General features: G+C 66.7%; 205 protein-coding genes, 2 tRNA genes, 1 other RNA gene and 1 pseudogene (1 of these 209 cut by a window edge). 97 read left to right on the top strand and 112 right to left on the bottom strand.

Going from position 1 to position 228138, the window contains the following annotated elements; translation table 11 throughout:
- The 12 genes from OLX23_RS18845 to cysD form a co-directional block, all read right to left on the bottom strand.
- Positions 1 to 107, bottom strand: partial view of an aldehyde dehydrogenase family protein gene (locus tag OLX23_RS18845; RefSeq protein WP_264446581.1) — the 5' portion only. It extends 1366 nt beyond the left edge of the window; the window shows 107 of its 1473 coding nt (coding positions 1-107); its start codon is at positions 105 to 107; its stop codon lies beyond the left edge, outside the window.
- 36 nt (positions 108 to 143) lie between these two features.
- On the bottom strand, positions 144 to 884 hold the full coding sequence (locus OLX23_RS18840) for an SDR family oxidoreductase (RefSeq protein WP_264446580.1): 741 nt from the start codon (positions 882 to 884) through the stop codon (positions 144 to 146).
- 173 nt (positions 885 to 1057) lie between these two features.
- Positions 1058 to 1504, bottom strand: a complete 447-nt coding sequence (locus OLX23_RS18835) for a MarR family winged helix-turn-helix transcriptional regulator (protein ID WP_264446579.1) — start codon at positions 1502 to 1504, stop codon at positions 1058 to 1060.
- Between the two features lie 86 nt (positions 1505 to 1590).
- Positions 1591 to 1998 carry a nuclear transport factor 2 family protein gene (locus tag OLX23_RS18830; RefSeq protein WP_264446578.1) on the bottom strand — a complete coding sequence of 136 codons (408 nt, stop codon included), beginning with the start codon at positions 1996 to 1998 and terminating at the stop codon, positions 1591 to 1593.
- A complete protein-coding gene (locus OLX23_RS18825; protein WP_264446577.1) occupies positions 1998 to 3710 on the bottom strand; it encodes a class I adenylate-forming enzyme family protein in 1713 nt (570 codons plus the stop codon). The genes OLX23_RS18830 and OLX23_RS18825 overlap by 1 nt, the downstream gene beginning before the upstream one ends.
- 63 nt (positions 3711 to 3773) lie before the next feature.
- Positions 3774 to 4757 (bottom strand): MDR family oxidoreductase, encoded by a 984-nt coding sequence (locus tag OLX23_RS18820; RefSeq protein ID WP_264446575.1) that lies wholly within the window; start codon positions 4755 to 4757, stop codon positions 3774 to 3776.
- A 70-nt stretch (positions 4758 to 4827) separates the two neighbouring features.
- Positions 4828 to 5484 (bottom strand): TetR/AcrR family transcriptional regulator, encoded by a 657-nt coding sequence (locus OLX23_RS18815; RefSeq protein WP_264446574.1) that lies wholly within the window; start codon positions 5482 to 5484, stop codon positions 4828 to 4830.
- Positions 5485 to 5628: 144 nt separating this feature from the next.
- Positions 5629 to 8121, bottom strand: coding sequence for a TonB-dependent receptor (locus OLX23_RS18810; protein ID WP_264446573.1), 2493 nt, complete (start codon positions 8119 to 8121; stop codon positions 5629 to 5631).
- Between the two features lie 307 nt (positions 8122 to 8428).
- Positions 8429 to 10834, bottom strand: coding sequence for a TonB-dependent receptor (locus OLX23_RS18805; RefSeq protein WP_264446572.1), 2406 nt, complete (start codon positions 10832 to 10834; stop codon positions 8429 to 8431).
- Between the two features lie 232 nt (positions 10835 to 11066).
- On the bottom strand, positions 11067 to 11804 hold the full coding sequence (locus OLX23_RS18800) for a 3'(2'),5'-bisphosphate nucleotidase CysQ (protein ID WP_264446571.1): 738 nt from the start codon (positions 11802 to 11804) through the stop codon (positions 11067 to 11069).
- 54 nt (positions 11805 to 11858) lie between these two features.
- Positions 11859 to 13787 carry a sulfate adenylyltransferase subunit CysN gene (gene cysN, locus OLX23_RS18795; RefSeq protein ID WP_264446570.1) on the bottom strand — a complete coding sequence of 643 codons (1929 nt, stop codon included), beginning with the start codon at positions 13785 to 13787 and terminating at the stop codon, positions 11859 to 11861.
- The gene (cysD, locus tag OLX23_RS18790; protein ID WP_264446569.1) at positions 13787 to 14704 is read right to left on the bottom strand and encodes a sulfate adenylyltransferase subunit CysD; all 918 of its coding nucleotides are present in this window, start codon (positions 14702 to 14704) and stop codon (positions 13787 to 13789) included. Before cysD ends, cysN begins: the two co-directional genes overlap by 1 nt.
- 94 nt (positions 14705 to 14798) lie before the next feature.
- On the opposite strand from cysD, the gene OLX23_RS18785 reads away from it, so the two are divergent.
- Entirely contained in the window at positions 14799 to 15905 is a 1107-nt protein-coding gene (locus OLX23_RS18785; RefSeq protein WP_264446568.1) for a helix-turn-helix transcriptional regulator, read from the top strand.
- 165 nt (positions 15906 to 16070) lie between these two features.
- Here the strand turns inward: OLX23_RS18785 and OLX23_RS18780 are convergent, their stop codons facing one another.
- From OLX23_RS18780 to OLX23_RS18770, 3 genes are read right to left on the bottom strand one after another with little or no spacing between them, the layout of a single operon-like run.
- Entirely contained in the window at positions 16071 to 17306 is a 1236-nt protein-coding gene (locus OLX23_RS18780) for an MBL fold metallo-hydrolase (protein WP_264446567.1), read from the bottom strand.
- Between the two features lie 2 nt (positions 17307 to 17308).
- On the bottom strand, positions 17309 to 18322 hold the full coding sequence (locus OLX23_RS18775) for a zinc-dependent alcohol dehydrogenase (RefSeq protein WP_264446566.1): 1014 nt from the start codon (positions 18320 to 18322) through the stop codon (positions 17309 to 17311).
- Positions 18323 to 18365: 43 nt separating this feature from the next.
- Positions 18366 to 19163 carry an SDR family NAD(P)-dependent oxidoreductase gene (locus OLX23_RS18770; protein ID WP_264446565.1) on the bottom strand — a complete coding sequence of 266 codons (798 nt, stop codon included), beginning with the start codon at positions 19161 to 19163 and terminating at the stop codon, positions 18366 to 18368.
- Positions 19164 to 19317: 154 nt separating this feature from the next.
- Between OLX23_RS18770 and OLX23_RS18765 the strand changes: the two genes are divergently transcribed.
- The 3 genes from OLX23_RS18765 (at position 19318) to OLX23_RS18755 (ending at position 22139) form a co-directional block, all read left to right on the top strand.
- Complete coding sequence (locus OLX23_RS18765; RefSeq protein ID WP_264446781.1) at positions 19318 to 20208, top strand: helix-turn-helix transcriptional regulator; 891 nt, start codon at positions 19318 to 19320, stop codon at positions 20206 to 20208.
- 140 nt (positions 20209 to 20348) lie between these two features.
- Positions 20349 to 21515 carry a sulfotransferase family protein gene (locus tag OLX23_RS18760; protein WP_264446564.1) on the top strand — a complete coding sequence of 389 codons (1167 nt, stop codon included), beginning with the start codon at positions 20349 to 20351 and terminating at the stop codon, positions 21513 to 21515.
- Positions 21516 to 21668: 153 nt separating this feature from the next.
- On the top strand, positions 21669 to 22139 hold the full coding sequence (locus tag OLX23_RS18755; protein WP_264446563.1) for a VOC family protein: 471 nt from the start codon (positions 21669 to 21671) through the stop codon (positions 22137 to 22139).
- Between the two features lie 157 nt (positions 22140 to 22296).
- Here OLX23_RS18755 and OLX23_RS18750 read toward each other — a convergent pair whose 3' ends face one another.
- On the bottom strand, positions 22297 to 23025 hold the full coding sequence (locus OLX23_RS18750) for a transcriptional regulator (protein WP_264446561.1): 729 nt from the start codon (positions 23023 to 23025) through the stop codon (positions 22297 to 22299).
- 144 nt (positions 23026 to 23169) lie between these two features.
- On the opposite strand from OLX23_RS18750, the gene OLX23_RS18745 reads away from it, so the two are divergent.
- The 6 genes from OLX23_RS18745 to OLX23_RS18720 are packed head-to-tail and all read left to right on the top strand — an operon-like array spanning position 23170 to position 29006.
- A complete protein-coding gene (locus OLX23_RS18745) occupies positions 23170 to 24651 on the top strand; it encodes an aldehyde dehydrogenase family protein (RefSeq protein WP_264446560.1) in 1482 nt (493 codons plus the stop codon).
- Positions 24652 to 24654: 3 nt separating this feature from the next.
- On the top strand, positions 24655 to 25437 hold the full coding sequence (locus OLX23_RS18740; protein ID WP_264446559.1) for a carboxymuconolactone decarboxylase family protein: 783 nt from the start codon (positions 24655 to 24657) through the stop codon (positions 25435 to 25437).
- Between the two features lie 4 nt (positions 25438 to 25441).
- Entirely contained in the window at positions 25442 to 26197 is a 756-nt protein-coding gene (locus tag OLX23_RS18735; RefSeq protein ID WP_264446557.1) for an SDR family NAD(P)-dependent oxidoreductase, read from the top strand.
- Positions 26198 to 26203: 6 nt separating this feature from the next.
- On the top strand, positions 26204 to 27010 hold the full coding sequence (locus tag OLX23_RS18730; protein WP_264446556.1) for an NAD(P)-dependent oxidoreductase: 807 nt from the start codon (positions 26204 to 26206) through the stop codon (positions 27008 to 27010).
- A gap of 5 nt (positions 27011 to 27015) precedes the next feature.
- Positions 27016 to 27801, top strand: coding sequence for an SDR family oxidoreductase (locus OLX23_RS18725; protein ID WP_264446555.1), 786 nt, complete (start codon positions 27016 to 27018; stop codon positions 27799 to 27801).
- The gene (locus tag OLX23_RS18720; protein WP_264446554.1) at positions 27798 to 29006 is read left to right on the top strand and encodes an NAD(P)-binding domain-containing protein; all 1209 of its coding nucleotides are present in this window, start codon (positions 27798 to 27800) and stop codon (positions 29004 to 29006) included. The genes OLX23_RS18725 and OLX23_RS18720 overlap by 4 nt, the downstream gene beginning before the upstream one ends.
- Before the next feature lie 175 nt (positions 29007 to 29181).
- Here OLX23_RS18720 and cofH read toward each other — a convergent pair whose 3' ends face one another.
- The 3 genes from cofH to cofE are packed head-to-tail and all read right to left on the bottom strand — an operon-like array spanning position 29182 to position 33257.
- Positions 29182 to 31518, bottom strand: a complete 2337-nt coding sequence (gene cofH / locus OLX23_RS18715; RefSeq protein ID WP_264446553.1) for a 5-amino-6-(D-ribitylamino)uracil--L-tyrosine 4-hydroxyphenyl transferase CofH — start codon at positions 31516 to 31518, stop codon at positions 29182 to 29184.
- Positions 31519 to 31524: 6 nt separating this feature from the next.
- Positions 31525 to 32466, bottom strand: coding sequence for a 2-phospho-L-lactate transferase (gene cofD / locus OLX23_RS18710; RefSeq protein WP_264446552.1), 942 nt, complete (start codon positions 32464 to 32466; stop codon positions 31525 to 31527).
- A complete protein-coding gene (cofE, locus tag OLX23_RS18705; protein WP_264446551.1) occupies positions 32463 to 33257 on the bottom strand; it encodes a coenzyme F420-0:L-glutamate ligase in 795 nt (264 codons plus the stop codon). Before cofE ends, cofD begins: the two co-directional genes overlap by 4 nt.
- A gap of 97 nt (positions 33258 to 33354) precedes the next feature.
- On the opposite strand from cofE, the gene npdG reads away from it, so the two are divergent.
- The 8 genes from npdG (at position 33355) to OLX23_RS18665 (ending at position 38948) form a co-directional block, all read left to right on the top strand.
- Positions 33355 to 34008, top strand: coding sequence for an NADPH-dependent F420 reductase (gene npdG / locus OLX23_RS18700; RefSeq protein WP_264446550.1), 654 nt, complete (start codon positions 33355 to 33357; stop codon positions 34006 to 34008).
- A 1-nt stretch (position 34009) separates the two neighbouring features.
- Positions 34010 to 34597, top strand: coding sequence for a 2-phospho-L-lactate guanylyltransferase (gene cofC / locus OLX23_RS18695; protein ID WP_264446549.1), 588 nt, complete (start codon positions 34010 to 34012; stop codon positions 34595 to 34597).
- 20 nt (positions 34598 to 34617) lie between these two features.
- Positions 34618 to 35475, top strand: coding sequence for an SDR family NAD(P)-dependent oxidoreductase (locus tag OLX23_RS18690; RefSeq protein ID WP_264446548.1), 858 nt, complete (start codon positions 34618 to 34620; stop codon positions 35473 to 35475).
- A 28-nt stretch (positions 35476 to 35503) separates the two neighbouring features.
- Positions 35504 to 36421, top strand: coding sequence for an LLM class F420-dependent oxidoreductase (locus OLX23_RS18685; protein WP_264446547.1), 918 nt, complete (start codon positions 35504 to 35506; stop codon positions 36419 to 36421).
- Positions 36422 to 36479: 58 nt separating this feature from the next.
- Complete coding sequence (locus OLX23_RS18680) at positions 36480 to 37760, top strand: MFS transporter (protein WP_264446546.1); 1281 nt, start codon at positions 36480 to 36482, stop codon at positions 37758 to 37760.
- 60 nt (positions 37761 to 37820) lie between these two features.
- On the top strand, positions 37821 to 38348 hold the full coding sequence (locus OLX23_RS18675; protein ID WP_264446545.1) for a MarR family winged helix-turn-helix transcriptional regulator: 528 nt from the start codon (positions 37821 to 37823) through the stop codon (positions 38346 to 38348).
- 120 nt (positions 38349 to 38468) lie between these two features.
- Positions 38469 to 38684, top strand: a complete 216-nt coding sequence (locus OLX23_RS18670; RefSeq protein ID WP_264446544.1) for a hypothetical protein — start codon at positions 38469 to 38471, stop codon at positions 38682 to 38684.
- A gap of 66 nt (positions 38685 to 38750) precedes the next feature.
- Positions 38751 to 38948: a hypothetical protein gene (locus tag OLX23_RS18665; protein WP_264446543.1), complete on the top strand. Its 198-nt coding sequence runs from the start codon at positions 38751 to 38753 to the stop codon at positions 38946 to 38948.
- Between the two features lie 4 nt (positions 38949 to 38952).
- On the opposite strand, the gene thiE is transcribed toward OLX23_RS18665, so the two are convergent.
- Complete coding sequence (thiE, locus tag OLX23_RS18660) at positions 38953 to 39600, bottom strand: thiamine phosphate synthase (RefSeq protein ID WP_264446542.1); 648 nt, start codon at positions 39598 to 39600, stop codon at positions 38953 to 38955.
- Between the two features lie 85 nt (positions 39601 to 39685).
- On the opposite strand from thiE, the gene OLX23_RS18655 reads away from it, so the two are divergent.
- Positions 39686 to 40090 carry a hypothetical protein gene (locus OLX23_RS18655; RefSeq protein ID WP_264446541.1) on the top strand — a complete coding sequence of 135 codons (405 nt, stop codon included), beginning with the start codon at positions 39686 to 39688 and terminating at the stop codon, positions 40088 to 40090.
- Between the two features lie 65 nt (positions 40091 to 40155).
- Here the strand turns inward: OLX23_RS18655 and OLX23_RS18650 are convergent, their stop codons facing one another.
- The 5 genes from OLX23_RS18650 to tkt form a co-directional block, all read right to left on the bottom strand.
- Positions 40156 to 41067 carry a fructose bisphosphate aldolase gene (locus OLX23_RS18650; protein WP_264446540.1) on the bottom strand — a complete coding sequence of 304 codons (912 nt, stop codon included), beginning with the start codon at positions 41065 to 41067 and terminating at the stop codon, positions 40156 to 40158.
- Positions 41068 to 41151: 84 nt separating this feature from the next.
- The gene (locus OLX23_RS18645) at positions 41152 to 42351 is read right to left on the bottom strand and encodes a phosphoglycerate kinase (protein WP_264446539.1); all 1200 of its coding nucleotides are present in this window, start codon (positions 42349 to 42351) and stop codon (positions 41152 to 41154) included.
- A complete protein-coding gene (locus OLX23_RS18640; RefSeq protein ID WP_264446538.1) occupies positions 42348 to 42824 on the bottom strand; it encodes an MOSC domain-containing protein in 477 nt (158 codons plus the stop codon). The genes OLX23_RS18645 and OLX23_RS18640 overlap by 4 nt, the downstream gene beginning before the upstream one ends.
- A gap of 1 nt (position 42825) precedes the next feature.
- Positions 42826 to 43833 carry a type I glyceraldehyde-3-phosphate dehydrogenase gene (gap, locus tag OLX23_RS18635; protein ID WP_264446537.1) on the bottom strand — a complete coding sequence of 336 codons (1008 nt, stop codon included), beginning with the start codon at positions 43831 to 43833 and terminating at the stop codon, positions 42826 to 42828.
- Between the two features lie 31 nt (positions 43834 to 43864).
- Complete coding sequence (gene tkt / locus OLX23_RS18630; RefSeq protein WP_264446536.1) at positions 43865 to 45838, bottom strand: transketolase; 1974 nt, start codon at positions 45836 to 45838, stop codon at positions 43865 to 43867.
- Between the two features lie 191 nt (positions 45839 to 46029).
- Between tkt and OLX23_RS18625 the strand changes: the two genes are divergently transcribed.
- The 4 genes from OLX23_RS18625 (at position 46030) to OLX23_RS18610 (ending at position 47572) form a co-directional block, all read left to right on the top strand.
- Positions 46030 to 46215 carry a hypothetical protein gene (locus tag OLX23_RS18625; RefSeq protein ID WP_264446535.1) on the top strand — a complete coding sequence of 62 codons (186 nt, stop codon included), beginning with the start codon at positions 46030 to 46032 and terminating at the stop codon, positions 46213 to 46215.
- Positions 46212 to 46523, top strand: coding sequence for a cell division protein ZapA (locus tag OLX23_RS18620; RefSeq protein ID WP_264446534.1), 312 nt, complete (start codon positions 46212 to 46214; stop codon positions 46521 to 46523). The genes OLX23_RS18625 and OLX23_RS18620 overlap by 4 nt, the downstream gene beginning before the upstream one ends.
- Positions 46524 to 46736: 213 nt before the next feature.
- Positions 46737 to 47312 carry a 5-formyltetrahydrofolate cyclo-ligase gene (locus OLX23_RS18615; protein WP_264446533.1) on the top strand — a complete coding sequence of 192 codons (576 nt, stop codon included), beginning with the start codon at positions 46737 to 46739 and terminating at the stop codon, positions 47310 to 47312.
- Positions 47312 to 47572, top strand: coding sequence for a DUF2842 domain-containing protein (locus tag OLX23_RS18610; RefSeq protein WP_264446532.1), 261 nt, complete (start codon positions 47312 to 47314; stop codon positions 47570 to 47572). Before OLX23_RS18615 ends, OLX23_RS18610 begins: the two co-directional genes overlap by 1 nt.
- A 101-nt stretch (positions 47573 to 47673) precedes the next feature.
- Here the strand turns inward: OLX23_RS18610 and OLX23_RS18605 are convergent.
- A tRNA-Asp gene (locus tag OLX23_RS18605) sits at positions 47674 to 47750 on the bottom strand.
- Positions 47751 to 47967: 217 nt separating this feature from the next.
- Here OLX23_RS18605 and OLX23_RS18600 point away from each other — a divergent pair.
- The gene (locus tag OLX23_RS18600; RefSeq protein WP_264446531.1) at positions 47968 to 48429 is read left to right on the top strand and encodes a hypothetical protein; all 462 of its coding nucleotides are present in this window, start codon (positions 47968 to 47970) and stop codon (positions 48427 to 48429) included.
- 11 nt (positions 48430 to 48440) lie between these two features.
- On the opposite strand, the gene OLX23_RS18595 is transcribed toward OLX23_RS18600, so the two are convergent.
- The 5 genes from OLX23_RS18595 to thyA form a co-directional block, all read right to left on the bottom strand.
- Positions 48441 to 49037, bottom strand: coding sequence for a YdeI/OmpD-associated family protein (locus tag OLX23_RS18595; RefSeq protein ID WP_264446530.1), 597 nt, complete (start codon positions 49035 to 49037; stop codon positions 48441 to 48443).
- An 8-nt stretch (positions 49038 to 49045) separates the two neighbouring features.
- Positions 49046 to 50710 carry a 2-oxo acid dehydrogenase subunit E2 gene (locus OLX23_RS18590; protein WP_264446529.1) on the bottom strand — a complete coding sequence of 555 codons (1665 nt, stop codon included), beginning with the start codon at positions 50708 to 50710 and terminating at the stop codon, positions 49046 to 49048.
- 4 nt (positions 50711 to 50714) lie between these two features.
- Positions 50715 to 51770, bottom strand: coding sequence for an alpha-ketoacid dehydrogenase subunit beta (locus OLX23_RS18585; protein ID WP_264446780.1), 1056 nt, complete (start codon positions 51768 to 51770; stop codon positions 50715 to 50717).
- Positions 51770 to 53068, bottom strand: coding sequence for a 3-methyl-2-oxobutanoate dehydrogenase (2-methylpropanoyl-transferring) subunit alpha (locus OLX23_RS18580; protein WP_264446528.1), 1299 nt, complete (start codon positions 53066 to 53068; stop codon positions 51770 to 51772). The genes OLX23_RS18585 and OLX23_RS18580 overlap by 1 nt, the downstream gene beginning before the upstream one ends.
- 115 nt (positions 53069 to 53183) lie before the next feature.
- On the bottom strand, positions 53184 to 54167 hold the full coding sequence (gene thyA / locus OLX23_RS18575; RefSeq protein WP_264446527.1) for a thymidylate synthase: 984 nt from the start codon (positions 54165 to 54167) through the stop codon (positions 53184 to 53186).
- Between the two features lie 139 nt (positions 54168 to 54306).
- Here thyA and OLX23_RS18570 point away from each other — a divergent pair, with 139 nt between their 5' ends.
- The 3 genes from OLX23_RS18570 to OLX23_RS18560 all read left to right on the top strand — a co-directional run bounded on the left by OLX23_RS18570 (position 54307) and on the right by OLX23_RS18560 (position 56393).
- A complete protein-coding gene (locus tag OLX23_RS18570) occupies positions 54307 to 54651 on the top strand; it encodes a hypothetical protein (RefSeq protein ID WP_264446526.1) in 345 nt (114 codons plus the stop codon).
- Between the two features lie 11 nt (positions 54652 to 54662).
- Positions 54663 to 56204: a methyl-accepting chemotaxis protein gene (locus OLX23_RS18565; RefSeq protein ID WP_264446525.1), complete on the top strand. Its 1542-nt coding sequence runs from the start codon at positions 54663 to 54665 to the stop codon at positions 56202 to 56204.
- A gap of 112 nt (positions 56205 to 56316) precedes the next feature.
- Positions 56317 to 56393, top strand: a tRNA-Pro gene (locus OLX23_RS18560).
- Positions 56394 to 56602: 209 nt separating this feature from the next.
- Here the strand turns inward: OLX23_RS18560 and OLX23_RS18555 are convergent.
- Positions 56603 to 58627 carry a hypothetical protein gene (locus OLX23_RS18555; protein WP_264446524.1) on the bottom strand — a complete coding sequence of 675 codons (2025 nt, stop codon included), beginning with the start codon at positions 58625 to 58627 and terminating at the stop codon, positions 56603 to 56605.
- A gap of 192 nt (positions 58628 to 58819) precedes the next feature.
- Complete coding sequence (locus OLX23_RS18550; protein WP_264446523.1) at positions 58820 to 59386, bottom strand: alkaline phosphatase D family protein; 567 nt, start codon at positions 59384 to 59386, stop codon at positions 58820 to 58822.
- Between OLX23_RS18550 and OLX23_RS18545 the strand changes: the two genes are divergently transcribed.
- Entirely contained in the window at positions 59327 to 59530 is a 204-nt protein-coding gene (locus OLX23_RS18545; protein ID WP_264446779.1) for an ATP-dependent Clp protease proteolytic subunit, read from the top strand. The two genes, OLX23_RS18550 and OLX23_RS18545, sit on opposite strands and share 60 nt — an antisense overlap.
- A gap of 152 nt (positions 59531 to 59682) precedes the next feature.
- On the opposite strand, the gene OLX23_RS18540 is transcribed toward OLX23_RS18545, so the two are convergent.
- Positions 59683 to 61188 carry an aldehyde dehydrogenase family protein gene (locus OLX23_RS18540; protein WP_264446522.1) on the bottom strand — a complete coding sequence of 502 codons (1506 nt, stop codon included), beginning with the start codon at positions 61186 to 61188 and terminating at the stop codon, positions 59683 to 59685.
- A 114-nt stretch (positions 61189 to 61302) separates the two neighbouring features.
- Between OLX23_RS18540 and OLX23_RS18535 the strand changes: the two genes are divergently transcribed.
- On the top strand, positions 61303 to 61761 hold the full coding sequence (locus tag OLX23_RS18535; RefSeq protein ID WP_264446521.1) for a GbsR/MarR family transcriptional regulator: 459 nt from the start codon (positions 61303 to 61305) through the stop codon (positions 61759 to 61761).
- Between the two features lie 72 nt (positions 61762 to 61833).
- On the opposite strand, the gene OLX23_RS18530 is transcribed toward OLX23_RS18535, so the two are convergent.
- Positions 61834 to 62409, bottom strand: a complete 576-nt coding sequence (locus OLX23_RS18530) for a TetR/AcrR family transcriptional regulator (protein ID WP_264446520.1) — start codon at positions 62407 to 62409, stop codon at positions 61834 to 61836.
- Positions 62410 to 62530: 121 nt separating this feature from the next.
- Between OLX23_RS18530 and OLX23_RS18525 the strand changes: the two genes are divergently transcribed.
- From OLX23_RS18525 to OLX23_RS18515, 3 genes are read left to right on the top strand one after another with little or no spacing between them, the layout of a single operon-like run.
- Positions 62531 to 63679 carry an efflux RND transporter periplasmic adaptor subunit gene (locus OLX23_RS18525; RefSeq protein ID WP_413629919.1) on the top strand — a complete coding sequence of 383 codons (1149 nt, stop codon included), beginning with the start codon at positions 62531 to 62533 and terminating at the stop codon, positions 63677 to 63679.
- A gap of 6 nt (positions 63680 to 63685) precedes the next feature.
- Positions 63686 to 66841 (top strand): efflux RND transporter permease subunit, encoded by a 3156-nt coding sequence (locus OLX23_RS18520; protein WP_264446519.1) that lies wholly within the window; start codon positions 63686 to 63688, stop codon positions 66839 to 66841.
- A gap of 3 nt (positions 66842 to 66844) precedes the next feature.
- Complete coding sequence (locus tag OLX23_RS18515) at positions 66845 to 68272, top strand: efflux transporter outer membrane subunit (RefSeq protein WP_264446518.1); 1428 nt, start codon at positions 66845 to 66847, stop codon at positions 68270 to 68272.
- Positions 68273 to 68590: 318 nt separating this feature from the next.
- Here OLX23_RS18515 and OLX23_RS18510 read toward each other — a convergent pair whose 3' ends face one another.
- Positions 68591 to 69136: a MarR family winged helix-turn-helix transcriptional regulator gene (locus OLX23_RS18510; RefSeq protein ID WP_264446517.1), complete on the bottom strand. Its 546-nt coding sequence runs from the start codon at positions 69134 to 69136 to the stop codon at positions 68591 to 68593.
- Positions 69137 to 69589: 453 nt separating this feature from the next.
- Here OLX23_RS18510 and OLX23_RS18505 point away from each other — a divergent pair, with 453 nt between their 5' ends.
- Positions 69590 to 72022, top strand: coding sequence for a TonB-dependent receptor (locus OLX23_RS18505; protein ID WP_264446516.1), 2433 nt, complete (start codon positions 69590 to 69592; stop codon positions 72020 to 72022).
- A 171-nt stretch (positions 72023 to 72193) separates the two neighbouring features.
- Here the strand turns inward: OLX23_RS18505 and OLX23_RS18500 are convergent, their stop codons facing one another.
- From OLX23_RS18500 to OLX23_RS18425, 16 genes are all read right to left on the bottom strand, one after another.
- A complete protein-coding gene (locus OLX23_RS18500) occupies positions 72194 to 72760 on the bottom strand; it encodes a hypothetical protein (RefSeq protein ID WP_264446515.1) in 567 nt (188 codons plus the stop codon).
- Complete coding sequence (locus tag OLX23_RS18495) at positions 72760 to 73560, bottom strand: hypothetical protein (RefSeq protein ID WP_264446514.1); 801 nt, start codon at positions 73558 to 73560, stop codon at positions 72760 to 72762. Before OLX23_RS18495 ends, OLX23_RS18500 begins: the two co-directional genes overlap by 1 nt.
- A gap of 17 nt (positions 73561 to 73577) precedes the next feature.
- Complete coding sequence (locus OLX23_RS18490; protein WP_264446513.1) at positions 73578 to 75773, bottom strand: alpha/beta fold hydrolase; 2196 nt, start codon at positions 75771 to 75773, stop codon at positions 73578 to 73580.
- 341 nt (positions 75774 to 76114) lie between these two features.
- Positions 76115 to 76867 carry a LytR/AlgR family response regulator transcription factor gene (locus OLX23_RS18485; RefSeq protein ID WP_264446512.1) on the bottom strand — a complete coding sequence of 251 codons (753 nt, stop codon included), beginning with the start codon at positions 76865 to 76867 and terminating at the stop codon, positions 76115 to 76117.
- Positions 76864 to 77847, bottom strand: coding sequence for a sensor histidine kinase (locus OLX23_RS18480; protein WP_264446511.1), 984 nt, complete (start codon positions 77845 to 77847; stop codon positions 76864 to 76866). The genes OLX23_RS18485 and OLX23_RS18480 overlap by 4 nt, the downstream gene beginning before the upstream one ends.
- A gap of 344 nt (positions 77848 to 78191) precedes the next feature.
- Positions 78192 to 79055, bottom strand: coding sequence for a hypothetical protein (locus OLX23_RS18475; RefSeq protein WP_264446510.1), 864 nt, complete (start codon positions 79053 to 79055; stop codon positions 78192 to 78194).
- Between the two features lie 5 nt (positions 79056 to 79060).
- Complete coding sequence (locus OLX23_RS18470; RefSeq protein ID WP_264446509.1) at positions 79061 to 80212, bottom strand: hypothetical protein; 1152 nt, start codon at positions 80210 to 80212, stop codon at positions 79061 to 79063.
- 18 nt (positions 80213 to 80230) lie between these two features.
- On the bottom strand, positions 80231 to 81181 hold the full coding sequence (locus tag OLX23_RS18465) for an aspartyl protease family protein (RefSeq protein ID WP_264446508.1): 951 nt from the start codon (positions 81179 to 81181) through the stop codon (positions 80231 to 80233).
- Between the two features lie 272 nt (positions 81182 to 81453).
- Positions 81454 to 83220 (bottom strand): peptidase M61, encoded by a 1767-nt coding sequence (locus OLX23_RS18460; protein WP_264446507.1) that lies wholly within the window; start codon positions 83218 to 83220, stop codon positions 81454 to 81456.
- A 77-nt stretch (positions 83221 to 83297) separates the two neighbouring features.
- The gene (locus OLX23_RS18455; RefSeq protein ID WP_264446506.1) at positions 83298 to 85553 is read right to left on the bottom strand and encodes a TonB-dependent receptor; all 2256 of its coding nucleotides are present in this window, start codon (positions 85551 to 85553) and stop codon (positions 83298 to 83300) included.
- Between the two features lie 247 nt (positions 85554 to 85800).
- A complete protein-coding gene (locus OLX23_RS18450) occupies positions 85801 to 86949 on the bottom strand; it encodes a pyridoxal phosphate-dependent aminotransferase (protein WP_264446777.1) in 1149 nt (382 codons plus the stop codon).
- Between the two features lie 130 nt (positions 86950 to 87079).
- The gene (locus tag OLX23_RS18445; protein WP_264446505.1) at positions 87080 to 88417 is read right to left on the bottom strand and encodes an APC family permease; all 1338 of its coding nucleotides are present in this window, start codon (positions 88415 to 88417) and stop codon (positions 87080 to 87082) included.
- The gene (locus OLX23_RS18440) at positions 88407 to 90512 is read right to left on the bottom strand and encodes an amidohydrolase family protein (RefSeq protein ID WP_264446504.1); all 2106 of its coding nucleotides are present in this window, start codon (positions 90510 to 90512) and stop codon (positions 88407 to 88409) included. The genes OLX23_RS18445 and OLX23_RS18440 overlap by 11 nt, the downstream gene beginning before the upstream one ends.
- Complete coding sequence (locus tag OLX23_RS18435) at positions 90509 to 91477, bottom strand: ornithine cyclodeaminase family protein (protein ID WP_264446503.1); 969 nt, start codon at positions 91475 to 91477, stop codon at positions 90509 to 90511. Before OLX23_RS18435 ends, OLX23_RS18440 begins: the two co-directional genes overlap by 4 nt.
- Entirely contained in the window at positions 91474 to 92124 is a 651-nt protein-coding gene (locus tag OLX23_RS18430; protein WP_264446502.1) for a hypothetical protein, read from the bottom strand. Before OLX23_RS18430 ends, OLX23_RS18435 begins: the two co-directional genes overlap by 4 nt.
- A complete protein-coding gene (locus OLX23_RS18425) occupies positions 92121 to 92969 on the bottom strand; it encodes a S10 family serine carboxypeptidase-like protein (RefSeq protein ID WP_264446501.1) in 849 nt (282 codons plus the stop codon). The genes OLX23_RS18430 and OLX23_RS18425 overlap by 4 nt, the downstream gene beginning before the upstream one ends.
- Before the next feature lie 266 nt (positions 92970 to 93235).
- Between OLX23_RS18425 and OLX23_RS18420 the strand changes: the two genes are divergently transcribed.
- From OLX23_RS18420 to OLX23_RS18410, 3 genes are all read left to right on the top strand, one after another.
- Positions 93236 to 93715 (top strand): Lrp/AsnC family transcriptional regulator, encoded by a 480-nt coding sequence (locus tag OLX23_RS18420; protein WP_264446500.1) that lies wholly within the window; start codon positions 93236 to 93238, stop codon positions 93713 to 93715.
- On the top strand, positions 93712 to 95601 hold the full coding sequence (locus OLX23_RS18415) for a M1 family metallopeptidase (RefSeq protein WP_264446499.1): 1890 nt from the start codon (positions 93712 to 93714) through the stop codon (positions 95599 to 95601). The genes OLX23_RS18420 and OLX23_RS18415 overlap by 4 nt, the downstream gene beginning before the upstream one ends.
- A gap of 228 nt (positions 95602 to 95829) precedes the next feature.
- On the top strand, positions 95830 to 97494 hold the full coding sequence (locus OLX23_RS18410; protein ID WP_264446498.1) for an FAD-binding protein: 1665 nt from the start codon (positions 95830 to 95832) through the stop codon (positions 97492 to 97494).
- Between the two features lie 85 nt (positions 97495 to 97579).
- Here OLX23_RS18410 and OLX23_RS18405 read toward each other — a convergent pair whose 3' ends face one another.
- The 3 genes from OLX23_RS18405 to OLX23_RS18395 all read right to left on the bottom strand — a co-directional run bounded on the left by OLX23_RS18405 (position 97580) and on the right by OLX23_RS18395 (position 99184).
- Positions 97580 to 97873, bottom strand: a complete 294-nt coding sequence (locus OLX23_RS18405) for a plasmid stabilization protein (protein ID WP_264446497.1) — start codon at positions 97871 to 97873, stop codon at positions 97580 to 97582.
- A gap of 99 nt (positions 97874 to 97972) precedes the next feature.
- Positions 97973 to 98479, bottom strand: coding sequence for an MgtC/SapB family protein (locus tag OLX23_RS18400; protein ID WP_264446496.1), 507 nt, complete (start codon positions 98477 to 98479; stop codon positions 97973 to 97975).
- A 90-nt stretch (positions 98480 to 98569) separates the two neighbouring features.
- Entirely contained in the window at positions 98570 to 99184 is a 615-nt protein-coding gene (locus tag OLX23_RS18395) for a flavodoxin family protein (RefSeq protein WP_264446495.1), read from the bottom strand.
- A gap of 188 nt (positions 99185 to 99372) precedes the next feature.
- On the opposite strand from OLX23_RS18395, the gene OLX23_RS18390 reads away from it, so the two are divergent.
- From OLX23_RS18390 to paoC, 4 genes are all read left to right on the top strand, one after another.
- Positions 99373 to 99528: a hypothetical protein gene (locus tag OLX23_RS18390; protein ID WP_264446494.1), complete on the top strand. Its 156-nt coding sequence runs from the start codon at positions 99373 to 99375 to the stop codon at positions 99526 to 99528.
- A 236-nt stretch (positions 99529 to 99764) separates the two neighbouring features.
- Positions 99765 to 100403 (top strand): aldehyde dehydrogenase iron-sulfur subunit PaoA, encoded by a 639-nt coding sequence (gene paoA / locus OLX23_RS18385; protein ID WP_264446493.1) that lies wholly within the window; start codon positions 99765 to 99767, stop codon positions 100401 to 100403.
- The gene (locus tag OLX23_RS18380) at positions 100400 to 101350 is read left to right on the top strand and encodes an FAD binding domain-containing protein (RefSeq protein ID WP_264446492.1); all 951 of its coding nucleotides are present in this window, start codon (positions 100400 to 100402) and stop codon (positions 101348 to 101350) included. Before paoA ends, OLX23_RS18380 begins: the two co-directional genes overlap by 4 nt.
- Before the next feature lie 3 nt (positions 101351 to 101353).
- On the top strand, positions 101354 to 103564 hold the full coding sequence (gene paoC, locus OLX23_RS18375; protein WP_264446491.1) for an aldehyde oxidoreductase molybdenum-binding subunit PaoC: 2211 nt from the start codon (positions 101354 to 101356) through the stop codon (positions 103562 to 103564).
- A gap of 21 nt (positions 103565 to 103585) precedes the next feature.
- Here the strand turns inward: paoC and OLX23_RS18370 are convergent, their stop codons facing one another.
- From OLX23_RS18370 to OLX23_RS18360, 3 genes are all read right to left on the bottom strand, one after another.
- Positions 103586 to 105316: a B12-binding domain-containing radical SAM protein gene (locus OLX23_RS18370; protein WP_264446490.1), complete on the bottom strand. Its 1731-nt coding sequence runs from the start codon at positions 105314 to 105316 to the stop codon at positions 103586 to 103588.
- A 202-nt stretch (positions 105317 to 105518) separates the two neighbouring features.
- Positions 105519 to 109061, bottom strand: a complete 3543-nt coding sequence (gene car, locus OLX23_RS18365) for a carboxylic acid reductase (protein WP_264446489.1) — start codon at positions 109059 to 109061, stop codon at positions 105519 to 105521.
- Between the two features lie 150 nt (positions 109062 to 109211).
- Positions 109212 to 110486, bottom strand: a complete 1275-nt coding sequence (locus OLX23_RS18360; protein ID WP_264446488.1) for an MFS transporter — start codon at positions 110484 to 110486, stop codon at positions 109212 to 109214.
- 499 nt (positions 110487 to 110985) lie between these two features.
- Between OLX23_RS18360 and OLX23_RS18355 the strand changes: the two genes are divergently transcribed.
- From OLX23_RS18355 to OLX23_RS18340, 4 genes are all read left to right on the top strand, one after another.
- Positions 110986 to 113664 carry a TonB-dependent receptor gene (locus OLX23_RS18355; RefSeq protein WP_264446487.1) on the top strand — a complete coding sequence of 893 codons (2679 nt, stop codon included), beginning with the start codon at positions 110986 to 110988 and terminating at the stop codon, positions 113662 to 113664.
- Positions 113665 to 113901: 237 nt separating this feature from the next.
- Positions 113902 to 114954: an AraC family transcriptional regulator gene (locus tag OLX23_RS18350; RefSeq protein ID WP_264446486.1), complete on the top strand. Its 1053-nt coding sequence runs from the start codon at positions 113902 to 113904 to the stop codon at positions 114952 to 114954.
- Positions 114955 to 115054: 100 nt separating this feature from the next.
- On the top strand, positions 115055 to 116800 hold the full coding sequence (locus OLX23_RS18345; RefSeq protein ID WP_264446485.1) for an N-acyl-D-amino-acid deacylase family protein: 1746 nt from the start codon (positions 115055 to 115057) through the stop codon (positions 116798 to 116800).
- Between the two features lie 94 nt (positions 116801 to 116894).
- Positions 116895 to 119042, top strand: coding sequence for a transglycosylase domain-containing protein (locus OLX23_RS18340; RefSeq protein ID WP_264446776.1), 2148 nt, complete (start codon positions 116895 to 116897; stop codon positions 119040 to 119042).
- A 30-nt stretch (positions 119043 to 119072) separates the two neighbouring features.
- Here OLX23_RS18340 and OLX23_RS18335 read toward each other — a convergent pair whose 3' ends face one another.
- Positions 119073 to 119462 (bottom strand): response regulator, encoded by a 390-nt coding sequence (locus OLX23_RS18335; RefSeq protein ID WP_264446484.1) that lies wholly within the window; start codon positions 119460 to 119462, stop codon positions 119073 to 119075.
- A 121-nt stretch (positions 119463 to 119583) separates the two neighbouring features.
- Positions 119584 to 119991 carry a nuclear transport factor 2 family protein gene (locus OLX23_RS18330; protein WP_319641336.1) on the bottom strand — a complete coding sequence of 136 codons (408 nt, stop codon included), beginning with the start codon at positions 119989 to 119991 and terminating at the stop codon, positions 119584 to 119586.
- A gap of 104 nt (positions 119992 to 120095) precedes the next feature.
- Between OLX23_RS18330 and OLX23_RS18325 the strand changes: the two genes are divergently transcribed.
- A complete protein-coding gene (locus OLX23_RS18325) occupies positions 120096 to 121103 on the top strand; it encodes an NADP-dependent oxidoreductase (protein WP_264446482.1) in 1008 nt (335 codons plus the stop codon).
- 24 nt (positions 121104 to 121127) lie between these two features.
- On the top strand, positions 121128 to 121556 hold the full coding sequence (locus OLX23_RS18320) for a nuclear transport factor 2 family protein (RefSeq protein WP_264446481.1): 429 nt from the start codon (positions 121128 to 121130) through the stop codon (positions 121554 to 121556).
- Positions 121557 to 121665: 109 nt separating this feature from the next.
- On the opposite strand, the gene OLX23_RS18315 is transcribed toward OLX23_RS18320, so the two are convergent.
- From OLX23_RS18315 to OLX23_RS18305, 3 genes are all read right to left on the bottom strand, one after another.
- Positions 121666 to 122040, bottom strand: coding sequence for a hypothetical protein (locus OLX23_RS18315; protein WP_264446480.1), 375 nt, complete (start codon positions 122038 to 122040; stop codon positions 121666 to 121668).
- Positions 122041 to 122188: 148 nt separating this feature from the next.
- Positions 122189 to 122824, bottom strand: a complete 636-nt coding sequence (locus OLX23_RS18310; RefSeq protein WP_413629918.1) for a twin-arginine translocation pathway signal protein — start codon at positions 122822 to 122824, stop codon at positions 122189 to 122191.
- A 406-nt stretch (positions 122825 to 123230) separates the two neighbouring features.
- Positions 123231 to 124262 carry an SDR family oxidoreductase gene (locus OLX23_RS18305; RefSeq protein ID WP_264446479.1) on the bottom strand — a complete coding sequence of 344 codons (1032 nt, stop codon included), beginning with the start codon at positions 124260 to 124262 and terminating at the stop codon, positions 123231 to 123233.
- Positions 124263 to 124330: 68 nt separating this feature from the next.
- Between OLX23_RS18305 and OLX23_RS18300 the strand changes: the two genes are divergently transcribed.
- Positions 124331 to 124933 (top strand): TetR/AcrR family transcriptional regulator, encoded by a 603-nt coding sequence (locus OLX23_RS18300; RefSeq protein WP_264446477.1) that lies wholly within the window; start codon positions 124331 to 124333, stop codon positions 124931 to 124933.
- A 120-nt stretch (positions 124934 to 125053) separates the two neighbouring features.
- Here OLX23_RS18300 and OLX23_RS18295 read toward each other — a convergent pair whose 3' ends face one another.
- The gene (locus OLX23_RS18295; protein ID WP_264446476.1) at positions 125054 to 127528 is read right to left on the bottom strand and encodes a TonB-dependent receptor; all 2475 of its coding nucleotides are present in this window, start codon (positions 127526 to 127528) and stop codon (positions 125054 to 125056) included.
- A 144-nt stretch (positions 127529 to 127672) separates the two neighbouring features.
- Here OLX23_RS18295 and OLX23_RS18290 point away from each other — a divergent pair, with 144 nt between their 5' ends.
- Positions 127673 to 128680, top strand: a complete 1008-nt coding sequence (locus OLX23_RS18290) for an NADP-dependent oxidoreductase (RefSeq protein ID WP_264446475.1) — start codon at positions 127673 to 127675, stop codon at positions 128678 to 128680.
- 142 nt (positions 128681 to 128822) lie between these two features.
- Here the strand turns inward: OLX23_RS18290 and OLX23_RS18285 are convergent, their stop codons facing one another.
- Complete coding sequence (locus OLX23_RS18285) at positions 128823 to 129587, bottom strand: SDR family NAD(P)-dependent oxidoreductase (protein ID WP_264446474.1); 765 nt, start codon at positions 129585 to 129587, stop codon at positions 128823 to 128825.
- Between the two features lie 20 nt (positions 129588 to 129607).
- Complete coding sequence (locus OLX23_RS18280) at positions 129608 to 131887, bottom strand: TonB-dependent receptor (RefSeq protein ID WP_264446473.1); 2280 nt, start codon at positions 131885 to 131887, stop codon at positions 129608 to 129610.
- A 151-nt stretch (positions 131888 to 132038) separates the two neighbouring features.
- On the opposite strand from OLX23_RS18280, the gene OLX23_RS18275 reads away from it, so the two are divergent.
- A complete protein-coding gene (locus OLX23_RS18275; protein WP_264446472.1) occupies positions 132039 to 133052 on the top strand; it encodes an NADP-dependent oxidoreductase in 1014 nt (337 codons plus the stop codon).
- Between the two features lie 237 nt (positions 133053 to 133289).
- Here OLX23_RS18275 and OLX23_RS18270 read toward each other — a convergent pair whose 3' ends face one another.
- Positions 133290 to 134048, bottom strand: coding sequence for an SDR family NAD(P)-dependent oxidoreductase (locus OLX23_RS18270; protein WP_264446471.1), 759 nt, complete (start codon positions 134046 to 134048; stop codon positions 133290 to 133292).
- 139 nt (positions 134049 to 134187) lie between these two features.
- Between OLX23_RS18270 and OLX23_RS18265 the strand changes: the two genes are divergently transcribed.
- Positions 134188 to 134988: an SDR family NAD(P)-dependent oxidoreductase gene (locus OLX23_RS18265; protein ID WP_264446470.1), complete on the top strand. Its 801-nt coding sequence runs from the start codon at positions 134188 to 134190 to the stop codon at positions 134986 to 134988.
- Positions 134989 to 135102: 114 nt separating this feature from the next.
- On the opposite strand, the gene OLX23_RS18260 is transcribed toward OLX23_RS18265, so the two are convergent.
- Complete coding sequence (locus OLX23_RS18260) at positions 135103 to 136722, bottom strand: AMP-binding protein (RefSeq protein WP_264446469.1); 1620 nt, start codon at positions 136720 to 136722, stop codon at positions 135103 to 135105.
- Between the two features lie 149 nt (positions 136723 to 136871).
- Between OLX23_RS18260 and OLX23_RS18255 the strand changes: the two genes are divergently transcribed.
- Positions 136872 to 138053, top strand: a complete 1182-nt coding sequence (locus tag OLX23_RS18255) for an aromatic ring-hydroxylating oxygenase subunit alpha (protein WP_264446468.1) — start codon at positions 136872 to 136874, stop codon at positions 138051 to 138053.
- 174 nt (positions 138054 to 138227) lie between these two features.
- Here the strand turns inward: OLX23_RS18255 and OLX23_RS18250 are convergent, their stop codons facing one another.
- Positions 138228 to 138914, bottom strand: coding sequence for an SDR family oxidoreductase (locus tag OLX23_RS18250; protein WP_264446467.1), 687 nt, complete (start codon positions 138912 to 138914; stop codon positions 138228 to 138230).
- Positions 138915 to 139050: 136 nt separating this feature from the next.
- Between OLX23_RS18250 and OLX23_RS18245 the strand changes: the two genes are divergently transcribed.
- The 3 genes from OLX23_RS18245 to OLX23_RS18235 are packed head-to-tail and all read left to right on the top strand — an operon-like array spanning position 139051 to position 141361.
- On the top strand, positions 139051 to 139593 hold the full coding sequence (locus OLX23_RS18245; RefSeq protein WP_264446466.1) for a nuclear transport factor 2 family protein: 543 nt from the start codon (positions 139051 to 139053) through the stop codon (positions 139591 to 139593).
- A 23-nt stretch (positions 139594 to 139616) separates the two neighbouring features.
- Positions 139617 to 140936: an aromatic ring-hydroxylating oxygenase subunit alpha gene (locus tag OLX23_RS18240; RefSeq protein WP_264446465.1), complete on the top strand. Its 1320-nt coding sequence runs from the start codon at positions 139617 to 139619 to the stop codon at positions 140934 to 140936.
- Positions 140937 to 140938: 2 nt separating this feature from the next.
- A complete protein-coding gene (locus tag OLX23_RS18235) occupies positions 140939 to 141361 on the top strand; it encodes a nuclear transport factor 2 family protein (protein WP_264446464.1) in 423 nt (140 codons plus the stop codon).
- A gap of 38 nt (positions 141362 to 141399) precedes the next feature.
- Here the strand turns inward: OLX23_RS18235 and OLX23_RS18230 are convergent, their stop codons facing one another.
- Genes OLX23_RS18230 through OLX23_RS18205 form a run of 6 tightly spaced genes read right to left on the bottom strand, consistent with a single transcriptional unit; the run spans position 141400 to position 146160 of the window.
- Positions 141400 to 141789, bottom strand: coding sequence for a type II toxin-antitoxin system VapC family toxin (locus OLX23_RS18230; RefSeq protein ID WP_264446463.1), 390 nt, complete (start codon positions 141787 to 141789; stop codon positions 141400 to 141402).
- A complete protein-coding gene (locus tag OLX23_RS18225) occupies positions 141776 to 142048 on the bottom strand; it encodes an AbrB/MazE/SpoVT family DNA-binding domain-containing protein (protein WP_264446462.1) in 273 nt (90 codons plus the stop codon). Before OLX23_RS18225 ends, OLX23_RS18230 begins: the two co-directional genes overlap by 14 nt.
- Positions 142049 to 142088: 40 nt before the next feature.
- On the bottom strand, positions 142089 to 143741 hold the full coding sequence (locus OLX23_RS18220; RefSeq protein ID WP_264446461.1) for an FAD-binding protein: 1653 nt from the start codon (positions 143739 to 143741) through the stop codon (positions 142089 to 142091).
- Between the two features lie 21 nt (positions 143742 to 143762).
- Positions 143763 to 144539 (bottom strand): SDR family oxidoreductase, encoded by a 777-nt coding sequence (locus OLX23_RS18215; protein WP_264446460.1) that lies wholly within the window; start codon positions 144537 to 144539, stop codon positions 143763 to 143765.
- Positions 144536 to 145366 carry an SDR family oxidoreductase gene (locus OLX23_RS18210; RefSeq protein ID WP_264446459.1) on the bottom strand — a complete coding sequence of 277 codons (831 nt, stop codon included), beginning with the start codon at positions 145364 to 145366 and terminating at the stop codon, positions 144536 to 144538. Before OLX23_RS18210 ends, OLX23_RS18215 begins: the two co-directional genes overlap by 4 nt.
- On the bottom strand, positions 145363 to 146160 hold the full coding sequence (locus OLX23_RS18205; RefSeq protein WP_264446458.1) for an SDR family NAD(P)-dependent oxidoreductase: 798 nt from the start codon (positions 146158 to 146160) through the stop codon (positions 145363 to 145365). The genes OLX23_RS18210 and OLX23_RS18205 overlap by 4 nt, the downstream gene beginning before the upstream one ends.
- 139 nt (positions 146161 to 146299) lie before the next feature.
- On the opposite strand from OLX23_RS18205, the gene OLX23_RS18200 reads away from it, so the two are divergent.
- Complete coding sequence (locus OLX23_RS18200; RefSeq protein ID WP_264446457.1) at positions 146300 to 147718, top strand: aromatic ring-hydroxylating oxygenase subunit alpha; 1419 nt, start codon at positions 146300 to 146302, stop codon at positions 147716 to 147718.
- Positions 147715 to 148479, top strand: coding sequence for a ThuA domain-containing protein (locus OLX23_RS18195; protein ID WP_264446456.1), 765 nt, complete (start codon positions 147715 to 147717; stop codon positions 148477 to 148479). The genes OLX23_RS18200 and OLX23_RS18195 overlap by 4 nt, the downstream gene beginning before the upstream one ends.
- Before the next feature lie 3 nt (positions 148480 to 148482).
- Here OLX23_RS18195 and OLX23_RS18190 read toward each other — a convergent pair whose 3' ends face one another.
- Positions 148483 to 149367, bottom strand: coding sequence for an AraC family transcriptional regulator (locus OLX23_RS18190; RefSeq protein ID WP_264446455.1), 885 nt, complete (start codon positions 149365 to 149367; stop codon positions 148483 to 148485).
- 142 nt (positions 149368 to 149509) lie between these two features.
- Here OLX23_RS18190 and OLX23_RS18185 point away from each other — a divergent pair, with 142 nt between their 5' ends.
- Positions 149510 to 150529, top strand: a complete 1020-nt coding sequence (locus OLX23_RS18185) for a nucleoside hydrolase (protein WP_264446454.1) — start codon at positions 149510 to 149512, stop codon at positions 150527 to 150529.
- A gap of 7 nt (positions 150530 to 150536) precedes the next feature.
- Here OLX23_RS18185 and OLX23_RS18180 read toward each other — a convergent pair whose 3' ends face one another.
- The gene (locus tag OLX23_RS18180; RefSeq protein ID WP_264446453.1) at positions 150537 to 151646 is read right to left on the bottom strand and encodes an acyl-CoA dehydrogenase family protein; all 1110 of its coding nucleotides are present in this window, start codon (positions 151644 to 151646) and stop codon (positions 150537 to 150539) included.
- Positions 151647 to 151791: 145 nt separating this feature from the next.
- Between OLX23_RS18180 and OLX23_RS18175 the strand changes: the two genes are divergently transcribed.
- A complete protein-coding gene (locus OLX23_RS18175; RefSeq protein WP_264446452.1) occupies positions 151792 to 152568 on the top strand; it encodes a helix-turn-helix transcriptional regulator in 777 nt (258 codons plus the stop codon).
- Positions 152569 to 152653: 85 nt separating this feature from the next.
- Entirely contained in the window at positions 152654 to 152815 is a 162-nt protein-coding gene (locus OLX23_RS18170) for a hypothetical protein (protein ID WP_264446451.1), read from the top strand.
- 9 nt (positions 152816 to 152824) lie between these two features.
- Here OLX23_RS18170 and OLX23_RS18165 read toward each other — a convergent pair whose 3' ends face one another.
- On the bottom strand, positions 152825 to 154450 hold the full coding sequence (locus OLX23_RS18165; protein WP_264446450.1) for a GMC family oxidoreductase: 1626 nt from the start codon (positions 154448 to 154450) through the stop codon (positions 152825 to 152827).
- Positions 154451 to 154584: 134 nt separating this feature from the next.
- On the opposite strand from OLX23_RS18165, the gene OLX23_RS18160 reads away from it, so the two are divergent.
- The 8 genes from OLX23_RS18160 (at position 154585) to OLX23_RS18125 (ending at position 161999) form a co-directional block, all read left to right on the top strand.
- Positions 154585 to 154980 carry a Zn-ribbon domain-containing OB-fold protein gene (locus OLX23_RS18160; RefSeq protein WP_264446449.1) on the top strand — a complete coding sequence of 132 codons (396 nt, stop codon included), beginning with the start codon at positions 154585 to 154587 and terminating at the stop codon, positions 154978 to 154980.
- Entirely contained in the window at positions 154977 to 156122 is a 1146-nt protein-coding gene (locus tag OLX23_RS18155; RefSeq protein ID WP_264446448.1) for a thiolase family protein, read from the top strand. The genes OLX23_RS18160 and OLX23_RS18155 overlap by 4 nt, the downstream gene beginning before the upstream one ends.
- Positions 156122 to 157336 carry an acyl-CoA dehydrogenase family protein gene (locus tag OLX23_RS18150; RefSeq protein ID WP_264446447.1) on the top strand — a complete coding sequence of 405 codons (1215 nt, stop codon included), beginning with the start codon at positions 156122 to 156124 and terminating at the stop codon, positions 157334 to 157336. The genes OLX23_RS18155 and OLX23_RS18150 overlap by 1 nt, the downstream gene beginning before the upstream one ends.
- Before the next feature lie 21 nt (positions 157337 to 157357).
- The gene (locus tag OLX23_RS18145; protein ID WP_264446446.1) at positions 157358 to 158329 is read left to right on the top strand and encodes a thiamine pyrophosphate-dependent dehydrogenase E1 component subunit alpha; all 972 of its coding nucleotides are present in this window, start codon (positions 157358 to 157360) and stop codon (positions 158327 to 158329) included.
- Positions 158330 to 158339: 10 nt separating this feature from the next.
- Positions 158340 to 159353 (top strand): alpha-ketoacid dehydrogenase subunit beta, encoded by a 1014-nt coding sequence (locus OLX23_RS18140; protein WP_264446445.1) that lies wholly within the window; start codon positions 158340 to 158342, stop codon positions 159351 to 159353.
- A gap of 14 nt (positions 159354 to 159367) precedes the next feature.
- A complete protein-coding gene (locus OLX23_RS18135; RefSeq protein WP_264446444.1) occupies positions 159368 to 160795 on the top strand; it encodes a 2-oxo acid dehydrogenase subunit E2 in 1428 nt (475 codons plus the stop codon).
- A gap of 15 nt (positions 160796 to 160810) precedes the next feature.
- Positions 160811 to 161347 (top strand): VOC family protein, encoded by a 537-nt coding sequence (locus OLX23_RS18130; RefSeq protein WP_264446443.1) that lies wholly within the window; start codon positions 160811 to 160813, stop codon positions 161345 to 161347.
- A gap of 325 nt (positions 161348 to 161672) precedes the next feature.
- On the top strand, positions 161673 to 161999 hold the full coding sequence (locus tag OLX23_RS18125) for a UrcA family protein (RefSeq protein ID WP_264446442.1): 327 nt from the start codon (positions 161673 to 161675) through the stop codon (positions 161997 to 161999).
- A gap of 116 nt (positions 162000 to 162115) precedes the next feature.
- Here OLX23_RS18125 and OLX23_RS18120 read toward each other — a convergent pair whose 3' ends face one another.
- From OLX23_RS18120 to OLX23_RS18090, 7 genes are all read right to left on the bottom strand, one after another.
- The gene (locus OLX23_RS18120; RefSeq protein WP_264446441.1) at positions 162116 to 165244 is read right to left on the bottom strand and encodes an efflux RND transporter permease subunit; all 3129 of its coding nucleotides are present in this window, start codon (positions 165242 to 165244) and stop codon (positions 162116 to 162118) included.
- Positions 165244 to 166305: an efflux RND transporter periplasmic adaptor subunit gene (locus tag OLX23_RS18115; protein ID WP_264446440.1), complete on the bottom strand. Its 1062-nt coding sequence runs from the start codon at positions 166303 to 166305 to the stop codon at positions 165244 to 165246. The genes OLX23_RS18120 and OLX23_RS18115 overlap by 1 nt, the downstream gene beginning before the upstream one ends.
- Before the next feature lie 5 nt (positions 166306 to 166310).
- Positions 166311 to 166700 (bottom strand): c-type cytochrome, encoded by a 390-nt coding sequence (locus tag OLX23_RS18110; RefSeq protein WP_264446439.1) that lies wholly within the window; start codon positions 166698 to 166700, stop codon positions 166311 to 166313.
- A gap of 137 nt (positions 166701 to 166837) precedes the next feature.
- Positions 166838 to 167269 (bottom strand): c-type cytochrome, encoded by a 432-nt coding sequence (locus OLX23_RS18105; RefSeq protein WP_264446438.1) that lies wholly within the window; start codon positions 167267 to 167269, stop codon positions 166838 to 166840.
- Positions 167266 to 168858 (bottom strand): flavin monoamine oxidase family protein, encoded by a 1593-nt coding sequence (locus tag OLX23_RS18100; protein ID WP_264446437.1) that lies wholly within the window; start codon positions 168856 to 168858, stop codon positions 167266 to 167268. Before OLX23_RS18100 ends, OLX23_RS18105 begins: the two co-directional genes overlap by 4 nt.
- Positions 168859 to 168937: 79 nt before the next feature.
- Positions 168938 to 169441: a Rid family hydrolase gene (locus OLX23_RS18095; RefSeq protein ID WP_264446436.1), complete on the bottom strand. Its 504-nt coding sequence runs from the start codon at positions 169439 to 169441 to the stop codon at positions 168938 to 168940.
- 65 nt (positions 169442 to 169506) lie between these two features.
- Positions 169507 to 172170 (bottom strand): TonB-dependent receptor plug domain-containing protein, encoded by a 2664-nt coding sequence (locus OLX23_RS18090; RefSeq protein ID WP_264446435.1) that lies wholly within the window; start codon positions 172168 to 172170, stop codon positions 169507 to 169509.
- A 371-nt stretch (positions 172171 to 172541) separates the two neighbouring features.
- Between OLX23_RS18090 and OLX23_RS18085 the strand changes: the two genes are divergently transcribed.
- A complete protein-coding gene (locus tag OLX23_RS18085; protein WP_264446434.1) occupies positions 172542 to 173693 on the top strand; it encodes an FAD-dependent oxidoreductase in 1152 nt (383 codons plus the stop codon).
- A gap of 23 nt (positions 173694 to 173716) precedes the next feature.
- The gene (locus OLX23_RS18080) at positions 173717 to 174229 is read left to right on the top strand and encodes a Rid family hydrolase (protein WP_264446432.1); all 513 of its coding nucleotides are present in this window, start codon (positions 173717 to 173719) and stop codon (positions 174227 to 174229) included.
- 144 nt (positions 174230 to 174373) lie between these two features.
- Here OLX23_RS18080 and OLX23_RS18075 read toward each other — a convergent pair whose 3' ends face one another.
- Entirely contained in the window at positions 174374 to 175300 is a 927-nt protein-coding gene (locus OLX23_RS18075) for a DNA-binding response regulator (protein WP_264446431.1), read from the bottom strand.
- On the bottom strand, positions 175293 to 176888 hold the full coding sequence (locus tag OLX23_RS18070) for a hybrid sensor histidine kinase/response regulator (protein WP_264446430.1): 1596 nt from the start codon (positions 176886 to 176888) through the stop codon (positions 175293 to 175295). The genes OLX23_RS18075 and OLX23_RS18070 overlap by 8 nt, the downstream gene beginning before the upstream one ends.
- Before the next feature lie 463 nt (positions 176889 to 177351).
- Between OLX23_RS18070 and OLX23_RS18065 the strand changes: the two genes are divergently transcribed.
- The 6 genes from OLX23_RS18065 (at position 177352) to OLX23_RS18040 (ending at position 184028) form a co-directional block, all read left to right on the top strand.
- Positions 177352 to 178944, top strand: a complete 1593-nt coding sequence (locus tag OLX23_RS18065; RefSeq protein WP_264446429.1) for a flavin monoamine oxidase family protein — start codon at positions 177352 to 177354, stop codon at positions 178942 to 178944.
- Positions 178945 to 178946: 2 nt separating this feature from the next.
- Complete coding sequence (locus tag OLX23_RS18060) at positions 178947 to 179381, top strand: c-type cytochrome (protein WP_264446428.1); 435 nt, start codon at positions 178947 to 178949, stop codon at positions 179379 to 179381.
- 125 nt (positions 179382 to 179506) lie between these two features.
- On the top strand, positions 179507 to 180019 hold the full coding sequence (locus OLX23_RS18055; RefSeq protein ID WP_264446427.1) for a hypothetical protein: 513 nt from the start codon (positions 179507 to 179509) through the stop codon (positions 180017 to 180019).
- A 284-nt stretch (positions 180020 to 180303) separates the two neighbouring features.
- On the top strand, positions 180304 to 182124 hold the full coding sequence (locus tag OLX23_RS18050) for a phosphoenolpyruvate carboxykinase (GTP) (protein ID WP_264446426.1): 1821 nt from the start codon (positions 180304 to 180306) through the stop codon (positions 182122 to 182124).
- A gap of 165 nt (positions 182125 to 182289) precedes the next feature.
- The gene (locus OLX23_RS18045; protein WP_264446425.1) at positions 182290 to 183279 is read left to right on the top strand and encodes an NAD(P)H-dependent flavin oxidoreductase; all 990 of its coding nucleotides are present in this window, start codon (positions 182290 to 182292) and stop codon (positions 183277 to 183279) included.
- Positions 183279 to 184028, top strand: coding sequence for an enoyl-CoA hydratase/isomerase family protein (locus OLX23_RS18040; RefSeq protein ID WP_264446424.1), 750 nt, complete (start codon positions 183279 to 183281; stop codon positions 184026 to 184028). Before OLX23_RS18045 ends, OLX23_RS18040 begins: the two co-directional genes overlap by 1 nt.
- Here the strand turns inward: OLX23_RS18040 and OLX23_RS18035 are convergent, their stop codons facing one another.
- Positions 184029 to 184421 carry a cupredoxin domain-containing protein gene (locus OLX23_RS18035; RefSeq protein ID WP_264446423.1) on the bottom strand — a complete coding sequence of 131 codons (393 nt, stop codon included), beginning with the start codon at positions 184419 to 184421 and terminating at the stop codon, positions 184029 to 184031.
- Positions 184422 to 184543: 122 nt separating this feature from the next.
- Between OLX23_RS18035 and OLX23_RS18030 the strand changes: the two genes are divergently transcribed.
- From OLX23_RS18030 to OLX23_RS18020, 3 genes are read left to right on the top strand one after another with little or no spacing between them, the layout of a single operon-like run.
- Positions 184544 to 185602 (top strand): type III polyketide synthase, encoded by a 1059-nt coding sequence (locus OLX23_RS18030; RefSeq protein WP_264446422.1) that lies wholly within the window; start codon positions 184544 to 184546, stop codon positions 185600 to 185602.
- Positions 185599 to 186684 (top strand): NAD(P)/FAD-dependent oxidoreductase, encoded by a 1086-nt coding sequence (locus OLX23_RS18025; protein ID WP_264446421.1) that lies wholly within the window; start codon positions 185599 to 185601, stop codon positions 186682 to 186684. Before OLX23_RS18030 ends, OLX23_RS18025 begins: the two co-directional genes overlap by 4 nt.
- Positions 186684 to 187094 carry a DUF2147 domain-containing protein gene (locus OLX23_RS18020; protein ID WP_264446420.1) on the top strand — a complete coding sequence of 137 codons (411 nt, stop codon included), beginning with the start codon at positions 186684 to 186686 and terminating at the stop codon, positions 187092 to 187094. The genes OLX23_RS18025 and OLX23_RS18020 overlap by 1 nt, the downstream gene beginning before the upstream one ends.
- Here OLX23_RS18020 and OLX23_RS18015 read toward each other — a convergent pair.
- Positions 187091 to 188056, bottom strand: coding sequence for an SDR family NAD(P)-dependent oxidoreductase (locus tag OLX23_RS18015; RefSeq protein ID WP_264446419.1), 966 nt, complete (start codon positions 188054 to 188056; stop codon positions 187091 to 187093). The genes OLX23_RS18020 and OLX23_RS18015 overlap by 4 nt on opposite strands.
- 169 nt (positions 188057 to 188225) lie before the next feature.
- Here OLX23_RS18015 and ettA point away from each other — a divergent pair, with 169 nt between their 5' ends.
- A complete protein-coding gene (gene ettA, locus OLX23_RS18010) occupies positions 188226 to 189905 on the top strand; it encodes an energy-dependent translational throttle protein EttA (protein WP_264446418.1) in 1680 nt (559 codons plus the stop codon).
- A gap of 58 nt (positions 189906 to 189963) precedes the next feature.
- Here the strand turns inward: ettA and OLX23_RS18005 are convergent, their stop codons facing one another.
- Positions 189964 to 190533, bottom strand: coding sequence for a Uma2 family endonuclease (locus OLX23_RS18005; RefSeq protein ID WP_264446773.1), 570 nt, complete (start codon positions 190531 to 190533; stop codon positions 189964 to 189966).
- Between the two features lie 207 nt (positions 190534 to 190740).
- Here OLX23_RS18005 and OLX23_RS18000 point away from each other — a divergent pair, with 207 nt between their 5' ends.
- The 3 genes from OLX23_RS18000 (at position 190741) to OLX23_RS17990 (ending at position 194371) form a co-directional block, all read left to right on the top strand.
- Complete coding sequence (locus tag OLX23_RS18000; protein WP_264446417.1) at positions 190741 to 191739, top strand: RcnB family protein; 999 nt, start codon at positions 190741 to 190743, stop codon at positions 191737 to 191739.
- 143 nt (positions 191740 to 191882) lie between these two features.
- Positions 191883 to 192542: a prolyl hydroxylase family protein gene (locus OLX23_RS17995; protein WP_264446415.1), complete on the top strand. Its 660-nt coding sequence runs from the start codon at positions 191883 to 191885 to the stop codon at positions 192540 to 192542.
- The gene (locus tag OLX23_RS17990) at positions 192533 to 194371 is read left to right on the top strand and encodes a DUF885 domain-containing protein (RefSeq protein ID WP_264446414.1); all 1839 of its coding nucleotides are present in this window, start codon (positions 192533 to 192535) and stop codon (positions 194369 to 194371) included. Before OLX23_RS17995 ends, OLX23_RS17990 begins: the two co-directional genes overlap by 10 nt.
- Here OLX23_RS17990 and OLX23_RS17985 read toward each other — a convergent pair.
- From OLX23_RS17985 to OLX23_RS17960, 6 genes are all read right to left on the bottom strand, one after another.
- Positions 194368 to 194808: a hypothetical protein gene (locus OLX23_RS17985; protein WP_264446413.1), complete on the bottom strand. Its 441-nt coding sequence runs from the start codon at positions 194806 to 194808 to the stop codon at positions 194368 to 194370. The two genes, OLX23_RS17990 and OLX23_RS17985, sit on opposite strands and share 4 nt — an antisense overlap.
- Positions 194808 to 195053 (bottom strand): hypothetical protein, encoded by a 246-nt coding sequence (locus OLX23_RS17980; RefSeq protein WP_264446412.1) that lies wholly within the window; start codon positions 195051 to 195053, stop codon positions 194808 to 194810. Before OLX23_RS17980 ends, OLX23_RS17985 begins: the two co-directional genes overlap by 1 nt.
- 99 nt (positions 195054 to 195152) lie before the next feature.
- On the bottom strand, positions 195153 to 195575 hold the full coding sequence (gene ndk / locus OLX23_RS17975) for a nucleoside-diphosphate kinase (protein WP_264446411.1): 423 nt from the start codon (positions 195573 to 195575) through the stop codon (positions 195153 to 195155).
- Positions 195576 to 195655: 80 nt separating this feature from the next.
- On the bottom strand, positions 195656 to 195910 hold the full coding sequence (locus OLX23_RS17970) for a hypothetical protein (protein WP_264446410.1): 255 nt from the start codon (positions 195908 to 195910) through the stop codon (positions 195656 to 195658).
- A complete protein-coding gene (locus OLX23_RS17965; RefSeq protein WP_264446409.1) occupies positions 195907 to 196344 on the bottom strand; it encodes a DNA polymerase III subunit chi in 438 nt (145 codons plus the stop codon). The genes OLX23_RS17970 and OLX23_RS17965 overlap by 4 nt, the downstream gene beginning before the upstream one ends.
- A gap of 14 nt (positions 196345 to 196358) precedes the next feature.
- The gene (locus tag OLX23_RS17960; protein ID WP_264446408.1) at positions 196359 to 197822 is read right to left on the bottom strand and encodes a leucyl aminopeptidase; all 1464 of its coding nucleotides are present in this window, start codon (positions 197820 to 197822) and stop codon (positions 196359 to 196361) included.
- 85 nt (positions 197823 to 197907) lie between these two features.
- Here OLX23_RS17960 and OLX23_RS17955 point away from each other — a divergent pair, with 85 nt between their 5' ends.
- From OLX23_RS17955 to OLX23_RS17935, 5 genes are all read left to right on the top strand, one after another.
- Positions 197908 to 200211, top strand: coding sequence for an LPS-assembly protein LptD (locus OLX23_RS17955; protein WP_264446772.1), 2304 nt, complete (start codon positions 197908 to 197910; stop codon positions 200209 to 200211).
- A gap of 222 nt (positions 200212 to 200433) precedes the next feature.
- A complete protein-coding gene (locus OLX23_RS17950; protein WP_264446771.1) occupies positions 200434 to 201753 on the top strand; it encodes a peptidylprolyl isomerase in 1320 nt (439 codons plus the stop codon).
- A gap of 10 nt (positions 201754 to 201763) precedes the next feature.
- Positions 201764 to 202795, top strand: coding sequence for a 4-hydroxythreonine-4-phosphate dehydrogenase PdxA (pdxA, locus tag OLX23_RS17945; protein WP_264446407.1), 1032 nt, complete (start codon positions 201764 to 201766; stop codon positions 202793 to 202795).
- Between the two features lie 2 nt (positions 202796 to 202797).
- Positions 202798 to 203613: a 16S rRNA (adenine(1518)-N(6)/adenine(1519)-N(6))-dimethyltransferase RsmA gene (rsmA, locus tag OLX23_RS17940; RefSeq protein ID WP_264446770.1), complete on the top strand. Its 816-nt coding sequence runs from the start codon at positions 202798 to 202800 to the stop codon at positions 203611 to 203613.
- Between the two features lie 56 nt (positions 203614 to 203669).
- Positions 203670 to 203867: a hypothetical protein gene (locus OLX23_RS17935; RefSeq protein WP_264446406.1), complete on the top strand. Its 198-nt coding sequence runs from the start codon at positions 203670 to 203672 to the stop codon at positions 203865 to 203867.
- A 9-nt stretch (positions 203868 to 203876) separates the two neighbouring features.
- Here the strand turns inward: OLX23_RS17935 and OLX23_RS17930 are convergent.
- Together OLX23_RS17930 and OLX23_RS17925 are read right to left on the bottom strand one after the other, a co-directional pair.
- Positions 203877 to 204151, bottom strand: a pseudogene (locus OLX23_RS17930) (acylphosphatase).
- Between the two features lie 66 nt (positions 204152 to 204217).
- Complete coding sequence (locus OLX23_RS17925) at positions 204218 to 206329, bottom strand: malate synthase G (RefSeq protein WP_264446405.1); 2112 nt, start codon at positions 206327 to 206329, stop codon at positions 204218 to 204220.
- A 250-nt stretch (positions 206330 to 206579) separates the two neighbouring features.
- On the opposite strand from OLX23_RS17925, the gene OLX23_RS17920 reads away from it, so the two are divergent.
- Positions 206580 to 206828 carry a hypothetical protein gene (locus OLX23_RS17920; protein WP_264446404.1) on the top strand — a complete coding sequence of 83 codons (249 nt, stop codon included), beginning with the start codon at positions 206580 to 206582 and terminating at the stop codon, positions 206826 to 206828.
- Here OLX23_RS17920 and OLX23_RS17915 read toward each other — a convergent pair.
- The 3 genes from OLX23_RS17915 to mscL form a co-directional block, all read right to left on the bottom strand.
- Positions 206825 to 207328 carry an asparaginase gene (locus tag OLX23_RS17915; RefSeq protein WP_264446403.1) on the bottom strand — a complete coding sequence of 168 codons (504 nt, stop codon included), beginning with the start codon at positions 207326 to 207328 and terminating at the stop codon, positions 206825 to 206827. The genes OLX23_RS17920 and OLX23_RS17915 overlap by 4 nt on opposite strands.
- 29 nt (positions 207329 to 207357) lie before the next feature.
- Positions 207358 to 207771, bottom strand: a transfer-messenger RNA (tmRNA) gene (ssrA, locus tag OLX23_RS17910).
- 12 nt (positions 207772 to 207783) lie between these two features.
- Positions 207784 to 208215 (bottom strand): large conductance mechanosensitive channel protein MscL, encoded by a 432-nt coding sequence (mscL, locus tag OLX23_RS17905; protein ID WP_264446402.1) that lies wholly within the window; start codon positions 208213 to 208215, stop codon positions 207784 to 207786.
- 145 nt (positions 208216 to 208360) lie between these two features.
- On the opposite strand from mscL, the gene OLX23_RS17900 reads away from it, so the two are divergent.
- From OLX23_RS17900 to OLX23_RS17885, 4 genes are read left to right on the top strand one after another with little or no spacing between them, the layout of a single operon-like run.
- A complete protein-coding gene (locus OLX23_RS17900; protein WP_264446401.1) occupies positions 208361 to 208966 on the top strand; it encodes a LemA family protein in 606 nt (201 codons plus the stop codon).
- Between the two features lie 55 nt (positions 208967 to 209021).
- Complete coding sequence (locus OLX23_RS17895; protein WP_264446400.1) at positions 209022 to 209783, top strand: TPM domain-containing protein; 762 nt, start codon at positions 209022 to 209024, stop codon at positions 209781 to 209783.
- 10 nt (positions 209784 to 209793) lie between these two features.
- Positions 209794 to 210477 carry a TPM domain-containing protein gene (locus OLX23_RS17890; RefSeq protein WP_264446399.1) on the top strand — a complete coding sequence of 228 codons (684 nt, stop codon included), beginning with the start codon at positions 209794 to 209796 and terminating at the stop codon, positions 210475 to 210477.
- Positions 210474 to 211031: an NUDIX hydrolase gene (locus OLX23_RS17885; protein ID WP_264446398.1), complete on the top strand. Its 558-nt coding sequence runs from the start codon at positions 210474 to 210476 to the stop codon at positions 211029 to 211031. The genes OLX23_RS17890 and OLX23_RS17885 overlap by 4 nt, the downstream gene beginning before the upstream one ends.
- Positions 211032 to 211129: 98 nt before the next feature.
- On the opposite strand, the gene mmsB is transcribed toward OLX23_RS17885, so the two are convergent.
- From mmsB to OLX23_RS17855, 6 genes are all read right to left on the bottom strand, one after another.
- Positions 211130 to 211999: a 3-hydroxyisobutyrate dehydrogenase gene (gene mmsB / locus OLX23_RS17880; RefSeq protein ID WP_264446397.1), complete on the bottom strand. Its 870-nt coding sequence runs from the start codon at positions 211997 to 211999 to the stop codon at positions 211130 to 211132.
- A 1-nt stretch (position 212000) separates the two neighbouring features.
- Positions 212001 to 212408, bottom strand: a complete 408-nt coding sequence (locus OLX23_RS17875) for a hypothetical protein (RefSeq protein ID WP_264446396.1) — start codon at positions 212406 to 212408, stop codon at positions 212001 to 212003.
- A gap of 3 nt (positions 212409 to 212411) precedes the next feature.
- Positions 212412 to 213194 carry an enoyl-CoA hydratase-related protein gene (locus OLX23_RS17870; RefSeq protein WP_264446395.1) on the bottom strand — a complete coding sequence of 261 codons (783 nt, stop codon included), beginning with the start codon at positions 213192 to 213194 and terminating at the stop codon, positions 212412 to 212414.
- Complete coding sequence (locus OLX23_RS17865; RefSeq protein ID WP_264446394.1) at positions 213191 to 214240, bottom strand: enoyl-CoA hydratase/isomerase family protein; 1050 nt, start codon at positions 214238 to 214240, stop codon at positions 213191 to 213193. Before OLX23_RS17865 ends, OLX23_RS17870 begins: the two co-directional genes overlap by 4 nt.
- Positions 214237 to 215394 carry an acyl-CoA dehydrogenase family protein gene (locus tag OLX23_RS17860; RefSeq protein ID WP_264446393.1) on the bottom strand — a complete coding sequence of 386 codons (1158 nt, stop codon included), beginning with the start codon at positions 215392 to 215394 and terminating at the stop codon, positions 214237 to 214239. Before OLX23_RS17860 ends, OLX23_RS17865 begins: the two co-directional genes overlap by 4 nt.
- A gap of 195 nt (positions 215395 to 215589) precedes the next feature.
- On the bottom strand, positions 215590 to 217011 hold the full coding sequence (locus OLX23_RS17855; protein WP_264446392.1) for an aldehyde dehydrogenase family protein: 1422 nt from the start codon (positions 217009 to 217011) through the stop codon (positions 215590 to 215592).
- Between the two features lie 351 nt (positions 217012 to 217362).
- Between OLX23_RS17855 and OLX23_RS17850 the strand changes: the two genes are divergently transcribed.
- The 5 genes from OLX23_RS17850 (at position 217363) to OLX23_RS17830 (ending at position 221370) form a co-directional block, all read left to right on the top strand.
- Positions 217363 to 217857: a flavin reductase family protein gene (locus tag OLX23_RS17850; protein WP_264446391.1), complete on the top strand. Its 495-nt coding sequence runs from the start codon at positions 217363 to 217365 to the stop codon at positions 217855 to 217857.
- A gap of 73 nt (positions 217858 to 217930) precedes the next feature.
- Positions 217931 to 218698, top strand: a complete 768-nt coding sequence (locus OLX23_RS17845) for an SDR family NAD(P)-dependent oxidoreductase (protein WP_264446390.1) — start codon at positions 217931 to 217933, stop codon at positions 218696 to 218698.
- Positions 218698 to 219474, top strand: a complete 777-nt coding sequence (locus tag OLX23_RS17840; protein ID WP_264446389.1) for an alpha/beta fold hydrolase — start codon at positions 218698 to 218700, stop codon at positions 219472 to 219474. Before OLX23_RS17845 ends, OLX23_RS17840 begins: the two co-directional genes overlap by 1 nt.
- 53 nt (positions 219475 to 219527) lie before the next feature.
- Positions 219528 to 220844 carry a M20/M25/M40 family metallo-hydrolase gene (locus tag OLX23_RS17835; RefSeq protein ID WP_264446388.1) on the top strand — a complete coding sequence of 439 codons (1317 nt, stop codon included), beginning with the start codon at positions 219528 to 219530 and terminating at the stop codon, positions 220842 to 220844.
- 133 nt (positions 220845 to 220977) lie between these two features.
- Entirely contained in the window at positions 220978 to 221370 is a 393-nt protein-coding gene (locus OLX23_RS17830) for a helix-turn-helix domain-containing protein (protein WP_264446387.1), read from the top strand.
- Positions 221371 to 221383: 13 nt separating this feature from the next.
- On the opposite strand, the gene OLX23_RS17825 is transcribed toward OLX23_RS17830, so the two are convergent.
- The 5 genes from OLX23_RS17825 to OLX23_RS17805 all read right to left on the bottom strand — a co-directional run bounded on the left by OLX23_RS17825 (position 221384) and on the right by OLX23_RS17805 (position 228003).
- Entirely contained in the window at positions 221384 to 222442 is a 1059-nt protein-coding gene (locus OLX23_RS17825) for a hypothetical protein (RefSeq protein WP_264446386.1), read from the bottom strand.
- 4 nt (positions 222443 to 222446) lie between these two features.
- The gene (locus OLX23_RS17820) at positions 222447 to 223484 is read right to left on the bottom strand and encodes a hypothetical protein (protein ID WP_264446385.1); all 1038 of its coding nucleotides are present in this window, start codon (positions 223482 to 223484) and stop codon (positions 222447 to 222449) included.
- A 107-nt stretch (positions 223485 to 223591) separates the two neighbouring features.
- Positions 223592 to 225910 carry a TonB-dependent receptor gene (locus OLX23_RS17815; protein ID WP_264446384.1) on the bottom strand — a complete coding sequence of 773 codons (2319 nt, stop codon included), beginning with the start codon at positions 225908 to 225910 and terminating at the stop codon, positions 223592 to 223594.
- A gap of 232 nt (positions 225911 to 226142) precedes the next feature.
- Complete coding sequence (locus OLX23_RS17810) at positions 226143 to 227462, bottom strand: cytochrome P450 (protein WP_264446383.1); 1320 nt, start codon at positions 227460 to 227462, stop codon at positions 226143 to 226145.
- Positions 227463 to 227667: 205 nt separating this feature from the next.
- A complete protein-coding gene (locus tag OLX23_RS17805) occupies positions 227668 to 228003 on the bottom strand; it encodes a 2Fe-2S iron-sulfur cluster-binding protein (RefSeq protein WP_319641334.1) in 336 nt (111 codons plus the stop codon).
- Between the last annotated feature and the right edge of the window lie 135 nt (positions 228004 to 228138).

The raw sequence follows: 228138 nt of genomic DNA, 5'->3' as shown, positions 1-228138 counted from the left end.
CCGGTGGTCTCACCGGTCCAGGGGCTAATGACGTCGAAGGTGCGGCCGCCGGTGGCGTCGCGGAGCTGGCCATTGATATAGAGCTTGGCGTCGGGAAGTGTCGTCATGGTCCTCAATCCCCAATGGAATGGTTGTATACGTATTTAGGCGCGACGCGCTTCGATGGAAGCGTGCGTGATGCGGACGTCGGGCGCCAGATCGATCAATGCGCGGAAAACGCCGGTCACCGAGGTCACGTTGCTGATCGGACGCTTCATCAGATCGATGCCCGAAGCGACGCAGAGCTGGTGGAACTGCTGCGCGGCCGCCGGATCCCAGTTGGTGGCCATCGGCTTGCCGACTTCGTACATCGGCCCGGCGCGCACCGTGGTGACGCGAATGCCCGAAGGTTCGAGTTCCTTCGACAGCGACTCGGTGAAGCGCTCCACGCCGCCCTTGGTGCTCGCATAGAGCGACAGCATCGGGAATTCGAGCGACACCGATTCGCTGGTGACGTTGAGGATCGTGGCACCGCTTTCCATCAGCGGAATCGCCGCACGGCAGGTGAAGATCGGGCCGGCGAAATTGGTGTTCATGATCGACAGGATCTGCGCGTCGGTCGCATCCTTGACCATGAAGGGTTCGTAGATCGCGGCATTGTTGATCAGCACGTCGATCTTGCCGCTACGCTCGGCGATCGTGGCGAAAGCCGCGCGCACCGAGTCGGGCGAACCGACGTCGCATTCAACCGCATAATGGGGTTCACCCAGTTCCTCGGCCAGTTCCTGAACCTTGGACAGCGTACGCCCCAGCAGGACGACCGTCTCGCCCTCTTCCGCGAAGCGTCGCGACAGTGCGCGCCCCAGGCCCAATCCGGCTCCCGTAATGACTATGGTCTTGCCCACACTGCAACTCGCTTGATGACTGTCGGGGCTGCACGGTTTCCAGAAAGCCGGAGCAACGACAAGGGGATTTGCGCAACGCGCGGGCGATGCTTGGCCGAAAAATGAAGCCGGCTCCGCCTATTTACCCGAAACGACCTTCAGGGTCACGATCAAATATCTGATTTTACAAGATTTCAATCGACCGCCGCAACGTCGACGGTCTGCCGCCGCGAAAGGTTGGCGCGCATCCGGCCGAGCGCCGTCATCATCACCGCGCGCTCCTGTTCCTCGATGCCTTCGAGCGCGATGTCGTAGGTCGCCAGCGCGCAAGGCAGCAGCTGGTCGAGCAGCATCTGCCCCTTGTCGGTCAGGAACAGGCGCCAGGCACGGCGATCGGTCGGATCGGGGCGGCGCTCGACGAGTTGGGCGTCCTGCAGGCGATCGACCATACGGCCGAGCGTGATGGGCTCGACCTCGAGCAGTTCGGCGAGGCCGCCCTGGTTGATCCCCTCGTTGAAGCTCAGCAGGCTCAGCACCTGCCATTGCGGACGAGTGACCCCCACGCCGCGCGCCCGCGCGTCGAAATGCCTGCGCAGGAGACGCGATACCTGCGCCAACATCGTGCCAATGGTTTCGTCCATCGCACGAGATTAGTAATAAAGGTTACTATAATCCAGACTTATTTTGAGCCTTGTAAGGCAATCGCCGTGCCGAGATCGGACGCGATCTACTGATCGAAATCCATATGGAGCCTGGTCAGCTTTTGCTCGGCAATGCGCCAGCCCTCGGCGGTGCGGAGATAGCGCTCGTGGTAGTGACCATAGCCGGTCAGGCCGCGTCCGCCATCCCAAACGACACGATCCTGCATTGCCCAGATCGCGGTCGCCTGATCACCGTCGATCGCGATCTCGGGCGAATGGACCTGATGCGCGGTCTTGGCCTCGCCGATCGAGCCACGCACCGATTCCACCACGGCGGCACGGCCGCGCATGATCTCGCCGCCGCTGCCGCGGACGTCGAGTTCGACATCCTCGGTGAAGAGCTGGCCCCAGCCCTCCCAGTCCTTGGTGTCGAGCAGACGGCAATAGCGCGCCTTGAGGTTGTGGATCTCGAGCCAGTCGTCGAAGGTCGCCATCACGCCGCCTCCGCCTTGAGACGATCGCCAGCAAGCTTGCGCAGCTCGGCTGTCTTGATCTTGGAGCTGCCCGTGGTCTCGAGCTCCTTCTCCTCGAAGAACAGCACGCGGCGCGGCACCTTGTAGCTCGCGAGCTTCTCCTTGGCCCAGGCCTTGATCTCGTCCTCGGTCAGGCTGACGCCGGCATGCGGCACGATGCAGCCGACCACCAGTTCGCCCAGCAGTTCGTCGGGAATGCCGACGGTCTGGGTCAGCTTGACCCCCGGATGATCACGGATCACCGCGTCGATCTCGAGCGGCGAGACGTTGGCACCGCCGGTCTTGATGATGTCGTTGAGGCGGCCTTCCCAGAACAGCCGCCCTTCGGCGTCCATGTAGCCGCCGTCGTTGGTGCGCAGGAAGCCCTCGTCGTCGAGCGTCTCGTCGAGCGGGATGCCCAGGTAGCCCATCATCAGGGTCGGGCCCTTGACCGCGATCTCGCCGCGTTCGCCGATCGGCACGGTCGCGCCGGTCAGCGGGTCGATGATCTTGATCGTCGAGCCCGCGGTCGGGTGGCCATAGCTCAGCGGCACGGCCAGATCGGGCGAGGTACCCGAGGGGAACACCGTGATCAGCGTGAAGGTCTCGGTATTGCCGTAAGCCTGGCCCGGCTCGAGCCATTCGGTGTGCACGCTGGGGTGCTTGGCGAGCAGCATCGTCTTGTCGAGATAGCGCATCGCCGAGAGGTCGACGCTGTCGTAGTTCGGCGCGGCCGCGAGCTGCGGCCACTGGTGCGGCCAGGCGAGCGGCATCGAGCAACGCTCCTTGTCCATCAGTTCGAGCGCCTCGGCCGGATCGAACCAGCGCTGGAGCAGCAGGGTGCCGCCCGAGGACAAGGTGCCGCCGAAGGCCTGGCAGAAATTGCCCGACCAGAAGCAGCCGTTGGCCGACCAGGTGCGCGGCGGATGCTCGGGCTTGATGTCGTACCACTGGTGCCAGCGCCACAGCTGCAGGCAGACGCCGCGGTTCGAATTGAGGATGCCCTTGGCCTTGCCGGTCGAGCCCGAGGAGAACATCAGCACGGCCGGATCGGCCGGGGTCACCGCCGCGGTCGCGGCTTCGACCAGGTCCTCGGCCACGTCCTTGCCGCGCGAAAGGAACTTACTCCAGCCTTCGATGCCGCCCTCGGCTTCGTCGGTGTCGATCATCGCCAGGTGACGGAGGAACGGATAGCGCTCGGAAGCCAGTTCGCCCGGCGTCATGCTGGCGATCTGTGGCTCAAGGCCGATCAGCATATCCGCAAAATCCTTCTTGAGGACCTTGCGCTCCATCAGCAGCACCGAACAGCCCGAGAGCTTGAGCACCTCGTCCATCTCGGCCGGGGTGAAGAAACTGCTGATCGGATTGGCGACGCAGCCAGCCAGGGCCGCGCCGAAAGTGCAGGAGAGGAATTCGAGGCGGTTGGTGACGATGATGCCGACGCGCGTGCTCTTGCCCGTACCGCTGGCGATCAATGCCTTGGCGACTTCGAGGCTCTTGGCCAGCAGGTCGTCATAGGTCCAGCGCTCGACCGCGCCGTCGATGTTGATCATCGCGGCTTCGCGCGGGCCGTACATCCGTGCGATCTCGCGCACATAGCGCCCCAAGGTCAGCGGGCCGATGCCGCCCTCCTCGGACAGCGGAATACCGCGGGCGATCGACAGGTCGCCTGCCACCTGGACCTTGCTGGTCATTGTCCTCAACTCTCCCTGGCCTACCGGCCGCGCCCCCGCAGGAGCGCGGCCGTTCGGCATGCCTTAGCGACGAACGTCGACGATCAGACGGCCGCGGATCTTGCCGTCGATCAGGTCGCGCGCGCCCTGGATCGTTTCGGCCAGGCTGATCTCGGTCGCGATCGTGTTGAGCAGCGAGATGTCGAGGTCACGACCCAGACGATCCCAGGCGGCCTGGCGCGGCTTCTGCGGGCACATCACCGAATCGATGCCGATCAGCGAGACGCCGCGCAGGATGAACGGCATGACCGTCGTGGCGAGGTCGCTGCCCTGGGCCAGGCCGCAGGCCGTGACCGTGCCGCGATACTTGGTCTGGGCGATGGCATTGGCCAGCGTGTGGCTGCCGACCGAGTCGACCACCGCGCCCCAGCGCTCCTTCTGGAACGGCTTGCCGGGCTCCGACAGCTCGCTGCGATGGATGAACGAATCCGCGCCGAGGCCGGTCAGGTAGTCCTTCTCGCTGTCGTCGCCGATCGAGGCGACGACGGTGAAGCCTTCCTTCTTGAGCAGGGCGACTGCGACCGAGCCGACGCCGCCGGGGGTGCCGGTGACGAGGACTTCGCCGTCCTCGGGCTTCACGCCGAAGTTGATCAGCGCATCGACGCTGAGCGAGGCGGTGTAGCCGGCGGTGCCGATGCCCATCGCCTGGGCGCCGGTGAAGGCCGACGGCAGCTTGACCAGCCAGTCACCCTTGAGGCGCGCCTTGGTGGCGAAACCGCCCCAGTGCACTTCGCCCACGCCCCAGCCGTTGAGCAGGACCTTGTCGCCGGCGGCGAAGTTCGGGTTCGAGCTGTCGCTGACGGTGCCGACGAGGTCGATGCCGGGGACCATCGGCCAGCGGCGCACGACCGGGCCGTCACCGGTGATGGCGAGGCCGTCCTTGTAGTTCATCGTCGAATATTCGACGTCGATGGTGACGTCGCCCTCGGGCAGCTGGCTCTCGTCGAGCTCGGTCACCGAGACCTTCTGGCCATCGTCGGTCTTTTCGATCAGGATCGCAGAAAACATACAAACTCCCTTGGGCAATGGTGGGTCTCTAGGACCATTCGAATGGGGTCGAGCGCTGGCGCGCGAGTCTCTATTTCCGCCGCCGGCTGAGCCTCTCAGCTATGCCGGGGTAGGCATCGGCCCGCAAGGAGCCATACATCGACAGACGCAAGGTCTCGTCGGCAAAACGTTGCGCCAGCGCGGCGCGGCCGGCGTCGTTCTCGGCATGCGCGCGCGCCCAGATCGGCCAGAGAAAGATCCCGGCGAGATTCATCACCGAAAGCACTTCGGCATCGATCCCGGGCACGGCCAGATCGCTGGCCGCCCAGCGTTCGAGCGAGCCGCAGTATTCGCGCCAGAACGGGTCCTGCGCCGGGTCGGGCGAAGCGAGGACCTGGAGCAGCCAGACGCGGCAGAGCTCGTGGTTCTCCATCGCGAAGGCGGTCAGCCGCTCGGTCATCGCGGCAATGTCCTCTTCCTCGAAGCGGCGCTCGCTGACCGTCTCGGGATCGCCGAAGGCAGCGCGGAACAGCTTGTCGGAAGCCCAGGCAACGGTCGCCTCGATCAGCTTCTCGCGCGTTTCGAAATGCTGGTAGGCCGTGCCGCGATTGACCCCGGCGAGATGGGCGACCTCGGACAGGCTGATCCCTTCGGGGCCGTCCTTGGCCAGCAAGGTGCGCGCGGCTTCGAGGATGACCTCGCGGGTCGCATCGGGATCGCGGGGGCGCCGTTTGGCTCGACTCTCCATCCTCGTCCTCCCTGGTTACGCGCGGCATTATGAACAGCACTGTCGCCTATTAGCGGCACGCCTACTGGTCAAACGAAAAGGCGGGTCAAACGAAAAGGCCGGCGGTTTCCCGCCGGCCTTCCGTTTTCAAGCCTGAGGCAGAGCTCAGCGCGAGCCGAAGCGCACCGTGAAGGTGGCGCCGAATTCGCGCGGCGCGGTCATCGTGATGCCACGATAAGCGCTGGTGCCCGACTGGCCATAGGTGATGGCCGGGACGCCGGCCGGCAGCACGCCGGCGCACTGCGGCACGGCGGCCGAGCAGAACAGCTGCTGGTAGCTGACGCCCAGCGGCTGCGCGGTACGGCTCAGAACGCGTTCGACGTTGAACAGGTTCTTGACGTAGCCGGTCAGCTCCCAGGCGCCGTCGGCATCGCGGATGCCGGCGAACAGGTTGACCTGAGCGTAGCTGTCGATGTCGTCGAAAGCATTCGCCGGATCGTTCTGCGACTTGCCCTGGAACGTCATCAGACCACGGATGTAGGCCTGCATGTTGGCGCCGACCGGGTGGTTGTACTCGGACTGCACGGTCGCCGCAAAGGGCGCCGAGGTGCCGGCACGATAGTTGACGTTGCAGGTCGCGATCTGCTGGCCGTTGTTGGCCGCCAGGATCTGGGCATAGGTGGGAACACCGCCGCCGTAGTTGTTGCAGGGAACGACGCCGTTCTTGATCTTGCTGAGGGCGTAGCTCGCCGTGCCGCTAATGCTGAAACGATCGCTGACGCGGAAATCGATCTCGCCTTCGACACCGTCGACCTTGGCCGGAACGCCGACTGCAAGCGCGGGCGTCGCGAGGAACACGCGCTGCGCGCCCTGGGCGTCGGTACCGGCTGCATAGATGTTCTGGGCCGAGAACGCGTAGTTCTTGAAGTCCTGGCGATAGGCCGTGATGTTCAGGCGCAGACGGTTGTCGAGCCAGGTCGACTTGACGCCGATCTCGTACGAGTTCGAGGTTTCGTCACCCGGGAAGTAGAACGACGAGAGCAGCGCACCGGGGTTGGTCAGATCGCGGAACTGGATCGGGTTGGTAGCCGAACCCGGACGCCACGAGCTGCCGAACGACGCATAGGCCATGATGTCCGGCGTGAACTTGTGCTTGAGCGAAGCCGAGTAGATCCAGTGGCTGGTCTTGAGGTTCTGCGTCGCCGCAGGAACCGCAACGCCGCCGACCGTCAGGCTGCCCGTCGACTTGTAGTCGATGTAGCGCGTGCCGGCCGAAAGCTCGGTCGCCTCGCCGAGGTGCGCCGTGACGTTGGCGAACAGCGACTGCTCCTTGGTGAAGGCCGGACGCGTGACCGGGGTGTTCACGAGCTGCGCGAAGGCAACGCCAGCACCGGGAACGATGCCGCTCGTCTGCACGAAGTTCGGGAACGCGGCCTGCGGGATGAAGAAGCCGGCGAACAGCGGCGTCTGCGTGACCAGCGAAGTCGGCGCGTCGAGCTTGTTGTAGAGGCCGCCGACGACGTAGTCGAACATGCCGGCAACGCGCTCTTCATTCGACAGGCGCAGTTCGTGCGTGGTCTGCTTCGAACGGGTGTTGGTCACCTGCGCGGCCTCGAGCAGCGCACGCGGATAGGTCGCGCCGAAGAACGCGCCGTCGTCCGAAGGATCGAGGCTGTCGAGCTTCGAATCGCTGTACGAACCGACGTAGTCGAGCTTCTGGCCGGCGAAGCGAGCCTGGCCCTGCCAGTTGAAGACCTGGAAGTTCTGCTCGTAGCGGCGCGGAATGAACTGCACCGACTTGCGATCGCCAGCGGTGATCAGCGCCTGACCGTTCGGAGCACCGGCAACGGTCTGCGACAGCGATTCGACCTGGTCGAACTGTGCAACCTGACGGTTCGTCGTGGTGTAGCTGGCCGAAAGGCTCAGGAAATCGGCCGGCTCGGCGCGCAGCGAGATGCGGCCACCGCGGGTCTTCTGATACGGGTTGACCGTGCTATTCAGGCTCGTGACGCGGTTGCCGTCACCCTCTTCGTAGACGCCGGCAACGCGCAGGGCGAGGATGCCCTCGACGATCGGCACGTTGATCGCGCCGTTGAGGTTGCGGGTGCCGATGTCGTTGATCGTGCCGGTCAGATAGCCGCCGGTCTCGTTCAGGTCGGGACGGTGCGAGGTAACGGTGATCGAGCCCGACGGAGAAGCGCGACCGCGCAGCGTGCCCTGCGGACCGCGCAGAACTTCGATCTGGCCGACGTCGAACATCGACTGGAACAGGATGCCCGCGGCGAGCGGCGCGTCGTTGAGGTAGAATTCGATCGTGCCGTTGTTGCCGCTGGCGTTCACGTCATAGGCGACGCCGCGCAGCGAGGCCTGGGCACCGATGCCGTTGGCGCTCGACGACAGGTTCAAACCCGGAACGAGCGTCTGGATTTCCTGGAATTCGCGAAGGTTCAGCTTCTCGATGCTCGCTGCCGTGACCGCATTCACGACGAGCGGAACTTCCTGCTGCGATTCGTCACGGCGGCGCGCCTGGACGACGATGTCCTCGTTGCCGAAGCCCGCCTCGTCCGTATCCTTTGCCGCAGTGTCCTGCGCGAAGGCCGGTCCGGCCAGGCTCAGCAGGCTGACGCCAGCCAAGACGAATGTGCGAATGCTCTTCATAGGTAACCTCTCTCCGCATGATCGGTCTGGTAAAACCGCATCCTAGATCGCCCAGTGGCTCGTGCCGCTCGCGCGGCCTCACAGCCGGCGCCTCTGATGCGAGGGCGGGTCACTAGGGTGAGCGGCGGAGATTTGCCAATTACAAAATGAGGCCGCCTCAGTTTCTGTCGGGCTGTGACATTTTAGCAATAGGTTAACATTTGCCGGCCGCAGGCGCGGACGGACAGGCAAGGACACAACGGAAAGGCCTGGCAAACAAAGAGGCCGACGGTTTCCCGCCGGCCTCCCCTGAAGTCCGGTGCTAGGCTCAGCGCGAACCGAAGCGCACGGTGAAGTTGACGCCGAATTCGCGCGGGTTGGTGTAGAGCTGGACCTGACGATAGGTGCTCACACCGTTCGCACCCGTCGCGCCGATCTGATAGCTGACCGTGTCCGGCGTGGCCTTGGTGGTCAGGACGCGTCCGACATTGGTGATGTTCTTGCCATAGATGCCGACGTCCCAGCTGCCATCGGCCGAACGGATGCCCGCATAGAGGTTGAGCAGACCATAGGCCTTGATGTCGTCGAAGGCGTTGGCCGGATCGTTCTGCGAATCGCCCTGGTAGCTGAACAGGCCGCGGACATATGCGTCGCCGAAGCCGACGGGCTGCGAGAATTCCGACTGCACCGTAGCGCTGAACGGCGCGGCGACGCCGGCACGATAGTTGACCGCGCAGACCGCGATCTGCTCGCCGCCGTTGGCGGTCTGAATCGCGGTATAGGTCGGCACCGCGCCCGAGGTGTCCGGAACGCCATCGCGCGGCGAGTAGTCGTTGCACGGAATGCGACCGTTCTTGATCTTGCTGAGCGCGTAGGACGCCGTCACGCCGATATCGAAGCGGTCGGTGATGCGGTAGCCGATCTCGCCCTCGATACCGTCGACCTTTGCCGGAACGCCGACCGCGATAGCCGGGCCGGCGGTGAACACGTTCGGCGCGCCGTTGGCGCGATTGGCCGCGATGAACACGTTGCGCGACGAATAGGCGTAGTTCTTGAAGTCCTGATGATAGGCGGTGACGTTAAACCGCAAGCGCTTGTCCAACCATTCGGACTTGAAGCCGATCTCGTAGGACTTCGAGGTCTCCGGCGCCGGGAAGTAGTACGACGACAGCAGCGGGCTGGGATTGGCGATCTCGCGAAAGATCGTCGGATTGGTGCTCGAGCCCGGACGCCAGGAACTGCCCGTCGAGGCATAGATCATCAGGTCGGGCGTGACGCGGTAGGTCGCCGAAGCCGAATAGATCGTCGCGTTGATCCGGCGATCCTCGGCTGCCGCCGCGACTGCCGTGCCGGCGATCGTGAGGAAGCCGGTCGAGTGGTACTTGATGTGGCGCAGGCCGCCCGAAATCTCGAGCTGATCCCCGATATGCGCGGTGACGTTACCGAAGAACGATTTCTCGACCGAACCGCCGCCGCGCGAGATCGGCGTGTTGACAACGGTGATCGGCGTCGTCGGTCCCGGCAGGCCCAGGAAGACAGGGGTCTGCTGGATCAGCGCGGTGGGCGAATCGAGCTTGTCGTAGAAATAGCCGACCACGTAATCGAACATCCCGCCGATGCGCTCTTCGTTCGACAGGCGGAACTCATGCGTCGTTTCCGAGCCGCGGCTGTCGGTCGACTGGCCAGCGGTGCGCAGCGCCAAGGGGAATGCCGCGCTGAAGAAGCTGCCCGTGTCCGCGGGGCCGCCCGAGATGAAGTGCTGCTTGTTGTTGGCGCCGACGTAGTCGAGCTTCTGCCCGGCCAGGCGAAGTTGGGCAGACCAGTTCCAGATTTCGTAGTCCTGCTCGTATTTCGCCGGGAACTGCATGACCGAGAGGCGATCGTCAGCCTGGATCAACACCGGGCTGGCGGGCAGCGAAGGATCGCGCAGGTTCGCCGATTCGAACTGGTAGAAGCTGCGCGACTTGCGCTTGGTGCGCGTATAGCTGCCGTTGAGCGACAGGAAGTCGAACGGCTCGGCCCGGACCGTGATACGGCCCGACTGCGTCTCCTGATGCGGATCGAGCGGGTTGTTGATGCTGCGAACCCGGTTTTCCTGGTTCTGATCCATCACGCCGGCAACGCGGATCGCCAGCTTGTCCTCGATGATCGGCACGTTGATCGCGCCGTTGAGGTTCCAGCCGTGGATGTCGTTGACGAAACCGTTGAGATAACCGCCGGCTTGGTCGAGCACCGGCTTGCGTGTTGATACGGTGATCGAGCCCGACGGCGAGGCGCGACCGCGCAAGGTGCCCTGAGGACCGCGCAGGACTTCGATCTGGCCGACGTCGTACATCGAGATGAACAACTGGCCGGCCGAGATGTGCGCTTCGTTGAGGTAGAATTCGATCGTGCCGTTGTTGCCGCTGGCGTTCACGTCATAGGCGACACCGCGCAGGGTCGCCTGGGCGCCGATACCGTTCTGGCTTTGGCCGAGCTGGAGGCCCGGAACCAAGGTCGCAACGTCCTTGAATTCACGGATGTTGAGCTTGTCGAGCGTGTCCGCGGTGACCGCGTTGACGACCAGCGGCACGTCCTGCAGCGATTCCTCGCGGCGGCGGGCCGAAACGACGATCTCGTTGCCGCTGAGACCGACCTCGTCGGAGTCCTTGGCCACCTGATCTTGCGCGAAAGCCGGTGCCGCAACGCTCAGGAAGCTGACGCCAGCCAAGGCGAACGCACGAATGCCCTTCATCTTCAATCCTCCCCTCGAACTGGTCAGACCAGTCTCATGCCCCCACCCTCTCGCTTTGCGCGAGATCGGCGGTTGCCCCAATGATCACATCGATCGAGAATGATTAAAGAGATGAACTGTTCGTTTGCCAACAGGGCAAAACGAGATGTTCTCGCCTTTTTTTAAGGTGTGACAAATCCGCCATAGTCGCGCAAGCCCGACCAAGATCGCTCTTGGTCGGGAAGCGTCGCGGTCAGGCCAGTTGCGCGATCTCACCAAGGATACGATCGGCGTGTTCCTTGCGGCAAATCAGTAGGTCCGGCATGTAGACGTCGGCCTGATTGTATACGAGCGGACTGCCGTCGATACGCGAGACGTGGAGGCCATGCGCGAGCGCCACCGCGGCGGGGGCGCAGCTGTCCCATTCGTACTGGCCGCCCGAATGCAGATAGATGTCGGCCTCGCCGCGGATGATCGACATGGCCTTGGCCCCGGCCGAACCCATCGGCACCAGTTCCGCGCCGATCCTCTCGGCGACGTCGGTCGCCTCTTTGGCCGGACGCGTACGGCTGACGACCATACGCAGCTTCTCGGGCGCGGCGGGAACAGTGGTCGGCGCGTCGGTGCGCAGCACCACGCCGAGACCCGGCAAGGCCACGGCACCGATCGTCGCCACGCCGTCGATCGCGAGACCGACGTGGACCGCCCAGTCGGTGCGCGCCTCGCCGTATTCGCGTGTGCCGTCGACCGGATCGACGATCCACACGCGGCTCTTTTCGAGCCGCACCGGATTGTCCTTCTCTTCCTCCGACAGCAGGCCGTCGTCGGGCCGCTGCTCGCGCAGCGCGTGAACGAGGAACTGGTTGGCCGTGGCGTCGCCCGCCTTGCCCAGCGCCTTCAGCGACAGCATGCCCGAGGCACGCACCTGCAGCAGAATCTGGCCCGAGACCTCGGCAAGGTGGGCCGCGAGTTCGGCGTCATTCATCGACATTGTCTTGTTCTCCCAATCCCGCTGCCCCGGACCGGCCGGGGCAGCGGTGTATTGTCAGGCGTCGCCGAGCAGCGCGTCGACGATCAGGTTCGCCGCCTCGTCGGGCGTGACCTTGGTCGTGTCGATGCGGATCTCGGGCTTCGCCGGTGCCTCGTAGGGGCTATCAATACCGGTGAAGTTCTTGAGATCGCCGGCACGCGCCTTCTTATAGAGGCCCTTGACGTCGCGCTCTTCAGCCACGCTCAGCGGCGTGTCGATGAACACTTCGAGGAACTCGCCCTCGGGCAGCATCGCCCGCACCATCTCGCGCTCGGCCTTGAACGGCGAGATGAAGGCGGTGATGACGATCAGACCGGCATCGGTCATCAGCTTCGCCACCTCGCCGACGCGGCGGATGTTCTCGATGCGATCGGCCTCGGTGAAGCCCAGGTCCTTGTTCAGGCCGTGGCGCACGTTGTCGCCGTCGAGCAGGAAGGTGTGCCGGTTCATCCGGTGCAGCTTCTTCTCGACGAGATTGGCGATCGTCGACTTGCCCGAACCCGAGAGGCCGGTGAACCACAGCACGGCCGGCTTCTGGTTCTTGAGGCCGGCATGGGCATCGCGGCTGATGTCGACCGCCTGCCAGTGCACGTTCTGGGCACGGCGCAGCGAGAAGTTGATCATGCCCGCGGCGACGGTGGCATTCGTGATCTTGTCGATCAGGATGAACCCGCCGAGCGTGCGGTTGTCGGCATAGGCCTCGAACACGAGCGGCTTGTCGGTCGACAGTTCGGCCACGCCGATGGCGTTGAGCTCGAGCGTCTTGGCCGCCATCTGCTCCATCGTGTTGACGTTGACCGTGTACTTGGGCTCACGCACCGTGACCGAGACGGTCTGGGTGCCGAGCTTCAGCCAATAGGCGCGGCCGACGTGGAGCGGCTCGTCGTTGAGCCAGACGATGGTGGACTCGAACTGGTCGGCCGCCTCGGGCGGATTGTCCGCCGTGGCGATGACGTCGCCGCGCGAGCAGTCGATCTCGTCGGCGAAGCAGACCGTGACCGACTGGCCCGCGACCGCCTCGTCGAGATCGCCGTCGAGCGTGACGACGCGGGTGACCGTCGAGGTCTTGCCTGAGGGCAGCACGCGGATCGCATCGCCGGGCTTCACCGAGCCGGTCGAGATCAGGCCCGAGAAACCGCGGAAGTCGAGGTTCGGACGGTTGACCCACTGCACGGGCAGGCGGAACGGCTTGTCGACGTCGACCGAGCTCAGCACTTCGACCGTCTCGAGATGCTCGATCAGGTTCGGTCCCTTGTACCAGGGCGTGTTGTCCGACGGGCCGGTGATGTTGTCACCCTTGAAGCCCGAGATCGGCATGGCCGTGAAGCTCTCGATGCCGATCGACTTGGCGAATTCGGCATAGTCGGCGACGATCTTGTCGAAGACTTCCTGGCTGTAGTCGACCAGGTCCATCTTGTTGACCGCGAGCACCAGGTTCTTGATGCCGATCAGGTGGCACAGGTACGAGTGGCGGCGCGTCTGGACGAGCACGCCCTTGCGTGCGTCGATCAGGATCACGGCGAGGTCGGCGGTCGAGGCGCCGGTCACCATGTTGCGCGTGTACTGCTCGTGGCCCGGGCAGTCGGCGACGATGAACTTGCGCTTCTCGGTGTTGAAGAAGCGATAGGCCACGTCGATCGTGATGCCCTGCTCACGCTCGGCGGCGAGGCCGTCGACCAGCAGCGCGAAGTCGATCTCGGCGCCCTGGGTACCGACCTTCTTGGAATCTGCGGTCAGCGCGTCGAGCTGATCCTCGAAGATCATCTTCGAGTCATAGAGCAGACGGCCGATCAGCGTCGACTTGCCGTCGTCGACCGAGCCGCAGGTGATGAACCGCAGCATCGTCTTGTGCTGATGCTGTTCGAGATAGGCGTCGATATCCTCGGCGATGAGGGTTTCGGTGACGTAGACCGGATCGTTGCTCTTGGTTTCGATGTCCGACATCAGAAGTACCCCTGCTGCTTCTTGACTTCCATGCCGGCACCGCCGGCGTCCTTGTCGATCGCGCGACCCTGGCGCTCCGACGTGGTGGTCAGAAGGGTTTCCTGGATGACTTCGGGCAGAGTCTTGGCCTCGCTCTCGACGGCGCCGGTCAGCGGGTAGCAGCCGAGCGTGCGGAAGCGGATCGAACGCTCGACCGGCACTTCGCCGGGCTTGAGCGGGAAGCGGTCGTCATCGACCATCAGCAGCATGCCGTCGCGCTCCACGGTCGGGCGCTTGGCCGCGAAATAGAGCGGCACGATCGGAATGTCGTTGAGGTGGATGTACTGCCAGACGTCGAGCTCGGTCCAGTTCGAGATCGGGAAGACGCGGATCGACTCGCCCTTGTTCTTGCGGGCGTTGTAGAGGTTCCACAGCTCCGGGCGCTGGTTCTTCGGGTCCCAGCCGTGCGAGGCCGTGCGGAACGAGAAGATGCGCTCCTTGGCGCGGCTCTTCTCCTCGTCGCGACGGGCGCCGCCGAAGGCCGCGTCGAAGCCGTACTTGTCGAGCGCCTGCTTGAGCCCTTCCGTCTTCCACATGTCGGTGTGGAGCGCGCCGTGGTCGAACGGGTTGATCCCGCGCTCGGCCGCTTCGGGGTTTTGGTAGACCAGCAGCTCCATGCCGCTCTCGGTCGCCATGCGATCGCGCAGCTTGTACATCTCCTGGAACTTCCAGGTGGTGTCGACGTGCAGCAGCGGGAACGGCGGCGGCGACGGATAGAACGCCTTGCGCGCCAGGTGCAGCATGACGGCGCTGTCCTTGCCGACCGAATAGAGCATCACCGGGCGCTCGGCCTCGGCGACGACTTCGCGCATGATGTGGATCGCCTCGGCCTCGAGCCGCTGCAGGTGAGTCAGTCTGGTTGGTGAAATGATGGTCATCGTCCCTCTCCGGCGCCCTGACTTTTGGGGTGCGGTCACGGGCTACATGACGAGTCGCGCTTGACCCCAACGCTCCCATATGGGAGCAAAGTGCATGGCGCTCGGTACGATCGACGAACGCGACCTCCTCCTGCCCCTCTTCACCGGCATGGACGAGGAGCCGTTGTGGGACACTTTCCTGCATCGCCTGCTCGCGCGCACCCGCGCGCAGCGGCTGCACTTGTTCATCCGACCGGGCGGCATGTCGGGCATGCCGCCGATCCGGCGGACGATCCGCGTCCGCGGCTATGCCCCCAGCGCGACGCCGTTCGACCTGGAGGCCTTCAGCGAGGCCGGACTGCTGCCCTATGCCTCGCTGCGTCCCAACCGCGTCTATTCGCTCGAAGAGACGACGCTGCCCGAGAGCCCCGAAGCCGTGCAGCGCCAGCGCGGCGTGCTCGACGCCGCCTGGGTCGCCCATGCGCGCTTCATCCGCATCGTCGCCAAGGGCGATCACAACGCCTGGCTGGTGCTGCTCCACGACCGGCTCGACTTCGGCGCGGGCGACAGCGCCCTGCTCTCCTCGCTGGCACCGCATTTCGCGCTGGCGCTGACGATGCTGATGGAACTGCGTGGCCTGCGCCTGCGCGCGACGATCGCCGAAGACGCGCTGGCACTGCTCGGCGTCGGACAGGCGATCTTCGACTCCGCGGGCCAGGCGATCATCGCCGATGCCATCGCCACCGAGGAACTCGACATCCAGAGCACCGGGCAGAGCGTCGGCCGCGCACAGCTCCGCGCGGGTGCGACCCAGGCGCTCAACGCTGCCTGCCGCGAATTGTCGACGGCCAGGCCCGATGCGCGGCGCACGGTGCGCTTCGACGAAAGGCTCGGCAAGGACGTGCTGCTGCGCCGCGCGCCCGTGGCCTCGGACAGCCCGCTGAGCAGTGGCTACGCGGTGGGCCTCGTCCGCCGCGACCGGCGCGAGAATGCGCAGAGCGCGGCTCCGGTGGTGGCGGCCACGCTAGGCCTGTCGACGCGCGAAGCGGCGCTGGCCGAAGCGATCAGCCAGGGCCGCTCGATCGTCGAGGCCGGCGCGGAACTCCAGCTGACGCAGGAGACCGCACGCAACTATTCGAAGCGGATCTACGCCAAGACCGGCGCCAGCGGACAGGCCGACCTGGTGCGCATGATGCTGACGGGTTTGGCGCCGTTTGCGTGAGCTAAGCCACCCTCACCGCTGCGACTAGCTTCGCTGCGCTCAGCAAGTCTCGCACCTCTCCCGCCAGCGGGAGAGGGTTTAGCGCGCCCCTTCTCCCGCTGGCGGGAGAAGGATAGCGCAGCTTGCTCCGCAGGAGCTAGCGAAGCTTGGATGAGGGTGAGACGACTAAGCCCCCAGCGCAGCGTCCACGTCGGCGATTTCCGAGCGCAGCCACATCGTTTCGCTGAGATTGCTCTGACCCGACCGCTCGAGCAGCAGCGCCGAGGCGTCCTTCTTCACCAGCAAGGCCGCGCGGTTGCCCGGCTCCGCACCGAGTGCGATCGCAACGAGGTGCAGGGCCTCCAGCGGCTCGCCGGCGTCGAGGCGCGCCTTCGCACGTTCGGCCAGCTTCTCCGCTCCGCCCGCCAGTTCGACGAGATCGGCGTCGACCGACGAGCGCGGAACGCCGTAGAGTTCGGTCGTGCCGTCCTCGTAGTGGAACCAGCCCGAATACTCGCGCCAGATCGACTTGACCGCCCACATCGCCTTGCCGTGGAAGTCGCCGATCTTGATGTCGTCGGGGAAGGCGAACTCGCGCATCAGCTGGTGCACGGTCTTGCCCGCCTTCATGCCCTCGAGCGTGTAGTCGCGGACGTAGGAGACCGCGGCGTGCATCTTGTCGAGATCGGCCTTGATCCGCTCCTTGCCGACGATCGGTTCGCCGTGGCCGGTGACGACGATCTCGGCACCGAGCGCACGGATCTTCTCGAGGCTCTTGAGGTAGGTCTTGACCAGCCGCGGCTTGTCGCCGCGCAGGGTGTTGAGGAAAGGCATCGACAGCCAGACCGGGCCGAAGGTGTTGCCGGTGAAGACGATCTTCTCCTTGGGCATCCACACGACGATGTTGTCGACGGTCTCGCCCTCGGGCGCCGAGATCAGCTGGAAGGTGCGGTCGCCGACGTCGAGCGTCAGCTCACGATCGACGAAAATGTCGGGCGTGACCTGCGGGATCGGCATCGGCGGCTTGTCGCGCTTGAGCGTCGAGCCCCAGAGCTTGAAGGTCCGCTTTCCGAAGAACGACTGCAGCCCCATCATGTCGTCACGCGCGCCGACGTAGTCGGGACCGCCGACGATCTGCGTGCCCTCTTCCTGAAACTCGGGCACGCCGCCGAAGTGGTCGGCGTGGCTCTGCGTCAGGATGATGTAGCGGATCGGGCCCGTGCGATGCGGCGCGAACAACACCTTCGCGCGCTCGCCGTCCTCGGGCATGCCGCAGTTGACGATCACGTCGCCATCGCTGGTGGTGACGAGGTGCGCGTTCGAGACGCCGCGCGCCATGAACACGAAGGGCGTGATCTCGACCGCATCGGTCTGGGCGTCGCCCGAGCGGACGAAATCGGCGAGCTTGGGCTGCGTGCTCATGCTCAGGCGTCCTCGTCCGCGTGGATCATGACCTTGCAGCTCTCGGGCGTGGCCGCGATCTTGAGGCCGTCGAGCACCTGGCTCAGCGGCAGGCGGTGGCTGATCATCGTCGCGATCTTGTCCTTGAGGCGCGGCAGCGCGGCAACCACCTCGGGCATCTCGGTCGGATAGCCCATGGCCGTGGTGATCGTCATCTCGCTGGTCAGCATCGTGCCGAGGTTGAGCTCGACCGGCTTCATCACTGCGGCGGTGACGACCAGACGCGCATGGAACTTGGCCATGCCGACCACATCCATCAGGATGTTCGGCGCGCCGGCGGCGTCGATGAAGGCATCGGTACCGACCGCGCTGCGGTTGAGCAGCTTGGCGGTGCCGTGCAGTTCCTCGAGCCGCTCGCGCACGTTCTCGCGCGACGGGTTGATCACGGCATTGGCGCCGAGCGCCTTGGCGCGTTCGAGCCGTTCGTCCGAGAGATCGAGCGCGACGACGTTGGCACCGCGATCGACCAGCCAGAGCACCATGCCGAGACCGATCGGGCCGCAGCCGAAGACCACGACCTTGTCGCCGGCCTTAGCCTGGGCGCGATTGACGCCGTGGAGCGCGACCGAAAGCGGCTCGGTCATCGCGGCGATCTCGTAAGGCACGTCCTCGGGGATCGGCAGCAGATTGTCGCCGACGCGCGCCTCGGCGACGAGGAGCTGGTCGGTGAAGGCGCCTTCGGGGCCGCCGCTGCCGATGTTGCTCGGCGTGTTCATCGGGTTGATCGCGAAGCGATCGCCGACCGACACGCCCTGAACCGCGCTGCCCACGGCCATGACCTCGCCCGCGGCTTCGTGGCCGATCGGGGTGACGCCGCCCGGCGGGCGCATGATGCCGCCATACTTGATGTAGGTCAGGTCGCTGCCGCAGATGCCGCAGGCCTTGACCTTGATCACCACGTCCTTGTCGCCCGGAACCGGCGGTTCCTTCGGATCGAGGCGGACGTCGTTGACCTCATGGATGTTGAGGATGGGCATGGCGGTCTCTCCTTCCGATCTTTGTTATCGCGTCTTCGTCCGATCAGGGGCGGATCTGATAGCCGCCGTCGATGTAGATGGTCTGCCCCGTCAGGAAGCCCGAGGAATCTGAGCAGAGGTAGGCGCCGATGCCTTCGAAGTCCTCGGGATAGCCGACGCGCTTGGCCGGCGTCTGCGGACCGTAGGTCTTCTCGAGATACTGCGCCGCCGGGCCATCGGCGGCACCCATCATCGGCGTGATGATGAGCCCCGGCGCGACGACGTTGGCGCGCACGCCATACTGGCCCATCTCGACCGCGAGGCTGCGGATCACGCCGGCCACGGCGCACTTCGAACCGGCATATTCCATCTTGCCGGCAAGGCCCTGGTACAGCGAGCCCGAGCCACAGGCTACGAGGCTGCCACCGGGTTCGCCGGCCTCGGCGCGCGCCTTCATGTGACGCGCAGCCTCGCGCAAGGTGAAGAAGGCGCCGTGCAGCGCGGTCTTCTGGAATTCGAACCAGTGATCGGTGGGCATGTCGAACACCGAGTCATAGCGCGGCGAAGCCCCCGAATTGGCGAAGACGCAGTCGATACGGCCGAAGTCGGCCATGAACGTGTCGTAGCCGGCCAGGATCGCATCCTCGGACGAGACGTCGACGACATAGGTCTCGACGCGGCCCGCGCCGGCTTCGAGCAGCTCGGCCTTGGCGGCGGCGTTCTTCTCGGGATTGCGCGCCCAGATGGCGATGTCGCCGCCCTGCTTGGCGATGCCCTTGGCAAAGCCCAGGCCAATGCCGCCGTTGCCGCCGGTAACCAGAGTCACCTTGCCGGTGCAATCGAACAAGCCCTTCGCCATCATGTCTCTCCTCGCGGGGTATCAGAAAATGCGCCGGTGTTCCGGACGCGTCATGCTTTCAGATGTCCTCCCGCCGCGCTTGTGCCGCAACCGCGCTGCCTGTAGATTACCGGCCAGACCATCAAATCAGAGACACAAACAGGAACAGGGTCGCGTGATGCCGCTGGGACAGGATCCGATCATCTCGCACGAAGCGACGATCATCGTCGATGCCGAACTGCGCGGTGCGGCTGCGGTCGCTCAGCTCGTGCGCTACGACATTCCGGCGCCGACCGAGTCCACGCTCTGCGATCCCGATTGCTACCAGATCAACATGTGCCTGACCCCGCGGCCGCTCAACGCGCGCGCCTGCTATCACCAGCATTGGGGGCCGCATCGGTTCGAGCGACTCGGCGACATCTTCATGATCCCGCCCGACGAGGCGCTGCACATCAAGGGCGACAGCGGCCGCCAGGCCTCGCTGCTTTGCTTCCTCGACCGCGCTGCGGTGAACGCGGTGATCGGCTACGAGCTCGCCTGGACCGACCAGAAGCTCGCCGCCACGGTCGACCTGACCAGCGCGCGCGTGCGCGCACTGCTGTTCCGGCTGACCCAGGAAGTGCGCCATCCCGGCTTCGCCGCCGATCGCATGCTCGAATTCCTGACCGGCGAACTGGCGATCGAACTCGCGCGCTTCTGCCTCGAGGTCGACGAGCGTCCGGCCACGGGCGGCCTCGCCGGCTGGCGGCTGCGGCTGATCGACGAACGCCTGAGCGACGATCCCGTCGCTCCCTCGCTCGGCGAACTGGCCGAGCTCTGCAACATCTCGGTCCGCCAGCTGACCCGCGGCTTCAAGGTCAGCCGCGGCTGTTCGATCGGCGACTATATCGAGAGCCGCCGCATGGAAGGCGCCAAGCGGCTGCTGGTGTCGGGCGAGAACGTCAAGACGATCGCCTTCACCATGGGCTTCTCCTCGCCCTCGAGCTTCACTTTCGCCTTCCGCCGCGCGGTGGGCATCAGTCCCAGCCAGTTCCGTCAGCGACAGACCCGAGGGATCCGGACCGCCTGAACGGTCTTGTCCTGATTTCGACGCACTGGCCTGATGGGGCGATGGAACCGCATTGCCAACCCCGCCCCCCAAGGCGTTAGCTCGCGGACAACGGGCCATCGAGCCCACAAAGCAATTCAGCGGGAAGAAGGATCCTGACGATGGCCCAACCCATCAACGCCGACGCGCTCATCGAACAGGCGCACAAGGACACCGGCATCGACGCGTTCGACGCCGAGACCTATCGCGAGGGCCTCGACGTCTTCGTCGAGGACTTCAACGACGGCATCGCCGTGGGCCGTTATACCGAGATGGGCATCGACCGCGCCAAGGCCGATACGCTGCACTACCTGCGCAGCCGCCTGAAGATCGCCGACTATCTCAAGCAGAATCCCGAGCTGCTCGATCGCCCGATCGAACGCCCGGTCTTCGTCATGGGCATGGCGCGCACGGGCACGACCCTGATGTCGAACCTGCTCGCCGCCGATCCCGGCCGCCGTTCGCCGCTGACCTGGGAAATCGACGATCCGGTGCCGCCGGCGACCAGCGAAACGCTCTACAACGATCCGCGCGCCCTCGCCCGGCTCGAAGAGGAACGCGCCCGCCTCGCCGCCAACCCCGCCGCGGGCAAGTTCTACCGCGGCTCGGCGGTCTATCCGAACGAATGCGTGTTCATGATGGCCGGCGACTTCAAGACGCTGATGATCGAGTCCAAGGGCATCCTGCCCAAGTACGGCGAGTTCATCTTCTCGTGCGACATGACCTCGTCCTACGAGTACCACAAGAAGTTCCTCCAGGTGCTCCAGCACAATGCGCCGGGCACCTGGAATCTCAAGAAGCCCTCGCACTCGCTGTTCCTCGAGACGCTGTTCAAGGTCTACCCCGACGCGCGGGTGATCTGGACGCACCGCGATCCCTATACCGCGACCGGCTCGCTCGCGAGCCTGATCCAGCTCAGCCACCGCATGTTCCTGGGCGAGCCGGACTACGAATGGCTCGGCAAGAACTATTCGTGGCAGCAGGTCCAGCACGCCAACCGGATCATGGATTTCCGCGACAAGTTCGGCGAGGACAAGATCATCGACGTCCACTACGCCGACCTCATGCGCGATCCCGTGGGCACGACCAAGAAGCTCTACGCGACGCTCGGCGACGACTTCACGCCCGAAGCCGAAGCCGGCATCCAGGCCTGGGTCGACGACAACCCGCAGGACAAGTTCGGCGTCCACGAATACAAGCTGGCGCAGTTCGGCCTGTCGAAGGAAGCGCTCGAACCGCAGTTCGAACGCTACCTGTCGCGCTACGACGTCGAGCCCGAGGGGAAGTAAGCCGAACGCCCTCCCCATTATCGTCACCCCGGACTTGATCCGGGGTCCCACTTCTCGCGGTCACCCAAGGCCGTTCGAAGGATAGCGGGATCCCGGGTCTAGCCCGGGATGACGGCAGGGGTTTTTGATCAGAGACGATTGGGAGATACCGGAATGCTCGAAGGACAGCTCTACCAGCTCGGCTTCGTCTGCGACAATCTCGAGGAAGGGATCGACCAGTTCCGCGGTCGCGGCCTGCCGCACGAGCCGCACATCATCGAGGTCGACCAGCCGGTCAACGGCCCCGACGGCCGCGAGGTGATCAACAAGGTGCGGCTCTGCTTCATCTGGATCGGCGATATCCAGTACGAGCTGATCCAGGCGATCGAGGATCCGCTGGGAATCTATGGCAACGCCCCGTCGAACGGCGGACCGCTGCGCTTTCACCAGGTCTGCTTCCGCGTGAAGGACTGGGCCGACTTCCGCAAGCGTGTCGACGAGCAGGACCTGCCCCTCGCGATGGAGCGCGACATGGGCGGCGACAACCTCAAGTTCCTCTATCTCGACGGCCGCAAGCAGTTCGGTCACTACCTCGAATATACCTGGATGACCGACGCCGCCTGGGATCAGATCCGGCGGATGTGATCGCCCCGAGGTATCCTGAATTTCCGACCGTCGCCCCTGCGTAGGCAGGGGCCCATCTGACCGCGCCTCCACGCGCCTTTCGCTTCAGAGCGAAAGCTCGGTTGGGCCCCTGCCTGCGCAGGGGCGACGGAAAGACGAAAGCGCTACGGCAGCGCGCTCAGTCCGCAGCGCCCCGCTGACGCTCGATCCAGCCAAGCACGACCTGGCGGTTGCTGCGATCGGCCTCGAACCGCGCCAGCGCCTCGTCGCGCGCGAGGATCGCGTCGATGATGCGATGCCGCCCCGCCTTCCAGCCCGCGATCGACGCGCCCTCGTGGTAGATCGACGGCGTCCCCGTCGGCCGGCTCGTGGCGAAGCGCAGGGTCACGCGCGTCAGCAGCTCAAACAGCGGCCGCTCGACCATGCGGAACAGCAGGTCCTGGAAGGCCTCTTCCCACGCGCCGGTGTCGACATCGCGCGCGCATAGATCGACCCGCTCGGCGATCGCCCGCAGTTCGGGATGGAATGCCGCATCGCCCTCGCGCGCGGCGGCGGCGCAGAGCTCGTTGAACAGCAGCGAGGTCATGTCGAGCGCCTCTTCCCAGCCGTGCGGGCGCGTGCGCATATAGGCCGCGAGCGAGCGTTCGAGCGCCGCCGCGTCGGGACGCTTGCCGTAATAGCCGCCGCCCGGACCGCGCCGGACCTCCAGCGCACCCTCGTGCTCGAGCAGGCGCGCGGCCTGCTGCATCGTGACGATGCCCACGCCCAGCAGCTTGGCCAGATCGGGCAGCGATCCGATCAATTCCTCGGGCTCGCGCGCATAGATCAGCTCGCGCAGCCGCTCCGTGGTCTGCTGCACGAGCTGGCGCTTGCCCGCGCCACCCTTAGCCTCGCCATCCTCAACCATCAGTCATTTCCAATTATATGCATGTTATTATCGATCGGGGACACGATACGTCGATACGAATCCGCTTGCCAGCCTAAAAACAGGCATATTAAAGTCTCGTTCGACTCGCACGCGGACACGCCGCGTCGTTATGGAGAGGACATCATGGCCTTCAGGCAACCGACGGCGGGCGACCTGCCGCGCTTTCCGCTGATCATCGGCGACAGCCGCGAAGAACAGGGCAGCGGTGACACGCTGGCCCACGTCTACCCGGGCACCGGCACGGTCACCCGTGAGATCCGCATGGCCAATGCCGACGACGTCGATCGCGCCGTCGCCGCTGCCCGCGCCGCCGCCCCCGCCTGGCGCGCCCTGCCCGGTGACCAGCGCCGCAACCTGTTCTTCAAGCTGGCCGCGCTGTTCGAGGCGAAGAGCGCCGAATTCGCCCCCAGCCTGATCGCCGAGAACGGCTCGGTTTCGTCCTATGCTCCCTACATGGGCTACGACGCCGCGCAGAAGTTCCGCTATTTCGGCGGCTGGTGCGACAAGATCCACGGCCGCACGATCCCAATGTGGGGCGGCCCGGCGCACGACTACGTCGCCTATGAGCCTTACGGCGTGCTGGGCATCATCGTGCCATGGAACGGCCCGCTCTTCGCCGCGACGATGGTCATGGCCCCGGCGCTCGCGGCGGGCAACACGGTGGTGCTGAAGTCGCCCGACCTCGCGCCCTACAGCGCGATGAAGCTGGTCGAGCTGATCCAGGAGGCGGGCTTCCCCGCGGGCGTGGTCAACCTCGTCACCGGCGCCGCCGACGTCGGCGAGGCGATGGTCTCGCACCCCGGCATCGACAAGATCGAATTCATCGGCTCGGGCGCCACCGCCAGCAAGGTTCTGGCCAACGCCGCACGTTCGCTCAAGCCCGTGGGGCTCGAGCTCGGCGGCAAGTCGGCGGTGATCGTGTTCGACGACGCCGACCTGATGAACGCGGTCAAGCGCGGCATGTCGGGCGCGATCTCGGCCAATGGCCAGGGCTGCGTCAACGGCACCCGCCTGCTCGTCCAGCGCGGCATCTACGACCAGTACCTGCAGACCCTGGCGGGCATGGCCAGCCACATCCCGGTCGGCGATCCTTACGATCCGTCGACGGTGCTCGGCCCGGTGATCTCGCAGACCGCGCTCGACCGCATCACCGGCATGATCGACCGCGGCGTGTCCGACGGCGGCCGCGTGATCGCCGGTGGCCAGCGGCTCGGCGGCGACCATTCCGACGGTTACTTCCTGCCCGTCACCGTCCTCGCCGACGTGCCCAACGACTGCCACATCGCCCAGAACGAAGTGTTCGGGCCGGTGCTCGTCGTCACCCCGTTCGACACCGAGGAAGAGGCGATCGCGCTGGCCAACGGCACCGAATACGGCCTCGGCGCCTATGTCCACACCAAGGACCTGCGCCGCGCGCACTACGTCACCGGCCAGCTCCAGGCGGGCATGATCCACGTCAACGGCGCAGGCGAGGCGATGCAGCCCAACGCGCCGTTCGGCGGCTTCCGCAAGAGCGGCCATGGCCGTCTCGGCGGAATCGAGGGGCTCCGCGAGTTCCTCCAGCCGAAGAACATCTGGATGAACCTCGCGGCACCGGAGGGCTGATCGATGACCCTGCTCGATCCCAAGGAACGCTCGGACCGCGGCCAGGCGCTGCAGACCGAAGTCAACGGCCAGCCGGCCCAGGCGCCGGTATCACCGGTCGACGAGTCGATCCGTGATTTCGTCTATGCCGAGGTCTGGAGCCGGCCCGGTCTCGACCGACGCTCGCGCTATCTGATCTCGATCGCCAGCGCGGTGATGAGCGCCGCGCCCGAAGCGATGATCGACGGCTACGTCCGCGGCGCGCTCAAGAGCGGCGAGCTGACGCTCGATGAACTGCGCGAAGGCGCGCTGCACCTGGCGGTCTACGGCGGCTGGCCGCGCGGGCTCGAATGGGATGCGGCGAACAATCGCGCGCAGCAGGCGCTGGGGCTCAAGCCCGCGAACTGCCCGCCGATCCGCGCCGAAGCCTGGGATCCCGTCGCGCGTGGCGAAAAGGGCCAGGCCGAGTTCACCAAGACGATGACCTTCCCCGGCGGCCCCTCGTCGAACCCGTTCCAGGAAGCGATCAACAACTTCGTCTTCGGCGAGATGTGGTGCCGTCCGGGCCTTGACGAGCGTTCGCGCCGCTGGATCACCCTGGTCGGCGTCGCCAACAGCGCCGCCGAGATCCCGATCAAGTCGCACTTCCACGCCGGCATGGCGAGCGGCAACTGCACCCGCGAGGAAATGCTCGAATTCTCGCTGCAATACGGCGTCCACGCCGGCTGGCCCCGCGCCTCGCTGGTCAACGGCGTGATCATGGAAATGGCAAAGAAGGTCGAAGCCGGCCTTCCCTGGCACGGGTGAACTGATGGCACTTCCGATAGACATGAAAAACAAGGTCGCGCTGGTCACCGGCGCAGCCTCGGGACTTGGCCGCGCGACGGCGATCAAGCTGGCCGAAGCCGGCGCGAGCCTGGTGATCGTCGACGTCCAGGCCGAGGCGCTGGCCGAGACCGCGGGGCTGCTGGGCGGCGCCGAGGTACTGGTACACCAGGCGAACCTTGCCGATCCGGCCGCCTGCAAGAACGCCGTGGCGGCGGCGGTGACGCGCTTCGGCCGGCTCGATGCGCTGTGCAACATCGCGGGCATCATCAAGTTCGCCAACAGCCACGAGATGGACCAGGAGCTCTATCTTCGGACCATCGCGATCAACCTCAACGCCCCGTTCTTCCTCTCGCAGGCCGCGATCCCGCACCTGCTCGAAGCAGAAGGCGCCATCGTTAACTGCGCCTCGACCGCGGCCTTCGTCGGCGAGGCCTATGCCGCGGCCTACTGCGCATCGAAGGCCGGGCTCGTGCAGATGACCAAGGCCATGGCGATGGAATATGTGCGCAAGCCGATCCGCATCAACGCGGTCGCGCCGGGCGGCATGATCACCAATATCGCCAACGGCATGACCATGCCCGAAGGCGTCGAATACGACCTGATCCAGCGCTTCTCGGGCCTGCGCGGCACGGTCGAGGTGGACGACGTCGCCGACCTGATCACCATGCTCGCCTCACCGGCGGGCCGTTCCTATCACGGCGCCTGCGTCTCGATCGACGCTGGCATAACGGCAGGCTGATCCACCATGACTGAAACCATCGGCTTCATCGGCGTCGGCAGCCAGGGCGGCCCCATGGCGCATCGCATCGTCGATGCCGGCATGGACCTCGTCGTCTGGGCGCGGCGCCCCGAAGTGCTCGAAGCCTATACGGCCAAGGGCGCCAAGGCCGCCGCCACCGTCGCCGAACTCGGCGCGGCCTGCGACCATGTCGGCATCTGCGTGGTCAACGATGCCGACGTGCTGTCGATCACCGACCAACTCATCCCCGTGATGAAGCGTGGCGGGCGCATCGCCATCCACTCGACGATCCTGCCCGAGACCGTTGCCAGGCTCGAAGCCCAGTGCGACGCGGCCGGCCTCTTCCTGATCGACGCCCCGGTCAGCGGCGGCTCGCCCGGCGCCGAGGCGGGCACGCTGACCGTCATGTGCGGTGGCCGGCAGGAGGCCTACGAGGCCGCGCTGCCGGTGTTCCAGACCTTCGGCCGGCTGATCCCCTTGCTCGGTCCCGCCGGCGCCGGCCAGCGCGCCAAGATCGTCAACAACGCGATGCTCTCGGCGCACATGGGCGTCGCCCAGGCGGCGATCGAGGCGGCGACCGCGCTCGACATCGATCGCCAGGCCTTCGTCGAACTGATCGGCGCGAGCAGCGGCAACTCGTTCGGCTTCGGCGTCTTCGCGCGCCTGCCCTCGCCCGCGGCCTTCACCACCGGCGCGCCAATGCTGCTCAAGGACATGAACCTGCTCAAGGCGATCCTGCCCGACCACCTCGGCGCCGACGAGATCGCCGCCATTTCCGCGCGCTTCCTCGCCGCGGCCAATCCCGGAGTTTGATAGAAATGGCATTCACCCTCGACCAGTTCCGCCTCGACGGCAAAGTCGTCGTCGTCACCGGTGCCGGCGGCCGCGGCAATTCGATCGGCCGTGCCTATGCGCTCGGCTTCGCCAATGCCGGCGCCTCGGTGGTCGTCGCCGACCTCAACAAGGACGGTGCCCAGGCCGTCGCCGACGAGATCATCGGCGCCGGCGGCAAAGCCATTGCTGTCGGAGTGGACGTCTCCAGCGAAGAGCAGACCCTTGCCATGGCCGCAGCCGCGAAGGCGGCCTTCGGCGGCGTCGACATTCTGATCAACAACGCCGCGCTGATGGTCGACGTGTCCTACGACGACCTCGAAACCGTCTCGCTCGACGCCTGGAACAAGGCCTTCGCGGTCAACACCACCGGCGCGCTGCTCTGCGCGCGCGCGGTCGCACCGTCGATGCGCGAGCGTGGCGGCGGTGCCATCATCAACCAGACCTCGGGCGGCGCCTTTCCCGCCACCGGGCTCTACGGCATCACCAAGCTCGCGCTGGTCGGCCTGACCACCTCGCTGGCCAAGCGCTATGGCAAGGACGGCATCACCTGCAACGCGATCGCGCCGGGCAACGTCAAGTCCGACGCGGGCAAGATGCTGGTGCCCGACGACAGCCCCTTCATCCAGTTCCTGCAGATGACCTGCGCCACCCGCCCCCGCGGCGAGCCAGAGGAACTGGTCGGCACGGCAATCATGCTGAGCTCGCCGGCCGGAGCCTGGATTACGGGTCAGGTCATCCACATCGACGGCGGCTGGGTCATGCGCCCGTGACCTCGAAAACGCCGATCAAAGCCGGTTTCATCGGGCTCGGCAGCCTCGGCGCGCCGATCGCCCGGCGGCTCGCGCGCCAGGGCTTCGATCTGATCGGCTGCGACATCTCGGAAGCGATGCTCGCCGCCTTCGACGAGCCCGGCACGACGCGTTCGAACGATCCGATCGAGACCGCGCGGCAATCCGACATGCTGGGCATCTGCGTGCGGACCGATGCGCAGTTGCAGTCGCTGGCCGGCGACGGGTACCTGTTCGAGGCGCTCGGCGCAGGTGGTCTCGTGCTACTCCATTCGACGGTTTCGCCCGAGCTGGCGCGCGAACTCGCGGCGCAGGCCAAGGCCGTCGGCGTGGGTTTCGTCGACGTCGGCTCCTCGGGCGGCCAGCCCGCGGCGCTCGAAGGCAAGCTGTCGCTGTTCATCGGCGCCGACGACGCGGACCTCGAGAAGGCACGCCCCTGGCTCGAGGCGATCGGCAGCCAGCTTTCGCACCTCGGCCCGGTCGGGCGCGGGCAGGAAGGCAAGCTGCTCAACAACCTGATCTCGATCGCCAACTACGGCATGTCGGCCTCGATCATCGATCTCGGCGTCGACATGGGCTTCGACCGCCAGCAGCTGATCGATGCCTTCATGGCCGGATCGGCGCAAAGCTTCGCGCTGCGCGTCGGCCCCGGCATGGTCCAGCCCAAGCCAGGTGCGATCGGTGCGCCGGCCAGCCTCCAGGGTCTGCACGACCTGCTCAAGAAGGACGTCGACCACTGCCGCGACCTGCCGGTTTCGGAAACCCTGGCGCTGTCGGGGCTGGTCGCCGCGGCCGACGTCATGCTGGCGCGCCTGCGCCGCGCTGCCGTCGAAGCCGATGGCCAGGCGCGGCCCGCAGATCCGAACCTCACGGTCGACGCCTACTTTGAGGCGGTCCGCGCCAAGGACATCGATGCCTGGATGGCGCTGTTCGCCGAGGACGCCAGCTATGCCCTGCCCAACGGACAGAGCTTCCAGGGCAAGCCGGCGATCCGCGAGTTCCAGCAAATGGTGTTCGGGTCGGGTTCGCCCTTCCCCACGCCGGGCGCGCGCTTCGTCGGGGCGGAAGGCATCGCGGTCGAGATCGAGGCGCAACTGCCCGATGGTTCGGTGCGCAACACGACCAACCACTATCGGTTCGACGACAGCGGGAAGATCGCGTCGCTGACGGTCTACATGCGGGGCTAACGCGAACCGTCGGCCTCTGCCTCCCGAAGACAGTGCTCTATCGCATCGGTGCTTGTTCACGCCTCACGTCACCCCGGACTTGATCCGGGGTCCCGCTCTTTTCCTTCGGGCGCAACGCTGAAAAGGCAGCGGGATCCCGGGTCAAGCCCGGGATGACGAACCAAGGTAACTTGCCTTATGCCACCTCGCTCTCGCGGCTGACCACGTCCTTGTAGAGCGTCGTCCGCTGCTTGAGCGGCCGCCCGGCAGCAGACGCCGCATCAAGCAACTGCTTGACCGTCAGCTCCTGCCCATGGCTGGCCCCCGCCGCGCGGCTGATGCTTTCGTTCATCAGCACCCCGCCAAGGTCGTTCGCTCCCGCCGCGAGCACGGCCGAGGCGCCGTCGACGCCGAGCTTGACCCACGAGCACTGGATCGAGTCGATCTGCCTGAACAGCACGATGCGCGCGACCGCGTGCATCATCAGCGCCTCGCGCCAGGTCGGGCCCTTGCGGCTCTGCCCCTTGCGGTAGAACGGCGCTTCCATGTGGACCAGCGGCAGCGGCACGAATTCGGTGAAGCCGCCGGTCTCGCTCTGCAATCGCCGCAGTTCGAGCAGGTGCGCGGCCCAGTGCTCGGTGCGTTCGAGGTGGCCGTACATGATCGTCGAGGTCGTCGGCAGGCCCACGAGATGCGCGTCGCGCACGACGTCGAGCCACTGCCGCGTGGTCAGCTTGTCGGGGCAGATCTGCTGGCGGATGTCGTCGTGCAGGATCTCGGCCGCGGTGCCGGGCAGCGAGCCCAGCCCGGCGTCCTTGAGCCGCTTCAGATAGTCGCTGACCGAGACGCCGAGTGTCTGCGCGCCCTGCGTCACCTCGAGCGGCGAGAAGGCGTGGACGTGGAGGTCCGGGCAGGCGTCCTTCACCGCCTTGACGATGCTCGCATAGGTATCGCCGGTGTAGCGCGGGTGGATGCCGCCCTGGAGGCAGACTTCGGTCGCCCCCTTGGCGACGGCCTCGCGCGCGCGGTCGGCGATCTCGGACAGGTCGAGGTCATAGGGCTTGTCGCGGAAGCCCGCCTTGCTGCTGGTCTTCGAGAAGGCGCAGAAGCTGCAGGTGTGCGTGCAGATGTTGGTGTAGTTGATGTTGCGGTTGACCACATAGGTCACCGTCTCGCCCTTGGCCTGCTTGCGCAGGTCGTCGGCCGCCTCGACCACCGCCTGGGCCTGGGCACCGCGCGTCGCGAACAGCGCGACGATCTCGTCGACCGACAGCTCATTGCCGCCCGCCGCCTTGTCGAGGATACGGTGCAGCGCCGGCGCAGTCGGACCGTCGTAGCGCCGGCCCAGCGGCAGCGCCGGGCTGGCCGGCGGGTGATCGGACACCCCCGGGCTCCAGCGGCTGTCACGCGCGAGGCCTTCGGCATCGGACAGCTTGAGCACGGCGGGATGGAGCTTGGCGTCGATCCACGAGCGGTCATCGGTGGCGACGAAGCGCGGGTAGATCGTCAGACGTTCAACGAGGGGGCGACCAGCGGCAGCGCAGATCGCCTCGAGCCGCTCGATCTCGGGCCAGGGCGCCTCGGGGTTCACATGATCGACCGTGACCGGCGAGATACCGCCCCAGTCGTCGATACCCGCGTCGATCAGCTCGACCAGCCGCTCGTCGTTGAGGTTGGGCGGCGCCTGGACCGAGACCTCGTCGGGCAGGATGATCCGCGCCGCGGCGACCACGCGCAGGAAATCCTGCTCGGTCGCCTCGGGTGCCTCGGCCATCTTGGTGCCCGGCTTGGGGCAGAAGTTCTGGACGATGACTTCCTGCAGGTGGCCATGCGCAAGATGCACGTCGCGCAGCGCGATCAGCGACTCGATGCGTTCCTCGGCCGTCTCGCCGATGCCGATCAGGATGCCCGAGGTCATCGGCACCTTGGCGCAGCCCGCGGCTTCGAGCGAGGCCAAGCGCACAGCCGGCACCTTGTCGGGCGAGCCGTGGTGCGACTGGCCCTTTTCGAGCAGGCGTTCGGACGTGCTCTCAAGCATCAGCCCGCACGAGGCCGCAACCGGGCGCAGCATGTGGTAGTCGTCTTCGGTCAGCACGCCGGCGTTGACGTGCGGCAGCAGGCCGGTTTCCTTCAGGACCAGCTCGGCGCAGTGGCGGACGTAGTCGATCGTGCGCTCGAAACCACGTTCCGCCAGCCATTCGCGGGCAGCGGCATAGCGGCGCTCGGGCGCGTCGCCCAAGGTGAACAGCGCTTCCTTGCAGCCGGCCGCGGCGCCGTCGCGCGCGATCTGCAGCACCTCTTCGGGCGTCAGGTAGGGTGCGTGCAGCCGCGAGGGCGTCGTTGCAAAGGTGCAATAGTGACAGACGTCGGTGCAGAGCCGCGTCAGCGGGATGAAGACCTTGGGCGAATAGGTCATCCGCTGCGGGCCCAAGGGACCATTGCGTTGGTCGCGGCGGCTGCGGGCTTCGGCCAGGAGGTTGTTCAGCGGTGTATCGAGTACGCGTGCAATCAGTTCACGGTCAGCAAGAGCCATGTCATCCTATCCAAGTCGGGCTGCTGACAGTGCTACGCGCGCGAGCTGCTCCCGTTCAGCGGCTCCGTACATGACTGTTGGGGTCACCGTTGCGCAAATTCCCATGGCGCGCAAGCCCTCGGCGTCGGCGGCATCGGATTCGTCGATGATCAGGTGATCGAGCAGCCCCGCATAGTGCGCGGCGATCGCGGCGTTGCTGTTCTCGCGGCCGAGCTCGCCGAGCAGTTTGCCCAGCGGCCCCTTGAGCGACTGCCCGGCGACCAGCGGCGAGACCGCGACGAAGGGCACCTTGCGCGCGGCCAGGGCCTCGCGCACGCCGTCGACCGCGAGGATCGGATCGACGCTGAGGAACGGGTTCGACGGGCAGAGGATCACCGCCGCCAGATCGGGCCGCGCCAGCGCTTCGGCGAGGCCCGGCGACATCGCCGCGCCCGGCGTGCCGTCGAACCGGATCGCCCGGGCCGCGGGGCGGCACTGCTCGCGCACGAAATAGTGCTGGAAGTCGAGCCAGCCGTCCTCAGTCTGAACCTGGGTTCGCACCGGCGCATCGCTCATCGGTACGACGCGCGGCCCGATGCCCAGCGCTCCGGTCAGTCGCGCGGTGACTTCGGACAGACTCTCGCCCGCGCGCAGACGCCAGGATCGCGCCAAGTGCATCGCCATGTCGCGGTCGCCGAGGTTGAACCAGGTTTCCTCACCCAGCGCGCCGAGGCGTTCCATCGTCCGCCAGGACTCGTCGACCACGCCCCAGCCGCGGACGGTGTCGTTGAGCCCGGCCAGCGCATAGGTCACCGAGTCGATGTCTGGACAGATCGTCACGCCGAGATGTTCGAAATCGTCGCCGGTGTTGACCGCGATCGTCAGATCCTCGGCCGGCAAGACCGCCGCGAGGCCCGCCGCCAGCTTGGCACCGCCGACGCCGCCCGAAAGCGCGAGAATATGGCTCATCGAAACATGTCCTGTTCTACCGGGCGGAGACCCACGGTCATCCCCGGTCCGTCCTCAACCGATACCCATCGGCCCACGCCGCGCACCAGCGCCGCGGGCGTGCCCTCGGCGCCCTCGCCCATCGCCAGCACCGCCGCGCCGGCGACCGCATCCGCCACGGCGATCATCGTCGCCTGCAGGGTGCGCCCGAAAAGATCCTGATCGGCGCCGCGGCGGTCGTCGACCACACAGAGCCCGGCACAACCGATCGCCGTCCCGACCGTACCGATCCGCCAGGCACGCCCCATCGAGTCGGCGATCACCACCGCCGGCGCCGCGCCGGCCAGCGCGCGCAGCTCGGCGCGGATCGCGCGCGCGCTGGCGTCGGGATCGACCGGCCAGAGCAGCACGGTGTCGTCTTCCCCGCCCTCGACATTGGAGGCGTCGATGCCGGCGTTCGCGAGCACATGTCCGGTCTTGTGCCGCGCGATGATCGCGGCCGGGTGCGCGCGCATGATCTCGCTCGACTGGTCGAGGATCAGCTGGACCGCGGCGGCCTCGCGCTGGGTCTCCGCAGCGATCCGCACGGCCTCTTCACCCGCAACGACTTCGCTCAGTCGCGTGGTGCGTCCCTCGCTTTTCGACACGATCTTCTGCGCGACCACGATCACGTCGCCATCGCCGAGCGCCATACCCGTGCGCGTCATCGCTGCGGCGATTTCACGCGCGACCGAACTTCCGGTAGCGAACAGCGGCATGCCATGCAAAGGCACGACGGTGAGCGCTCGGGACGCGTCGTTCTGTTCGCTCACACGAAAAATCCTTCGCAATTTCGTTTTTATCTCTTGGCGTACCCTGCCGCTATCGGCATGAGCCCCTGCAAGCAATGACAGAATCCGGAGAGTAGATATGGCATCCATCGCGGTCATCGGCGGCACGGGCCACCTCGGCAAGGGCATCGCCCGCCGTCTCGCCAAGGCGGGACATGAAGTCACCATCGGCAGCCGCGCGGCGGAAAAGGGCGAAGCCATCGCCGCCGAAATGGGCCTGGGCACCAAGGGCGCGTCGAACGACGACGCCGCGCAGGGCAAGGACGTCGTCATCGTCACCGTGCCCTACGAGAACCAGGAAGCCACGCTCAAGCAGATCAAGGACAAGGTCGGCTCGGCGATCGTCGTCGACACCACCGTGCCGCTGGTGCCGCCCAAGGTCATGCGCGTGCAGCTCCCCGCCGCGGGCAGCGCCGCCGCCGAGGCGCGCGAGCACCTGGGCCCCGACATTCGCTTCGTCACCGCCTTCCACAACGTCGCGGCGCACATCCTCGATACCGACGCCAAGGTTGATTGCGACGTGCTGGTGTTCAGCGACGACATCGAGGCGCGCAACACGGTCGTCGGCCTGGTCAACGACATGGAACTGCGCGGCCTGTCGGGCGGCGCGCTGGTCAATTCGGCCGCGGCCGAGGCGATCACCTCGCTGCTGATCTACATGAACAAGACCTACAAGGCCGACGGCGCGGGCATCCGCTTCACCGGTCTGACCACGGCGCCGGCCATTCCATAAGATGACGGTCTGGGCGATCATACCGCTCAGGGCCACGCCGGAAAGCAAGAGCCGGCTGGCCGGCGTGCTCGACGAGACCGCGCGCGGCGCGCTCGTCGAGGCCATGCTCGCGCGCGTGCTCGCGGCCGCGCAGGGCGCGCGCAACGTCGACGAAGTGCGGCTGATCGGGTCGGCGCGCAGTCTCCCGGCCGAGGTGACCTTAATGGCCGACCCCGGCCAGGGGCTCAACGCCGCCGCCGCGGCCGCCCTCGACGAGGCAGACGGCCAGGCGAACCGGCTGATCGTGATCCACGGCGACCTGCCGCTGGTAACCGCACAGGACATCGAATTGCTCGCCGCCGCGCCCGAAGGAGAGATCGCGATTGCCCCGGACCGCCACGGTACCGGTACCAACGCGATTTCGCTGCCGCTGCCCGCGGCAAGGGGCTTTTCATTCGCCTTCGGGATTGACAGCTTTGCCCTGCACAACGCCGAAGCGGGGCGGATGGGACTCGGGATCAGCGAGGTTCACAGTCCGGGACTATCCCGCGACGTGGACGAGCCCGAAGACCTGTCCGATGCGGCGGACTTGCTGAAATCGGCAAGCTAGAAAAAGAGGATACGGGAAACATGGATGCCAGCGCGATAGACCTTTCCGGCCAGGTGGCCTTCGTCACCGGCGGCGGCGGCGGCATCGGCCGCGCGATCGCTTTGTGCATGGCCGACATGGGCGCCAACGTCGCCGTGATCGACAACGTGCCCGAGCGCTGCGACGAAGTCGCCGCGCAGGTACGCCAGCGCGGCCGCGAGGTCCTGACCTTCCCCTACAACGTCATGGAGACCGACAAGGTCGCCGAGGCCGTGGCCGAGACCGGCGCCAAGTTCGGCCGGCTCGACATCCTCGTGAACAACGCCGGCGGCGTCGCGCGGCGCCACTTCAAGGACCTCCAGGAGAAGAACTGGCGGCGCCACATCGATCTCAACCTGGTCAGCAACCTCGCCGCCACCTCGGCCGCGATCCCGATCATGATCGAGGGCAAGCGCGGCGGCTCGATCATCAACGTCTCGTCGATCGAAGGCTCGCGCGCGGCGCCCGGTTATGCGGTCTATGCGGCCTGCAAGGCGGGCATCAACAACCTGACGCGTACCCTGGCGCTCGAACTCGCCGAATACGGCATTCGCGTAAACACGATCGCGCCCGACATCACGATCACCCCCGGCATTCGCGGCAACTTCACCGGCCCGGTCGACGAGAGCAAGTGGTACGTCCCCGGCCCCAGCGCCGAAGCCTCGGTCGCCGCGCGCGTGCCCGCGGGCCGCGCCGGCGTGGACATGGAATGCGGCATGGCCGCGGTGTTCCTCGCCTCGAAGATGGCCAGCTACGTCACCGGCACGATCCTCCCCGTCGACGGCGGCTCCTGGGCCTCGAGCGGCTGGGTCCGCGACAGCAAGCAGGACTGGATCCTGCCGCCCGAAGTCACCGACTGATTTTTCAAATACTTTTAGGACTTAGACAATGACCTTCACACTCAGCGTTACCCTTCCCTTCGACCACATCCAGTACGGCGACGAGTTCGTCTCGATGGCGGCGGTCCACGAATGCGCCAAGGCGGCCGAGGATGCCGGCTTCTGGTCGGGCACCGTCACCGACCACCCGGTGCCGTCCTACCGCTGGCTCGACAACGGCGGCCACTATGCGCAGGATCCCTTCGTCATGCTGTCGATGGTCGCGGCGGTGACCACCAAGCTGCGGCTGCAGACGAACATCGTCGTCCTGCCCTATCGCAACCCTTTCATCACCGCGCGGTCGGTCTCGTCGCTTGACGCCTTCTCGAACGGCCGCGTGATCCTCGGTCTCGGCGCCGGCTATCTGAAGCCCGAATACAAGGCGCTCGGCGTCGACTTCGACAGCCGCAACGACCTGATGGACGAATATATGAAGGCGATGAAGCTCGCCTGGACCGGCGAGGACTTCTCGTTCGAAGGCACCGGCTATACCGCCGTCGGCAACCGCGTGCTGCCCAAGCCCGTGCAGAACCCGCATCCGCCGCTGCTCGTCGGCGGCAATTCGAAGCGCGCGCTGCGCCGCACGGTCGAACTCGGCGACGCCTGGCACCCGTTCATCGTCCCCAAGATGGTGACCGACACCGCGCGCACCGCCAATATCGAGGGTGACGACGACATCATCGAGGCCATCGAATACATGAAGGCCCATTGCGAGAAGGTCGGCCGCGCGACGCCGCCGCCGGTGATCGCGTCGAGCACCTTCCAGATCAAGCCGGGCTTCAATGCCCAGGAGGCGATCGACCACTATGCCCACATGAAATCGATCGGTGTCGACGGTTCGGGCGCCTCGGTGCTTGCCTCGACCCGCGCCGAATGGTGTGATCTCGCGCGTCAGTTCGGCGAAGAGGTGATCAGCAAGGTCGACTGACGATGGCTTAGGGGACCGGCCGATCAAAGCCGGCCCATCCAGGGAAAGGAAGCCCGCGATGATCGAGGCGGAACGGACGGCGCTCCAGGAATGGAAGGCGCACTGGCCACTGATCGTCGCGGGGCTCGTCGGCTTCTCGTTCTACTCGATGGTCACCTATTCGCTTGGCACCTTCATGGAGCCGCTCGAAAAGGCCTTCGGCTGGAGCCGCGCGCAGATCTCTGTGGGGCTGACGATCTTCGGCCTCACCGCCACTTTCGTCGGCCCACCGATGGGCGCGCTGCTCGATCGCATCGGCTCGCGCCGGATCGCGCTTTACGGCCTGATCCTGTCGGGCGCGACTTTCGCGCTGTTCAGCCTCGCCGACGGTTCGCTGACCCAATGGTTCGGGCTCTGGCTGGTGTTCTCGCTGTGCTCGGTGGCGATCAAGTCGACCGTGTGGAGCGCGGGCACGTCGAGCGTGTTCTCGACCAGTCGCGGCCTCGCCCTCGCCGCCGTGCTCAGCGGCTCGGCCATGGGCCAGGTCTTCGCCCCGCTGATCGCCAATGCCCTGATCCAGAGCCAGGGCTGGGCCCAGGCCTATCTCTACATCGGCATCGGCTGGGCAGGCCTCGGCGCGGTGCTGGTGGCCTTGTTCTTCCACGACGCCCACGCTCTAGGCCAGCGCCAGAAGGCCGCGTCCCAGGGCGGAGACGGCCGCCTGCCCGGGCTCACGATCGCCGAGGCCTGCCGCGATTCCCGCGTGATCCGCATCGCCCTGGCCAACCTGCTGATGGCCTTTGCCGGCGCAGGGGTTACCGTGCACCTCGTACCGCTGCTCACCGAGACCGGTGTCTCGCGCGGCCAGGCGGTCGAGATTGCCGCCAGCGCCGGCGTGGCCGGGCTCGTCGGCAAGTTCCTCGCCGGCTGGCTGCTCGACCGCGTCCAAGGCAGCGTGATTCCCGTGGGCAGCTTCGCGATCGGTGCAGTGGGCTATTTCCTGCTGCTCGACACCTTCGGCACGCGCAGCGAACTGCTGATCGGCACGCTCTGCCTCGGCTTCGCCGGCGGGGCCGGTCTGCAGGTCAGCACCTATCTGATCTCGCGCTATGCCGGCCTGCGCAACTTCGGCGTGATCTTCGGCACGATCGCCAGCGCCATGATGGCGGGTACTTCGTTCGGCCCGCTGCTCGCCGGCGCGATCCACGATGCCACGGGGAGCTATACGGCACTGCTGTGGACCGCGGCCCCGGTCATGCTGGTCTGCGCCATGCTGTTTGCCGGTCTCGGCCCCTACCCGCAGTTCGCGGCATCGACACCGCTGGATCAGCCGGTCGGCCAGCCCGCCCCCGCCGAATAGCTTGCGCTACCCGGCAGCAAAGCTCTTGCCTGCGGCGGCGCGGCGCGCAATGAGGTGCGCGTGAACCACCCTGACCGCGAAAAGACCCTGCGCAACTTCTCGAGCGAACTCAACCGCCAGACGCCCGAGCGTCCGGCGAAGCCCGGCGGCGCGGACTTCTCGGTCGAAGAGGTGGCTTTCCTCGCCGAAGGGCTCGCCTTCGGCCAGCGCGCCTTGCGGGCCGCGACGGCCAAGGTCACCCAGCGCTACAACCTGGGTCCGCGCGGCGCCTGGATCCTCAACGTCGTGTCGAACGGGATCACCTATCCGCTCGAACTCGCCTCGGTGTTCTGTGTCGGACGCAGCCTGATCACCGCCGAGCTCGTCCGCCTGACCGAAGCCGGCCTGATCGAATCGCGCCCGGGCAAGGACGATCGCCGCAAGACCGAACTGACGCTGACCCCGCTGGGGCAGAAGGCCAGCCAGGAGGTTCGTGCCGAATTCTCCGAGATCGTGCACCGCCGCCTGCCCGGGTTCGATGCGGCCGAACTGCGCGTGGCCGCCGAAGTGTTGCGCGCTCTGGCGCGCGAGCCCGAGTGGCCCGAATGACACACCGAACCGGGGCAATACGGTTACTCCGGCACTAAGGTCATCGCTTCATCCCGTGCCAACCACGTAAGTCTATCGCTTGTCGCGGGGACTACGTTGGGGCTGATGGAGGGAAAGACCATGAGCCTGATGAAAGCACTCGTACCGAGCACGATCCTGACGCTGCTTGTCGCGGCGATCGTCGGCGCGCTGGGATCGGAAGCCGACCACGTCGGCTTTCTGGACCTGGAGAATGCGCGCATTGCCGGCCAATCGGTCTACTGGTCGTGGCCGTTCTTCATGGCCGTGATGGCGATCAACGGCCTGCTCGTGATGCATGCGGCGAAGCGGACCTGAGCTCCGGCTTGGCCGCGGCGAAGCAAGGCGCTAAACAGAAAACAATTCGGCCCAGGGAGGCTATCGATGTCGCTGATCAAGGCGCTGCTCATGGGCGGCATTCTGACTTTCGTCGTTTCGACCGTGATCCATGGCGGCGGCTCGAAAGGCGGCTTCCTCAACATTCACGAGTTGGCGATCGCCGGCCATGCCTTCGAATGGTCATGGCCGCTGTTCATCGCGGCGACCGGGCTCGCCTGGGGCATCATGCTGATGATGCGTTAGGGGCTTAGCCTCTCGCCGCCGCGATCGCCTCGTGGAAGGCGCGGACGGCGGCGACTTCGTCACCGTTCCATACGGCGCCCGATACCGCGAGGAAATCGGCACCGGCCTGGACCAAAGGCCCGCAGTTCTGCGGCGTGATCCCGCCGATCGCGACGCAGGGGATCTCGAACACCGCCTGCCACCAGGTCAGCGTCTCGAGCTCGGCGCGATGCTCGGTTTGCTTCGTCTGCGTCTCGAAGAAGGCACCGAAAGCGACGTAGTCGGCTCCCGCCTCGCCGGCTTCCATCGCGAGATGGCGGCTGGCGTGGCAGGTGACGCCGATCTGCGCATCGCGCCCGAGCCGCGCGCGCGCGTCGGCGATATCGCCGTCGTCCTGGCCCAGGTGCACGCCGTCGGCGCCGAGGCGCTTGGCCAGCGAGATCGAGTCGTTGACGATGAAGGCGACCGCGCGATCGTTGCAGATGCGCTGCAGCGGCTCGGCCAGCGCGGCCGCCGCATGTTCATCGATGCCCTTCACGCGGAACTGGAAGGCCGCGACCTCGCCCGCGTCGAGCGCGCGCGCCAGCCGATCGGGAAAGCTCCCGCCGACGTCAAGCGGCGAGATCAGATAGAGCTGGCAGGCGGGGCGGTTATCGTCGGCGGGTTCGATCATCCCGCGCTCATAATGTCGGTGCCGCTCCGGCGCCAGTCAGAAGCCATTCGGGAAAGGTTCAGGCGATCAGGCGTTCAAGCGCGGCATGAGAACCGCTGCCCTTCTGCTCGCCCCGCTCGCCCTCGCCGCCTCGCTCGCAACCGGTTCGGCCGGAGCAGCCCCGCCCGCTTCCGACCGCGCGCTCGCGCGCATCGGCGAGACCGTGCGCGTCCACGGCGTGCGCGTGACGCCCTTGCGCGTGATCGAGGACAGCCGCTGTCCACAGAATGCGCGCTGTGTCTGGGCCGGCCGCGTGCGGATCTCGGCGCGGATCGCCGGCGTGGTGCGCGAGCTGACCCTGGGCGAGCCGTTCGCCGTGCGCGGCGGCGGCGTGCAATTGAGCGCGGTCGTGCCCGAGCGGACCACGCTGCAAGGCACGATCCCGCCGCGCGCCTATCGCTTCGGCTTCGAATTCCGCCGCGACGTCGGCATGCAACTCATCCGCAAATAGCCGCGCACGAAAAATCCCCTCCCGCGCGGGCGGAAGGGGATTTTCGTGTCTCTCGCGAAGAACGATCAGGCGCTGACGGCGGCGCCCGTCTTCACGGTCGAACCCGTGTAGATCTCGTCGATCGCCTGGCCCAGCGAGGCGTTGAACTGGTCGTCGCTCATCTGCGAGCGCAGGTCTTCGAGCAGCGCGCGGCTGAAGCTGGCGATGATGCCGCGGTTCTTGGCGAGCTCGGCGCAGGCCTCGGGACGCTGGTAGCCGCCCGACAGCGCGACGACGCGCAGCACGCGCGGGTGATCGACCAGCGAGTCGTACTTGCCCGGCTCGACCGGCAGCGACAGCTTGAGCATGACCTTGGCGTCGCCGGGCATGGCCGAAAGCTGCTTGGTCAGTTCGTCGAGCAGGATGTCGTCGCACTCGGCGCGGGTCGCGCTCTTGATGTTGATCTCGGGCTCGAGCATCGGCACGAGGCCGCCGGCGAGGACCTGCTGGCCGACCTCGATCTGCTGCGCGACGATCGCGGCGATACCTTCGCGGTTCGCCGAATTGATCACCGAACGCTCCTTGGTGCCGTAGACGCCCAGCGCCTTCGACTTGGCGAGCAGCGCGTCGAGCTCGGGCATCGGCTTCATCAGCTGGACGCCGTTGGCTTCGTCCTCGAGGCCCTTGTCGATCTTGATGAAGGGGATGATGCCCTTTTCGATCAGCGCCTGCGGCACCGGCAGGCCGCCAGCCTGGCCGTCCATCGTGCGCTCGAACAGGATCGCGCCGAGCACCTTCTCGCCGGTGAAGACGGGCGAGGTGATGATGCGCGCGCGCATCTCGTGGATCAGGCCGAACATCTCTTCTTCGGTGCTCCAGGCACCTTCCTCGATGCCATAGCCCTTGAGCGCCTTGGGGGTCGAACCGCCCGACTGGTCGAGGGCGGCGATGAAGCCTTTGCCGGCGGCGATCTTGGCGGTCATGTCGGAGGTGTTCATCGTGTCAAATCCCCAGGTTCGTGCGGTTCTGATAAAGCGGTTTGGTATCGGCGCGGGGCATGCCCCGCAATGTTCAAGCGGTAGTCAGCGCTGCAGCGCGGCCACGCCGGGCAGTTCGCGCCCTTCCATCCATTCGAGGAAGGCGCCGCCGGCGGTGGAGATATAGCTGAAGTCGTTCGCCACACCCGCATGGTGCAGCGCCGCGACGGTGTCACCGCCGCCCGCGACCGAGACCAGCACGCCTTCCTTGGTCAGCGCCGCGGCGGTCTTGGCGAGCGCGACCGTGGCCGCGTCGAAGGGCACGGTCTCGAAAGCGCCGAGCGGACCGTTCCAGACCAGCGTGCGGCAGGTCTTGAGCGCATCGGCCAGGGCTTCGACCGCGGTCGGGCCGACGTCGAGGATCATCTCGTCGGCGGCCACTTCATGCACGTTCGAGGTGCGAAGGCTCGGCGGATTGGCCGCGAATTCCTTCGACACCACCACCTCGTAAGGCAGGTGGATCGTGCAATTGGCCTTGTCGGCCGCCTCCATGATCTCCTCGGCGGTGCCGGTCAGATCGTGCTCGCACAGCGACTTGCCGACATCGACCCCGCGCGCGGCGAGGAAGGTGTTGGCCATGCCGCCGCCGATGATCAGGTGATCGACCTGGCCGACCAGATGCTTGAGCACGTCGAGCTTCGACGAGACCTTGGCGCCGCCGACCACGGCCGCCACCGGACGCACGGGATTGCCCAACGCCTTTTCGAGCGCCTCGAGCTCGGCCTGCATCGAGCGGCCGGCATAGGCGGGCAGCACATGAGCCAGGCCCTCGGTCGTGGCGTGGGCGCGATGCGCGGCCGAGAAGGCATCGTTGACGTAGAAATCGGCATTGGCGGCGATCGCCTTGACCAGCTCGGGGTCGTTCTTTTCCTCGCCCTTCCAGAAGCGTGTGTTCTCGAGCACGGCGATGTCGCCGGCCCGCAGGATGCCGATCGCCTGCTTGACGACGTCGCCGGCGATCTCTGGCACGAACATGACCTCGCGGCCCAGCGTGTCCTGGACCGCGCCGACCACCATCGACAGCGACTGGGTCGAGACGCGCTCACCCTTGGGACGGCCGAAGTGCGCGAGCAGCAGGACCTTGGCGCCCTTGTCGGCGAGTTCGAGCACGGTCGGCATCGCCGCGCGGATGCGCGTGTCGTCGGTCACCGCGCCGTCCTGCATCGGCAGGTTGAGGTCGACGCGCACGAGCGCGACCTTGCCGGTCACGTCACCCAGATCATCCAGAGTCTTGAAAGCGGTCATTCCTCGATCCTCACTTCGTCGCCGACGGCGATCTCGCCATCGGTCAGCACCCGGCCGCAGACCCCGCCGCGCCAGTCGGGCATCAGCGTCGCCTTGAGGCCGGGGAGCAATGCATCCATGCGCTCGCACGGTTCGGTCTCGACCGTGGTCTCGATCCGCAAGGTCGCGCCGATCGCGATCACCTTGCCAGCTTCACGCGGCAGGCGAAGTCCTTCCACCAAGAGATTGGCACGCCGCGAAAACCATGGCGGACGATCTTCGGGCGCTGTGCCCAGTTCGTCGAGCGCAGCCTGCCAGGATTCGATCTCCATGATCGACACCTGGCGCTTGCGCGTCTTCTTGGTGGAGGCGACCGCGCCGCGGATGTCGCCATGGACACCCTCGGCCGCGGTCACGGAAACGTGGCCGATCGTCTCGATCGGACCGTGCGGCCTATCGTGCCGCGCGATCCCACCCAGGCGACCGGCCGTCATATCACAGGAACTTGGCGATCACGCCCGCAGTATCGATCATGCGGTTCGAGAAGCCCCACTCGTTGTCGTACCACGAGAGCACGCGAACCAGCTTGCCGTCGATGACCGCGGTCTCGAGCGCGTCGATCGTCGAGCTGTGCGAGTCGTGGTTGAAGTCGATCGAGACCAGCGGCTCTTCGGTGTAGCCGAGAATGCCCTTGAGCGGGCCTTCGGCAGCCGCCTTGAGCAGCGCGTTGACCTCGTCCTTGGTGGTGTCGCGCTTCGGCGTGAAGGTCAGGTCGACGACCGAGACGTTCGGGGTCGGCACGCGGATCGACGAACCGTCGAGCTTGCCCTTGAGGTCCGGCAGAACCAGGCCGACCGCGGCGGCGGCGCCGGTCGAGGTCGGGATCATGTTCATCGCCGCGGCGCGAGCGCGACGCGGATCGTCATGGATCTGGTCGAGGATCTTCTGGTCGTTGGTATAGGCATGGATCGTGGTCATCAGACCACGCTCGATGCCGATCGCCTCGTGCAGGACCTTGGCGAAGGGCGCCAGGCAGTTGGTGGTGCACGACGCGTTCGAGATGATCGTGTGCTCGGCGGTGATCTTGTCGTGGTTCACGCCGAAGACGACGGTCAGGTCGACTTCCTTGGCGGGCGCCGAGATCAGCACCTTCTTGGCGCCGGCGTCGATGTGCTTCTGGCCACCGGCCTTGTTGGTGAAGAAACCCGTGCACTCAAGCGCGATGTCGACGCCGTTGGCCTTGTGCGGCAGGTTGGCGGGATCGCGCTCGGCAGTGACCTGGATGCGCTTGCCGTTGATGATCAGATCGTTGCCGTCGACTTCGACCGTGCCCGAGAACGGACCGTGGACCGAATCGCGCTGGAACAGGCGGGCGTTGGCTTTCGCATCGGCGAGATCGTTGATCGAGACCAGCTCGAGATCATGGTCGGTCCGTTCGAGAATTGCGCGGGCCACATTGCGGCCGATACGTCCGAAACCGTTGATCGCAACTTTCGTCGCCATATGAAAAACTCCTCCTAAGTGCCCGATCCGATTAGCTACCGAGCTTTGCCTTGATTTGCGGAACAATCGCTTCGACCGAGAAGCCGAAGTGCGGGAACAGCACTTCCGCCGGCGCCGAAGCGCCGAAGGTGTCGATGCCGATGGTGATGCCATCCGAACCGACGATGCGTTCCCAGCCGAGCGTGACGCCGGCTTCGATCGATACCTTCAGAACGTCCCCCGGCAGCAGCGTCGCCTTGTAACCCGCGTCCTGCGCCAGGAAGCGCGACATGGACGGCATGGACACGACGTCTGCACCAATTCCCTCGGCCTCGAGAGCCTCGCGCACCTTGACCGCCAGTTCGACTTCCGAACCGGTGGCGACGAGCACCACCTTGCGCGCGGCCGCGGCGCCCTGCAGCAGATAGCCGCCTTTCGCGCTCTGCATACCACCCTCGGTGCGCAATTGCGGCAGGTTCTGCCTCGTCAGCGCCAGAACGGAGGGCTTGTCGGCATTCTCGAGCGCGAGCTGCCAGCATTCGGCGGTCTCGATGACGTCGGCCGGGCGGAAGACCTCGAGATTCGGGATCATGCGCATCGACATGACGTGCTCGATCGGCTGGTGCGTCGGGCCGTCCTCGCCGAGGCCGATCGAATCGTGCGTCAGCACGTAGATCACCCGCGCATGCTGCAGCGCCGACAGGCGGATCGCGTTGCGGCAGTAGTCGGAGAACACCAGGAAGGTGCCGCCGTAGGGGATGACGCCGCCGTGCAGCGCCATGCCGTTCATCGCCGCGGCCATGCCGAACTCGCGGATGCCGTAATAGACGTAGCGGCCCGAATAGTCGTCGGCGGTCAGCGGGCCCGTGGCCTTGGCCTTGGTGTTGTTCGAGCCGGTGAGGTCGGCCGAACCGCCGACCATCTCGGGGATCGCCGGGGTCAGGATCTCGAGCGCGAGCTCGCTGGCCTTCCGCGTGGCGACCTTCTGCGACTGGTCGAGCCAGGCCTTGAAAGCCTCGGCCGCGTCATAGCCCGAAGGCAGATCGCCGGCCATGCGGCGGGCCAATTCCTTGCCTTCACCGCTGCTTGCAAGACGCTTTTCCCAAGCCGCGCGAGCTTCGGCACCCTTGGCACCGAGCGAGCGCCAGTCGGCGGCGATCTCGGCGGGGATCTCGAAAGCGGGTGCGTCCCAGCCGATGGCGGCGCGCGTCGCGGCGATCTCGTCGGCGCCGAGCGGGCTGCCATGGACCGAGTGACCGCCCTGCTTGTTGGGCGCGCCCTTGCCGATGATCGTGCGGCAGGCGATCAGCGAGGGGCGGCCGTCGGCCACCGCCGCGGCGATCGCGCGCTCGATGTCGGCGAAGTCGTGGCCGTCGCATTCCTCGGTGTGCCAGCCCGAAGCCCGGTAACGCGCGGGGATGTCCTCGCTGGTCGACAGGCTGGTGTCGCCGTCGATGGTGATGCGGTTGTCGTCCCACAGCACGATCATGCGACCGAGCTTGAGGTGGCCGGCCAGGCCGATCGCCTCGTGGTTGATGCCTTCCATCAGGCAACCGTCGCCGGCGATCACCCAGGTGCGGTGATCGACGAGGTCATCGCCGAAGGTGGCATTGAGGTGACGCTCGGCGAGCGCCATGCCCACGGCCATGGCCAGGCCTTGGCCCAGCGGACCCGTCGTGCACTCGACGCCGTCGAGCAGGAAGTTCTCGGGGTGGCCGGCGCAGGGGCTGGTGATCTGGCGGAAATCGCGGATGTCCTGCATCGTCGGCCGCGCATAGCCGGTCAGGTTCAGCAACGAGTAGATCAGCATCGAGCCGTGGCCCGCCGACAGCACGAAGCGGTCGCGGTCGGCCCACTTGGGCGCGGCCGGATCGAACTTGACGAACTTGCTGTAAAGCACGGTGGCGACGTCGGCCATGCCCATGGGCATACCGGGGTGACCGCTGTTGGCGGCCTGGACCGCGTCCATCGACAGGGCACGGATGGCGTTGGCCATGGGCCCCAGGCGGGCGGGATCAAGGCTCATCTGGAAATAGCTCCCGAGGGCGGCAAAGGGTGCCGATTCGATGGGGGCTTCCTTTAGGGGGAGGCTACGCCCCGTCAAGCGCCCTCCCCCTATAAGGAAGGCGCGAATATGTACCAATAATGACGTTTTGACGTCACAGCGGTTGCGCACAACGCTTTGCAGCGGCGCGATTTTGCGCTAGCGATGAGGACATGGAAGGGGCATCCATCGAAAAAGCATTGGGTCGTATCGAAGCAGCTTTGACGCGGATCGAGCGCGCTGCCTCGACTGCCCCCAAGGCCGACCAGGAACTTGCGGCACGGCATGAACGCCTGCGCGAGGCTGTAACGCTGTCGCTGCATCAGCTCGACAGCCTGCTCACGGGACAACCCACATGAGCAACGTCAAACTCGAGATCGGCGGACGCCAGTTCACCGTCGCCTGCGCCGAGGGCGAGGAAGACCACGTCACCGGCCTGGGCGAGATGATCGCCGCCAAGATCTCGACCATGGGCGACGTCGCGGGCCAGAGCGAGAGCCGCATGTTGCTCTTCGCCGCGCTGCTGCTCGCCGACGAACTGCACGACGCCAATTCGCGCGCGACCAACAGCGCCGCGCCGCAGCCTGGCCTATCGCAGCTTAGCGCCCAACGGCTCGACGAGATCGCCGAACGGCTGGAAAATCTCGCGAGCAGGCTTGAGAGCTAGGCGCGCACGCCCTAGATAGTCCCTCGACGGGATCTGCCCGGCACGAGCCGTACGAACATCCCTGAGGCTATAAGCAAATCCTTGGGGGCTGTCCCTGGTTGGGCCCTGGCCTGACACACATGGTCCCCACCTGACGTGAACGCGTCAGTGGATTTCTCGGCAACGACCCATGGTGGGCCCGTCACCCTTTCCCACACGTTCGAAGGATACTGCGTGGACGAGAAGCAGAAGCTCCGCGTGGAGATGCGCGATCTGCGTCGCAGGCACGTCGCCGCCCTGCCTGATTCCACGCGTGCGCTGCTGTTCCTGCGCCCGCCGCGCCCGCTGGCCGATCTCGCGCCCGAGGGCAGCCTGGTCGGGCTTTACCACGCCAATGCCAACGAAGCGCCGACACGCGGCTACGCCAAGTGGTTCTATGAGAACGGCCGGCACATCGCCCTGCCCCGCTTCACCGCGCGCGGCGATGCCATGGCCTTCCACCGCTGGCACGATCCGTTCGAGGACAGCGATCTAGAACAAGGCCCTTATGGCCACCTGCAACCAGCCGCCGAGGCCGAGGCGGTCGTGCCCGGCCTGGTGATCGTACCGCTCCTCGCCTTCACTGCCGAGGGCGGTCGGCTCGGTCAGGGCGGCGGCCATTACGATCGCTGGCTCGCGGCCCATCCCGACACGCTCGCCGTGGGAATCGGCTGGGACGACCAGCGTGTCGACCATCTGCCGATCGAGGACCACGACCGCACACTAAACGCCGTCGTCACGCCGACCCGACTCTACGAAAGAGAATCCTGATGCCCCCCAAGATCCGTGGCAACCGTCGCGAACCGACCTGGCGAATCCCCGTGGGCATTCTCGCGCTGGTCGTCGGGCTCGGCGTCTATGCGATGGCCATCGCCAGCTACGTCGCGCCGCTGATCGCCGATTGGCACGCGCTGATCCAGGCGCCGATCTATCTCGTACTCGGCGTCGTCTGGCTGCTGCCCTTGGGGCGCTTCCTGATCTGGATGGAGACGGGCCGCTGGAGTCGACCGGTCGCCGAACCGGGCGGCTAATAGACCAGCGCGCAGCCCGCCTCGGCGGGCACAGAACGCCGTTCCGCAACTTCCGGGCGGTGCGCCGTAGCGTGATCTAAATGTCTGAAAAACTTCCCAAGTGGCGCGAGTGACGGGGCTCGAACCCGCGACCTCCGGCGTGACAGGCCGGCACTCTAACCAACTGAGCTACACCCGCGCAGCCACTTGGGAGGCCGCGAACTAGGCGAGAGTTCCGGGGCTGTCAACACGGTTGGCGAGAGATTTTTTGCAAGCCCGTGACAGCGCGGTTTTTGGCCAGGTTTCCCGCGGATTCCTGCGGCTTTTCATGGTCAAAACCACGTTAACCATTCCTTTGGACTGCGCGGAGATACTGCACCTGACGATCCATCGCGGATCGAACAGGGGGAAATACCGTGAAGTTCTACGCCTGGGTCGGTTATGCGCTGACCGGACTCGCGATCACGCTGCCGGCCGCCACGTCGGCCCAATCGAATGCGACCGCGCCGACCGTCGCCACCGACAGCGCGGTCTTCGTCGAACGCATCGCCGGCGACACCACGCGCAGCCTAGAGCCCGCCAGCCGGCTCAACCGCGGCGACCGCGTCGTGACGATCGTCAACTGGTACCGCATGGGCGGCGACGGCGGCTTCACCATCACCAATCCGCTGCCTCAGGCGATAGCCTACCAAGCGAGCGCGCGCGACGACCAGGAAGTCTCGGTCGACGGCGGCCGCACCTGGGGCCAGCTCGGCACCTTGCGAATCGGCAGCCGCCTCGCCACGCCCGAGGACGTCACCCACATGCGCTGGCGCGTGCCGGCCACCCAGGCCCTGCGCGGCCGCGGCCAGATCGCCTACAGCGGCATCGTCCGCTGAGGCGGTTCCGCTCAGCCTGAGCGTGTCGCAGGCTCGTACTTCCAGTTGAACCGCTTGCCCTCGCCCAGCCAGACGGCGGCCTGGGCGATTCGCCGCGCACGCGTCTCGTCGCGCTTCGCGCCGGTGATCCATTCGAGATATTCGTAACGTTGGGACGGCGCGAGGCCGTCGAAGAACGCGCGCGCCTCGACCGAGAGCGCCACGCCGAAATCGTTGGGAAAGGCTATCTCGGGCTTGGCCGCTGCCGGCTTTTTCGGCTTCTTCTCGCCGCTCGCCAGCCACACGGCCGCGGCCTGCAGCGCCGCGACGAGTTCGGCCTCGGGCGGCAGGTCGGCCAGACTGCGAAGCTTGCCGTAGCCGCCCATGCCCTCGCTATCCGCTGCACTCACGCGCCCTTCGCCATGGAGCACCAGCGCCGTATGCGCCTTGAAGGCGGCGAGCCCCGCGAGGTTGCGCCCGCCGAGCGTAAAATGCGGCATGCCCCATTTGATCGTCTCATCGAGACCGGGAACCGCCGCGTGGATCAGCGCGCGCAGGTGCGTCAGGATCGGCTGGGCAAAGGGTGCGGCCCTGGCGATGTAGTCATCGATCCGCGCATCCTTCGCCATCACCGCTCCTATCCCGCCAGCATCAGCAAGGGCGCCTCGATACGCCGTTTGAGCGCCTGGATGAAGCTCGCCGCGTCCCAGCCGTCGACGACGCGGTGATCGCAGCTGATCGACACGTTCATCAGCTTGCGCTTCTCGATGCGCTCGCCGCCCTGCCCGTCGGGCACATAGACCGGTCGCTCGACGATCTTGTTCGGACCGATGATCGCCACTTCGGGCCGGTTGATCACCGGCGTCGTGGCGATACCGCCCAGCGGCCCGAGCGAGGTCACGGTCAAGGTCGAGCCCGAAAGCTCTTCGGACTTTGCCGTGCCTTCGCGCGCCGCCTCGGCCAGCCGCGCGATTTCGGCGGCGAGCGCCCATAGCGTCAGGTTCTGGGCATTACGGATCACCGGAACCATCAGCCCCGCCGGGGTCTGCGCCGCCATGCCGAGATGCACCGAATCGTAGCGCGTGACGACATTCGCGTCCTCGTCATAGCGCGCGTTGATCATCGGGAATTCGGGCAAGGTCCGGCAAATCGCGGTGATCAGGAAGGGCAGCAGGGTCAGCTTGGGCTTGTCGCCGCGCTGGTCGTTGAATTGGACGCGCCAGCGTTCGAGCTCGGTGACGTCGCATTCGTCGACATAGGTGAAGTGCGGGATATGGCGCTTCGAGGCGGCCATGTTCTCGGCAATGCGGCGACGCAGGCCGATGACCTTGATCGCTTCGCCCGCGCCTTCGATCGCCTGCTCGGGCGCGCGCTTAGCCTCGGGCTTGGCGGCAGATGTCGTTTGGGCGGGGGCAGCCGGCTTCTGCGCGAGCATATAGGCGTCGAGATGCTCGTGCCGGACGACGCCGTCGAGCCCGCCGCTGACCGCGGCCAGGTCCACGCCCAGCGAGCGGGCACGCGCGCGTACCGCGGGAGAGGCCAAGGCCTTGCCGCCGGGCGCCGTTCGCGCCGGGACCGCGGGCTTCGCCGGAGCCGGCTTGGCGGTCGGCTCGGGCCGCGCCGCGATCACGCGGTCGGCATCGCCGGCATCTGTGTTTTCCGCCTCGATGCGTTCGGCCAGTTCGTCGACGCTGGCCAGACCGCCGCCTTCGATCTCGATCACCACCAGCGGCGAACCGATCGCCACCGTCGCACCGACATCGCCTGCGACCTCGAGCACTACGCCCGAGACCGGGCTTTCCATCTCGACCGTAGCCTTGTCGGTCATCATGTCGGCGATCGGGCCGTCTTCCTCGATGCGGTCGCCGACCTTGACGTGCCAGGCGACGATCTCGGCCTCGGCTATGCCTTCGCCGATGTCGGGGAGGCGGAAGACGAAACGGCCCTTGCCGCTGGCGGCAGGCGCTGCGCGGGATACTTCGACAGGCTCAGCACGAGCGGGGGCAGGTTCCGGCTCTGGAGCTGCGGCAACCGGTTCCGGCTCCGCATAGGCCTCGCCGCCCTCGGTCTCGATCACCACCAGCGGCGAGCCGATCGCCACCGTATCGCCGACCTCGCCCGCAACCTCGCGGACCACGCCGGTGACGGGGCTCTCCATCTCGACCGTGGCCTTGTCGGTCATCATGTCGGCGATCGGACCGTCTTCCTCGATCCGGTCACCGACCTTGACGTGCCAGGCGACGATCTCGGCCTCGGCGATGCCCTCGCCGATGTCGGGCAGGCGGAAGGTGAACGTGCCCATGGCCTCAGTTCCCCAGCAGGCGGTCGACCGCCTCGCCGATGCGCACGGGGCCGGGGAAATAGGCCCATTCGAGGCTGTGCGGATAGGGCGTGTCGAAACCGGTGACGCGCTCGACCGGCGCCTCGAGGTGATAGAAACAGCGCTCCTGGACCAACGCCGACAGCTCGGCACCGAAGCCAGAGGTGCGCGTCGCCTCATGTATCACCAGGCAACGCCCCGTCTTCTGCACAGACTTTTCCACAGTCGCCATGTCGATCGGCACCAGGGTTCGCAAGTCGATGATCTCGGCATCGACGCCCTTCTCGGCCAGCACGGCCTCGGCGACGTGGATCATCGTGCCATAGGCGAGCACAGTCAGCGCCTCGCCCTCCTTCACCACGCGCGCCTTGCCCAGGGGAATCGAATAATAGCCCTCGGGCACGACCGAGCCCGGATGCTTTGCCCAAGGGCTGGCCGGCGTGTCGTAGTAACCGTCGAACGGGCCGTTATAGATGCGCTTGGGCTCGAAGAAGATCACCGGATCGTTATCCTCGATCGCGGCGATCAGCAGGCCCTTGGCGTCGTGCGGCGTTGCCGGGATCACGGTCTTGAGGCCCGCAACGTGGGTGAACAGCGCCTCGGGGCTCTGGCTGTGCGTCTGTCCGCCGAAGATGCCGCCGCCGAAGGGCGAGCGCACGGTGATCGGCGCGGTGAACTGCCCCGCCGAGCGATAGCGCAGCCGTGCCGCCTCGGAGACGAGCTGGTCGAGCCCCGGATAGATGTAGTCGGCGAACTGGATCTCGGGCACCGGGCGCAGGCCATAGGCGGCCATGCCGACCGCAGCGCCAATGATGCCGCATTCGCTGATCGGCGTGTCGAACACGCGGGTCTTGCCGTACTTGGCCTGCAGGCCGGCGGTGGCGCGGAACACACCACCGAAATAGCCGACGTCCTCGCCGGTGATCACGACATTGGCGTCGCGCTCCATCATGATGTCGAGCGCGTCGTTGATCGCCTCGATCATGTTGAGGCGGCGGGTGGGCGCATCGGCCAGCGAGACGGGGGATTCCTCCTGGGTCATCATTCTTTCCAATCCGGCCACTTCACGCGCCGCTCGCGGATCGCCTGCTCGGCCTGCTCCTCGAGATGCCAGGGCAATTCCTCGAACACGTCCTCGAACATCGTCTTGAACGGGTGGTGCAGGCCGTGGCCGAGGATGCCGCTCTTCTCGGCCTCCTTCGACGCGGCCTTGACCTCTTCGGCCACCGCACGGTCCATCTCGGCCTGCTGCTCCTCGGACCATTCGCCGAGCGCGATCAGGTGGTTCTTGAGCCGCGCGATCGGATCGCCGAGCGGCCATTCGACGCTTTCCTGCGCCGAGCGGTACGAGCTCGGATCGTCCGAGGTCGAATGGCCTTCGGCGCGATAGGTGAAGTGCTCGATCAGGGTCGGGCCCTTGTTGGCGCGCGCGCGGTCGGCGGCCCAGCGCACCGCGGCGAAGACCGCGAGCGCGTCGTTGCCGTCGACGCGGATGCCGGCCATGCCATAGCCGATCGCGCGCGCGGCGAAGGTCGTGCGCTCGGCCCCGGCTATTCCCGAGAAGCTCGAGATCGCCCACTGGTTGTTGACCACGTTGAGCACGACGGGGGCGTTGTAGACCGTGGCGAAGGTCATCGCCGCGTGGAAATCGCCCTCGGCGGTCGAGCCCTCGCCGATGAAGCTCGTGGCGATGCGCGTGTCGCCCTTGATCGCAGAGGCCATGGCCCAACCGACCGCCTGCGGATACTGGGTAGTCAGGTTGCCCGAGATCGAGAAGAAGCCGTAGTCCTTCGCCGAATACATGATCGGCAGCTGGCGCCCCTTCAGCCGATCGGCGCGGTTAGAGTAGATCTGGTTGATCATCTCGACCAGCGGATAGCCCCGCGCGACGAGGATGCCCTGCTGGCGATAGGAGGGGAACACCATGTCGTCGTCGGCCAGCGCGAAGGCCGCGGCGATCGCGACCGCCTCCTCGCCCGTACACTTCATGTAGAAGCTGGTCTTGCCCTGGCGCTGGGCACGATACATGCGATCGTCGAAGGCGCGCGTCAGCGCCATGGTCCGCAGCATGCGGCGCAGGGTCTCGGCATCGAGCCGCGGATCCCAGGGGCCGACCGCCCTACCCTCGTCGTCGAGCACGCGCACGAGATCGGTGCAGAGCGGATAGGTCTCTTCCGCCGCGCAGCTCTCGTCGGGTCGCGGCTGTGCGCCGGCCGGCGGAATGACGAGGTCGGAATAGTCGACGGCGTCGCCGGGCCGATGCTTGGGCTCGGGCACATGCAGCGCGAGCGGCGGCAGATTGCCGCGCTTTCGGACGGGGTTTCGGGGCTCTTCGGCCATTAAATCGCTCTCTCCCGCTGCGGCAATGAATTGCGCAAGATCGAAGCAAAATTCTACATATGAGTTATATTATTTCAATTTCGATTTGACGTGACCTTGCGCAACAATGCTTCGCCTAGACCGCCACGGGCGCCGAAATGTGTGCCTGCGGCACATAGCCGGTGACCGTGAAATCCTCGATCCGGTAGTCGAACATGCTTTCGGGCCGCCGCGCGATCTCAAGCCGCGCCTCGCCCGAGGGCCGACGCGAAAGCTGTTCCTCCACGAGCGCGGCATGGTTGAGATAGAGATGCACGTCTCCTCCAACCCACACGAGCTCGCCCGGTTCCAGACCGGCCTGCTGCGCGAACATGCGCACGAGCAAGGCAGCCGACCACACGTTGAAGGCAAAGCCGAGGCCAAGGTCGCACGAGCGCTGGTAGAGCAGGCCCGACAGCTTCCCGTCGGCGACGTGGAACTGATAGGTCTTGTGGCACGGCGGCAGCGCCATCGCGTCGAGCTCGGCGACGTTCCAGCCCTCGACGATATGACGGCGACTGCCCGGGTTGTTGCGCAGGCTCGCGACCACTTCGGCGATCTGGTTCACACCCTTGGGACGCTTGCGGAACAGGCCCTCGTGCCCCGCCACTTCGACCGGCTCGTAGACCGCCCAGTCGACCCACTGCTTGCCGTAGACCGGGCCGAGATCGCCCCATGCGCGTGCGAAGGCCTCATCGGCGACGATGCGCTTCGAGAAATCCTCGCGGCTGATCTGATCGCCGGTTGCGCGGCGATAGCGATCGAGCGGCCAGTCGGTCCAGATCTCGACCCCCTGTGCACAGAGCGAGCGGATGTTAGTATCGCCCGTCAGGAACCACAGCATCTCGCGCGTCGCGGTCTTCCAGAACACGCGCTTGGTGCTGAGCAGCGGCATGCGGTTGTCCGACAGGTCGAAGCGCAGCTCGGCGCCGAGGATCGAGCGCGTGCCGACCCCGGTGCGATCGACGCGCTCGTCACCCTGCTCCCAGATCCGGCGCATCAGATCGAGATACTGCCATTCCCAATGGGTTCGGTCCGAAGAATCGCCGAGAGAATCGGACTGCTTTGCCAGGGTCGCCATGGCCCGACCCTAGCCGCGCAGCGGCGGCAGCGGAAGCACGTCGCCCTCATGGTTAACACCGTATGACCGGCGACCTCGTATGTTCTCCGGAGCCTGCCGGAAAGCCTCGGGCAAAGCCATCGGTGTTATGGCTAACGGCATGTTTACCACGAGATCGGGCAGGATTTCCCCCGCGGCGAAATGGGCGCTCGGCGTCCAGGCCTTCGCCGTGCCCGCGATTCTCGTGATCTGCCAAAGCCCTGCGCCCGGAGCCCCGGCGCTGTACCTGCCGCTGGCGGGGTCCACGCCGGCGCAGGGAATCGCCTGGGCGCGCAGCCATGACAGCACCCTGCTCGGCCCCGGGCCACTGCCGGGATCGCTGATGATCCGCAGTCCGAGCGCCGATCTTGCGCTGGCCGCCGCCGCCGAAGGCGCGCTGCTGCTGTCGCTCCCCGCCCCGCTCTGCGGGAACGCCGCCAAGTCCCGCAAACCCGCCTATCGCTGAGGCCGCCTGGAATGCATGAGCTGAATCAACTCCGCCGCAACGGCGTCTATGGCCTCACGGCCGCCTGCTGGATCTTCGTGCTCGGCCTCGCCGCGAGCGCGCTCCACCTCGGCCGCTGGCTGCCGCTGGCCGTCGCCGTCGCGATGTCGATCGTGCCGAGCCTGCTCGCCCGGCAGGACCAGGGCACGGGCGCCTCGCGCCTCGCCTTCGGCTTGACCCTGCCGCTCTACCCGGCGCTGCTGCTCTGGCAGTGGGCCGGCGAACCATGGATGCTCGACTTCCACATGGTGTTCTTCGTCACCATCGCCATGCTGACCGTGCTCGCCGACTGGCGCGCAATCCTACTCGGTGCCGGTGTGACAGCGGTCCACCACCTGCTCACCAACTTCGTCGCCCCCAGCCTCGTGTTCCCCGGCGGCGCCGACCTCGAGCGCGTGTTGCTGCACGCCGTGGTCGTGGTCGCCGAGACCTCCGTACTGGTCATGGTCGCCAGCCAGGTGGAAAAACTCGTCGTCGGCCAGGCTTCGGCCCATGCCGAGACCAGCCGCCTCGAAGCCGCCACCGACGCAGAGCGCAACCGCGCCGCGGCAGAGCAGCGTCAGGTGATCGACGGCATCGGCGGCGCGCTCAAGGGCCTCGCCCAGGGCGACCTCGCCGCGCGTCTCGATCAGCGTTTTCCCGAGAGCTACGAGGACCTGCGCACCTCGTTCAACGCGGCGGCGGCGGATCTCAACCGCATGGTTCGCGCGGTCAGCGATTCGGCCGGCTCCATCCAGAGCGGCTCGACCGAAATCCGCAGCGCCTCGGCCGACCTCGCCCAGCGCACCGAGCAGCAGGCCTCGACGCTCGAGGAGACCGCGCTCGCACTCAATCGCATCACCGGCACGGTTCAGGACAGCGCGCGCAGCGCCGCCGAGCTCCAGGCCACGGTCCAGCGCACACGCGAAGACGCGCTCAATGGCGGCAACGTCGCCGACCGCACGGTCGCGGCGATGACTCAGATCGAGAAGTCGGCGCAGGAGATCAGCCAGATCATCGCGGTGATCGACGGCATCGCCTTCCAGACCAACCTGCTCGCGCTCAACGCCGGCGTCGAAGCCGCACGCGCCGGCGAGGCCGGCAAGGGTTTCGCCGTGGTCGCGGGCGAAGTGCGCGCGCTGGCGCAGCGCTCGGCCGAAGCCGCGAGCAACATCAAGGAACTGATCGAAGTCTCGACCACCCAGGTCGCGCGCGGTGTCGAACTGGTCGGAGAATCGGGCCAGTCGCTGCGTTCGATCGTCGAGGATATCGGCCAGATCGGCGAAGCGATCGAACGCATCGCGGTGGCATCGCAGGAGCAGGCCGGCGCGCTGATCAAGGTCAACGACCAGACCAAGCGGCTCGATCTCAACACCCAGCAGAACGCGGCGATGGTCGAACAGAGCACGGCCGCAGCCTGCACGCTGTCGAACGAAGCCGCGAATCTCGCCGAGCTCGTCACCCGATTCCACACCGCCGCCAGCGAAACGAACGCCGGGCGAACCGGCTACGGAGCCCTGCGCGCGGCCGCCTGAGGACGAATTGCACCGGGGTGGAAGATGCCCCTTGCCACCCCGGGTTCGTCCCCCTATAGGCCCGCTCCTGCCTCACGGACGCCTGCTTCGGCATCGGCGTTTCGCGAACGGTCGGGGAATAGCTCAGCCTGGTAGAGCACTGTCTTCGGGAGGCAGGGGCCGGAGGTTCGAATCCTCTTTCCCCGACCACATTTCTTCGGCGCTGCATTGTGCCTTATCTTCGAGTGCCAAGCCTTACGGGCTTGGCCCGCACTTCTTCCATCGGCATCGTACATCGATTCACTCAATTTTTGAGAGCTTCGTGGCTCGAAGCCGATTTGTCGTTTCCAGCCGAATGCCCCAGCAATCGCAGAGTTGGTCAGGCCGCCCAACTCCGTCGGCGGCATGAAACCCCCAACCTATTGCACGACGATCGGCTGATCGCGATTTGCCTGAGCGAGGTTGCCGGCATAGTCGGCGGCGAAAATTCGGATGGTGTAGTGGCCAGGCGACAGATCGCCGGGATTCCAGCCGCCGATCGCGGTGCCGCCACCTGCTGCACGGTTGCTCACGACATAGTTGAAGCGGGTCGGCTGCGCGCTGTGAACCGAATCGCCGCTCGCCGCTCCGTACACGACCTTCACCGCATCCGGTTCACGCGGCATGCGATCGAACACGAGATTTATCTTCGGCTTTTCGAATCCCGGCACGGGCGAGCCATTGGACCGCAGAATCTGGAAACCGGCACTGTAGAGGCCCAGCCGGCGACGGACCAGGTTATCATCGACCTGGTCCCAGGCATCGACCACGATGCTGAGAGGGCCGCTATCCCGCGGAACGAGCAGGCGCCCTGCTCGTTGGCCGGTCAAACGGCGCCCCGCCCCATCGACCAGCTGAATTGTCTCGATGCGCGGTGCAAAGCGGTCGGTAAAGCCCGCGAAACGCAACATCAGCGCGTTGATCTTGCCTCCGGGCGGTCCGAGCTCGAGATGGACGTGCGCCATCGCATTGATCGTGCCGAGCTGATCGCCCGCGCGAAACCGCGTGCCCCGCTTTACTCGCACCGCGGTCAGCCTGCCCTGCGCGTCGCGCAGTAAGGAGAAGCGAGCCGGATCGAGCGATGCACCCGTAGCCGTGCGGCCGACCTTCATGTGAATGTAGGTCATCGCATCTACGCGCAGTCCCTCGGACAGACCGCCGAGGCTCCAATTGGGCAGCGGATCCACGACTTTTTCGTCGGTCACCGCAAGGACCGGCTCGCCGACCGCAGCGCTGATGTCCAATCCCGAGTGAAGGTGATCGCGCGCTTCCCCCTGGGAGTTTCCGCGCACCTCTCCAAGAGTACCGACGACCTCATGCCAGCCCGTCTGCGGCCTCACCGGCCACGGAAACGGCGAAGCGTGGACGAACGCCGGGGGCGCGGAACGCAGGATCAGGCTCCGCGCCCGGCCGGCCTGTCCGCGCGGCACCAGCTTGAGCACGGCATATTGGCTCGAATCCGCGATATAAAGTGCCCCGTCACGATCGAGGGCCAGGCCGGCAGGGCTACCCATCCGCAGAGCCGCATTGCCTGGCGCTAGCGCATCTGGCCCTAGCAATACGCTAATTCTGCCCGACGGGGCGATTTGAACGATGCGCCCTCTGCGAAACGAAGAAACATAGAGGAACCCGTCCCAGGTCCTCGCCACGCCGACCGGGGCCTTCAGTACGCCACCGCGGTCATCCGGCGCCGTACGGGCGAGCGTCATGACGTGGCCATCCTTGTCCACGCGGCGAATGGCATCGTTGCCCGTGTCGGCGATGAGCAAATTCCCATCGCCATCCAGCGCGAGTCCGCAAGGCGTGTTGAAAGCGGCGGCCGAGCCTTGGCCGTCGGCGAACCCAGGCAACGAGCCGCCTGCCAGGGTCCTGACCAGACCGGCAGCAGTGATCACGCGGATGCGGTCGTTGTAGGTGTCGGCAACATAGACGTTCGCCCTGTCGTCGACGGCAATGCCGATAGGACCGTTGAACAAAGCCTGGCTGGCCGGCCCGTCGCGATACCCGGGGCCTGCGCCGCCCGCTATCGTCGTCAAGACCCCGGCCGGGCTGATCTTGCGGATCGCATTGGCCCCGGTGTCGGCGACGATGACGTTGCCCATGGGATCGATCGCCAAACCGGATGGCGTGTCGAACACGCCGGGCAGTGTCGAAATACGCCCGCTTGGCTCCAGTTTGCGGATGCGATCGGTGTCGCCGGCATCGGCCACATAGAGCGAACCGTCGGGATCGAACGCTAGCGCGAAGGGATCGCTGAACCTGGCGGTTCCCGCATCGCCATCGCGATGCCCCCTGATGCCGTCGCCGGAGACGACCGCGAGGTCAGCCGCCCAGCCGAACGCGGTCGGTGATTTGTGACTCAGGAAGATCACCAGCCCCGCACCGACCAATGCGAGCCCTGCCAATGACATGCCGAGCAGCAGAATTCTGCGAGATAATCTTGTGAGCACACGTCAGCATATCGATCAGCCGCGCCGAGGCAATATCGCGCCGGCCGATCGACCGGCGCCCTCTGCGGCGCGACCAATGGTCGATGAGTGGCAGCTAAGTTGGCACCGATCGCCGTTCATCCCGATAGGTGCACCACTGGTTTTCCATCAAGCCCGATGGATCTCAGGCGCCCTCGGCGACACCACAAAAGTCGCCGCAGTTTCGAGCTTGCCACCTGGCGTTTCGACGCGATCGACGATCTTCACGCTGGTCGTCCAGCGCTCGGGCGTCACATCGAACAGCTGATAGCCACGGCGGTCGGTATAAAGCTCGAAGTGCGGATTGTTCGCGAGCACGTGGCGCAGCGGGGCATCGCCTACGCCGTTGCCGTTCGACGTGATCGACGCCGCCTGGAATTCGACCGCGACCTTCTTGCCTTCGGGCTCTTCGTCGTTCTCGGGCACAGAACCGACCAGATGGCGGTGATGATCTCCCGTCGCGAAAACGACATTGGTGAGTTCGTTGCGGCGGATCGTCTCGATCAGACGCTTGCGCGCGGGCCGATAGCCATCCCACAGGTCGGTGGCGAACTTTGGTTCCTTCGCTCCGGCCGCGCGGAGGTCCGCTCGCATCACGATCAGGGCGGTGCGCAGGGCAAGGTTTCGGATGTTCTCATCCAGGCCGAGGAAATCCTGCGCACCAAGAAACGGGTCACGAGCCTCTACGCCAAGCATTGCCGCCGCGACTACGAGGAGTTTGAGCGGGCCATGGACCGCGATCGCTTCATGACCGCCGAGGAAGCGCTCGAATGGGGCCTGGTTGACCGGATCGTGGAAAGTCGGTTGGAGCCCGGGAAAGTGCCCGAAGGAAGCGCCTGATATGGGATCGGCTCGCGCTCCTGTGAACCGAAGTCCGCGTTCGAGGGCAGATGAGCGCCTGCAAAGCGCCTGCCCTGTCGGCGGACTACGTCAAAATATGCCGGTACGAGCCACCACCCGCACCGGCATGATGGAATAGGTTCAAGTCTGAACTATTCGCGCCAGGCGATGACCTTGGTCTCGAGATATTCCTCGATACCCTCGACGCCCCAGGCGCGGCCGATGCCCGACTGCTTGTAGCCGCCGAACGGCAGGTCGCCGTTGATCGGCGCGCCGCCGTTGACGCCGATCGTGCCGGTGCGCACGCGATTGGCCACGCGCATCGCGCGGTCCTGGCTGCCCCAGACGCCGCCCGACAGGCCATAGACGCTGTCGTTGGCGATGCGGATCGCCTCCTCATCGTCGTCATAGGGGATCACCACCAGCACCGGGCCGAAGATCTCCTCCTGGGCGATGCGCATGTCGTTGGTCACGTCGACGAAACAGGTCGGCTCGACGAACCAGCCCGTGCCCTTGTCAGGACGCAGCGCGCCACCGGCCAGCAGGGTCGCGCCTTCCGCGATACCGATGTCGATGTAGGCCTTGACCCGCTCCATCTGCTTCTTCGAGACGACCGGACCCATCGCGCAGGCGGGATCGTCGAAGTGGCCCCACTTGTCGGCATGGCCGTCGTAGGCCGCCTGGAGCACGGCCTTGGCCTCGTCGTAGCGCGAGCGCGGGACGAGCAGGCGGCTCTGCACGGCGCAGCCCTGCCCGGCGTGGAACACGAGGATCGACTGCGCGACGATCTGGGCGAAGTTCTCGGCATCGTCGAGGACGATGCAGGCCGACTTGCCGCCCAGTTCGAGGAACATGCGCTTCATCGTCTCGGCGCCCTGGCGCATGATGTGCTTGCCGATCTGGGTCGAGCCGGTGAAGGTGATCAGGTCGACGCGCGGATCTGTGACGAGCATCTCGCCGGCCATCGCCGGGTCCGCGCCGGTGATGACGTTGATCACGCCGGCAGGGAAGCCGGCCTCGGCCGCGAGTTCGCCGAAGATCACCCCGGCCAGCGGCGTATCGGGCGCAGGCTTGAGGATCACTGTGCAGCCGGCGAGCAGCGCCGAGACGACCTTTTCGGCGTTGACGTAGAGCGGGAAGTTCCACGGCGTGATCGCCGCGACGACGCCGATCGGCTCGTAGACCGCCTTGCGGTGCGAGACGTAGCCGCCGCCGTGATCGAGCGTGCCGTAGTCCTTCTCCCAGTTCACGCGCGGATAGACCTCCATCAGCGCCTTCCAGCTACCCAGGCAGGTGGCCACCTGCGCGCGGTTGACCGCGAGCAGCGGCGCGCCGACCTCGTGACGGGCGATCGCGACCAGCTTGTCCATGTTGGCCTCGAACAGCGCGTGCAGCTTCTGGACGAGCGCGAAGCGCTTCTCGTGGTTGGTCGACCAGTCGGTCTCGTCGAAGGCGCGGCGCGCGGCGACGATCGCGGCATCGACGTCGGCGGCCGAGGCATCGGCGGCGACGCCGACGACGTCGCCGGTCCAGGGACCGATGTTGTCGTAGGTCTTGCCGCCTTCGGCGCGGCGCAGGGCGCCGTCGATGAACAGCTTGCCTTCGGGGAGGATCGTGGCGGTTTCGGCCTGGGCCTGGGTGTCCGTCTGCGTGCTCATGGGGCTTCCTCAAAGTTGTGCCGGTCGGCGGGCGCCGGTGTTGCTTCTTCGCGAATCCGGCGCCTAAGCTGATGCCATCTTCACTTCGTCCGGAATATCCAGTAAATAGTGGAAATGTCAACAAGCCAGCTTTCGCCGGAACAGACCCGGTTCATCGACGATCTCGCCGGGCTGCTCGGCGCCTGGTCCATGCCGGCCAATGCCGCGCGGCTCTACGGCTATCTCCAGATCATGAACGTGCCGGTCAGCCTCGAGGAAATCGCCCGCGATCTCGAGATCAGCCGCAGCCACGCGCACACGGCGGCCAAGGTGCTCGAGGACTACGGCAACGCCCGCGGCATCCCCAGCCGCGGCAGCCGCCGCATCCTCTACGTCTGCGGCGACGACCCGGCCACGCCGCTACGGCCGCAGGTCGCCACTCTGGAGAAGATGTCCCAACTCATCGCCAAACGCGGCCCGGACATCGCCGCGGGCGAGGCCGCAGCGAGACTGACACGGCTCGCCGCATTCCACCACGAATTGCACGAGGCCATGCATGTCGTGGTGCGGCCCGCAGACGATCTACAGACCTGAACCGAGTTCGGATCTCGGTAAGGTCGAGCCCTTACGCCAATGCCGGCCAAGTCGGCGGCCTTCGCCGAGCCCTTACGCCTTCACGCCTTGCAACAGAAGCTGGGTGACCACCGCCGCCGTCTGATCCGGGCTGAGCCTCGGCGCCGTGAATTCCCGATTGCCCATGCCGAACAGGCAGGCCAGCAGCAGTTCGGCCACCCCCTCGATCTCGGCTTCGGTCAAGCCGGGCTTGAGCAGGGTTGCGAGCTCGCGCAGGAGCTCGCGAAACTCGCCGCAGGTGGAAGTCACCATCTGCGCGACCTCGGGACTGCGATGGGCCTCGGCGATGATCTCGTGATAGAGCGCATCGTCCTGCTGCGGCGACGCCCATTCGAGGATCATTTGCGCGATGGTGTCCTGGCCCTTTGTCGTGCCATTGCGCACGGCGCTGATGTTGGCGCGCAGTTCGTCCAAGGTGCCATCGGTATCGGCCCGGATGATGTCGCGGATGATGTCGGCCTTGCTGGCGAACGACCGGTAGATGGCCCCTACGCTGACCTGCGCGTCGAGTGCCAGGTCGGCCATCGCGGTGCGATGGAAACCTCGCTCGGAAAACAAACGCTTAGCCGATGCGACGACCTTTTCTCTGACCGGCAACTTATGCTGCAACGCAAAAATTCCTCTCCGGAACGCACAAACTTGTCTTGCGGATCATAGTCGCTCCGGTTAGGAGCATGCAACCGGAATGAACGTTCATTCCGGTTGCTGTCGACTATTTCGGGTGAATGAGATGATGATCCGCGTTCGCGTGCTTCCGCTAAGCATGCTCGCTCTTGTCGCGGCTTGCAGCGCTGAACAGCCGCCTGCACCGCCCCCCGCAAAAGTCGGCGTCGTGACGATCCAGGAGCAGCAGGTGGTCCTCACCGCCGATCTCCCCGGCCGCATATCGGCTTTGGAAACATCGGAAGTTCGCCCGCAAATCAACGGCATAATCCGCCACCGCTTGTTCACCGAAGGTGCCATGGTCAAAGCCGGGCAGGTGCTCTACGAGATCGAGGACGCCCCCTATCGTGCGGCGCTGGGCACCGCCCGCGGCAATCTCGCCAGGGCCCAGGCGACCATCGATTCGACCCGTCTCCAGGCGGAACGCTATCGCAGCCTGATCGGCATCAATGCCGTCAGCCGGCAGGAACTCGACAATGCCGAGGCCTCGGCACGCCAGGCCCGCGCCGATGTTGCAGCGCAAAAATCGGCGGTCGATTCGGCACGCGTCACGCTCGATTTTACGCGGATCCGCGCGCCGATCTCGGGGCGGATCGGCCGTTCGCGCTTCACCGCCGGTGCCCTGGTCCAGGCGGGCCAGGCCGATCCGCTGGCAACGATCCTGCGCAGCGACGAGGTCTTCGTCGACGTGACCCAATCGGCGGCGCAGATCCTCGATCTCAAGATGGCCATGGCCCGCGGCGGGCTCAGCAATGCCGGGCAGGAAAGCCTGCGCGTCAAACTGCTGCTGCCCAACGGCACGACCTATCCCGCCGAAGGCCGGTTGCAGTTCTCCGAAGTGGCGGTCGATCCGCAGACCGGCAGCGTGACCTTGCGCGCGACCTTCCCCAATGCCGAGAGCCTGCTGCTGCCCGGCATGTTCGTGCGTGCGCAGATCGTCGAGGGCGTTCGCCAGCGCGCGATCCTGGCACCGCAACAGGGCATCACCCGCGACCCGCGTGGCCGCGCGACGGCCCTGGTCGTGGGCGCGCAGAACAAGGTCGAACAGCGCAAGGTGACGGCAGAGCGGCCGATCGGCAGCAACTGGGTGATCACCGAAGGGCTCAAGCCGGGGGACCGCCTGATCGTCGAAGGCCTCATGGGCATCAAGCCCGGCGCGGTCGTAACGCCGAGCCGGCCGACCCAGGTCACGGTCGCCGCGACGAAGGGCCGCTGATCCGCCATGTCGCGCTTTTTCATCGACCGCCCCATTTTCGCCTGGGTGCTCGCCGTCATCGTGATGCTGGCGGGCGTGATCGCGCTGCGCAGCCTGCCGATCGCGCAGTTCCCGCCGATCGCCGCCCCGGCGGTCACGATCAGTACGCTCTATCCGGGCGCCGATGCCCAGACGCTCGAGAACACCACGACCCAGCTGATCGAGCAGCAGATGAAGGGCGTCGACAATCTGCGATACTTCTCGTCGAACAGCGACGCCGCGGGCAACCTGCTGATCACGCTGACCTTCGAGCAGGGTACCGATCCCGACATCGCGCAGGTCCAGGTGCAGAACAAGCTGGCCCAAGCGACGCCGCTCCTGCCGCAGGAAGTCCAGCGCGCCGGTCTGCGCGTGGCCAAGTCCACGGCCGATTTCCTGACGGTCGTCGCGCTCTATTCGGAAGACGGATCGCACGACCAGATCGACGTCGGCGACATGGCGGCCTCGAGCCTTCAGGATCCGATCAGCCGCGTCACCGGCGTCGGCGACATCCAGCTGATGGGTGCGCCCTATGCCATGCGCATCTGGCTCGATCCGTTGAAGATGGGCAATCTCGGCCTGACCGTCCCCGACGTGACGGCCGCGCTCCAGGCGCAGAATGCCCAGGTTTCGGCGGGCCAGATCGGCAGCCTGCCGACGGTGGGCGGCCAGGCGCTGAACGCCACGGTCACCGCCCAGTCGCGCCTGCGCACGGCCGAGGAATTCAAGCAGATCGTGCTGCGCGCCGGCAGCGACGGCGCGATCGTCCGGCTGGCCGACGTCGCCCGCGTCGAGCTCGGCGCCGACAACTACAGCTTCCTCGCCAAGTTCAACGGCAAGGAAGCCGTCGGGCTCGGCATCAAGCTGGCCCCCGGCGCCAACGCGCTCGACACCGTGACGGCGGTCAAGGCCGAGGTCGCCAAGCTGTCCAAGGACTTCCCCGCCGACATCAAGGTCGATTTCCCGGTCGACAATTCGACCTTCATCCGCCTCTCGGTCGAGCAGGTCGTGCACACGCTGGTCGAGGCGATCATCCTCGTCTTCATCGTCATGTTCGTGTTCCTGCAGAACTGGCGCGCGACCCTGATCCCGACGATCGCGGTCCCCGTCGTGCTGCTTGGGACCTTCGCGATCCTGCTGGCGGCGGGTTTCACGATCAACACCTTGACCCTGTTCGGCATGGTCCTCGCGATCGGCCTGCTGGTCGACGACGCGATCGTCGTGGTCGAGAACGTCGAGCGCCTGATCCAGGACGAAGGCCTCAGCCCCAAGGAGGCAGCCTACAAGTCGATGGAGGAGATCAGCGGCGCGCTGGTCGGCATCGGCCTCGTCCTGTCCGCCGTGTTCCTGCCGATGGCCTTCTTCGGCGGCTCGACCGGCGTGATCTTCCGCCAGTTCTCGATCACCATCGTCTCGTCGATGGTGCTCTCGGTCTTCGTCGCGCTGATCCTCACGCCGGCGCTCTGCGCGACGATCCTCAAGCCCTCGAAGCACGATCACGGCGAGCGCGGCGGCTTCTTCGGCTGGTTCAACAAGACCTTCGATCGCGGGCTCGACAAATATGCCGGCGGGCTCAGGCGCGTCGAGCATCGCTGGGTGCGCTCGCTGATCGTCTACGGCCTGATCGTCGCAGGCATGGCGCTGCTGTTCGTACGCCTGCCGGGCGGCTTCCTGCCCGACGAGGACCAGGGCATGATGTTCACCCAGGTCGCCCTGCCGCCCGGCTCGACGATGGAGGAGACCGAGCGCGCGGTCGAAACGATGCGCGACTACTACCTGAAGACCGAGAAGGCGAACGTCGCCTCGGTGTTCTCGGTCAGCGGCTTCGGCTTCGTCGGCCAGAGCCAGAACGTGGCGATCGCCTTCATCAAGCTGCGCCCCTGGGCCGAGCGCAAGGGCGCCGACAACACCGCCTCGGCCATCGCCGGCCGCGCCAACCAGCATTTCGCGGGTTACAACGTCGGCCAGATCATCGCCTTCGCTCCGCCCGCGGTGTCGGAACTCGGCAATGCCAGCGGTTTCGACTTCCAGCTCAAGGACATGGGCAATCTCGGCCACGACAAGCTGATCGAAGCGCGCAACCAGCTGCTGGACATGGCGGCGCAGGACAAGCGCCTGGCCCAGGTCCGGCCGAACGGCATCGAGGATACCCCGCAGGTCAAATTGAACGTCGATCAGGTCGCGGCAGCGACGCTCGGCCTGTCGCAGGCGGATATCAACACGACCGTCGCCGTCGCCATGGGCGGCAGCTACATCAACGACTTCATCGATCGCGGCCGGGTGAAGCGCGTCTATGCGCAGTCCGACGCCGAATTCCGCATCACGCCCGAGGCGCTCGGCAACTACTTCGTCCGCGGCACGGGCGGTGCCATGACGCCGTTCTCCTCTTTCGCCACGACCGAGTGGACCTATGGCCCCGCCCGGCTCGAGCGGTACAACGGCGTGTCCTCGGTCCAGATCGCGGGCTCGCCGGCGCCGGGGCTCAGCACCGGCACGGCCATGGCCGCGATGGAGGAACTGGCGGCCAAGCTCCCGCCCGGCATCGGCTTCGAATGGACGGGCATTTCCTACGAGGAGAAGCTGTCCGGCGGCCAGGCGCCCTTGCTCTATGCGCTGTCGCTGCTGATCGTGTTCCTCTGCCTCGCCGCGCTTTACGAGAGCTGGTCGGTGCCGATCGCGGTCCTGCTGGTCGTGCCGCTCGGCGTGGTCGGCGCGATGATCGCGGCGACGCTCGCCGGGCTCAACAACGACATCTACCTGCAGGTCGGCCTGATCACCACGATCGGCGTCTCGGCGAAGAATGCGATCCTGATCGTCGAATTCGCCGAGGAGAAGATGCGCGCGGGCATGCCGGCAGCGGAAGCCGCGCTCGAAGCCGCCAAGCTGCGCCTGCGGCCGATCCTGATGACCTCCTTCGCCTTCGTTTTCGGCGTGCTGCCCCTGGCGCTGTCGAACGGCGCCGGTGCCGGCGGACAGAACGCGATCGGCTGGGCGGTCGTCGGCGGCATGCTGTCCGCAACGATCCTCGCGATCTTCTTCGTCCCGCTGTTCTTCTTCGTCGTCAAACGCCTGTTCCGCCAGGATCGGCCCGCAAGCGACGCGAACGAAGCCGCGGGCGCCCCCGCACGCCCACAGGAAGCCTGAGCCATGATGCCGATCCGCAACTTGCTGCTGGTGACGACGGCGCTCGCGCTGACGGGCTGCAACCTGGCGCCGCGCTACGTCCGCCCGGCCCTGCCCGTTCCCGCCGAGACCCCGCAGGGACCGGCCTATCGGCCCGCCGCCGACACGGGCGATGCGGCCGCGCTGGTAGATACGTCCTGGCAGGTCTTCTTCACCGAACCGCGGCTGCGCGAGGTCATCGCGCTGTCGCTAGCCAACAACCGCGATCTTCGGCTCGCCCTGGCCCGCGTCGAGCAGGCGCGCGCGCAATACCGCGTCCAACGCGCCGACATCTTCCCCAGCCTGAGCGCGACCGGCGGCGCTACCTATCAGAAGTCGCCGCTGGGCAACGTTCAGGGCGGCGGTGCGGGCGCCGGCGCCGGACGCTTCGATATCTATTCGGCGTCGGTCGGCATATCGGCCTGGGAAATCGACCTGTTCGGCCGGGTGCGCAATCTGACCAGGTCGGCGCAGGAGCAGTTCTTCGCGGTCGAGGAAAACCGCAAGGCCAGCCAGATCGCGATCATCGCCGAGGTCGCCACCGCCTGGCTGACCATGGCCGCGGACCAGGAACGGCTGCAGGTCGCGCGCAAGACCGAAGCGGCCTTCCGCCAGACGCTCGAACTGACCCAGGCGCGGTTCCGCGCGGGCGTGGCGTCGGATCTGGACGTGCGGCAGGCAGGCACCAGCCACGACCGCGCGCGCGCCGATATCGCCGCGCTCACCACCCAGGTCACACAGGACCAGAACGCGCTGAACCTGCTCGCCGGCACCAGCGTGGCGCAGGCGCTGCTACCCGAAGCCCTGGCGGACCAGGGCGTCACGCTCGATCGCCTGCCCGGCGAGCTCTCGTCCGAGATCCTGCTGCGCCGACCCGACGTCGTCGCGGCCGAGCATCAGCTGATCGCCGCCCATGCCGATATCGGCGCCGCGCGCGCCAACTTCTTCCCGCGCCTCTCGCTCACCGCGGCGCTCGGCACGATCAGCCTCGGGCTTTCCAACCTGTTCGCCAATGGCAGCGAGAACTGGTCGGTCGCTCCCACGGCGAGCCTGCCGATCTTCGATTTCGGTCGCAACACGGGCAACCTCGACGCGGCCAAGGCGCAGCGCGACGCTATGATCGCCCAGTACGAGAAGACCGTGCAGACCGCTTTCCGCGAGGTCGCGGACGCCCTGGCGCGGCGCGGGACGATCGAGGATCAGCTGGCCGCGCAACGCTCGCTGAGAGGCAACTCCGCAGCCGCCTATCGCCTGTCCGAAGCGCGCTTCCGGGCGGGTGTGGACGGCTTCCTCAACACGCTAGACGCCCAGCGCAGCTTCTATGCCGCCGAACAGGACCTCGTCGCCACGCGACTGGTGCGCGAAGCCAATGCGGTGGAAGTCTATCGCGCGCTCGGCGGCGGGCTCAAGTGAACCGGCGATCGGAGCTCGGCTCGGGCGAGCTCAACCGATGACGTGCGAATACAGGATGTAGGCGACACCGAGCCAGCACAGACCGACGCAAAAGCGATCACCCAGCAAGTCCAGGCGGGTCATAGATCCTCTCCTTCGGGTTTTCCCGATTGCATCAGCCTATATCCATTTCGGACGGGTGCCAAGGCCTGCCTGGAATCCGGCAATCTAGGCGATGGCGCCCTTTCAGCGCATCTGATGAAACGTCAGCTATGTCGGCCGAAGCGCCCCTTCCCTACCGCCGGCCCAACTCCGAGCGCGCATCCACATCGAAACAAGTCACTCGTAGGGCATGTTGCTATGGAGATTGCGCCCGCGAGCCTCGCCGAGGCTTTCGCGCGTGCACGAGGCGAAGATCTTCTCCAGCGTCTCCTCGAAGCGGGCGAGTTCGTCCGCGGGCACTGCCGCGAGGAGCGTATTCTCGAGCTCGCGAACTTCGGCGATCAGCCGGTCGAGAAACGCGACCCCCTCGGGCGTTGCATAAAGCGCGCGGCGGCGGCGATCGACCTCCGACTGGACGCGATCGGCAAGCCCTTCGCGCTCGAGGACATCGACGATCGCGACGATCCGCGACTTGTCGGTCCGCACCTGCTCGGCAAGCTCGTTCTGCGAAATCCCGGGATTGGCAATGATCAAAGCCAGCGAGCCGATCACACCGCTCTTGAGCTTGTGCGCCGCCGTGACGCGATGGAAAGCCGTGGACAGGAAGATATCCGCACGGCGCAGCCGGGCGGTCAGAAGCTGATCCAGAAGTCCTCCATCGACGAAACCGCCGCCCCGAACGCTGCGATTGATCTCCACCGCCAAGTCGTCGCTCTGCATCATCGGGTCCCGTTCCTTTGAGCACGGCCGTTTAACGACCGCCCCGGGCGCAGCCAAGGCGGGCCCGTCATCGACAACCTGCCAGGGCGCTTCTCGGCTCCGTCAGGATCATTCGCGATTTCGAGCCGGTTTCCCGGCAAGGCAACGCAATTCGTTGCATATGGAAAATAGTTGCAGGAATGAAACTAAATTAGTACCGACGTGGACAGGTGACGGCAAGCCGTCAACTCGAGAGCGGAAAAAGCCGCCGGGTGGGAGATGAGCGATGCACCGAACAGGCTAGCCGAAGCTGTTGATTCCGCTCTGCGGGGTCGAAGAATTCCAACAATTCCGGATCATCCGGTTCACGCGAGACCTCGCCGACGATCCGGCAAGTCCGGGACTGCGGACGCGCGCGCATGACGCGCGACAGTCAGGCGCATCGACCGACATAAACAGCACAAGGGAGTAGATGACATGAGAGCCATAAGAACCATCGCGCTTGCCGGCGTCAGCCTCATCGGCTTCGCGCAACCCGCATTTGCCCAGGATACGGCGCCGGGCGAGGCCAGCACGACGGCCGACATCGTCGTCGAGGCACGCCGCCGCGACGAGAGCGTCCAGGACGTGCCGCTCGTGGTCAATGCGGTCACCGCGGAATCGATCAACCGCCTCAACCTGCGCGACTTCAAGGACATCCAGACGGTCGTTCCGGGCCTGACGATGAACAGCAATTCGAACGGGATCGGCACGACCTCGTCGGTGCGCGGCGTCAATTTCGACGTGAACGCGAGCGGCTCGAACGGAACCATCGAATACTATCTCAACGACGCGCCGCTGACCTCGGGCGCGCTGTTCAACGCGATGTACGACATCGGCCAGATCGAAGTCCTGCGCGGTCCCCAGGGCACGCTGCGCGGCCGTGCGGCGCCGTCGGGCTCGATCACGATCGCCCATCGCAAGCCCGACCTTACCCAGGCCGGCGGCTACTTCCAGGGGACGGTCAACACCATCGGCGGGACCAACGTCAACGCCGCGCTCAACGTGCCGATCGTCGAGGATCGGCTGGCGGTACGTGTGGCCGGTCTCGTCGAGGAAGGCGAAGGTAACCGCGTGCACAGCATCAATGCGCCCGGCATCGAACCGATGACGCGCAACCGCTCGGGCCGCGTCTTCGTCCGCGCCGAACCGATCGACGCGATCAGCCTCGAGGGCGTCTATCAGCGCATCGAGCAGCGCAGCCGCCAGTTCGACCAAGTCGCCTGCTTCAACCAGTTCTCGACGAGCGGCGCGGCCTGCCCGACCCGGATCGATCCCGCGGATCGCCTGGGCATCAAGCCGATCCCCCAGACCACGAAAGCAACCTACGACATCTTCACCTGGAAAGCCTCGGCAGGCCTGTTCGGCCAACGGCTGTTCTACGTCGGCTCGTCGGTCCACCAGAAGATCAACGTCTTCGCGCCGCAGGACGAGGCCAATGCCTATCCCGCGCTCAATCTCGGCCAGTTCACCACGAACGATTCCCGGATCAAGAGCCACGAGGTCCGGTTGCAGAACGACGAGCGCGTCGCCGGCATGTTCGACTATGTGGTCGGCTATTTCCGCACCAACGCCTCGACCCCGAGCTATCTGATCACCGAGCGCCTGCAGCCGGTCGCGGGCGTGGTCAGCCTGATCCCCTCGGCGACGCTGCGCGGCAGCAAGACCAGCGAGGAATCCTATTTCGGCAACCTGACGCTGCACCTGGGAGACGCGACCGAGCTCTCGGGCGGCGCGCGCCATATCAAGATCCGCCAGCAGTCCTCGCTGGGCTCGGTCTCGGTACCCGGCCTGGTCGCGCCGCAGCCGATCCAGCAGGACGTCTCCGGCATCGTCAAGAGCGGCACCCTGATCAATCTCGCCTTCGGTGGGGTCGATCGGACCTTCGAGAAGACGATCTTCGCGGCGAGCGCAAAGCACCGTTTCAGCGACGCTCTGATGGTCTACGCGAACTTCGGCACCTCGTTCCGTCCGGGCAACAACGTGGTGCGCTCGACCGTGAATGCGCGCGCCTCCGCGCTCGAGACCGGCTTCCTGGTCCTGCCCAGCGAGACCTCGAAGTCCTACGAAATCGGCGTGAAGTCCGATCTCCTCGACAACACGCTGAAGATCAACGTCGCGGCATTCCAGCAGGACTACAAGAACTACCCGTTCCGCTCGCCCTCAGGCGTCTTCTACATCAACTATGCGACCGCGACTTCGGCTCCGGCCGTGGCCTCGTTCAACTTCGTGTCGCCGGTGCCGGTGCGCGTGCGCGGCTTCGAGTTCGAGGCGGACTGGCGTCCGATCGAACGGCTCAGCCTCAACCTCAACTTCGCCTACGCTATGGGCAAGATCAAGAACGGCCAGGTCGCCTGTCTCGATCTCAACGGCGACGGCACGCCCGACAGCGTGACGAGCGCACCGTCAGCGACGGCGCTGCTGGCGGCGGTCGGCGCGAACAACCTTTCGACCTGCCCGGTGAACTTCCGCTCGATGACCTCGTCGCCGTGGAATGCCAACGTCCAGGCCGAGTATTCGCACCCGGTCGCGAGCGGTATCGACCTGTTCGCGCGCGGTCTCTTCACCTTCAGCGGCAGTTCGCTGAACGACCCGGCCAACGCCTTCGACGATTACGATTCCTACGGGCGCCTCAATCTCTATGCGGGCGTTCGCAGCGAGGATTCGAGCTGGGAGCTGACGTTCTACGGCAAGAACCTGTTCAACAACAAAACCATCCTCGCCACGAGCAATGGCCCCGCCTTCACCGCGGTCACCGGCGGCGCCACGATCAACAGCCCCTACATCAGCCTAGGTAACCCGAGCACACCGGGCCTTACCGCGCCGCGCGAGTTCGGCGTCAACCTGCGCGTCGCTTTCGGCTCGCGCTAGTCGATACGAAAAAGGGAAGCCGTCCGAATGGATAGCTTCCCGCATTTTCTCCTGATGAGGTCACCGCCTCAAGCGGACAACGATTCTAAAGGCCACGGCAGCGGCAAATGCCTGATGCTGAATGCCGCTCTGCACGCCGGCGCTTCGTGCGGATCGAAAGGATCGCCGCTCTCAAACCGCGCGATCGAAGCGCCAGCGGCTGGCCCCACTGACGATCTCCAGCTGCCGGCCAGTCTCTCGTACTTGGTATCGTTCGGTAGAATTGGTGAGCGCCGAACTCCCGCTGCGGCCGCAGCTCGTGTTGAACGTTTCGGTGCCCCCCACAACCGCGAAGGCGAGCGTAGCTCCGGCACGAGAGACTCGACCATGCTTCACTTGATTCGTGTTCATCGTGCAACCCGGCTTTTCCTGGTGACGGCGAGAGATCGACCATTTGAAGCCACCAGCGGCATCAATTTCCAGCGTCATCGTCCGGGCGACGTCGAGCATCACCGGCTCGGTGACGACCGTCGTCCGGGTCATCGAGCCATAGCCAACGGTGCCGCCCAAGTTGGTGCCCGGCGTAACGCCGACATTCGGCACGAGCTTGATCCGGGGCACCAGCACGAGTTCCTTGCCACTGCTGACCTGGGTCCAGCGTCCGGCAAGGCCGGATGTCCCGCTTTGCGCGTGAAGCAATGGACCGATCGTTGCGGCAGCGACGACGAGCGCGACCAGGGATTTCGTGGGCACCGTCATCAGAACACGCCCACCCAGCCGTCACTTGCGGCATATTCGTTGGCTTTGCCCCAACACATCAGGCTGGGACGCTCGGCACTCTTGCCGTCTTTCTCCAATCGATAGGTCATCTTGCGGCAACGAAAGCCATTGACCCGCTCCTCGCTGTTGATGGTTAGCGATCCGGCAAAGCCGTTCGACGTCCAGAGGTGGACATGGCCGATCGGCAGACGCTCGAGGCGCTTTTCGTCCCCGCGATAAGCTCCCGAGAACTCGTCGCGCGGCCAGCTTGGCCAGCCCGAATAGGCGTAGCCGCCCTCGCATCCGGTGCACCTCACTTTCCCGAATTCGGTGTAGGCAGTCTTCGCCGTCTTCCATTCTGCGGGGATCGGCATGCGACTGGGATACTGCGCGTCCGCCTCGGCCTGACGGCGAGCCGCGCGCTGGGTCGCCGTTTCGGCCGGCTGGCGCGTGGCGGTCATCGTCTGTGGATCGGCATCCTCGTCAGTGCGCTCGACCTTGTCCTGATTGCGGCAGCCCGCGACCGACGCCGCCTCGCTCATTCGCTGCGACGCACCGATGCTGGCCGTATCCTTGATATCCGTGCCGAGATTGCGATTGCCGCTCAACGCGCCTTCGAGCCGAGTGAACAGCCCGCCGGATCCTTCCGCGCCGAACAGGCTAGGCCGGCGCTTCTTGGCCTGGGCGGCGCAGTCGGACTGCGCCCAAGCCGGGGACGGCAGTATCGCGCCGGCAGCAAAGATCAGCCCGGCGGCAAGATTGAGGTGTAGGATGGTCTTCATGACAAGTTCCTGAATCAAGGCGGAGAAAGGGGCGGTCAGCGTGCCGACCAGGTCGACACGACAGCCTCGCGCTCAGTGTCGCTCGTGTTCTCGACCTTCAGCCTCCAGACACCCTTGGCGACCGGGCGATCGACCACGATCGATCGGAACGGCTGCGACGCCTGCGGTGTCTGGGTGAGGTTGCTGCCGACGACGACGCCGGTCTGATCGATCAGCGTCGCCGACACGACGCTCGCAGCGAGTAGATTGACGCCGAGCTGGCGTCCTTCGCTTACCGGAATCTCGAGCTCGACCATCGCACGCGGCGCGAGCTTCACCAGCTTGACGAAATCGGGTTTGTCGGATGCGGTCGCGGGCGTTTCGTCGTCACCGATCAGCATGAGGCGCCCGCCCGATGCTGCACCACTGCCGCCGCCCGTCGCACGCTGCGCCTTGGGGCCCTTGGCGAGGCGCGGCTTGACGAATGACGAGAACGGCGGGGTGCCGGTCATGTCGGTGTGCAGCACCTTGTCTTCCACGGCATCTGCGATCGTCCAGCGCGCCGACGGCACCGTCACCACCCCGTCGTTCCATCCCACGGTCTTGCACATCGTGGGAAGGATATTGCCCGCCAGGACCGAAAACTCGACGCCCTTGCGTTCACCATGCTCGGCGTTGAACTTCGCGACTACGTCCGTGCGCAGTTCGCGGAGGGCTTCCATCGGCTTGTCGAGGAAATCCAGCGTTGCGCTCAAGACATCGGCGCAAGGGCTTCCCATATTGGGTGTGCCAAGCATGACCAGGCGCGTGATTTGCGGCTTTCCGTCGGCATAGCCCGGCATCATCGCATGGATGTAACGCCGGCTGATCAGGCCCCCCATCGAGTGCGCGACGAGATCGACGTGCCAGGCGTTGCGCTCGGCCTGCGCATGTTCGACGGTCTTGGCCAGCTCGAAAGCGTTCTGCGCAATCGTATAGGTCGGTCCGAAGCTACCAACTTCCTCGCCGGTGCTCATCCGACCATGCTCGGGCTTTTCACCGACCGGAAACGCCTTCCAGTCGTAACTGTGGCTGGTCGTCAGGATGTTCTGCCACGTTTCCCAGGCGCGCCAGTTCGACCACAGGCCATGCACCAGCACGAGCGGTCGCGGCGCGACCTTCAGGTTCTTCGTCTGTTCATCGACCTTCTTGCCCCGGTCCTCGAGCTCGGCACGGATGCGCTGCACGAGCCGCGGGCGGCCGTCGTCGTACCACGCATAGCCCGAGCTATCCCAGTCGAAGGTCACTTCGCGCTGCTCGCCGGCCGGAATGACGACGGACAGCTCGGTAATCGAACTGTCCGGCTTGGCGCCGTCCCACTTGTCGCCCTTGTACGTCTCCTTGAATTTGAGGGTGGGCGCCTCCTCCTCGCCGCCGTCGTTGGCCACGACCGCGGTGACCCGCACGCGATTGCCATCGATAGTGCCGCGCTGCTCGGTAATCTCCTGCCAGTCATTCCAGCGCGGGAAGCGCATGTCCTCGAACCTGAGGTCGACGAGGCGCAGCGTCGGACCGCAACGGCGCAGGTTCCAGCTGAGCGTCTGGGTGACGTTCTGCCAGGTCTTCGAGAAGCTGCCGCTCAGGCGATTGGGATCGGACGGGCTGAACCGCTCGTCACCGTCGGTGCTAAACCGCTCGCCATCGATCTTGATCGGAGTTTCCGGAATGCTCCGGTTGGAGCCCTTCCTCGGTGTGCATTGCCCGCTGTAGCTGGCGCTGGACGAGCCGCTCAGAACGCCTTCGATCTCCGGCAGGCCTATGCTGACGGTGTAGGTGCCGTCATCGTTGACGCCGACATGGACGTCGGCCTCCAAACCATTGCCACTTCCGCGTGTCTCCGACTTGTCCACGAAGCTGCCCGAGACCTCGTGGCGCTGCTTGGTGAGCGGACAGACATCCTGGTCCTGGGCCGACCTGGTCTCGGTCGAGCTCGAGGTCATCGCGATGTTCGCGCGGCCGGCGCTCAGCCCTGCCCCGCCTTCTGCGCGAACCGCGATGCTGGCACCGTAATTGTAGGCCAGGTTGAAGTTCGTCGTCTCCGTGCCCTTGCGCGAAACCCGATCGACCGTCTTGTTGTCGCTCAAGGCCTGGGTGCGCGAATAGTTGATCGTGCCGGTCCAGCCGCTGCTGCATTGCGCGGCGATCGCCGGCGCAGCGACGCCCGACAAGATCACACCAACCGCAAACGCGGGAAAACAACGTAGCGCCGTCACATGAACCTCCTGTCCGTTCGGCGATCGACTACAGGCGGATCGGAAATGGCGCGGCACTGCTGCTTCGAAGCAGGATAACGACGCGACCGACCGGCGCCGCTGCGACCAAGGCCGACGATGGCGCGACCAAAGCAGCCCTGCTGATCCGATCCCAAGACACCAACGCCTCGATCCTCCCGCGTCGCAGCTCCGGGAGGCGTCCGTTTCTCACGATGTCAGGATTTCCGTCAGATCCGGTCGGATGTTTCGCTCCAACTGACCCGCTACGTGCGATCAATCGGATAGAGCCGGCAAAGTCGAGCTCTTGGGGCTGTCTGCCGGCAAGCGAAGCGGATTTTCGCCTAGGCCAAACCCAGCCGCGCCAGCACCGCCTTTACATAGCTGGGGCCCACCTGCACTTCCGCACCGTCGCGCATCTCGAGCGCGATCAGCCCCTTGCCGAGCCGCTGAACCCCGGTGACCAGGCCCGGCCGGACGAAGGTCGAACGGTGCACGCGCATCAGCTCCTGGGGGTCGAGCATCTGCTCCAGCGCGGTCATCGAGATGCGGTGGATGAAGCTGCGCGTGGCGGTGTGCAACAGGACATAGTCCTTGGCCGCCTCGATCCATTCGATCTGGCCAATCGCCAGGCGGACCTGGCCGCCTGGCACCTGCACCCATATGGATTCCTCGCGCGTCGACGCCTCGGTCTGCGGCATCGCCGCCAGCCGTTCGGCCGCGTCACGCTGGCTCCGCCGCCGCCGCGCGCGTTCTACCGCCTGGCGCAGCCGATCGAAGCGCACCGGCTTGAGCAGATAATCCGCCGCCTCGACCTCGAAGGCGTCGGGAGCATATTCCTCGAAGGCGGTCACGAACACGATCTCGGGCCGCTCCTCGTCCGGGAGGTCCGAGGCAACGCGCAGCCCGCTCTTCTGCGGCATCGAGATATCGAGCATGACCAGGTCGGGGCGTGTGGACGCGATCTGAGCCTCGGCCTCATGCCCCGTTGCAGCCGTGCCGACGATCTCGACCTGGTCGATGTCCTCGAACAAGGTGGCAAGCCGGCGCAGCGCCAGCGGCTCGTCATCGACCAGCAGGACGCGCAGCGCGGTCATGCCGCCGGCGCCTGAGCGAAGCGCCGCGTCAGCGGCATGCGCAGGATCGAGACGAAGCCGCGTTCGCGCTGCGCGGTCTCGAGCGTGCCTGCACTGCCGTAGAGCGTGTGCAGGCGCTGACGCACGTTGGCGATACCCACTCCCGTCCCGGGCTTGGCAGAGGCTTCTCCGCCAGCCCCGTCATCCTCGACGAAGATCATCAGGCTCTCACCGTCGGCCGCGGCTTCGACCGAGATCGCCACCGGTTCGGCCGACGGCGCCACGGCATATTTGATCGCGTTCTCGACCAATGGCTGCAGCACGAAGCTCGGCACCAGAGCGTCGTTGAGCTCGCTCGGGCAGACGAAGGCCACTTCCAGCCGCTCGCCGAAGCGGACGCTCTCGATCTCGAGATAGTGCTGGAGCGTGGCGAGTTCGTCCTCGAGCGGGATCAGAGCGTCGGCGTTGTCGGCCAGGGTCGCGCGGAGGAATTCCGACAGCTTGCCCAGCATCGCGTCGGCTGGGCCGTATTCACGTGTGACGATCAGCGAGGAGATGGCGTTGAGCGTGTTGAACAGGAAATGCGGGTTCAACTGATAGCGCAGGGCCGCGAGCCGCGCCGCACTGGCCGCCGCCTCCGCCTTGCTCGCGGTTTCGCGCGCCAAGGCCAGTTCGCGCTCGCGCTCGCGCGCGAGGTTGGTGGCGTCAATGAGCGAGAAGGCCGTGCCGAGCAGCGCGAACTCCCAGACCAGGGCCGCGAATGCATTGCTGACGCGAAAGGCGAAAGGCGCCGGCCGCGCGGCGTGCGGATAGTAGTGATCGAGTATTTGCGAGATCAACGCTTCGGACATGGCCAGCAACAGCGCCGCGATCACCACCGCCGCGCCGACGACCGCGAAGCGGACGAGCCTTCCTCGCTCGCGAACGGCCCGCACGCCCATATAGACTCCGGCCGACAACAGCGAACCGACGACGCAAAGGTTCACCAGCGAGATGATCATGTTCCATCCCGCGCCCCCGCTACGCGAGAGATGGAAAGGAACCATCAGGAAGAGCGACGTGAGTATCCATGTCGCCGCAATCAGCGCCGCCGCCTGCCGAAAGTCGGATCTGGGATTCATGCCTTGCCTATATCCGCTTCAGGTAACCGAGGCTCAATAGACCTCGTGCCAGTTCTCCACGCTCGACGCGCTGCAAGCCAGCCTCCAGCAGATCAGGCTCGGACGACTGGCGGACACGGTTCCCCCGACCAGGTTGTCGTGCCGTCGCCAACCGATGAGGCGGCGACGGCCCACAAACGCGTGGGGCATCCTGGTCTCCCTGTCCGAACGAGTATGAAAGCGCATCAAGTCACCGCCTTCATGCGGCGGCGGATATCGTCCCAGTCGAGCATGAACATCGCCGCAGCGAGCCGCGCGAGCGGACGGTCGGGGTTCAACCGATCGCCGCGCAGGTCTTCGTTCTCGTGCGAATGGCTCGACACGTGGGCCAGCAGCGGATGCACGCCCGCCGCCATCGGCTGATACCAGCTTCGGTCATCCTGCAGTTCGAGCGCGAGGGCGCGCGGGCCCCAGGCATAGTCCGAATTGGGATCGTAGTCGGGCAACCGGTCGGCGGCGTAGATTCCGTAAGCCGCTCCCGTGCGGACCTGGAAACCACCTCGCTCCACCCCTTCGGCCTGAACCCGACGTCGCGCCATCATGTCGTAAGGGTTGAGATGGACACTGAGGACCGCCCCCTCCTCCGACGGCGTCAGATAGCGACCATCACGCTGAATCGTATCGGGTTTTCCCTCGATCACGCTCTTCGCATTGATGCTCAGGATCGCCCCCACCAGCCGCACCCCGTCGAGCGTCGGCACCACCGCGATGTTGATATCCGCCTGCAGGCTTGCACCGCGCACGTCGTGCAGCGACGGCTGGCGCATCAGTGCTTCGAAGGCGACCATCGCGCGGCGACGCAGCAGATCGATCTCGGCCAGCGGGATCCGCGCGAGGTTGCGCGGTTGGTGCACATGGATGTCGGGGATCTTCGAATACCAGCCGGGCAAGCCGCCACCAAGCATCGGCGTCGCGACCGCCCAACGCTCCATCAGCCGCCTGGGCGCACGACCGTCGGTGGTGGCCGCCTGGGCCGCGGACATCGCCGGCACGGTCGCAAAAAGCCCCAGCATGACGAGTTTGGCTAGCGAACGCCGCACGTCTGCCACTCGCCTCAACGCGGCAGGCCCAGCGCGCCGCCGAGACCGCGCAAAAGGCCGCGTCGCTTCTTCGGCTGCGCGGGGGACGCATCGTCGTCCTCGTCATCACCGCCGCCCATCAGGCTCGCCATGTCGACACCGAGCATGCCCATGTGCGTCGCCTTGGTCCGCAGCTTGACCGTCCAGCCGGCCGGCGCCTCGCGCGGCGCGCCATAGTTCACCTCGGAACCATAGGCGGTCATCATCAGCATCGCCGATTCCGCCGCCTTGGCGACCGCGGCCGGCACCGCGCATTCGCTCGTTTCGGGTGCCAGCAGGATACGCTGCTGGACCAGGCGAGCGATATCACCCTGCTCGAGATAGTCGGGCAGGACCATGCCCGGCATGCGCACCGCGCTCGAGGTCCACATGACGACGGTGCCGTCCGCGCGCGCCCCCGTGACGGTCAGGATATAACCGCGTGCCTGCGCCTGGGTCGCCCAGGAAACCTTGACCGCCCCCGATGCCAGCTTGGCGTCACGCGGGTTGAGCGGCGCGAGGAAATCGCTTCCTGCGGCGACCGCGAAACGCATCTCGGGCGAATAGTTGCCCTGCACGACGTGATCGCCGACGAGCGAAGCCTCGCGCGGCAGCCGCGTGCCCTTGCGGCCACCCAGCCACTCGCCGTAGGTCGCGTGGCGCCCGGTCGAAGGCGGGTTCATCGTCCGCACTTGCGGGATCGCACCGAAGGGCGACGCAGCGCCCGGTCGCATCGTCGAAAGATCGATGACGAAAGGCTGTCCGGCAGATGCCGCCTCGCCGCAGCCCCAATAGAGCTCCATCCGCCCCTTGGGCTGTTGCTGCGGACCGGGGCGGTAGTCACGCCGGCTATCGACCTTGGGCACGCCCGTCTGAGGCGTGACGAGCGGCAGGCGCTCGCCCGCGCGTAGCACCTGCGGCGGCAAATGCTCGGCGCTCGGCGCGGCATTGCGGCGCAGCGAGCCAAGTTGGAGCATCAGGCTCTTCTCGACGCCCGCGGGCTGGCCGGTGGCCATGCCCGAGACGGTCTCGGCGGAGAGCCAGTAATCGGCCTCGACCTTCGGCCTCTGCACCTGCTGTGCGAGCGCGGTCGTGGCAGCGACGGCGAGCGCGCCGAGCGCCACGCCGCAGATCAGGATAGTTTTCATGACGGGTTCGCTTTCGGATCAGGATTGCGGAACCGCCGCCACGCGCGGCGGCGAGATGTGCAGGCGCAGACCCGGATGATCGATCACCAGGCGCCGGTCGGCGAAAGTGTCGATCCCGAGGATCACCGCGGGCTGGTCGAGCCCGAAGCCCAGTTCCTTGAACACCGAGAGGTCGGCAATCCGAGCCTTGCCGCCCTCGACCTTTGCCTCGCCGATCATTAGCGCGTTCAGAGACGTCTCGACGCTCGCGGTCGCGTGGTTCGTCGCCCCCTTGATGTCCGATGCCTTGACCAGACCGGGGCTGTCGGGCGTCAGACCGATCGCCTTTGCCCCCGCCCAGTTGACGATCGTGCCGCGCGCGCCGGTATCGAGCACGGCAGGCATCTCGACGCCGTTGACGCGCACGACCAGCCGCGGCGCGCGGTGCTTGTCGAGGGTCAAGGGCGTCGAGGCCGTCAGGCCGTCGAGCATTCCGGCCTCGAGCTTCGGAACCATGCGCCAAGTGCGGCCGGGCATGTCCATCTCGACCACGAAATCGGCGATGATGTCGGCACCGAGTATGCCGTCGACGCCAAGCCGGTCGGTCGGTCCCGGCGGCAAAAGCATCAGTTCGGGCGAGCGGAAGCTCTGGCGGGCGACCTGCAGGTCTCCGACCACGGCGGTCTCCACGTCGACCCGGCCCGAGGCCCCGTCGAGCGGGTCGTTGGAGGGCTTGGCGACCAGGCCCGGCATCTCGGCGCGCAGCTTGGGCATGATCGTGGTGCTGCTCGCCGCCGTGTCGATGACGAAACGCCGCGGTGCCGAGCCGTCGATGCTCACTTGGACGACGGGATGCCCCGATGGCAGCACTTCGAGCGGTTGCGGGGCCGCGGCCTGCGGCGCGGTGACGGAGGCATGCGCCTGAACGCTGACAAGCACGCCGAGCAGGCCGAACATGCTCAGGCTATGACGGTATAGGGAACGAGCCACGCTGGATCTCCTGGCGGCGGGGTGCCGCGATCAGGGGCGGGCTATGCCGAGCCGTGCGCAGGCTCCAGGCACCTGCGACCGAGGCGGATGATCATTCGCCCAGCAGATCCTCCCGCGACGAAACCCGTCGTCGGCGCGACGAAACCGAGAGGCGTGGGGTGCGACACTGCCCCCGTTTCCCAACCTCTCCGACTAAACCCAGCTTCTCAGCAGGCCACCGGATTGCGATTGACGTGTGATGAAGGAAAGGCGGCGTTCGAGAGGACGCAATGTCACATCGATCCGCAACTCCCATCTCCAAGGCTCGGGTTCCGCTCCCACTGCCAGGCATCGACCACCTCGCCCCGCGGCAGATAGGTGAGCGGGAAAATCTCCGCGCCGCGGCGAATGCGCAAGTTCAGGCTTTCGTTCTGCTCGCCCTGGATGGCGTCCTGCGGGACCGGGTCGACGATCTCGTCGCCGTCGCGCAGCCCCGCTGCTGCGGCGGCCGAGCCGGCGATCAGACCGCGCACGATCCGCTTGGGCTCGGCCAGCACCGCGGGCTCGAAGCCCAGCTCGTAGCGACGCAACGGCTTGGCGATCCGGCGGAAGCAGGGGCCGAAGGCGTCGCTCGCCGGAACGGGGATGTCGCCTTCGAGGAAGCCGCGAAAGCGCTGCACCGCACCCTCGCCGAGGTCCTGCCGCAGCAGCGCTTCCCAATCGGCATTGGTATTGCGCGCACCGGTCTGCTCGTGCGCGAGCATGGCCTTCATCAGATCGTCGAGCGACCGCTTGCCGCCCGAGGCCTTGCGCAGTTCGTCGTCGAGCGCGGCGAAGTAGAGCATGCCGCGGTCATAGGGCAGCGTGCGCACGCGTGTGTCGGCCCAGAAGCGTTTGGGCACCTCGCGGTTGGGCACGCGGGCCATGGCGCTGGTGTAATAGCGCGCCGCAGTCCAGTTGACGTCGGCGATGTACTGTTCGGGCGTCAGCAGCCCGAAGCGGAACGGGAGCCGCGCCTGGTAGAAGGTCGCCAGCCCCTCGCCAAACCACGAGGATTCGAGCCCACCGGGTTCGGCGATGAACGGCTGGAAGGTGTGAAACATCTCATGCGCCAGGGTCAGGCGGATCTTGCCGAGATCGCGGCAGCTGTTCTTACCGAAGGTCGTGACGAAGGCGTGGTGCAGGCCGACCCCGCCGCCGGCGTTGATCGGGTTGTGGCGCAGGAACACGCCATAGGGCTGTGCGTCCTTGCGCGCGAAGAAACGCGCATATTGGCCATAGAGCTTGCCGGTCCAGCCGAGCAGTTCGCTCGCGTCGAAGCAGGGCGATCCCTGCCAGGCGCCGAAGAAGCCCGCCGCGGGCACCTTGGCCGGCCAGGTGCCGATCCGGCCGGCCATGAAGAAGCTCATGCGCAGTTCGGCGCCATCGAGCGGCTGGGCGGCGGTTCGGCGCCCCTCGCCCAGCGAACTGACGCCGCGACTGCCCTTGGGCGCGCGCGTCAGGTCCCAGGCATAGGTCGTGCGGTAACGCCCCTCGCCCGGCGGCAGCAGCAGGAACATGTGCCCCGCCGCCGAGACGCCCTGGCCGTCGGCACTGAACGAGAACGGCGGCGCCGGCCCGCGCGGCGGCAGGGCCGCCTCGGCGGGCACGCTGTAGCGCACGGTCAGCGGCCCGGTGATCGCGCGGTCTGCCAGCCACTCGCGCGAGGGACCGCCGCCCACCGCGTCGCGCATCCCCGCCTCGGGCAGATCGACGTCGCGCGGAGTCAGCGTCAACGGCCCGGCTGCGTCGCGCGCCGCGAAGCCGGTCATCACCGTCGCGACCGTATCGACGTTGCTCGCCACCAGCGGCAGCCGCAGCACCGGCGTGCCCGCCGCAGCTGTCAGCCCGTCGAAGCGCAGGGTCACCGCCACGGTCCCGATCGCGTCAGCGTGATCGGGCGCGGCGATCGGCGCTAGGGTCACGGTGACCGCGGGTTCGGCGGCCTGCAGGCTGGCTGGCACGGCGAGTGCCGCGAGTGTGGCCGAGGCCAGGGTCGACAGGAAATGCGCCGGCTTCATGGGCAGTCTCTCAATATGAAAAGTGCGCGGGAACCGAGGCTCCCGCGCACTTCTTCCGCACATTGTTACACGAGGCCTCAGAAGTTCCGCGCCACGGTCACGCCGAAGGTGCGCGGCACGATGTACAGCGCGGTCGGCACGGCCGTACCGTTGCGGTTGTCGGCGATCGAGATGCCACGCGTGTCGGTCACGTTGCGCACATAGAGGCTCAGGCTCCAGTCCTCGTCGTAGACTAGGCCGCCGCGCAGATCGAGCGTGGTGTAGCTGGGCATCAGGATGCGCGGGCGCGTGGCGCCGGCATCGTTGTTCTGGAACTCGCCCGGACGGTTGCCGACGTGGATCACCGTGAAGCCGAGGTTGCCCTTGAGCCGTTCGGTCAGCGGGAATTCCTGCTGCGCGCTGACGCTGCCCGCCACCTTGGCGGTGAACGGCAGGCGATCGCCGGGCAGGCCGCGGAAGCCCACGCCGCCGGGCAGGGTCAGGATGTCCTGCGTGATCTCGGCATCGGTATAGGCGAAGTTCGCATCGATCGACATGCCCTGCCAGGGCGTGACGTTCGCGGCGAATTCGAAGCCGCGGCTGCGCGCCTTGCCGCCATTGGCGACATAGGTCAGCGAGGTAACCGGATCGGCGCCCTGGAGCTGGATGTTCTTCCAGTCGATCTGGAACAGCGAGGCGTCGAGCGTCAGCACGCCCGGAACGACCTTGCCCTTGAAGCCCAGTTCGTAGTTCACGACGCGGTCGGGACCGAACGAGGCCGGCGCGAGCGGCGGCTTGTTGATGTTCGGGCCACCGGGACGATAGCCGCTGGCGACGCGGGCATAGGCCATGATGTCGGGCGTGAAGTGATAGCTGGGTGAGATCACCCAGGTGGCAGCGCTGTCGTTCGAGCGACCGATCGTGGTGCCCGACGGGCCGAAGGTCGTCTCGACCTGCGGCGCCAGCACCAGGTTGCTGAAGTTCTCCTGCTTGTTGCTGGCGTAGCGGCCACCCATCTGCAGGTCGAGCTTGTCGGTCAGGTGCCAGGTGACGTCGGCGAAGGCCGCATATTCACGATAGCTGCCGGGGCCGGTGCCGATGTAGGGCGTGCCCGAGCCGCTGCCGCTCATGACCAGGGTCTGGTCGGTGGTGGCACGCTCGTTGGTGTAGAAGCCGCCCAGCACGAAGTTGAACGGACCGGCATCGCCCGAAACGCGCACTTCCTGCGAGAACTTGGTGGTCTTGTCGGCATTGACGATCTGGACGCCGGGCACGGTGGCCAGGCCGAAGCGCGCGCGCAGCAGGCCGCCGAACACGCCGGTGACGTCGCTGGTGATCGCGTTGGTCGCCTCGCTCCAGGCGCTGATCGAGGTCACCTTGACCGGGCCGAGGTCGAGCTCGGCACGGGCGCTGTAGAGCTCGAACTTGGCCGAATTCGGCGAAGGCAGCGAGCGGATGGTCAGTTCGCCGTCGACCGGATCGAAGGTGGTCGGTGCGGTCGCGGCATTGGTGCCGGTGTAGCAGGCGGCGCAGATGCGCACGCCGCCGGCGATGACCGCGAGGTCGCTGTTGATCGCGTCCTGCTTCTGCTGCAGCGCCGAGAACACCAGCTTGAGATTGTGCGTCGGCTGGACCAGCGCGGCGGCGCGGAAGCCCCAGACGTCGCGGGTATTGACGTTCTTCTCGCCGGTCAGCGCATTGTCGAGATAGGGCGCGTCCTCGCGCTTGAAGGCGCTACCCGCGATCGCCAGCCAGTCGGTGATCGGCAGGTTGACCGAGCCGCGCAGCGAATAGCCGAAGTCGCCGTGCGACACCGCGGTGCCGCCGGCCTCGACGCGGCCCGAGATATGCTCGGTGCTCGGCTCCTTGAGCACGTACTTGATCAGGCCGCCGAGGCTGGCCGCACCGTAGAGCGTTCCCTGCGGGCCGCGCAGCACTTCGACCCGCTCGATCGCGCTGGCGTCGAAGTCGGGGAGCGGCGGCTGGCCGGTGGCGGTGGTGCCGCCGAACTGGACGTCGTCGACCAGCAGCGCCACGGTCGGGCCGGTCGCACCGCCCGTGGTCACGCCGCGCAGCGAGATCGCCGCGACGCGCTGACCGGCGTACTGCAGGCCGGGAACGCGGTTGTAGTAGTCGGACAGGCGATTGAGGTTCTGCGTGGTCAGCGTCTCGGCCGAGACGGCACTGATCGCCAGCGGCACGTCGATCAGGCGCTCGGTGCGCTTCTGCGCGGTGACGACGATTTCGGAGCCCGAGGCATCGCCCTCGGGGGCTTCCTGCGCCAGGGCCGGCATCGCCGAGGCGAGCGCGGCAAGGGCCACCGAGGTGGTTGCGACGTGCTTGAACGTTCTCATCTACTGACCTCCACTGATTTGTTTTTGCGCCGCGTCAGGCCCGCAGGCCCGCGCAGCGCTTGTCATATTTGCGACCCGAAGCGGCTCTATCGGCCACAATGCGGACTTGTATTCACCCCCGCCCTGGGGGAGGCGGTCGGGGGCAGCTATAGCTGCAGCCCTCCGCCAGAATTATTTTCATTCGCGGCCCGGCGCGCGGCGCGCGCATAAACTTTTGCGAAACCTCTCGTCCGGGGGAAAAATTTCCTCAGGCGGCCGATGCCCTGTCACGATAGGCGCGCAGCCCGTCCTCGAGCGCCGCCAGGCCCGTGGTCAGCCGCTCGGGATCGAGGCAGAAGCCCAGCCGGATACGACCCGGCGTGCCGAAATATTCGCCTGGCGCGACGAGCACGCCCGACCGCTCGATCAGCCAGCGCGAGAAGGCACGCGCATCGGCCACGCCGGGCAGCGACGGGAAGCAGATGCAGCCGTCATCGGGCAGCAGGCCACCGATCAGCCCTTCGGCCGAAACGCGCGCGAACCAGGCATCGAACACCGGCCGGCAGCGGGCGACGTAGTCGCGCGAATGGGCGTCGAACACCGCGCGATTGGCCATGACCTGCGCGGCAACCGCGTGCGACAGAGTCGATACGCCAAACTCGGTGCTCTCGCTGAGCCGGCGGATCGGCGCGAGCGCTTCGGGCGCACCGACGATCCAGCCGCAGCGCAAGGTGCCGAGACCATAGATCTTGGTCAGGCTCGACAGGCTGAGCACCGCCGGCGACAACGCCTGGGCCGGACAGGGCCAGACTCCCTCGCCCGCGTAGTCGGCATAGACCTCGTCCACTACCAGCAGGAAGCCGCGCCGCTCGGCGAGATCGGCCAACTGCTTCATGCCCGCATGATCGACGGGCATGCCCGAGGGATTGTGCAGGTTGGAGATCACCACCAGCCGCGTGCGCGGATGCAGCTTGGCCTCGACCGCGGCGGGATCGATCGTGAAACGTTCGCCCGAGCGCTCGAAGCGATCGACCGCGACGCCCTGCACTTCGGCAAGGCCGGTGAACAGGTCGAAGCTCGGCGTCTCGATCAGCACGCGGTCGCCCGGCGCCAGGCAGGCGCGGTAGATCAGCGCGAGGCCGCTGGTGGCACCGGTCGTGCAGATCACATGATCCTGCGGCACCTGGTACTGCGCGGCCAGCATCTCGCGGATGAAGGGATTGCCGCCCGAGAAGGCGCTGACGTAGTAGCGCGACAGTTCGGGCACCGCGGTTGCGGCCACGGCTTCGCGCAGCAGTTCGCGCGGCTCGGGTACCGAGCTCTCGAACAGGCTGAGCATGTCCCCCTTGCGCGCGCGCGCCAGACCGATCGCCTGACGCACCCACTGCGTATATGTGCCGGGAGCCTCGTCCATCATTGCGTTCACCTGCTGCCGCCTTGGGGCGGTCTGAAATCCATTTCCGCTTCTAAGCCGTGGAGCGGGAACGGATTATTCTATCTGCGGGGCCAAAACCGGGGTTTCGGCATAATTTGATCGGCCTTTGCGGCTATGTACGGTTGGTTTCGCCGCGCATCTCGTGCCGGCCCTTGGCGAACCAGTAGATCAGCCCAATCACGAACCAGCCGCCGATCAGAGCATAGGGCCGCGGATCGGCCTCGACGCCGAGCACGGCGATCACCAGCGCGCAGACCACCCCGGCATAGCCGACCGCGACCACGGTGCGCGGCGCCAGCCGCACCTGCGCGCGCGCGTGAATCTCGGGATGGCGGCGCGCCACGACGGTCGCCGAATAGGAACAGGCCATATACTTGAGCATCGTCGGCACGTTCACCGCGAGCAGCAGGAAGATCAGGCTCGGCGGCAGAAGGAGGCCCGCCATCGCGCAGCCATAGGCCAGCAGGATCGCCCGATGCGGCGTGCCGAAACGCGGGTGGATCACGCCGAGCAACCGTGGCAGCGCGCCGTTGCGGCCCATCGCGAACAGGCTGCGCGAGAACATCAGCGCCGAGGCGTTCATCGACTTGAAGATCGACAGGCAGGCAGCGCTGACGATCAGCGGCACGGCGAAGTCGCCGAGCGCGGCCTTGGCGGCGTCGAGCAGCGGCGCCTTGCTCGTGGCCAGCACCTCGGGTCCGACCAGCCCGAGCGAGGTCACCGCCACCAGGCCATAGACCACCACGGTCAGGACGATGGCCAGCGCGATGCCCAGCGGCACGTTGCGGCCGGCGTCGCGCACTTCCTCGCCGATCTCGACCGCGGATTCGATGCCCATGAACAGGCTGATCATCAGCGGCACCGTGGCCAGCATCAACAGCGGCGGCGTTTCCAGCGGATGGCCGACCAGCGCGGGATCGAACTTGGGCAGGCCGAAGGCGACGAGGATCGCCAGGGCCACGAGCAGCAGCCCCATCAGCAGCGACTGCAGACGCGCGGCGATCGATACGCCGACGTAGTTGAGTGCGAAGATCGCGGTGATCGCCACGGCCATCGCCGGCTTGAGCGGAATGTCGACGACCATGGACAGATAGCCGAGCATGACCTGCGACAGGATCGTCAGGGCGCCGACATTAGCGACGATGCGCAGCCAGGCGATGATGAAACCGACGCCCGGATGGATGAAGCGGCTCGGCCATTCGTAGGACGCGCCCGAGACCGGCAGCGCCGAGCCAAGATAGGCATAGGCGACCGCGAAGACGAGCATCGGCAAAGCCGCCAGCCCCATCGCCGCGAGCAGCCCCGATCCCGCGACCTCGGCGGTGGGCTGGAGGATCGAGAAGATCGACACGCCGATCGCCGTGCCCGCGCCGAAGGTCACCACCCCGGTCAGGCCCACGCTCTTGCGCAGGGTCGCGGGCGACTGTGCCGCCGCCGGATCAGAACTCATGCTCGTGCCCCTCATGGCCGAAGCCGGTGGTGCCCGGCGCGTCGTCGCGCGCAGCCGTGGTGGCCGCCGGGCGGATCTTGGGCGGCGTGGTGAACGGCTGAATTCCCAAGGCGGTGTAAATCTCGTCCGGGAAATAGATCACCCCGCCGCGCAGCACCATGCGCGGACGGCGGATCACCGAGATGTCCTGGCTCGGATCGCCGGGGACCAGCACGAGATCGGCCAGCTTGCCGCGTGAGAGCGTGCCCAGCCGATCGGTGCGACCGAGGAATTCCTCGGCACCCAAGGTCGCGCTGCGCAGCGCCTCGGCGGGAGTAAGCCCGGCCTTCACGTAGAGCTCGAGCTCACGCAACAGCGCGAAGCCCGTGGTGTCGTCGGTGCCCGGCAGCAGGCGGATGCCCTCGCGGTGGAGCAGGCCGATCGTCTCGATCACCTTGGCGAAGCCGCTGTGATAGGCCTGGTCCTGCGCCGCATCGGCCAGGGTCACGAACGAACGCTTGCGATAACGCTGGAAGCCGATCGGCATGTGCCCGAGCGAATCCTCCTGCCCCGGCGGCACCTGTCGCGCGCGGCTGAGCATCAGTTGCTCGAGGATCACCGCGGTGGGATCGAGCGCGACCTTGCGCGTCTTCATCAGGTCGATCGTGTGGCGGACATTGGCCGCATTGAGATCGAGCGCGCCGGCGCGCTGCATCGCGGTCAGCCGCAAGGGCGTGCGGCTGTCCTCGTCCGGTTTGAGGATCCAGCCGAGCATCAGCTGGTTGACGTGCGCGATCGAATCGTAGCCGTCGGCGATCACCCGGTCAGGCGTATCGAAGGCCGGGACGTGGCCGGTGACCTTCAGCCCCAGCCGGTGCGCCTCGGTGGCGATCGGCGCGACCCAGTCGGGGTTCATCGAATTGTAGATCTTGATCTCGGCATAGCCACGGTCGGCATACCAGCGCACCGCATCGAGCGCTTGCGCCGTGCTGTCGGCGACGAAGCCGTTGCGCGCCGAGAACGGGCTGCGCCCCTCAATGAAGCCGTTCGGCGAAATCCGCGGCCAGGCGACCTCGCCCGCCTCGACGCGGCTGATCAAACCCTGGAGAAAGGCGTTGTCGTTGCCCATGTCGCGCGTCGCAGTGACACCCGCGGCCAGGTAGAGCAGGCCCGAGGGCAAGGTCGCATGCGAATGCATGTCGTGCAGCCCAGGATAGACCGTGCCGCCCTCGCCATCGATCACCACCTCGTCCGCCGGCGCGGGCGCGCCGTCCTCGGGCATGACCTGGGTGATCGTGTCGCGCATCACCACGAGGCTCGACAGGCCCGAGCGCTGGCCGGTGGCAGGATCGAACACATGGACGTTGCGGATGCGGATCGGCGCGTCGAAGCGATGCGCCAGCCGCTGCTGCAAGTCTCGCGCGCGCTGGCCTTCGAGCTCGCTGCCCAGGCGGGCGAGCGCCTTCACGCTCTTCTCGTAGCCCGCGCGGATCGTCGTGCCGTCCGAGCCAGGACCGAACACCGCGAACAGCCGCCCCTCGCGGTCGAGCAAGAGGTAGGACGGATCGAGCTGTACGCCAATCAGGCGATAGGCGGTGACTTCGGCTGCCTGCGCCCCCTCGCCCAGGGTCAGCGTCTGCAGCCGTTCGATCGAGACCTTGCCCGCAGGCAGCACATCGATCGCCTGGCCCGGCTGCGCCAGCGCGGCACGGGCATAGACCCACAGCGCAAAGGGGCTGTCGTCATTGACCACGTAGAGCGGCGCGCGCGCCGCCTTGCGGCTGCCGGCATCGGCCTGGCTCGACCAGATGGCACGGCCCTTGGTCCAGCCGTAGCGTTCGTCGACCGTGCCGCCCATCAGCGAGGTGCCCGTGATCGTCCAGCTCAGCGGCAGGCCCTGTGCGTCGAAGCGCAGTTCCTCGCGATGCTTCGGCCCACGGCCGTTGTTGTCGACGCGGAAGTCCACCGTCGTGCGGTCGCCCTCGCTCTCGGCCACCAGCGAGCCGACAATCTCGTCGTTGGCGACGATCGACAGCCGTTCGGTCGTCGCCGCGAGCGCGGAGACCGAGGTTCCGAGCAACAGCGCGACGGCGCCCAGGGTGGAACAAAACTTCATGCGGTCTGGCTTCCCCCCGTGGCACGCGCGTGCAGATAGGCCGTAGCGGCAAGGTCCTGGGCGACATGGCCCAGCGACTTGTAGAGCGTGATCTGGTCGCGCCTCTCGCGTCCGATGAGCCTGCCTGCGAAGACCTGGCCGATCTCGCCGACGACATGCTCGTCGGTGACAAGGCCCGCGTCGCGTGCGACCACGAATTCGGCCGCCTGCGCCAGGGCGCCGGCACGATAGTCGGCGATATAGCGCGCCTTGACGACGAGCGCGCTGTCGGCCTCGCAGCGGCCGAGGAAGCTCGAACCAACAAGATTCACGTGGGTTCCTGAATGCACCCAATCCCCGAATAGAATGGGTTCGGCAGAACCACTGACCGTGCAAATGACATCGGCCTGTGCAGCGGCTTCATGGCCTTTCGCCACGGCCTCGATCGCAACGCCGAGTTCGACCGACAGTTCTGCCGCGAGCACGGCGGTGCGCTCGGGTGAGCGGCCCCACAGCAGCACGCGCTCGAAAGGCCGCACGAGGGTCAGCGCTCGGATGTGTGCGCGGGCCTGGGTTCCCGTGCCGAACACCGCGAGCACGCGCGCAGAGCGGTGCGCCAGCGCGTCGGTCGCCGCTGCCGTCGCGCAGGCGGTGCGGATCGTGGTGACCGCCTCGGCATCGGCGATGCAGGCGACGGCGTTGGTCACCGTATCGAAGGCGACGACCACGCCCTGGTGGCGCGAGCGCCCCGGCCACGCGGGATCCTCGGCGACGCTGACCAGCTTGGCGCCGAACGAACCGATCGCGCCGAGATCGCCGGGCATGACGCCGAACATAGCCGCATCCGAAATCTGGACGATCTGGCGCAGCGGCTGCGGCTTGCCCGCTTCGGACAGGCTGCGCATCGCCTCGCGCATCGCCGCGATGCAACCGCGATAGTCGAGCAGCCGCTCGACCGCTTGCGCATCGTAGAACGGCAGGCTCATCGTGTTTCCCTTTCCGGCTGGCCCCTGACCAACGCACGGATGTCCTCACCGATCGCGCGCGCGGTCGCGGCTACCGAATAGCCCATGTGACCGCCGTCGTAGTAGCGCAGCGTCACCCGCGCCGGATCCCAGCCCGATTGCGTCGCCAGCAGTTCGGCCGCGCCCATCGTGGTCTGCGTGTCGTAGAAACCGTTGCCCACGACCAGGCGGAAGCCGGGATTGCGCGCCATCATCGCGCCGATGCCGGTGTGATAGGGCCAGTCGCCGAAAGGCCCGAGCGCGCTGCCCGCGCCCCAGTCCCAGCCGCCGAAGCCGGCCTCGGCCATGGCGACGTAGCGATCGGGCCAGGTCACCTTGAGCTCGCGGCGCAGATATTCGGCGAAAAGCCGCTCGGCGGCATCGCCGACGACGTCCGACGGATCGGCCCGGCCGCCCGCCTCGGTCAACGGCGCGACATAGCGTGCGTCCGAGCGACCAAGCAGCAGGCCGCGATCGCTCAGCAGGTCGAGCCGATAGCGCTCCTTGGTAATGCGCAGGTCGTTGGCGAGATACCAGTCGGCCGCGATCCCGGTAAACGCCTGCAGCCGCGCCGCCACCCGCTGGCGATCAGCCAGCGGCGCGGCACTGCCGGCATAGAGCGTGGTCAAATAGTCATGCTTGGCGAAGTCGCGCGCGGCGGCGAGAAAGGCCTCCTGCGATAGCCCCTGCCGATCGGCGCGGCCATGATACCAGGCGATCGCCGCCAGGGTCGGCAGCGAGGAGACATAGAGGTCACATTGGCCGGGCGCTGCGCGTATTCGACGATGTTTGCTGCCTGGCCATAAAGGAACACGCCCGCCAGCGGCAGCGGCTCGGGCGCTTCAGCCAGTTGCCGGGCGATCTCGGCCGCGCGATTTGTGCCGTAGCTCTCGCCGAACAGGAACACCGGCGCGCCTTCGCGCCCCTGCCGCTTCAGCCAGGCGCGGATGAAGGCCGCGAACTGGCGCGCGTCGGCCTCGACCGAGAAATAGGCCTTGGCATCGGTGCCGGGCAGCACGCGGCTGAAACCGGTCGAGGCGGGATCGACGAAGACCAGGTCGACCGCGTCGAGCGGCGAATAGGCGTTGTCGGTCAGGCGGAAACCGGCGGGGTCGGCGGTGACGTCGTCGGGATAGGCCACGCGCCGTGGCCCGATGCCGCCGACGTGCAGGTACTGCGACGCGGCGATCGGGCCGCCGTTGAATACGAACATCACGGGCCGTCGTGCCCGATCGGTGTCATCGCGGGTATAGGCGAAGCTGACCAGGCGCGCGCTTTCGCCCTTGGCGTTGGTGGTGACGTTGAGGCCCTCGACCGTGGCGGTATAGGCGATCCGCTCGCCGCCGAAGCGGCCGACGTGATGAGTCGCAACCACCGGCCGCGCCGTCGCGGGCACTTCGGCCTGCGCCAGGACCGCCACGCAGGCCAGGAGCACCCCGGCGAGCGCGGTTAGGAATGCATAGCGGAGGTTCATGCGCAGGCCATCGTCGCCGCGCAGCCTATGCGCACCGCGCGGGAAAATTTATGCAAATGCAGAGGCCGCAGGCGCTCTATTGCATAATTGTGTCGCCAAACCGCGCTTACCCGAAATGATCGCGCCGATCGCCCCACCCCATCGACTACGCGGCGTCCCAGAGCCGCCCAATACGGCATGGAATATCCCCAACAGCGCGACAGTATGGATATTTTATGTTAGATCGTCGGCATTCGGAGATTCCCGCAGTCAAGGGACCACCACGCATGAGCGACGCGCTGACACAACTCGACATCAAGATCCTCGAGCAGGTGCAGAAGGATGCCAGCCTCTCGACCACGGAACTCGCCGAGCGCGTCGGGCTGTCGCAATCGCCGTGCTGGCGCCGGCTGCAACGGCTGCGCGACGAGGGCTACATCGTCGGCCAGGTCGCGGTGCTCGATCGCAAGAAGTTCGGCGAGAGCCTCTACATCTTCGCCACGCTCAAGATGGCGACGCTCAGCGAGGAACAGCGCGCCGAGTTCCAGCGCAAGATCGAGCTGATCCCCGAAATCATGGAATGCCACACCGCCTTCGGCGACCGCGACATCCTGATGAAGATCATCGCGCAGTCGCTCGACTGGTATCAGAACTTCATCTTCAAGGTGATCCAGAAACTGCCCGGAGTGATCGACATCCAATCGACCGTGACCCTGTCCGAGATCAAGCACACCACCGCCATCCCCGTGCGCGGGTACAGCGCATGACGCGCATCGCATCGCGCAGGCTCGCCACGCTGCTCGCGCTCACGGCGCTGAGCCCCCTGCCCGCCGCCGCCAGCTCCGCCCCGTCGCCGATCCTGACCACACCCGAAGCGCGCGACGTGCTCAGCTATGCCGAACCGGCAACGGCGCGGGTGCGGCACGTCGATCTCGACCTCGCGATCGATTTCGACCGCCAGGTGATCGCCGGCACCGCGACGCTCGACCTGATCGCAACGCGTGCGGCAAAACGGATCGTCCTCGACGGGCTCGATCTCGACATCGCCACGATCACCGACGCGCGCGGCCGGGCGCTGACCTGGAGCTGGGGCGCCGCCGACGACTACAAGGGCGCCCCGATCACCGTCGAGATCGGCACGGCGCGCCGGATCGTGATCCGCTATGCCACCCGCCCCGATGCGCGCGCGCTGCAATGGCTGCCGCCCGAACTGACCCTGGGCAAGGCCAAGCCCTATCTGTTCAGCCAGGGCCAGTCGATCAATACACGCAGCTGGATCCCGACGCAGGACAGCCCGGGCATCCGCCAGACCTGGAGCGCGCGGGTCACCGCGACGCAGGACCTGCGCGTGGCGATGAGCGCGGAGGCGCAGACGCAAGGGTGCAAGCCGGCGTCGCCGGGCCGGCGCAGCTTCTGCTTCCGCATGGACAATCCGGTGCCGCCCTATCTGATCGCGATGGCCGTGGGCGACATCGGCTTCCGCCCGCTCGGCCCGCGTTCGGGGGTCTATGCCGAACCAGCCATGCTCGACCGCGCGGCGAAGGAACTGTCCGACACCGAGAAGATGATCGACGCGGCCGAAAGCCTCTACGGCGCCTATCGCTGGGGCCGCTTCGACGTGCTGGTCCTGCCGCCCTCGTTCCCCTTCGGCGGCATGGAGAACCCGCGGCTGACCTTCGCGACGCCGACGATCATCACCGGCGACAAGTCCAACATCAACGTGATCGGCCACGAGCTGGCGCACTCGTGGTCGGGCAATCTGGTGACCAACGCCACCTGGTCCGATTCCTGGCTCAACGAGGGCTTCACCACCTATTTCGAAAACCGCATCGACGAGGCCGTCTACGGCAAGGAGCGCGCTGCCACCCTGGCCGACCTGGGCTGGGACGACATGCAGCGCGATCTCGCAGCGGCCAAGCCCGAGGCCACGCGCCTCCACGGCGAGCCCGAGGGCACGGCCGGCCAGCTCGATTACTACAAGGGATCGACCTTCCTGCGCACGATCGAACAGGCGGTCGGCCGCGCGCGGTGGGATGCCTATCTCAAGTCCTACTTCGATCGCCACGCCTTCCAGCCACAGACGTCTGCAGGCTTCCTGGCCGACCTGCGCCGCAACCTGATCGGTGATGATGCCGCGCTGGAAGCCCGGCTGCAGCTCGACGACTGGGTCTACGGGACTGGCCTGCCGAGCAACGCGGTGCATGTAAAATCGGCCACGCTCGCACGGATCGACGCCGATCGCGCGCGGTTCGAGGCCGGAGCCCCCGCCCGCTCGATCGACACGAAGGCCTGGTCGACGCAGGAATGGCTGCGCTTCCTCGACCGCCTGCCACGCCGGCAGACGACGGCACGGCTCGCCGAGATCGATGAGGCCTACGCCCTGTCGGCCTCACCCAATCCTTACGTCCGCAACGCCTGGCTACAGCTCGCGATCGGCAATCGCTACGAGCCCGCCCTCGGCTCGATCGAGGACCACCTGACGCACAACGGCCGTATCCTGCTGATCGCACCCGTATATCGCGCCTTGATGAAAGAGTGCGAATGGGGAACCGCGATCGCTTGGCGCATATACGGCAAGGCGAAAGCGACATATCACCCCGTCACGCGGGCTTCGATCGAACGAACGTTAGGTAAGGGGCGCGCGGCATCTTAAGGCATCGATCCCGATCCAGCCCGGTCCCCTTTCGCTCAGGAAACCGCCGGCTCTAGGCGCTACCCCGAGCCAATCACCTGCTGACAGAACATGTCGAGAAGCTGACCGCCGAAGCGGTCCGAAGTGCGCCTTGGCTTGTCCCTTTGGGAAGCGACGTCGATCAGGATCAAGATCCGTTGACGCGCTCGTCGCATGCCGGGGATAGAGAGCGCGAGAGGGGAGCAGGATATGGATGAGACGTTCGATTTCGTCGTGGTCGGCAGCGGGGGTGGTTCGATGTGCGCGGGTCTGGTCATGCGCCAGGCGGGCAAGTCGGTGCTTATCCTCGAGAAGACCGACCTGATCGGCGGCTCCACCGCCAAAGCCGGCGGCGTCATGTGGATCCCGGCGAACCGCTTCATGAAGGAAGCCGGCGTCGCCGACAGCGTCGAACAGGGCGAGCGCTATCTCGATGCCGTGGTCGCGGCGCGCGAGGGTGACGCGCCCGGCACCAGCCGCGAGAGGCGCCGAACCTACATCACCGAAGCCAACGCCATGCTCGAATTCCTGATCCGCCAGGGCGTGCCGTTCGAGCGCGCGCCGCACTGGCCCGACTATTACGACGATCGCGACGGCGGCACCCTCGGCCGGACGGTCCACGCCAAGCTGTTCGACGTCAACGAGCTCGGCGCGTGGAAGGCGAAACTGCGGCCAAACGCGTTCCAGATGCCCGTGCCGATCTACAATGCGATGATCCTGCCGCTGATCAACCGCTCGTGGAAGGCGAAGTGGACCGCGGCGAAGATGGTGCTCAAGGGCCTGACCGCCAAGCTGACGGGCAAGCACTGGGTCACGGCCGGCGCTGCGCTCCAGGGCCGCATGCTCCAGGCCGCGCTCAAGGCCGGGGTCGAACTGCGCACCGGCATCGCGGTCAAGGAGGTCGTCATCGAGGACGGCGCCTGCACGGGCGTCGTGGTCGAGAAGGACGGCCTGCGCATGCGGATCGGCGCAAGGCTCGGCGTGCTGCTCAACGCCGGCGGCTTCGCGCATAACCAGGACATGCGCAACAAGTACATTCCCGGCACGCGCAGCGAATGGTCGATCGCCGCCGAGGGCGACACGGGCGACATGCACCGCGAGATGATGCGGATCGGCGCGCAGATGGGCCAGATGGAAGAAATGGTCGGCAACCAGAACATGATGCCGCCCGGCGACGGCGGCCCGGCGGGCGCGCAGATGCAGTTGTGCAAGCCGCACGCCTTCCTCGTCGACCAATCGGGCCAGCGCTACATGAACGAGGGCGGCTCCTACATGCTGTTCTGCCAGAACATGCTCGAACGCCATCGGACGGTTCCCGCCCTGCCCAGCTGGATGATCATGGATAGCCAGTTCATCAGAACCTATATGCTCGCGGCCACGCTGCCCGGCGCGAACAAGCCCGCCGACTGGCTATCGAGCGGCTTCCTGCGCAAGGGCGATACGATCGAGGATCTGGCCATGGCCTGCGGCATCCAGCCGGCCGCGCTCAAGGACACGACCGAACGCTTCAACCGCTTCGCGCGCCAGGGCAAGGACGAGGACTTCGGCCGCGGCGACCGGGCCTACGACCGCTTCCTCGGCGACTATACCCACGGCCCCAACGCGACCCTCGGCACGGTCGAACAGGGACCGTTCTATGCCGTGGCGATCAATCCCGGCGATGTCGGCACCTTCGGCGGCGTCGTCACCGACAGCGCCGCGCGCGTGCTACGCGAGGACGGCGCGGTGATCCGCGGGCTCTATGCGACCGGCACCACCACCGCCGCGGTCATGGGACGTACCTATCCGGGCGCCGGCTGCTCGATTGGCCCGAGCTTCACCTGGGGCTTCGTCGCCGCCAAGCATGCCGCGGGATTGGGGAACCAGAGCATCTAGCAGCCACGCGCGCTCCGAAGTTCCGGGGTTCAGGGAGAAGCGGAAGCAGCACCCGAGAAGTCATCGGGCGGGCTTTCGACCTCTGTCAGCCCGACGCGTGCTTGCGGCGCGTGACCCATCCCTTTCGCGCCGCGGCCGAGCGTTGTTCGAACGATCCCGACTTGTGGGCCTTGCCGCCGCGCGAGGAAGAGACGTGGGTGTCCTTCTGGCCTCGGCCCGACCCAGACTTGTTCCCCCCGCCGCTTTCCTTGTTGACCGTCGCCCAGGCGCGGCTCTCGGCCTCCTTCTTCGGCACGCCGCGATCCTCGTAGCTTTCCTCGATGTGCCGTGCCTTGCGCTTCTGCTTGTCGGTGTAGGCATCCTTGTCGCCGCGCGGCATCGTTCGTCTCCTAGATCCCCCGCGACTTCAACGCGCGGGATCACCCTCGGGTTCGCAAGCGACCATCGCCACGGCCCCACGCATCGCAATTGCGGCCGATCACCTCGATCCATCGTCAGAAGACGCGCGATCGCGAGCATCCTTGGGTTCGAGCCAACGTTTTTCGATAACGCGCAGCAGCGTCAGCATGATCACTGCGACGAGAACGGCGACCGTCACCAGAGGCCACTGCGCCGCACCGCAGGCTATGCCGATCATCGCCGCCAGCCACATGTGCACGGCTGTCGTGAGATTGTGGACCTTGACCCCGCTGGTAACGATGAGGCCCGCCGCGATGATGCCGACGAAGGCGCCGGTCCCCTCCATGATGCGCAGCGGGTCCATCCGCGAATTCTCGCCCTGCCCCAACTGCATGTAGAGCCCGAGCACGATGACCGTCATCATCGCTGCGCTGAAACAAATGATCCCATGGGTTCGCATGCCGGCGGCATGACCGCGCAGTTCACGGTCCAGGCCCAGCAGCAGGCCGAGGACGGCGGCCATGCCGAGCCGCAAGAGGATTTCCAGATCCAGCGCATGAAGCGGGACAGAAGGGTTGAGCTGCATGGCGCGGCGGCTTTCGATGTCTGGTCTATTCGCTGGAAAGGCTCTTCTACCCGGTGACCGCGGCGAGCATCCAGCGCAGCGGTACGTGCATCATGACCCGCCAGGATAGGGCTTCGACTTGAGCAAGCCGGCAAGGTGCGCGGCGTTGCCAGCGACCATGGCCGCGGTCTCCTTCACCTTCTTCGGCGTCTGCTTCAGGTCCTTGAAATCGGTAGATCCCATCGCTTCGCCCACCCAATAGCAGGCCGCGACGGCAGGGATGGTCCAGCCCACGTCGTTCAGCGCCTGGAACAGCTGGGCGGACGAGAAGTGGGCGCCGTCCTCGTTGCCGACGATCGCCGCGACCGCAACCTTGCCGTAGCTCGGCATGCGGCCCTGCGCGTCGGTCTCGCTCAGAAACGCGTCCATCCGTTCGAGCACACGCTTCGCGACCGAGCCGATCTGTCCCATCCAGATCGGACCGCCGAAGATCAGGATGTCGTGCGCGAGAATCTTCTTTCGCAGGGCGGGCCAGTCGTCGCCCTCGCCCTCGTCCGAGGTGACCCCTGGCTTGATGTCTAGCGCCGCGACCCTGACGGTCTCGCTGATCGCGACATCGTTCTCGCCGAATGCCTTCTCAAGAACCGCGATCATCGCATCGGTAGAACTCTCCTCGCCGGCATCGGCCTTGAGCGTGCAATTGAGCGCGAGGGCTTTGAGCGGCATCGATCGTCTCCTTCGATTTCGGCGGCCGCTGAGATGCGATCCGTGTGTCCCCTAATGAGAACGCCCCGCGCGCCGATGGGTTCTGGAAAAGAATATCGGCGCGCCGTGAACGCCATCTTCGTCCGTTCCTGTCGGGCTCTTGATCCATGTTATTGTCGGTGGCACCTCGGCGTTCGATCATCGAAGCGATGGCCGATACACCGCCTCGCTCCAAAGACGACACGCGTCGCTACAGCGCCGAAGCGCTCGCCGAAAAGCACGGCATTCCGATCGAGCAGGCGCGCGACATGCTCGCGAGAGCCAGGATCGTGCTACCGATCGAGGACGGCGAACCCGGCGCCTGACGAGCGTCTTTGTTTCTCGCAAGATGCGCCCCTCGCTTGAGGTCCTGTCCGGCATTCGGCGGCGTCCATTTCGCCAGCATCGGCTCGAAAGCGACGGGATTGCGATCGCATGCGATGCTCCGATCGAGGAGCCTAGATCAAAACCGCAGCTCGTGCGTTGTCCCCTTGGCAGCGAACGCCGCCGCCGCATCGCCGGACCGCTCCGGCATGACCCGGCGGAACCTCGAAGGACTTCTATGGACGCGCATGACGGCTTTCCAACCTCGCGCCGCACCGTGCTGGTGGGCGGCATGACCTCGGCGGCAATCGCCACGCTCCCCGCCCAAGCGGGAGCCGAAACTCGGAAAGTCGGGTCACCGCCGCCGAGAGCGCGGATTTCTCTGACGGTCAACGACCGGCCCCGCGATCTCGAGGTCGACACGCGCACCACCCTACTCGACCTGCTGCGCGAGCACCTGAGGCTGACCGGCACGAAGAAGGGCTGCGATCACGGCCAGTGCGGCGCCTGCACGGTCCTCGTGAACGGCATGCGGATCAATTCGTGCCTGTCACTCGCGGTGCAGCACGGCGGCGACGAAGTCATCACGATCGAGGGTATCGGCAATCCTGGAAAGCTGCATCCGATGCAGGCCGCCTTCGTCAAGCATGACGGCTATCAGTGCGGCTATTGCACGCCGGGCCAGATCTGCTCGGCCGTCGGGGTGATGCGCGAAATCGAGCTGGGCATTCCGAGCCACGTCCAGACCGACCTCGGCGCAAAACCTGAGATCACCGCTACCGAGATCCGCGAACGGATGAGCGGCAATCTCTGCCGCTGCGGCGCCTATTCGAACATCCTCGATGCGATGGCCGAAGTCGCGGGGATCAAGGCATGAGAGCATTCACTTACGAAAGGGCCACGTCCCCCGCTCAGGCCGCGGCCGCGGTCACGCAGCAGCCCGGCGCCAAGTTCCTCGCCGGCGGCACCAACCTGCTCGACCTGATGAAGCTCGAGATCGAGACCCCACGACATCTCGTCGACGTCCAGGATCTCAAGCTCGACACCATCGCGGCAACCGAAGACGGCGGGCTGCGGATCGGCGCGCTCGTCACCAACACGACGCTCGCGGCCGACGCGCGCGTGCGGCGTGACTACGGTGTCCTGACCCGCGCGATCGTCGCGGGTGCCAGCGGCCAGTTACGCAACAAGGCGACGACGGCAGGGAACCTGCTCCAACGCACGCGCTGTCCCTATTTCTACGATACCAACCAGCCCTGCAACAAGCGCAAGCCCGGCTCGGGCTGCGCCGCACTCGGCGGCTATTCGCGCCAGCTGGCCGTCATCGGTACCTCGGAGCAATGCATCGCGACCTATCCGGGCGACATGGCGATTGCCCTGCGCGTGCTCGACGCCACGGTCGAGACCGTTGCCGCCGACGGCCGCACGCGACGGATCGCAATCGCCGACTTCCATCGGCTGCCCGGCGACACCCCGCAGCGCGATACCGCGCTCGAGCCCGGCGAGCTCATCACCGCGGTCACCCTGCCCAAGCCGCTCGGCGGCCGCCATGTCTACCGCAAGGTCCGCGATCGCGCGTCCTATGCCTTTGCCCTCGTTTCGGTCGCCGCGGTGATCCAGCGCGACGGCACGGGCCGTGTCGCTTTCGGCGGCGTCGCGCCCAAGCCCTGGCGCGTCGAGGCAGCCGAAGCCACGCTCCCCGAGGGTGCGCGCGGAGTCAGCGCACGCGTCTTCGCCGATGCTCGCCCGACCGAGGACAACCGGTTCAAGATCCCGCTCGCCGAGCGCACGCTCGCCGCGGTGATCGCCCAAGCGAAAGCCTGAACGATGAAATTCGATACCCCCGCCGGCACCAACCCGATCGACCGGCTCCAGGTCGTAGGCCAGCCGACCGATCGCATCGACGGCCCGCTCAAGACCACCGGCACCGCGCCCTATGCCTACGAGCGCCACGACGTCGCGCCGAACCAGGCCTATGGTTACATCGTCAGCGCGGGGATCGCGAAGGGCCGCATTTCCAGCATGGACACGCGCGAGGCCGAGCGGGCGCCGGGTGTGCTCGCGATCGTGACCACGCTCGAACATGCCAAGCCGCTGCCGCTCGGCAAGATGAACGTCGCGCATCTGTTTGGCGGCGCCGAAGTGGCACACTACCACCAGGCGATTGCCCTGGTCGTCGCCGAAACCTTCGAGCAGGCACGCGCCGCGGCCGCCTTGATCCGCACGACCTATGCGCGGTCGGACGGCCGGTTCGACCTCGCCAAGGCCGCGCTTTCGGCAGGCTACGAGCCGATCGACGACGAGGCTCCCAACCCGCAGGACGTCGAGCGCGTCGGTGACTTCGCCGCCGCGTTCGCCAAGGCGCCGGTGACGGTGGACCAGACCTACACGACTCCCGGTGAGAGCCACGCGATGATGGAGCCTTTCGCGACGATCGCTGCCTGGGAGGGCGAGAAGCTGACCGTCTGGACCTCGAACCAAATGATCGCCTGGTCGAAGGCCTCGCTCGCCAAGATCCTGTCGATCAAGCCCGAAAATCTGCGGATCGATTCCCCGTTCATCGGCGGCGGCTTCGGCGGCAAGCTGTTCGTGCGCGCCGACGCGGTGCTCGCGGCGCTCGGCGCGAAAAAGGCGGGCCGCGCGGTCAAGGTCGCGATGCAGCGCCCGCTGATGATGAACAATTCCACTCACCGTCCCGCGACGATCCAGCACGTCAGGCTCGGGGCGACACGCGACGGCCGGCTGACGGCGATCCATCATTCGAGCACGAGCAGCAACCTGCCCGGCGGCGGCCCCGAGGTCGCGGTGCAACAGACCAAGCTGATCTACGCCGCACCCAACCGCGAATACTGGCTGAAGCTCGCCGTCACCGACCTGCCCGAGGGCAATGCCATGCGCGCGCCCGGTGAGGCGCCGGGGCTGATGGTGCTCGAAATGGCCATGGACGAACTGGCCGAGAAGCTGGCCATGGATCCGGTCGAGCTGCGGATCGTCAACGACACCCTGGTCGATCCGGCCAAGCCCGAGCGCCGCTTCTCACAGCGCCATCTCGTCGAGTGTCTGCGCACCGGCGCAGACCGTTTCGGCTGGTCGCACCGCCAGGCGAAGCCTGCGCAAGTGCGTGACGGCCCATGGCTCGTCGGCATGGGTATGGCGGTCGGCTTCCGCAACAACCTGCTCCAGAAGTCGGCGGCGCGGATCAAGCTCGGGGGCGACGGCAAGCTGACGGTCGAGACCGACATGACCGACATCGGCACCGGCACCTATACCATCCTCGCGCAGACCGCGGCTGAAATGCTCGGGGTTCCGATCGGCGACGTCATGGTCAAACTCGGCGACAGCGACTTCCCCGCCTCGGCCGGCTCCGGTGGCCAGTGGGGCGCGAACAATTCGACCGCCGGCCTCTATGCAGCCTGCGTCAAACTGCGCGAGGCCGTAGCCCAGAAGCTGGGCTTCAATGCGAGCGATGCCACCTTCGCCGGTGGGCAGGTCAAGGCCGGGAACCGCTCGCTGCCGCTAGTCCAGGCGGGCCCGCTCACGGCCGAGGACGGGATTGAATACGGCACGCTCGACAAGCAGTATCAACAGTCGACATTCGCGGGACATTTCGTAGAGGTCGGCGTGGACGCCTACACCGGCGAGACCCGCATCCGCCGGATGCTAGCGGTCTGCGACGCGGGCCGCATTATCAATCCGAAATCGGCGCGCAGCCAGGTGATCGGCGCCATGACCATGGGTGCGGGCGCGGCGCTGATGGAAGAACTCGCCGTCGACAAGCGCTTCGGCTTCTTCGTCAACCACGATCTCGCGAGCTATGAGGTCCCCGTCCATGCCGACATCCCGCACCAGGAGGTGATCTTCCTCGACTATCCCGACGACAAGTCGTCGCCGATGAAGGCCAAGGGCGTCGGCGAACTCGGCATTTGCGGCGTCGGCGCGGCGATCGCCAACGCGGTCTACAACGCCACCGGCGTGCGCGTGCGCGACTATCCGATCACGCTCGACAAGCACCTGGAGAAGCTGCCTGCGATCGCCTGACCCGACGACAACTACGCACTCTCAAGCGCTGATCAGCGTTCCGGTGCTACCGACGTAGCTCAACTGGGTCGTACCATGGCCGCGCATCAGGGTCAGGCTGACGAATTCGTCGTAGGTGCTGCCCAGCATGATGCCGAAGCGATCGAAATAGCCGGCCCAGAGCGGATCCGCCTCGCCGATCCGCACCGCTTCCGCCCAATGGTGCTCCGCGCTTTCCGGCTGGTTCAGATGCCCCTTGGTGAGCGCAAGGCAATAATGGCCGAACGCATGGTTCTGATAGGTGCGGATGATGTACTCGAAGTAGGAATCGGCCGCCGCGTAGTCACCATTGCGCAGACGATACGAATTCACGAAGTTCACATCGAGATTCATCACATAGGCGGCGTCGGAAATGTATTCCGCGGAGAACTCCTTCGTGTTGATGACGTTCTCGCCATAGAGGAAGCCCGAAACCAGGAATTCGGCGTTCGGATCGATGTAGCCTTCCTTGAGGCACTGCTCGTAGAGCAACGATCCCTTGATCGGGCTCGCCACCGAGATGCTGCAGAGGTCGATGCCCCATTCGAGAATCTTGTCGCGCGTCGTCTGGCGGTGAACGTCGGTCTCGCCGGGCAGACCCACGACGATGAAGGCGACGATCCAGATGTTGTGCCTGCGCAGCGCGTTGACGACCGGCTGCACATGGGCGATCTTCATCGGCTTGTTGACCAGGTTGCGGATCACCCACTCGTCGCCCGATTCCACCGCGATGCGGACCGACCGGACCCCGGCCTGGTACATCAGCTCGATCAGTTCATCGTCCATGTAGGTGGGCGAAAGACCGTTCGGCAGCTCGATGCGCAGATTGAAGGGGGCGAGCCGGCGGAAGATCTCCTTGGCGCGATCGCGTGCCAGCAGCAGCATGTCGTCGTAGAAGATCAGGCAGTTGGCGCCATAGCGCGCGACGATCTTCTCGACGTGCGCGATCAGTTCGTCGACGCCCGAATAGCGCATGGACCTGTCGTTCTCGCCCGAATGCCAGCAGAACGAACACTTGAACGGGCACCCGCGCGAGGTGACGATCGGGAAGGCGCGCAGGTTGTCGAGATAGCGGTCGTCGAGCGGATTGAACGACACGCGGCGGTCGTAACTGGCCACGTCGATCAGCGAATAGTCGATGTCGATGACGTCGCTGATGTCGTTGAGCAGCTGCTTCTTCGGCCCCTTGGGGCTGTCGATGTCCTTGCGCGAAACCCAGGTCGCGTGATCCTCGACTTCGCGGAACATGTCCTCGGCCATCAGCAGGTCGCGGAAGGGCAGTTCGCCTTCCGAGAAGCAGATGGCGTCGAGTTCGGGCTGGTTGTGCAGGATCTTCTTGGCGACGGGGGAAACCGCCGGTCCGCCGCAGACGGTCAGGATGCCCGGCGACACCTGTTTGGCGACCTGCAGGACCGGCGCGATGGCGAAATAGGCATTGTCGAACATGACCGAGACGCCGAGGACGTCGGGGCGGAACTCTTCGAGCTTGGCGCGCAGATCGCTTTCGAGGCGCTCGATGCCGTCGTAATCGATCGCAACGTCCATGATGTCGAAATCGGCGAGCCCCTGATTGTGCTTGATGATCGACAGGACGCCATAGGGATAGTCCTGGATATTCCCGGCATTGCCTTCCTCGCGCAGGTGCGTGACGACGACGAAGAGCACCTTCCGGCGGGGCTGCCCAGCCATCACGGCCGAACTTTCGAGGCCTTCGCGATGCGCCGGCACTGACACGATTGTCTCCATGATCCCCTGTAGAAAAGCCACTCGATACCTGCGCGCATGATCGACCATGCGCGGAAGCCTGTCTACTGCGCAATCTTGCCGTAGATCGGTGACGCCACCCATTGGGCGCAGGGCACCTCACCCATGGTTGAGGATCATGAGCAGCGCCGCCGGATGATCGAGATCACCCGGCGTCACCCGCGTGCCTAGGTCACTTCAACAAGCCGACATGCCTGAGATCGGCGACGTACTTGTGGATCAACCCGGCTTCGAGATGCGCCACGGGATAGCCGGCCGCCTCGGCATCACCGGCAAATCGCTGGCACGGCACGCCTTCGCCCATCCCCGGATGCTGCGGATGACGATAGGGCTCGATGATCTGCAGCAGCGAGTGCGCGCGCTGGTCCTCGGGCAGGCCATTCAGCGCGGTCTCGAAGCGGCGGAACCAGTCGTCGTAGTCGGCGATCCGCTCGATCTTGCAGCCGGCCTCGACCATCCAGTCGACGAATTCGTCGAAGGCGACGAAATCGGGTTTCGGGCTGGCCAGGTTGTAGCTGCGGAAGCCCTCGGGCAGCGCAGCGCTGATGCCGGTGATCGCATCGGCGAGGAAATCGACGGCGAAGCCTTCGTAGCGTGCCTTGGGCCGGCCGTTCGACAGGTCCTGGGCATAGAAGGTCGCCGGCGCGATGCCCGTCACCGCGAGGCTGAACAGCATGCGCGTGAACATGTCGGGCACGTTGAGCTGGCCGGCATAGCGGCTGTGCGCGAGGATCATGCCTGGGCGGAACACGCCGATCGGGATGCCCGCCAGGTCGTGGGCTTCGCGCATCAGCACTTCGCTGGCCCACTTCGACACGTTGTAGCCATTGGCATAGCCATCGCCGAGTTCGGCCGAGGGCGCGATCTCGCGAATGTCGCCGTGCTCGTCAGCCGCGCCGAACAGGATCACGCCCATGGTCGAGACGTAGTCGAGGCGCTTGAGCCGGGTGGTCAGCGCCAGCCGGATCAGTTCGGCCGTGCCCGCGACGTTCGACGGGAACAGCTGGTTGTAGGGCAACCTGTGGTTCACGTGCGCGCCGGGATGGACGATCAGGTCGACCTCGTCCGCCAGGCGCTCCCAGGTCGCGTCGTCGAGGCCCAGGCTCTCGAGCGCGAGATCACCTGGCAACACCTCGAGGTGATCGGCGGCCAGCTTGCGGAAATGCGCGATCAGCGCGGGATCGGTGTCTAGCGCCTCTTCGACGCGCTGCCGCGCCTGTTCGGGCGTGGCGCCGCGCGACAAGAGGATCAGCTTGCCGCCGGACTCGGCCAGCCGTTCGAGCCAGGCGAGCGCCTGGAAGCGACCGAGCCAGCCGGTCGCGCCGGTCATCAGCACGGTCTTCACGGTGTCGGCCGGCTTAGGCAAGGCGGGCGCCTGGGCCAGCAGATCCGCGTCGATGAACTTCGAAAGCTTCAGATCGCTGGCGTGGACCGTGATGCTGTCCGCGGCGTGGACGGTCGAGAAGCTCGGGCGCTTCTTCCCCGAACGCGCAGCGTCGATGTAGTCGGCCACCAGGCGAAGATCGCCGGCCGGATTGATGATCACGCCGACGGGCACCTCGAGCCCGAAGATTTCCTCGAGCAGCATCGAGAACGACAGCGCCGACAACGAGTCCCCGCCGAGATCGGTGAAGCGCGCCTGCGGCGAGATGTCGCTTTCGGCAACGCCCAGGGTCGCCTTGACCGCACGCGCGACGGTTTCGATCACCGGGCGATCGGCGCCGCCCAGCCGCAGCGCACGCAGTTCGTCGACCTGTTCCTGCGCGATCTCGGCAAAGCGGGCTTCGAGCCGCGCGCCGAAGCGGTCCTTGAAGTTGGGACGGCTGAACTTGCCGATGCCGGTGAGCAGGCCGTTCTCGGGGCTAAAGCCCTCGGGCTCGATCAGGAAATCGCGCGGGATCTCGTAGCTCGCGAGGCCATGCTCTTCGGCCACCTGCTGGAGGCCGCGGCGGATCGCCGCCTTGACCTCGTCGGCCGCCTCGCCGCCTTTCGCGAAGTCGGCGACCAGCTCATCGGAAGGGACCACGACCGCGAGCAGGAAGGCGCGCTCGCTGGTGCCGTAGACATAGATCTGCCGGATCGCCGGGCTCTGCGTGTAGAGCGCCTCGAGCCGCGCGATCGCGACGAATTCACCCTGCGACAGCTTCTGCACGTTGTTGGTGCGATCGACGTAGGCGAGTTCGTCGGGGCCGATCAGCGCCATGACGTCGCCCGACTTGTAAAAGCCGTCGGCGGTGAACTTCTCAGCGGTCAGGTCGGGGCGCTTGTAATAGCCCGCCATGAACTTGGGGATCTTCACCAGGAATTCGCCGCGCGGATAGGGCTTGTCGGTGGTGAAGTAGCCGAGCTCGGGCACGTCCTCGAGCCGATAGTCGATCACCGGCGGGCGCTGGATCTTGCCGTCGACGGTGACCGTCGCGGTGGCCATCTCGGTCGAGGAATAACCGATCGCCATGTGGACGCCGAGCATCGACAGCATGAACTGATGCACTTCGGGCGAGAGTACGGCCGAGCCGCAGCCGACCGATAGCAGCCGGCCGCCGAGCAGGTTCTCGCGCATGTCGAGCTTGACCGCGTCCTGCGCCGACGCCTCGGCCTCGCCGGCAGCGATGCGGCGATCGACCTCGCCGAGATAGTGCTGATAGAGCATCTCGCAGACGCGCGGCACCAGCGACGACATCGTCGGCCGCACCAGCGCCAGGTCGTCGAACAGGGTCGAGAGGTCGCTCTTGGGCGAACAGTAGCTGCAGCCGCCGTTGGCCAGGGCGAGATAGAGATAGCCGTAACCGACCGCGTGGCTCATCGGCATGAAGCTCAGCGTGATGCCCGGCTTTTCGGCGCTGTAGAGGAAGGTGTTGCGGACGGTCTCCTCGGTGTACATCGCCCCCTTCGGCGTACCCGTCGTGCCCGAAGTGTAGAACAGCCAGACGAGCGGATCGGGATCCTCGGACTGGTGCGCTGGCAGCGGCGGCAGGGCCTGCCCGCGCGCGATGACGTCCTGCAGCAGATCGACGACGATCGGGCAATTGGCGGCTTCGAGCCGGGCGCGCGCCGCCTCGTACTTCTCGCGCTGGCCGTCGTCGCGCGGCTCGTAGTCGAACACGACCAGCCGCGGCGGCACGGTGCCCGCGAGGACCGCGTCGACCGCCGCGTCGATCAGCTCGATGCTCGCCGCCAGAACGCGCGGCTCGGTCTCGGCGATGATGGCGACGTGCTGGTCGGTCGGGGCGTTGGCCTGAAGCGGCACGTTCACCACGCCGAGATGGATGTTCGCGAGCTGCATGGTCGCATAGCCGGCGCTGGCGAAGCCGAGCACGGCGCCGAAGTCGCCCGCCTTGACCGGGTTATTCGCATCGTTGTGCCATTCGGCGGCGGTCGCCATGACATCGGCCCAGAGCTCCGCGAACGAGCGTGTCTCGAAGCTGTCGAGCAGGCGCGAACTCGTGCGTCCGCTGACCGGATCGGTGACGAGTTCCTTGGCGCGATGGCCGATGGCCGGCCGCGGGCCGTAGCCCTCGAAGATCGTCTGCACGACCTGCGCCAGCCGCAGCCCCGGCTGCCGCTTCGCCTCGACCACCGCGGGATCGGGCAGCGCGCCGATGAACTGACGGTCTTCGGCCATCAACTTCTCGAGCCGCGTCTTGGCCCAATCGGTTTGCGCACCACCGGTGAAGATTGCGGTTTTCTGAGGCGCTTCGGCCGTCGCGGTCGTCATGTCACTCTCCATAAAGCAGCAGTTTTCTAAAACGGGCGTGGGGTCCGAAGGCTCGGCCGCACGAAACAATCAACCAATTACTTGTTTTTCACGAAGCGACAAGCGGAGCCCGTCGCTCGGGGCATTCTTCGCGGCTTCGAGCCGGGTCTTTCAGGCCAGGGATCCGTCGGCTTCCAGTGTCGCGCCATCGAACGCGAGCCCCTTGCTTCGCCCGCGCAGCAGCAGGAACAGCCCTGCCCCCAGCAGCGTCGTGCAGGCCATGATCTGGAGGAAAGGCAAGAAACTGTCGGCCAGGTGCAGTACACCGCTGAGCATGGCCGCGCCCAGCGCCGAAGACAGCGCCAATCCCGCCGAGATCAGCCCCGCGACCGATCCATAGAGCGCGCGGGAAAAGTAGTGTGCGGCCAGATAGGCGACGAGGTCGCCCTCGGCACCCTGGGCCAGTCCAATGAACACCACGGCTACTGCAACGAGCCACAGGTCGTTGAACTCAGCCGCCATCAGGATGAAGCCGATCGCGGGCATGGCCATGCTCAGGGCCGCCACCCGATAGGGCGCGAAGCGGTCGAGCGCGATGCCGCAGGCGAACCGACCGACGACGACGCTCGCGCCATAGAGCGAGATGAACCAGGGGACGGTTGCGACGCTGATCTTCTGCTCGACCAGGAGCAGCCCGAACTGCGACGCCACGAGCACGTTCGGCGCATTGCAGAGGAACATGCCCGCCATGACGATCCAGAAGGTGCGGTCCTGGAATATCGTGCCGTAGTCGCCTTTGGCGGTGCGCCGTACGGGAGCCCGCTGCGTCTCGGCATCGGCCTCCCGGCGCGCCTCGCCCGGAATGATCGCAACCGCGAACAGGCCGATGACGAGCGCCACGATCGCGAGAACGCGATAGCCGTTACGCCAGCCGTGCTCTTCGATCAGCACACCCAGCACCGGCACGAAGGCGATCATGAAAGCCGCCGGCGCGCTCGCGCAGATTGCCAGGGCGAGCCCGCGGGCGACGGTGAACTGGAGCGCGACGACGCGGCTGTAGACGATGCTGGCCGTCGTCGCGCCGATCAACATCTTGAAGATGCTGAGCGCGAAGAACATCGGCATGCTGCCGTCCTGGAGGCTGAACGCGAGGTAGGCGAGCGGCAGACCGATCACTCCGACGCTCGCGATCGTGCGCGAACCGAACAGGTCGGTCAGGCGTCCGATGACCGGGACGATGAAGAACATAGCGACCGACAGGGTCCCCTGCAGCGCGAAGGTCGCCCGCGACCAGCCGAACTCGGCGATCATGTGCGGCGCAAAGAGGTTGTTCGAGTAGGACTGCGTCGCGATGCCGACCGACAGGCCGCAGGCGGCACCAAGCCAGTACCGCCAATGCTCTCGCAGTTCCCGCGCATAGCCCGCGCCGGGCGGCATCGCGGTCATGCCGCTGCCACGCGCTTCGCCAACATCTCGCTCCCTTTCCTTCCTCTTCCCGTGCGGCGCACCGAACCTGAGACGACGCCTGCATCCGAGAGCCGAGGATAACACGGAGGACCGCGGATTTTTTCGCTGGCGGCGCCGGAAACTCAGCAGTCTGCGCAAGATCGCCAATTGCCTCTGGGCGTCATGGCACCGCCCCCGGGGCGCATTCGTGCCGAGACCACCGGCACGTTGCGCCGAATGTCAATTTCGACAGACCGGATGCTGAAAAATCCTTCCGGATCGATGTTACGCTTTCATCGAACAGCACAGAATTCAGCACAGCAATCCAGAAACAAAAAATCACAAAAGCGCGAATGACCCTCTCACGGAAACAAGAGTGATCCTCGTCTTGAACGAGGACTATTCGCGCACATCCAGACGAATGCCGAATTTCATCTACCGCGCAGGACCTTCGATCTTCGCGCGTAAACCAGAACAATTTCATGAGGGAGAGACTGCAATGCACAAGGCACGTTTGAAGCCGACACTATTCCTGAGCACAGCCCTGCTGGCAGGCCTAGCCACACCGGCGCTGGCCCAGAACGCCGACGACAGCACCACGGGCGACATCATCGTTACCGCCCAGCGCGTCGAACAGCGCCTGCAGGACGTGCCGGTGTCGATCACCGTGTTCAACGCTCAGCAGCTGACCCAGAAGAACATCGCGGTCGCCACCGACCTCGCGGTCTATACGCCGTCGCTGTCGGTGAACGAGCGTTACGGCCCCGAAAAGGCCAACTTCAACATCCGCGGCTTCAACCAGGACGCCGCCACCGCCCCGACCGTCGGCGTCTACTTCGCCGAAGTCGTCGGCGTGCGTGCGCAGGGCGGCACGACTTCGGGCAACACCGTCGGCGCCGGCGCCTTCACCGATCTCCAGAACGTCCAGGTCCTCAAGGGTCCGCAGGGCACGCTGTTCGGCCGCAACACCACGGGCGGCGCCGTGCTGCTGACCCCAGCCAAGCCGACCAGCGAGCTCGGCGGCTATCTCGAGGGCACCTACGGCAACTACGATCAGATCCGCGTACAGGGCGCGCTGAACATTCCGCTGTCGGATACCTTCAAGGTCCGCATCGCGGGTGAGCGCAACAAGCGCGACGGCTTCATGAAGAACCAGTCGGGCGTGGGCCCGGAAGATCTCAACAACGTCAACTATTCCTACGCGCGCCTCAGCCTCGTCGCCGACCTGACGCCGGACCTCGAGAACTACACGGTCTTCCACTACAGCGACTCGAACACGCGCGGCTACGCTTCGAAGATCATCGGTTGCGCCACGCCGGCCTCGCCCGACAATCCGCTGAACGTGAATGTCGGTACCACGGGCTACAGCGGCACGCGCCATCTGCAGGCCGCCTCGTGCGCCGTGCAGCTCGCGCGCCAGACCGCACGCGGCGACGGCTTCTACGACATCGAAACGCGCAATCCGAATTCCTATCTGAACATCGTCCAGTGGCAGGTGATCAACACCACGACCTGGCGCGCGAGCGACAGCATCACGGTCAAGAACATCGCCAGCTACGGTGAATTCCGCGAGCGTGCGAACTTCGATCTCGGTGCGTCGAACTTCGTCATCCCCTCGATCGACACCGGCGTCGGCCTCAACGGTCAGCCGACCACGGGCTTCTCGGCGCGTCGCCTCAGCGGTTCACTGCCCAACGTCGTGCTGGCCGGCGGTCAGCCCTACGACCGCATCGTCCTCGACACCGCGGGCGACAACACCAACAACGCCGCGCAAAGCACCTTCACCAACGAGTTCCAGATCCAGGGCAGCTTCGACAAGCTCGATTTCGTCCTCGGCGGCTACCTCGAGTTCGCCCGACCGATCGGCTATAACGTCGGCCGCACGGCGATCTTCCTCGACTGCGCCCGGCCCGAGACGATCACCTGTAACAACCCGCTGCTGATCGGCTCGATCTCGGAATCGAGCACCAAGTTCAACTTCGACAACCACGGCATCTTCGGTCAGGCGACCTACAAGATCACCGACAAGCTCTCGCTGACCGGTGGCATCCGCTACACCTTCGACAAGATCGTCGGTCTGACCAACTCCACCCGTGCCGGCCTCTCCGCCAATGCGGGCACGGGCCCGCTGTTCGTCGATCCGGTGGGCGGCCGCCTGATCGCCCGCGCCTGCACCGACTCGTTCCGCCACAACCGCACCGGCCCGCGCGCGGATCCGGCGGTCGTGGCCAATCCGCCGGCGCTCGATCGCAGTGTCTGCACCACCGTGCTGACCAACAAGTCGAGCGAGCCGACCTGGCTCCTCAATCTCGACTACAAGGTCACGCCCGACCTGATGGTCTATGCGAAGTACGCCCGCGGCTATCGCCAGGGCGGCCTCAACTTCACCAATCCCGGCTTCGAAGTGTGGAATCCCGAGAAGCTCGACTCCTACGAAATCGGCCTCAAGTCGACCTTCCGCGGCGCAGTGTCGGGCTACCTGAACCTCGCCGGCTTCTACAACAACCTGACCAACCAGCAGGTGTTCGGCAGCCTTCAGCCCACGGCCGAAGCGGCGGCGACGGGTGTTGCCGGCGGCAACGCCGTCATCAATGCCGGCAAGTCGCGGATCTACGGCGCAGAGGTCGACGGTTCGGTCGGGCTGGGCGAGATCTTCCGGGTCGCCTTCGGCTACACCTACCTGAACACCAAGGTGAAGGACGTCGCACCGCGCGCCATCCAGGGCGACGGATCGCCGCTCGGCGATCGTCTCGTCGGCACGCCGTTCGGCTCGGTCAATCCCAACGTCCAGGCGGGATCGGCCTTCGTCCTGTCACCGAAGCACAAGTTCAGCATCACGCCGACGATCACGCTGCCGGTCGACGAGAGCGTCGGTGACGTCTCTCTGTCGGCAACCTGGGTCCACCAGTCGAGCTACATCAACGACGGTTCGGTGCCGAAGTTCGTCAACGGGCTGCCGCTCGGCTTCACCCCGGCGACCAACCTGATCAACCTCAACCTCGACTGGCGCAGCGTCGCCGGTTCGCCGGTCGATCTCTCGCTGTTCGTGACCAACCTCACGAAGGAACAGTACAACGTCGCCAACACCGCCGCGTGGAACTCGGCCGGCGTCGCCGAGATCATCCCCAACCAGCCGCGCTTCTACGGCGTGCGCCTGCGCTACACGTTGGGCAACTGACCGGAAGAGTTCTCCGTCGCGCGAACCGCATCGCGCGACGGAGCGACCAAAGTCGTTCGGCCGCTTGCCGATCCGACCGTGCGCCTCTCCGTCAACACCTCCTCCGCTTGACGAGCGCCGCACCACCTGCGCCCAGGCCGGCCCTACCGGTCTGGGCGCATCTTCATGCCCTTGCGGTTGCTCGACATTCGCCGCTCGCGCCTGCATCCTCGCCGCATGAACACGCCGGAGGGAACGATGCATGACGGCCATTTCTACTGCATAGAGAACCCTTTGGACGTGCTGCCGAAGGCCGGGCAGATACGCGCGTCACACCTCACGGGCTTCATTCCGCTGATCAACACGCTGGGCGGCGATCCGATCGAAACGCTCGATCGCTTCGGGCTCGACGCCCGCTCGATCGCCAGCGCCGACATGTACATCGAGGGTGAGACCCTCGTCGGGCTGCTCGAATACTGCAGCCGCCATTTCAGCGACAATCTCTTCGGCATCCGACTGGCCAGCCGACAGGGCCCTGACGTGTTCGGTTCGATCGCCGCGCTGAGCCGCGCCGCCGCCACTTTCGGCCAGGCCTTGAACTGCAAGGTCGAGTACGGCCGCGTCGTCCACGCACCACAAAGCGGGCTCGAGATCGTCAGCGACGGCGAAATCGCCGAACTGCGCTGGCCCACCCGGACCGGCATCGTGGTGGCGAACCAGGTCGTCTACCAGGCGGCCTTCCTCAATCTGAAATTCCTCGAAATGCTCGGCGGGGACGGCTTCCGCCCCAGCTACGTGATCCTGACGACCGATACGCCGAAGTCGGACTACGAGGCGATCGGCGAGGCCTTCGGTTGCCCGTTCCGGCCCGGCAAGGACTTCAGCGCGATCGGCTTTCTTAGCCGTTATCTGGAAAACCCGCTGCCGTCGGCCGACCGCCTGGTGTTCTCTTTGATCAAGGGATATTTCGACAGGGTCCGCGCAGCGCAGAGAAACGGCATCGTCGACCGCGTGGCCGACTACATCGCAGGGGATCTCTCGTCGGGCGCCTGTTCGATCGAGCGTTGTGCCGAGAAACTCGGATTGCCGGCGCGCACGCTCCAGTCGCATCTCGCCGAGGTCGACGCGAGCTTCTCGGACCTGCTCCTCGCCAAGCGCATGGCCGCGGCCAAGGCCTATCTCGCACAGCGCGAAGTGTCGCTGAACGACATCGCCTATCTGCTCGGCTATTCGGAACAGGGCGCGTTCGGCCGCGCCTTCAAGCGCTGGACGGGGAAAACCCCGCGGCGCTTTCGCTCAACGCTCAACTGAACTCGCGCGCCATGTCCATTCGGCAGCGCCGAATGCGCAGAAAAGCGGCCCTCGCTGATCGATAGTCCGTCGATAGCGAGAAATACCTCGGGGAGAGCGCATGCTGGACATAAAGATCACCGGCGGAACCATCGTCGATGGAACCGGCCGAGCGCAGTATCGGGGCGATGTCGGCATTCGCGATGGCCGCATCCTCGCGTTGGGTGCGGTGGCGGAGGACGCCCGCGAGACGATCGATGCGACCGGCCGCATCGTCGCGCCGGGTTTCATCGACGTGCACACCCATTACGACGCCCAGGCCTTTTGGGATCCGGCGCTCAGCCCCTCGTGCTTCCACGGCGTCACCACGGTGATCGGCGGGTTCTGCGGCTTCTCGATCGCGCCGCTGACCGAGGACTCCGCGAGCTACATCAAGCCGATGCTGGCCCGCGTCGAGGGCATGCCGCTCGAAACGCTCGACCAGGCCGTGCCGTGGAACTGGTCGTCGTTCGCCGAATTCCTCGGCCGGCTCGATGGCCGCGTGGGGCTCAACGCGGGGTTCTTCGCAGGGCACTCCGCGATCCGCCGTATCGTCATGGGGCCGCGCGCGGTCGGCGAGAAAGCCACCTCGGCCGAGATCGAGGCAATGCAGGAGCTCCTCGGCGAATCCCTCGCCGGCGGGGCCATGGGCTTCTCGACCACGATCTCGCCGAGCCACGTCGACGGCGACGGCCAGCCGGTGCCGTCGCGCTGGGCGGCGCCGGAGGAACTGGTCGCGCTCGCCGGCGTGGTGCGCCACCACGAAGGCACCGGCCTCGAACTGCTGCCCGACACGACCTTTCCCGACGGCACCGCCGAACTGATGGCCGACTTCTCGGTCGCCGGTGACCGACCCGTGAACTGGAACATCCTCGTGGTCTCGGGCGCGCCCGATGCCGAGCAGCGCGTCACCCGGCAACTCGCGGTGTCCGACCTCGCCCGCGCGCGCGGCGGCGAGGTCATCGCGCTGACCGTGCCCTCCACGCCGCAGTCGTTCCTGACCCTGCGATCGCAAACCGCGCTCCACGCCCTGCCGGGCATTTGGCGCGATCTCTTCGCCCTGCCGCCCGAGGCGCGGATCGAGCGGATGAAAGACCCGGCAACACGCGACGAGATGGCGCGCCAGGCCGAACTTCTCGCAACCAGCGGAACGATGATGTCGTTCCAGGGGCATCTCGGCAAACTCACGCTGCGTTCGATCCGATCGCCGGCCTACAAGGCGCTCGAAGGCCGCAACGTCGAGGACATCGCCGCCGAACAGGGCCAGCGCGTCATCGACGTCCTGCTCGACGTCGCGATCGCCGACGACCTCGAAACCGTCATGACCTTCGACATGGGCGGCAACGACCAGGCCACCTGGGACATCCGCGGCCGCGTCTGGGCCGACGACCGCACCCTGATCGGCGCATCGGATGCCGGCGCCCACCTCGACATGATCGACACCTTCGCCTTTTCGACGACGGTCCTGCAGAAAGGCGTGCGCGAACACGCGGTCATCGGCCTCGAACAGGCCGTGCACCAGATGACGCAGCGCGCCGCCCGCTACTTCGGCCTCAAGGATCGCGGCGAGATCGCCGAGGGCTTTCATGCCGATCTCGTGATCTTCGACCTGGAGACCGTGGGACGCGGCCGCACCTACTTCCGCTACGACCTGCCCGGCGACGCCGAAGCCTACCGCGTCTACGCCGATGCCGAGGGCATCAACCGCGTCATCGTCAACGGCACGGTGATCGTCGAGAATGGCGTGCACACCGGGCGCCTGCCGGGCAAGGTTCTGCGATCGGGTACCGACTCCCGCACGGTGCCGATCGGCGCTTTGCGCAGCTGACAAGGCGAGAATGGCGCGCGGCGCCTTGGCGCGACCGCTCGCCGTTTCAGCAAGCCTTCATTCATGGCATTATGCGTCTATGCTCGCCCACCTGATGGACGAGCCGCTCCCATTCCAACCTGTATCTGCGCCCGAAGAGAATTCGCATGAATCTCCCGCGGTGCCGGTCGCGTCCTCATCGCCAGCGCGTCCCGGCCGGCGCCGGAAATGGGCAGTCCGCATAGCGGCCGGCACGGCGCTGACGCTGCTTCTGCTGATCGGCTGGCTGGCGATCACCGCGCCGCTCTCGAAATCGCTCGAACCGATCGCACCGCCGCAGATCACCTTGCTGGCCGCGGACGGCACCCCGATCGCGCGCAACGGCGCTTTCGTCGAAGCGCCGGTGAAGACCGCCGCCCTCCCCGATCACGTCATCCAGTCCTTCCTCGCGATCGAGGATCGGCGGTTCTACAGCCACTGGGGGATCGACGCGCGTGGCCTGGCGCGCGCCGCCTGGACCAACCTGACCACGGGCCGCACCCAGGGCGGCAGCACGATCACGCAGCAGCTCGCGAAATTCACCTTCCTAACGCCCGAGCGCAGCCTGACGCGCAAGGCGCGCGAGGCGCTGATCGCGTTCTGGCTCGAGATCTGGCTGACCAAGGACGAGATTCTCGAGCGCTATCTTTCGAACGCCTATTTCGGCGACAACACCTATGGCCTGCGCGCCGCCTCGCTCCACTATTTCTCGCGCCAGCCCGAGAAGCTGTCTCCGGGCCAGGCGGCGATGCTCGCGGGGCTGGTCCAGGCGCCCTCCCGCCTCGCCCCCACCAGCAACTACGAGAGCGCGAAGGCGCGCATGCAACTGGTGCTCAAGGCCAGGATCGCCACGGGCAGCCTGACCGAGAAGGAAGCCGCCACGATCGCGGCCCCGCGGCTGGCAGTGGGCCGACGCAGCGTGCTGCCCACGGGCACCTATTTCGCCGACTGGGCGCTGCCGCAGGCCCGCAAGCTCAGCGAGGTCGGCTATTCGCGGCAGACGATCACCACCACGCTCGACGCACGGCTGCAGGCCGCCGCTCGCCGGGCGACACGCCGCCTACCCGGCGCGGCCCAGGTCGCGCTGGTCGCCATGCGCACGAACGGCGAGGTCGTCGCCATGATCGGCGGGACCGATTACGAAGCATCGCCGTTCAATCGCGCCACCCAGGCGCGCCGGCAGCCCGGCTCGACCTTCAAGCCCTTCGTCTACCTCGCCGCGCTGCACGACGGATGGAAGCCGTCCGACCGGATCTCCAACCAGCCGATCACCGCGGGCAGCTATCGACCGAAGAACTTCGGCGGCACCTATTCGGACAGCCTGACGCTCGAAGACGCCTTCGCGCGGTCGAGCAACGTCGCGGCAGTGCGGCTGTTCGACAAGGTCGGTGATCGCGCGGTCATCGCCACGGCGCGCGAACTGGGCATCGCCTCGCCGCTGGTCACCGGCGATCCCAGCCTTGCACTCGGCACCTCGAGCGTGACCCTGCTCGAACTCACCGCCGCCTATGCGGGAATCGCCGCGAACCGCTTTCCGGTGGCCCCCCGCCCGTTCAAGGTCGAGCCGAAGGGTTGGCTGGCCAGCCTGTTCGACGGGCAGGACAGCCTGCCATCGAGCGTCCACGACGACATCGAGCAGATGCTGCGCCGCGTCGTCACGCAAGGCACCGGGCGCGCCGCCGCGCTGAGCGTGCCGGCCTACGGCAAGTCGGGCACCAGCCAGGACAGCCGCGACGCGCTGTTCGTCGGCTACGCCGGCGATCTCGTCGTCGGCGTCTGGGTGGGCAGGGACGACAATTCGCCCTTGGTCGGCGTCTCGGGCGGCGGATTGCCCGCACGGATCTGGCGCGACTTCATGGCCGAGGCCCTGGGCAAGCGCGCCGACCGCCCGCGCCGCGCCAATCCCCGCGGTCCGGTGCAGCCACAGGATGCGCCCGCCGAGGACCCGGCGAAGCTCGCCGACGACGTCCGCGTCTGGATCGACGACAAGGGCGGTCTCAGCGGCAAGATCGGCAACGTCTCGATCAACGTCGGCGATCCGAAGCTCGCCGAGGAGCTGGGCCGTCTGGCACAGGAGGGCGCGACGCCGGCCCAACGCGCAAAGATCGAGCGGGCCAGCGAAGCCGCGCGGCGCGCGATCGAGACGGTGGGCACGCAGATCGAAGCCGCGCGCAAGGCTTCGGCGAACCCGCCCGCAGCCCGCCCGACGCAACCCGCCCCCTAGCCGTCGATGGCTAGGGACCCGGCCGCGACGTCACTCGGACCGGCCGGCATAGAGGTCCATCACCTGCTCGGGCAGCGCGCGAAAGCTGAACGGCTTCGCGATCACGCCGAGCAGTTCGGTCTTCTGCAGTTCCTTGAGCTCGGGATCCATCAAGGCGGCCGAAATGATGATCGCCGGCAGGTCCTCGTAGCCCTGCGTAGCGCGCGCCTGGCGGATGAAATCGACGCCGTCCATCGTCGGCAGCCGGAAATCGACGAGCGCCAGATCATAGCGTCCCGGCGAGTTCGACAGGTTCTCGAGCGCCGTGGCGCCACAATCGAACGAGGTCACGTCGAAACGCTCGCTTCGCTCCAGCGAGAGCTTGACGATGAACTGAATGCCTTGCTCATCTTCGACCAGAAGAACGCGAATGACCGACATGTTCGGCGGCTTTCTCGAGAGGTGCGGAATCGCCCCAGGAAGTCAGCATAATGCACAGAACGTCGGCCGGGCCAATTCGTGCCCGAACTTCAATCACGCAAGCCCCGTTCTGGGGCATCCGTCAGTCGGCGGTCTTGGCGCGGGCCGCCGCGACGATCGCCTGCGGGTCGAAATAGTAAGGCTTGATCTCGCAGCACTTGCCGTCGCGGAACCGGAACAGCTCGCAGAGTTCGGCGGGCGGGATCGCGGGATCGGCGAAGCGCATCGTCAGGATCGTCACGGCATAGTCGCCGCCCGCAGTCGTCTGCGTGCGATCGAGCGCGGCGACGTCGAGCATGCCCATCACCTTGATGAACAGGTCGCGCAGCGCATATTTGCCGCGATAGACTCCCGCCATCGGCAGGCCCTCCGCCTCGGTGACGAAGAAATCGTCGGTCAGCATCGCCGCGGCCTTGTCCCAGTCCCCCACCCCGGTCGCGGCATAGAGCTGGTCGACGAATGCGATCATGTCTTCGTGAGTCATGGCCATGGCGCCTCTCCTTGGTCGGGCGGAGATTGCGGACAATCGCGCAATGGCGAAACCTAGCGAATAAACTAGCCGTGCGGGCCTCGTCCGGGCGCTATGAACCGGTGATGGAGACCGTGCGCCAGATCGTCCTCGTCCGCCGCCCCCAGGGTGTTCCCCTCCCCAGCGACTTCGCGCTGGCCGAGGCGCCGATGCCGCAGCCCGGCGACGGCGAGATCCTGGTGAAGATGCGCGTCGGCTCGGTCGATCCGGCGATCCGCGGCTTTCTCGACGATCGCCCGAGCTATCTGCCGCCGGTGGCCATCGACGCGCCGATCGCCGGCATGTCGCTCGGCGAGGTCGTCGTCTCGCACAATCCGGCCTATCCGGTCGGCACCCTGGTGCGCGCCTTCGCCACATGGTCCGATCACTACGTCATCGGCGCCGATGCGCTGGGCCTCGAAGTGGTGGACCCGCAACCGGGCACCGATCTCCATCACTACATGGGCGCGCTCGGTCCGGTCGGTCTGACCGCCTGGGTCGGCCTCTTCGCCGTCGGCGAGGCCAAGCCCGGCGAGACCGTGGTGATCAGCGCCGCGGCCGGCGCCACGGGTTCGACCGTGGGCCAGATCGCCAGGGCGCACGGCTGCAAAGTCGTGGGCCTGGTCGGCTCGGCGGAGAAGGCCGAGGTGATCCGCGGCCTCGGCTTCGACGCGGCGATCGACTACCGCGCCACCCCCGACATCGCCGCCGAGATCGCCAAGGTCGCACCCGAAGGGGTCGACGTCTATTTCGACAATGTCGGCGGCGAGACGCTCGAGGCGGTATTGCCGTTGATGCGACTGCACGGGCGCGTGCCCGTCTGCGGCATGGTCGGCCAGTACAACGACGCCGATCATCCGCACGGCGTGAAGACGCTGTGGCAGCTCGTGGTCAACCGCATCAAGATGCAGGGCTTCATCACTTACGACTATCCCGCGGTGCTCGAACGCGCACAGCGCGAGCTCGACGGATGGGTTGCCGACGGCCGGCTCAAGCCGCTCGCCAATGTCCGCGACGGCTTCGAGAAACTGCCCGAGGCCTTCATCGACCTGATGTCCGGTCGCACGATCGGCAAGACCATCGTGCGGATCTAAGAATACAAGAGGGAGAGACCGAAGATGCCCTTCACCGGCCCCAGCGAAGACCGCCTGGCGATCCGCGAACTGCTCGAGACCTATGCCGACGCGGTGACGCGCAACGATTCCATGGCCTGGGGCGCGACCTGGGCCGAGGACGGCGAATGGTCGCTGCCCGACTATCCCGAGCTCGGCACAACCAAGGGCCGCGAAGCGATCGTCGCGATGTGGATCGAGGCGATGAAGGCCTATCCGGGGATCATGTTCGAGGCCTGGCCCGGCGCGATCGAAGTCGACGGCGACCGCGCGACGATGCGCAGCTACACCTCCGAGATCTACGACCAGGACGGCCTGACCAAGCGCGATCGCGGCGCCTACGAGGACGTCTGCGTCAAGCGCGACGGCCGCTGGCTGTTCCAGAGCCGCACCTTCCGCAACATCCACCGCCAGCATGCCCCGACGGGACTCTAGACCGCCTAAGGTGACAAAGGTGACGAAAGTGACACGGTCCTAAAAGGGATAAGTGTCACCTTGGCGCGGCCTTGCAGCCTGGCCGAATTTCGTCCTGTAGGACAGCCCCTCAGCGACCGAGCAGGCGCGCGACCATCTCCAGCAGCTGCTCGTCGGTGAAGGGCTTCACGAGGATCGGGATGTTCCGCGCCGCCAGGTCGAGCGTCTGGGGCTCGTATCCCGTGGTCACGCCCCAAGGAATGCCCAGCGCGTCGCAGCGATTGCCGACGTCGAAGGAGAAGCTGCCGTGGAGATTGAGGTCGAGAATGGCCGCATCGACGCGGCTGTCGCGCAGCAGTTCCAGCGCCTGCTCGACGTTGGGAACCGGCCCGACGACGTCGTAGCCCGCATCGCTGATAACGCCTTCGGCGACGAGTGCGGGCAGCATCTCGTCCTCGAGCAGCAGGATGGTGGGTCGCGCCCCGCTGGTGCTGGCATTGTTCACGTGACGCACCTTGCTGCGGCGGAAGCGCGCTAAGTCGCCCATACGCTGACGAGCCGGAATAGGTCAGCGACGCCGCGCTGTAACACGAATGCCCTCGCCGTCGACACGTATCTCCGAGCGGAGCCCGGCTGCGCGAGAGGCTTCCGGGCTACTTGGATACGGCCGGCCCGGCCTTGCTGGCGGCGACCATCGAATCCCAGGTGGCCCATTCGATCGAACGCCCCGGATAGACGGCGCTCTTGAACGGCCAGTCCTTCTGCACCCAGGCGGTCACCCACTGGTACAGCTCGGCGTCGAAGCCCGCATCGTAGTCGGCTTTCGTCACCCACATCCTGACCACGGCGTCATGGCCTTTCACCGGGCTCGGAGAGACATAGACGCTGCCACGCTCGCGCCGGCCGTCGGGCGTGAGCACGGCATAGGCGAACGATTTGCGGCCGCTGAAGCGGGCCTGCTCGTTCTGCATGTCCTGCATCGCATCGGCATCGGTGATGCCCTGGCGCGGCCAGCGGTCGCTGCGCGAGAAGGTCCGCTGCAGATGCTCGATCGACGACATGTAGGCATCGAAATCGACCTTCACGAGATCGGGCCCCAGCGGGACCAGCTTGAAGCCCGGCCCTTCGATCAGCGTCGGAACGGCGAAATCCGCAGCCACGAACAGCGGCTTCGGCGCCGCTGGCGTCATGCTGGCGGGCACGGCCTGAGGCGTTTCCGCGAGGGCCGGATTTCCGGTCATCGCCAGGATCGTGAGGGTAAAACCTGCGCCCGTGACCCGAAATTTCACTATGCCTACTCCCCTGGACCGAGGGCTCGTCGCGAAAACCGCGCCATCGCCTGCCGCAGGCTTCGAATCCCAAACCAGCGAGCGCCGAACCAGCAGCAAAAGCCCTATGTGGCGCATAGACGCCGCCTATGCCTGGGCTGGCCGGCGGATCGACTTTCGGCGAGGTTTTCCGCGGACCTTAACGGTCGTACGCCCTGCGTTTCGCCATACCTGCGGCAGTCACCCCAAACGCCGCTCACCCTGAGCTTGTCGAAGGGGGCTGGCAGAACGGGCGCTGGTGCTTCGACAAGCTCAGAACGAGCGGGCATGGGGGCTAAAGACGCAGGCAAACAATATCGATCAGAATTGGTCGGCCGTGGATGCCGTTGTTTACCCGCTCATCCTCAAGGCTGACTCTTCAAAATGCTCAAGTGCTGCCGCCTCCAATCACGCCGAGCCGCACGAGGCTTTCCGCACTCGCCAGAATCGCGTCCTCTGGCGATCGCGGACTCCATCCAAGCATTTGCTGCGCCTTTTCGCCGCTTGCGTCGAGTCTAACGCCGAGCAATGGCACGATCCCCTTCATGGACGGGTTCGCCATAGCGATCGTTCGGACGAGCAGGTTGGGTAGCTCACGCGTCGAGACCTTGTTTGCCACGGGGCCGAGCCGATCCTTGAGCAGCCTCGCGATATCGACCATCCACATGCTGTGGCCCGAGGTCGCGAGGAAGCGTTCCCCCGCTGCTTTAGGGTCTGTCATCGCGAGCAAGTGCAGGTCCGCGACGTCCCGCACATCGACGATGCAGGTATTGATCTTCGGACAGCCAGGCTGACCGTCGAGCATCTGTTTGATGGTGCGGATCGAATGCGAATAGTCGCCGAGCGCGGGCCCGAGCACCATTGTCGGATTGATCGACGCGAGTTCCAGGCCACGGCCTTCGCGCGCGATGAATTCCCATGATGCGAGTTCTGCCAGCGTCTTCGATTTCTGATAGGGTGCAATCAGCCCATCGAGGTCGCTCCAGTCCGTTTCGACGAACGGCCGGCCAATCGATTTCCTGTGCCCCGCGCCAACCGCGCCGAATGCTGAGGTTAGCACGACGCGCTTCATGCCCGCATCGCGCGCCGCGCGCAGCAAACGCAGGTTGCCTTCGACGGCAGGGCGAACCCAATCGTCCTCGGCTACCTGATCGCCCGCCGGAGTTGGCGAAGCGCCATGAAAGGCATACTCACAATCGGCAGCAGCCTCCGCCCAACCGTCATCGGCCATCAAATCGGCGACCGCGAATTCCAACCGAGCGCCCGGTTCGACCCCACCAGCGCGGAGGCTGGCTATGACCTCATCTTTGCGCTTCAGCGACCGCAAGGTGGTCTTCACGTCGTAGCCTGCGTTGAGCAGGGCGACGATGCAGTGCTGCGCTATGAACCCGGTGCCGCCGGTTACCAGAACCTTCGTCATGACAATCTCCATTGATCGATATGTCTACGCCTGTAGATTGTGATCGCACGAGAGTCTACAGGTGTATAATGAATTCCAGCAACCAACCCCCTTCACCACGTTCCAGCAAAGCCGAGGCCACCCGCGCCGCAATCCTGAAATCGGCGCGGCGACTGTTCGCGGCACATGGCTATGACGGAGTAGGCTTGCGTGGCATCGCCGAGGGGGCGGGTGTCACTGCGATGATGATCGGTCGCTATTTCGGATCGAAAGAGGGGCTATTCGGCGACGTGGTGACCGACAGCATGCGCGATCCGGTGATCCTGTCGGAAGCAAACCTCGCAGCGCCGGACATCGCGCGCAGGTTCGCCGAGGCGCTGATCGGGCTGACGGGAGAAGGTGCCGAACCGCTCGACGGCTTCCTGATCCTATTCCGCTCCACTGCAAGCCCTGTGGCCGCGCGGATCGCGCGTGAGCGGATCTTGGCCGCGCACCAAGCCACGGCGCAAGACCTGTTGAAGGGACAGCACGCCGCCGAGCGAGCGGCGATCTTCCTGTCGATCGTCGCCGGGTTTCAGATGAATCGACAAATGCTACAGCTAGATCCGCTGGTGAGGGCAGACCCAGCGCTGCTTATCGAACTTATGACGCGCGTATTTGAGGCCATCTTTGGAGCGGCGGATAAACGATAGGCATCCAATGCCACAAAGCTCTCGTCATCCCGATCAGAGCCCCGAGCACCCTCCCGCCCCCCTCGCACGAAAAGGGCGGAGCCGCAGCCCCGCCCTTCCCGTCTCGTCGCTGGCGAAACGTCAGAACCGCTTGGTCACCTGCACCCGCACCGTGCGCGGCAGGTTGGCGAAGCCGAGTTGGTCGGCCTTGGTGCCCACGGCCGTGCCCGTGCCCGTACCGGTCGAGGGGCCATCGACCACGCCGCTGACGTAGAAGGCATTGGTAAGGTTCTTGCCGACCAGCGCGATCTCCCAGTTGTCGTCCTCGGCGCCGATGCGGATACCGGCGTCGAGCGTGACGTACTTGTCCTGGCGCGAACGCGGATTGCCGAAGCCCGAGGCGAGGTAGGAGCCGCTGTAGCGGGCATCGACATTGATGCCGAACTTGAGCCCGTCACCCACCGGCGCGTCGTAGGCCACGCCGAGATTGCCCGTCCACTTGGGCGCGACCGAGAGCGCCGCGCCGGTCAGGTTCTGGTTCGAGAAGATGCCGCCGATCAAGGTGCAACCCTCGGCGATCGTCTGGCCGGCATAGCAGGGCGCATTGGGGAAATCGGTGTACTTGGCGTCGGTGTAGTTGAGCGAGCCGTGGAGATTGAGCCCGTCGACGCTGCGCGGTGCGTACTCGAATTCCATCTCGACGCCCTGGGTCTTGGCATCGGCGGTCAGCGTCTGGAACGCGAAGATCGGCGAGTTGAAGAAGTCCACCTGCAGGTCGAGGTACTTGTAGGTGAAGGCCGTCAGGTTCAGGCGCAGCTGATTGTCGGCCAGGGTGGTCTTGATCCCCGCCTCGAAACCGCGCGCGCGTTCGGGATCGAAGGTCAGGTCGGCCAGTGGATTGGTCGAGAACTTCGAGTTGATGCCGCCGTTCGAGAAGCCGCCCGACTTGTAGGCGGTCTTGAACGCGCCGTAGACCATGATGTCGTCGCTGGGCTTCCAGGTCAGCGTGACTTCGGGCGACCAGTTGTTGAAGGTCTGGTCGGCGGTGATCCGACCGAGCCCGTCGGGATCGTTTTCGGGACGGAAGATCGTGGTCACGCCCGGGTTGTTGTAGGGCTGCGTGAAGAAGCTGTCCTTGGTCTCGTGCGTGTAGCGCACGCCGCCGGCGAGCTCGAGCGTCGGGACGATCTTCCACGAGAGCTGGCCGAACACGGCGAAGGTCTCGCCCTTGGTGTAGCTGGTCTTGCGGGTGGCGACGTAGAGGTCGCTGGCCGGGGCGGCGCTGTTCCGCAGGCCGGCGAAGGCGATGTATTGGCCGAAGTCGCGCCGCGTCTTCTGATAGAGCGCGCCGATCATGCCATTGAACGGACCGTCGAGCGTGGTCTGCGCGCGCAGCTCCTGCGAGAAGGCCTTCCAGGTCGAATTCTCGGTGGCCCACTGGCCGGTATTGCTCGTCTGGAAGTCGCAGGCGCAGGCCCAGCGGTTGTTGTTGGTGTTGTAGTTGGTGACCGAGCTGATCGTCAGGCCGTCGAGCTCGTAGGCGATATTCCCGTTGAGCGCCCAGGAGCGATAGCGGTTGTAGAGCGAGCCGTCCTTCTCGGCATAGGGGAAGTTCGCGGCGATGTCGGCCGGCATGTTGTTCTGGTGGGTGACGAAGTCGCGCTCGCAGCGATAGCCGGTCAGCTGGCTGAGCCCGCTGGCCAGGCCGCAATCGAAGGCGACGTAGTTCCACGACGAGTTGTTGACCTTGTTGTAGTCGTAGGCCGCCTTGAGCGTCGCGGTCAGGCGATCGTTGGGCGTGAACTTCAAGGTCAGGCGCGCGAGCAGCTCGTCCTCGCCCGGCGATCGCGACGCGGCCGGGGTGGCGGTGTGACTGATCGGGTTGCCGTTGCCGCCCGCGAGCAGGCTCTGGATGTCGGCGGTGACATAGGTGCGGTTGACCGAGACGTTGCGGAAATAGCCGCCGTCCATCTTCGAGCCGCGCACCGCCAGGCGCACGCCGAAGGTGTCGGACAGCGGCCCCGAGGCGATGATCTCGCCCTGGTACTGGCGCGAGCGGAACTCGTAGCCGGCGCGGGCGATGAATTCGGGGTCGGAGCCGGGATCGTTGGTGGTCAGCGAGATCACGCCGGCCGTGGCGTTCTTGCCGAAGAACAGCGCCTGCGGTCCCTTGAGCACTTCGACCCGCTGGAGGTCGAAGAAGCCCTCCTGGATGATGCGGCCCTGGCCGTAATAGGCGCCGTCGACGACCACGGCGACCGACTGTTCGATGCCGATCGAGGTCGAGGACGAGCCGATGCCGCGCAGGGTCAGCTGCGCGCCCGAGCCGTTCGAAGCGCGGCCGACGGTGAGGTTCGGCGTGGCGGCGGCGATCTTCTCGATCGAGGTGATGTCGCGCTGGAGGATGATCTCCTCCGAGATCGCGGTCACCGCCACCGGCACGCTCTGCGCGGTCTCCTGGCGCTTGCGCGCGGTGACGACGATGTCGGACAGGCCGCCCTGCTCCTCGACCGCGCCACCGGCGGCCGGAGCAGCATCTTGAGCCAGAGCCGGCACGGCCGACAGCGATAGACCGAGAATGCTCGATGCGAGCAGGCCTGCCTTGGCAAGCGACATCCTGAAACCTCCCAATTATTTGACTTGAGAGCGGTTCTAGGCGCGCGCCGCCGCTTTGATTCCTCCCCAAAATACTAGGCCTATCCCTTTGGGCAGGTTCTCGCCGGACTTCGGCCCGGCAGGCCTTCTGGCGGGAGAACCGACATGACGACCAACCGTTTCTGGCAATTGGACCGCCACCCCGAAGGCAGCGATTTCGCCGCGGCGCTGAGCCTGCGCGAGGAGAGGCTGGGCCCGCTCGGCGAAGGCCAGGTGCGCATCCGCACCCTGTGGCTGTCGATGGACGCGGGCACGCGCATGTGGATGAGCCCGCGCACCGACGGCTATCAGCCGCCGCTGCCGCTGGGCTCGAAGATGATCGGCCTGTGCCTGGGCCGCGTGACCGAAAGCCGCGATCCGCGCTTCGCCGAGGGCGCGCTCGTCCGCGGCTTCGGCCAGTGGGCCGACTATGCCGACGTCGTGCCCGATCTCGCCGGGCTCGAAGCGCTCGACGAGACCGTCTCCGATCCGCGCCAGCATTTCGGCGCGCTGGGGATGAACGCCTGGACCGCCTATGTCGGGGTCAAGGAAGTGGCCTTGGTCAAGCCCGGCGAGTGGCTCGCGGTCTCGGCCGCGGCCGGCGCGACGGGCAGCATGGCCTGCCAGGTCGGGCGCAATCTCGGCGCGCGGGTGATCGGCATCGCCGGCGGCGCGGAGAAGTGCCGTTACCTGCGCGAGGAGATCGGCGTCGACCTGGCGATCGACTACCGCGGCGAGGACGTCGCCGCGGTGCTGGCGAGCGTCGAAGGCGGCGTGAACGCCTATTTCGACAATGTCGGCGGGCCGCTGCTCGACGCGATGCTGCCCAACATGGCGCATTACGGTCGCATTGCGATCTGCGGCCTCGTCGCGAGCTACGACGGCGACAGGCCGATGCCCGGCCCCGCGCGCTTCGACCAGATCCTGATGCGGCGTCTGCGGGTCGAGGGCTTCTTCATCCCCGACTTCCTGGAGCGCGGCGCCGAATTCCTGCCGCAGCTGCGCGCCTGGCATGACGCCGGCCGGCTGGCGGTGCGGCTCGACGAATTCGCGGGGATCGAGCGGACGCTCGACGCCTATGCCCACATGCTGAGCGGCGGGAACATCGGCAAGGTGGTGGTGAAGGTGGGATAGCTAGCCAATCCTCCCCGGCACGGGGAGGGGGACCGCGCGCGAAGCGCGGGGTGGAGGGGGCTCTCGGTCAGCGCGGCGCTTTTCGAGAGCCCCCTCCGTCAGCCCTGCGGGCTGCCACCTCCCCGTACCGGGGAGGATAAGATCACTGCGCCGACATTCCGCCGTCGACGATCATCTCGGTACCCGTGACGTAGCGCGATTCGTCCGAGGCGAGGAACAGGTTCATGTTCGCGATCTCGATCGGATCGCCCATGTAGCCCATCGGGATCAGCGCGACCGTGGCGTCGTAGTTGGCGGCGTTGTCCTCGGCGGCGACGCCCTGCATGTTGGTCATGATCATGCCGGGGTGGACCGAATTGCAGCGGATCCTGTCCTTCGCGCATTCGACCGCGATGACTTTCGAGAACAGCCGGACACCGCCCTTCGACGCAGCATAGGCACCGCAGGCGGGCACGCCGAACAGGCCGGCGACCGACGAGAGATTGATGATCGAGCCGCCATTGCCGGCCTTGCGCATCATGGCAACGGCGCGCTTGGTGCCGAGGAAGACGCTGGCCAGGTTGACCTCGTTCTGGAGATTCCACTCGGCCAGGGTCATCTCCTCGATCGGGCGCAGCACGGCGATGCCGGCATTGTTGACGAGCACGTCGAGCCGGCCGTGGGCGCCGTCGATGTCCTTCATCACGCGGTCCCAGTCGGCCTCGCTGGTCACGTCGTGCCCGGCCGAGCGGGCGCGGCCGCCCTTCTCGCGGATCGCCGCGGCGACCTTCTCGGCGCCCTCGGCGTCGCGGTCGGTCAGCCAGACGATCGCGCCCTCTTCCGCAAACCTTTGCGCCGTGGCGCTGCCGAGCCCCGGCACCGAAGCCGCCCCCGTAACCAGTGCAATCTTGTCCTTGAGGCGGCTCATGGTGTCTCCAATCGTGGGGTTTACATCTTCACGCCGAGCGTCACGCCGTAGGTGCGCGGCTCGCGGGCGGTGGCGAAGGACCAGAGGCCGCCGACGGTGAAACCGTGGGTCATGCCCCTGTCGTTGGCGAGGTTGCGGCCGAACACCGTCAGGTAGGCCTCGGTATCGTCGCCGATGGTGAAGCGCGCCGAGAGGCTGGCGTCGAGCAGGCCCTGCGGATCGGTGCGGACGCGCGGATCGTTGCCGGTGACCACGACCGGGCCGGTGGTGAGATTGCCGGTCAGCGTGTTGGTCGAGATCTGCTGGTCATAGCGGCCGATGTAGCGATAGCCGACATTGGCCACGACCTTGCCGAAGCTCGTCGGCACCTCGTAGTCGGCGGCGATCGAGGCCGTGACGTCGGGGTTGTAGATCAGGTCGTTGTTCGAGAAGTCGAAAGGAATGACCAGGCCGGTGACCGGCGAGATGCCGCCGACGACGAAACCCTTGAACTTGCTGTCGAGCAGACCGAGCGAACCGGTGATCCGCAGCCCTTCCGCGGGCCGCGCGGTGAAGTCGAGTTCGAGGCCCTTGATCGTCGCCGAACCGACGTTCGAGGTAACCGTCTCGTTCTGCGTCGCGCAGACGCCGCAGAACAGGGTCGTGTTCTGCTGGAGGTCCTTGTACTTCGAATAGAAGGCCGCGATGTTGAACTGCAGCTTGCGGTCGAACAGCTCGAACTTGCCGCCGACTTCGTAGGAATCGACGGTCTCGGGCTGGTAGGAGCGGCTGGCCGAGGCCGGCGAACCCGCGCGCGGGCTGAAGCCGCCCGAACGGAAGCCGCGCGACCACGAGGCATAGAGCATCATGTCGTCGTTCGGACGGAAGTCGATGCCGACCTTGGGCGTGAACTTCTTGAACGTGTCCGAACCCTGGCCGATCTGCACGCCGCCGAAGGCGTTGCGCAAGGTCTTGCGATCGCGCGTGAAGCGGCCGCCGAACGACAGGCGCCACTGATCGGCGAACTGCCAGTTGAAGTCGCCGAAGAAGGCATAGGACGTGGTCTTGCCGTTGACCTGCTGCGGGTTGGTGTCGAACACCTCGGGCGCGATCGCCGGGTTGAAGGCGAACAGGCGCGTCCACTGCTGGAGCTGGTACTTCGAGCGGAAGTAGTAGCCGCCGACGACGTAGTCGAAGCTGTCGCCGATCTTGCCCGCGGCGCGCAGCTCCTGGCTGAACTGGTCGTAGGTCTGCTGGCGCAGCACGTAGTAGAGATCGGCGGTCGAACCGTCGAAGTCCTGCGTCTGCGTCTCGGTCATCTTGCGATAGCCGGTGACCGAGGTCAGCTTCACCCCGCCGAGGTCGAGGTTCATCTCGCCCGTCACCGAGGGCGCCTTGTAGAGCGAGACGTTGGGCAGGCCGAACACCGTGTAGATGTCGGTGGTCTGGTTGCGGTTGCACTCGTTGGCCGGAATGAAGGTGCAGAACAGTTCGCCGGTCTTGGTGATCTCGGCGACCACCGGATCCATCTTCTGTTCTTGCTGCTCGACCGTGATCAGCGCGTCGAAATTGCCGCCCGGCGCCTTGAACAGCAGCGAGCCACCATAGTTCTCGTTGTTCGAGAAGCCGCGCGGCTTGCCGGTCTGCGCCTGCTTGTACCAGCCATCGGCCTCGTTGTGGAAATAGAAGACCTTGGCGGCCAAGGTATCGCCGGCCAGCGGCACGTTGATCACGGCGCGCGTCGCCAGGGTGTTGAACCGGCCGTAGGACGCCTCGATCTTGGCGCCGAATTCGCCGGTCGGGCGCGAGCGGCGGATGTTGATCACGCCGCCGATCGTGTTGCGGCCGAACAGCGTGCCCTGCGGTCCGCGCAGCACTTCGATCTGCTCGATGTCGAAGAAGTCGAAATACTGGCCGGTGCTGGTGCCGATGAAGATACCGTCGACGACGACGCCGACCGTGGGCTCCTGCGACTTCTCGATGTCGGCATAGGTCAGGCCGCGGATCGAGAGGTTGGCCGCGGCCGCGCCCGAATTCTGGTTGGTGATGATCAGGTTCGGCGCGGCGCCCATCAGGTCGCCCAAGTTGATCGCTGCCTTGTTCTCGATCATCGCCGCGTTGACCGCGGTGATCGCGATCGGCGTGTCCTGCAAGGTCTCGTCGCGGCGGCGCGCCGAGACGATGATCTCGTTGGGATCGACCGTGGCATCCGAGGCCTGCTCCTCGGCGACACCTTCGGCGAATGCGGGCGTCGCGAGTCCGACGAGCGCAGTTGTGGAAAGCGCTACAACGAGCGCGCAACGACGATATGCGAAGCGCATGAGTTCAGTCCCCCAATGGTCCACGGGACTTCCGCCCGCTGGTACGAACAGGGTATGCTACGATCGGCCGAGGGGGATTAACTGCCAAAAGAAATAGGTGCGTCTTTCCCATCGCCGCGCGAGGTCTAGCCGTCATTTACGGAGCGGCTTCATGACCGGGAATCGTCAATTCTTGCTAGTTCGGCGGCCACAGGGCGCGCCGGTCCCCGAAGATTTCCAACTGGTCGACACCCCGGTTCCGGTGCCGCCGCCCGGCGGCTTCGTCGTGCGCAACCGCTTCGCCTCGCTCGATCCCGCGCAGCGCGGCTGGATGGACGACGCCGAAAGCTACATGCCGCCGATCCCGCTCGGCGATCCGGTGCGCGCGACGACGGTGGGCACGGTCCACGCTTCGGACAACCCGGATTTCCGGCCCGGCCAATGGGTGCTCGGGGTCAACGCGCTCGAGGACTATTCGGTGGCCCTGCCCGGCGGCTTCACCATGCCGGTCGACGTCGATCTGGTCCCCTCGCCCTCGAACTTCCTGTCGGTGCTCGGCGCCGTGGGGCTCACCGCCTACTTCGGCCTGCTCGACATGGCCCAGCCGCAGCGGGGCGAGACGCTGCTGGTCTCAGGCGCGGCGGGTGCGGTCGGCTCGGTGGTCGGCCAGCTCGGCAAGATCGCCGGTTGCCGCGTGATCGGCATCGCCGGCGGCGCCGACAAGTGCCGCCGGCTGATCGAGGACTACCATTTCGACGTGGCGATCGACTACAAGGGCAAAACGGTCGCCGCGCTCTCGGCCGAGATCGCCGCGGCGGCGCCCAATGGCGCGAACATCGTCTTCGAGAACGTCGGCGGCGACGTGATGGACGCCGAACTGCTCAACCTGGCGCTCAATGCCCGCGTCGTGCTCTGCGGTCTGATCAGCGAATACAACGCGCCCGAGAAGATCGGCATTCGCAATCTCTGGGAAGTGATCGCGCGCCAGGCGACGATCCACGGCTTCCTCATCGCAGCCTATGTCGACCGCTTCGGCGAAGGCGCGGCGGCGATGGCGCAGTGGGTGGCCGAGGGCAAGCTGCGCATGGACGAGGACATCCAGGAAGGCCTGGAGAACGCCTACCCCGCCTTCATGCGCCTGTTCAGCGGAGCGAATACGGGGAAATTGGTGTTGAAGATCGGGTGACTACGGCTTTCCCGTTCGTAGGCGCAGGCCATCGGTCTCATTCTCCGTCGCCCCTGCGAAGGCAGGGGGCCAACTGACCGCGCCTCCAGGCACTTACCGTGGCAAGACGATAGCTTGGTTGGGCCCCTGCCTTCGCAGGGGCGACGTAACGTGAATTGGCGGGATCTCCATATAAACGAAAAAACGCGGCGGATCCGGAGGTCCGCCGCGCCAGGTGCGGAGTGGAACCAAAGTCGCCTAGAACTGCACGCGCTTGGTATAGCCGCCGTCGATGACGACGTTGGTTCCTGTGGTGTAGGATGACGCCGGGCTGGCGAGGAAGGCGATGGTCTTGGCCACTTCCTCGGGCCCGCCCCAGCGGCCGAGCGCGAACTGCGCTTCGGTCGCGGCATGAAGCTCGGGCGCGCCGGCCTTGATCGCTTCCCAATTGCCGCCGGCGAAGGTGATCGGCCCCGGCGAGACGGTGTTGACGCGGATGCCCTTGGGCCCGAGCTGCTGGCCGAGCTGGCTGGCATAGGTGATCAGCGCGCCCTTGAGCGCGTTGAACGCCTGCGGGACGATGAAGGTCTCGACGCCGGCCGTGCTCGACATGATGACGATCGCACCCTCGCCCGAGTCCGCCAGGAACGGCTCGAGCGTCTCGCAGCCGACGACCGTGCCCTTGACGTCGACGTTGTAGCAGGTGTCCCAGTCGCCGGTCGCGCCCGAGCCCGAGGCGCTGGCGCCGGCGACGAAGACGTCGCAGCCGCCCAGCTTCTCGGCCGCCGCCTTGAGCCAGGCGGCATAGGCGTCGAGGTCGCTCATATCGAAGGCCTCGCCGATCACCTTGCCGCCGTGGCGCGACAGCGCGGCGACGGTCTCGGCGACCTGCTCGGCATTGCGCGAGAAGAAGGCGACGTCGGCGCCTTCCTCGGCGAAGATCTCCAGCGCCGCACGGCCGATGCCGCGGCTGCCGCCGGTCAGGATGACCTTCTTGCCCTTCAGTCCGAGATCCATCGCGCGCTCCTCAACCCTATCGTTCTCGTCGAGCCGCCTTCTCGCCGCTCGGCCGCGCGTGGGCCACTGTATTTTTGGTCAGGATTGGCGAACCGCCGGCCGTGCTAGCCCGCTCGCGAAACGGCAAGGGAGCGATGCCATGGGACAGCTTGCGGGCAAGACCGCCGTGGTGCTCGGCGCCAGCAGCGAAGGCAACATGGGCCAGCACATCGCCCGGCGCTTCCTGGCCGAAGGTGCCAGGGTGCTCGTCGCGGGGCGCAAGGGGCGCGTGCTCGACGCCTTCGCGGCCGAGACGGGCTGCGCCTGGGCGACCTGCGACCTGACCGACCTGGCCAGCGTCGACGCACTCGCCGATACCGCGAACGCGGCGCTCGGCGGCATCGACATTGCCGTCAACGCGACCGGCTGGGGCCTGCTCAAGCCGTTCCTCGACACCACCCACGACGAGGTCATGGCAATGACCGCATTGCAGTTCGTCGGGCCGTTCCACTTCTACCAGGCGATGGTCCGCAAGATGGCCCGAAGCCGCGGCGGGCGCGGCGGATCGATCATCCAGATCTCTTCGGCAACGGCGACGATCATGCTCAACGACCACGCCGCCTACATGGGCACCAAGGCCGGCACCGATCACGTCATCCGCTGCGTCGCGCACGAGTTCGGGCACGAGGGCATTCGCGCCAACTCGATCTCGCCGGGGCTCACCGACACGCCGATGACCGCCGAGGCCAAGCAGGTCCCCGGCCTGTTCGACGCCTTCCTCGCCGGCTATCCGCTGGGCCGCATCGGCACTTCGGACGACATCGCCACGGCCGCCGTGTTCCTCGCGCGTGACGACTGCTTCATGACGGGTGAGAACCTGCAGGTGAACGGCGGCCTGACCTTGCGGCGCAATCCGACCAACGACGAGATCGCCGAGAAGGTGGCGGCAGCTTCCACCTAGGTTCTTCACCCTGCCCTCAACCCGTCGTCACCCCGGACTTGATCCGGGGTCCCGCTACCCTTCTGTGGACGCGACAAGCGGGATCCCGGGTCAAGCCCGGGATGACGAGCAGTGCTATGTTGCTGCCACCTTCGTCTTGATATCCGCCCGCAGCTGATCCTTGCGCACCTTGCCCGAAGCCGTGCGCGGGAAATCGTCGACCAGCTCGAACCGCTCGGGAATCTTCTGCTTGGCGAGACCGCTGGCGGCGACGTGCGCGGCCAGCGCAGCGGGCAGCGGCACCTCGCCTTCCCGCGCGATGACATAGGCGCAGACCCCCTCGCCCAGCCGCGTATGCGGCATGGCGACGACTGCAGCCTCGCGCACCATCGGGTGCAGGTGCAGCACGTCCTCGATCTCCTTGGCCGAGATGTTCTCGCCGCCGCGGATGATCAGGTCCTTCTTGCGCCCGGTAATCGTCAGCGCGCCATCGGCCTCGCGCACGCCGAGGTCGCCGGTGCGGAAATAGCCGTCGGCGGTGATCGCCTCGCGCGTCTGGCTTTCGTCGGCATAGCCGAGCAGCATGCCCGGCCCGCGCGCGAGGATCTCGCCCTCGGCGCCGTCGGGCAGATCGCGGTCGTCGGCATCGACGATGCGCACGCGGTAGTCGACGATCTTGCCGTCGGTGGTCGCGGCCCGATGCTCGTCGCGCGGCCAGCCGAAGGTCACCAGCGGCACTTCGGACGATCCGAACACGCGGAAGGCGCGGCAGTTTTCGAAAGCCGCATTCGCCGCCGGGATCAGGTCCGAGGGCACGGCCGCCCCGCCGCAGGCGAAGTAGCGGAACGAGGGCAGCCGGTTGCCGCTGGCGCGCGCCGCGGCGGCGAGCTCGACCAGGAACGGCGTCGCCGCGGTCGTGCCGACGCAAGCGTGGCGATCGATCAGCGCCATCGCCGCCTGCGCGTCCCAGCTTTCCATCAACACGGTCCGCGTGCCGCAGACCAAGGGCGCCTCGAGCCCATTGGCATAGCCCGAGATGTGCGTGACCGGCGAGGGCATCAAGGTCACCTCGCCAGCCGTGACGCCCCAGGCGCGCGTCGACTCGGCGAGGATGCGCTGGAGCGTGACGTGGCTGTGCAGCACGCCCTTGGGCCGGCCGGTGGTGCCCGAGGTGTAGAGCACCAGCTTGACCCCGAGCGGATCGACCCTGGGCCGCGCGAAGGCCTTGCCCCGCCCTTCGGCGATCAGCGCCGCGAGATCGTCGTCGCCCGCACCGCGCACGGTGAAGACGTGCGCGAGATCGGGCAGCGCGGCCTGCACCCGCCCGGCCATCGAAGCGAAATCGTAGCCGCGGAACGAGGCCGCGACGAAGAAAGCCCGCGCGCCGCAGTCGCCGAGCATCTGCGTGACCTCGTGGTCGCGGTAGATCGTCACGATCGGATTGATCACCAGGCCCGACAGCGCCGCCGCGAGATTGATCACCGCCGCCTCGCGCCAGTTGGGCACCTGGAAGGCGATCACCTCGCCAGGCCGCAGCCCGCGTGCGTGCAGCGCAACGCTCAAGGCTTCGGCATCGGCGAGCAGTTGCGCGCGCGTCAGCACGTCTTCGCCTTCGACGAAGGCGACGAAGTCGGGCTCGGCTCCGGCCAGCGCATAGGCCTGGTCGGCGATCGTGCGCTCGTCCCACAGGCCCTGGCCGGCGAATTCGCGCTGGTGCGGCGCGGGCGTTTCGAGCCAGCGCCAGGGCGGTATCATCCTCTCATCCATAGCCCAGACCTGCCCTTCCCCCTGCCCGCGGCCAACTGGCGAAAAGGCCAAGCCGAGCCCGCGTCACCTGTTACCTCTCGCAGCTTGTCGCCCTCCGGCGGCTTTGCTCAATTCGGGTCCGAAAGACCATACGGGAGATGAGAGTGGACCGCGCCCAGAAGCTTGGCGACGTCGCCGAAATCATGCTCGACTATGTCGAGAACAAGAAGACCTTCCAGACCGACAAGCCGATGACGGTCCCGACGCGCTCCTATACCGACAGCGACCAGTGGCGCGCCGAGATGGAGCTGGTGTTCAAGCGCGTGCCCTTGATGCTGGCCTTCACCGCCGAGCTGCCCGAGCCCGGCGACTACAAGACGATGGACGCGGTCGGCCTGCCCGTGCTGATCAACCGCGCCAAGGACGGAAAGGCGCGTGCCTTCCTCAACGTCTGCTCGCACCGCGGCGCGCCAGTCGCCGAGGGCAAGGGCAACTGCGCGCGCTTCACCTGCAAGTACCACGCCTGGACCTATGGCCAGGACGGCAAGCTGCTGGGCATTTCCGAGGCGAGCACTTTCGGCGAGATCGACAAGGCTGCGCGCGGCCTGCGCGAGTTGCCCTGCGAGGAGCGCGCGGGCATGATCTTCGTCTGCCTGACACCCAACGCGCCGATCGATCTCGATCGCTATTTCCAGGGCTTCCTCGAGGATTTCGAAGCGCTCGACTTCGCCAACTGGTCCTACCTCGGCTCGCGCGAGATCATCGGCGCCAACTGGAAGATCGCCTTCGACGGATACCTCGAAGGCTATCACTTCGCCTCGCTGCACCCCGAGACGATCCATCCGCGCACGCCGTCGAACTGCACGCACTACGAAGGCTTCGGCCCCAACATCCGCATCGGCTTCCCGCAACGGCGCATCGCCGAGGCGCTGAGCGACGTGCCGCGCGACCAGTGGGGCGCGCAGGAAAACAACGGCTACGACTTCGTGCGGATCTTCTTCCCCAACGTGTCGATCTTCATCGCGCCCGAGATCACCCAGATCGCCCAGCTGTTCCCCGGGCCGACGCCCGACCGCAACCGCACCGTGCTCAACTACCTGCGCCGCGAAGCGCCGCGCGACGAGGCCGATCGCGAGAGCCTGGAAGGCATGATCGAGTTCTTCCGCGACGTGACCTACAACGAGGACTACGTGATCGGGCTGGAGATCCAGAAGGGCCTCGAGAGCGGCGCGCACGACGACCTCACCTTCGGCCGCAACGAGCGCGGCAACCAGTACTTCCACGAGTGGCTGAACTGGTACCTCGAGGACGATTCGACGCTGCCCGAGCCGACGATGTGAGGGGGGCGGCGCGGCCACCCTCACCGCTGCGACTAATTTCGCTTCGCTCAATAAGTCTCGCTCCTCTCCCGCCAGCGGGAGAGGGTTTGACTAGCTCTTACCTTCTCCCGCTGGCGGGAGAAGGATAGCGCAGCTTGCTGCGTCAGCGGCTAGCGGAACTTGGATGAGGGTGGCTCACCAAGCGTGCTCTTCGCCGTTCCACTTGTAGAACCCGCCGGTCCGGTCGAGCGTCCAGCCCTCGGCCAGCTTGCGGACGCCGGTGGCGCTGTCCTCGGGGGTGATGTCGGCACCCGCGCCGCCCATGTCGGTCTGGACATAGCCGGGGTGGATCAGCCCGACGATCACGCCGCGGTCCTTGAGGTCGATCGCCACCGATCGCATCATCCGGTTGAGCCCGGCCTTGGCCGCGCCGTAGTCGTAGAAGCCGCCATAGGGCCAGGTCGAGGCCGCCAGCTGGCTCGAAATGTTCATCACCTTCGATCCCGCCTGCATCCGCGGCAGGAAGGCCAGCAGCACGCGCAGCGGCCCTTTGACCATGACCTCGATCGACTGGTCGAACTCGGCCCAGTCGACACTTTCGAGCTGTGCGCCGGGCGTACCGAGGATGCCCGCGACGTTGTAGAGCAGGTCGATCGGCGCCGCGCCGGTATCGGCGGCCCCGGCCTTGACCGAGGCATCGTCGGTGACGTCCATCGCGTGCACCGAAAGCAGCCCGTTAGATTGCGCAGCCAGCGCGTTCAGCGCCTCTGCGCCCGCCGGATCGCGCGCCAGGGCGTAGACGCGGTCGCCCTGCGCCACATGCTGGCGCGCCAGTTCGAGCGCGATGCCACGCCCCGCGCCAGTGATCGCCACATTCGCCATCGATCCTCTCCTTCGTTCGCCGAGCGCGAACCTAGGCCATCGTAGGAGCGCGGCAAGGCGGCAAAACTGTCCGAAGTGCCAGATATGCCGCGCCGCGCGCAGTGGCAGACTGGCTTCGACAACACCGGGAGAAGCCATGCCGTTCGATCTCGAAGCCGAGGTGCGCGATCTCGCCGCACGGCGCGACATCACCGAAGCCGTGCACCGCTACATGCGCGGGCTCGACCGGCTCGACCCGGCGCTCCAGCGCAGCGCCTTCCACGACGACGCCCAGATCGATGCGGGGATCTTCGTCGGCGATGCCGGCGAATTCGTCGGCTTCTGCCAGGATTTCCTCGGCGCCATGGACGCCTCGCACCACCTGCTCGGCCAGGTGCGGATAGAGATCGACGGCAGCAATACCGGCCCCATTAAGACGGCTAGGGGCGAATGCTATTTCCAGGCCTGGCACGGCATCCGCGACCCTGCCGGAAACCCGCGCGACCTGTTCATCGCCGGTCGCTACGTCGACGACTACGCCTGTAAGAATGGCGAGTGGAGGATCGTCCGGCGCAAGCTTATCACCGACTGGGTGAAGGACGATCCGGCCGACCACGGCTTCTTTGCCGCCAACCCCACGACCAACCGCGCCGGACGCCGTGGAGAAGACTTCAGCGACACGCGCGTCTGGGCGCGCTGATCGCGGTTCCTGAGGATGCCCCAATGAACGCCGAGAGCAAGGTTTCCCGTTACTCGCCCGAATTCGACCAGCCGGTTCGCGGCGATGCGATCACCGCCGATCGCTATATCTCGAAGGACTGGATGGACCTCGAGATCAAGAACCTCTGGCCCAAGGTCTGGCACCTGGGCGGCGTGCTCGCCGATCTCGAGGACGAGGGCGACATCGTGCGCCACAACTTCGCCAAGGAATCGGTGATCCTGGTCCGCCAAGAGGACGGCTCGGTCTGCGCCTTCTACAATTCGTGCCCGCACCGCGGCAACCGGCTGATCCTGGGCGAGACGACCAGCGTGCCGGCGATCACCTGCGGCTACCACGGCTGGAAGTACGACCTCGACGGCACCTTGATCCAGGTCCAGGACCCCGACGATTTCGAGAGCGGCAATCCCTGCGGCCGCGTCCACCTGTCCGAGCTGCGCTGCGAGACCTGGGGGCCCTTCGTCTTCTGGTGCATGGACGACGACGTGGCGCCGCTGCACGAATGGCTGGCGCCCTTCCCCGAACGCCTCGCCGGCTATGGCCTCGAGAACTGGGTGCGCGTGCTCAACGTCTCGGCCGACTGCGAGTTCAACTGGAAAATCATCCGCGACAATTTCAACGAAAGCTACCACCTCCCGACGATCCACCCCGAACTGGCCACCTTCATCAACGATGGCCTGCCCGACACGCTGTTCGAGATGTACCCTTCGGGCCACAATTCGATGTGGATGAAGGGCCACCAAGCGACGACGCGCAAGGACTACGCCTCGGGCGAAGTGCCCACCCCGCTCGACGCGATCGCCCAGGCCTGGGGTATCGATCCCGCACTCTACAAGGGCCGCACCGACGAGGTGCGCGCGGCGATCGTCGAGGCCAAGCGCCGGCTCGGGCCCGAGCGCGGCTATGCCAATTACGACCAGATGACCGACCAGCAGCTGGTCGACTATTTCCACTGCACGCTGTTCCCCAACCTGACGATCACCATGTCGCCCGAGCAGTGCCAGATCCTGCGCACCGAGCCGCACCCGACCGATCCCGAGAAATGCGTGTTTCAGCACTGGTGCCTCTATCCGCCGGTGCCCGGGATGAAGGAGGTCGAGACCCCGGTCGGCCCGCTACCGCTGCGCCACGACGCGCTCAAGCGGCACTCGGTCTACGGCGACGGCGTCTCGGTCGGCTATGTCGCCGACCAGGACCTGTCGATCGGCACCAGCCAGCAGCAGGGCCTCAACTCGCGCGGGTTCAAGGGCTGCCTGCTACCGCTCCAGGAAAAGCGCGTGCAGCGGTTCCACGAGTTGCTCAACGACATGGTGCTGGGCCAGTGATCATGCCCGTCGCGGCCATCCCGCTTGAGGACCGCCTGGCGATCGAGGACCTGGCCGTCGCCTATTGCACGGCGGTCGACCGGATCGGTGACGTCGACGGGGTGGCTACGCTGTTCACCGAGGGCGGGGTCTACGATCTCGCCGAACTCGGCCTCGGCCACTTCGAGGGCCGCGCGGCGATCCGCGGCTTCTTCGCCGGCGCCTTCCCGACCATGGCGCACAACGCGCACTTCCTGAGCAATTTCGCGCTGGTCGACTATGCCGCCGACGGCGCCACGGCACAGGCCTATGTCCACGGCTACAGCCGCGGCACCGACGGCAGCGATCTCGAGGTCAAGGCTCGCTACACTTTTGACGTGGTGCGCGAAACGGAGAGCTGGAAGATCGCGCGGGTGGGCGTAAAGATGTTGATACCGACGGGTTGAGGGCAGTTTATCGGCCTGTGCCTCCCTCCGCCCCAAGCCTACGGCGTTTCCACCAAGATAGAGGCTTGCAGGCCAGCCGCTTTGATCAACTTCTGGTCGAACGTTAGAAATGCCCTGCAATCACCGGATTTCGCCAGATGCAGCGCATCGGCGAAATCCATGCCCTCGCTCATCCACGTCAGCGCCTGGGCAAGCAGAAACGGCTCTTCCACGGAGATTCCCGGCAAGCCGGCCAGGCCGCGCAAGCCGGCAACGATCTCTCCGGCGGTCAACCCGTAGGCGCTGCGCAAAACCCACTCGCTTTCGAGCAGCACCGTCGTCGGGATAAAAATATCGCCACCCGAGATCACCGCGCGGGCAGCCTCGGCCTGCCGCTTGTCATCGGCGGTCAGGAACCGGATGACGATGTTGGTGTCAATCGCGCGCACGGCGCTTCGCTTCACGGGCAACAGCGACGTCCATCTCGTCGATCGACAAGGCCGTGCCTTCGTATTTCAGCGAAGCGAACACCGCATCCACGGTCGATGGCGCGAACGCCGGCGCCGGCTTGAGGAGGACGCCATCGGCGGTCTCTTCCACCGTCAGTTTCGTGCCCGCTCCCCATTGCCGCTGGTCGCGAATGGCCTTGGGCAGGATCACCTGCCCCTTGGTCGAAATCACGGTCGTCAGCCGTTCCTGCACGCCCACAGCGAACCTCCGAAGTAAGACGAAGGTAAGATAGCGATTGTTACCGGTTTGGCAAGTGCGTCCCCAAATGCTTGCCCGCGAGATAGCCGAAGGTCATGCCCGGCCCCAGGGTACCGCCGGCGCCGCCGTAGCCCTCGCCCAGCACCGCCGCCATGGCATTGCCCGCGGCGTAGAGGCCGGGGATCGGCTCGCCCTGCCAGTCGAGCACCTGCGCGTCGCCGTTGGTCTTGGGGCCACCCGAGGTGCCGAGCGCGCCCGGTTCCATCTTGACCGCGTAGTAGGGGCCCTGGTCGATCAGGCCGAGCGTGCGGTACGGCGGCTCGAACTCGGCGTCGCCCCACATATAGAAGTTGTCGTAGGTGTTGTCGCCGCGGTTGAAATCGTCGTCGTGGCCCTGGCGGACCATGCCGTTGAACCGCTCGACCGTCGCCGCCAGCCCGGCCGCGTCGATCCCGGCGATTTCGGCCAGCGCCTCGAGCGTGTCGGCCTGCATCACGAAGCTTGGCAGCGGCGATGACGGCATGGCGTTGAACAGCGGATACTTGCCGCGATAGCGCTGATCGAAGATCAGCCAGTAGGGCAGGTTCGCATAGGAATGGGTGCCCGCGTCGAAGGCGTGCATCGCCTTGCCCATCGCGTTGTAGTTGGCCGCCTCGTTGACGAAGCGCTTGCCCTTGGCGTTGACCAGGATCGCGCCGGGCCGCGCGCGCTCGTCCGAACCGAGCAGGTAGTTGGGCTTGGCGTTGCGATGCTGCGGTTTGAATTCGAGCACCGACTGCTGCCAGAACGCATGCTGCATGTTGCCGAGCTGCGCGCCGGCCTCGATCGCCATGATCAGGCCGTCACCCTCGTTCTCGGGCACCGAGACCGGGCCGGTCAGCGGACCGCGCAGGAAGGTCTTCACCAGCTGCTCGTTCCACTCGAACCCGCCCGTGGCGATGACCACGCCGCGCCGTGCGCGGACGCGGAAGTCGCGGCCATTGGCGTCCTCGGCGATGACGCCGATCACGCGGTCATCATCTTTCACGAGCTTGCGCGCGCGCTTCTCGAACTCGACCGGGATCTCGCGGTCGAGCACGGCCTTGAACAGCGAGCCGGCGAGCGCCTGGCCGAGCCCGCGATAGTCGCCTTCCTCGCGCTCGGCCAAGGTCGCCGCGTCGAGCGTGCCCTGGATCGCCTCCATCAGGCTGCCACGCACCGGGTAGGCCATCTTGGTCGGATTGACCCGCGTCGCCCACTTGCCCAGCGTCGCGAACGAGAAGGCCTCGTTGTCGAGCGAGCGCCCGCCGTCGGGCTTGGCGCCGGGCAGATAGGGCTGATAGTCGGGAAAGTCGGCATAGGCGTGGAAGCGCACCGGCGTCTTGTCGATCAGGTAGCGGATCAGCTCGGGCCCGCCTTCGAGGAAGGCGCCCAGGGTCTCGGGATCGAGCTGTCCGGGCGCCAGGGCATCGAGATAGGCGACCACCTCGTCATCGGAATCGGCGATGCCGGCCTCGACCTGATAGGGATTGTTCGGGATCCACAGCATGCCGCCCGACATGGCGGTGGTGCCGCCGACCATGCCCGACTTCTCGAGGATCACGACCTCCCCGGCACCGAAATCCTTCGCCGCGATCGCCGCCGTCATGGCCGCGCCGCCGGACCCGAGGACGACGACGTCGGCCTCGAGGTCCCAGTTCATCTCTTCCGACATCTTTTCTCTCCCGCGCCTGGTTCAGACCTGGCTGAAACCGCCGTCCATGAGGAATTCGCTGCAGGTCACGAAGCTCGCGGCTTCGGAGCAGAGGTAGACCACGCCGCCACCCATCTCGTCGGGGCGGCCGAGCCGGCCGATCGGATGGCTCGCGACCATCGCGTTGTACGACACCTCGCGCGACGGCACCGCGCCGAGCTCGACATAGCGATCCATGATCGAATTGAGCATGCCCGTCTCGATGCCGCCCGGGTGCACCGAATTGCAGCGGATGTTGTATCCGAGCGCGCCGAATTCGGCGCCCATGCACTTCGACAGCATTTTCACCGCGGCCTTGCTCGTGCAATAGGCCGCGTTGAACGGCGCCCCGCGCAGCCCGCCGACGCTCGAGAAGTTGACGATCGAGGCCCCGCCCTTGCGCGCCTTGCCGCCTTCCTTGAGCAGCGGCAGCAGGATCTGCGTGCCGATGATGATGGAATCGACGTTGATCGCGTTGACCCGGTGCCATTCGGCCAGCGGGGTGTCCTCGATCTTGGTGACGATCGAGATCGCCGCGAGGTTCACCAGCGCGTCGAGCCGGCCGTAGGTCTCGCGCGCGAGCGCCTCGACCGCCAGCCAGTCGCCCTCGCTGGTGACGTCGTGGCGCAGGTAGTGGTCGGCGCCGGGCACTTCGGCGCTCTCGGCCAGGTCGGTGGCGATCACCGTCGCGCCGGCGTCCTTCATCTGCCGCACGACCGCGCGGCCGATGCCGCCGGCGGCGCCCGTGACGACCGCGATTACGTTTTCGAGCCCGATCATTGTGCGGTCCATCCTCCGTCCATGACCAGTTCGGCGCCGGTCATGTAGGCGCTGTCCTCGCTGGCGAGGAAGAACACGCCCGCGGCGAGTTCGGCGGGATCGGCCAGGCGGCCGAGCGGGGTCTGCGCGGCGACCGCATCGACCAGGTCCTGCGCCTTGGCCGCGGCGCCCTTCTCGACCCAGCGCTGGAAGCCTTCCTGCAGCAGCGGCGTCACGACGAAGCCGGGATGCAGCGAGTTGGCTCGGATCGGCATCTGCTTCTTGGCGAACTCGACCGCGATCGACTTGGTGAACAGCCGCACCGCACCCTTGCTGGCGTTGTAGGCCGAGGTATCGGTATAGCCGACCAGCCCCATGATCGAGCTGACGTTGACGATCGAGGCGCCGCCGCGGAACTCCTTTCCGTGCTCGGCCAGCATGGGCACGAAGGTCTTCACGCCGAGGAACACGCCGTCGACGTTGATGTCCATGATCCGGCGCCAGCCTTCCATGGTTAGGCCCTCGACCGGGCCGGTCAGATCGATGCCGGCGTTGTTGACCAGGATATGCAGCTTGCCGTGGCGGCTCTGCACGACGTCGCGCGCGCGCTGCCAGTCCGCTTCCTTCGTCACGTTGGCCTGGACGTAGCTCGCCGCCTGGCCCAGCCGGCCGAGCACTTCGCCGGCCAGGGCGCTGTCGGGCGCGTCGAGATCGGACAATACCACCTCGGCGCCCTCGGCCAGGAAGCGCTCGACGCAGGCGAGGCCGATGCCGCGCAGGCCGCCCGAAACGAAGGCGACCTTGCCCTGCAGGCGCCGAGAACCCAAATCTTGGCCAAGATCATTCATACGCCCATCATCCCTGCCGTGGTTGCGCCATCGATCACGTATTCGCTGCCCGAGACGAAGCGCGCCTCGTCCGAGGCCAGCCAGGCGACCAGCCCGGCCACCTCGTCCACCCCGCCCATCCGGCCGAGCGGCGACATGCCCTCGTAGGCCGCGCGCGCGGCGGCGGGATCGGGGGCGTTCTCGATCTGGCCGCGGATGATGCCGGTCTCGACCACGCCGGGCAGCACCGCGTTGACGCGGATCTTGTAGCCGCGGTTGCCGCAGTGGACTGCGGCCGACTTGACCAGCGCCACCACCGCCGCCTTCGACACCGAGTAGGCGACGAAGTTGCCCATGGCCCGGTGCGCGTTCATCGACGAATTGATGATGATCGAGCCCGTGGCGCCATCGGGATTGGCCTTCATCGCGCGGATCGCGTGCTGGACGGTCAGCATGACACCGGTCTGGTTGACCGCGATGACGTTGTCCCAGCCCTCGATGCCGATGTCCTCGACGCTGGCGTCGCCATGCTCGGTGCCGGCATTGGCGAAAGCGATGTCGAGCCGGCCGTGCTCGGCCAGGATCGCCGCCATCAGCGCGGGCCAGGCGCTGGCGTCCTGCACGCGATGCGCGCGGAACTGCGCGCCGGTCGCGGCGCAGAGCTGTTCGGCCGCCGCCGCGTTCGATCCGGTGAAGATCACCTTCGCACCCTCGGCCGCCAGCCGTTCGACCGTGCCGGCACCGATGCCCGACGTCCCGCCCGTGACCAGCGCGACCTTTCCATCCAGCCGCCCATTATCCAGCCGTCTGTCCACGGCGTTCTCCCATCTGTTCGTTGAGCCGGTGTGACCGATTCCGCAGCGGCTGCCACCTATGCTTTCGACAAGGTGACGCCCGCTTGCCGGAGCGTCAAAACCGTCGGACAACCAGAATTGGGGAAAGAGGAGTCGATTTATGGCCGAGCGCGATCCGGGGCTTAACGACGACAAGAGCCGGGGGATCAGCTGGACCGATCTGATGGCGATCGATTCCCGCCCGGCGCCCGCTTCGCTGACCGAGGAAAGCTACCAGTACCGCGGTTCGGAGCCGCTGGCCGTCACGCGCTACACCAGCGCCGACTTCGCCCAGGCCGAGCGCGAGAAGATGTGGCCCTATGTCTGGCAGTTCGCCGCGCGCGAGGAGGACATTCCCGAGGCCGGCGACTATACCGTGTTCGAGAACGCCGGCCGGTCCTGGTTGGTCACGCGGCAGGAAGACGGCTCGGTCCGCGCCTTCCACAACGTCTGCCTCCACCGCGGCCGCAAGCTGCGCACCGAGGACGGCAACGCCGATACCTTCACCTGCCCGTTCCACGGCTTTTCGTGGAACGCCGATGGCTCGTTCCGCCAGATGCCCTGTTCGTGGGACTTCCAGCACCTGACGAACGAGAAGCTGCAGCTGCCCGAAGCCGAAGTCGCACGCTGGGGCGGCTACATCTTCCTGCGCGAGGAAAAGGGCGGGCCAAGCCTCGAGGAATTCCTCGCCCCCCTGCCCGAGCACTTCAAGCGCTGGCGGCACGAGGAATGCACGACGGTGATTTGGGTCGCCAAGGAAGTCGCGGCCAACTGGAAGGTCACCGCCGAGGCCTTCATGGAAGCCTGGCACACGGTCGTCACCCACCCGCAACTGCTGCCCTTCACCGGCGACAGCAATTCGGCCTACTGGACCTGGGGTGACAACGTGAACGTCAACCTGGTGCCCTTCGGCATCGTCTCGCCGCACCTCGACGCGACGGGCAAGGCCGAGCAGTGGATCGTCGACGAATTCGTCAAGTTCAACGGCCGCTCGGCCGACAACTACGAAAGCGCCGACGCCGATCCCTTCGCGGTCCAGGTGCCCGAGGGCAAGACCGCGCGCGAGGCGCTGGGTGACGCCATGCGCAAGGCCTATACCGAACAGACCGGCTACGACCACGACGATGCGACCGACGCCGAACTGCTCGACGGCCTGGTCTACAACGTGTTCCCCAACTTCGCGCCCTGGGGCGGCTTCATGCCCAACGTCGTCTATCGCTGGCGGCCGGGCAAGACACCCGACACCTGCCTGATGGAAGTGCGCATCCTCGCGCGCGTCAAGAAGGGCGAACCGATCCCGCGCGCCGTACCGATGCACCTGCTGAGCCCCGACCAGCTGTGGACAGACGCGCCCGAGCTCGGCGTGCTCGGCTCGGTCTTCGAGCAGGACATGGCCAACCTGCCCTTCGTCCAGGACGGCCTCCACGCCTCGAAGACCGGCGAGATCCAGCTCGGCGACTATCAGGAGATCCGCATCCGCCAGTTCCACCAGACGCTCGACAAGTATCTGTCGGGCGAGCTCGGAGGCGCCAAGAAGTGAGCGCAACCGAAGCGCATCCGCCGCGGATCGACTGCGTCCTGATCTGCGGCGGCGTCTGGCACGACATGGACTTCGCGCGGCTCGAACTCCTGAAGCTGCTCGCCGAAGACCAGCGCGTGCGCACGCGCGTGTTCGAGGATTACGAGAACCTGGAAGCGCTGGCCGAAGCCGACGTGCTGATCACCTATACCTGCGACGTCACGCCCTCGCTGGCGGCGCAGGAGGTGCTGCGCGACTGGCTGGCCAAGGGCGGACGCTGGTATGCGCTCCACGGTACCAATTCGGTCCTGCGCCTGCTCGAAAACGGCCTGTGGGACGCGCCGCGCTGGGCACCGCTGTTCATGGACCTGGTCGGCAGCCAGTTCCTCTCGCATCCCCCGATCGCACCCTATCGGGTGACGGTCGCCGACCCCGGCCATCCCCTCGTGGCCGGGGTCGAGCCCTTCGAGACCAATGACGAGCTCTACCACATGGAGCGCCACGGCGATCTCCACGTCCTGCTCGAGACGGTCTGCACCGAGCCCGGCACCGGCTTCGTCGAGGCCGAGCAAGCGCCGGGCACGCACCCGGTCTGCTACATCAAGCAGCACGGCCAGGGCGCGGTGCTCTACCTGACCCTGGGCCATTGCCGCGGGCATTACGACCTCCAGCCGATGGCCGACTGGTGGCCGACGGTCGACCGCTGCGCCTGGGACCTGCCGGTGTTCTACGACCTGCTGCGCCGCGGCATCGGCTGGCTCAAGGAACGCGAGCCGGCCTAGCCGCTATTTCAGCGGCAGGAACACTTCGCAGACCACCTCGGGCACGGGCGTGTTCGGGGGCAGCGAAAAGTGCCGCTGGCAGTAGATCGGGAAATCCCGCGCTTCCTCGCCGCTCGCCGGAAGCCAGTCGCGGTAGAGATAGAGCGCGGCCGGTTCGAGATTGTTGGTGTTGTGGATGACGCGCAGCACCGCGCAACGTCCACCGGGGATCATGCCCGGTTTCATCTGCCCGTCGTCGGCGGCGACGGGTCGATCCGTGCCGATGCACAGGTCCATGCTATAGTCTTCGGGATTATCCGGTATCCTCTCGGACCGGAAGACGTTGAAGGTCGAGCTGGTCTCGGGCGACAGGCCCGCGGCCTTGCGCCAGGCGACGAAGCGCTCGATGGTTTCGGGCAGCCGCGCGCGATCGCCGCGATGCTCCATGATCGCCACCGGGATAGGCGGCAGGTCGCGGATCGTGACGTCCTCGGGTTCGTAGATGATCTTCATGAGCTTGCTCCTGGCGTTGTCGAGGGGCCCGAAGGCCGCAAGCCACGGCGCCCAGTCGGGCGATTTCCGAAACGACGAGGGCGACTGTCCCAACCGCTGCCGAAAGGCGCGGGCGAAGGCGTCCGGCGCGTCGTAGCCGGCATCCATCGCGATGTCGGTGACGCTCTGGCCGTCGGAACGCACCAGATCGCACGAGGCCCGCTTCATGCGGACCAGCTGGACATAGCGATGCACGGACAGCCCGAAAGTCGCCGTGAACTGTCGGTGGAAATGGAACTTGGAAAAGGCCGCGACACCGCTCAGCACGTCCAGGTCCAGATCCTCGTCGAGATGCCGGTCGATGTGATCGAGCACCCGCTCCATCCGGGTCTGGTAGTTCAGCAGCGCCGCCTTCATCCTCGCTCCTCCGTGACGCCCCCTCTTCGCGCCGACGACCATCCTGTGCTCGACCGATGTTGCTCTTTGGCACGCCCTTATCGGCCTTGCCAAATCAGGCCATCTTTGGAATTGGTAAGGCCAAATTCAGAGGAGTGGTGGAATGGATCGTCGATCGGCAATGCGCATGGCAGGAGCGGCCGCGGCTCTGGGTGCATTTCCCGTCTCGCCAGCCCTGGCCCAGGCGTTCTCCCCCATCGCCGGTCCGCGCTCGCGTGTCATCTACGTCAACGATCTCAGCGGCGATCTCGATGGGTTCTTCGCGACCGTGCACATGCTGCTCTCGCGCTCGGTAGACCTGCGCGGCATCGTCGGCACGGGCACGGGTCGCCCCGGTGAAACCGCCGAAAAGTCCGCCGACTTCGCCAGGGAAATTCTCGGTCTCATGGCACTCACGGGCCGGGTTCCCGTGCACACCGGCGCGGCGGGGAAGATGGCCGCCGCCAAGTCGGCCGTTGCTTCGCCCGGGACCAAGGCGATCATCGACGAAGCGATGCGCACCGATACCGACCTGCCGCTCTTTGTTGCGGTAGGCGGAGGCCTCACCGAAGTGGCCAGCGCGCTTCTGATCGAGCCCAAAATCGCCGACCGCCTGACGCTCGTCTGGATCGGCGGTGACGCCTTCCCGAGCGGCGGCACGGGCGAGACCAATTTCAACATCGATCCCCTGGCCGCGCAGTATCTCTACAACGATACCGCGCTGCGGATCTGGCAGATCCCGCGTGCCGCCTACGCGACGACGGTCGTCTCGGCGACCGAACTGCAGGCCTTCGTCGCCCCGCACGGCGCAATCGGCAAGTGGCTCTACGACAAGGTGGTCGACGCTCCGAACCGATTCCGCAAGGTGCTCAACATGGGCGAGACCTGGACCCTGGGCGACAACCCGCTGGTCTCGCTCATCGCCCTGGGCGATTGGGGACCCAGCAGCTACCGGCCGTTTCGCTACGAACGCACCGGCTCGAACCTCCACGACGAGGTCATCGCGCCGCGGCTCAATCCGGATGGCACCTTTGCGCCGCGAAGCGAAGGGCGCAAGATCCGCATCTACAAGTCGATCGACAGCCGCCTGATGCTCAACGACTTCTTCGCCAAGATGCGCGTGAACTTCCCCGACCGGGCGTGATCCGCCGCTAGAGCGAACCGGCCCCGACGCCCGCGAAACGGTCGAGCGCGGCATCTGGCCCGTCGGGCCAGCGCGAGAGCACCAGCAGGCGCTTGTGGCCGTGACCGATCGACAGTTCGTCGGTGACGCCCATGCCGCCGTGGAACTGGATCATGTCGTGGCCGAGCGCGACCGAGACCTCGGAAACGAAAGCGCGCAGGCCGAGCACCGCGCTGGCGAAGGTGGGCTGCCCCCAGGACACCATCGCCAGGTTCAGCAGGCCGCGCGCCTGTTCGGTCGCGGCATAATGCGCGACCATGCGATGCTGGAGCGCCTGGAACGAAGCGAGGCGCGCGCCGAACTGCTCGCGCGTGCGCAGGTACTCGAGCGTTTCGGCGAGCAGGCTTTCCATGATGCCGAGCGCCTCGGCCGCGCGCGCCAGGCTCGCGAGTTCCTCGGCCGCGGCGATCTCGGCGAGACCGCCGTCCAGACGCAGACCTGCCACACCATCGAACCGCAATGAGGCGGCGACCGAGCCGTCGGCCATGCGCCAGGGCCGGATCGTCAGGCCCGGCGCATCGGCGGCGACGAAGAACAGGCCGACGCCCTCGGCATCACCCGGCGCGCCGGAGAACCGCGCCGAGACGACGAAGCCGTCAGCCCCGCCCGCGGCCGGAACATAGGCCTTCTCGCCGCTGAGCGCGCCCGCGGCATCGGCGCGCGTCTCGACCCAGCCGCTGGCATCGCGGCCGCCCGCCTCGCCATGCGCGAGCGCGATCCGGCGCCGGCCCGAGACGAGATCGGGCAGCCAATCGCCACGCAGCGGCTCGGGCGCGGTCGCAGCGAAAAGTCGGCCGGCGAGCAATGCGTTCTCGATCAATGGCTCGACCACCAGGCCGCGGCCGAGCGCCTCGAACAGGGTGGCAATGCCGGTGGCATCGAGATCGAGCCCCCCGGCCTCGGCATCGAACAGCGCGGCGATCAACCCGAGGTCGCCGAGCAGCGCCCAGTTGGCCGCGGAGAAGCCCTGCGGCTCGGCGAGGAAGCGGCGCCGGCTCTCGATGTCGTAATGGTCGACGACGAAACGCTCGGCCAGCGCCTTCACCATTTCCTCGTCTTCGCTGAGATCGAAATTCACCCGTCCGCTCCCTGTCTTTCGGGACGGATGTACCATCATCGGCGCGCCGGCCCCGCTGAGCAAAAGGTTAGGGTGGAAACGGCCATTTCCCGGTTTGCGTCGCGGGTTTCCGGTGTACAACGGCTCGCGCGGGGAGAAGAGAAACATGTCGCTGCTGTCGCAGGCCAACATCGATGCGGTCCGGGTCTCGGGACCCGAGGACATACGGCGTGCGGCCGAAGCGCTGCACGCGATCGCGATGTCCTGCGGCATGCGCGCCGCCCCCGCCCACGACATCGCCGACAAGCGCACGCCGGTCGATTCCGACGGCAATCTCCTCGCCCCCGAAGTGTTCGGCTGGAACGACGACGACCGCGTCTGGTGGCGCAATTCGCGCATCGCGCTCGATTCGCCGCTGACCACGGCCTGCCGCTTCGAGAGCCAGCCGTTCTGGGTCAACGCCGAGGGTTTCCGCACGCGCCAGCCCAACGCCTATCTCGACGCGATCGACCTCACCAACTTCGAGCAACGCGCGCTGACCTGGGCCGCGATCGGCGTGCCCGTGCACCTGCCCTTCGGCCAGATCGGCGCGGTCAGCTTCAACCCGCTCGAACGCGACAAGACCGATCTGACCGAGGACTTCATCGCCTATGGCGACGCGCTCGGACTCTACGCGCGCACCTTCATCTCGACCTATGTCCAGGTCATGGGCTCGGCCCAGGCGTTGCCAGCGGAATCGCGGCTGTCGAAGCGCGAGGTCGAATGCCTGCGCTGGGCGGCGATCGGCAAGACCGACCTCGAGATCAGCATGATCATCTCGCGCAGCCGCGCGACGGTGCGCTTCCACATCCACAACGCCGCGACCAAGCTCAACGCGGTCAACCGCAGCCAGACCGTCTTCAAGGCGGCGCAGCTCGGCTACATCTCGCTGAACACGCGCTAAGCGGCGGTTCGCCGCTACGACCAATGTCCAATTGCGGCTGGGCAAGATAGTCCCTAGCGGCGATGGCTCTCCAAGGAGCCCGTCGATGTCATTGTCGCGTGCAGAGCAGAGCCGATCGCAGAGGCCCGAACAGGCTGAGGTCTCGGCGTCGATCTATCAGGCGATGGACCTGGCGCGGGCGCTGGTCGCAACCGCGGCGGGGGTTCCCATGCACAAGGTCCGCATCCGGATCACGCGGCCGAACTGAGGCCGGCCGTCAACGCCGACGGTCCTCCAGCATCAGCCCCGCCCCGCGCAGGCCGACGGCCATGGCCGGGGCATTGGTATTGCCCGTGACGTGCCCGGGGATCACCGAACAGTCGGCCACGCGCAGCCCCTCGACACCGTTCACGCGCAAGCGCGGATCGACCACGGCCTCGGCGTCATCGCCCATGCGGCACGAACGGATCGCGTGGAGTCCACAAGACGAGAGCTTGCGGAAAGCCGCCAGGAGCTCTTCGTCGGACTGCACCGACGGCCCCGGCACCATCTCGGCGCCGACCATCTGCCCGAGTGGCGGCGCGGCCATATAGGCGCGCATCAGCCGCATCAGCGCGACGGCCGACTTGCGATCGTGCTCGGTCGACAGCCAGTTGGGCAGGATCTCGGGCGCGGCGCCGGCCGTGGGTCCGGTGATCCGCAAGGAACCCTCGCTCGTCAGCCGCAGCAACTGGCCATAGATCGTCACGCCGGGGCGCGGATCGATCTTGTCGAGCGGGACCGGATCGTTGTCGTCGCCGACCTGGAAGGTGTAGCCGCCGAGATAGAGCTGGGTGTCCGTCCGCCCGTCGGGATGGGCGACATTGCAGAAGGCGCCCACCTCGAACGGCCCGGTCGCCATGATGCCGTCGTGGCGCAGCAGATAGCGCGCCATGGCCAGCGCCGCGCCGATCCCGAAGAAGCTCTTGTTGGTGCCCCGCCCCTTCTCGAGCCGATAAGGCATCGACAGCGACAGGTGCTCGATCATCCGCTCGCCGACGTCGGGCGAATGGGCCACCACTTCGACGCCGGCCGCGCGCAGCCGGTCGGCGTGGCCGACGCCCGAGCGCTGGAGCAGCAACGGGCTTTCCATCGCCCCGCCCGACACCACGATCTCGCCCGAACAGTCGAACCAGCGCGGCTGGCCATTGACCGTGGCCTCGACCGCGACCGCGCGCCGCCCCTCGAAGACCACGCGCTCGGCCAGGGCGCCGGTGACCACTTGCACATTCGCCCGCTTGCGCGCGGCGGCGAGATAGGTGCGCGCGGCGGACTCGCGCTTGCCCTTGCGGATGTTGTGGCTGAACAGGCCGACGCGCGGCCCGGTGCTGCCGTTGAGATCGTCGACATGCTGCATGCCCAGCGCCTCGCCGGCCTCGATCATGCGATCGGCCAGCGGATAGGTGTAGATCGCCGGATCGACATGGACGAGGCCGCCGACCCCGCGCATCAGGCTCGGCCCGGCGGCGTGATCCTCGAGCGCGAGGAAGGCCGCGGTCATCGTGTCGCCGTTCCAGCCGGTGGCGCCGGATTCGCGCTCCCAGGCATCGTAGTCCTCGGGCTCGCCGCGGCTCCAGATCATGCCGTTGATCGATGACGAACCGCCCAGCCCCTTGCCGCGGATCCAGATCTCGCCGAGGGGGCCGCCCTCTTCGCGCGGCTGGCTGACCGGATAGGTCCACATGTGCTCGCGCTTCTGGACGAGCTTGGCAACGCCCTTGGGCAGGGTCACCCAGAACGAATCGTTCTCGCCCCCGGCTTCGAGCACGAGCACGCGCGACCGGCCGTCGGCGCTCAGCCGCTCGGCCATGACGCAGCCGGCCGAACCCGCGCCGACGATGATGTAGTCCCAGCTTTCCGCCATTGTCCGTCTCCCGAGGCATGACCTCGCACGGACTGGCACAAAGGCTACCCTAGCGTTTTGGTGAGTCGGAAAGGCCCGCCCGCCGGGCCTACACAATACCCATCCGGACCAAATCGTACCGGGGTGGGAGAACGATGCGCGCTATCGCCGAAGGCCTGTTCACCGACGAGACGCCACCACGGCTGATCGGCGGACGCAACCGCGAGACCGGCCGGATCGTCTTCCCCTGCCCCGAGGGCGCCGACTTCGAACCGCACCCGCTGCGCCGCGAAGGCACGCTGTGGTCCTACACCGTCCAGCGCTATCGCCCCAAGTCGCCGCCTTATGCCGGCCCCGAAGCCTTCGCGCCCTGGGCCGTCGCCTATGTCGAGCTGGCCGGCGAGACGATCGTCGAGGCGCGGCTGACGAACGTCGCGCTCGACGAGATCCGCATCGGCATGCCGCTCGAGCTGACGCAGATCGTGCTCGATCCCGAGGCCGCCGAGCCGGTTCTGACCCACGCATTCCAACCGACCGGAGGCGCGGCATGAGCGACGTCTGCATCGTCGGCATCGGCATCCACCCCTTCGGCCGCACCGATGGCCTGTCAGGGCTCGAACAAGGCGTCTTCGCCGTGCGACAGGCGCTGGGCGACGCCGGCATCGACTGGCCGGCAATCCAGTTCGCCTATGGCGGCTCGGACGCGGCGGGCAATCCCGACACGATGGTCGATCGCCTGGGGCTAACCGGCATCCAGTTCATCAACGTCAGGAACGGCTGCGCCGCGGGCGGATCGTCGCTGGCCTCGGCCTCGATGGCGATCCAGTCGGGCCAGTTCGACCTCGGCCTCGCGGTCGGCTTCGACAAGCACCCACGCGGCGCCTTCAACGCGCTGCCCAGCGAATACAACCTGCCCGACTGGTACGGCGAAGCCGGCTACATGATCACCACGCAGTTCTTCGCGGCCAAGATCACGCGCTACATGCACGAGCACGGCATCTCGCAGACCACGCTGGGCCGTGTCGCCGAGAAGGCCTTCCGCAACGGTTCGCAGGCTCCGCATGCCTGGCGGCGCGAACCGGTCGACCTGCAGACGATCCTCGACGCGCCCTTGGTCAGCGATCCCTATACCAAGTTCATGTTCTGCTCGCCCGCCGAGGGCGGCGTCGCGCTGATCCTCGCCAGCGAGAAGAAGGCACGCGAATTGGGCAAGCCGCTGATCCGGCTCAAGGCCGCGGCGATGCGCACGCGCCCGCCGGGCTCGTTCGAGGTCTTCGCGCCGTCGATCGACGTCGAACGCGGCGGCTCGGCGACGAACATCGCCTCGGCCGACGCCTTCCGCCTCGCCGGCATCGGTCCCGAGGACATCGCGGTCGCGCAGCTCCAGGATACCGAGGCCGGCGCCGAGATCATGCACCTGGCCGAGAACGGCTTCTGCCGCGATGGCGAGCAGGAAGCCTGGCTGGCCGAGGGCCGCACCGAGATCGGCGGCGCGCTGCCGGTCAACACCGACGGCGGCTGCCTTGCCTGCGGCGAGCCGATCGGCGCCTCGGGCCTGCGCCAGGTCTACGAAAACGTCGTGCAACTGCGCGGTGACGGGGCCGGTCGGCAGGTACCGGGTGATCCCAAGACCGCCTACAGCCATGTCTATGGCGCCCCCGGCGTATCCGCCGTGACGATCCTGGAACGCTGATGGATATCGACCTTCCCCCCGAAGATGCAGCGTTCCGCGACGAGGTGCGCACCTTCCTGGCCGCGCACCTGCCCGAGCCCGTCCGCGCCGGCGCCGCCGCCTCGCCCACGGTCTTCGTCGAGCCCGAGATCGGCCAGGCCTGGAACGCCGTGCTCAACGACAAGGGCTGGCTCGGCTACCAGTGGCCCGAGGCGCATGGCGGCACCGGCTGGTCGCCGCTGCGCCGCTATATCTTCGAAAAGGAATGCGCGCTCGCCGGCGCACCGAACCTGACCGTGCTCGGCCTCAAGCTGGTCGCGCCGGTGATCTGGACCTTCGGCACCGAGGCGCAGAAGGCCTTCTACCTGCCGCGCATCCTCAGCGGCGAGGACTACTGGTGCCAGGGCTTTTCCGAGCCCGGTAGCGGCTCGGACCTCGCCTCGCTGCAATGCCGCGCGGTGTGGGACGGCCAGCAATACGTGCTCAACGGGTCGAAGATGTGGACCACCCACGCGCACCACGCCAACCGCATGTTCTGCCTGGTGCGCACCGATGCCAGCGCGAAGAAGCAGGCGGGCATATCGTTCCTGCTGATCGACATGAACCAACCGGGCATCTCGGTGCGCCCAATCCTGACCGTCGCGGGCGACCACGAGGTCAACCAGGTCTTCCTGGAGGACGTGGTCGTGCCCGCGCAGGACCTCGTCGGCGACGAAGGCCAGGGTTGGACGATCGCCAAGTTCCTGCTCGAGAACGAGCGCGGCGGATCTTGCCACGCGCCCAAGCTGATCTACGACCTCGACCAGCTGACCAAGGCAGCGACCGGCGAAAGCGACGGCCGCGGCGGCACGATGGCCCAGGACACGCATTGGCAGCGCCGCGCCGCGCGGGCCCGGCTCGGCGTCCAGGCGCTGGAGATGATCGAGCTCAAGATCATTTCCGAGCTGGCCCAGGGCCGCAAGCCGGGGCCCCAGACCTCGCTGGCCAAGCTGCTCGCCTCGAACCTGCGCCAGGAGATCGATCTACTCGCGGTCGACCTCTATGGCCCGGCGGGACTGCAGCTCGAACTGGCGCGCCCGCTCTATGGCGACAACGCGCCCGAGCCGGTCCATTCGCGCGATGCGCAACTCGCCGCGCCGCGCTATCTCAACAGCCGTGCCTGGACGATCTTCGGGGGAACCAACGAGGTCCAGGCCAACATCATCGCGCGGTCCGTGCTCGGGCTTGGCGGGTAAAAGAATGATCGGGAGCCTGAAATGCAATTGAGCCGCGAGGCGCTGCTGCGCGCCTACCGCCAGATGAAGGTGATCCGCGAATTCGAGGAGCGCCTGCACACCGAGATCCAGACCGGCGAGATCGCCGGCTTCACCCACCTCTATTGCGGCCAGGAAGCCGTGGCGGTGGGCGTCTGCGAGCACCTCGACACTGCGGACAAGATCGTCTCGACCCACCGCGGCCACGGCCACTGCCTGGCCAAGGGCTGCGATCTCGACGGCATGATGAAGGAGATCTGGGGCAGCCGCGAAGGCCTGTGCAAGGGCAAGGGCGGGTCGATGCACATCGCCGACGTCGACCAGGGCATGCTCGGCGCCAACGGCATCGTCGGCGGCGGTGCACCGATCGCGGTGGGCGCGGCGCTGGCGGCCAAGCTCGACGGCCAGGGTAAGGTTTCGATCGCCTTCTCGGGCGACGGCGCCTGCAACCAGGGCACGACCTTCGAGGCGATGAACATGGCCGTGGTCACCCAGGCCCCAGCGATCTTCGTCTTCGAGAACAACCACTATTCGGAGCACACCGGCGTCGACTATGCGGTCGGCACGCAGCAGGATATCGCCAGCCGCGCCGAGGCCTTCGGCATGAAGGTCTGGCGCGCCGACGGCACCGACTTCTTCGCGGTCCACGACACGATGCGCGAGGTGCTCGACCACGTCCGCGCGGGCCAAGGCCCGGCCGCGGTCGAGTTCGATACCGAGCGCTTCTTCGGCCACTTCGAGGGCGATCCGCAACGCTATCGCGGCCCCGGCGAGGTCGACCGCCTGCGCGCCACGCGCGACTGCCTGACCAAGTTCCGCGAGAGCGTGACCGCGGCCAAGCTGCTCGACGGCGGCGATCTCGACGCGATCGATGCCGAAGTGATGCAAGCGATCGAAGCCGCTGTCCAGGCCGCCCGCGCCGCCCCGCGCCCGACCGCCGACGACGTCCTCGCCGACGTCTACATCGCGTACTGAGGACTTCGACATGGCCAAAATGATGTACCGCGATGCCGTCGTCTCGACGATCGCCGAGGAAATGGAACGCGATGCCAACGTCGTCGTGCTCGGCGAGGACGTCGTCGGCGGCATGGGCACGGCCGGCGGCCCCGAGGCGATCGGCGGGATCTGGTCGACCTCGACCGGGCTCTACGGCAAGTTCGGCAAGGACCGCGTGATCGACACGCCGATCTCCGAAAGCGCGATCATCGGCGCCGCCTCGGGCCTCGCGCTCGCGGGCAAGCGGCCGATCGCCGAGCTGATGTTCGCCGATTTCATCGGCGTCAGCCTCGACCAGATCTGGAACCAGATGGGCAAGTTCCGCTACATGTTCGGCGGCAAGACCCGGTGCCCGGCGGTGATCCGCATGGCCTATGGCGCGGGCTACAACGCCGCCGCCCAGCACAGCCAGTCGGTCCACCAGATGCTGACCGGCATGCCCGGCCTCAAGGTGGTCATGCCCTCGACCCCGGCCGACGTGAAGGGCCTGCTGCGCGCGGCGATCCGCGACGACGATCCGGTGATCTTCCTCGAGCACAAGGCGCTCTACGGCGTCACCGGCGAAGTGCCCGACGATCCCGACTTCGTCATCCCCTTCGGCCACGCGCGCCTCTCCCGCGCGGGTGAGGACGTGACGATCGTGTCCTCCGGCCTGCTGCTCGGCTTCTGCGAACAGGTCGCCGACAAGCTCGCCGCCGAAGGGATCGGCTGCGACGTGATCGACCTCAGGAGCACCAGCCCGCTCGACGAGGAAGCGATCCTGGACTCGGTCGAAGTCACCGGCCGCCTCGTGGTGGTCGACGAGGCACCGCCGCGCTGCAGCCTCGCCACCGACATCTGCGCGCTGGTCGCCAACAAGGCCTTCGCCAGCCTCAAGGCGCCGCCGCAGGCGGTGACCCCGCCGCACACGCCCGTGCCCTTCGCCCGCGAGCTCGAAAGCGCCTACCTGCCCTCTGCGGACAAGATCGAGGCCGCGGTGCGCAAGCTCCTGGCCTGGCGCTGAGGGAGGACCGGGCCATGGCCGACATCCGCCCCTTCTGCATGCCCAAGTGGGGCATCGAGATGACCGAAGGCGTGCTTGCCGAATGGCAGGTCGCGCAAGGTGACGCCTTCAAGCGCGGCCAGACCTTGTGCCTGATCGAAACCGCCAAGATCACCAACGAGGTCGAGGCCGAATACGACGCCGTCGTGCGCCGCGTGCTGGTGCCCGCCGGCGGCGAGGCGCAGCCGGTCGGTGCCCTCCTCGCGGTCTTCGCCGAGGCCGGCGCCAGCGAGGACGAGATCGACGCCTTCGTCGCCGGCTTCCGCCCCGCCGACACCGCGGTCGCGGCCAAGGCCGGCGCACCGACACCCACGCCTTCGCCCGCGCTCGCTCCGGCACGCGCCGAACCCGTCAAGATCGTCACCAACCGCCCGATCAGCCCCGAGGCGCTCAAGCTCGCCGAAATGGAAGGCGCCGATCTTTCGACGATCGAAGGCTCGGGGCGCGGCGGCCGTATCACCTATCAGGACGTCCAGCAGGCGCTTCGCCCCGAGGCGCGGCCCGCGCTGCGCGGCACGGCGCTGCTGCCCGACGAAGCCCCCCACGGAAGCGCCGTTTTCGCTTCCCCCCTCGCCCGTCGGCTCGCCGCCTTGCATGGCGTCGATCTGGCGGGCGTAAAGGGCACCGGCGCGCGCGGCCGCATCTCCAAGGGCGACGTGCTGGCGCTGGTGCCGTCACCCGCCGCGGGCGGCGCTGCGGCACCCTTCGTGCCGGTCGACAACCGCCCGCAGATCGTTCCCTTCGACGGCGTGCGCAAGGTCGTGGCCAGGCGGCTGACCGAGGCCAAGCAGCAGATCCCGCACTTCTACCTGAGGGTCACCGCCGCGGCCGATGCGCTGATCGCCTTGCGCAAGACCGCCAATCTCGTGCTCGGCTGCAAGGCCTCGATCAACGACTATCTGGTCAAGGCTTCGGCCCTGGCGCTGGTCCGCCACCCCGAGGTCAACGTCCAGGTCCATGGCGAGACGATCCACCGCTTCCCCCATGCCGACGTGGCGATTGCCGTCGCCAGCCCCAAGGGCCTGGTCACGCCGATCGTCCGCCAGGCCGATCGGCTGCGCATCGACCAGCTCGCCGGCGAGACGCGCCGCCTGATCGACAAGGCCGCGGCCGGCCGGCTGTCGATGGACGACATGGACGGCGGCACCTTCTCGGTCTCGAACCTCGGCATGATGGGGGTCGAGGAATTCGACGCGATCATCAACCCGCCGCAGGCGGCGATCCTCGCCGTGGGCGCGGTGACGCGCCAGCCGGTCGAACTGCCCGGCGGCGACTTCGCCTTCGAGAGCCGGATCGCGCTGACCCTGTCGGTCGACCACCGCGCGATCGACGGCGCCGCCGGCGCGCAGTTCCTCGCGACACTCAAGGGCCTGATCGAAGAGCCCGAACAGCTCTTCGTCTAAAAGGGAAACTCCACAATGACCGCACCCGGCCCACTGAAGGCGCTCGGCGAGATCATCCAGATCGCCTACCTGCCGTCCGATTTCGACGCGACGCTCAAGTACTGGACCGAGGTCGTCGGCGTCGGCCCGTTCTTCCTGCTCGAAAACGTCCAGCTCGGCGAGATGAAGTACCGCGGCCAGCCCAGCGACGCCTTGTTCTCGATCGCCATCGGCTATTGGGGCGACATCCAGATCGAGCTGATCCGCGCCGAGAACGACGCCCCGTCGATCTACTCGGGCGAATATGCGGTGAAGGACCAGATGCACCACGTCTGCATCTTCGTGAAATCGATCGCCGAGGCACGCGCCGCCTGCGCCGCGGTGGGCGCCGAGATCCTGGTCGAGGGCAAGGTCGGCGACACCGGCGAAGTGATCTACGTCGATGCCGGCGGCGGCCCGGGCCACGTCATCGAGCTGCTCCAGCCGATGGAAGGCTCCGAGGGGCTGTTCCAGATGATGAAGGACGCGGCGAAGGATTGGGACGGCCGAGACCCGCTGCGCGTGGTGGGTTGAATCGACTGCGCGGTATTACCTATTCAATGAATAGTTCATACGATCTTCTAAATATTGCCGTTTATTTACATCAACCCAACATCCGGCAATGCCAAATTAGACGATCGATGAGCGACAAAAAGTGCGTTTTTGATCCAAAAAACGGCTGATTTCTGCGGTGCAGCATGAATTAGCGCTTGTTGGTGCAGTGCACTCTGACTAAGCACGGGCCGAGCGCAATCGAGAACGCTTGACAGGCAGGTCGAGTCAAATCCCGACTATAAGCCTGACGCAAACCCAAAAGCACAAGACATCATCAAGAACACATAGCTCGCAGGAGAGTAGTATGAAGTACCTTGGCGCCGCCATCGCGGCCGCTACCCTGCTCGCGTCCTCGGCCGTCATGGCCGATGCCCCCAAGGCGCGTGAGCAAGTCTCGATCAACGTCTCGTCGGCAGACCTCGACCTGACCTCGCCCGACGGCGTGGCCAAGCTCCAGGGCCGCATCGACAAGGCGATCGCTGCCGCCTGCAACCCGGGCGACCGGGTCGGCGCGGACCTCTCGCCCGACTACAAGTGCCGGCGCGAGATGGCGGCGAACGTCCAGCCCACGATGCAGCAGATCGCTGCCCGGGCGACGCAGACCCGCTTCGGTTCGAACACCGGACTGTAAGATCGCGCAGATCCGATAGGCGCCATCGGCTGGATGGCGCTCATGAGGGATCGAACGAACGACGTCGGAGCGCCCGCGCGCTTCGGCGTTTTCGTTTGTGCGCGGCGCGTGCGGGATCATTCGGCCGGCACGGCGCTGGCACTGGCGGCGCGCGCGCGGGTCTCGCCGCGCAGCTTGCGCAGCAGCCGGCTGATCGTCTGCGGCGACGAGGTGTAGGGCGCCAGCCAGCGATAGAGCAGCGGCACGATGTAGAGCGTGACCGCCGTGGCGATCGTCACGCCGAAGACGATGACCACGCCGATCGCCGAGCGCGCGCCGGCCCCTGCACCATGAGCGATCGCCAGCGGCACCGCGCCGGCGACGGTCGCCAGCGAGGTCATCAGGATCGGCCGCAGGCGCCGGGCCGAAGCCTCGCGGATCGCCTCGTCGATCGAGGCGCCGGCGTCGCGCAGCTGGTTGGCATATTCGACGATGAGGATGCCGTTCTTGGCGGCCAGGCCGACGAGCATGACCATGCCGATCTGGCTGAACAGGTTGATCGTCATCCCCGCCGCCCAGAGGCCGACGAGCCCGCCCGCCACGGCCAGCGGCACGGCCGAGACGATCACCGCGGGGTGGATGAAGCTCTCGAACTGCGCGGCCAGCAGCAGGTAGATGATCAGCACGGTGATCGCGAAGACCACCCAGATCGAGCCGCCGGTCTGCTTGAAGGCCAGGCTGTCGCCGCGATAGCCGATCGCGGTGACCTCGGGCGAATTGCGCGCCTCGGCCTCCAGGAAAGTCAGTGCATTGCCCAGCGACTGGCCCGGCGCGAGCCCGCCCTGGAGCGTGATCGCGCGCATCTTGTTGAAGCGGCCGAGCTGGCGCGCGGTGGCGCTCTCGTGCAGGCGGACGAGGTTCGACAGCGGCACGAGTTCGCCATTGCGCGCGCGGACGTTGACCGAGGCCAGGCGGTTCTCGGTATCGCGATTGATCCCGTCGGCCTGGACGATGACGCGGTATTCCTCGCCGTCGCGGACATAGGTCGAGACGCGGCGCGAGCCCATCAAGGTCTGCAGCGCCTGCGATACGTCGTCGACCGAGATGCCGAGATCGCCGGCGCGCTGGCGATCGACGTCGATCAGCAGCTGCGGCTTGGACTCGACATAGTCGGCATCGAGATTGACGATCCCCGGATAGTCGCGCGCGGCTTCGAGCATGCGGTCGCGCGCCTGGGCCAGGCCTTCGTAGGTCGTGCCCGAGAGGACGAAGCCAATCGGCTGCCCGCGCCCGCGGCCTAGCGAGCTGCGCACCACGGCATTGCCGCGCAGCGCGGCGACGCCGCTCAGCTTGCGGTTGACCTGCTGCGCCATCGCCTGCGAGGTCACCTGGCGCTGGTTCCAGTGTTCGAGGAAGACGATCATGCTCGCCTGGTTGAAGTCCTCGGTGACGAAGCCGCCGCCGGGCACGCGCGCGTTCATGCCGCGGATGCCGCCCGCGCCGACCATCGGGATCACCACCCGCTCGGCCTCGTTCACGCCGCGATCGAGCTGGGCGTAGCTCGTGCCCTCGGGCGCGGTCAGGCGCACGTCGATCACGCCGGTGTCCTCGGCCGGGACCAGCTCGCTGTCGACGCGGGTGAACATCCAGCCGCCGGTCGCCAGCAGCACCACGGTGATCGCCGCGACCGGCACCCAGCGGCGCAGCCGCAGTTCCAGCGAACGCGCGTAGAGATCGGTCACGCGGTCGAGCACATGCTCGATCCGCGCCGACAGTCCGCTGCGCTCGCTCGGCTTGAGCAGCTTCGAACAGAGCATCGGCGACAGCGTCAGCGCGAGGAAGCCCGAGATGCCGACCGCCGCGATCATCGCCACGGCCAGTTCGCGGAACAGCAGGCCCGTCTGGCCCGCGAGGAACATCACCGGCACGAAGACCGCGCAGACCACGAGGGTGGTCACGATCACCGCGAAGCCGACCTCGCGCGCACCGTTGAAGGCGGCGAGCAAGGGCGGTTCGCCCGCCTCGATGCGGTGGTGGACATTCTCGAGCACGACGATCGCATCGTCGACGACAAGGCCGATCGCGAGCACCAGCGCCAGCAGGGTCAGCAGGTTGATCGAATAGCCGAAGATCCAGAGCACGGCGAAGGTCGCGAGCAGGCAGATCGGCACGGTGATCGCCGGGATCAGCGTCGCGCGCCAGGATCCGAGGAACAGGAAGATCACGACGGTGACGAGCACCGCCGCCTCGATCAGGGTCTGCCAGACGCCGCCGATCGCCTCCTCGATGAACAGCGACGAGTCCGAGCCGATCTTGATCTGCACGCCCGGCGGCAGTTCGCGCTCCATGTCGCGCATCATCGCCTTGGCCGCCTGCGCGACCTCGAGCGTGTTCGCGCCCGACTGGCGGACCACGCCGAGCCCGACGCCGGGCACGCCGTTGTAGCGGAACACCGAATAGGGGTTCTCCGCCCCCTCCTCGATCCGCGCGACGTCGCCCAGGCGCACGAGGTAGCCGTCGGGACCGCGGCCGATGATCAAGCCGGCGAAGTCGGCCGGCGTGGTGAAGTTGCGGTTGACCTTGAGCGAGACGTTCTGCTCGACCGCCTCGATACGGCCCGCGGGCAGTTCGACGTTCTGGCTGCGCAAGGCGTTCTCGACGTCGCGCGGGGTCAGGCGATAGGCGGCGAGCTTGCCCGGATCGAGCCAGACGCGCATCGACGGCCGCGCGAGGCCGTTGGCCGTGACCTGGGCGACGCCGTCGAGCGTCGAGAGCCGGTCGACCACGACGCGGTCGACATATTCGCCGAGCTTGATCGGGTCCCAGTTCGGCGCGGTGACGAAGAAGAACATGATCGGCTGCGCATCGGCATCGACCTTGCGCACCTCGGGCGGAAGCGCGTCTTCGGGCCGGTCCGAGGCGCCGCGCGAGACACGATCGCGCACGTCGTTGGCGGCGGCGTCGATGTCGCGGCCCGGGCGGAATTCGATGGTGATGTCAGAGCGGCCGTCGCTCGACTGCGAGGTGATCGTCTCGATCCCCTCAACCCCGGCGAGCTGGTCCTCGAGCGGCTGGGTGATGCGGTTCTCGACCACCGCGGCGCTGGCGCCGGTATAGACCGTCTGCACCGAGACCACGGGCGGATCGGTATCGGGATATTCGCGCACCGACAGCTGCAGGAAGCCGACCAGTCCGGCGATCGTCAGCAACAGCGACAGGACCGTCGCGACCACCGGCCGGCGGATCGAGAGGTCGGACAGGACCATCAGTCGGCCGAGGCGGTCTTGGGCACGCGCGGCTTGTCGCCGCGGACACGCACGGTCATGCCGTCGGCGACCTTGATCACCCCGTCGCCGACCACACGCGCACCCGCGGGCAGACCGGAAACCTCGATCAGCCCGCCGTCGCGCAGCCCGGTCTTCACCGGCACCTGCCTGGCCTTCTTCTCGGGGGTGACCAGATAGACGAAGCGCGCGTCGCCGCGGCCGGTGACCGCGAGCTCGGGCACGGCGTCGGCATCGCGCTCGGCCGCCTGGACGCGCACGGTCATCAGCATGCCGGGTTTGATCCGCGCGCCGGGATTGGGCAGCGTCGCGCGCACCAGCACGGCGCGGCTCGACGGGTCGATCACCGGATCGATCGAGGTGATCGTGCCCGCGAAAGGCGCCTCGGGAAAGGCTGCGGCCAGCGCCTCGATCGGCTGGCCGACGCGCAGCGCCTGGAGCTTGGTCTCGGGCACGGTGAAATCGAGCTTGATCCGTGACAGGTCGCTGACCGTGACCAGCGGCGTGCCCGTGGTCACGACCATGCCGGCCGAGATCGTGCGCAGGCTGACATAGCCCGCGAAAGGCGCGCGGATCATACGATCGCCGATCGCCGCACGCGCCGAAGCCGCGCTGGCGCGCGCGCCTTCGGTCAGTGCCACCTGCTGATCGAGCTGCGCGCGTGTGGCGAAACCGCGATCGTAGAGGTTCTTGATGCGATCGTATTGCTGGCCCGCCTGGGTCTCGGTGGCGACCGCACCGCGCAGCTGCGCGTCCTCCTGGCCCTGCGACAGCACGGCGAGGAGCTGGCCGCGGCCCACCGCCATGCCATCGTCGAACAGCACGCGCTCGAGCCGTTCGGTCACCGGCGAGGCGATCGTCACCTGTTCGTTGGCGCGCGCCGTGCCCACCGCTTCGATCACGTCGACGAAACGGTGACGCACGGCCCCGACCGCCACCACCAGCGGCGGTGGCGGCTTCTTGCGCTCACCCTCGGCCTTGCCGCAGGCAGAGGTCAGCACCGCCGCGCCGAGGCAGACGAACAAGGGCAGGCCACGCGCCATGAAGACTACTTCGCGGCGGACTTGATGTAGGCGATCAGGTTCTGGCGATCGACCGGATTGGCCAGTCCGGGGAAGACCATGCGATTGCCCGGCATGTTGCGCGCGGGCGCGGTCAGGTAGGCGTCGAGCGTGGCCTCGTTCCACACCCGCCCCGATGCCGTCATCGCCGGCGAATAGCGGAAGCCCGGATAGCTGCCGGCACGACGGCCGACGACGCGGTTGAGATTGGGGCCGAGCCCCGAGGTGTTGCTGGCATCGATCTTGTGGCACGCCATGCAGCGCGCGAAGACGGTCTTGCCCTTGACCGGATCACCGGCCGGTCCCGCCGCCAGCGAAACCGTGGCGCAGCCCGCGGCCACGAGCATGCCGAAAGCTCCGGCAAATCGCATTTTCATCGTCACTTACCACCCGTTCTGCATTGTTGAACTCGCACGTCTTCATCGGTGCCGTGGTTTCCCGGACCGGGGTAGTCTCCGATCATCTATGGCGGGCATTGCCAGTCAGGTACCGGGCCAGTCAGGTACCGGGCCAGTCAGGTACCGGGTCCGTCAGGTACCGGGGGCGAAGCCGCCGCCAGTTTCTTGACGAAGGCTTCGGTCACCGGCTCGGGGTAGGCGTTGAAGTGGCTGCGCACGTAAGTGATCACCGCCGCCATCTGCGCTTCGCTGAGCATGTCGGTGAACCAGGGCATGCCGCCGCGGCCCTTGAGCACGATGATCGTCGGATAGGCGGGATCGGCCATGCGCGGATTGTTCGCCAGCGCCGGGATCATCGCCCCGGCCCCGCCGCCGCCCTTGGCATCGGCCATGTGGCAGGCCTGGCAGATCTGCTCGTAGATCTGCTTGCCCTCGTCCGCGACTGCGACGCTGGTCTGCCCGCCGCCCGGCCCGTCCTGGGCGCTTGCAGAAAAGCTCGCGGCGAAGAGCAAGGCCGCGCCGGCGAGCGGCGCACGGCGCCACGTCATGTCGCCATGGCTTTCTGGTGGAGCCGCTCGATCGCATCGAGCCCCGAGAGCAGCGAGCCCTCCATCCAGCCGCCGTAATAGGAGGCATGTTCGCCCGCGAGCGCGATGCGGCCGTCGAAGGCGACGAGGTTCTGATAGTGCTCGGCGCGCGAGGCGTCGCTCCAGCGCGAGGTGCAGCCGAGGATCCAGGGCATGCGCGGCCAAGGCACCGACGCACCGTTGAGGAATTCGCGGCGATATTCGGCCGGGTGGAACACCGATCCCTGCGCCAGCGCCGCCTCGATCCGCTGCTCGGGCGTCATGCCGGCGAGCTGATAGGCACCGGCACCGCTGGCGAAAGCGCCGAGCAGCACGGCCGGGCCATCCTTGAACATGTTGTTGTTGGGATAGGAGATCAGCCCGATCGCCTGGTCGGTGAAGCTGTGACCGCCGTAGATCGAATAGTTCTCTTCCCAGAACCGGCTCTTCATCTCGAGCCCGATTTTGACCTGGTTGGCATAGGGCACGGCCTTGATCGCCGCCTTCATCTTCGGGCCGACCTGCAGATCGAGCTGGGAAAGCACGGGCAGCGGGATCGTGCAGACGCACCAGTCGGCCTTGCTCTCGCCCATCTGGCCGGTCTTGAGGTCCTGCCAGCTCGCAGTGACGCCCTTGTCGTCCTGGGCCAGCTTGGTGACCTTGGTGTTCAGGCGCACCATCTTGCCGACTTCGCGGTAGAAGCCCTTGCCGATCATATCCATGCCACCCTTCGGCTGGAACATGGTCGTCTGCATCACGTAGTTGAAATAGAACGCCATCTGCGTCCACACGCCCGACGAGAGCACGTCGGACAGGCCATTGAGCTTGGACGGCGTCGGCGCGCCGTTGACGCCACCGCCGGGCGCCTGGTCGTAGCCGCGCTGGCTCGATACGGTCAGCGAGCTGGCGTAGGACAGGTTGCCGTCGAGCGCGCCCCATTCGCGCAAAGCCTCGATCAGCTTTTCCTTGTCCTCCTTCGACACCTTGGCGTCGAGCGCGCCGGCGCTCAACGACTTGCCCAGCAGTTCGGAGACGTGACCCTTGAAGTCGACCGCCAGCTCCTTGTAGCGCTGCGGCTTGCCGCCGAACGCGTTGGCCTTGTGGACGAAGACGTTGTGGTTGTTCTGGATGAACGGCTCGAGCTCGACCCCGAACAGCTTGCAGTAGTGCAGCAGCGAGCGATGGTGGTGCGGGATCCGCCAGGGGCCCGGATTGAGATAGTTGCCGGGCGCGAAGCCGACCGTCTGCGTCACCCCACCGACCTCGACGATCTTGTCGCCGCCGCGCACCGAATAGTTCCGCCCGCCGGGTCGATCCTGATATTCGAGCACCTGGACCTTGTAGCCGGCCTTGGTCAGCTCATAGGCCGCGACCATGCCGGCAAGGCCCGCGCCCAGCACCAGCACGGTCGAACCCGGGCGCGCGCCGCCGAGCTTGGGCGGGCCGACGAACTGCGTCTCGGCCGCGTGCCCCAGTGCGGTCATCGCCTGGTACATGGCCACGCCGCCGCCGATCTTGCCGATCATGGACAGCAGTTCGCGGCGGGTCGGGGGCGTCAGGTCGGACATCATCTTGCGCGGTACCCTTTGTTGTTATCCAGTACCTTTCAGGCCCCTTTCTCCCGGGGTGGTCTCGTCATGTCTGAGAAGGTCAGGGAGCCTTGGCGGCGATCGCCTCGATTTCGACGTACATCGTCGGCCGGCCGAGCGCGGCGATCTGGATCGTCGAGCGCGTCGGCTTGTTGGGCTGTTCGGGCGTGCCGAAGAAGGTCTTGAACACGTCGTTCATCGCCGCCGAGTCCATCTTCCCGCCCGGCGTCGGCGCGACGAGGAACACGGTCATCTTGACGATGTCGCCCATCGACATGCCCATGCCCTCGAGCGTGGCCTTCATCTTGGTGAGGATCGACAGCGTCTGCGCGCGCGTGTCGCCGAGTTCTTCGGGCTTGGCGGGATCGGGCGGCGACGGGGTCGTGCCCGAGATATAGACCGTCTTCATGCCGTCGGGCACGGTCGCAGTGCTGGCGATGACGCCGGTCGGCATTCCCGTGCGCTCGACCACGAGCGGCGCCTTGGCCGGGGCGGCCTCGGCCGCGCCGGCCGTCAGCGCGCAGGCGGCAGCGAGGCAGACGACGAGGCTCTTGGAATTTCGCATGATCTTCTCCCGGAAACTAGGATGGGTACCGGGCAGGCACGCAGTTCGCGCCTGCCCGGCCTTGGTCAGAAATCGAGCGTGAGGCGCGCGTAGTAGTAGCCGCCGTTGGTGCCGTAGGGACCGTGGGTATAGGGCGCGTTGATCGTGCCCGAGCCGTTGACGTAGGGCGAACGGCCCGCGAGCAGCCAGCCCGCCGTCGACGCGTTGTAGTCGGCCACCAGCGCCGGGACCTCGGGCTTCTTGTTGAACAGGTTGTTCGCGCCGACCGAGAGGTTGAGGAACTTGGTCAGATCGTAGCCGAGTTCGAGATCGACGATGACCGCGGGCTTGACGACGCCTTCGTAGTAGCCCGGCGTACCGTCGCCGGTGATCGGCCGCACCGTGGTCGAGAACGAGTTCGGCGTCACGAGCTGGACGGTCTTGCTGTAATAGGTCGCGCGGGCGTTGGCCGAGAAGTTGCCGCTGGTGAACAGCGCGCCGAGCACGGTCTTGAAGTCGGGGCTCGACTTCTCGATGATCGCCCGCGACGACAGGTTGAACAGCGCGCCCAGGCGGCTGTTGGTGACCTTGGTCTTGTTGTAGTTGGCGCCCAGCGACAGGTCGAGCTTGCCGAAGCTGGTCTCGACCGGATAGCGCGCCGACAGTTCGAGGCCCCAGGTCTCGGTATCGATGCCGTTGGTGAAGGTCTGGATCGACAGCGAGCCCGACTGAAGCACCGTGGGATCGAGCGCCTTGCCGCTGGCGCGGATCGCGTTCTGCACGAGTTCGTAGGCGGTCACGCCGTTGATGATGTTGGTGCGGCGGATGCCCGGGGTCGGGAACGGCTGCGAGTCCTGGCCGGTGATCGAGCCCGAGGACACGATGCGATCCTTGATGCGGATGAAGTAGCCGTCGAGCGTCAGGACGAAGCGCGGGATCGGGCGGAAGACGACACCGCCCGACAGGTTGAACGACTTTTCGGGCTTTAGCGCACCGAAGCCGGCCGCGGCCGAACCCGGCGAGCTCGGTGCGAGCTGGATCGTCGCGCTGGTGGGGCCGACGTTGGTCGCCGAATAGCCCGATTCCTGCAGCGACGGTGCGCGGAAGCCCGTGCTGACCGTACCGCGGATGGCGAAGGCATCGCTGAAGTCGTAGCGCGTGGTGAACTTGCCGATCGCGGTGTTGCCGAAGTCCGAATAGTCCTCGAAGCGACCGGCGATGTCGACGGTCCACTCGGGCACCGGCTTGAAGATCACGTTGCCGTAGATCGCCACGGCCTCGCGCTTGAGGCTGCCGGCGTCGCTGAGCGCATAGCCGGGGAAGGACTGGCCACCCTCGAAATAACGCGAGGCATCGTCGCCCGCGCCGATCGAGTAGGTCTCGCGGCGGTACTCGCCGCCGACCGCGAAGGTCAGCGGATCGGAGAAGCCGACGTCGAACTCGCGGCGGACGTCGAGCTGGCCGACGAACTGGGTGAACTTGAACTCGCCGTCGTAGAACTCCGAAGGCGTGATCGCACCGGCCTGGCCCGCGGCGATCGCCGCAGCCGAGGTCGCGCTCGCCCCCGGATTCGCCGCCAGATAGGCGTTGCGAGCGTTGTTGAAGGTGTTGGTGAACATCGACGCGTTGGCCGAATGCGTCGTCAGGATCTTGGCCTTGTCCTCGGCATAGGTGAAGCCGAGATCCCAGTTCCACTCGCTGACCTCGCCGCGGAAGCCGCCGGTGGCCGAGAACTCGTTCGAGATAACCTCGATCCACGGCACCATGCCGTCGGTGACCGTGCGCTGGAGACAGGTGGCGGGGTTGGCGGTGTCGACGCAGACGCGGTTCGGCTGGCGATAGCCCTGGAGCGCCTTGCCGTGACGGCGGGAGATGTCGCCGAAGGCATAGAACTCGACGTCGCCGAAATTATAGCCGGCATTGACGAACATGACGTTCAGGGTCGAGCGCGGCTGGCCGCCGTTGATGCCGGCCGTACCCTTGCGGGCGTTGAGCGCGTCGTAGATCGGCTTGAACGCGGCCGAGACGTTGGTGACGGTGTTGCCGGTCAGGTTGACCGCCTGGAACTGGCCGTCGCCGATCGTCGTGAAGTCGTTCCAGCGGTGGAACAGGCTGACGTCGATGAAGCCGGAGTCCCCGATGGGCAGGCCGAAATTGGTGCTGAGCGCGTATTGCAGGCCCTCGCTGTCGTAATACTGGCCGACGGTGCCCTTGGCGGTGACGCCCGAATCCTGGCTCTTGAGGATGATGTTGATGACGCCGGCGATGGCGTCCGAGCCATATTGCGCGGCGGCACCGTCCTGGAGGATTTCGATGCGCTGGACGATGTCGGGCGGGATCAGGTCGATCGACGGTGCGGCCGAGCCGCCGAATGCGCCGTTGATCACCTGGAGGATCGAGTTGCCGTGGCGGCGCTTGCCGTTGACCATGACCAGCGTGTGGTTCGGGCTGACGCCGCGCAGGCGGGCCGACAGCGAGAAGCTCGCCATGTCGGTGCCCTGGGTCTGCGCCGTGAACGACGGCACGATCTGGGTCAGCGCCTGGTTGAGGTTCGGCTGACCGACCTTCTCGAGCGCGGCCGAGCTCAGCAGCTGGATCGGCGCGGCGGCATCGGCGGCCTTGGTGCCGACCTCGCGCGTGCCGGTGACGATGATGTCGTCGGCGCCCGAGGTGGTGTCGGTAGTCTGCACCTCCATCGGCTCGGCTTGTGCATAGGCCGCCTGACTGACAGTCAGGGCCGTGGAACCCATAAGAACAGCGATGGCAACTTTAGAGATACGCGACATTGGTTGACCCCCATGTTTTGTCGTATCTCTCCCGTCGTTTCACAGGTTCGATCGTCCGGTACTGATCGCCAGTATGATCGGACGACGGCCTGCGTTTGTCTTTTGCTCTCGAGTACGCCTCCCTCCCGAGGTGACGACTACCCGATTGAGCTTTCAATCCACTCGAAAGCACCCCGATTGCCCATACGCCGATCTGCGTAGGGTCCATTTCGGAGCGATACCTAGAGTGAGCGACCCGGACCTCGCTCGAATCGTGCCATCCGCGGCCGCGAGCGGGCGCCGCAGGAGTGCGCAAAGGCATGGTCGATCGGCGGACCGTTCTAAAGAATGCAGGTATGACCACGCTCGGCCTGGCGGCATCCGGCCAGGCGGCGATGGCGCAGACCCTGTTCTCGCCGCCGCCGGCCCTGGTGCCGGTCGCGGCCCGGACGGACCGCATGTTTCGCGTCACGGTCTGCCTGCGCCCGTTCCGCGCGGCGGGTCCGCGGATGGAGATCGAGCCGATCGCGGGTAAGACCGTGCTGCATCACTATGGCCACGGCGGCAGCGGCTGGTCGCTGTCGTGGGGCTCGGCCATGGAGGCCTTGCCGCTGGTGATGCAGACCGGCGCGCGCGAAATCGCGGTGGTCGGTGCCGGTGCGATCGGCATGACCACCGCGATCACGGCGCAGCGCATGGGCCTCAAGGTCACGATCTACACCAAGGACCGCTTTCCCGACGTGCGCTCGGCGCGCGCCACCGGCACCTGGTCCCCTTACAGCCGCGTGGCGATGGAAGGCGGCGCGACCGAGGCCTTCGCTACGCGCTGGGAACGCATGACCCGGCGCACCTTCACCGTGCACCAGTCGTTCCTCGGCCTAGCCGGCACGCCGGTCGAATGGGTTGATCAATACGCGCTGTCGGACACGCCGTTCGAGAAGCGGCCGAAGACCGTGATCGCCATGCCCGGCGGCGGCAGCGACAGCTTCGTCGACTACAAGGACCGGGTCAGCGACCTCGTGCCGCGGCAGGACGATCTCGCCAGCGGCAGCCACCCCTTCCCGATTTCCTTCGCGCGGCGCACCTCGACGATGCGGTTCAACGTCGCCGACCTGTTCCACCAGCTCGAAAGCGACTTCCTGCTGGCCGGGGGGCGCTTCGTGCCGATGGACTTCAAGACGCCCGCCGATTTCGCGCGGATCCGCGAGAAGGTGATCGTCAACTGCACGGGCTATGGCGCGCGTGCGCTGATGAAGGACGAGAGCGTCATCCCCGTGCGCGGCCAGATCGCCTGGCTGCTGCCGCAGACGGGCGTCGACTACGGCATCCAGTACGACCACGTCTCACTGCTGGCGCGGCGCGACGGCATCCTCGTCCAGGCGCTCGGCGCCGACGAGAGCTTCGGCTTCAACGATCCCAACGAAGAACCCGACTACGCGGCCGCGCGCGCCTCGATCGACGTCGTCGCGCGCGCCTTCCGGCCGAGAACCGCCACCGCGGCGCTCTGACCCCACTCACAAGGAGAAGACCCATGCGCTTCAAGCTTCTGTCCGCCGCGATCCTTCCCCTCGCCGCCGCCGCGCTGCTGCCCGCGGCCGCCCAGGCGCAGGTGACGCGGATCAAGAGCAATCCCCAGGCGGTGATCCTCGACGCCGCCAAGGTCAGCGGCGACAGCGAACTGATCTTCGTCTCGGGCCAGCTCGCCTCGCCCGTCGATCCGGCCAAGCCGATGGCCGAGGTCAAGAGCGTCGAGGACATGGGCGACACCAAGACCCAGACGATCAGCGCGCTCGGCAAGATCCGCCAGATCCTGGAATCGCAGGGCTACAAGCTGTCCGACACGGTCAAGCTGTCGCTGTTCGTCGCGCCCGATCCGCGCACCGGCAAGATGGACTTCGCCGGCGCGAACGAGGGCTTCAAGGCCTTCTTCGGCACGCCCGAGACGCCGGTCACGGTCGCACGTTCCACCTTCCAGGTGGCCGCGCTGGTCGGCCCGCACTACCTGATCGAGATCGAGGCCATCGCCGCCAAGCGCGCGGGGTGAACCTGCTGCAAAGAACCTTCGTCACCCCCGCGAAGGCGGGGGCCCATCTCCAGAGGTTTCGTCAGGCGGCACGCATCGGAGATGGATCCCCGCCTTCGCGGGGATGACGGCTGTATTTTTGGGGCGGGCCCAAATGCTTGCCCGCTACCGCCCGATCATCTTGATCGCGACAGCCGCCGCCGAGGACCGCGTCTCGACGCCGATCTTCTCGTAGATGTGCTCGAGGTGCTTCTGCACCGTGCGCGGGCTGATCGTCAGCACGTCGCTGATGTCCGAATTGGACTTGCCGTAGCTGACCCACAGCAGCACCTCGGCCTCGCGCTGGGTGATGTTGAGGCCGCTCTGCAGGCGCGAGACGTCGCGCTTGGGATCGAGCTCGGTCAGTTGGATCAGCACCTCGTCGCCGCGCAGGGTATCGACCACCACGAGTTCGAAGGCACCGTCGGGCTGGTCGATGCGGATCGAGGCGCCGTTGCCGTTCTCCTGCGACAGCAGCCGGCGCACCCCGCCGCGCAGTAGTGGCGGCAGCACCGTGTCGCCGCGGGTCCAGCCCGGCGCCACCCGGCCGATCGCGCGCTCGGCCAGCGGCGTGCACCAGAGCAGCCGGCCGTCACCGTCGGTCGCCATCATCATCCGCCCGGTCGCATCGAGCCCGGTGACGCTGGCGTGGACCGCGCGGCTCTGCGCCATGTGCGCGCGCACGCGCGCCAGCAGTTCGCGCCACTGGATCGGCTTGCGGACATAATCGACGCCGCCGACCTCGAAAGCCTCGATCACATGCTCGGGCTCGGTCAGCCCGGTCATGAAGATCACCGGGATCGGCGCCAGCGCGGGATCGCGCTTGATCCGGGCGGTGGTCTCGAAGCCGTCGATCCCCGGCATGACCGCGTCCATCAGGATCAGGTCGGGCTTGACGTGCGCGAGCACTTCGAGCGCGTTGGCGCCCGAGGTGGCGATCAGCACGGTGAGATCGGCGGTTTCGAGCATCGCGGTCAGCATCCGCAGCGAATCCGGCTCGTCGTCGATCACGAGCACGGTGTCGGGCCGCGGTGCCACGGCCATGTCAGACATTGTCCAGTTTCCTCTTCATGGCGGAAAGGTCGAAGCGATCGAGAAGGTCGTAAAGCTGCGCGATCAGTTCGCGCGCGTCGGGCGCGGCATCGTCGAGCGCGGCGATCTCGGCCTCGACGCCGCGAATGTGGCCGATGCGCAGCAGGTCGCGCAGCCGTTCGACGTGGACCATCGCCTGCGCCGACAGGCCGCTCGACGGCGCCGGGCTGGGAACGGGCGCGGCCTCGCGGCTTTCCCAGCGCCACGACAGCTTGAGCAGACCGCCCAGCGCATCAAGCAGCGCGTTGAACTCGACCGGCTTCACCAGGAAGAGATCGTGGACGATCACCGTGGTCTCGGGCTTGTGGAACTCCTGGACGTTGGCCGAGAGCATGACGATGTGCAGTTGCCGGCCCAGCTTGTCGCGCAGGTATGCCGCGGTCTCCCAACCCGACATGCCGGGCAGCGAAATGTCGAGCACGGCAAGGTCGAAACCCCGCCCCGCGCAAAGCGCCACCGCGGTCTCGCCATTGGGCACGGCGGCGACGTCGAAGCCCAGCGATTCCAAGAGGCTGCGCAGGAACGAGAGCTGCTGGATGTCGTCGTCGACCACCAGGATCGAGCGCCGCGGCCCCTCGTAGCCGACGATGCTGCGCGCGGGTGCCAACTCGCCCACCCGCCCCGCGACCTGGCCGAGCATCAGTGCCACCTTGAAGCGGCTGCCCGCGCCCGGCGTGGACTCGAAGGTCAGGTCGCCGCCGAGTATCTGGACGATCGCCTGGGTGATCGACAGGCCCAGGCCTGCCCCGGGCTGCACCGGGCCGCCGGCATGGCCACCGCGCTCGAACGGATCGAAGATGCGCTCGCGATCCTCCTCGCGGATGCCGGGGCCGGTATCGATCACCTCGAAGGTGGCGATCTGGCCGGCATAGCGGACCTTGAACACGACCGAGCCGACCTCGGTGAACTTGATCGCGTTCGACAGCAGGTTGATCAGCACCTGCCGCAGCCGGCTCTGATCGATCCGCACGTATTCGGGCAGCCGCGCCGGATAGTCGGCGCGGAATTCCAGCCCCTTGGCCTGCGCGCTCGGCCGCAACATCCAGAAGATCTGGTCGAGGAACTCCTCGAAGCGCACGGTATCGTGCTTGACGCGCATGATCCCGTTCTCGAGCTGGCTGATGTCGAGCAGCCCGTCGACGAGACTGGTCAGATGCTCGGCCGATCGCCGGATCACCCGCGCAGCCTCGCGCGAGGAGACCTGGTCACCGCGCTCCATCAGTTGCGCATAGCCGTAGATGGCGTTGAGCGGCGAACGGATCTCGTGGCTGACCCCGGCCAGGTAGCGGCTCTTGGCGAGGTTTGCAGCCTCGGCGGCCTGCTTGTCCTGGCTCAGTTGGTCGGCGGCGCCCTCGGCCGCCACGGCGACACCCAGCCGCGTGCCTTCGCGCACCAGCGCCGCGGCCGTGACCACGCAGATCGCGGTCAGGCAGAACAGGCCGAGGACGTGCATCTGGGTGTCGTCGGCGGTCGAGAACTCGGCGGCGAAATTGGCGGCGATGGCGACCAGGGCAAGGGCCAGCGCGAACATCGGCGCAGCGCGGAGCATGCCGATCCGCCAGGGGTTTTCCGGGACCTGCGCGCCGCGTCGAAGCCAATTCGTATTGCGGCGCAGCATCATCGGCGAGTCAGAGCTCCCCGATCGCGGGTGCGACATTCGGACGAGACGAACGTAACGTTCTACGACGTGCGTGGCTGCGACCCATGATACCCAATGCCCTCAAGCGGGGATCTTCGTTTTTTGCACTTGCGTGACGAATGTTGCATCGCACAACCGTCTTGGCAAGCGCTTCGTGTTCAGACCGCTCGACCGCGGAATTGCTTCAACCTCGGCAGGTCCAATTGGGGGAAATTCCCGAATCGAGCCGCTGAGAGGCATTGGGCGGCGGCAGTCTCGGCGCGCACCGGTGCATCCGAAATGCGCACAAAGGCGTATCAACATTTGGCGCCCTCCGCCCGATGTCGATGCCGAGGCGACGCCGCTGGCGCCGCACACGGGGGCAAAAGGGAAAATGTCGCAAAACCTCAACCCGGGGATGAGCAAGCGCGATCTGCTCAGCCTCATCGGTGCCGCGGCGGGCGGTACCGCAATGTACATGGCGATGGGCGCCTTCGATCAGGCCAAGGCCTCGAATTTCAAGGGACCGGTCAAGCTCGACGGCAGAGCCAAGGGCAAGTCGGTGCTGATCCTCGGCGCCGGCGTCGCCGGCATGACCGCGGCGCTCGAGCTCGGCCGCGCCGGCTACCAGGTGCAGATCCTCGAATACCAGGACCGCGTCGGCGGCCGTTCGTGGACCCTGGCCGGCGGCGACAGCTATACCGAACTCGGCGGCGCGACCCAGCAGGTCGGCTTCTCGGCCGGCAACTACATCAACCCCGGCCCCTGGCGCATCCCCTGGCACCACCACGGCCTGATCCATTACTGCCACGAGCTCGGCGTCGGCCTCGAGCCGTTCATGCAGGTCAACTACAACGCCTACGTCCACTCGACCTCGGCCTTCGGCGGCAAGCCGCAACGCTTCCGCCACATCCAGGCCGACTATTACGGCCACGTCGGCGAACTGCTGTCGAAGGCGGTCAACAAGGGCGCTCTGGCCGACACGATCTCGAAGGAAGACGGCGAGATCCTGCTCGAATCGCTGCGCTCCTGGGGCGCGCTCGACAAGAACTTCCGCTATGTGAAGGGGCGCGAGTCCAGCAACCGGCGCGGCTGGGACAAGGAGCCCGGCGGCGGCCTGACCGCCGAGCCGATCCCCTCCCAGCCGATGACCGCCGAGACCGTGCTGCGCTCGGGCCTGTGGCGCTCGATCGCGGGCAACCTGACCTGGGATCACGAGTTCTCGATCTTCCAGCCGGTCGGCGGCATGGGCGAAGTCGCCAAGGGCTTCGAGCGCGCGGTCGGTAAGGTCGTGCGGCTGAACAGCAAGGTCACCGCGATCCAGCAGAGCGAGGCCGGCGTCACGGTCAACTATCTCGACACCAAGTCGGGCGCGAAGATGACCGCCAGCGCGGACTATTGCATCTGCACGATCCCGCTGCCGATACTCGCGCAGATCGACATGAACGTCGGCCCCGAACTGGCCGCGGCGATCCGCTCGATCCCCTATTCGACGAGCTGCAAGGTCGGCCTCGAGTTCAAGCGCCGCTTCTGGGAGCAGGACGATCAGATCTACGGCGGCATTTCCTATACCGACCTGCCCAACAGCCAGATCTCCTATCCGAGCAGCAATTACGGCGCGAAGGGCCCCGGCGTCCTGCTGGCCGCCTATACCGGCGGCGTGCCCGGCTACGAGCTGACCGCGCTGAGCCCGCAGGAGCGCATCGCCAAGGTGCTCGAATGGGGCTCGCAGATCCACCCGCAGTTCAAGAGCGAGTTCGTCGGCGGCGTCTCGGTCGGCTGGCACCGCGTGCCCTGGGTGCTCGGCTGTTTCGGCCAATGGAGCGAGGAAGCCCGCGCCGAGCACTACAAGAACCTCTGCGCGATGGACGGCCGCATCATGCTCGCGGGCGAACATGCGTCCTACTACGGCGGCTGGCAGGAAGGTGGCATCACCTCGGCGATCGACGCCATCACCCGGCTCCATCAACACGTACAGGCGGCCTGAAGATGAAGCTCAAGACCCTTTCGCTGATCGCCGCGGCGAGCGCCGCGCTCGGCACGATGGCCACCGAGATCGCCGCCGCGCCGGCCCCGCTGCAGGGCGACGCCGCCGCGACCGGCGTGTTCACCGGCCGCGACAAGTTCGGCGAGACCAGCGGCGAGGCGATGTACCGCAATGTCTGCGCGGCCTGCCACATGCCCGACGCCAAGGGCGCACAGGGTGCCGGCATGTACCCCGCGCTCGCCAAGAACCCCAAGCTCGAGGCGAGCGGCTACGTGCTCTCGGTGATGATGCAAGGACTCAACGGCATGCCTCCTCTCGGCCGGATGATGAGCGACCAGCAGGCGGCCGACGTCACCAACTACGTCCGCAGCCATTTCGGCAACCGCTACAAGGACCGGGTGACGCCCGCTGACGCCAAGGCCGCGCGCCCACAATAACCCGCGGCGCGCGCAATAAGCCTCGCCCCGGCCCGGCGGCCGCACGCTTCGGCCCCGCGCTTACCCGGTATTTACCAGACGATGCCGACCATTCCCGCGGTTTTGGGAGTGAAAGGCACAATCTCATGCAGCGTGACATACCCGCCGCGATCGCGGCAGCGGGCCTCGCCGGCGCGAGCCTCATGCTCGGGTCCTGTGGACTGTTCGACCGGCCGGCCAAACCCGCCGTCGCCAGCCGGCCTGCAGCCCGCCCCGCCCCTCGTCCGGCGCTCTTCGAACGCCGCGCCGAAGGCAGCGAGGCGATCTGGGGCCTGCGCGCCGGACTCAACGTCGCGGCGCTGTCGTGCCGCGGGCGCGGTCGCCAGCCCGTGGCCCCCGCCTATGCCCGCATGCTGACGCGCCATCGCGGCCTGCTCGCCACGGCCTATCGCGAGGAACAGGGACGCCAGGGTCTCGGCGCTTTCGACCGGCAGCAGACGCGCGTCTACAACACCTTCGCCAACCAGGCGTCGCCCGCACGCTTCTGCCAGGCGGCGAGCACTGTCGCGCAGCGCGCGAACGCGCTCGATTCGACGCAATTCGCATCCGCTGCACCGCATATGCTGGGCGAATTGAAAGCCTCGCTGCGCCGCCCCTGAGCGGGCCAATTGCAAACCGTTCGCACCGCGGCTATCTGCGCGCCCGACGGTGCGAACGGCGGGGTGCCACGCGTCCCAGGCACGATCTGGGCCGCGCTGGGACAAGTTCCGCGCAGCGCGTGTCGTCACACCGATTGCAGCGCGATCAAAACATCGCCAAAGGGCGGCCAAACGATTCCTTATGGGATTCCACTGGCCGTGGCTGCTACCGCTTACCGTGGTGGCAAGAGTGCGGTAGACTGCGACGTCCCTCGATGGATGCGCGCGAAGGCATGGAGACTTGAATGACCGAGCAGACAGCGATTTTGACCGGGCAGCAGGCAGGCGCGCCGACGCGACATGCCGAATTGATCGCCTGGGTCGAGGATATCGCCCGTCTCGCCAAACCCGCCGCGATCCGCTGGTGCGACGGTTCGCAGGCGGAGTGGGAAGAGCTGTCGTCGCTGCTCGTCGACGCCGGCACCCTGACCCGGCTCGACAGCGCCAAGCGCCCGAACTCGTTCTACGCCCGCTCGGACCCGCGTGACGTCGCCCGCGTCGAGAGCCGCACCTTCATCTGCTCGGAAAACGAGGCCGATGCCGGCCCGACCAACAACTGGTCGAACCCCGCCGAGATGCGCACCCGCCTGAACGGTCTGTTCGACGGCTGCATGGAAGGCCGCACGATGTACGTCGTGCCCTACTGCATGGGCCCGCTCGGCTCCGAAGCCAGCGTCATCGGCGTCGAGCTGACCGACAGCCCCTATGTCGTGCTGTCGATGAAGATCATGACCCGCATGGGCGCCGGCGCGCTCGACATGCTGGGTGACGACGGCTTCTTCGTCCGCTGCGTCCACACCGTCGGCATGCCGCTGACCGAGGGCGTCGCCGACGTCGCCTGGCCGTGCAACGACGAGAAGTGGATCGTCCACTATCCCGAAACGCGCGAGATCTGGTCCTACGGCTCGGGCTACGGCGGCAACGCCCTGCTCGGCAAGAAGTGCCTCGCGCTGCGCATCGCCAGCGTCATGGCGCGCGACCAGGGATGGCTGGCCGAGCACATGCTCATCCTCAAGCTGACCTCGCCCGAGGGTGCGGTGCACTATGTCGCGGCCGCCTTCCCCAGCGCCTGCGGCAAGACCAACATGGCCATGCTCCAGCCCACGCTCGCCGGCTGGAAGGCCGAGACCGTCGGCGACGACATCGCCTGGATGCGCTTCGGCGACGACGGCCGTCTCTATGCGGTCAATCCCGAGGCCGGCTTCTTCGGCGTCGCGCCAGGCACCGGCTACAGCACCAACCGCAACGCGGTCGAGACGCTGTGGGGCAATGCCATCTTCACCAACACGGCCCTCACCGCCGACGGCGACGTCTGGTGGGAAGGCCTGACCGACAGCCCGCCCGAAGGCCTGACCGACTGGCGCGGCGAAGCCTGGACGCCGGGCAACGGCCCCGCCGCGCACCCCAACGCGCGCTTCACCGTCCCCGCCGAGCAGTGCCCGGCGATCGCGGCCGAGTGGAACGATCCGGCCGGCGTGCCGATCTCGGCGATCCTGTTCGGTGGCCGCCGCGCGACCGCGGTGCCGCTCGTGACCGAAGCCTTCGACTGGCAGCACGGCGTCTACCTGGCGGCCAACGTCGCCTCGGAAACCACCGCCGCGGCCGAAGCCAAGGTCGGCCAGCTGCGCCGCGATCCCTTCGCCATGCTGCCGTTCTGCGGCTATGCGATCTCCGACTACTTCGACCACTGGCTGCGCCTCGGCGAGAAGGCCGACAAGTCGAAGCTGCCGGGCATCTATCTGGTCAACTGGTTCCGCAAGAGCGCCGAAGGCAAGTTCCTGTGGCCGGGCTTCGGCGACAACGTCCGCGTGCTCAAGTGGATCGTCGAGCGCCGCGAAGGCAAGGCCGACGCGATCGACAGCGCCACGGGCCGCCTGCCCGTCAGCGGTGCGATCGACACCAGCGGCCTCGACATCAGCGACGAAGCCATGGCCGAGCTGCTGCGCGTCGATGCCGAAGTCTGGCGCGAAGAGGCCAAGGCCTCGGCGCAGGACTTCGCCAAGCTGGGCCAGGTTCCGCAGGCCCTGCTCGACGAGCAGGCCGCGCTGGAACAGCGCCTGGGCTGACGCCCGCAGGCTGAAAGATTGGGGGCGCGGCGCCATGGGTGCCGCGCCCTTTTTCGTGCGTGATCGTGGCGACGATCACCGCGGCGCCGGGATCGCGGATGTTGTGATCGCCCCGCCTCGCCCCTACCGTCGTGGCAAATCAATCGAGCTAGATGGGAGAAAACGGTGGCTCTGGCCGAAGATCTGCGCGCGAACCTGACCCTGCCGGCCTTCGCCGCGCCGATGTTCCTCGTCAGCGGCCCCGACCTCGCGATCGCCTGCTGCCAGGCGGGCATCGTCGGCTCGCTGACGCGCAACCACACGCGCGACTTCGAAGAGATGGAGGCCCAGCTCAAGACCGTGCGCGAGGCGCTCGACCGCTTCGCCGACACGCATCCCGGCAAGGTGATCGGCCCGCTGGCGATGAACATCTCGCCGAACTTCAGCCAGGAGGAGTTCCGCCGCCACCTCGAATGCTGCAAGCGCTACGGTGTGCGCATCATCGTCACTTCGGTCGGCGATCCGACGCTCAACGCACCGCTGGTCCAGGAATACGGCCTGCTCCACTTCCACGACGCGACGACGATCCGCTTCGCCGAGAAGGCCGCGGCGGCCGGCGCCGACGGCATCGTCTGCATCGGCGCGGGCGGCGGCGGCCATGCCGGCACGATCAGCCACCTGGCCTTCGTGCCCAAGGTCCGCGCGATCTACGACGGCATGATCGTCATGGCCGGCGCGGTCTCGACCGGCGCGGTGATCCGCGCCGCGCAAGTGCTCGGCGCCGACCTCGCCTATGTCGGCACGCGCATGATCGCGACGCGCGAATCGACGGCGCCCGAGGCCTACAAGGCGATGCTGGTCGAAGGCGGCGTCACCGACGTGCTCTACACCGCCGCGGTCAACGGCATGCCGGCATCCTGGCTCAAGGCCTCGATGCGCGAAGCCGGCCTCGATCCCGACAATCCCGGCCCCGTGCCGCCGCGCCACAACACCGACCACCTGCCCGCGGGCAAGACCCCCTGGCGCGACATCTGGAGCGGCGGCCAGGGCATCGGCCTGATCGACGACCTGCCCAGCGTGGCCGAGCTCGTCGCGCGGCTGCAGCGCGAATATGTCGCGGCCTGCGCGGTGCCCGACATGGCGGCGGCAGCAAGCGCCGCGCTGGCGCAAGGCTGATGAGCGAGGTTCGGATCACGCGCGCGGATGCCGGCGGCCTCTGCACCTTGACCTTGAACCGGCCCGACAAACTCAACGCGCTCGACACCGCCGCTTTCGAGGAACTCGACGCGCACTGCGCCGCGATCGAGGCCGCGACCGAGACGATCGGCTGCGTCGTCCTGCGCGCCGCGGGCAAAGCCTTCTGCGCCGGCGCGGACCTCGGCGCGATCGGTCTCGACCGGCACGGCCAGCTGGTCGATCCCGCGTTCAAGCCCGGCGTGGTCGATCGCCTCGCGGCGCTGCCGCAGCCGGTGATCGTGGCGGTGCACGGGGTCTGCTATACCGGCGGGCTCGAACTCGCACTGGCCGGCGACTTCATCCTCGCCGACGCGACCGCGCGCTTCGCCGATACCCACGGCAAGTTCGGCTTCGTCGGCGCCTGGGGCATGGGCCAGCGCCTGTCGCGCCGGATCGGCACGCCCGCGGCCAAGCGCCTGATGATGACGGCGCGCACGGTACACGCCGATGAGGCGCGCGACCTCGGCCTCGTCGACATGCTGGTCGAAGCGGGCGGGCTGGAGGCGTCGGTGCAGAGCCTTTCGGCCGAAATCCTCGCCAATTCGTGGCACACCAATTTCCACGCCAAGCGCATTTTGCGCGAGACCGAGGGCATGGGGCTGGCCGCAGCGCTGGCGCACGAGCGGGCGACCTATCCGGGCAATGCCCCCGACTATCAGGAACGGATCGCGCGTTTCACCAAGCGCTGATCAATCGACCACCACCCAGCCCTTCATGCCGAGCATGGCGTGCATCGTGTGCGTGCAGCGCAGCTTGTAGACGCCGCGGCGGGGAACCAGGGTGATCGCCTTGTCGCGATGCCCGCCGAGCTCGACAGCGCCTCGAAACACGTAGCCGCGGTCCTCGGCCCGGATCGTCGCGGCCTGGAAGAATTCGGGCGCGCTGAAATTGTGACTGCCGTCGCCCTGGTTGACCAGATGGAGGGTCACCGGCCGCCCCGCACGCAAGCGGATCTCGGCGGGCGCGAAGTCGAAGCTCGACAGCAGCACCGTCACCGGCTGCGCCGTGCTCCAGTCGGGCTCCTGCGCCAGCGCGGACGAGGAGAGCAGACCGGCGGTGGCCAGGGCGAGCGAGCGGCGCATGGCGCCTCGTGCCCGCGCGGCGATTGATCGCGGCTGAACGCATCCAGCGCAGCGTATATATCGGAGAATGAGTTGTCTGGCCGCGCCACCCGTCTACAACGCGGGCAACCGATAGGAGCCGCATGGCCGACCCACTTGCCCTGATCAATGCGATCGGTTGCGCCGTTCCTCCGCACGACGTCCACCAGGCCTTCATCGACTGGGCCGAAGGGCAGATCGTCGATTCGCGCGAACGCGCGCTGTTCCGCCGCATGGCCGACCGCTCGGGCATCGCGCATCGCTGGTCGGTCCTGCCCGAAGGTGTTTCGCCGACCGCGCCCGGCGGGTTCTACGGCGCGGGCATGCCGCCGACCTCCGCGCGCATGCGCATCTATGCCGATCGCGCGCCGGCGCTGGCGCTCGCGGCGATCGCACGGCTGCGCGAACAGGTCTCGCTCGACGGCATCAGCCACCTCGTCGTCGCGAGTTGCACGGGCTTCGTCGCGCCGGGGATCGACCAGATCGTCGCCGACGCGCTGGGCCTGATCGGGGTCGAGCGCACCCTGGTGGGCTTCATGGGCTGCTATGCCGCGGTCGCGGCGCTGCGCACCGCGCGCCACATCGTCCGCTCCGAACCGCAGGCGCGGGTGCTCGTGGTGACGGTCGAGCTATCCTCGCTCCACCTCCAGGACGACCACGCGATCGAGCCGCTGCTGGCGATGCTCCAGTTCGCCGACGGCGCCGCCGCGGCGCTGGTCACGGGCGATGGCGCGGGTTTCGCGATCGGCAGGCCCTTCGCGGTCCAGCTCGAGCACTCGGCCGAGCTGATCCGCTGGACGATCGGCGATACCGGCTTCGTCATGCACCTGTCGGGCGAAGTGCCCGGCCGCATCCAGTCGGCATTGCGCGACGAGGCGGTGCGCGGCGCGATGCTCGGCGAGCGGACACCGGCCGACGTCGGGCTCTGGGCGGTCCACGCCGGCGGGCGCTCGATCCTCGATGCGGTCGAGCACGGGCTGGACCTTGCCCCTGACGCGCTCGCGGCCTCGCGCGCGGTGCTCGCGAGCAATGGCAACATGTCGTCCTCGACCCTGATGTTCATCCTCGCCGACCTGCTCGCCGCGCCGGGCACCGGCGACGGCCTGGCGCTCGCCTTCGGCCCCGGCCTCGCCGCCGAGGGCTTCCGCTTCCACCGCCTATGACGCCGCTAATCGTCGGCGGCGGCCCGGCGGGTGCGGCGGCGGCGATCACGCTCGCGCGGGCGGACGTGCTCCCGCACCTGATCGAGCGGACGTCGGGCGAACACGACGTGGTCTGCGGCGGCTTTCTCGGCTGGGACGCGCTGGCGCTGCTCGGCCGGCTCGGCATCGACACCACGGCACTCGGCGCGCGGCCGATCACGCGGCTGCGGCTGATCGCGGGCAAGCGCCGGATCGAGGCCCCGCTGCCCCACGCCGCGGCGGGCCTCTCGCGCCGCAGCCTCGATGCCGCCCTGCTCGCGGCGGCCGAGCGCGCGGGCGCCGAAGTGACGCGCGGCGTCACCGTGCGCTCTGCCGATCCGCAGCGGCGCAGGGTGCGGCTGCACGACGACAGCGAGATCGCCTGCGACGCGCTGCTGCTCGCCACGGGCAAGCACGAATTGCGCGGCGTCGCGCGCCCGCTCGCCGATCGCCGCGACAGCCTGGCCGTCGGCCTGCGCGCCGCGCTGCCACCCTCGCCCGCGCGCCAGGCCGCGCTCGCGGACACGATCGAGCTGCACCTGTTCGATCAGGGCTATGCCGGGCTGCTGCTGCAGGAGGATGGCACGGCCAACCTCTGCCTGTCGGTCTCGCAGCAGCGCCTGACCGCAGCCGCTGGGCCGGCGGCGCTGCTGGCCGAACTGGCCAACGAGCTGCCCACACTCGCCGAGCGGCTTGGTCCCGACCTGCCCGCGCCGATCAGCGCGATCGCCGGCGTGCCCTATGGCTGGTCCGCCGGCACGACGACCGCCGGCCTGTTCCGCCTGGGCGACCAGGGCGCGGTGATCGCCTCGCTCGCGGGCGACGGCATCGCCATGGCGCTCGCCGGCGGGATCGGTGCGGCCGAAGCCCTGCTCGCCGAAGGTCCTGACGCCGCCGAGGCCTGGCAGGCCGGCTTCGCGCGGCGCACGGCGCGCCAGCGCAGGCTGGCCGAAATGCTGCGGCACGGCGCCGAACGACGGCTCGGCCGCGCCGCGCTGATGGCCTTGCTACGGCTCGCGCCCGGCCTCATCACCCCCGCCACCCACCTGACGAGAACCCACTGATGCTTCGCCGACTGTTGCCGCTCCTGCTTACCCCGCTCCTGCTCGCAAACGCCCCGGCCAGCGTCGAGGGCACCTGGCGCACCGACGACGGCAAAGGCCTGGTCCGCATCGGTCGCTGCGGCGCGCAGACCTGCGGCTGGATCGCCAGCGTGCTCGACAAGCGCCCCGGCGTGCCCTCCACCGACGTCAACAATCCCGACGCCAAGCTGCGCGGCCGGCCTCTGCTGGGCCTGGCGACATTGACCGGCTTCACCCGCGACGGCGCCGTGTGGAAAGGCGGCCGCGCTTACGATCCCAAGACCGGGCGTTCCTATCGCGCGACGCTCGAACTCAATCCCGACGGCTCGCTCAAGGTCACCGGCTGCGTGCTCGTGATCTGCCGCTCGCTGCGCTGGACGCGCGCCGGCTAGTCGTTCGGCTTGACCGCGAACTCCTTGTCCGAAGACAACCGGCCGTCGAAGCCGAACAGCGCCGCAACCTTGCCCGACCGCTCGCCGAGGTCCCTGGGATGGAAGAAGGCCTCGTCGGCCATCACCCGTGGCATCAGGTCGCGCACCTCCTCGATCGTCGCCCCCTCGCCGATCGCGCCCTCGTTCTCGGCGAGGGTGATCCGCGCGATCCGGCCGCCGCCCATGGCGAAGATTTCCCCGTTCACGTCACAGTCCTCGCTGAGCAGCCAGGCGGCGCCGGCGGCGACCTTCTCGGGCGGCATCGTTGCGTGGAACCACTCGGCATAGGCCGAGGGATGGAACCGCTCGGTCATCCGCGTGGTCGCCGAGGGCGACACCGCGTTAACGCGAACGTTGTCCTTCATCCCCTCCAGCGCGAGGCAGCGCGTAATGCCGATGTAGGCGGCCTTGGCCGCGGCATAGTCGGTATTGCCCATCGCCCCATAGATCGCGCCCGAGGGCATGAAGACGATCCGCCCATAGTGCTGCCGTGCCATGTGCGGCCAGGCCGCGCGCGCCATCCACAGCGCAGCGAAGGGATTGACCCGCATGACCAGTTCGAGATCGCGGCTCGATAGCCGGTCGATCGCCTTGAGATCGGGGCACGGACTGGCGAAATGGACGAGCCCGTCGATCCGCCCGAAGGCCGCCAGGCTGGCCGCGACCGCGGCATCGGCGCCATCCTCGGTGGCGAGATCAGCGGTGCAAGCCACGGCCGTTCCGCCCGCCGCGACGATCTCGGCAACGACGGCGTCCGCCGGCGCCTGGCTCGCCGCCTCGCCATCCATCGCCGTGCCGTTGTCGGCCACCACGACCTGCGCGCCGCGCGCGGCCAGCAGCAAAGCCGTCGCCCGCCCCAGCCCGCGACCACCGCCGGTGACGAGCACCGCGCGGCCGTCGAAGCGAATATCGGTTCCTGCCATCGCTCTATCTCCCGCAAGACAGGCTAGGCCCGCGCGGCGCGATTGCAATCGGCGGCTCGCGTCCCCATCTGAACCGGGCAGCGCGCCCCCGCTTGCGGGCGCTCGCGCGGGCCTGTACAGGCCCCGCAACTTTTCAACTTTCCGAAATCGCAATCCCCAGAGGAACCCGATGGCCGCCCAATACGCCTATGTCATGAAGGGCATGACCAAGACCTTCCCCGGCGCCCCCAAGCCGGTGCTGAACAACATCAGCCTGCAGTTCTACCAGGGTGCCAAGATCGGCATCGTCGGCCCCAACGGCGTCGGCAAGTCGACCCTGATCAAGATCATGGCGGGCATCGACACCGATTTCACCGGCGAGGCCTGGCCCGGCGAGAACATCACGGTCGGCTATCTCGAGCAGGAACCTCAGCTCGACAACAGCAAGACCGTGCTCGAGAACGTCAAGGACGGCGCGCGCGAGACCGCCGATCTGGTCGACCGGTTCAACGAGATCTCCAACCTGATGGCCGATCCGCCCGAAGACGCGGACTTCGACGCGCTGATGGACGAGATGGGCGAGCTTCAGGGCAAGATCGACGCGGTCGACGGCTGGACGCTCGACAACCAGCTCGAACTGGCGATGGAAGCCCTGCGCTGCCCGCCGGGCGACTGGCCGGTGGACAGCCTCTCGGGCGGTGAAAAGCGCCGCATCGCGCTGACCCGCCTGCTGATCCAGAAGCCCGACATCCTGCTGCTCGACGAACCGACCAACCACCTCGACGCGGAGTCGGTGGAATGGCTGGAAAATCACCTCAAGGAATATGCCGGCGCGGTGCTGATGATCACCCACGACCGCTACTTCCTCGACAACGTCGTCGGCTGGATCCTCGAGCTCGATCGCGGCAAGTACTTCCCCTACGAGGGCAACTACTCGACCTACCTCGAGAAGAAGGCCAAGCGCCTCGAGCAGGAGGACCGCGAAGAGTCCGGCCGCCAGAAGGCGATCAAGGACGAGCTCGAGTGGATCCGTCAGGGACCCAAGGGCCGCCAGACCAAGTCCAAGGCGCGTATCGCCAAGTTCGACCAGCTGGTCGAAGCGCAGCAGAACCGTGCGCCCGGCAAGGCCCAGATCGTCATCCAGGTGCCCGAGCGCCTGGGCGGCAAGGTGATCGAGGCCAAGAACCTGACCAAGTCGTTTGGCGACAAGCTGCTGTTCGAGAACCTCTCGTTCATGCTGCCGCCGGGCGGCATCGTCGGTGTCATCGGCCCGAACGGCGCGGGCAAGTCCACGCTGTTCAAGATGATCACCGGCCAGGAACAGCCCGACGAAGGCGAGATCGACATCGGCACCACTGTGCGCCTCGGTTATGTCGACCAGAGCCGCGATCACCTCGACGACAGCAAGAACGTCTGGGAGGAAATCTCCGACGGGCTCGACTACATGAAGATCAACGGTCACGACCAGTCGACGCGCGCTTACGTGGGCGCGTTCAACTTCAAGGGCCAGGATCAGCAGAAGAACGTCGGCAAGCTGTCGGGCGGTGAACGCAACCGCGTCAACATCGCCAAGATGCTCAAGCGCGGCGGCAACGTGCTGCTGCTCGACGAACCGACCAACGACCTCGACGTCGAAACCCTCGCCGCGCTCGAAGAGGCGATCGAGAACTTCGCCGGCTGCGCCGTGGTCATCAGCCACGACCGCTTCTTCCTCGACCGTCTGGCCACGCACATCCTCGCCTTCGAGGGCAACAGCCACGTCGAATGGTTCGAAGGCAACTTCGAGGCCTACGAAGAGGACAAGCGCCGCCGCCTCGGCGACGCCGCCGACCGCCCGACGCGCCTGGCCTACAAGAAGCTGACGCGGTGATTTCGCGGAGCGGAGGCAGCGCGGTCGATCCCGCGCTGCCTCCGCTCTACGCTACGGCTCAAAGATCTTTGGTGGAGACGCGAATACCCGATAGGGTAACGGCCTCGACAGACTCTCCGAACGGAACGCAACGGCTTTCGGCATAGGTATCTGCGCGTGGGGCATAGAGCTGGTGCACTTGCCCGGCCTTGAGGTCCATAACCCAATATTCGGCAACGTTGTTGGCAGCATAGAGAGCGGCCTTTTGGCCAAGATCGAAATCCGCAGTGGTGTCTGCGATCTCCACGATCAATGCGACAGTCTCGACCCGGATAGGGCCCGTCATCGGGGTTTCGCGTGTGATGAAAACGTCGGGCTCAGGCATGTTGCCGCCGGACATGACAACGGAACCTTCGGACCAGGCTTCCAATCCCGCGGTCGAAGCGTCGCAGGCATCGGCCAAGCGCCTGAGTAGCCTGACTTTAGCCTTCACATGCTCACTGAACTGCGCGTTCACGACGAAAATCGTTCCATCGATGAGTTCCGCCTTCGCATAGGCTTCGAACGCGCCCGAACGGTCGAGAAGGAGAAAGTCCTCCACCGTCAATTTTGCCCGCTGCGGACTGTCCATGACCTCGTGAACCGTCATGACCTGCAAGCTAACACAGCCTTCTCGCTCGTCCAACCCGAGCCCAAAGGCGATGCGTCCAAAACCGACCTCGTCATTAATTTAATGGGCCGCCAACATGAACAAAAGGCTACCAGACCGGTTCACGATCATGACAGCGCGAATCGGGTATTCCTTCATCAACAGTCGCCGCGATGGCGTGGCGCAGGGATGATGGAGCGGGCGGCCATGGCCGTAGGCAAGTTCATGAAATCGGGCGGGATCGCGGCGCTGGCCGCGGGTCTCGCGGTATTGGCGGTTCCGGCCCAGGCGCAGGAGCGCGGCGGTTGGGGCGGTCGTGGCGGCGGTAACGCCACCGCGCAGCAGAACAACGGCGGTAACGGTGGCACTCCGAGCTGGCGCGGCAATGGCGGCGGCAGCGAGGGCGGCGGCGGTTGGCGCGGTGGCGGCAATCGCGGCTTCCGCAGCGAACAGTCGGGCAGCGTCACCAGCCCAGCGCCGATCGAGGCGCGGCCGCAGCGCAACTGGTCGCGCAGCGACGGCAACGCCGGCGCAACCGGCAACAGCAGCGGCTGGCAGGGTCGTGGCAACGGCGCCAATACGGATGGGGGCAACCGCTGGAGCGGTTCGCGCAATCGCCCGGCGGAACAGGCCCAGGCGGCCCCCGTCCAGCAACAGCCCAGCCAGGCCGAAGCCCAGCGCCGCGCCTGGAACGGAAACGGTACCGGCCAGTGGCAAGGCCGCGACCGGGATCGGGACCGCGATCGTGAGCGCGCCGCTGCGAACCAGAATTGGCGGAACGACAACAACGCCAACCGCTGGCGCAACGACAGCAATTCCAACTGGCGCGGCAACGACGCCTGGCGGGGCAGCAGCCGCGAAAGCTGGCGCAACAACGACCGCCAGAGCCTATCGCGCAACTGGAACCGCGATTGGCGCCGCGACAACCGCTATGACTGGCGCGGCTGGCGCAGTTCCAACCGCGACGTCTTCCGGCTGGGTGCCTATTCCGCGCCCTATCGCAACTACTCGTACCGGCGGCTGAACTCGGGCTTCTATCTGGACACGCTGTTCTTCGGCAGCCGTTACTGGATCAACGACCCGTGGCAGTACCGCCTGCCGCCGGCCTACGGACCCTATCGCTGGATCCGCTACTACGACGACGCCCTGCTGGTAGACACCTATTCGGGCGAAGTGGTCGACGTGATCTACGACTTCTTCTGGTGATGCCCTACCGGTGAGTGGACCGGTACCGAGCCCCCGCTCGCAAGGTGCGGGGGCTCGACGCATTTCTGCCATTCGCGCCTTGCCCTTCGCCGGGCTTCGACTAGGCATGGCGGGACGATGATCCGCCCTTCTCCTTCGACCGCATGAGCGCTGCCGCCGAAAGGGCCGCGCTGGCGCGCATCGGCGCTTCGGTGCGCCAGCGGCTCGAAGCCGATCCCACGGTCCACCGCGTCGCGGTGGACGAGGCCGACGTTTTCGTCGTCGGCGGTTTCCTCGACGCCGCCGAATGCGCGCATCTGATCGCAACGATCGACCGCGTCGCCCAACCCTCGCGCACCTATGACCCCGAGACCGGCCCGCGCTATCGCACGTCCTACTCGGGCGACGTCGATCCCAACGATTCGTTCGCGCGAATGATCGAACGGCGGCTGTGCGACCTGCTCGGCATCGACGCGAGCTGGAGCGAGACCTTCCAAGGCCAGCGCTATCAGGTGGGTCAGGAATTCCAGGCCCACTACGACTGGTTCGACTACGAGGCCGCCTACTGGCCCGGCGAGATCGCGCATGGCGGCCAGCGCAGCTGGACCGCGATGGTCTATCTCAACGACATGGAAGACGGTGGCGCCACCGACTTTCCCGATCTCCATTTCAGCGTCCAGCCGCAGGCCGGTGCGCTACTGATCTGGAACAACATGCGGCCCGACGGGACTCCCAATCCCAAGGTCCGTCACGCGGCGCAGCCGGTCACCGGCGGCGTCAAATATGTCATCACCAAATGGTTCAGGACGCGTCCGTGGGGCTGAAAATCTCGATACAATCTCTGCCGCTGACCGCGTTGCTCCTTCTCGCGCCACCCGCGCTAGCCCAATCCCAGACGACGAACCCATCGCAGGCCGGAGCCGAATTCGACGAAGAGGCCCGGCTCGACCGCGTCTTCACCGACGATGCCCGGCGCGAGGACGCGCTCGATCCGCTCGACGCGCTCTATCGCGGCGCACGCGTCGATCCCGCGGTTCTCGCGCAGCTCTACACCGACGCGCTCGATCGCCGCATTCTCGGTTCGGCCGAGCAAAGCCTGCGCGCGCTCGGCCAGATCGACCGCGCGCGCCTGACGCCCGAGCGGCAGATCTCCTACGACGTCTTCGCGCGCTCGAAGCGCGAACAGGTCGCCTGGCTCCAGCCCGACATGCGCGCGCTGACCGGCGTGCGGCCGTTCAACCATTTCGGCGGGCTCCACGTCGAATTCTCCTCGCTGATGTCGAGCGAGGGCGCGATCCGCTTCGAGAAGGACAGCGACTACCGCGCCGCGCTGCTGCTCGACGCCGCCTTCGGCCGGGTAATCGACAATGCCATCGTCCGCTTCCGCCAGGGCATGGCCAGCGGCGTGGTCGAGACCAAGCTCACGGTCACCAACATGATCGGCCAGCTCGACGCGATGACCGCGCAGCCGATCGAACAGTCGCCGTTCTATTCGCCGGTGCTCAAGTTCCCCGAGAGCCTGCCCGCAGCGCGGCGCGCCGAACTGCGTACCGCCTACGCCGCGACGATCGGCCAGACGATCTATCCGGCCTACCAGCGGCTGCGGCAGTTCCTGTCGGACGAATACCTGCCCGCCGCGCGCGATCAGGTGGGCCTGTCGGCGATGAAGGGCGGCGCGACGCTCTATCGCCGGCTGATCGAGCGCGAGACCACCTTGAAGCTCGATCCCGAGGAGGTCCACAAGCTGGGCCTGTCCGAAGTCGCGCGGATCCAGCGCGACATGGACGGCGTGCGCCGCGAGATGGGCTTCGCCGGCTCCCTGCGCGAATTCTTCGACCACATCCGCACCGACCCGCAGTTCCATCCCAAGACCGCACAGGAACTGAAGGACGGCTTCGCCCGGATCGCGCGCGAGGTCGATGCGCAGATCCCGCGGTTCTTCCTGCAGGTGCCCCGGACCCCGCTGCTGATCCAGCCCTATCCCGAGTTCCGCGCCAAGTACGAGGCCGGCGGCAGTTACAACCAGGGCGCCTCGGACGGCTCGCGGCCGGGCATCTTCTATTTCAACACCTACGACCTGCCGAGCCGCTTCCTGACCGGCATGGCGACGCTCTATCTGCACGAGGGCATCCCCGGGCACCATTTCCAGATCAGCCTCGCGCAGGAGGACACCAGCCTGCCCGGCTTCCAGCGCTTCGACGGCAACAACGCCTTCGTCGAAGGCTGGGCGCTCTATGCCGAGACGCTCGGCTATCCGATGGGCTTCTACAAGGATCCGATGCAGCACTGGGGCACGCTCGATGACGAGATGCTGCGCGCGATGCGGCTGGTCGTCGACACCGGGCTCCACGCCAAGGGTTGGACGCGCGAGCAGGCGATCGACTACATGCTGGCCAATTCGGGCATGGGGCGCACCGACGCGACGGCCGAGGTCGAGCGCTATGTCGCGATCCCCGGCCAGGCCTTGAGCTACAAGATCGGCGCGCTGACGATCCAGCGGCTGCGCGCCAAGGCCGAGACGGCGCTGGGCGACCGGTTCGACATCCGCCTGTTCCACGAACAGGTGCTCGGCTCGGGCGCGCTGCCGCTGCCCGTGCTCGAAGCCAAGATCGATGCCTGGATCAATGCCGTGCAGAAGCTGAGCGGCGCCTAGCTGCGCTTCTCATGCGCCAGCATCGCCGCGCGCAGCGCGGTCGCGTCGCTGAGCGCGTTGTGCGGGCGCGTCCCCGGCATGATCGGGCCGATCAGCACCGGATCGACGAGTTCGAAGCGGATCGAGCGGATCGGCTTCATCCGCCCCGGCCCGGTCACCAGCAGCCTTGCGGCATGGGCCAGGTCCTCGGGCCAGTCGGCGACGAGCAGCGGATCGGGATCGTCGATCAGGTAGTCGGCGAAACCATCGACCAGTTCGCCGCGGCTCACCGGCGCGACGTCGAGCACGGGCAGAACGTGCTCGGCCACCCAGGCCGTCGGTGCCGGACAGGCGAGCGCCGCATAGAACGGCGGCGCCGCCTCATCCTCGGGCACCAGCGCGATCGAGATCAGCTCGCCGCCGAACCCGTTGTATTCGGCGTCGAGGAAATAGCGCATCAGATCTCAGCGTAATCGACGACCGGCCGGTCCTCACGCGTGCCGCGATAGCGCGCGGTCGGGTCGTTGGCGTCACCGGCGATGATGACGTGGTCGTCGTGGACCTCGAGCAGGGTGCCGACGAAGGGAAAGCCCTCGAGGCTGCCGGTCACGCGATAGCTGACCGTGTCGCCGACCTTGAAGGTCTCCGGCTTGAAGTTGAATTCGAACGGGCAGTTCTCGCCCGTCTCGCCCATGCCTTGCATCACCAATCTCCTTTGCCGGGAAAATAGCGATGGTGGCTCACAAATGCAAAAGGCCGCCGGATCGCTCCGGCGGCCTTTCGCTTGTCTCGATCGGATCGATCAGCCGACGATTTCTTCGGGCTTGAAGAAATAGGCGATCTCGATCGCGGCGTTCTCGTCGCTGTCCGAACCGTGGACCGTGTTGGCCTCGATCGATTCGGCGAAGAGCTTGCGGATCGTGCCTTCGGCGGCGTCCTTGGGGTTGGTCGCGCCCATGATGTCACGGTTGGCCTGCATCGCGTTCTCGCCTTCGAGAACCTGGACCACGACCGGGCCCGAGATCATGAAGCTGACGAGCTCGCCGAAGAAGGGACGCTCCTTGTGGACGGCGTAGAAGCCCTCGGCCTGAGCCTGGCTCATGTGGATGCGCTTCGAGGCGACGACGCGCAGGCCGGCTTCCTCGAGCTTCGCGGTGACCGCACCGGTCAGGTTGCGGCGCGTGGCGTCGGGCTTGATGATCGAAAAGGTGCGGGTCACCGCCATGATAGGGTTCCTTGCGAGGTTTGTGTCTGTCGTTGGATGGCCGCGCCCCTAGCCGGGAAAGCGCGGCGGGGCAAGGTCGCTCAGACCTGCAGGCTGTCCCGCCAGCGGGAATCGACCCAGGCGAACAGTTCGCGCGCCGCGGCGAAGGCCGAATCGGCGTCGGGATGGAACTCCGAACGGTGGATCTTGCGCCAGTAGACCTTCTGCAGCCCCTCGAACTCGAGCGGCTCGATCCGCGCCAGCACGTTGAAGCCGATGCGCCCCGCCTCGTCGCGGACGAAGCTGATCACGCGGTCGCGATCGGGATGCATGAAATCCGTAGTGGACTCGCTCACGGGCCCTCGACCCATTTGCCGCCCTGCTGCTTCCAGAAGCGCCGGTCGATCCCGCCGCGCTTGCCGAGCATGACCCAGCATTCGCGCGCGGGCTGCAGGGTCTCGTCGTCGAAGATGTAGAAGGTCCGCTCGAACCCCGGATCGGCGTCCCGCCAGACGCCGTCGGCGATCGCCACGTATTTCGCGCCGTTGCCCGGAGCCATCGCGTCCGAGAGCAGGATCGGCTGGCGCGCATCGTGATCGCCGCCCGAGAAGCCGTGCGCGAGGAACGAGTCGGCAGCGCGCCCCCAGAGCTCGCGGCTGATAAAGCCGAGCTGGTCCTCGCGCGCAGAGACAACCAGCAGCCGCTCGCCCGCCTTCAGCGTGTTGCGCGCGATGAGCGGCAGCACGGCCTCGGCGGGATCACGACTGAGCTGGTAGAAATCTACGCGCATCAGAACCTTACGGCTTATTCTTCAAAATTGTCGCGAACCAGGCGATCGAGGATGCGGACGCCGAAACCGGTCGCACCCTTGTCCCAGGTCTGGCCCGGCTTGTCGGCCCAGACGGTGCCGGCGATGTCGAGGTGCGCCCAGGGGGTCTTGTTCTCGATGTAGCGCAGCAGGAACTGCGCCGCGGTGATCGAACCGCCGAAGCGCGTGCCCATGTTCTTCATGTCGGCGATCGGGCTGTCGATCATCTTGTCGTAGGTGGAGCCCATCGGGAAGCGCCAGAGCTTTTCGCCCGTCGCCTGGCCCGCCGCGGTCAGCTTGGCCGCCAGGTCGTCGTCGTTCGAGAACAGGCCCGCATATTCGTGGGCGAGCGAAGCGATGATCGCGCCGGTCAGGGTCGCGAGATCGATGATCGTCGTCGGCGCATATTCCTTCTGCACCCAGGTCAGCGCGTCGCAGAGCACGAGGCGGCCCTCGGCGTCGGTGTTGATCACCTCGATCGTCTGGCCCGACATCGAGGTGACGACGTCACCCGGACGCTGCGCCTTGCCGTCGGGCATGTTCTCGACGAGGCCGACCACGCCGATCACGTTGGCCGCGGCCTTGCGCAGCGCCAGCGCCAGCATCGTGCCCGCGACCGCGCCCGCGCCGCCCATGTCCCACTTCATGTCCTCCATGCCGGCACCGGGCTTGAGCGAGATGCCGCCGGTGTCGAAGGTCACGCCCTTGCCGACGAAGGCCAGCGGCTTGTCGCCGGCCTTGCCGCCGTTCCACTCGATCGCCAGCAGCCGCGCGGGCTTTTCCGAGCCCTGGGCCACGCCGAGCAGCGCGCCCATGCCGAGCGCCTTCATCTCGACCTCGTCGAGCACGCGCAAGGTCAGGCCGGTGCCGGCCAGGCGATCCTGGCAGCGCGCGACGAAGCTTTCGGGATAGATGACGTTGCCCGGCTCGGTGACGAGCTGGCGGGTGAACTCGATACCCTCGGCCAGGGCGCTCTCGCGCTCCCAGGCCCCAGCAGCGCCGTCGGGCGCGCCGGCGACCGCGATCTCCTTGAGCGAAGGCTTCTGCTCGTCGGTCAGCTTGGTGCGATAGGTGTCGTGACGCCAGGCGCGCAGCCGCGCGGCGAGCAGAACCGCCGCAACCTCGTCGGCCGAAAGCGCCGTGCCCGACAGGTCGAAGGTCAGCGAAGGCTCGCCCGAAGTGAGGAAGCGCGCAACAAGTCCGGCGCCCGCGCGTTCGAGCGCGGAGATACGATCATCGGCATCGGGGCTGCCGATCCCGGCGAGCACGACGCGCACCAGCTTGCCGCCGCGTTCGACGAAGCCCTCGAAGATCTGCCCGGCCTTGCCCGCAAAGCGGGTCGCGCGCGCACCTTCGGCCAGCACCGGCTCCAATTCGGCCGGGATCGCATCCTGATTGACGAGGCGGGCGATAAGGCGGGTGGACGGCGTGGCGGACGCATCAAGGAACTGGATCTGCATGAATTCTCCTCGGTTGATCCCAATCGGGACCAACCAGATGTCGGGATGGATTGCAGTTAAGCACCCGCGGTGCGATAGGCAAGTGATGCTCCCTGCCCCGCGGACCCAGTTGCAAGCCCGTGTCCTTCGCTTGCGCCCCTGGCATCTGCTGGCGATGGCAGCGGGCCTGGCCCTGCTCGCCGAGCCCGCCTGGGCCCAGGACGGACAGGCCGCGGTCTCCCCGCAAACGACGCCCGAACCGGCCGCTGCGAATGCCCCCGCCGCGCCGGTCGTCGAGGCTTCCGACGGGCCGATCGGCTTCGAGGCCGACGAGGTCGAATACAACGACAAGGCCGATACGGTCACCGCCAAAGGCGCGGTCGTGCTGCGGCGCGACGACCAGTCGGTGCGCGCCGACCAGGTCACCTGGGATCGCAACACCGGCAAGATCGTCGCCACGGGCAACATCCGCCTCATCGACGAGGACGGCAACCAGCTGTTCACCGACAGGGTCGAACTGACCGACGAGCTCAAGACCGGGGCGATGGAGAACCTGCTGATCGCGCTGCGCGAGGGCGGCCGCCTCGCCGCGCAGTCGGGCAAGCGCCTGCCCAACGGCGACGTCGTGCTGACCCACGCGTCCTATACGGCCTGCGAGGTCGAGGACACCGACGGTTGTCCCAAGCGGCCGACCTGGCGAATCACCGCCGCGCAGGTGGTCTATCAGGACGATCAGAAGAGCGTGCGCTTCAAGGGCGCGCGGCTCGAGATCTTCGGCATCCGACTGATGCCGCTGCCCGGCCTGCTCGTCGCGACCGACGGCCGCGCGATCTCGGGCCCGTTGATTCCCGACCTGCGCCTCTCGGCCTCGAACGGCGTCGAGATCAGCGAGGGCTATTACCTGCGGCTGTCCGACAGCAGCGACCTGACCGCCACCGGCTACGTCTACACCAAGGCGCCGCCGATGATCTCGGGGCAGTATCGCGCGCTGACGAGCAAGGGCTCGTACCAGATCACCGGCTATGCCACGAAGAGCGACCTGATCGCGGTTTCGGGGCAGCCGAGCAATGCCGCCGAGAGCAATTTCCGCGGCTATGTCTATGCCAACGGCCGCTTCCAGCTCTCGCCCGAATGGAGCGTGACGAGCTCGATCCGCCGCAGCACCGACCGCACCTTCCTGCGTCGCTACGACATCAGCCGCGACGACCGCCTGCGCTCGATGGTCGACGTCGAGCGGATCGCGCCGAATTCCTACCTGTCGATCGCCGGCTGGTCGACGCAGACCCTGCGCGTCAACGACGATCAGGGCCAGGTGCCGCTGGCACTGCCCGCGATCGACTATCGCCACCGCTTCACCGATCCGCTGGTCGGCGGGCGGCTCGAACTCCAGGTCAACAGCCTCGCGATCCTGCGCTCGAACGGCCAGGACACGCAGCGCGCCTTCGCCGGCGCGCGCTGGGACCTGACGCGGATCACCGGCCTCGGCCAGCAGATCACCCTGACGGGCCTGGTGCGCGGCGACGTCTACCATTCGGACGACAACACACTGACCTCGACCGTGATCTATCGCGGCCAGCCCGGCTGGCAGACGCGCGGCATCGCCACGGCCGCGGTCGACGTGAAATGGCCGCTGGTCGGCGCGGTGTTCGGCGGCACCCAGGTGCTGACGCCGCGCGTGCAGCTCGTCGCCACCCCCTCGATCCGCAACCTCGCCGTGCCGAACGAGGACGCGCGCGCGGTCGATCTCGAGGATTCGAACCTCTTCGCGCTCAACCGCTTCCCCGGCTACGACCGGGTCGAGGACGGCGTGCGCTTCACCTATGGCTTCGACTGGCAGTTCGAGGCGCCGCGCTGGAAGATCAAGACGACGATCGGCCAGTCCTATCGCCTGACCAACGAGCAGACCCTGCTGCCCGACGGCACCGGCCTGTCGAGCCGCACTTCGGACATCGTCGGCCGCACCGAGGTCTATTACCGCGGTTTCCTCAAGGTCACCCACCGCTTCCGCCTCGACAAGGACAGCTTCGCGATCCGCCGCAACGAGTTCGACGCGACGATCGGCGACAGCAAGACCTATGCCGAGGTCGGCTACGTTCGCCTCAACCGCAACATCCAGTCGATCGAGGATCTCCAGGACCGAGAGGAACTGCGCGTCGCCGGCCGCGTCGCCTTCAAGAAGTACTGGTCGCTGTTCGGCTCGGCCGTGGTCAACCTGACCGACCGCAACGAGGATCCGACCAACCTCTCCGACGGTTTCCAGCCGATCCGCACGCGCCTCGGCGTCGCCTACCAGGACGATTGCCTCGAACTCGCCTTCACTTGGCGGCGCGACTACGTCGCCACCGGCGACGCGCGCAAGGGCAACGTCTTCCAGGTCTATTTCGCGGTCAAGAACATCGGCGTCCGGTGATCCCGGCCACCGGCAAGCCACGCGGGGACGGCGCTCTGCCGGCGCTTGTCCCCTTCCCCCAAACACCCTATCCGGCTCACTCAGTTTTGGTTAAGCCGGACCGCGGCAAAGCGCCGGCCTAGGCCGCGCTCGCGGGATGGGATCAACGATACGGTGGATACGACTATTCGCACGACATTGAAGCACGGCTGGCTTGCCGCCCTCGGACTGACCGCGCTGGGCATGGCGATCGCCGCCCCTGCGCAGCAGATCGATCCTGCCGGTCCCAGCAATCCGGCGGGCGAGCCCTCCGACGCGCAGGGCACGATCTCGATCCCCGAAGGCGTGACCATCTTCGGCAAGAACGATCCCAACATGCGCCGTGCGACCGCGCTGGTGAACGGCGACATCATCACCGGCACCGACGTCGACCAGCGCCTGGCGCTGATCCTCGCGGCGAACGAGGGCAAGATCAGCGACGAGGAAAAGGAGCGCCTGCGCATGCAGGTGCTGCGCAACCTCATCGACGAGACCCTGCAGATCCAGGAAGCCAAGGCTTCCGACATCACGATCGACGAGGCCGAGGTCGACCAGACCTATGCGCGCGTCGCCCAGCAGAACTTCAACCAGAACATCACCGCGATGGACGCCTATCTCGCGCGCGTCGGCTCGTCGCCGGCCTCGCTCAAGCGCCAGATCCGCGGCGAACTGTCGTGGCAGCGCCTGCTGCGCCGCAACGTCCAGCCCTTCATCAACGTCTCCGAGGAGGAGGTGAAGGAAGTCATCGCGCGCCAGCAGCAGGACAAGGGCACCGAGGAATACCGGATCGGCGAGATCTATCTCGCGGCCGCGCCCGACGCCAAGCAGCAGGTCTACGAGAACGCCAAGCGTATCGTCGACCAGCTCAAGCAGGGCGGCTCCTTCGTTGCCTATGCGCGCCAGTATTCGCAGGCTTCGACCGCCGCCGTCGGTGGCGATCTCGGCTGGATCCGGCTCAGCCAGCTTCCCGGCGAACTCGCCGCCGCCTCGCGCGAACTGCAGCCCGGCCAGCTGGTCGGCCCGATCGAGGTGCCCGGCGGCTTCTCGATCGTCTACCTGATCGACAAGCGCCAGGTGCTGACCGCCGATCCGCGCGACGCGGTGCTCGCGCTCAAGCAGATCTCGATCAACTTCCCCGCGGGCACGACCCAGGCCGATGCCACCAAGAAGGCCGGCGAATTCGCGACCAAGATGAAGGAAGCCCGCGGTTGCGGCGCGGTCGACGACGTCGCGCGCGGGCTCGGCGCGCAGGTCGTCGCCAACGACCAGATCCGCGCGCGCGATCTGCCCGGGCCGCTGCAGGATGCGGTGCTGAGCATGGCCGTGGGCGAGACCTCGCCGCCGTTCGGCTCGATCCAGGACGGCGTGCGCGTGCTGATGCTCTGCGGCCGCGACGATCCGCAGACCAACAACGCGCTGAACTTCGACCAGGTCATGGCGCAGATGGAAGACGAGCGCGTCAACAAGCGCGCGCAGATGTATCTGCGCGACCTCCGCCGCGACGCGATCATCGACTACAACTGATGGTGCGCGGATGACCGCGCCGGCCCTGTTACCGCTGGCAGCATCGCTGGGTGACCCCGCCGGGGTCGGCCCCGAACTGTTCGTCGAGGCCTGGACCCGCCGCGCCGAGGAAGGGCTCGTGCCCTTCTTCGCGGTCGGTGGCGCCATGGTCCTCGCCGAGGCGGCGGCGATCCGCGGTATCGAAGCCCCGGTGGAGCGCATCACCGATCCGGCGCAGGCCGCGGAAGTCTTCGCGCGCGCCCTGCCCGTGCTCGACCTTCCCGGGACGAAGGGGGCCGACGGTTCCTACAAGCCCGGCCAGCCCGACCGCGCGGGCGCCGAACTCGCGCTCGCCTCGCTGACCGAAGCCGCGCGCCTCGCGGTCTCCGGTCAGGCCGGCGCGGTGGTCACCGGCCCGATCGCCAAGTCGCGCCTCGCCGAAGTGGGCTTCGACCATCCCGGCCAGACCGAGTTCGTCGCGGCGGCCAGCGGGGTGGCACCTCAGGACGCGGTGATGATGCTCGCGGGGCCGAATCTGCGGGCCGTGCCGCTGACCGTCCACATCGCGCTCGCCGAAGTTCCAGCCGCGCTCAGCGCCGCGCTGATCCAGCGGCGTTGCACCATCGTTGCGGCCGCAATGCGGCGCGATTTCGGGCTGTCAAATCCGCGCCTCGCGCTCGCCGCGCTGAACCCTCATGCCGGCGAGGACGGCCGTTTCGGCGATGAGGAAGCGCGGATCATCGCCCCCGCCGTGGCCGCACTCCAGGCCGCGGGTCTCGCCGTCACCGGCCCCCACCCGGCCGACGCGATGTTCGCTCCGCACGCCCGCGGCGACTATGACGTTGCCTTGTGCATGTACCACGATCAGGCCCTCATCCCCTTGAAAGCACTCGATTTCGATAACGGCGTCAACGTCACCCTGGGCCTGCCGATCATCCGCACCTCGCCCGACCACGGCACCGCCTTCGGCATCGCCGGCAAGCGCCTCGCCCACCCCGGCGCGACGATCGCGGCGCTGCGCATGGCCGGCGAATGCGCGGCCCGCCGGACCATGACGGCATGAGCCTGCCCGATCTCCCGCCGATCCGCGAGGTCATCGCGCGTCACGGCCTCCAGGCCAGCAAGGCGCTCGGCCAGAACTTCCTGCTCGACGAGCAGTTGCTCGACCGGATCGCCCGGATTCCCGGCAATCTCAAGGACAAGGCCGTGCTCGAGGTCGGCCCCGGCCCCGGCGGCCTGACCCGCGCCCTGCTCCGCGCCGGCGCGCGGGTGACCGCGATCGAGATGGATCGCCGCTGCCTGCCCGCGCTGGCCGAACTGGGCGATGCCTTTCCGGGCCAGTTGAAGGTGATCGAGGGCGACGCGATGAAGGTCGCGCCGGCCGATCTCTTTTCCGAGCCTTATCATATCGTTGCGAACCTTCCTTACAACGTGGGCACAGCTCTGTTTACGGGCTGGCTTTCGGGCGAAGCTTGGCCGCCGCAGTGGTCCTCGCTGACCCTGATGTTCCAGGAAGAGGTCGCCCGCCGCATCGTCGGTGTCCCGGGAACCTCCGAATACGGCCGCCTCGCCGTGCTCGCGCAGTGGCGCGCCCAGGCCAAGATCGCGATGAAGGTCCACCGCAGCGCCTTCACCCCGCCGCCCAAGGTCATGTCGGCGATCGTCCACGTCGTGCCCGGCGCGATGCCCGAGGGCGTTTCCGCCCGGGTTCTCGAACGGGTCACCGAAGCCGCCTTCGGACAACGGCGGAAAATGCTGCGCCAGAGCTTGAAAGGCCTGCCGGGGGCGCTAGAGGCGCTCGACCGCCTGGGGATCGATCCCCAGCGGCGCGCCGAGACCTTGAGCGTCACGGAATTCGTCAGCCTGGCTGGCGAATTGTAGAGTATCCCGGAACGCCCTCCCCCTGCATGCGTTCCGACAGACTTAGGAGATACCGGATGAAGCTGTTGCGTTGGACCCTGGCCGGGGCATCCGCCTACGTCATCTACAAGTATTCGATCGGCAAGAAGACCAAGGGCGAGGACGTTTTCGTCGCGCCCGAGGAAGGTGCCGCCGGCGAACTGTCGCCTGCGCGCGAGAGCGCGGCGCCGCCCAAGCGCGCCAAACCGCGCAAGAGCGCCAAGACCGCGGGCTGACCCGCCCGCTCAGGCGGTCGGCGCGCGACTGAAGCCGTCGACCGCCTCGAGCGCCGCTTCCGCGACCGAGACTCGCGCCACGCGCGAAGCCGGCGATCCCTGGTGCAGCCGGGCGATCAGATCCTCTACGGCCTCGGGCAGGCCGATGGCCAGCACCTCGACCGCGCCATCGCGGCGGTTGCCACCCAACCCGAAATACCGATCGCGCGCGCGGTCTCGACCGTCCAGTCGCGGAAGAACACGCCCTGGACCTTGCCTTCGATGCGGATAATGCGCGCGATCATGCTGCGATAGCGCCCCAAGGCCGCCGCGGGGTCCGCGTCCCCGCCGAAACGGGGACGCCGATCGCCTCAGGCCGCCGCGGCAGCCTTCTTCTTCTGACGCCAGGCGTGGAGCAGCGGCTCGGTATAGCCATTGGGCTGCTCGACGCCCTTGAACACGAGATCGCAGGCCGCCTGGAAGGCCAGGCTGGTCTCCCAGTTGCCCGCCATCGGCTCGTAGAGCGCATCGCTCGCGTTCTGCGCGTCGACCTTGGCGGCCATGCGCTGGAGCGAGTCCATAACCTGCTCCTTGGTGCAGACGCCGTGGAGCAGCCAGTTGGCCATATGCTGGCTCGAGATGCGCAGGGTCGCACGGTCTTCCATCAGGCCGACGTCGTTGATGTCGGGCACCTTCGAGCAGCCGACGCCCTGGTCGATCCAGCGCACGACGTAGCCGAGCAGGCCCTGCGCATTGTTGTCGAGCTCCTCGCGGATCTCCTGCTCGGACCAGTTGGTGCCCTGGGCGAGCGGGATCGTCAGCAGGTCGTCGAGCCCCGGGACGGGCTGGCCGGCGAGTTCCTTCTGGACGTCGAACACGTCGATGTCGTGGTAGTGCATGGCGTGGAGCGTCGCCGCAGTCGGCGAAGGCACCCAGGCGGTGTTGGCGCCGGCCTTGGGGTGGACGGTCTTCTCGGCCATCATCGCGCCCATGCGGTCGGGCGCGGCCCACATGCCCTTGCCGATTTGAGCCCGACCCGAAAGACCATGCTTCAAACCAATGGCAACGTTACGCTTTTCGTAGCAGCCAATCCACTTCGAGCCCTTGATGTCGTTCTTGCGGATCATCGGACCTGCGCGCATCGAGGTGTGGATTTCGTCGCCGGTGCGATCGAGGAAGCCGGTATTGATGAAGACGATGCGGTCCTTCACCGCGTGGATGCAGGCGCCGAGATTGACGCTGGTGCGGCGCTCCTCGTCCATGACACCGACCTTGACGGTGTGGCGCGGCAGTTCGAGCAGATCCTCAACAGCATCGAACAAGCTGTTGGTGAAACCGCACTCCTCAGGGCCATGCATCTTCGGCTTGACGATGTAGATCGAGCCGGTGCGGCTGTTGCCGAACTGGCCGAGACCCTTGACGTCCTGGGTCGAGATGGCGCTGGTGATCACCGCGTCCATGATTCCCTCGGGGATCTCACTGCCGTCGGCGAGCAGGATCGCCGGGTTGGTCATCAGATGGCCGACGTTGCGCACGAACAGCATGCTGCGGCCGGGCAGAGCGAACTGGCCCTCGGCGCCGGTCCATTCGCGGTTCGGCTCGAGCGCGCGGGTCAGGCTCTTGCCGCCCTTCTCGAAAGTGTCGGTCAGGTCGCCGCGGATCACGCCGAGCCAGTTGCGATAGGCCGCCAGCTTGTCCTCGGCGTCGACCGCCGCGACCGAATCCTCGAGGTCGACGATCGTCGTCAGCGCCGATTCGAGCACGATGTCGGCGATGCCGGCGACGTCGGTCGCGCCGACCGAGTGCGAGCGATCGAGCACGAGCTCGATATGCAGGCCGTTGTGCTGGAGCAGCAGGCCACCATCCTTACGGCCAACCAGCTGGCTGGCGTGGGCCAGCGGCGGATCGCCGGCGCCGTCCCAGTTCGACCAGGAGCCCGAAGCCAGCGGCACGGCGCGATCGAGGAAGGCGCGGCCGGCGCGGATCACCGCGGCGCCGCGTTCGGCGTCATAGCCTCCGGGCTTGGCCGCGGGGGCGTCGAGTGCGTCGGTGCCGTAATAGGCGTCGTAGAGGCTGCCCCAGCGCGCATTGGCGGCGTTGAGCAGGAAGCGCGCGTTGAGCACGGGGACGACGAGCTGCGGACCGGCGAGGACCGCGATCTCGTCATCGACGTTCTGCGTGGTGACGGTGAAAGCCTCGGGCTCGGGCACGAGGTAGCCGATCTCGGCCAGGAACGCGCGGTATTCGGCGGCGTCGAGCGGCTTGCCCGCGCGCGCGGTGTGCCAGGCGTCGATCTGCGCCTGGAGATCGTCACGCTTGGCGAGCAGCGCGCGGTTCTTCGGTGCGAACTCTGCGAGCAGCGCGGCGAAGCCCTGCCAGAAGGCGTCGGCCGGCTTGCCGATCGGTGCGAGCACCTCCCCCTCGATGAACTGCGCCAGCTTCGCGTCGACCTGAAGCCCCGCGCGATCGATCCTGTCCGTCATTTGCCTCACTCACCATGCTTGGGCCGCTGCCGCTGGCTCGCGGGGCGACCGGGAATCTGCCGAAATCCCTGGGGAAGGAACGCCGGGCCTATGGCCCATGCCCGCAGGCTTGGCAACCTGACCAAAATGGCCGGCGCTCCCCCGCCCCAGCGTCGGGCGAATTTACAGTTAGCGCGGGGTTAACCACGCTCTTGCGCGGATTTCGGCCTCTGGCATGGTGATTGCTACTGGAGCCCGCGAAGGGAATACGATGTTTAACAAGATCGGCAGGCTGTTCGTGATCAAGACGCGCGTCGAGGCGTTCCTGATCATCTATGCCTTGGCGCTGGGCGCGACCGAACGTGGCTCGGCCTATCTCGAGCAGTTCCCCGGCTGGGGCGGCAAGCTGCTGTTCCTCGCCTGCACCGTCGCGGTGTTCATGGCCGGCGGCAAGATCCTCGACTGCCTGAAGTTCGAACAGGCGCGCGACGCCGCCGCGGCTGAGAAGACGGCCGCCTAGTCGCCCGTCGCGACGAACAGACCCTTGGCGCGGTCCTTGACCACGCGATCGGCGCGGAACACCGAACCGCTCATCGCGATGTAGACCCCCGGCTCGGCGCACTGGACCGCGGCGAAGGCCATGCCGAGGTTGAAGCTCGCATCGCTCTCGCTGAACCGCGCCGGCGCCAGCGCCCCGACCAGCACGATCACCTTGTGCGGAATGTCGGCCAGGACCTTGGCGGTCTCGGTCATCGTGTCGGTGCCGTGGGTGATGATGACATGGGCCTCGCGCGCCGCCGCGATCCGCTCGTGGATCGCGGTGCGATCGGCCTCGGTCAGTTCGAGGCTGTCCTTGCGCGTGATTTCCTCGACGCGGAACGGCCGGCGCACACGCCCGATCTCGAGCAGCCGCGCGACCACGCTCTCGCCGACCTGGTAGTCGGACAGCGCGTCGAAGTAGATCTTGTCGATGGTCCCACCGGTGGTGAGCAGCAGGATGGGCGTTTCGGTCGGCAACATGCCGAAGCCCATAGCACGAATCGCGAGGAAGTGGGGTGGTTCTGTTGCCCGGCCCACCCCAGGCCGCTGGAATCCGTTCTGTTACCCGGTCGGTCCAACCGTGTTCTAACTTTGTAACTTCAGGGCGTTAGCCCCTAGAATTACGCCGCGAGAGCAAGTGCTTCGTTGTCGTTGGCACTTATGAGTTTTGAGCCTTGAACGGGTTACTCAGCCCGGGTGAAAACACCGCTTTTCAACACACGTCGATCCTAGTTCGGCCCCGTCATTATCCCTGCGACAACAGGGCTCCTGCCTCCGGGAAGACCCGGTTCAGGATGATAATGGTGGAGCCGCCGGGTACCGCCCCCGGGTCCGCTGTGCCTATTGCACGCCGCAATTTATCACCATAGCCGGTCGAAACCGGCGAGGTCCTATATAGGTGGTCCTGGCTTAATGTGAAGTGAGTGGTTTCGCGATCAGGGCCGCTTCTTCAATTCGTCGCGGATTTCCTTGAGGATATCCACCTCGCTCGGCCCCGCCGGCGCGGCTTCGGCTTCCTTCTTGGCGACGACGCGGTTCACGCCCTTGACCAGCAGGAAAATGATCCAGGCGACGATCAGGAAGTTGACGAGCTGGGTGATGAAATCGCCGTGGCCGATCATCGGCACGCCCGCGGCCTTGAGCGCGGCATAGTCGGTCAGCGAGCCCTTGTAGTCGGCGGGCGGCGTGCCGAGCGCGACGAAATAGTTGGTGAAGTCGACGCCGCCGGTGATCCAGCCGACCACGGGCATGATCACGCTTTCGGTCAGCGAGGTCACGATCTTGCCGAAGGCCGCGCCGATGATGACGCCGACGGCCAGGTCCATGACGTTACCACGCGCGATGAACGCCTTGAATTCGTTGAGCATAGTCACTCCTCCTCTTGCCCCCTGGAGGCTGCCACGGAAGCTTTGCGGTCACAAGCGCACGCAGCGCTTGAACCCCCGGCAATCGGCTCTACATTCGCCGCCGATGCCCGGCAGTCCGCCGCGGCGCCTTGGGAGCTGCCCCAGCATGACCGCTTCGCCTATCGCCCGTTATGGCTTCGCCGCCGTTGCCGCCGTCAGCCTCTCGGCCTGCGGCATCAACTCGGTGCCGACCGCGCAGGAGAACGCCAAGGCCAAGTGGGCCGACGTCCAGGCCGCGTTCCAGGAGCGCGCGAACCTGGTCCCCAACCTTGCCGCCGTGGCCAAGGGCGCGGCCGACCAGGAGAAGGGCATCCTCACGGGCGTGGTCGAAGCGCGCGCCAAGGCGACCTCGATCCAGCTCAATGCCAACGACCTGACCGATCCGGCGAAAATGGCGCAATTCCAAGCAGCTCAAAACCAACTTTCGAGCTCGCTCGCAGGTTTTGGCCGGCTGCTCGCCAATGTCGAGGCCTATCCCGAGCTCAAGTCGATCACCAATTACCAGATGCTGCAGAGCCAGCTCGAGGGCCAGGAGAACCGCATCCGCGTGGCGATCCGCGACTACAACGGCGCGGTTCAGGACTATAACACGCGCGTGCGCACCTTCCCCGAGATGATCGGCGCGAAGATCCGCGGGGCCGAGGTCATGGTGCCCTACCAAGCCGCGACGCCGGGCGCCGAAGTCGCACCGAGCCTCGAAGGGAAGCTCTGAGGTAGGATCGACACGATGGTCGCCCTGACGATCCTCCCCCGGCGGGGGAGGATCGGTGCTACGTGCAGCCGCGTTGGGTGTCGCGCTACTTCTATCTACCCCCGCATGGGCCGCCCCCACGTTCCCGCCGCTCAGCGGGCGCGTGGTGGACGCGGCGAACGTCATTCCGCCCGATGTCGAGGCGCGGATCGACCAGAAGCTCGCCGCGCTCGAGACGCAGTCGCGGCGCCAGCTGGTGGTGGCCACCCTGCCCAGCCTCCAGGGCTACGACATCGCCGACTACGGCTATCAGCTCGGCCGCGCCTGGGGGATCGGCGCCAAGGACAAGAACGACGGCGCGCTGCTGATCGTCGCGCCGAATGAGCGCAAGCTGCGGATCGAGGTCGGCTATGGCCTCGAAGGCACGCTGACCGACGGGCTCTCGTCGCTGATCATCAACCAGGCGATCGTCCCCAAGTTCAAGGCCGGCGACATGCCCGGCGGGATCGAGGCCGGGGTCGACGCGATCGTCACCCAGCTGACCCTGCCGCCCGAGGAGGCCGCCAAGGTCGCGGCCCAAGCGCAGAAGGCGCCGCAACAGGACGAAGCGGTCGAGTGGGGCCATTTCGTGGTCTTCGGGCTGATCTTCTTCTTTTTCTTCGTCCTGCCGCTGCTGCGCGGCAAGCGCGGACGCCGCTATCGCAGCGGCGGCTTCGTGCCCGTGATCTGGGACTCGGGTTCGAGCTGGGGCGGCGGTGGCGGCGGCTTTGGTGGTGGCGGCGGGTTCTCGGGCGGCGGCGGCAGCTTCGGCGGCGGCGGCTCGTCGGGTTCGTGGTAGGAGGCAGCACATGGCCGATCTCTCCCCGATGACCGAGGCCGACCGCGAGCGGGTCGGCGCCGCCGTGGCCGCGGCCGAGAGCCATTCCGCCGGCGAGATCGTCACGATCCTCGCCGAGCGCTCGGACGACTACGGCGACGTCGCGCTGGTCTGGTCGGCGGCGGTCGGCCTTCTCGCGCTGCTGGCGCTCGTTGCCCTGCCCGACTTCTACCTCGGCCTCTACGCGCGGCTGACCGGCGCCTGGGTCCACGAATGGAGCCCGCGCGAGGTCTTCGCCGTGGCCGCGCTGGTCGTCGCGCTCAAGTTCGCCGGGACCTGGCTGATCCTGCTGTGGCGGCCGCTGCGCCTGGCGCTGACGCCCGCAGCGATCCGCAACCGCCGCGTCCGCGCGCGGGCGATCACCTGCTTCAAGGTCGGCGCCGAACGCCGCACCCACGGCCGCACGGGCATCCTCGTCTACCTGTCGCTGGCCGAGCACCGCGCCGAGATCGTCGCCGACGAGGCGATCGCCGCGAAGGTCCCGGCCGAGACCTGGGGCGATGCCATGGCCGCGATGCTCGCCGAGCTCAAGCGCGACCACCTCGCCGACGGCCTGATCGCCGCGGTGACGCAGGTCGGCCAGGTGCTCGCACAACATTTCCCACGCGCCGAAGACGACCGCAACGAACTCCCTGACAGGCTGATCGAAGTATGACCGACCATCACGACCGCAACGAACCCGACGAAGTGATGTGGCAGGGCCGCTTCATCACAGCGCGCAAGAAGGGCAAGTGGGAATATGTCAGCCGCGCGCGCGGCATCCGCGCCGCGGTGATCCTGGCGATCGACGAGGACGATGAGGGCGAGGAATACGTGATCCTCGTCGAGCAGTTCCGCGTGCCGCTGGGCCGCCCCTGCATCGAACTGCCCGCCGGCCTGATCGGCGATCACGACGAACACGCGAGCGAGCCCGACGAGGTCGCCGCCGCGCGCGAGCTCGAGGAGGAAACCGGCTACCACGCCGAGCGCATGGAAGAGATCGGCCAGTTCTATTCGTCGCCGGGCATGGTCAGCGAGAGCTTCACCCTGTTCCGCGCGCACGGCCTGACCCAGGTGAGCGATGGCGGCGGGGTCGAGGGCGAGGACATCACCGTCCACCGCATCAACCTCGACCGCATCGACCGCGCCCTCGCCGAATGGCGCGCCCAGGGCCGCGCGATCGACGTGCGGTTGCTGACGCTGCTGGGGCCTGGGTTGTTGGGGCGGTAGCACCAGGGCCTTCGACAAGCTCAGGCCGAGCGGATGTGGTGTAAATTCACCCAAACCGCTCATGCTGAGCTTGTCGAAGCATCAGGCGCGACAGGTGATCACAGCGTCGTGAAAATCGCGCCGAAGTCCTTGCCGCCGTTGCCGGCTTCGTTGAACGCCTCATAGATCTTCGTCGCGTGCTCGCCCAGCGGCACCGAGGCACCGGCGGTGGCCGCGCCGGCCATGGCCAAGCGCAGGTCCTTGAGCATCAGCGCCGAGGCAAAGCCGCCCTGGTAATCGTTGTCGGCCGGGCTCGCCGCGCCGACGCCGGGGGCGGGCGTGTAGTCGTTGAGCGACCAGTTGTAGCCGGTCGACTTCGAGCTGATCTCGTAGAACTTCTGCATCGACAGGCCGGCCTTCTCGGCCAGGGCCAGCGCCTCGCAGGTGCCGATCATGTGGATCGCCAGCAGCATGTTGTTGCACATCTTGGCGACCTGGCCCGCGCCGAGCTCGCCCGCGTGGATCACCGCCTTGGCCATCGGCTCGAGCACCGTCTGCGCGCGGGCGAAAGCCTCTTCGCTGCCGCCGACCATGAAGGTCAGAGTGCCGCCGTTGGCCGCGGCGATGCCGCCCGAGACCGGTGCGTCGACCATCTCGTAGCCCGCCGCCTTGGCCGCCTCGCCGACTTCGCGCGCGGTGGCGAGGTCGATGGTCGAGCAGTCGAGGAACAGCGCGCCCGCGGGCGCCTGGCCGAGCACGTCGGCCTCGTAGACGCTCTTCACGATGCCGCCGTTGGGCAGCATCGAAACCACCGCGTCGACGCCCTGCACCGCCTCGCGCACCGTGGTGAACACCGCGCAGCCGTTGCCCTTGGCCTTGTCGAGCGCTTCGGCGGAAAGGTCGAAGGCCTGAACCGCGTGGCCCGCCTTGACGAGGTTCGCGGCCATGCCGCCGCCCATGTTGCCGAGGCCGATGAAAGCGATCTTCATGTCAAACGTCTCCTGTCGCGGCCAGCCATTCGCGCCCCTGATCGGTCAGCACGAAGCTCGGCTCGAAATGTCCGGTCGGCTCGAAGGCGAGAATGCCGTCGCGTTCGAGCCGGCCGATGATCGCCCGGTCGAGCCAGACGCGGTCCTTGTGCAGCCGCAGCCCGCCCGCGGGCAGCGCACGGCCTCCGGTGATGCGCAGCCAGGTGCGCAGCCAGGCCAGGCTGGCCAACGTCTCGACGGCATCGATCGCGTCGGGATCGCCGTGCCACCAGGCCAGCTTCTGGCTGCCGGGGCGCTTCTGCTTCTCGATATGGAGGCCCGCCGGGGTCGGTAGATCGACCCGCGCGAACTCCTCGTCGAGCATCGCCAGGGCCTCTCCCTTGTGCGGAAAGACCGGCGGCGTCGCCATGGCTTACTTGCCCTTCCAGACCGCCGGGCGCTTCTCGACGAAGGCCTTCATGCCTTCGGCCTTGTCCTCGGTCGCGGCCAGGATGCCCCAGGTGCGGCGCTCGTAGAGCAGGCCCTGCTCGAGCGTCGTCTCGAAGGCGACGTTGACCATTTCCTTGTTCAGCAGCGCAGCCATGCGCGGCATGCCGGCGATCTCGGCGGCGATCGCGACGACCGCGTCGACGAAGCCTTCGACCGGGAGGATGCGCGCGACGAGGCCCGACTTCTCGGCCTCGACCGCGTCCATCATGCGGCCGGTCAGGCACAGGTCCATCGCCTTGGCCTTGCCGATCGCGCGGGTCAGGCGCTGGGTGCCGCCCATGCCCGGCGCGACGCCGAGCTTGATCTCGGGCTGGCCGAACTTGGCCTTCTCCGAAGCGATGATCATGTCGGCCATCATGGCGAGCTCGCAGCCGCCGCCCAGCGCGAAGCCGTTGACCGCGGCGATCCAGGGCTTGCGCACGACGTTGGCGATGCCCTTCTGCCAGCCGTCGAAGAAGGCCTGGGCGAAGAATTCGGTGGCGGGCTTGTCGGCCATCTCGCCGATGTCGGCACCGGCGGCGAAGGCCTTCTCGCCCGCGCCGGTCAGCACGGCAGCGCCCTGGCTGTCGTCGGCCTCGAAGGCGGCGAAAGCGGCGATCAGTTCCTTCATCACCGTCGAGCTCAGCGCGTTGAGCGCCTGCGGACGGTTGAGCTGGATCAGCGTGACGGCGCCGCGCTGTTCGACGAGAAGCGTTTCGTAGCTCATAGCGGTTTCCATTCCTTGTCGGCCGGCAGCGGCGCGAAGATTGATTCGATCAGTTCGTCGGTGACGAGTTCGGGAGTCGCCGGATCCCACTTGGGATCGTTGGTCTTGTCGACGATCACGGCGCGGACGCCCTCGGCGAAGTCGGGCCGGGTCAGCACGCGCGCGGCGATGCGGTATTCCATGACCATGTTCTCGGCGAAGGAGCCGAGCTTGGCGCTGTCGGCCAATTGGCGCAGCGCCACCTTGCAGGTCTGCGGGCTCTTGGTCTTGAGCGTCGCCAAGGTCTTGGCCGCCCACTCGCTGTCGTCGGATTCGAGCGAGGCGAGGATGTCCTCGTAGCGGTCCGAGGCGAAGTGCCTGGCGATCTCCGCCGCGTGCGCCGCCAGCTTGGGCTCGGGCGCGGTCACCGCGAGCGCCGACAGGACGCCGCCGATCTCGTGGCCGTGGGCGATGCGATCCTTGGCCTCGGCCAGCTTGTCGACGGGCAGGTAATGCGTAGCGAGACCGGCCCAGAGCGCTTCGGCGCCGTCGATCCGCGCGCCGGTGAGCGCGAGATACTGGCCGAGCCGCCCCGGCAGACGCGACAGCCACCAGCCACCGCCGACGTCGGGGAACAGGCCGATGCCGGTCTCGGGCATGGCATAACGCGTGTTCTCGGTCGCCACGCGGAACTTCGCGGGCTGCGAGATGCCGACGCCGCCACCCATGGTGATGCCGTCGATGAAGGCGACGATCGGCTTGGGATAGACCGTCATCAGGTGGTTGAGCTGGTATTCCTCGTAGAAGAACGCCAGTCCCGAGACGCCGTTGTCGGTCAGCGCCGAATTGCGCAGGAAGGCGATGTCGCCGCCAGCGCAGAAGCCCCGCCCCTCGCTGTGGTCGACGATCACGGCCTTGACTGCCGCGTCGTCCTTCCAGGCGACCAGCGCATCGGTCATCGCGTGGTCCATCGCCGCGGTCAGCGCGTGGATCGCCTTGGGGCGGTTGAGCGTCAGGAAGCCCGCGACGCCGTCACGGCGAACGATGAGCTCTTCCGTTGCGCTCACTTCAGCAGGTCCCGGCCAATGATCATGCGCATGACCTCGTTGGTGCCTTCGAGGATGCGATGGACGCGCAGGTCGCGCCAGAAGCGCTCGATCGGATAGTCGCGCAGGTAGCCGTAGCCACCGAAGATCTGCAGCGCCTGGTCGACGATCTGCGAACCGTTGTCGCTGGCGAGACGCTTGGCCATGGCGGCGAAGCGGGTTTTGTCGGGCGCGCCGGCGGTGACCTTGGCGGCCGCGAGGTAGAGCAGCGCGCGCGCGGCTTCGAGGTTCGTCGCCATGTCGGCCAGGGTGAACTGGGTGTTCTGGAAATCGGCGATCGGCTTGCCGAACTGCTGGCGATCCTTGGCGTAGGCGATCGCCTCGTCGAGGCAGCGCTGCGCGCCGCCGAGCGAGCAAGCGCCGATGTTGAGGCGGCCGCCGTCGAGGCCGGCCATGGCAAACTTGAAGCCGTCCCCCTCGGCGCCGACGCGGTTCTCGACCGGCACCTTGACGTTGTCGAACGAGACCTGCGCGGTCGGCGACGAGTTCCAGCCGAGCTTCTTCTCGTTGGCGCCGAACGAGACGCCTTCCTGGTCCTTCTCGATGACCAGGCACGAGATGCCCTTGGCGCCCCCACCACCATTAGAGGGGTCGCCGGTACGGACCATGGTGACGTAGAAGTCGTTGACGCCGCCGCCGGTGATGAACTGCTTGGTGCCGTTGACGACGTAGTGGTCGCCCTCGAGGCGGGCCGTGGTCTTGAGCGCCGCGGCGTCGGAACCCGAGCCGGGCTCGGTCAGGCAGTAGGAGCCGAGCTTTTCCATGCCGACGAGCTGCGGCAGATAACGCTGCTTGAGCTGATCGTCACCGAACTTGTCGATGATCCACGAGGCCATGTTGTGGACCGAGATGAACGCCGCGGTCGACGGGCAGCCATAGGACAGCGCCTCGAAGATCAGCGCCGATTCGAGGCGACCCAGGTTGATGCCGCCCATCTCCTCGGAGATGTAGATCGCACCGAAACCGAGTTCGCCCGCCTGGCGCACGACGTCGCGCGGGAAGTGCTTGGTCTCGTCCCATTCCGCCGCCTTGGGCGTGATGGCGTCGGCGGTGAACCGGCGGGCCATTTCCTGAATGGCGAGCTGGTCTTCGGTGAGGCTGAAAAGGTCGGTCATGGCGCGCGCTGTATCCGATTTAATCGCTCGGTTAAATACCTTCGATCGAGATTTTTCAGCACCTGCATAGCGCCGCTTCCCACACCGTCACCCTGACGAAAGTCAGGGTCATGACGACGGATCTGGGGAAACCGGGCGCCCAACGAAAAACGGGGCGGTCGCCCGCCCCGTTCTCGTTTCTTACATCGCTCCGGCTCAAGCCAGGGCGGCGATGATGTCCTTGCCGAACAGGTCTTCGTCCGACGGGATGACCTTGGTCTGCTTGAGCGGCTTCGAGACCCAGGTCTCGTTGATCAGGTCACGCCAGGTGATGTTGTTGTTGGTCGAGTTGCCGCCCCACGAGCCGCAGCCCAGCGAGAAGGTCTGGCGCATGCCGTTCCACAGGTTGCCCGAGTTCGACGGCGCCTGCGGCTGGTTGACCATGACGCGGCTGGTCTTGGTGTTCTCGGCCAGCTTGAGGATGTTCTCGTCGTTGGTCGAATAGATGCCACACGAGTGGCCCTGGCCCTGGTAGGCCTGGATGCCGTTGGTCAGCGCGATCGCCTCGTCGATGTCCTTGGCGCGGTAGAGCGCCATCGTGACCGAGAGCTTCTCGCCCGAAAACGGCGCGTCGGCGCCATAGTTGCTCTCGGGAACGATCAGGAAGGTCTTGCCTTCGGGCAGGTCGATGCCCGCCATGCCGGCGATCGTGCCGGCGGTCTGCGCGACGATCGCGGTGTTGAGCGCGCCGTCCTTCCAGATCGTGTCCTGCAGCTTCTGCTTGTTCTCGCCCTCGACGATGAAGCCGCCTTCCTTCTGCAGCTTCTCGAGCATCTGGTCGTAGACGGAGTCGAACAGGATCACCGAATTGTCCGACGAGCACGAGGCCGCGAGATCGAGCGTCTTCGAGACGCGGATCTTCTCGGCGGCGTCGTCGAGGTCGGCCGTGTCGTCGACGGTGATGACAGCGTTACCCACGCCGACGCCGAGCGCCGGAGTGCCCGACGAGTAGGCGGCGAGGACCATGGGGCCGCCACCGGTGGCGAGCACGCGGTCGCACTGCTGCATGACCTGGTTGGTCTTCTCGACCGAGGGCACCTCGATCGGGATGACGAGATCGGCCGGGGCGCCGAGCTTGACCAGCGCATCGCGCATCTTGTCGCAGATGATCTTGTTGGTGATCTTGGCGCGCGGGTGCGGACAGATGATGATCGAGTTGCGGCCCTTCACGGCGCTGATCGCCTTGATGACCGGGGTCGCCTCGGGATTGGTCGAGGGCGACAGCGCGCCGATCACGCCGACCGGCTTGGCGATCTTGACGATGTTGCGCTCGGGCAGTTCCTCGATCACGCCCACCGACTTGTCGTCGATGATGTCCATCAGCGCGGCGCGGGTCTTGCGGCTGATCTTGAGGAACTTGCCGTCGTAGTTGCCCAGCTGCGATTCATCGACCGTGTGCTGCGCGATCTCTTCGGCGACGCCCGGCTGGGCAACGGCCCAGACCATGCCGCGGATCAGGCGATCGACCTGCTCCTGCGTGTAGTGCTCGATCTGCTGCTGCGCGGCACGCGAGCGAGCGATCAGTTCGGCGACTTCCTTGGCTTCGGGCGTGTCGGCAATCGGGCGGGCAGCGGCCATCTTCTTGTCCTATCCTTCGCTATTCACCGCGACGTCATGAGGCTGCCGGCCTTCGCTGCGCATGCAGCAAGGCCGGCGATCCTCAGGCATCCGGCTCCACGCCGCCCCTGCACTTTTGCCTTGCACCGTTCAAGATGATTCGCCGCAAGGGATGTTGCGCAAAACGGCATGGTCGCTTGTCTGTGATACTGCCGAGATAGTGCAGCATTTTGCGCGATCAAGCTGCAGCACGGATTGCACAAATTCGACAAAACGAACGCATGTTCGTGATGTCGAAGCAACTCGCCTGTTGCCCTCCCCCCGCGGCTTCGCCATGAACGCAGCGACGACGATGAACAGCAGGACTTCCGCGTGACCCAACCCTCCATCGATTCCGCCCAGTTCCGCCAGGTGCTCGGCTCCTACCCGACCGGCGTGAGCGTGGTCACGGCGATGGGCGCGGACGGTCAGCCGATTGGCATGGTCGTGGGCACCTTCACCTCGGTCTCGCTCGACCCGCCGCTCGTCGGCTTCCTGCCCGCCAAGAACAGTTCCTCGTGGCCGCAGATCGAAGCCGCAGGCCATTTCTGCGTCAACGTCCTCGCCAGCGACCAGCAGGAAGTGTGCAAGCAGGTCTCGGCCAAGGGGCCCGAGAAGTTCGTCGGCGTCGAATACGAGATTTCGCAGCACAACCTGCCGGTGATCGCCAATTCGATCGCGCGCATCGAATGCTCGATCCATTCGGTGGTCGAGGCCGGCGATCACTGGATCGTGCTCGGCAACGTGCTCGGCCTCGAGATCACCCGCGACGACGATCCGATGCTGTTCCACCGCGGCCGCTACGGCGGTTTCGCCGAACTGGCCTGAGACCGCTCTTGACTCTCCCCCCGCCAATGCTGTTCGGGTGTACAGCATTGTATCCGATCGGGAGAGCATCAAGATGACGAGATCACTGAACGGCCGCGTCGCGGTCATCACGGGCGCGGGTTCGGGCATGGGCCGCTCGATGGCGCTGCGTCTGGCCGAAGACAGCGCGAAGATCGCGATCTGGGACATCAACGGCGAAGGCGCCGAAGAGACCGCCAAGATGGTGCGCGACGCCGGCGGCACGGCCATCGCCATCACCGCCGACTGTTCGGACCCGGCGGCGATCAAGGCCGCGGCCGCACAGACCCGCGCCGAACTCGGCAAGATCGCGATCCTGATCAACAATGCCGGCATCGCGCCGTTCACGCCGTTCCTCGAGATCGACCTGGCGCTGCTCGAGAAGGTGCTGCGCGTCAACACGATCGGTCCGTTCCTGGTCACTCAGGAATGCGTGCCCGACATGATCGAGGCCAAGTGGGGCCGGATCATCAACATCACCTCGTCGTCGGTGCAGTCGGGTTCGGCTCTGCAGACGCACTACACCAGTTCGAAGGGCGCGCTGCTCGGCTTCACCAAGTGCCTGGCCATGGCACTGGGCGAGCACGGCATCACCGCCAACATGATCCCGCCGGGCTCGATCGACACGCCGATGCTGCGCAGCGCCGAGATCATGCAGGAACCGGGCCGCGTCGAAGCCTATGGCAAGGCGCTCCCCGTGGGCCGTATCGGCACGGGCGAGGACATCGCCGCCGCCGCGGCCTTCCTCGCCTCGGACGAGGGTGGCTACATGACCGGCCAGACGATCAGCGTGAACGGCGGCCGCTACATGGGGTCGGCCTGATGGCCTCGGGCGCCTTCACGGTCGACGTCGAAGGCGCCACCCTGGCAGGCGAGCGGCGCGGTGCGGAAGCACCGCCGCTCGTCCTGCTCCACGGCATGGCCGGCGAACGCGGCGACTGGGATCGCCTGATACAAGCCCTGCCCGCCGACTATCCGATCCTCCGTTACGACCTGCGCGGCTTCGGCCTGTCGGACAGCGACGATCGCGAATATTCGCATAGCGACGATCTCCTCGCCCTGTTCGACACCCTCGGCATCGACCGCGCCACCGTGCTCGGACTGTCGATGGGCGGCGGTGTCGCGCTCAACTTCGCGCTCAGCCATCCCGACCGGGTCTCGCGCCTGATCCTGATCAGCCCCGCCATCGTCGGCTGGGAATGGTCGGCCGAGTGGAGAGGCCTGTGGCGCGACGTGTCGCGCGCCGCGCGCGACGGCGACCTGGCGCTCGCCCACGAACGCTGGTTCCAGCATCCGATGTTCGCGGTGGTGCGCGAGAGCGAAGCCGCGGACGACCTGCGCCACGCCATCGACTCCTATCACGGCCGCCAATGGATCCGCGATCCGCAGCGGATGGAACTGCCCGACGTGGATCGACTCCACACGCTCGCCATGCCCACGCTGCTGCTCACCGGCGAACACGACGTCGCCGACATGCGCCTGATCGCCGACGTGATCGCAGGTGCGGCACCCCAGGTCAGGCGGATCGACTTCGCCGGCGCGGGGCATATGCTGCACATCGAACGCCCCCAAGAGGTTGCGACCGCAATCCTGGGATGACGTCCCGGCGCGGACTGGGCAAGATGGCCATTCAGCCCAGCCGGAGCCTCCCCATGCGCGCCCTTCTCCTCCCCGCCCTGCTCACCCTCACCGCCGTCCCCGTTGCCGCGCAGGAACGCCCCTCGCCCGAGCGGCTACGCGCCGACGTCACCAGGCTCGTCGGCTTCGGCACCCGGCATACGCTGTCGACCACCACCGATCCCAAGCGCGGCATCGGCGCCGCGCGCGACTGGGCGGCGGCGGAATTCACGCGGATCGGCAAGGCCTGCGGGCAATGCCTGACGGTCGAACGGATAGCGCGGCGCTTCGTCGGCCCGCGCGCGCCCGACGGGGTCGTGGTCGAGAACGTGCTCGGCGTGCAGCGCGGCACCGATCCCAACCGCTACGTCATCGTCGGCGCACACATCGATTCGATGGCGGGCGACGTGATGGATTCCAAGGCCGACGCGCCGGGCGCCAACGACGATGCCTCGGGCGTGGCACTCGTGCTTGAGGCGGCGCGGATCCTGTCGAAGCAGCGCTTCGAGGCGACGATCGTCTACGCCGTGTTCTCGGGCGAGGAGCAGGGCCTGTGGGGCGGTACGCTGCTGGCCGACACCGCCAAGGCGCGCGGCTGGCAGGTCGATGCCATGCTGAACAACGACATCGTCGGCAATTCGATCGGCCAGGGCGGCGTCGCCGCGGGCGATCGCGTGCGGGTGTTCTCGGAAGGCGTCGCCAAGGCCGAGAGCCTGATCGAAGCGCAACAGCGCCGCGGCGACGGCAGCGAGGACGACGGCCCCAGCCGCGCGCTGGCCAAGGCGGTCGACCATATAGCGGAAGCCCTGCCCGGCGGGCTCGACGTGGTCGTCGCGCGGCGGCCCGATCGCTTCGGCCGCGGCGGCGATCACGAGCCGTTCCTCGCGCTCGGCTATCCCGCGGTGCGCTTCACCGTCGGCGCCGAGAACTGGGATCGCCAGCACCAATACGTGCGCACCGAGAACGGCCGCGCCTATGGCGATACGGTGGAAGGCGTCGACTTCGACTATCTGGCCAAGGTCACCGCGATCAACATGGCCACGCTCGCGCGGCTGGCGAAGGCGCCGGCCGCCCCGGCGCGCGTCCAGGCCGCGGGCGCGCTCAGCCGCGACACGACGCTCGCCTGGGCGCCCGTGCCCGGCGCGGTCCGCTACGTCGTGCGCTGGCGCGAGCAGGAAGCGCGCGACTGGACCGGCTCGCAAGTCGTCGAGGGCGCGACCAAGGTCGTGCTTACGAACAAGCCGGTCGACGACACGTTCTTCGGCGTCGCCGCGGTGGGCCGCGACGGTGCCGAAAGCCTGGTCACTTTCGCGGGAAGAGCCGCGATCGAGGCCCCTGCCCCGCGCCGGTGAGCCCCGCGAGGCCACCCCAACATGGTAAAAGCTAAATTATTCAAAGTGTGGCCAATGTCACAGACTGGGACAGCGAGTCCGGCGAGAAGGTTCCTGCAGGCCAACGAAGGCCCGCCAACAAAGGGAGCCAATCGTGGTCAGGAGCGCAGAAGCCTATGTGATGGACGTGTCCCATGCGGACGAGTCCTGGTCATACGAGGCGCCGGACGATTTCTCGCGGCCGGAGTACCGCCACGCCGAACCATCGCCCTTCCTCGACGACCTGGCCGAACGCATCGCCACGATCTGCGTGCCCCAGGCGGATGCCTGCCATTGCAGCGTCGCCGGCAAGGAAGCGATCCTCGCGCTCTTCGCCGATGACGGGCACATGCGGCCGTTCGAGGAGATCGAGGCCGAGATCATCCGCATCGCGGTGGGCCGCTACAAAGGCCAGATCAGCGAAGTCGCACGACGGCTGAAGATCGGCCGCTCGACCGTCTATCGCAAGATGGAGGAGTTCGGCATCGCCGCGCAGGCCAAGGCGTGAGCGCCGCCGCGGATCACACGACGATCTTGCACAGCTCCGCCGGCGAGGACCTTTCGATCATCCCGTAGGTCGACTGCCCGTCCCAGGTATAGCGCGCACCGCCCTGGTTGTTGGTCATGCCGTTCACCCCGGGATTGCCGACGTGGAAGGTGCCCAAGGTGGTCACGCCCTCGATCCGCGTGATGCCGAGCTCGGATTCGAGTTCGAGCGAGACGTCGTCGCCGCGCGGCATGACGTTGCGCAGGAACGGCACCTTGGTTGCCCGCGCCGCATACATGCGGCCGTCCTGATAGATGTAACCCTCGTTGTAGGTGCTGCCGTCCTCGCGCGGGGGATAGGCGCAGTAGCCGAAGGCGCGGCCGTCGGGGAACACCGCGGCCTGCCAGCAGTGGCCGCGGAAGGCGCCCATCGGCCGCACCGACTGGCGGTGGATGCGATTGCCGACCGCACGGAAAGAGCGCGTCTCGCCATCGACGGTGAACTCGCCCTCGCCGCGATAGGTGTGCTCGACCCGCCAGCCGAAGCCCATCAGGCCGGCGTCGGTGCGCTCGGCCTCGGTCATGCCGACAAGCTTGTCGGGACGCAGATCCTGGGTCCAGCCCGGCGTCGCCATCTCGATCTCGACCTCGAACTTGACCGGCACCTTGCGCAGCGCGGGATCGACCTCGCTGTCGGCAAAGACGCGGAAGCGGCCGGCGATCTGCTCCTCGACGCGGCTGTCATAGGCCTCGTCGTCGAGCCGCACGCGCCACTTGCGGAACGGCTCGAGACATTCGAAGCGCAGCCCGCCGGCGCCGAGCACGCCCGTGTCCGAAGGCAGGGTCGGCGCGCGCTTGCTCAGCCGCAGGATGCGGCCGTCGGGAAAGGCGAAGTTGCCGTCGTAGCGGTGCCGGTCCCAGACCGCGCCTTGCGCTTCGAGGCCGATGCGCGGGAAGGCGAAGGCCCCGTTCTCCTCGAACAGCCAGATCGACGCGCTCTCGCGCATCTCGGGGTCTTCGGGGCGTCCGGGCAGGATCTGCCCATCGAGTTCGGGCTCGAGCCCGCCGGCCCAGTCCTGCGGCATGGCCTTCATCGGATCAGCTCCCGACTTTGTTGAGCCAGGTCGATCTTTCGATCATCCCGTAGGCGGTCTGGCCGTCCCAGGTATACTTGGTGCCGCCCTGGTTCAGCGCAAAACCGGCGAGTTCGCCCTCGCTACCGACCTTGAAGGTGTTGAGGCAGCCCGCGCCCTCGATGCGCGTGATGCCGAGTTCGGACTGCAGTTCGAGCGAAGTGTTGCCGCCCGTGGGATCGAGATCGCTGAGCCAGGGGATCGTCGTCGCCGTGGCCGGATACCATTTGCCGTCCTGATAGACGTAGCCCTCGTTATAGGTCGATCCATCCTCGGCCGGCGGATATGCGATGTAGCCGAAAGCGCGGCCGTCGGGGAAGACCGCGGCCTGCCAGCAGTGGCCGCGGAAGGCCTCGAGCGGACGCACCGACTGGCGATGGATGCGGTTGCCGACGGCCTTGAACTTGCGCTCCTTGCCGTCGAGCCACAGCGTGCCCTCGCCGCGGAACAGCTGCTCCATGCGATAGCCGAAGCCCATCAGGCCGGCATCGGTGCGTTCGCGTTCGCTCATCCGCGCCAGCGCCTCGGGCGTGTTGTCCTGCACCCAGGCCGGCGCCACCATCGTCAGGTCGACCTCGTAGCGCAGCGGCGTCGTCCGCTCGCGGTCGACCGTGCCCGCGGCGATGTCGGCCGAGGTCGTGTCGATCGGCGTGCCTTCGTAGCGAACCTTCCAGCGCTTGTAGGGTTCGACGCATTCGAACTGCAGCCCGCCCGACCCCAGGATCGTCGCGCGCCCGTCAGGCCCGATCGGCGAATGGCTGGCACCGTCGAACTTGCTTTCGAACAGCGCGCGGCCATCGGCGAAAGCGAAGTTGCAATCGTAGCGGTGGTTCTCCCAGACCGAGCCGATCGCCTCGAGCCCGTTGCGCGGGAATGCGAACTCACCGTTCTCCTCGAAGATCCAGACCGAGGCGCTTTCGCGCATGTTCGGATCCTCGGGCTTCTCGGTGAGCATGTAGTCGTAATGCTCGGCCAAACCGCCGCGCCACGCCGCTTCGTCCATCCTCTGCGCTCCTCTGGAGTCGTTATAATGAAAAGGCCGCGCAACCATGGCGGTTGCGCGGCCCCGTTCAAGCGTGAGTTACTACGCCGTGGCGATAGTGTTCACTATCAGAACTCGTAGCGGAGCTCCCCGCCCCACATCCGCGGCAGGCCGGGGTTGACGACGTTGGTGTTGCCACCGTTCGATGCGGCGTTGCCGCCCGACCAGTAGCGACGGTTGCCGAGGTTGCGCACGAAGGCCGAGGCCGAGAGCTTCGAGCCCATGATCTCCGACCAGGTCAGCCGCGCGTTGAACAGCGCATAGCCCGGCAGGGTCGTGTTCGGGTTCACCGTGTCGCCGACGTTGGAGAAGTTCATCTTGGTCTGGCCATAGGCGTCGCCGCGCAGGGTCAGCTTGCCGGCATCGCCCAGCGGCACGCCGACCTCGGCGAAGACCGTGCCGCTCCACTTCGGCACGTCGGCGAAGGGACCGTAGTTGATCGTCGAACCCAGGATCGACACCGCGTTGCTGGTGTAGCGGGCATTGGTGTAGTTGCCCGAGGCGCCGAACTGCAGGTACTCGGTCGGCCGCACCGAGAAGTCGAATTCGAAGCCGGTGATCTGCGCCTTGGGCACGTTGACCGTCAGCAGCGAGACGCCGTTCGCGGTGAGGATATAGGCCGAGCGCTGGATGTTCTTGACCCACTGGTTGAACACGTCGGCGTTGAAGGTCACCGGCACGCCCAGGCTGTTGCCCGAATACTTGATGCCGCCCTCGATGTCCTGCGTGGTCTCGGGCAGGAACAGGTTGCCGCCGCTGGCCGCGGTGACGTTGAGCGGCGTGACCGAGTAGTTGTAGCCGCCCGCGCGCCACGAACCGCGATGCGCGACGTAGACCAGCAGTTCGGGCGTGACCTGATAGTCGAGGCTGACGGTCCAGCTCGGCTTGCTGGCCGATGTCTTCTCGGTGCCCGGGAAGAACGGCAGGAAGGCCGAACCCGGCAGCTGGAAGATCTCGGTCTTGTCGTGGGTGTAGCGGAAGCCGCCGGTCAGGCTGAACTGGTCGGTGACCTTGAACGAGGCCTGGGCGAAGCCCGCGACCGACTCGGTCGAGATCTGCGCGGTATAGGCGAAGGGCGCTGCGAAGATCGGCTGGCCGAAGGTCAGGTTCGAGACAATCCGGTCACGCTGGTTGAGGTAGTAGAAGCCCACCACGTAATCGAGCCGGCCATCGATCGCCTTGCCCTGGAGCTGGAGCTCGTCCGAGATCTGGCGCGTGTTCAGGCGGAAGCCGTTGGTCGGGACGACCTTGACCTCGTTCGCGGTCAGCGTGCCCTGGGTCTCGAAGAAGTGATAGGGCGAGCCGTCGTAGTCGTAACCGTCGTCCGACTTGGCGCGGTTGTAGCCGAAGATGTTCTTGAGCGTCAGGTCCGAGCTCAGCTCGAACTCGGTGGTGTTGATGACGTAGGTGTTGCTGGCCTTGTGATAGGGCGGATAGGACGCCAGCGACTCCCAGGGGCCGAGCTGACGCTGCAGCGCGACCGCGGCGTTGAGGCCGCCCTGGAACACCGCCGGATGGGTCGCCAGATAGGCAACCAGGCCCGGGCTCGTCGCCGGGTTGAGCAGGCAGTAGGCCGCCGTGCCGTTGGCCGGGTTCGCGCAGTTAACCGGATTGACCGACCACAGCTGGTACGGCGTGTTGGTGCCGTCCTCGTCGGTGTACTGGAACACGGTGGTGTTGGTCAGGCCCGCGGTCGGCGTCAGCTTGAGCGAGGCGCGGACCGACTTCTGATCGAGATCGCCGTACTTCTCGCCGGTGAAGTAGTCGCGCACGAAGGCGCCGCCGCCGGTCCAGCTGCCGGCCACGCGCAGCGCGCCGATCTCGCCGAGCGGCAGGTTGACCGCGCCTTGGACGTTGCGCGCGTCGTAGGAGCCATAACGGCCCTGGACGTAGCCGCCGAACTCGTCCGTGGGCTTGGCGGTCTGGTAGAGCACGGCGCCGCCGGTGGCGTTGCGGCCGAACAGCGTGCCCTGCGGGCCCTTGAGCACCTGGATGCCGCCCATGTCATAGAAGGTCGAGGCGTTGTGCGTGACGATCTGCACCTCGTTGACATAGGGCAGCACGCTCGGCGGCGAGTTGGTGAAGGTGTCGACGCTCTGGCCGCGGATCGAGTAGTTGAACGAATGGACACCGCCGTTCTGGCGGATGACGAGGCCTGGCACGGCCGACTGCAGGTCGTTCTCGTTGTTGATCGCGCGCTTGGCGAGGTCCGCGCCCGAGATCGCGGTGATCGCGATCGGCACCTTCGACAGACTTTCCTCGCGACGGCGGGCGGTAACGATGATCTCGTCACCACTGGCGTTCGTATCGGCACTGTCTTGAGCATAGGCCGGCGCGAACGGCACCGAGACCCCGGCCATAAGGCCGGCGACGATCAACTTCCTCATAATTTCCTCCTCATTTCACGCTCGGGCGCAAAATCTTCTTCTATCGAACAGCGGCACAAATATTATTATCCGAGAGCGCGCCGGCACTCTCGGTTATTGAAGCTCTATTGATTCATTTGGAACACTGGTGTCACGCGCGTTTTGCCCGCCGGGGCGATTTCGACACGCCACCGCAGCATTTGCGCAACACTCGCAGCGGGAGGCATGCCGGCACGCCTCCCGCCGAGCCGGATCACCGCTTGTCGTAGGTGATCGGCAGCGACTCGATGGTGTGCGTGGCCACGGTCGGCAGATAGGTGATCTCGCTCTCGGGGATCGCGAGCTTGATGTTCTTGAGCTGGCGCGCGACTTCCTGCGCGGCGAGCTTGACCTCCATGCGCGCCAGCGCGATGCCGACGCAGCGGTGCGGACCGCCGCCGAAACCGACGTGACGACCCAGGTTCGGGCGGGTCATGTCGAACTTGCGCGGCTCGGGGAACACGGTCTCGTCGTCGTTGCCCGAATCGTAGACCAGCAGCATGTGCGAGCCGGCCGGGATCGTCGTGCCGTTCACCACGGCATCCTTGACCGCCATGCGCGAGAGCGCACGCACCGGCGGCTCGTTGCGCAGATGTTCCTCGACAAAGCGGTTCATCTTGCGCTCGTCCTCGGCGACTTCGAGCAGCGTTTCCATCATGCCCGGCTTGGTTGCGAGCACGTAGAACAGGTTGCCGATCGCGGTCGCGGTGGTGTCGTTACCGGCGATGACCATCGCGCGGATCAGCGAGACGGCTTCCTCAAAGGTCAGCTTCTCGACCGTGCCATCGGCATTGGTGACCTCGGCATGGACGATGTCGGAGATCATGTCCTCGCGCGGCTCGGCCTCGCGCTCCTTCATCTTGCCGATCAGGTACTGCTGGAGCTCGGCGATCTTGGCGGCGTTGGCCAGCATCGTCTCGCGGCTCTGCATCGCGCCGATCTGCGCGGTGACGGCCATCGACCATTCGACGATCTTGTCTTCCATGCCGTGGTCAAGACCCATCTGCTCGACGATGACGCGGATGGTCAGCGGCTGCGAGATGTCGCGCACGGCATCGCACGAACCCTTGTCGGCGAATTCGGCGACGAGATCGCGGACGATCGCGTGCAGGCGCGGCTCGAGCTCCTTGACGCGGTGCGCGGTGAAGGCGCGCTCCATCAGCTTGCGGATGCGCGTGTGGTACGGCGGGTCCGACATGATCGCGTCGGGGAAGTAGCCGCCGCCGTGCTCCTTGAGATAGGCGCGGAACTCGTCCTGCATGCCGCGTGCCTGCTGCTCGTGGTAGCCGTGCTGGACCGAGAAGGTGACCGGGTCAGACTGGACCGCCCAGATGTCCTCGTGGCGCGTGACCAGCCAGGAATTCAGGCCCTTGTCGTGATAGATCGGCTGCCCCTTGCGCATGGCGCGGTAGAAGTCGCGCGGATGCGCCTGGATGCCGTGATCCTTGAGCGTGCCTTCGTCGAGCAGGCGCTGCTCCTCGGCCGACAGCGGCAGCCGCTCCGAAACTGGGGTGTCCGTCGTCTGCGTCGCCATGGGCCTATCCTACTCGCCAAAATCTGGTTTCAATGCGCAGCGAGGCCGGAAAGACCGGCCTTGCTCGGGTTCAGCATATATCATGGAAACCGGCGCGCGGATAAGCCATGCCCATCTTCGAAGCGCGGCTTGTCTCAAGAGGTAAGGCATCGCTCAGCGCCCGAGCGATGCGGAGGCCGACCCGCCGAACGGGCCGGCCAATACGTCAGTAGCTGGAAGCCGGTGCGACCGTGACCTCGAGGCCGTCGAGCTCGGGCGACATCTTGATCTGGCAGCCCAGACGGCTGTTTTCCTTCATCACGTCCGCGACCATGTCGAGCATGGCGAACTCGATGTCGTCGGGCTCGCCGACCTTGGCGAACCAGTCGCCGTTCACATAAACGTGGCAGGTGGCGCAGGCGCAGCCGCCGCCGCAGTCGCCCATGATGCCGGCGACGTCGTTCTGCTTGCCCAGCTCCATCAGGCTGGTGCCTTCCTCGACCCCATCGAACGTCTTGGAGACGCCGTTGACGTCCGTCATCGTGACCTTGAGATTACCCACTTCGACAACCCTCCTAGATCCGCCCCGCGGAATCATTGCTCCCCATGCCCAAGAAACGGCCACGACGCAAAGGCTCCTGCAAGCGGCGTCAGTTGACTGCGGGCGCACCCTTCAAATCTTGCTTGCTGACCAAAT

This window comes from Novosphingobium sp. JCM 18896, from assembly GCF_025938095.1.
Taxonomy (GTDB): domain Bacteria; phylum Pseudomonadota; class Alphaproteobacteria; order Sphingomonadales; family Sphingomonadaceae; genus Novosphingobium.
The sequence above is the reverse complement of the archived record's forward strand: the minus strand, read 5'-3'. Positions and strand labels throughout refer to the sequence as shown.

Excerpts from the sequence above, each read along its gene's own strand:
- OLX23_RS18655 (WP_264446541.1), top strand. The coding sequence starts at position 39,686 with ATGAGAACCGCTGCCCTTCTGCTCGCCCCGCTCGCCCTCGCCGCCTCG.
- OLX23_RS18325 (WP_264446482.1), top strand. The coding sequence starts at position 120,096 with ATGGAGACCGTGCGCCAGATCGTCCTCGTCCGCCGCCCCCAGGGTGTT.
- OLX23_RS18350 (WP_264446486.1), top strand. The coding sequence starts at position 113,902 with ATGCATGACGGCCATTTCTACTGCATAGAGAACCCTTTGGACGTGCTG.
- OLX23_RS18830 (WP_264446578.1), bottom strand. The coding sequence starts at position 1,998 with ATGGCGACCTTCGACGACTGGCTCGAGATCCACAACCTCAAGGCGCGC.
- OLX23_RS18425 (WP_264446501.1), bottom strand. The coding sequence starts at position 92,969 with ATGAACCTCCGCTATGCATTCCTAACCGCGCTCGCCGGGGTGCTCCTG.
- OLX23_RS18200 (WP_264446457.1), top strand. The coding sequence starts at position 146,300 with ATGGCCGAGCGCGATCCGGGGCTTAACGACGACAAGAGCCGGGGGATC.
- OLX23_RS18550 (WP_264446523.1), bottom strand. The coding sequence starts at position 59,386 with ATGCTTGGCGTAGAGGCTCGTGACCCGTTTCTTGGTGCGCAGGATTTC.
- OLX23_RS18785 (WP_264446568.1), top strand. The coding sequence starts at position 14,799 with ATGGCGCTCGGTACGATCGACGAACGCGACCTCCTCCTGCCCCTCTTC.
- OLX23_RS18810 (WP_264446573.1), bottom strand. The coding sequence starts at position 8,121 with ATGAAGAGCATTCGCACATTCGTCTTGGCTGGCGTCAGCCTGCTGAGC.
- OLX23_RS18685 (WP_264446547.1), top strand. The coding sequence starts at position 35,504 with ATGACCTTCACACTCAGCGTTACCCTTCCCTTCGACCACATCCAGTAC.
- OLX23_RS18745 (WP_264446560.1), top strand. The coding sequence starts at position 23,170 with ATGGCCTTCAGGCAACCGACGGCGGGCGACCTGCCGCGCTTTCCGCTG.
- OLX23_RS18590 (WP_264446529.1), bottom strand. The coding sequence starts at position 50,710 with ATGGGCACGTTCACCTTCCGCCTGCCCGACATCGGCGAGGGCATCGCC.
- OLX23_RS18510 (WP_264446517.1), bottom strand. The coding sequence starts at position 69,136 with ATGATGCAGAGCGACGACTTGGCGGTGGAGATCAATCGCAGCGTTCGG.
- OLX23_RS18450 (WP_264446777.1), bottom strand. The coding sequence starts at position 86,949 with ATGATGGACGAGGCTCCCGGCACATATACGCAGTGGGTGCGTCAGGCG.
- OLX23_RS18280 (WP_264446473.1), bottom strand. The coding sequence starts at position 131,887 with ATGCGCTTCGCATATCGTCGTTGCGCGCTCGTTGTAGCGCTTTCCACA.
- ettA (WP_264446418.1), top strand. The coding sequence starts at position 188,226 with ATGGCCGCCCAATACGCCTATGTCATGAAGGGCATGACCAAGACCTTC.
- OLX23_RS17855 (WP_264446392.1), bottom strand. The coding sequence starts at position 217,011 with ATGGCCGCTGCCCGCCCGATTGCCGACACGCCCGAAGCCAAGGAAGTC.
- OLX23_RS18160 (WP_264446449.1), top strand. The coding sequence starts at position 154,585 with ATGCGCGCTATCGCCGAAGGCCTGTTCACCGACGAGACGCCACCACGG.
- OLX23_RS18175 (WP_264446452.1), top strand. The coding sequence starts at position 151,792 with ATGTCGCTGCTGTCGCAGGCCAACATCGATGCGGTCCGGGTCTCGGGA.
- OLX23_RS18240 (WP_264446465.1), top strand. The coding sequence starts at position 139,617 with ATGAACGCCGAGAGCAAGGTTTCCCGTTACTCGCCCGAATTCGACCAG.
- OLX23_RS18050 (WP_264446426.1), top strand. The coding sequence starts at position 180,304 with ATGACCGAGCAGACAGCGATTTTGACCGGGCAGCAGGCAGGCGCGCCG.
- paoA (WP_264446493.1), top strand. The coding sequence starts at position 99,765 with ATGGACGCGCATGACGGCTTTCCAACCTCGCGCCGCACCGTGCTGGTG.
- OLX23_RS18485 (WP_264446512.1), bottom strand. The coding sequence starts at position 76,867 with ATGACCGCGCTGCGCGTCCTGCTGGTCGATGACGAGCCGCTGGCGCTG.
- OLX23_RS18780 (WP_264446567.1), bottom strand. The coding sequence starts at position 17,306 with ATGAGCACGCAGCCCAAGCTCGCCGATTTCGTCCGCTCGGGCGACGCC.
- OLX23_RS18440 (WP_264446504.1), bottom strand. The coding sequence starts at position 90,512 with ATGAAGTTTTGTTCCACCCTGGGCGCCGTCGCGCTGTTGCTCGGAACC.
- OLX23_RS18725 (WP_264446555.1), top strand. The coding sequence starts at position 27,016 with ATGGCATTCACCCTCGACCAGTTCCGCCTCGACGGCAAAGTCGTCGTC.
- OLX23_RS17885 (WP_264446398.1), top strand. The coding sequence starts at position 210,474 with ATGACCGACCATCACGACCGCAACGAACCCGACGAAGTGATGTGGCAG.
- OLX23_RS17820 (WP_264446385.1), bottom strand. The coding sequence starts at position 223,484 with ATGGACGAAGCGGCGTGGCGCGGCGGTTTGGCCGAGCATTACGACTAC.
- OLX23_RS18210 (WP_264446459.1), bottom strand. The coding sequence starts at position 145,366 with ATGAATGATCTTGGCCAAGATTTGGGTTCTCGGCGCCTGCAGGGCAAG.
- OLX23_RS17860 (WP_264446393.1), bottom strand. The coding sequence starts at position 215,394 with ATGACCGACCTTTTCAGCCTCACCGAAGACCAGCTCGCCATTCAGGAA.
- OLX23_RS18085 (WP_264446434.1), top strand. The coding sequence starts at position 172,542 with ATGACCACGCTCGGCCTGGCGGCATCCGGCCAGGCGGCGATGGCGCAG.
- OLX23_RS17835 (WP_264446388.1), top strand. The coding sequence starts at position 219,528 with ATGCGCGCCCTTCTCCTCCCCGCCCTGCTCACCCTCACCGCCGTCCCC.
- OLX23_RS18355 (WP_264446487.1), top strand. The coding sequence starts at position 110,986 with ATGCACAAGGCACGTTTGAAGCCGACACTATTCCTGAGCACAGCCCTG.
- OLX23_RS17995 (WP_264446415.1), top strand. The coding sequence starts at position 191,883 with ATGAGCGCTGCCGCCGAAAGGGCCGCGCTGGCGCGCATCGGCGCTTCG.
- OLX23_RS18645 (WP_264446539.1), bottom strand. The coding sequence starts at position 42,351 with ATGACCGCTTTCAAGACTCTGGATGATCTGGGTGACGTGACCGGCAAG.
- OLX23_RS18100 (WP_264446437.1), bottom strand. The coding sequence starts at position 168,858 with ATGATGTCCGACCTGACGCCCCCGACCCGCCGCGAACTGCTGTCCATG.
- OLX23_RS18270 (WP_264446471.1), bottom strand. The coding sequence starts at position 134,048 with ATGGATCTCGGACTGAAGGGCAAGAAGGTCATCCTGACCGGCGGCAGC.
- OLX23_RS18580 (WP_264446528.1), bottom strand. The coding sequence starts at position 53,068 with ATGGCCGAAGAGCCCCGAAACCCCGTCCGAAAGCGCGGCAATCTGCCG.
- mscL (WP_264446402.1), bottom strand. The coding sequence starts at position 208,215 with ATGCTCAACGAATTCAAGGCGTTCATCGCGCGTGGTAACGTCATGGAC.
- OLX23_RS18740 (WP_264446559.1), top strand. The coding sequence starts at position 24,655 with ATGACCCTGCTCGATCCCAAGGAACGCTCGGACCGCGGCCAGGCGCTG.
- OLX23_RS17810 (WP_264446383.1), bottom strand. The coding sequence starts at position 227,462 with ATGGCGACGCAGACGACGGACACCCCAGTTTCGGAGCGGCTGCCGCTG.
- OLX23_RS18595 (WP_264446530.1), bottom strand. The coding sequence starts at position 49,037 with ATGGCGAAGGATGCGCGGATCGATGACTACATCGCCAGGGCCGCACCC.
- OLX23_RS18620 (WP_264446534.1), top strand. The coding sequence starts at position 46,212 with ATGAGCAACGTCAAACTCGAGATCGGCGGACGCCAGTTCACCGTCGCC.
- OLX23_RS18585 (WP_264446780.1), bottom strand. The coding sequence starts at position 51,770 with ATGACCCAGGAGGAATCCCCCGTCTCGCTGGCCGATGCGCCCACCCGC.
- OLX23_RS18520 (WP_264446519.1), top strand. The coding sequence starts at position 63,686 with ATGTCGCGCTTTTTCATCGACCGCCCCATTTTCGCCTGGGTGCTCGCC.
- OLX23_RS18825 (WP_264446577.1), bottom strand. The coding sequence starts at position 3,710 with ATGACCAGCAAGGTCCAGGTGGCAGGCGACCTGTCGATCGCCCGCGGT.
- OLX23_RS17920 (WP_264446404.1), top strand. The coding sequence starts at position 206,580 with ATGTTTAACAAGATCGGCAGGCTGTTCGTGATCAAGACGCGCGTCGAG.
- OLX23_RS18340 (WP_264446776.1), top strand. The coding sequence starts at position 116,895 with ATGGACGAGCCGCTCCCATTCCAACCTGTATCTGCGCCCGAAGAGAAT.
- OLX23_RS17870 (WP_264446395.1), bottom strand. The coding sequence starts at position 213,194 with ATGAGCTACGAAACGCTTCTCGTCGAACAGCGCGGCGCCGTCACGCTG.
- OLX23_RS18470 (WP_264446509.1), bottom strand. The coding sequence starts at position 80,212 with ATGAAAACTATCCTGATCTGCGGCGTGGCGCTCGGCGCGCTCGCCGTC.
- OLX23_RS18345 (WP_264446485.1), top strand. The coding sequence starts at position 115,055 with ATGCTGGACATAAAGATCACCGGCGGAACCATCGTCGATGGAACCGGC.
- OLX23_RS18255 (WP_264446468.1), top strand. The coding sequence starts at position 136,872 with ATGAGAGTGGACCGCGCCCAGAAGCTTGGCGACGTCGCCGAAATCATG.
- OLX23_RS18055 (WP_264446427.1), top strand. The coding sequence starts at position 179,507 with ATGCAGCGTGACATACCCGCCGCGATCGCGGCAGCGGGCCTCGCCGGC.
- OLX23_RS18165 (WP_264446450.1), bottom strand. The coding sequence starts at position 154,450 with ATGGCGGAAAGCTGGGACTACATCATCGTCGGCGCGGGTTCGGCCGGC.
- OLX23_RS18420 (WP_264446500.1), top strand. The coding sequence starts at position 93,236 with ATGAGCGACGCGCTGACACAACTCGACATCAAGATCCTCGAGCAGGTG.
- OLX23_RS17845 (WP_264446390.1), top strand. The coding sequence starts at position 217,931 with ATGACGAGATCACTGAACGGCCGCGTCGCGGTCATCACGGGCGCGGGT.
- OLX23_RS18040 (WP_264446424.1), top strand. The coding sequence starts at position 183,279 with ATGAGCGAGGTTCGGATCACGCGCGCGGATGCCGGCGGCCTCTGCACC.
- OLX23_RS17980 (WP_264446412.1), bottom strand. The coding sequence starts at position 195,053 with ATGCAAGGCATGGGCGAGACGGGCGAGAACTGCCCGTTCGAATTCAAC.
- OLX23_RS17955 (WP_264446772.1), top strand. The coding sequence starts at position 197,908 with ATGCTCCCTGCCCCGCGGACCCAGTTGCAAGCCCGTGTCCTTCGCTTG.
- OLX23_RS18030 (WP_264446422.1), top strand. The coding sequence starts at position 184,544 with ATGGCCGACCCACTTGCCCTGATCAATGCGATCGGTTGCGCCGTTCCT.
- OLX23_RS18445 (WP_264446505.1), bottom strand. The coding sequence starts at position 88,417 with ATGAGTTCTGATCCGGCGGCGGCACAGTCGCCCGCGACCCTGCGCAAG.
- OLX23_RS18800 (WP_264446571.1), bottom strand. The coding sequence starts at position 11,804 with ATGTCGATGAATGACGCCGAACTCGCGGCCCACCTTGCCGAGGTCTCG.
- OLX23_RS18025 (WP_264446421.1), top strand. The coding sequence starts at position 185,599 with ATGACGCCGCTAATCGTCGGCGGCGGCCCGGCGGGTGCGGCGGCGGCG.
- cofD (WP_264446552.1), bottom strand. The coding sequence starts at position 32,466 with ATGAGCCATATTCTCGCGCTTTCGGGCGGCGTCGGCGGTGCCAAGCTG.
- OLX23_RS18390 (WP_264446494.1), top strand. The coding sequence starts at position 99,373 with ATGGCCGATACACCGCCTCGCTCCAAAGACGACACGCGTCGCTACAGC.
- OLX23_RS18080 (WP_264446432.1), top strand. The coding sequence starts at position 173,717 with ATGCGCTTCAAGCTTCTGTCCGCCGCGATCCTTCCCCTCGCCGCCGCC.
- ndk (WP_264446411.1), bottom strand. The coding sequence starts at position 195,575 with ATGGCGGTGACCCGCACCTTTTCGATCATCAAGCCCGACGCCACGCGC.
- cofC (WP_264446549.1), top strand. The coding sequence starts at position 34,010 with ATGACGGTCTGGGCGATCATACCGCTCAGGGCCACGCCGGAAAGCAAG.
- OLX23_RS18775 (WP_264446566.1), bottom strand. The coding sequence starts at position 18,322 with ATGCCCATCCTCAACATCCATGAGGTCAACGACGTCCGCCTCGATCCG.
- OLX23_RS18320 (WP_264446481.1), top strand. The coding sequence starts at position 121,128 with ATGCCCTTCACCGGCCCCAGCGAAGACCGCCTGGCGATCCGCGAACTG.
- OLX23_RS18245 (WP_264446466.1), top strand. The coding sequence starts at position 139,051 with ATGCCGTTCGATCTCGAAGCCGAGGTGCGCGATCTCGCCGCACGGCGC.
- OLX23_RS18035 (WP_264446423.1), bottom strand. The coding sequence starts at position 184,421 with ATGCGCCGCTCGCTCGCCCTGGCCACCGCCGGTCTGCTCTCCTCGTCC.
- OLX23_RS18680 (WP_264446546.1), top strand. The coding sequence starts at position 36,480 with ATGATCGAGGCGGAACGGACGGCGCTCCAGGAATGGAAGGCGCACTGG.
- OLX23_RS17840 (WP_264446389.1), top strand. The coding sequence starts at position 218,698 with ATGGCCTCGGGCGCCTTCACGGTCGACGTCGAAGGCGCCACCCTGGCA.
- OLX23_RS18515 (WP_264446518.1), top strand. The coding sequence starts at position 66,845 with ATGATGCCGATCCGCAACTTGCTGCTGGTGACGACGGCGCTCGCGCTG.
- OLX23_RS18765 (WP_264446781.1), top strand. The coding sequence starts at position 19,318 with ATGCCGCTGGGACAGGATCCGATCATCTCGCACGAAGCGACGATCATC.
- OLX23_RS18265 (WP_264446470.1), top strand. The coding sequence starts at position 134,188 with ATGGGACAGCTTGCGGGCAAGACCGCCGTGGTGCTCGGCGCCAGCAGC.
- OLX23_RS18500 (WP_264446515.1), bottom strand. The coding sequence starts at position 72,760 with ATGACGGTGCCCACGAAATCCCTGGTCGCGCTCGTCGTCGCTGCCGCA.
- OLX23_RS17915 (WP_264446403.1), bottom strand. The coding sequence starts at position 207,328 with ATGTTGCCGACCGAAACGCCCATCCTGCTGCTCACCACCGGTGGGACC.
- OLX23_RS18610 (WP_264446532.1), top strand. The coding sequence starts at position 47,312 with ATGCCCCCCAAGATCCGTGGCAACCGTCGCGAACCGACCTGGCGAATC.
- OLX23_RS17900 (WP_264446401.1), top strand. The coding sequence starts at position 208,361 with ATGACCGCTTCGCCTATCGCCCGTTATGGCTTCGCCGCCGTTGCCGCC.
- OLX23_RS18735 (WP_264446557.1), top strand. The coding sequence starts at position 25,442 with ATGGCACTTCCGATAGACATGAAAAACAAGGTCGCGCTGGTCACCGGC.
- OLX23_RS18730 (WP_264446556.1), top strand. The coding sequence starts at position 26,204 with ATGACTGAAACCATCGGCTTCATCGGCGTCGGCAGCCAGGGCGGCCCC.
- tkt (WP_264446536.1), bottom strand. The coding sequence starts at position 45,838 with ATGAGCCTTGATCCCGCCCGCCTGGGGCCCATGGCCAACGCCATCCGT.
- paoC (WP_264446491.1), top strand. The coding sequence starts at position 101,354 with ATGAAATTCGATACCCCCGCCGGCACCAACCCGATCGACCGGCTCCAG.
- OLX23_RS18770 (WP_264446565.1), bottom strand. The coding sequence starts at position 19,163 with ATGATGGCGAAGGGCTTGTTCGATTGCACCGGCAAGGTGACTCTGGTT.
- OLX23_RS18020 (WP_264446420.1), top strand. The coding sequence starts at position 186,684 with ATGCTTCGCCGACTGTTGCCGCTCCTGCTTACCCCGCTCCTGCTCGCA.
- OLX23_RS18460 (WP_264446507.1), bottom strand. The coding sequence starts at position 83,220 with ATGAAGCCGGCGCATTTCCTGTCGACCCTGGCCTCGGCCACACTCGCG.
- pdxA (WP_264446407.1), top strand. The coding sequence starts at position 201,764 with ATGACCGCGCCGGCCCTGTTACCGCTGGCAGCATCGCTGGGTGACCCC.
- gap (WP_264446537.1), bottom strand. The coding sequence starts at position 43,833 with ATGGCGACGAAAGTTGCGATCAACGGTTTCGGACGTATCGGCCGCAAT.
- OLX23_RS18525 (WP_413629919.1), top strand. The coding sequence starts at position 62,531 with ATGATGATCCGCGTTCGCGTGCTTCCGCTAAGCATGCTCGCTCTTGTC.
- mmsB (WP_264446397.1), bottom strand. The coding sequence starts at position 211,999 with ATGAAGATCGCTTTCATCGGCCTCGGCAACATGGGCGGCGGCATGGCC.
- OLX23_RS18455 (WP_264446506.1), bottom strand. The coding sequence starts at position 85,553 with ATGAGAACGTTCAAGCACGTCGCAACCACCTCGGTGGCCCTTGCCGCG.
- OLX23_RS18565 (WP_264446525.1), top strand. The coding sequence starts at position 54,663 with ATGCATGAGCTGAATCAACTCCGCCGCAACGGCGTCTATGGCCTCACG.
- OLX23_RS18275 (WP_264446472.1), top strand. The coding sequence starts at position 132,039 with ATGACCGGGAATCGTCAATTCTTGCTAGTTCGGCGGCCACAGGGCGCG.
- OLX23_RS18750 (WP_264446561.1), bottom strand. The coding sequence starts at position 23,025 with ATGGTTGAGGATGGCGAGGCTAAGGGTGGCGCGGGCAAGCGCCAGCTC.
- OLX23_RS18405 (WP_264446497.1), bottom strand. The coding sequence starts at position 97,873 with ATGCCGCGCGGCGACAAGGATGCCTACACCGACAAGCAGAAGCGCAAG.
- OLX23_RS18070 (WP_264446430.1), bottom strand. The coding sequence starts at position 176,888 with ATGCTCCGCGCTGCGCCGATGTTCGCGCTGGCCCTTGCCCTGGTCGCC.
- OLX23_RS18190 (WP_264446455.1), bottom strand. The coding sequence starts at position 149,367 with ATGAAGGCGGCGCTGCTGAACTACCAGACCCGGATGGAGCGGGTGCTC.
- OLX23_RS18130 (WP_264446443.1), top strand. The coding sequence starts at position 160,811 with ATGACCGCACCCGGCCCACTGAAGGCGCTCGGCGAGATCATCCAGATC.
- OLX23_RS18570 (WP_264446526.1), top strand. The coding sequence starts at position 54,307 with ATGTTTACCACGAGATCGGGCAGGATTTCCCCCGCGGCGAAATGGGCG.
- thiE (WP_264446542.1), bottom strand. The coding sequence starts at position 39,600 with ATGATCGAACCCGCCGACGATAACCGCCCCGCCTGCCAGCTCTATCTG.
- OLX23_RS17925 (WP_264446405.1), bottom strand. The coding sequence starts at position 206,329 with ATGACGGACAGGATCGATCGCGCGGGGCTTCAGGTCGACGCGAAGCTG.
- OLX23_RS18690 (WP_264446548.1), top strand. The coding sequence starts at position 34,618 with ATGGATGCCAGCGCGATAGACCTTTCCGGCCAGGTGGCCTTCGTCACC.
- OLX23_RS18760 (WP_264446564.1), top strand. The coding sequence starts at position 20,349 with ATGGCCCAACCCATCAACGCCGACGCGCTCATCGAACAGGCGCACAAG.
- OLX23_RS18000 (WP_264446417.1), top strand. The coding sequence starts at position 190,741 with ATGGCCGTAGGCAAGTTCATGAAATCGGGCGGGATCGCGGCGCTGGCC.
- OLX23_RS18005 (WP_264446773.1), bottom strand. The coding sequence starts at position 190,533 with ATGACGGTTCACGAGGTCATGGACAGTCCGCAGCGGGCAAAATTGACG.
- cysD (WP_264446569.1), bottom strand. The coding sequence starts at position 14,704 with ATGACCATCATTTCACCAACCAGACTGACTCACCTGCAGCGGCTCGAG.
- OLX23_RS17875 (WP_264446396.1), bottom strand. The coding sequence starts at position 212,408 with ATGGCGACGCCGCCGGTCTTTCCGCACAAGGGAGAGGCCCTGGCGATG.
- OLX23_RS18415 (WP_264446499.1), top strand. The coding sequence starts at position 93,712 with ATGACGCGCATCGCATCGCGCAGGCTCGCCACGCTGCTCGCGCTCACG.
- OLX23_RS17890 (WP_264446399.1), top strand. The coding sequence starts at position 209,794 with ATGGCCGATCTCTCCCCGATGACCGAGGCCGACCGCGAGCGGGTCGGC.
- OLX23_RS17950 (WP_264446771.1), top strand. The coding sequence starts at position 200,434 with ATGGCGATCGCCGCCCCTGCGCAGCAGATCGATCCTGCCGGTCCCAGC.
- OLX23_RS18360 (WP_264446488.1), bottom strand. The coding sequence starts at position 110,486 with ATGACCGCGATGCCGCCCGGCGCGGGCTATGCGCGGGAACTGCGAGAG.
- OLX23_RS18435 (WP_264446503.1), bottom strand. The coding sequence starts at position 91,477 with ATGAGCCTGCCGTTCTACGATGCGCAAGCGGTCGAGCGGCTGCTCGAC.
- OLX23_RS18295 (WP_264446476.1), bottom strand. The coding sequence starts at position 127,528 with ATGTCGCTTGCCAAGGCAGGCCTGCTCGCATCGAGCATTCTCGGTCTA.
- OLX23_RS18135 (WP_264446444.1), top strand. The coding sequence starts at position 159,368 with ATGGCCGACATCCGCCCCTTCTGCATGCCCAAGTGGGGCATCGAGATG.
- OLX23_RS18075 (WP_264446431.1), bottom strand. The coding sequence starts at position 175,300 with ATGTCTGACATGGCCGTGGCACCGCGGCCCGACACCGTGCTCGTGATC.
- OLX23_RS18215 (WP_264446460.1), bottom strand. The coding sequence starts at position 144,539 with ATGATCGGGCTCGAAAACGTAATCGCGGTCGTCACGGGCGCCGCCGGC.
- OLX23_RS18815 (WP_264446574.1), bottom strand. The coding sequence starts at position 5,484 with ATGGAGAGTCGAGCCAAACGGCGCCCCCGCGATCCCGATGCGACCCGC.
- OLX23_RS18260 (WP_264446469.1), bottom strand. The coding sequence starts at position 136,722 with ATGATACCGCCCTGGCGCTGGCTCGAAACGCCCGCGCCGCACCAGCGC.
- OLX23_RS18820 (WP_264446575.1), bottom strand. The coding sequence starts at position 4,757 with ATGTTTTCTGCGATCCTGATCGAAAAGACCGACGATGGCCAGAAGGTC.
- OLX23_RS18505 (WP_264446516.1), top strand. The coding sequence starts at position 69,590 with ATGAGAGCCATAAGAACCATCGCGCTTGCCGGCGTCAGCCTCATCGGC.
- OLX23_RS18535 (WP_264446521.1), top strand. The coding sequence starts at position 61,303 with ATGTCAACAAGCCAGCTTTCGCCGGAACAGACCCGGTTCATCGACGAT.
- OLX23_RS18095 (WP_264446436.1), bottom strand. The coding sequence starts at position 169,441 with ATGCGAAATTCCAAGAGCCTCGTCGTCTGCCTCGCTGCCGCCTGCGCG.
- OLX23_RS18140 (WP_264446445.1), top strand. The coding sequence starts at position 158,340 with ATGGCCAAAATGATGTACCGCGATGCCGTCGTCTCGACGATCGCCGAG.
- thyA (WP_264446527.1), bottom strand. The coding sequence starts at position 54,167 with ATGGCGACCCTGGCAAAGCAGTCCGATTCTCTCGGCGATTCTTCGGAC.
- OLX23_RS18395 (WP_264446495.1), bottom strand. The coding sequence starts at position 99,184 with ATGCCGCTCAAAGCCCTCGCGCTCAATTGCACGCTCAAGGCCGATGCC.
- OLX23_RS18235 (WP_264446464.1), top strand. The coding sequence starts at position 140,939 with ATGCCCGTCGCGGCCATCCCGCTTGAGGACCGCCTGGCGATCGAGGAC.
- OLX23_RS18400 (WP_264446496.1), bottom strand. The coding sequence starts at position 98,479 with ATGCAGCTCAACCCTTCTGTCCCGCTTCATGCGCTGGATCTGGAAATC.
- OLX23_RS18125 (WP_264446442.1), top strand. The coding sequence starts at position 161,673 with ATGAAGTACCTTGGCGCCGCCATCGCGGCCGCTACCCTGCTCGCGTCC.
- OLX23_RS18670 (WP_264446544.1), top strand. The coding sequence starts at position 38,469 with ATGAGCCTGATGAAAGCACTCGTACCGAGCACGATCCTGACGCTGCTT.
- OLX23_RS18330 (WP_319641336.1), bottom strand. The coding sequence starts at position 119,991 with ATGGCCATGACTCACGAAGACATGATCGCATTCGTCGACCAGCTCTAT.
- OLX23_RS17935 (WP_264446406.1), top strand. The coding sequence starts at position 203,670 with ATGAAGCTGTTGCGTTGGACCCTGGCCGGGGCATCCGCCTACGTCATC.
- OLX23_RS18290 (WP_264446475.1), top strand. The coding sequence starts at position 127,673 with ATGACGACCAACCGTTTCTGGCAATTGGACCGCCACCCCGAAGGCAGC.
- OLX23_RS18380 (WP_264446492.1), top strand. The coding sequence starts at position 100,400 with ATGAGAGCATTCACTTACGAAAGGGCCACGTCCCCCGCTCAGGCCGCG.
- OLX23_RS18285 (WP_264446474.1), bottom strand. The coding sequence starts at position 129,587 with ATGAGCCGCCTCAAGGACAAGATTGCACTGGTTACGGGGGCGGCTTCG.
- OLX23_RS18090 (WP_264446435.1), bottom strand. The coding sequence starts at position 172,170 with ATGGGTTCCACGGCCCTGACTGTCAGTCAGGCGGCCTATGCACAAGCC.
- cofH (WP_264446553.1), bottom strand. The coding sequence starts at position 31,518 with ATGGCTCTTGCTGACCGTGAACTGATTGCACGCGTACTCGATACACCG.
- OLX23_RS18300 (WP_264446477.1), top strand. The coding sequence starts at position 124,331 with ATGAATTCCAGCAACCAACCCCCTTCACCACGTTCCAGCAAAGCCGAG.
- OLX23_RS18060 (WP_264446428.1), top strand. The coding sequence starts at position 178,947 with ATGAAGCTCAAGACCCTTTCGCTGATCGCCGCGGCGAGCGCCGCGCTC.
- OLX23_RS17965 (WP_264446409.1), bottom strand. The coding sequence starts at position 196,344 with ATGCGCGTAGATTTCTACCAGCTCAGTCGTGATCCCGCCGAGGCCGTG.
- OLX23_RS18150 (WP_264446447.1), top strand. The coding sequence starts at position 156,122 with ATGGATATCGACCTTCCCCCCGAAGATGCAGCGTTCCGCGACGAGGTG.
- npdG (WP_264446550.1), top strand. The coding sequence starts at position 33,355 with ATGGCATCCATCGCGGTCATCGGCGGCACGGGCCACCTCGGCAAGGGC.
- OLX23_RS17960 (WP_264446408.1), bottom strand. The coding sequence starts at position 197,822 with ATGCAGATCCAGTTCCTTGATGCGTCCGCCACGCCGTCCACCCGCCTT.
- OLX23_RS18305 (WP_264446479.1), bottom strand. The coding sequence starts at position 124,262 with ATGACGAAGGTTCTGGTAACCGGCGGCACCGGGTTCATAGCGCAGCAC.
- OLX23_RS18065 (WP_264446429.1), top strand. The coding sequence starts at position 177,352 with ATGTCGCAAAACCTCAACCCGGGGATGAGCAAGCGCGATCTGCTCAGC.
- OLX23_RS18625 (WP_264446535.1), top strand. The coding sequence starts at position 46,030 with ATGGAAGGGGCATCCATCGAAAAAGCATTGGGTCGTATCGAAGCAGCT.
- OLX23_RS18250 (WP_264446467.1), bottom strand. The coding sequence starts at position 138,914 with ATGGCGAATGTGGCGATCACTGGCGCGGGGCGTGGCATCGCGCTCGAA.
- OLX23_RS18665 (WP_264446543.1), top strand. The coding sequence starts at position 38,751 with ATGTCGCTGATCAAGGCGCTGCTCATGGGCGGCATTCTGACTTTCGTC.
- OLX23_RS18480 (WP_264446511.1), bottom strand. The coding sequence starts at position 77,847 with ATGATCATCTCGCTGGTGAACCTTTGCGTCGTCGGTTCGCTGTTGTCG.
- OLX23_RS18410 (WP_264446498.1), top strand. The coding sequence starts at position 95,830 with ATGGATGAGACGTTCGATTTCGTCGTGGTCGGCAGCGGGGGTGGTTCG.
- OLX23_RS17825 (WP_264446386.1), bottom strand. The coding sequence starts at position 222,442 with ATGAAGGCCATGCCGCAGGACTGGGCCGGCGGGCTCGAGCCCGAACTC.
- OLX23_RS18120 (WP_264446441.1), bottom strand. The coding sequence starts at position 165,244 with ATGGTCCTGTCCGACCTCTCGATCCGCCGGCCGGTGGTCGCGACGGTC.
- OLX23_RS17815 (WP_264446384.1), bottom strand. The coding sequence starts at position 225,910 with ATGAGGAAGTTGATCGTCGCCGGCCTTATGGCCGGGGTCTCGGTGCCG.
- OLX23_RS18105 (WP_264446438.1), bottom strand. The coding sequence starts at position 167,269 with ATGACGTGGCGCCGTGCGCCGCTCGCCGGCGCGGCCTTGCTCTTCGCC.
- OLX23_RS18805 (WP_264446572.1), bottom strand. The coding sequence starts at position 10,834 with ATGAAGGGCATTCGTGCGTTCGCCTTGGCTGGCGTCAGCTTCCTGAGC.
- cysN (WP_264446570.1), bottom strand. The coding sequence starts at position 13,787 with ATGTCGGACATCGAAACCAAGAGCAACGATCCGGTCTACGTCACCGAA.
- OLX23_RS18185 (WP_264446454.1), top strand. The coding sequence starts at position 149,510 with ATGGATCGTCGATCGGCAATGCGCATGGCAGGAGCGGCCGCGGCTCTG.
- OLX23_RS18015 (WP_264446419.1), bottom strand. The coding sequence starts at position 188,056 with ATGGCAGGAACCGATATTCGCTTCGACGGCCGCGCGGTGCTCGTCACC.
- OLX23_RS18540 (WP_264446522.1), bottom strand. The coding sequence starts at position 61,188 with ATGAGCACGCAGACGGACACCCAGGCCCAGGCCGAAACCGCCACGATC.
- OLX23_RS18170 (WP_264446451.1), top strand. The coding sequence starts at position 152,654 with ATGTCATTGTCGCGTGCAGAGCAGAGCCGATCGCAGAGGCCCGAACAG.
- OLX23_RS18115 (WP_264446440.1), bottom strand. The coding sequence starts at position 166,305 with ATGGCGCGTGGCCTGCCCTTGTTCGTCTGCCTCGGCGCGGCGGTGCTG.
- OLX23_RS18640 (WP_264446538.1), bottom strand. The coding sequence starts at position 42,824 with ATGACGGCCGGTCGCCTGGGTGGGATCGCGCGGCACGATAGGCCGCAC.
- OLX23_RS18650 (WP_264446540.1), bottom strand. The coding sequence starts at position 41,067 with ATGAACACCTCCGACATGACCGCCAAGATCGCCGCCGGCAAAGGCTTC.
- OLX23_RS18835 (WP_264446579.1), bottom strand. The coding sequence starts at position 1,504 with ATGGACGAAACCATTGGCACGATGTTGGCGCAGGTATCGCGTCTCCTG.
- OLX23_RS17985 (WP_264446413.1), bottom strand. The coding sequence starts at position 194,808 with ATGCGCTATTTCCTCGACGCCGAATACAACGGGTTCGGCGGCGAGCTG.
- OLX23_RS18755 (WP_264446563.1), top strand. The coding sequence starts at position 21,669 with ATGCTCGAAGGACAGCTCTACCAGCTCGGCTTCGTCTGCGACAATCTC.
- OLX23_RS18145 (WP_264446446.1), top strand. The coding sequence starts at position 157,358 with ATGCAATTGAGCCGCGAGGCGCTGCTGCGCGCCTACCGCCAGATGAAG.
- OLX23_RS18110 (WP_264446439.1), bottom strand. The coding sequence starts at position 166,700 with ATGAAAATGCGATTTGCCGGAGCTTTCGGCATGCTCGTGGCCGCGGGC.
- OLX23_RS18335 (WP_264446484.1), bottom strand. The coding sequence starts at position 119,462 with ATGTCGGTCATTCGCGTTCTTCTGGTCGAAGATGAGCAAGGCATTCAG.
- car (WP_264446489.1), bottom strand. The coding sequence starts at position 109,061 with ATGACGACCGCGACGGCCGAAGCGCCTCAGAAAACCGCAATCTTCACC.
- OLX23_RS18155 (WP_264446448.1), top strand. The coding sequence starts at position 154,977 with ATGAGCGACGTCTGCATCGTCGGCATCGGCATCCACCCCTTCGGCCGC.
- OLX23_RS18220 (WP_264446461.1), bottom strand. The coding sequence starts at position 143,741 with ATGTCGGAAGAGATGAACTGGGACCTCGAGGCCGACGTCGTCGTCCTC.